This is a genomic window from Vibrio sp. KMM 9700, from assembly GCF_058545285.1.
Genome location: NZ_CM178589.1, coordinates 1,556,388 through 1,787,073, shown reverse-complemented (window position 1 = coordinate 1,787,073; position 230,686 = coordinate 1,556,388). Strand labels below are relative to the sequence as shown.

The 230,686-nt window shown below is 41.7% G+C and carries 192 protein-coding genes, 4 tRNA genes and 1 pseudogene (2 of these 197 only partly in view); 91 read left to right on the top strand and 106 right to left on the bottom strand.

The window, feature by feature from the left end; genetic code table 11:
- Window positions 1–1,121 carry the 3' portion of an O-antigen ligase family protein gene (locus AC2VOY_RS07955; RefSeq protein WP_491830788.1) on the top strand. 214 nt of this gene lie to the left of the window's left edge, so only the last 1,121 of its 1,335 coding nucleotides appear in the window; its start codon lies beyond the left edge, outside the window; the stop codon is at window positions 1,119–1,121.
- A 106-nt stretch (window positions 1,122–1,227) separates the two neighbouring features.
- On the opposite strand, the gene cysC is transcribed toward AC2VOY_RS07955, so the two are convergent.
- On the bottom strand, window positions 1,228–1,851 hold the full coding sequence (cysC, locus tag AC2VOY_RS07950) for an adenylyl-sulfate kinase (protein WP_491830787.1): 624 nt from the start codon (window positions 1,849–1,851) through the stop codon (window positions 1,228–1,230).
- A 209-nt stretch (window positions 1,852–2,060) separates the two neighbouring features.
- Between cysC and rfaD the strand changes: the two genes are divergently transcribed.
- From rfaD to AC2VOY_RS07930, 4 genes are all read left to right on the top strand, one after another.
- Entirely contained in the window at window positions 2,061–3,005 is a 945-nt protein-coding gene (rfaD, locus tag AC2VOY_RS07945) for an ADP-glyceromanno-heptose 6-epimerase (RefSeq protein WP_491830786.1), read from the top strand.
- Window positions 3,006–3,151: 146 nt separating this feature from the next.
- Window positions 3,152–4,294, top strand: coding sequence for a YrbL family protein (locus AC2VOY_RS07940; RefSeq protein WP_491830785.1), 1,143 nt, complete (start codon window positions 3,152–3,154; stop codon window positions 4,292–4,294).
- Window positions 4,295–4,421: 127 nt separating this feature from the next.
- On the top strand, window positions 4,422–5,396 hold the full coding sequence (gene lpxM, locus AC2VOY_RS07935) for a lauroyl-Kdo(2)-lipid IV(A) myristoyltransferase (RefSeq protein ID WP_491830784.1): 975 nt from the start codon (window positions 4,422–4,424) through the stop codon (window positions 5,394–5,396).
- 60 nt (window positions 5,397–5,456) lie between these two features.
- Window positions 5,457–6,401, top strand: coding sequence for a glycosyltransferase (locus AC2VOY_RS07930; RefSeq protein ID WP_491830783.1), 945 nt, complete (start codon window positions 5,457–5,459; stop codon window positions 6,399–6,401).
- 42 nt (window positions 6,402–6,443) lie between these two features.
- On the opposite strand, the gene AC2VOY_RS07925 is transcribed toward AC2VOY_RS07930, so the two are convergent.
- From AC2VOY_RS07925 to AC2VOY_RS07910, 4 genes are read right to left on the bottom strand one after another with little or no spacing between them, the layout of a single operon-like run.
- On the bottom strand, window positions 6,444–7,379 hold the full coding sequence (locus tag AC2VOY_RS07925; RefSeq protein WP_491830782.1) for a glycosyltransferase family 8 protein: 936 nt from the start codon (window positions 7,377–7,379) through the stop codon (window positions 6,444–6,446).
- An 18-nt stretch (window positions 7,380–7,397) separates the two neighbouring features.
- Window positions 7,398–8,486, bottom strand: coding sequence for a CDP-glycerol glycerophosphotransferase family protein (locus AC2VOY_RS07920; protein WP_491830781.1), 1,089 nt, complete (start codon window positions 8,484–8,486; stop codon window positions 7,398–7,400).
- On the bottom strand, window positions 8,483–9,298 hold the full coding sequence (locus AC2VOY_RS07915) for a glycosyltransferase family 2 protein (protein WP_491830780.1): 816 nt from the start codon (window positions 9,296–9,298) through the stop codon (window positions 8,483–8,485). The genes AC2VOY_RS07920 and AC2VOY_RS07915 overlap by 4 nt, the downstream gene beginning before the upstream one ends.
- Before the next feature lie 3 nt (window positions 9,299–9,301).
- Window positions 9,302–10,384: a glycosyltransferase family 4 protein gene (locus tag AC2VOY_RS07910; RefSeq protein WP_491830779.1), complete on the bottom strand. Its 1,083-nt coding sequence runs from the start codon at window positions 10,382–10,384 to the stop codon at window positions 9,302–9,304.
- A 496-nt stretch (window positions 10,385–10,880) separates the two neighbouring features.
- Here AC2VOY_RS07910 and waaF point away from each other — a divergent pair, with 496 nt between their 5' ends.
- Together waaF and waaA are read left to right on the top strand one after the other, a co-directional pair.
- A complete protein-coding gene (waaF, locus tag AC2VOY_RS07905; protein ID WP_491830778.1) occupies window positions 10,881–11,960 on the top strand; it encodes a lipopolysaccharide heptosyltransferase II in 1,080 nt (359 codons plus the stop codon).
- Window positions 11,961–12,002: 42 nt separating this feature from the next.
- The gene (gene waaA, locus AC2VOY_RS07900) at window positions 12,003–13,340 is read left to right on the top strand and encodes a lipid IV(A) 3-deoxy-D-manno-octulosonic acid transferase (protein WP_491830777.1); all 1,338 of its coding nucleotides are present in this window, start codon (window positions 12,003–12,005) and stop codon (window positions 13,338–13,340) included.
- On the opposite strand, the gene AC2VOY_RS07895 is transcribed toward waaA, so the two are convergent.
- Window positions 13,317–14,069 (bottom strand): 3-deoxy-D-manno-octulosonic acid kinase, encoded by a 753-nt coding sequence (locus AC2VOY_RS07895; RefSeq protein WP_491830776.1) that lies wholly within the window; start codon window positions 14,067–14,069, stop codon window positions 13,317–13,319. The two genes, waaA and AC2VOY_RS07895, sit on opposite strands and share 24 nt — an antisense overlap.
- A gap of 106 nt (window positions 14,070–14,175) precedes the next feature.
- Here AC2VOY_RS07895 and AC2VOY_RS07890 point away from each other — a divergent pair, with 106 nt between their 5' ends.
- Together AC2VOY_RS07890 and AC2VOY_RS07885 are read left to right on the top strand one after the other, a co-directional pair.
- Window positions 14,176–15,279: a glycosyltransferase family 9 protein gene (locus AC2VOY_RS07890; RefSeq protein WP_491833051.1), complete on the top strand. Its 1,104-nt coding sequence runs from the start codon at window positions 14,176–14,178 to the stop codon at window positions 15,277–15,279.
- On the top strand, window positions 15,276–16,058 hold the full coding sequence (locus AC2VOY_RS07885; protein WP_491830775.1) for a glycosyltransferase family 2 protein: 783 nt from the start codon (window positions 15,276–15,278) through the stop codon (window positions 16,056–16,058). The genes AC2VOY_RS07890 and AC2VOY_RS07885 overlap by 4 nt, the downstream gene beginning before the upstream one ends.
- A 114-nt stretch (window positions 16,059–16,172) precedes the next feature.
- On the opposite strand, the gene AC2VOY_RS07880 is transcribed toward AC2VOY_RS07885, so the two are convergent.
- From AC2VOY_RS07880 to rph, 3 genes are all read right to left on the bottom strand, one after another.
- Window positions 16,173–17,375, bottom strand: a complete 1,203-nt coding sequence (locus tag AC2VOY_RS07880; protein WP_491830774.1) for an aromatic amino acid transport family protein — start codon at window positions 17,373–17,375, stop codon at window positions 16,173–16,175.
- A gap of 215 nt (window positions 17,376–17,590) precedes the next feature.
- Complete coding sequence (gene pyrE / locus AC2VOY_RS07875; RefSeq protein WP_491830772.1) at window positions 17,591–18,232, bottom strand: orotate phosphoribosyltransferase; 642 nt, start codon at window positions 18,230–18,232, stop codon at window positions 17,591–17,593.
- A gap of 220 nt (window positions 18,233–18,452) precedes the next feature.
- Window positions 18,453–19,181, bottom strand: coding sequence for a ribonuclease PH (rph, locus tag AC2VOY_RS07870; RefSeq protein ID WP_491830771.1), 729 nt, complete (start codon window positions 19,179–19,181; stop codon window positions 18,453–18,455).
- Between the two features lie 147 nt (window positions 19,182–19,328).
- Between rph and AC2VOY_RS07865 the strand changes: the two genes are divergently transcribed.
- Complete coding sequence (locus AC2VOY_RS07865; protein WP_491830770.1) at window positions 19,329–20,195, top strand: YicC/YloC family endoribonuclease; 867 nt, start codon at window positions 19,329–19,331, stop codon at window positions 20,193–20,195.
- A gap of 115 nt (window positions 20,196–20,310) precedes the next feature.
- Here the strand turns inward: AC2VOY_RS07865 and AC2VOY_RS07860 are convergent, their stop codons facing one another.
- The 14 genes from AC2VOY_RS07860 to AC2VOY_RS07795 all read right to left on the bottom strand — a co-directional run bounded on the left by AC2VOY_RS07860 (window position 20,311) and on the right by AC2VOY_RS07795 (window position 39,210).
- Window positions 20,311–22,752 carry a DUF2357 domain-containing protein gene (locus AC2VOY_RS07860; protein WP_491830769.1) on the bottom strand — a complete coding sequence of 814 codons (2,442 nt, stop codon included), beginning with the start codon at window positions 22,750–22,752 and terminating at the stop codon, window positions 20,311–20,313.
- A gap of 27 nt (window positions 22,753–22,779) precedes the next feature.
- A complete protein-coding gene (locus AC2VOY_RS07855) occupies window positions 22,780–24,531 on the bottom strand; it encodes an McrB family protein (RefSeq protein ID WP_491830768.1) in 1,752 nt (583 codons plus the stop codon).
- Window positions 24,532–24,541: 10 nt separating this feature from the next.
- Window positions 24,542–25,744 (bottom strand): DNA cytosine methyltransferase, encoded by a 1,203-nt coding sequence (locus AC2VOY_RS07850; RefSeq protein WP_491830767.1) that lies wholly within the window; start codon window positions 25,742–25,744, stop codon window positions 24,542–24,544.
- On the bottom strand, window positions 25,745–26,806 hold the full coding sequence (locus AC2VOY_RS07845) for a DNA cytosine methyltransferase (RefSeq protein ID WP_491830766.1): 1,062 nt from the start codon (window positions 26,804–26,806) through the stop codon (window positions 25,745–25,747).
- A 369-nt stretch (window positions 26,807–27,175) separates the two neighbouring features.
- A complete protein-coding gene (locus AC2VOY_RS07840; RefSeq protein ID WP_491830765.1) occupies window positions 27,176–28,429 on the bottom strand; it encodes a DNA cytosine methyltransferase in 1,254 nt (417 codons plus the stop codon).
- Window positions 28,430–28,622: 193 nt separating this feature from the next.
- Window positions 28,623–30,722 carry an AIPR family protein gene (locus tag AC2VOY_RS07835; RefSeq protein ID WP_491830764.1) on the bottom strand — a complete coding sequence of 700 codons (2,100 nt, stop codon included), beginning with the start codon at window positions 30,720–30,722 and terminating at the stop codon, window positions 28,623–28,625.
- A complete protein-coding gene (locus AC2VOY_RS07830) occupies window positions 30,700–31,692 on the bottom strand; it encodes a PD-(D/E)XK motif protein (RefSeq protein WP_491830763.1) in 993 nt (330 codons plus the stop codon). The genes AC2VOY_RS07835 and AC2VOY_RS07830 overlap by 23 nt, the downstream gene beginning before the upstream one ends.
- Window positions 31,682–33,694 (bottom strand): Z1 domain-containing protein, encoded by a 2,013-nt coding sequence (locus AC2VOY_RS07825; protein WP_491830762.1) that lies wholly within the window; start codon window positions 33,692–33,694, stop codon window positions 31,682–31,684. The genes AC2VOY_RS07830 and AC2VOY_RS07825 overlap by 11 nt, the downstream gene beginning before the upstream one ends.
- Window positions 33,695–33,774: 80 nt before the next feature.
- Window positions 33,775–34,473 carry a hypothetical protein gene (locus AC2VOY_RS07820; protein ID WP_491830761.1) on the bottom strand — a complete coding sequence of 233 codons (699 nt, stop codon included), beginning with the start codon at window positions 34,471–34,473 and terminating at the stop codon, window positions 33,775–33,777.
- Window positions 34,461–35,819, bottom strand: coding sequence for an ATP-binding protein (locus AC2VOY_RS07815; protein ID WP_491830760.1), 1,359 nt, complete (start codon window positions 35,817–35,819; stop codon window positions 34,461–34,463). The genes AC2VOY_RS07820 and AC2VOY_RS07815 overlap by 13 nt, the downstream gene beginning before the upstream one ends.
- Window positions 35,812–36,153: a hypothetical protein gene (locus tag AC2VOY_RS07810; protein ID WP_491830759.1), complete on the bottom strand. Its 342-nt coding sequence runs from the start codon at window positions 36,151–36,153 to the stop codon at window positions 35,812–35,814. The genes AC2VOY_RS07815 and AC2VOY_RS07810 overlap by 8 nt, the downstream gene beginning before the upstream one ends.
- A gap of 303 nt (window positions 36,154–36,456) precedes the next feature.
- On the bottom strand, window positions 36,457–37,128 hold the full coding sequence (locus AC2VOY_RS07805; RefSeq protein ID WP_491830757.1) for a haloacid dehalogenase type II: 672 nt from the start codon (window positions 37,126–37,128) through the stop codon (window positions 36,457–36,459).
- Between the two features lie 51 nt (window positions 37,129–37,179).
- A complete protein-coding gene (locus AC2VOY_RS07800; RefSeq protein WP_491830756.1) occupies window positions 37,180–38,166 on the bottom strand; it encodes a DUF2860 domain-containing protein in 987 nt (328 codons plus the stop codon).
- Window positions 38,167–38,244: 78 nt separating this feature from the next.
- The gene (locus AC2VOY_RS07795; protein WP_491830754.1) at window positions 38,245–39,210 is read right to left on the bottom strand and encodes an MBL fold metallo-hydrolase; all 966 of its coding nucleotides are present in this window, start codon (window positions 39,208–39,210) and stop codon (window positions 38,245–38,247) included.
- A gap of 103 nt (window positions 39,211–39,313) precedes the next feature.
- Between AC2VOY_RS07795 and AC2VOY_RS07790 the strand changes: the two genes are divergently transcribed.
- Complete coding sequence (locus AC2VOY_RS07790) at window positions 39,314–40,219, top strand: LysR family transcriptional regulator (RefSeq protein WP_491830752.1); 906 nt, start codon at window positions 39,314–39,316, stop codon at window positions 40,217–40,219.
- Here AC2VOY_RS07790 and envZ read toward each other — a convergent pair.
- The 4 genes from envZ to AC2VOY_RS07770 all read right to left on the bottom strand — a co-directional run bounded on the left by envZ (window position 40,209) and on the right by AC2VOY_RS07770 (window position 44,284).
- On the bottom strand, window positions 40,209–41,582 hold the full coding sequence (gene envZ, locus AC2VOY_RS07785; RefSeq protein ID WP_491830751.1) for a two-component system sensor histidine kinase EnvZ: 1,374 nt from the start codon (window positions 41,580–41,582) through the stop codon (window positions 40,209–40,211). The genes AC2VOY_RS07790 and envZ overlap by 11 nt on opposite strands.
- A 331-nt stretch (window positions 41,583–41,913) precedes the next feature.
- On the bottom strand, window positions 41,914–42,633 hold the full coding sequence (gene ompR / locus AC2VOY_RS07780) for an osmolarity response regulator transcription factor OmpR (RefSeq protein ID WP_491830750.1): 720 nt from the start codon (window positions 42,631–42,633) through the stop codon (window positions 41,914–41,916).
- Between the two features lie 170 nt (window positions 42,634–42,803).
- Window positions 42,804–43,424, bottom strand: a complete 621-nt coding sequence (locus tag AC2VOY_RS07775; protein ID WP_491830749.1) for a DsbA family protein — start codon at window positions 43,422–43,424, stop codon at window positions 42,804–42,806.
- Window positions 43,418–44,284 (bottom strand): MBL fold metallo-hydrolase, encoded by an 867-nt coding sequence (locus AC2VOY_RS07770; RefSeq protein ID WP_491830748.1) that lies wholly within the window; start codon window positions 44,282–44,284, stop codon window positions 43,418–43,420. The genes AC2VOY_RS07775 and AC2VOY_RS07770 overlap by 7 nt, the downstream gene beginning before the upstream one ends.
- Window positions 44,285–44,397: 113 nt before the next feature.
- On the opposite strand from AC2VOY_RS07770, the gene AC2VOY_RS07765 reads away from it, so the two are divergent.
- Window positions 44,398–45,285 carry a LysR family transcriptional regulator gene (locus tag AC2VOY_RS07765; RefSeq protein ID WP_491830747.1) on the top strand — a complete coding sequence of 296 codons (888 nt, stop codon included), beginning with the start codon at window positions 44,398–44,400 and terminating at the stop codon, window positions 45,283–45,285.
- A 27-nt stretch (window positions 45,286–45,312) separates the two neighbouring features.
- On the opposite strand, the gene greB is transcribed toward AC2VOY_RS07765, so the two are convergent.
- On the bottom strand, window positions 45,313–45,795 hold the full coding sequence (gene greB, locus AC2VOY_RS07760) for a transcription elongation factor GreB (protein ID WP_491830745.1): 483 nt from the start codon (window positions 45,793–45,795) through the stop codon (window positions 45,313–45,315).
- 240 nt (window positions 45,796–46,035) lie between these two features.
- Between greB and AC2VOY_RS07755 the strand changes: the two are divergent.
- From AC2VOY_RS07755 to AC2VOY_RS07740, 4 genes and pseudogenes are all read left to right on the top strand, one after another.
- A pseudogene (locus tag AC2VOY_RS07755) lies at window positions 46,036–48,217 on the top strand (Tex family protein); the annotation flags it as partial.
- A gap of 439 nt (window positions 48,218–48,656) precedes the next feature.
- Complete coding sequence (locus AC2VOY_RS07750; protein WP_491830744.1) at window positions 48,657–49,433, top strand: ComFC family protein; 777 nt, start codon at window positions 48,657–48,659, stop codon at window positions 49,431–49,433.
- A gap of 117 nt (window positions 49,434–49,550) precedes the next feature.
- Window positions 49,551–50,153, top strand: a complete 603-nt coding sequence (gene nfuA, locus AC2VOY_RS07745) for a Fe-S biogenesis protein NfuA (protein WP_491830742.1) — start codon at window positions 49,551–49,553, stop codon at window positions 50,151–50,153.
- A 115-nt stretch (window positions 50,154–50,268) separates the two neighbouring features.
- Complete coding sequence (locus AC2VOY_RS07740; protein WP_491830741.1) at window positions 50,269–50,994, top strand: glycerophosphodiester phosphodiesterase; 726 nt, start codon at window positions 50,269–50,271, stop codon at window positions 50,992–50,994.
- Window positions 50,995–51,035: 41 nt separating this feature from the next.
- Here the strand turns inward: AC2VOY_RS07740 and epmA are convergent, their stop codons facing one another.
- On the bottom strand, window positions 51,036–52,007 hold the full coding sequence (gene epmA / locus AC2VOY_RS07735; protein ID WP_491830740.1) for an elongation factor P--(R)-beta-lysine ligase: 972 nt from the start codon (window positions 52,005–52,007) through the stop codon (window positions 51,036–51,038).
- Window positions 52,008–52,326: 319 nt separating this feature from the next.
- Here epmA and frdA point away from each other — a divergent pair, with 319 nt between their 5' ends.
- The 5 genes from frdA (at window position 52,327) to pulA (ending at window position 59,425) form a co-directional block, all read left to right on the top strand.
- Window positions 52,327–54,150: a fumarate reductase (quinol) flavoprotein subunit gene (gene frdA / locus AC2VOY_RS07730; RefSeq protein ID WP_491830739.1), complete on the top strand. Its 1,824-nt coding sequence runs from the start codon at window positions 52,327–52,329 to the stop codon at window positions 54,148–54,150.
- The gene (locus AC2VOY_RS07725) at window positions 54,150–54,890 is read left to right on the top strand and encodes a succinate dehydrogenase/fumarate reductase iron-sulfur subunit (protein WP_491830738.1); all 741 of its coding nucleotides are present in this window, start codon (window positions 54,150–54,152) and stop codon (window positions 54,888–54,890) included. The genes frdA and AC2VOY_RS07725 overlap by 1 nt, the downstream gene beginning before the upstream one ends.
- Window position 54,891: 1 nt before the next feature.
- Entirely contained in the window at window positions 54,892–55,275 is a 384-nt protein-coding gene (frdC, locus tag AC2VOY_RS07720) for a fumarate reductase subunit FrdC (protein ID WP_491830737.1), read from the top strand.
- A 10-nt stretch (window positions 55,276–55,285) separates the two neighbouring features.
- A complete protein-coding gene (gene frdD, locus AC2VOY_RS07715) occupies window positions 55,286–55,666 on the top strand; it encodes a fumarate reductase subunit FrdD (protein ID WP_491830736.1) in 381 nt (126 codons plus the stop codon).
- 459 nt (window positions 55,667–56,125) lie between these two features.
- The gene (gene pulA / locus AC2VOY_RS07710) at window positions 56,126–59,425 is read left to right on the top strand and encodes a pullulanase-type alpha-1,6-glucosidase (RefSeq protein WP_491830735.1); all 3,300 of its coding nucleotides are present in this window, start codon (window positions 56,126–56,128) and stop codon (window positions 59,423–59,425) included.
- Window positions 59,426–59,504: 79 nt separating this feature from the next.
- Here the strand turns inward: pulA and efp are convergent, their stop codons facing one another.
- Window positions 59,505–60,071 (bottom strand): elongation factor P, encoded by a 567-nt coding sequence (efp, locus tag AC2VOY_RS07705; RefSeq protein ID WP_491830734.1) that lies wholly within the window; start codon window positions 60,069–60,071, stop codon window positions 59,505–59,507.
- A gap of 30 nt (window positions 60,072–60,101) precedes the next feature.
- On the opposite strand from efp, the gene epmB reads away from it, so the two are divergent.
- Window positions 60,102–61,145: an EF-P beta-lysylation protein EpmB gene (epmB, locus tag AC2VOY_RS07700; protein ID WP_491830733.1), complete on the top strand. Its 1,044-nt coding sequence runs from the start codon at window positions 60,102–60,104 to the stop codon at window positions 61,143–61,145.
- 9 nt (window positions 61,146–61,154) lie between these two features.
- On the opposite strand, the gene AC2VOY_RS07695 is transcribed toward epmB, so the two are convergent.
- Both AC2VOY_RS07695 and AC2VOY_RS07690 read right to left on the bottom strand, forming a co-directional pair.
- The gene (locus AC2VOY_RS07695; RefSeq protein WP_491830731.1) at window positions 61,155–61,475 is read right to left on the bottom strand and encodes a DUF2442 domain-containing protein; all 321 of its coding nucleotides are present in this window, start codon (window positions 61,473–61,475) and stop codon (window positions 61,155–61,157) included.
- Window positions 61,430–61,690 (bottom strand): DUF4160 domain-containing protein, encoded by a 261-nt coding sequence (locus AC2VOY_RS07690; RefSeq protein ID WP_491830730.1) that lies wholly within the window; start codon window positions 61,688–61,690, stop codon window positions 61,430–61,432. The genes AC2VOY_RS07695 and AC2VOY_RS07690 overlap by 46 nt, the downstream gene beginning before the upstream one ends.
- A 115-nt stretch (window positions 61,691–61,805) precedes the next feature.
- On the opposite strand from AC2VOY_RS07690, the gene AC2VOY_RS07685 reads away from it, so the two are divergent.
- Complete coding sequence (locus tag AC2VOY_RS07685; protein WP_491830729.1) at window positions 61,806–62,753, top strand: LysR family transcriptional regulator; 948 nt, start codon at window positions 61,806–61,808, stop codon at window positions 62,751–62,753.
- Window positions 62,754–62,850: 97 nt separating this feature from the next.
- Here AC2VOY_RS07685 and acuI read toward each other — a convergent pair whose 3' ends face one another.
- Window positions 62,851–63,831 carry an acrylyl-CoA reductase (NADPH) gene (gene acuI / locus AC2VOY_RS07680; protein WP_491830728.1) on the bottom strand — a complete coding sequence of 327 codons (981 nt, stop codon included), beginning with the start codon at window positions 63,829–63,831 and terminating at the stop codon, window positions 62,851–62,853.
- A 327-nt stretch (window positions 63,832–64,158) separates the two neighbouring features.
- On the opposite strand from acuI, the gene AC2VOY_RS07675 reads away from it, so the two are divergent.
- The 4 genes from AC2VOY_RS07675 (at window position 64,159) to AC2VOY_RS07660 (ending at window position 68,636) form a co-directional block, all read left to right on the top strand.
- Entirely contained in the window at window positions 64,159–64,689 is a 531-nt protein-coding gene (locus tag AC2VOY_RS07675; RefSeq protein ID WP_491830727.1) for an MgtC/SapB family protein, read from the top strand.
- 381 nt (window positions 64,690–65,070) lie between these two features.
- Window positions 65,071–66,924, top strand: a complete 1,854-nt coding sequence (locus tag AC2VOY_RS07670; protein ID WP_491830726.1) for a hypothetical protein — start codon at window positions 65,071–65,073, stop codon at window positions 66,922–66,924.
- A 77-nt stretch (window positions 66,925–67,001) separates the two neighbouring features.
- Window positions 67,002–67,499, top strand: a complete 498-nt coding sequence (locus AC2VOY_RS07665) for a hypothetical protein (RefSeq protein WP_491830725.1) — start codon at window positions 67,002–67,004, stop codon at window positions 67,497–67,499.
- Window positions 67,500–67,586: 87 nt separating this feature from the next.
- On the top strand, window positions 67,587–68,636 hold the full coding sequence (locus tag AC2VOY_RS07660; RefSeq protein WP_491830724.1) for an AbrB family transcriptional regulator: 1,050 nt from the start codon (window positions 67,587–67,589) through the stop codon (window positions 68,634–68,636).
- On the opposite strand, the gene yjjG is transcribed toward AC2VOY_RS07660, so the two are convergent.
- Window positions 68,633–69,319, bottom strand: a complete 687-nt coding sequence (yjjG, locus tag AC2VOY_RS07655) for a pyrimidine 5'-nucleotidase (RefSeq protein ID WP_491830723.1) — start codon at window positions 69,317–69,319, stop codon at window positions 68,633–68,635. The two genes, AC2VOY_RS07660 and yjjG, sit on opposite strands and share 4 nt — an antisense overlap.
- Before the next feature lie 80 nt (window positions 69,320–69,399).
- Between yjjG and gntR the strand changes: the two genes are divergently transcribed.
- Window positions 69,400–70,401, top strand: a complete 1,002-nt coding sequence (gene gntR, locus AC2VOY_RS07650) for a gluconate operon transcriptional repressor GntR (protein ID WP_491830722.1) — start codon at window positions 69,400–69,402, stop codon at window positions 70,399–70,401.
- Window positions 70,402–70,444: 43 nt separating this feature from the next.
- On the opposite strand, the gene gntU is transcribed toward gntR, so the two are convergent.
- A complete protein-coding gene (gene gntU / locus AC2VOY_RS07645; protein ID WP_491830721.1) occupies window positions 70,445–71,788 on the bottom strand; it encodes a gluconate transporter in 1,344 nt (447 codons plus the stop codon).
- Between the two features lie 140 nt (window positions 71,789–71,928).
- Between gntU and AC2VOY_RS07640 the strand changes: the two genes are divergently transcribed.
- The 8 genes from AC2VOY_RS07640 (at window position 71,929) to recG (ending at window position 82,200) form a co-directional block, all read left to right on the top strand.
- Window positions 71,929–72,468, top strand: a complete 540-nt coding sequence (locus tag AC2VOY_RS07640; protein ID WP_491830720.1) for a gluconokinase — start codon at window positions 71,929–71,931, stop codon at window positions 72,466–72,468.
- Between the two features lie 56 nt (window positions 72,469–72,524).
- Window positions 72,525–74,318: a phosphogluconate dehydratase gene (gene edd, locus AC2VOY_RS07635; protein ID WP_491833050.1), complete on the top strand. Its 1,794-nt coding sequence runs from the start codon at window positions 72,525–72,527 to the stop codon at window positions 74,316–74,318.
- Window positions 74,319–74,499: 181 nt separating this feature from the next.
- On the top strand, window positions 74,500–75,123 hold the full coding sequence (gmk, locus tag AC2VOY_RS07630) for a guanylate kinase (protein WP_491830719.1): 624 nt from the start codon (window positions 74,500–74,502) through the stop codon (window positions 75,121–75,123).
- Window positions 75,124–75,328: 205 nt separating this feature from the next.
- Window positions 75,329–75,598 carry a DNA-directed RNA polymerase subunit omega gene (gene rpoZ / locus AC2VOY_RS07625; RefSeq protein ID WP_491830718.1) on the top strand — a complete coding sequence of 90 codons (270 nt, stop codon included), beginning with the start codon at window positions 75,329–75,331 and terminating at the stop codon, window positions 75,596–75,598.
- A gap of 28 nt (window positions 75,599–75,626) precedes the next feature.
- The gene (spoT, locus tag AC2VOY_RS07620) at window positions 75,627–77,738 is read left to right on the top strand and encodes a bifunctional GTP diphosphokinase/guanosine-3',5'-bis pyrophosphate 3'-pyrophosphohydrolase (RefSeq protein WP_491830717.1); all 2,112 of its coding nucleotides are present in this window, start codon (window positions 75,627–75,629) and stop codon (window positions 77,736–77,738) included.
- Between the two features lie 117 nt (window positions 77,739–77,855).
- Window positions 77,856–78,542 carry a tRNA (guanosine(18)-2'-O)-methyltransferase TrmH gene (gene trmH, locus AC2VOY_RS07615; protein WP_491830715.1) on the top strand — a complete coding sequence of 229 codons (687 nt, stop codon included), beginning with the start codon at window positions 77,856–77,858 and terminating at the stop codon, window positions 78,540–78,542.
- A gap of 69 nt (window positions 78,543–78,611) precedes the next feature.
- Entirely contained in the window at window positions 78,612–80,036 is a 1,425-nt protein-coding gene (locus AC2VOY_RS07610; RefSeq protein WP_491830714.1) for an MATE family efflux transporter, read from the top strand.
- 82 nt (window positions 80,037–80,118) lie between these two features.
- The gene (gene recG / locus AC2VOY_RS07605) at window positions 80,119–82,200 is read left to right on the top strand and encodes an ATP-dependent DNA helicase RecG (RefSeq protein ID WP_491830713.1); all 2,082 of its coding nucleotides are present in this window, start codon (window positions 80,119–80,121) and stop codon (window positions 82,198–82,200) included.
- Here recG and AC2VOY_RS07600 read toward each other — a convergent pair.
- On the bottom strand, window positions 82,197–83,276 hold the full coding sequence (locus AC2VOY_RS07600; RefSeq protein ID WP_491830712.1) for an endonuclease/exonuclease/phosphatase family protein: 1,080 nt from the start codon (window positions 83,274–83,276) through the stop codon (window positions 82,197–82,199). The two genes, recG and AC2VOY_RS07600, sit on opposite strands and share 4 nt — an antisense overlap.
- Window positions 83,277–83,370: 94 nt before the next feature.
- On the opposite strand from AC2VOY_RS07600, the gene AC2VOY_RS07595 reads away from it, so the two are divergent.
- On the top strand, window positions 83,371–84,783 hold the full coding sequence (locus tag AC2VOY_RS07595) for a uracil-xanthine permease family protein (protein WP_491830711.1): 1,413 nt from the start codon (window positions 83,371–83,373) through the stop codon (window positions 84,781–84,783).
- Between the two features lie 197 nt (window positions 84,784–84,980).
- Here AC2VOY_RS07595 and AC2VOY_RS07590 read toward each other — a convergent pair whose 3' ends face one another.
- The gene (locus AC2VOY_RS07590; RefSeq protein WP_491830709.1) at window positions 84,981–85,985 is read right to left on the bottom strand and encodes an NAD-dependent epimerase; all 1,005 of its coding nucleotides are present in this window, start codon (window positions 85,983–85,985) and stop codon (window positions 84,981–84,983) included.
- Between the two features lie 299 nt (window positions 85,986–86,284).
- Here AC2VOY_RS07590 and AC2VOY_RS07585 point away from each other — a divergent pair, with 299 nt between their 5' ends.
- Together AC2VOY_RS07585 and coaD are read left to right on the top strand one after the other, a co-directional pair.
- Window positions 86,285–87,352: a glycosyltransferase family 4 protein gene (locus tag AC2VOY_RS07585; protein WP_491830708.1), complete on the top strand. Its 1,068-nt coding sequence runs from the start codon at window positions 86,285–86,287 to the stop codon at window positions 87,350–87,352.
- Between the two features lie 29 nt (window positions 87,353–87,381).
- Window positions 87,382–87,861 (top strand): pantetheine-phosphate adenylyltransferase, encoded by a 480-nt coding sequence (coaD, locus tag AC2VOY_RS07580; protein ID WP_491833049.1) that lies wholly within the window; start codon window positions 87,382–87,384, stop codon window positions 87,859–87,861.
- Window positions 87,862–87,938: 77 nt separating this feature from the next.
- Here coaD and mutM read toward each other — a convergent pair whose 3' ends face one another.
- The 4 genes from mutM to radC form a co-directional block, all read right to left on the bottom strand.
- Window positions 87,939–88,769 carry a bifunctional DNA-formamidopyrimidine glycosylase/DNA-(apurinic or apyrimidinic site) lyase gene (gene mutM, locus AC2VOY_RS07575; protein ID WP_491830707.1) on the bottom strand — a complete coding sequence of 277 codons (831 nt, stop codon included), beginning with the start codon at window positions 88,767–88,769 and terminating at the stop codon, window positions 87,939–87,941.
- Window positions 88,770–88,962: 193 nt separating this feature from the next.
- On the bottom strand, window positions 88,963–89,130 hold the full coding sequence (gene rpmG / locus AC2VOY_RS07570) for a 50S ribosomal protein L33 (RefSeq protein WP_002535344.1): 168 nt from the start codon (window positions 89,128–89,130) through the stop codon (window positions 88,963–88,965).
- 13 nt (window positions 89,131–89,143) lie between these two features.
- Entirely contained in the window at window positions 89,144–89,380 is a 237-nt protein-coding gene (gene rpmB / locus AC2VOY_RS07565; RefSeq protein WP_004728407.1) for a 50S ribosomal protein L28, read from the bottom strand.
- 502 nt (window positions 89,381–89,882) lie between these two features.
- A complete protein-coding gene (gene radC / locus AC2VOY_RS07560) occupies window positions 89,883–90,617 on the bottom strand; it encodes a RadC family protein (protein WP_491830705.1) in 735 nt (244 codons plus the stop codon).
- A 398-nt stretch (window positions 90,618–91,015) separates the two neighbouring features.
- Between radC and coaBC the strand changes: the two genes are divergently transcribed.
- The 4 genes from coaBC (at window position 91,016) to lpxL (ending at window position 94,607) form a co-directional block, all read left to right on the top strand.
- Window positions 91,016–92,296: a bifunctional phosphopantothenoylcysteine decarboxylase/phosphopantothenate--cysteine ligase CoaBC gene (coaBC, locus tag AC2VOY_RS07555; RefSeq protein WP_491830703.1), complete on the top strand. Its 1,281-nt coding sequence runs from the start codon at window positions 91,016–91,018 to the stop codon at window positions 92,294–92,296.
- 147 nt (window positions 92,297–92,443) lie between these two features.
- Window positions 92,444–92,914, top strand: coding sequence for a dUTP diphosphatase (gene dut / locus AC2VOY_RS07550; protein ID WP_491830701.1), 471 nt, complete (start codon window positions 92,444–92,446; stop codon window positions 92,912–92,914).
- 77 nt (window positions 92,915–92,991) lie between these two features.
- The gene (gene slmA / locus AC2VOY_RS07545; RefSeq protein ID WP_491830700.1) at window positions 92,992–93,582 is read left to right on the top strand and encodes a nucleoid occlusion factor SlmA; all 591 of its coding nucleotides are present in this window, start codon (window positions 92,992–92,994) and stop codon (window positions 93,580–93,582) included.
- 38 nt (window positions 93,583–93,620) lie between these two features.
- The gene (gene lpxL / locus AC2VOY_RS07540) at window positions 93,621–94,607 is read left to right on the top strand and encodes an LpxL/LpxP family Kdo(2)-lipid IV(A) lauroyl/palmitoleoyl acyltransferase (protein ID WP_491830698.1); all 987 of its coding nucleotides are present in this window, start codon (window positions 93,621–93,623) and stop codon (window positions 94,605–94,607) included.
- Here the strand turns inward: lpxL and cysQ are convergent.
- The 14 genes from cysQ to gspC all read right to left on the bottom strand — a co-directional run bounded on the left by cysQ (window position 94,531) and on the right by gspC (window position 108,092).
- Complete coding sequence (gene cysQ / locus AC2VOY_RS07535; RefSeq protein WP_491830696.1) at window positions 94,531–95,379, bottom strand: 3'(2'),5'-bisphosphate nucleotidase CysQ; 849 nt, start codon at window positions 95,377–95,379, stop codon at window positions 94,531–94,533. The genes lpxL and cysQ overlap by 77 nt on opposite strands.
- A 173-nt stretch (window positions 95,380–95,552) precedes the next feature.
- A complete protein-coding gene (gene nudE / locus AC2VOY_RS07530) occupies window positions 95,553–96,104 on the bottom strand; it encodes an ADP compounds hydrolase NudE (protein WP_491830694.1) in 552 nt (183 codons plus the stop codon).
- A gap of 20 nt (window positions 96,105–96,124) precedes the next feature.
- Window positions 96,125–96,910 carry a type II secretion system protein N gene (locus tag AC2VOY_RS07525; protein WP_491830692.1) on the bottom strand — a complete coding sequence of 262 codons (786 nt, stop codon included), beginning with the start codon at window positions 96,908–96,910 and terminating at the stop codon, window positions 96,125–96,127.
- 1 nt (window position 96,911) lies between these two features.
- On the bottom strand, window positions 96,912–97,397 hold the full coding sequence (locus AC2VOY_RS07520) for a type II secretion system protein M (RefSeq protein ID WP_491830691.1): 486 nt from the start codon (window positions 97,395–97,397) through the stop codon (window positions 96,912–96,914).
- Window positions 97,398–97,403: 6 nt separating this feature from the next.
- Window positions 97,404–98,789: a type II secretion system protein GspL gene (gene gspL, locus AC2VOY_RS07515; protein WP_491830690.1), complete on the bottom strand. Its 1,386-nt coding sequence runs from the start codon at window positions 98,787–98,789 to the stop codon at window positions 97,404–97,406.
- Window positions 98,755–99,807: a type II secretion system minor pseudopilin GspK gene (gene gspK, locus AC2VOY_RS07510; RefSeq protein WP_491830689.1), complete on the bottom strand. Its 1,053-nt coding sequence runs from the start codon at window positions 99,805–99,807 to the stop codon at window positions 98,755–98,757. Before gspK ends, gspL begins: the two co-directional genes overlap by 35 nt.
- Window positions 99,782–100,471 carry a type II secretion system minor pseudopilin GspJ gene (gspJ, locus tag AC2VOY_RS07505; protein WP_491830687.1) on the bottom strand — a complete coding sequence of 230 codons (690 nt, stop codon included), beginning with the start codon at window positions 100,469–100,471 and terminating at the stop codon, window positions 99,782–99,784. The genes gspK and gspJ overlap by 26 nt, the downstream gene beginning before the upstream one ends.
- Entirely contained in the window at window positions 100,455–100,829 is a 375-nt protein-coding gene (gene gspI / locus AC2VOY_RS07500; RefSeq protein ID WP_491830685.1) for a type II secretion system minor pseudopilin GspI, read from the bottom strand. The genes gspJ and gspI overlap by 17 nt, the downstream gene beginning before the upstream one ends.
- A complete protein-coding gene (gene gspH / locus AC2VOY_RS07495; protein WP_491830684.1) occupies window positions 100,826–101,440 on the bottom strand; it encodes a type II secretion system minor pseudopilin GspH in 615 nt (204 codons plus the stop codon). The genes gspI and gspH overlap by 4 nt, the downstream gene beginning before the upstream one ends.
- Before the next feature lie 158 nt (window positions 101,441–101,598).
- Window positions 101,599–102,048 carry a type II secretion system major pseudopilin GspG gene (gspG, locus tag AC2VOY_RS07490; protein ID WP_491833047.1) on the bottom strand — a complete coding sequence of 150 codons (450 nt, stop codon included), beginning with the start codon at window positions 102,046–102,048 and terminating at the stop codon, window positions 101,599–101,601.
- 241 nt (window positions 102,049–102,289) lie between these two features.
- On the bottom strand, window positions 102,290–103,510 hold the full coding sequence (gene gspF / locus AC2VOY_RS07485) for a type II secretion system inner membrane protein GspF (protein ID WP_491830682.1): 1,221 nt from the start codon (window positions 103,508–103,510) through the stop codon (window positions 102,290–102,292).
- Window positions 103,510–105,009, bottom strand: coding sequence for a type II secretion system ATPase GspE (gspE, locus tag AC2VOY_RS07480; protein ID WP_491833045.1), 1,500 nt, complete (start codon window positions 105,007–105,009; stop codon window positions 103,510–103,512). The genes gspF and gspE overlap by 1 nt, the downstream gene beginning before the upstream one ends.
- Window positions 105,010–105,093: 84 nt before the next feature.
- Window positions 105,094–107,127 carry a type II secretion system secretin GspD gene (gene gspD, locus AC2VOY_RS07475; protein WP_491830681.1) on the bottom strand — a complete coding sequence of 678 codons (2,034 nt, stop codon included), beginning with the start codon at window positions 107,125–107,127 and terminating at the stop codon, window positions 105,094–105,096.
- Window positions 107,128–107,186: 59 nt separating this feature from the next.
- Window positions 107,187–108,092 (bottom strand): type II secretion system protein GspC, encoded by a 906-nt coding sequence (gspC, locus tag AC2VOY_RS07470; RefSeq protein WP_491830680.1) that lies wholly within the window; start codon window positions 108,090–108,092, stop codon window positions 107,187–107,189.
- A 435-nt stretch (window positions 108,093–108,527) separates the two neighbouring features.
- Here gspC and hslR point away from each other — a divergent pair, with 435 nt between their 5' ends.
- The 4 genes from hslR (at window position 108,528) to AC2VOY_RS07450 (ending at window position 114,193) form a co-directional block, all read left to right on the top strand.
- The gene (hslR, locus tag AC2VOY_RS07465; RefSeq protein WP_491830679.1) at window positions 108,528–108,917 is read left to right on the top strand and encodes a ribosome-associated heat shock protein Hsp15; all 390 of its coding nucleotides are present in this window, start codon (window positions 108,528–108,530) and stop codon (window positions 108,915–108,917) included.
- Window positions 108,918–109,022: 105 nt separating this feature from the next.
- Window positions 109,023–109,889: an Hsp33 family molecular chaperone HslO gene (hslO, locus tag AC2VOY_RS07460; RefSeq protein ID WP_491830678.1), complete on the top strand. Its 867-nt coding sequence runs from the start codon at window positions 109,023–109,025 to the stop codon at window positions 109,887–109,889.
- Window positions 109,890–110,215: 326 nt separating this feature from the next.
- Window positions 110,216–111,841 carry a phosphoenolpyruvate carboxykinase (ATP) gene (pckA, locus tag AC2VOY_RS07455; RefSeq protein ID WP_491830677.1) on the top strand — a complete coding sequence of 542 codons (1,626 nt, stop codon included), beginning with the start codon at window positions 110,216–110,218 and terminating at the stop codon, window positions 111,839–111,841.
- Window positions 111,842–112,015: 174 nt separating this feature from the next.
- A complete protein-coding gene (locus tag AC2VOY_RS07450) occupies window positions 112,016–114,193 on the top strand; it encodes an AsmA family protein (protein WP_491830675.1) in 2,178 nt (725 codons plus the stop codon).
- On the opposite strand, the gene AC2VOY_RS07445 is transcribed toward AC2VOY_RS07450, so the two are convergent.
- From AC2VOY_RS07445 to typA, 4 genes are all read right to left on the bottom strand, one after another.
- Entirely contained in the window at window positions 114,180–115,103 is a 924-nt protein-coding gene (locus AC2VOY_RS07445; protein WP_491830673.1) for a bifunctional GNAT family N-acetyltransferase/hotdog fold thioesterase, read from the bottom strand. The genes AC2VOY_RS07450 and AC2VOY_RS07445 overlap by 14 nt on opposite strands.
- A 50-nt stretch (window positions 115,104–115,153) precedes the next feature.
- Window positions 115,154–115,591: a D-aminoacyl-tRNA deacylase gene (dtd, locus tag AC2VOY_RS07440; protein WP_491830672.1), complete on the bottom strand. Its 438-nt coding sequence runs from the start codon at window positions 115,589–115,591 to the stop codon at window positions 115,154–115,156.
- The gene (locus AC2VOY_RS07435) at window positions 115,588–116,598 is read right to left on the bottom strand and encodes a virulence factor BrkB family protein (protein WP_491830671.1); all 1,011 of its coding nucleotides are present in this window, start codon (window positions 116,596–116,598) and stop codon (window positions 115,588–115,590) included. Before AC2VOY_RS07435 ends, dtd begins: the two co-directional genes overlap by 4 nt.
- A 142-nt stretch (window positions 116,599–116,740) precedes the next feature.
- Window positions 116,741–118,570, bottom strand: coding sequence for a translational GTPase TypA (gene typA / locus AC2VOY_RS07430; RefSeq protein ID WP_491830669.1), 1,830 nt, complete (start codon window positions 118,568–118,570; stop codon window positions 116,741–116,743).
- A 492-nt stretch (window positions 118,571–119,062) separates the two neighbouring features.
- On the opposite strand from typA, the gene glnA reads away from it, so the two are divergent.
- The 4 genes from glnA to AC2VOY_RS07410 all read left to right on the top strand — a co-directional run bounded on the left by glnA (window position 119,063) and on the right by AC2VOY_RS07410 (window position 126,222).
- A complete protein-coding gene (glnA, locus tag AC2VOY_RS07425) occupies window positions 119,063–120,472 on the top strand; it encodes a glutamate--ammonia ligase (protein ID WP_491830668.1) in 1,410 nt (469 codons plus the stop codon).
- A gap of 184 nt (window positions 120,473–120,656) precedes the next feature.
- Window positions 120,657–121,766, top strand: a complete 1,110-nt coding sequence (gene glnL, locus AC2VOY_RS07420) for a nitrogen regulation protein NR(II) (protein WP_491830667.1) — start codon at window positions 120,657–120,659, stop codon at window positions 121,764–121,766.
- A 26-nt stretch (window positions 121,767–121,792) separates the two neighbouring features.
- Window positions 121,793–123,346, top strand: coding sequence for a nitrogen regulation protein NR(I) (gene glnG, locus AC2VOY_RS07415; RefSeq protein ID WP_491830666.1), 1,554 nt, complete (start codon window positions 121,793–121,795; stop codon window positions 123,344–123,346).
- 308 nt (window positions 123,347–123,654) lie between these two features.
- On the top strand, window positions 123,655–126,222 hold the full coding sequence (locus tag AC2VOY_RS07410) for a bifunctional diguanylate cyclase/phosphodiesterase (RefSeq protein ID WP_491830665.1): 2,568 nt from the start codon (window positions 123,655–123,657) through the stop codon (window positions 126,220–126,222).
- A gap of 129 nt (window positions 126,223–126,351) precedes the next feature.
- On the opposite strand, the gene AC2VOY_RS07405 is transcribed toward AC2VOY_RS07410, so the two are convergent.
- The 6 genes from AC2VOY_RS07405 to AC2VOY_RS07380 form a co-directional block, all read right to left on the bottom strand.
- Window positions 126,352–127,698, bottom strand: coding sequence for a carbohydrate porin (locus AC2VOY_RS07405; RefSeq protein ID WP_491830664.1), 1,347 nt, complete (start codon window positions 127,696–127,698; stop codon window positions 126,352–126,354).
- A 271-nt stretch (window positions 127,699–127,969) separates the two neighbouring features.
- Window positions 127,970–129,343 (bottom strand): oxygen-independent coproporphyrinogen III oxidase, encoded by a 1,374-nt coding sequence (hemN, locus tag AC2VOY_RS07400; RefSeq protein WP_491830663.1) that lies wholly within the window; start codon window positions 129,341–129,343, stop codon window positions 127,970–127,972.
- Between the two features lie 59 nt (window positions 129,344–129,402).
- Window positions 129,403–129,891 carry a DUF2489 domain-containing protein gene (locus tag AC2VOY_RS07395; protein ID WP_491830662.1) on the bottom strand — a complete coding sequence of 163 codons (489 nt, stop codon included), beginning with the start codon at window positions 129,889–129,891 and terminating at the stop codon, window positions 129,403–129,405.
- A 22-nt stretch (window positions 129,892–129,913) separates the two neighbouring features.
- The gene (gene yihI, locus AC2VOY_RS07390) at window positions 129,914–130,507 is read right to left on the bottom strand and encodes a Der GTPase-activating protein YihI (RefSeq protein WP_491830661.1); all 594 of its coding nucleotides are present in this window, start codon (window positions 130,505–130,507) and stop codon (window positions 129,914–129,916) included.
- 2 nt (window positions 130,508–130,509) lie between these two features.
- Entirely contained in the window at window positions 130,510–131,181 is a 672-nt protein-coding gene (locus AC2VOY_RS07385; RefSeq protein WP_491830660.1) for a class I SAM-dependent methyltransferase, read from the bottom strand.
- 162 nt (window positions 131,182–131,343) lie between these two features.
- Complete coding sequence (locus AC2VOY_RS07380) at window positions 131,344–131,961, bottom strand: c-type cytochrome (RefSeq protein ID WP_491830659.1); 618 nt, start codon at window positions 131,959–131,961, stop codon at window positions 131,344–131,346.
- Window positions 131,962–132,186: 225 nt separating this feature from the next.
- On the opposite strand from AC2VOY_RS07380, the gene yihA reads away from it, so the two are divergent.
- A complete protein-coding gene (gene yihA / locus AC2VOY_RS07375) occupies window positions 132,187–132,867 on the top strand; it encodes a ribosome biogenesis GTP-binding protein YihA/YsxC (protein WP_491830658.1) in 681 nt (226 codons plus the stop codon).
- Window positions 132,868–133,457: 590 nt separating this feature from the next.
- Here yihA and spfP read toward each other — a convergent pair.
- The 4 genes from spfP to recQ form a co-directional block, all read right to left on the bottom strand.
- Window positions 133,458–133,529, bottom strand: a complete 72-nt coding sequence (gene spfP, locus AC2VOY_RS07370) for a small protein SpfP (protein ID WP_491833044.1) — start codon at window positions 133,527–133,529, stop codon at window positions 133,458–133,460.
- A gap of 335 nt (window positions 133,530–133,864) precedes the next feature.
- The gene (gene polA, locus AC2VOY_RS07365) at window positions 133,865–136,681 is read right to left on the bottom strand and encodes a DNA polymerase I (protein WP_491830657.1); all 2,817 of its coding nucleotides are present in this window, start codon (window positions 136,679–136,681) and stop codon (window positions 133,865–133,867) included.
- A 705-nt stretch (window positions 136,682–137,386) separates the two neighbouring features.
- Window positions 137,387–138,097: a 7-cyano-7-deazaguanine/7-aminomethyl-7-deazaguanine transporter gene (locus AC2VOY_RS07360; protein ID WP_491830656.1), complete on the bottom strand. Its 711-nt coding sequence runs from the start codon at window positions 138,095–138,097 to the stop codon at window positions 137,387–137,389.
- Window positions 138,098–138,261: 164 nt separating this feature from the next.
- Window positions 138,262–140,127, bottom strand: coding sequence for an ATP-dependent DNA helicase RecQ (gene recQ / locus AC2VOY_RS07355; protein ID WP_491830655.1), 1,866 nt, complete (start codon window positions 140,125–140,127; stop codon window positions 138,262–138,264).
- 193 nt (window positions 140,128–140,320) lie between these two features.
- Between recQ and rarD the strand changes: the two genes are divergently transcribed.
- From rarD to AC2VOY_RS07340, 3 genes are all read left to right on the top strand, one after another.
- On the top strand, window positions 140,321–141,253 hold the full coding sequence (rarD, locus tag AC2VOY_RS07350; protein ID WP_491830654.1) for an EamA family transporter RarD: 933 nt from the start codon (window positions 140,321–140,323) through the stop codon (window positions 141,251–141,253).
- A gap of 78 nt (window positions 141,254–141,331) precedes the next feature.
- Window positions 141,332–141,991 (top strand): LysE family translocator, encoded by a 660-nt coding sequence (locus tag AC2VOY_RS07345; protein ID WP_491830653.1) that lies wholly within the window; start codon window positions 141,332–141,334, stop codon window positions 141,989–141,991.
- 868 nt (window positions 141,992–142,859) lie between these two features.
- Window positions 142,860–143,042: a hypothetical protein gene (locus tag AC2VOY_RS07340; protein ID WP_491830652.1), complete on the top strand. Its 183-nt coding sequence runs from the start codon at window positions 142,860–142,862 to the stop codon at window positions 143,040–143,042.
- 1,246 nt (window positions 143,043–144,288) lie between these two features.
- Here AC2VOY_RS07340 and AC2VOY_RS07335 read toward each other — a convergent pair.
- A complete protein-coding gene (locus AC2VOY_RS07335) occupies window positions 144,289–144,798 on the bottom strand; it encodes a Spy/CpxP family protein refolding chaperone (RefSeq protein ID WP_491830650.1) in 510 nt (169 codons plus the stop codon).
- Window positions 144,799–145,080: 282 nt separating this feature from the next.
- On the opposite strand from AC2VOY_RS07335, the gene AC2VOY_RS07330 reads away from it, so the two are divergent.
- From AC2VOY_RS07330 to AC2VOY_RS07320, 3 genes are all read left to right on the top strand, one after another.
- Entirely contained in the window at window positions 145,081–145,776 is a 696-nt protein-coding gene (locus AC2VOY_RS07330) for a response regulator (protein WP_491830648.1), read from the top strand.
- 35 nt (window positions 145,777–145,811) lie between these two features.
- On the top strand, window positions 145,812–147,251 hold the full coding sequence (gene cpxA / locus AC2VOY_RS07325) for an envelope stress sensor histidine kinase CpxA (protein WP_491830647.1): 1,440 nt from the start codon (window positions 145,812–145,814) through the stop codon (window positions 147,249–147,251).
- A gap of 100 nt (window positions 147,252–147,351) precedes the next feature.
- On the top strand, window positions 147,352–147,831 hold the full coding sequence (locus AC2VOY_RS07320) for a tRNA (cytidine(34)-2'-O)-methyltransferase (RefSeq protein WP_491830646.1): 480 nt from the start codon (window positions 147,352–147,354) through the stop codon (window positions 147,829–147,831).
- Window positions 147,832–147,933: 102 nt separating this feature from the next.
- Here the strand turns inward: AC2VOY_RS07320 and AC2VOY_RS07315 are convergent, their stop codons facing one another.
- Entirely contained in the window at window positions 147,934–148,464 is a 531-nt protein-coding gene (locus AC2VOY_RS07315) for a YbaY family lipoprotein (protein ID WP_491830645.1), read from the bottom strand.
- Window positions 148,465–148,590: 126 nt separating this feature from the next.
- Entirely contained in the window at window positions 148,591–149,097 is a 507-nt protein-coding gene (locus AC2VOY_RS07310) for an FxsA family protein (protein WP_491830644.1), read from the bottom strand.
- Window positions 149,098–149,570: 473 nt separating this feature from the next.
- On the opposite strand from AC2VOY_RS07310, the gene aspA reads away from it, so the two are divergent.
- From aspA to AC2VOY_RS07270, 8 genes are all read left to right on the top strand, one after another.
- Window positions 149,571–151,019 (top strand): aspartate ammonia-lyase, encoded by a 1,449-nt coding sequence (gene aspA / locus AC2VOY_RS07305; protein ID WP_491830643.1) that lies wholly within the window; start codon window positions 149,571–149,573, stop codon window positions 151,017–151,019.
- A gap of 224 nt (window positions 151,020–151,243) precedes the next feature.
- Window positions 151,244–152,542, top strand: coding sequence for an anaerobic C4-dicarboxylate transporter (locus AC2VOY_RS07300; RefSeq protein WP_491830642.1), 1,299 nt, complete (start codon window positions 151,244–151,246; stop codon window positions 152,540–152,542).
- Window positions 152,543–152,750: 208 nt separating this feature from the next.
- On the top strand, window positions 152,751–154,685 hold the full coding sequence (locus AC2VOY_RS07295) for a protein-disulfide reductase DsbD (protein WP_491833042.1): 1,935 nt from the start codon (window positions 152,751–152,753) through the stop codon (window positions 154,683–154,685).
- Between the two features lie 110 nt (window positions 154,686–154,795).
- The gene (locus AC2VOY_RS07290; protein WP_491830640.1) at window positions 154,796–155,431 is read left to right on the top strand and encodes a response regulator; all 636 of its coding nucleotides are present in this window, start codon (window positions 154,796–154,798) and stop codon (window positions 155,429–155,431) included.
- Between the two features lie 287 nt (window positions 155,432–155,718).
- Window positions 155,719–155,991 carry a DUF4212 domain-containing protein gene (locus AC2VOY_RS07285; RefSeq protein ID WP_491830639.1) on the top strand — a complete coding sequence of 91 codons (273 nt, stop codon included), beginning with the start codon at window positions 155,719–155,721 and terminating at the stop codon, window positions 155,989–155,991.
- Window positions 155,991–157,694 carry a sodium:solute symporter family protein gene (locus AC2VOY_RS07280; protein WP_491830638.1) on the top strand — a complete coding sequence of 568 codons (1,704 nt, stop codon included), beginning with the start codon at window positions 155,991–155,993 and terminating at the stop codon, window positions 157,692–157,694. The genes AC2VOY_RS07285 and AC2VOY_RS07280 overlap by 1 nt, the downstream gene beginning before the upstream one ends.
- Before the next feature lie 354 nt (window positions 157,695–158,048).
- Window positions 158,049–158,534 carry a VOC family protein gene (locus AC2VOY_RS07275; RefSeq protein WP_491830637.1) on the top strand — a complete coding sequence of 162 codons (486 nt, stop codon included), beginning with the start codon at window positions 158,049–158,051 and terminating at the stop codon, window positions 158,532–158,534.
- Window positions 158,535–158,797: 263 nt separating this feature from the next.
- On the top strand, window positions 158,798–159,130 hold the full coding sequence (locus AC2VOY_RS07270; protein WP_491830636.1) for a hypothetical protein: 333 nt from the start codon (window positions 158,798–158,800) through the stop codon (window positions 159,128–159,130).
- Window positions 159,131–159,193: 63 nt separating this feature from the next.
- Here the strand turns inward: AC2VOY_RS07270 and AC2VOY_RS07265 are convergent, their stop codons facing one another.
- Entirely contained in the window at window positions 159,194–162,796 is a 3,603-nt protein-coding gene (locus AC2VOY_RS07265; protein ID WP_491830635.1) for a PAS domain-containing hybrid sensor histidine kinase/response regulator, read from the bottom strand.
- 193 nt (window positions 162,797–162,989) lie between these two features.
- On the opposite strand from AC2VOY_RS07265, the gene acs reads away from it, so the two are divergent.
- The 14 genes from acs (at window position 162,990) to AC2VOY_RS07195 (ending at window position 181,069) form a co-directional block, all read left to right on the top strand.
- A complete protein-coding gene (gene acs, locus AC2VOY_RS07260; RefSeq protein ID WP_491830634.1) occupies window positions 162,990–164,951 on the top strand; it encodes an acetate--CoA ligase in 1,962 nt (653 codons plus the stop codon).
- A gap of 526 nt (window positions 164,952–165,477) precedes the next feature.
- The gene (gene accB / locus AC2VOY_RS07255) at window positions 165,478–165,939 is read left to right on the top strand and encodes an acetyl-CoA carboxylase biotin carboxyl carrier protein (RefSeq protein WP_491830632.1); all 462 of its coding nucleotides are present in this window, start codon (window positions 165,478–165,480) and stop codon (window positions 165,937–165,939) included.
- Window positions 165,940–165,949: 10 nt separating this feature from the next.
- Window positions 165,950–167,299 (top strand): acetyl-CoA carboxylase biotin carboxylase subunit, encoded by a 1,350-nt coding sequence (gene accC / locus AC2VOY_RS07250; protein WP_491830630.1) that lies wholly within the window; start codon window positions 165,950–165,952, stop codon window positions 167,297–167,299.
- Window positions 167,300–167,466: 167 nt separating this feature from the next.
- On the top strand, window positions 167,467–168,351 hold the full coding sequence (gene prmA / locus AC2VOY_RS07245) for a 50S ribosomal protein L11 methyltransferase (RefSeq protein ID WP_491830629.1): 885 nt from the start codon (window positions 167,467–167,469) through the stop codon (window positions 168,349–168,351).
- Window positions 168,352–168,735: 384 nt separating this feature from the next.
- On the top strand, window positions 168,736–169,725 hold the full coding sequence (gene dusB, locus AC2VOY_RS07240) for a tRNA dihydrouridine synthase DusB (protein ID WP_491830628.1): 990 nt from the start codon (window positions 168,736–168,738) through the stop codon (window positions 169,723–169,725).
- Between the two features lie 32 nt (window positions 169,726–169,757).
- Complete coding sequence (fis, locus tag AC2VOY_RS07235) at window positions 169,758–170,054, top strand: DNA-binding transcriptional regulator Fis (protein ID WP_491830627.1); 297 nt, start codon at window positions 169,758–169,760, stop codon at window positions 170,052–170,054.
- 112 nt (window positions 170,055–170,166) lie between these two features.
- Complete coding sequence (locus AC2VOY_RS07230) at window positions 170,167–170,775, top strand: hypothetical protein (RefSeq protein WP_491830626.1); 609 nt, start codon at window positions 170,167–170,169, stop codon at window positions 170,773–170,775.
- Between the two features lie 100 nt (window positions 170,776–170,875).
- On the top strand, window positions 170,876–171,082 hold the full coding sequence (locus AC2VOY_RS07225) for a helix-turn-helix transcriptional regulator (RefSeq protein WP_491830625.1): 207 nt from the start codon (window positions 170,876–170,878) through the stop codon (window positions 171,080–171,082).
- A 373-nt stretch (window positions 171,083–171,455) separates the two neighbouring features.
- Window positions 171,456–172,037, top strand: a complete 582-nt coding sequence (locus AC2VOY_RS07220) for a YagK/YfjJ domain-containing protein (RefSeq protein WP_491830623.1) — start codon at window positions 171,456–171,458, stop codon at window positions 172,035–172,037.
- 282 nt (window positions 172,038–172,319) lie between these two features.
- Window positions 172,320–173,888 carry a type I restriction-modification system subunit M gene (locus AC2VOY_RS07215; protein ID WP_491830622.1) on the top strand — a complete coding sequence of 523 codons (1,569 nt, stop codon included), beginning with the start codon at window positions 172,320–172,322 and terminating at the stop codon, window positions 173,886–173,888.
- A complete protein-coding gene (locus AC2VOY_RS07210; protein WP_491830621.1) occupies window positions 173,885–175,030 on the top strand; it encodes a restriction endonuclease subunit S in 1,146 nt (381 codons plus the stop codon). The genes AC2VOY_RS07215 and AC2VOY_RS07210 overlap by 4 nt, the downstream gene beginning before the upstream one ends.
- Window positions 175,031–175,190: 160 nt before the next feature.
- Window positions 175,191–177,173 (top strand): RNA/DNA-binding domain-containing protein, encoded by a 1,983-nt coding sequence (locus AC2VOY_RS07205; protein ID WP_491830620.1) that lies wholly within the window; start codon window positions 175,191–175,193, stop codon window positions 177,171–177,173.
- Window positions 177,174–177,196: 23 nt separating this feature from the next.
- A complete protein-coding gene (locus tag AC2VOY_RS07200) occupies window positions 177,197–180,169 on the top strand; it encodes a type I restriction endonuclease subunit R (protein ID WP_491830619.1) in 2,973 nt (990 codons plus the stop codon).
- A gap of 126 nt (window positions 180,170–180,295) precedes the next feature.
- Window positions 180,296–181,069, top strand: coding sequence for a hypothetical protein (locus AC2VOY_RS07195; protein WP_491830618.1), 774 nt, complete (start codon window positions 180,296–180,298; stop codon window positions 181,067–181,069).
- 132 nt (window positions 181,070–181,201) lie between these two features.
- Here AC2VOY_RS07195 and AC2VOY_RS07190 read toward each other — a convergent pair whose 3' ends face one another.
- On the bottom strand, window positions 181,202–182,122 hold the full coding sequence (locus tag AC2VOY_RS07190) for a tyrosine-type recombinase/integrase (RefSeq protein WP_491830617.1): 921 nt from the start codon (window positions 182,120–182,122) through the stop codon (window positions 181,202–181,204).
- A 31-nt stretch (window positions 182,123–182,153) separates the two neighbouring features.
- Window positions 182,154–182,465 carry an Arm DNA-binding domain-containing protein gene (locus AC2VOY_RS07185; protein WP_491830616.1) on the bottom strand — a complete coding sequence of 104 codons (312 nt, stop codon included), beginning with the start codon at window positions 182,463–182,465 and terminating at the stop codon, window positions 182,154–182,156.
- Window positions 182,466–183,099: 634 nt separating this feature from the next.
- On the opposite strand from AC2VOY_RS07185, the gene AC2VOY_RS07180 reads away from it, so the two are divergent.
- The 4 genes from AC2VOY_RS07180 to purD all read left to right on the top strand — a co-directional run bounded on the left by AC2VOY_RS07180 (window position 183,100) and on the right by purD (window position 190,705).
- Window positions 183,100–185,760, top strand: coding sequence for an Ig-like domain-containing protein (locus AC2VOY_RS07180; RefSeq protein ID WP_491830615.1), 2,661 nt, complete (start codon window positions 183,100–183,102; stop codon window positions 185,758–185,760).
- A 24-nt stretch (window positions 185,761–185,784) separates the two neighbouring features.
- On the top strand, window positions 185,785–187,476 hold the full coding sequence (locus AC2VOY_RS07175; protein ID WP_491830614.1) for an adhesion domain-containing protein: 1,692 nt from the start codon (window positions 185,785–185,787) through the stop codon (window positions 187,474–187,476).
- Window positions 187,477–187,663: 187 nt separating this feature from the next.
- A complete protein-coding gene (gene purH / locus AC2VOY_RS07170) occupies window positions 187,664–189,256 on the top strand; it encodes a bifunctional phosphoribosylaminoimidazolecarboxamide formyltransferase/IMP cyclohydrolase (RefSeq protein WP_491830612.1) in 1,593 nt (530 codons plus the stop codon).
- A 168-nt stretch (window positions 189,257–189,424) separates the two neighbouring features.
- The gene (purD, locus tag AC2VOY_RS07165) at window positions 189,425–190,705 is read left to right on the top strand and encodes a phosphoribosylamine--glycine ligase (RefSeq protein WP_491830611.1); all 1,281 of its coding nucleotides are present in this window, start codon (window positions 189,425–189,427) and stop codon (window positions 190,703–190,705) included.
- Window positions 190,706–190,722: 17 nt separating this feature from the next.
- On the opposite strand, the gene AC2VOY_RS07160 is transcribed toward purD, so the two are convergent.
- The 3 genes from AC2VOY_RS07160 to AC2VOY_RS07150 form a co-directional block, all read right to left on the bottom strand.
- Entirely contained in the window at window positions 190,723–191,457 is a 735-nt protein-coding gene (locus AC2VOY_RS07160; RefSeq protein WP_491830610.1) for a DUF1481 domain-containing protein, read from the bottom strand.
- Between the two features lie 68 nt (window positions 191,458–191,525).
- A complete protein-coding gene (locus AC2VOY_RS07155) occupies window positions 191,526–191,798 on the bottom strand; it encodes an HU family DNA-binding protein (protein WP_491830608.1) in 273 nt (90 codons plus the stop codon).
- A gap of 372 nt (window positions 191,799–192,170) precedes the next feature.
- Window positions 192,171–192,764, bottom strand: coding sequence for a YjaG family protein (locus AC2VOY_RS07150; RefSeq protein ID WP_491830606.1), 594 nt, complete (start codon window positions 192,762–192,764; stop codon window positions 192,171–192,173).
- A 72-nt stretch (window positions 192,765–192,836) separates the two neighbouring features.
- On the opposite strand from AC2VOY_RS07150, the gene AC2VOY_RS07145 reads away from it, so the two are divergent.
- Both AC2VOY_RS07145 and AC2VOY_RS07140 read left to right on the top strand, forming a co-directional pair.
- Window positions 192,837–193,763: a D-2-hydroxyacid dehydrogenase gene (locus AC2VOY_RS07145; protein WP_491830605.1), complete on the top strand. Its 927-nt coding sequence runs from the start codon at window positions 192,837–192,839 to the stop codon at window positions 193,761–193,763.
- 17 nt (window positions 193,764–193,780) lie between these two features.
- The gene (locus tag AC2VOY_RS07140; protein ID WP_491830604.1) at window positions 193,781–194,413 is read left to right on the top strand and encodes a uracil-DNA glycosylase family protein; all 633 of its coding nucleotides are present in this window, start codon (window positions 193,781–193,783) and stop codon (window positions 194,411–194,413) included.
- Here the strand turns inward: AC2VOY_RS07140 and AC2VOY_RS07135 are convergent.
- From AC2VOY_RS07135 to nudC, 3 genes are all read right to left on the bottom strand, one after another.
- Window positions 194,410–195,447 carry a zinc-binding alcohol dehydrogenase family protein gene (locus AC2VOY_RS07135; RefSeq protein ID WP_491830603.1) on the bottom strand — a complete coding sequence of 346 codons (1,038 nt, stop codon included), beginning with the start codon at window positions 195,445–195,447 and terminating at the stop codon, window positions 194,410–194,412. The two genes, AC2VOY_RS07140 and AC2VOY_RS07135, sit on opposite strands and share 4 nt — an antisense overlap.
- Before the next feature lie 148 nt (window positions 195,448–195,595).
- A complete protein-coding gene (hemE, locus tag AC2VOY_RS07130; RefSeq protein WP_491830602.1) occupies window positions 195,596–196,663 on the bottom strand; it encodes a uroporphyrinogen decarboxylase in 1,068 nt (355 codons plus the stop codon).
- Window positions 196,664–196,792: 129 nt separating this feature from the next.
- The gene (gene nudC / locus AC2VOY_RS07125) at window positions 196,793–197,554 is read right to left on the bottom strand and encodes an NAD(+) diphosphatase (protein ID WP_491830601.1); all 762 of its coding nucleotides are present in this window, start codon (window positions 197,552–197,554) and stop codon (window positions 196,793–196,795) included.
- 187 nt (window positions 197,555–197,741) lie between these two features.
- Between nudC and rsd the strand changes: the two genes are divergently transcribed.
- Window positions 197,742–198,230 (top strand): sigma D regulator, encoded by a 489-nt coding sequence (rsd, locus tag AC2VOY_RS07120; RefSeq protein WP_491830599.1) that lies wholly within the window; start codon window positions 197,742–197,744, stop codon window positions 198,228–198,230.
- 72 nt (window positions 198,231–198,302) lie between these two features.
- Here rsd and AC2VOY_RS07115 read toward each other — a convergent pair whose 3' ends face one another.
- The 16 genes from AC2VOY_RS07115 to AC2VOY_RS07040 all read right to left on the bottom strand — a co-directional run bounded on the left by AC2VOY_RS07115 (window position 198,303) and on the right by AC2VOY_RS07040 (window position 216,958).
- Window positions 198,303–199,361, bottom strand: coding sequence for a CNNM domain-containing protein (locus AC2VOY_RS07115; RefSeq protein ID WP_491830598.1), 1,059 nt, complete (start codon window positions 199,359–199,361; stop codon window positions 198,303–198,305).
- 129 nt (window positions 199,362–199,490) lie between these two features.
- Entirely contained in the window at window positions 199,491–201,482 is a 1,992-nt protein-coding gene (locus AC2VOY_RS07110) for a metallophosphoesterase family protein (protein WP_491830597.1), read from the bottom strand.
- Window positions 201,483–201,730: 248 nt separating this feature from the next.
- On the bottom strand, window positions 201,731–202,624 hold the full coding sequence (locus tag AC2VOY_RS07105; protein WP_491830596.1) for a DMT family transporter: 894 nt from the start codon (window positions 202,622–202,624) through the stop codon (window positions 201,731–201,733).
- 151 nt (window positions 202,625–202,775) lie between these two features.
- Window positions 202,776–206,972 carry a DNA-directed RNA polymerase subunit beta' gene (gene rpoC, locus AC2VOY_RS07100; protein ID WP_491830594.1) on the bottom strand — a complete coding sequence of 1,399 codons (4,197 nt, stop codon included), beginning with the start codon at window positions 206,970–206,972 and terminating at the stop codon, window positions 202,776–202,778.
- A gap of 76 nt (window positions 206,973–207,048) precedes the next feature.
- Window positions 207,049–211,077, bottom strand: coding sequence for a DNA-directed RNA polymerase subunit beta (gene rpoB / locus AC2VOY_RS07095; RefSeq protein ID WP_491830593.1), 4,029 nt, complete (start codon window positions 211,075–211,077; stop codon window positions 207,049–207,051).
- A 257-nt stretch (window positions 211,078–211,334) separates the two neighbouring features.
- Complete coding sequence (rplL, locus tag AC2VOY_RS07090; protein WP_491830592.1) at window positions 211,335–211,703, bottom strand: 50S ribosomal protein L7/L12; 369 nt, start codon at window positions 211,701–211,703, stop codon at window positions 211,335–211,337.
- A gap of 60 nt (window positions 211,704–211,763) precedes the next feature.
- Window positions 211,764–212,258, bottom strand: coding sequence for a 50S ribosomal protein L10 (rplJ, locus tag AC2VOY_RS07085; protein WP_491830591.1), 495 nt, complete (start codon window positions 212,256–212,258; stop codon window positions 211,764–211,766).
- 322 nt (window positions 212,259–212,580) lie between these two features.
- On the bottom strand, window positions 212,581–213,285 hold the full coding sequence (rplA, locus tag AC2VOY_RS07080; protein ID WP_491830590.1) for a 50S ribosomal protein L1: 705 nt from the start codon (window positions 213,283–213,285) through the stop codon (window positions 212,581–212,583).
- A gap of 4 nt (window positions 213,286–213,289) precedes the next feature.
- Entirely contained in the window at window positions 213,290–213,718 is a 429-nt protein-coding gene (gene rplK, locus AC2VOY_RS07075; protein WP_491830589.1) for a 50S ribosomal protein L11, read from the bottom strand.
- A gap of 159 nt (window positions 213,719–213,877) precedes the next feature.
- Window positions 213,878–214,426 (bottom strand): transcription termination/antitermination protein NusG, encoded by a 549-nt coding sequence (gene nusG, locus AC2VOY_RS07070; RefSeq protein ID WP_491830588.1) that lies wholly within the window; start codon window positions 214,424–214,426, stop codon window positions 213,878–213,880.
- Between the two features lie 12 nt (window positions 214,427–214,438).
- A complete protein-coding gene (gene secE / locus AC2VOY_RS07065) occupies window positions 214,439–214,873 on the bottom strand; it encodes a preprotein translocase subunit SecE (protein ID WP_491830587.1) in 435 nt (144 codons plus the stop codon).
- Between the two features lie 353 nt (window positions 214,874–215,226).
- On the bottom strand, window positions 215,227–216,411 hold the full coding sequence (gene tuf, locus AC2VOY_RS07060; protein ID WP_491830586.1) for an elongation factor Tu: 1,185 nt from the start codon (window positions 216,409–216,411) through the stop codon (window positions 215,227–215,229).
- Between the two features lie 96 nt (window positions 216,412–216,507).
- Window positions 216,508–216,583: transfer RNA gene (locus tag AC2VOY_RS07055), tRNA-Thr, on the bottom strand.
- A 23-nt stretch (window positions 216,584–216,606) separates the two neighbouring features.
- Window positions 216,607–216,681: transfer RNA gene (locus AC2VOY_RS07050), tRNA-Gly, on the bottom strand.
- A gap of 87 nt (window positions 216,682–216,768) precedes the next feature.
- Window positions 216,769–216,853: transfer RNA gene (locus tag AC2VOY_RS07045), tRNA-Tyr, on the bottom strand.
- A gap of 29 nt (window positions 216,854–216,882) precedes the next feature.
- Window positions 216,883–216,958 (bottom strand) — tRNA-Thr (locus AC2VOY_RS07040).
- Between the two features lie 228 nt (window positions 216,959–217,186).
- Between AC2VOY_RS07040 and coaA the strand changes: the two genes are divergently transcribed.
- Window positions 217,187–218,122 carry a type I pantothenate kinase gene (gene coaA / locus AC2VOY_RS07035; RefSeq protein ID WP_491830584.1) on the top strand — a complete coding sequence of 312 codons (936 nt, stop codon included), beginning with the start codon at window positions 217,187–217,189 and terminating at the stop codon, window positions 218,120–218,122.
- A gap of 21 nt (window positions 218,123–218,143) precedes the next feature.
- Here the strand turns inward: coaA and birA are convergent, their stop codons facing one another.
- Complete coding sequence (gene birA / locus AC2VOY_RS07030) at window positions 218,144–219,133, bottom strand: bifunctional biotin--[acetyl-CoA-carboxylase] ligase/biotin operon repressor BirA (RefSeq protein WP_491830583.1); 990 nt, start codon at window positions 219,131–219,133, stop codon at window positions 218,144–218,146.
- The gene (murB, locus tag AC2VOY_RS07025) at window positions 219,120–220,184 is read right to left on the bottom strand and encodes a UDP-N-acetylmuramate dehydrogenase (RefSeq protein WP_491830582.1); all 1,065 of its coding nucleotides are present in this window, start codon (window positions 220,182–220,184) and stop codon (window positions 219,120–219,122) included. The genes birA and murB overlap by 14 nt, the downstream gene beginning before the upstream one ends.
- 72 nt (window positions 220,185–220,256) lie before the next feature.
- On the opposite strand from murB, the gene AC2VOY_RS07020 reads away from it, so the two are divergent.
- On the top strand, window positions 220,257–220,694 hold the full coding sequence (locus AC2VOY_RS07020) for a GNAT family N-acetyltransferase (RefSeq protein ID WP_491830581.1): 438 nt from the start codon (window positions 220,257–220,259) through the stop codon (window positions 220,692–220,694).
- Window positions 220,695–220,830: 136 nt separating this feature from the next.
- Window positions 220,831–222,177 (top strand): CDP-diacylglycerol--serine O-phosphatidyltransferase, encoded by a 1,347-nt coding sequence (pssA, locus tag AC2VOY_RS07015; protein WP_491830580.1) that lies wholly within the window; start codon window positions 220,831–220,833, stop codon window positions 222,175–222,177.
- Between the two features lie 102 nt (window positions 222,178–222,279).
- On the opposite strand, the gene dinF is transcribed toward pssA, so the two are convergent.
- Together dinF and lexA are read right to left on the bottom strand one after the other, a co-directional pair.
- Complete coding sequence (dinF, locus tag AC2VOY_RS07010; protein WP_491830579.1) at window positions 222,280–223,632, bottom strand: MATE family efflux transporter DinF; 1,353 nt, start codon at window positions 223,630–223,632, stop codon at window positions 222,280–222,282.
- A gap of 238 nt (window positions 223,633–223,870) precedes the next feature.
- Window positions 223,871–224,485, bottom strand: a complete 615-nt coding sequence (gene lexA / locus AC2VOY_RS07005; RefSeq protein WP_491830578.1) for a transcriptional repressor LexA — start codon at window positions 224,483–224,485, stop codon at window positions 223,871–223,873.
- 277 nt (window positions 224,486–224,762) lie between these two features.
- Between lexA and plsB the strand changes: the two genes are divergently transcribed.
- Entirely contained in the window at window positions 224,763–227,180 is a 2,418-nt protein-coding gene (gene plsB, locus AC2VOY_RS07000) for a glycerol-3-phosphate 1-O-acyltransferase PlsB (protein WP_491830577.1), read from the top strand.
- A gap of 108 nt (window positions 227,181–227,288) precedes the next feature.
- Here plsB and ubiA read toward each other — a convergent pair whose 3' ends face one another.
- From ubiA to rpoH, 5 genes are all read right to left on the bottom strand, one after another.
- Entirely contained in the window at window positions 227,289–228,146 is an 858-nt protein-coding gene (gene ubiA / locus AC2VOY_RS06995) for a 4-hydroxybenzoate octaprenyltransferase (RefSeq protein WP_491830576.1), read from the bottom strand.
- A 1-nt stretch (window position 228,147) separates the two neighbouring features.
- Window positions 228,148–228,735, bottom strand: a complete 588-nt coding sequence (locus tag AC2VOY_RS06990) for a chorismate--pyruvate lyase family protein (protein ID WP_491830575.1) — start codon at window positions 228,733–228,735, stop codon at window positions 228,148–228,150.
- A 14-nt stretch (window positions 228,736–228,749) separates the two neighbouring features.
- On the bottom strand, window positions 228,750–229,598 hold the full coding sequence (gene glpG, locus AC2VOY_RS06985) for a rhomboid family intramembrane serine protease GlpG (RefSeq protein ID WP_491830574.1): 849 nt from the start codon (window positions 229,596–229,598) through the stop codon (window positions 228,750–228,752).
- A 38-nt stretch (window positions 229,599–229,636) separates the two neighbouring features.
- Window positions 229,637–229,954 (bottom strand): thiosulfate sulfurtransferase GlpE, encoded by a 318-nt coding sequence (gene glpE / locus AC2VOY_RS06980; RefSeq protein WP_491830573.1) that lies wholly within the window; start codon window positions 229,952–229,954, stop codon window positions 229,637–229,639.
- A gap of 377 nt (window positions 229,955–230,331) precedes the next feature.
- On the bottom strand, window positions 230,332–230,686 hold the end of the coding sequence (rpoH, locus tag AC2VOY_RS06975; protein ID WP_491830572.1) for an RNA polymerase sigma factor RpoH. It continues 491 nt past the right edge of the window; 355 of the gene's 846 nt are visible here — the last part of the coding sequence; its start codon lies off the right edge, out of view; it ends in the stop codon at window positions 230,332–230,334.

The following is a 230,686-nucleotide window of genomic DNA, read 5'->3' as shown; positions in this document are numbered from 1 at the left end:
GGTTAAGCATTTGCTTTTGGGCTTACTTTTTAGTTTTCCCTTTATCAGTATTAATTAAAGGCGGTTCAATGTCTGATATTGACCAGCCTAGTCGCTTTATTTTCGCGCTTCTAATCTGCTTAATGCTTTTAAAGTACCCACCTAAAATCAATTATTTAATTACTGGTTTTGCAATAGGCTCGGTAATTGGAGGAATTGTTGCTTTAGTTCAAATTTATCACTTCCATTTACCACGGGCATTTTGGGGAGTTGATGACATAAAATGGTTCAAAGGCTTTATGGCAATCCAAGATGGGGATATAGCAACAACTCTCGGACTTATAACTTTATTTTTTGTCCCTTATATGTTCAGGCAAAAACAAATGCTTTTAAGACCAAAGCAAATGGTTCCTCCTGTTTTAATCCTAATCGCTGCAGGCTTTGGTTTAATGGCGAGTGTGCTTTCAGGATCGCGCGGCGCTTGGCTTATGGTCCCTGCAATTTTACTTGGTTTTTTATATGCAAACCGAGATATGTTAACGTCTAAAGTTGCCAAAGCAGGGTTAGTCATTGTGCTTGTTTCTGGGGTTGTAGGATTAAGTCAATCCAACATGGTACAAGAGCGTATTCAAGAAGCGCATGCAGACTTAATCAAACTATCAATGGGTGGTGGTAATAACTCTTCGGTAGGTAAACGAATTATTCTTTGGAAAAGTGCGCTCACGACCATTTCAGAGAACCCTATCTTTGGCGCAGGTTATGACGGGCGAGTAGAGTCTCGTAAGGCTCAAATAGCACGCGGAGAAATGCCTCCTCAAAACAAATATTGGATAAAAGTTCATGCACATAATGAATATCTAGAAGCGCTTTCAATTTTTGGCGTGGTCGGCTTGATAACCTTGATGGGAATTTTCTTAGTGCCGCTTTATATTCACATCAAGCACAAGCCCGAAAATGAAGCGCAACGGGTACTTAATCAATGCGGGATTGTAAATATAGTTGCGACTATGGGGTATGGTATGACGCAGGTATTCTTGGGTCATAACTCAGGGGCTATCTTCTACCCTGTCATGGTGGTTATCTTCTTAACCGCAAGTGGTGCGATTCGATTAAAAGAAGATAAGACGCTTCAGCTTAAATAACCAAATCACTTCATAATTACTTCCCCTTGTCTTATTGAGGCTTACTATCAAGCTTCATAAATTCATAAACAAGGGGAGTTTTTTGCTCTACATTCAGTCTTTTTACTTACCCCAAATACCCATTTTTCTCTAAATAATCCACCACTTGCTCCGCACATGCTTCAAGCTCATGTTCTGCTGTTTTGACGTGAATTTCAGGATTTTTCGGTGCTTGGTAGTCTGAGTCTATTCCTGTGAAGTTTTTAATCTCACCGGCGCGAGCTTTTTTATATAAACCTTTCGGATCACGCGACTCGCATACTTCAAGTGGCGTATCAATAAAGACTTCTAAAAACTGTCCTTCGGGCAATAAGTTGCGCACTTGTTCACGCTCTTCGATAAATGGTGAGATAAAAGCTGTCAGCACAATTTGCCCTGAGTCGACAAACAGTTTTGCGACTTCACCAATACGACGAATATTCTCAACACGCGCTTCATCACTAAAACCTAAGTCTTTGTTTAAGCCATGGCGAACATTGTCACCATCAAGCAAGTAAGTATGCTTGCCACGTTGTAAAAGTTTTAGCTCAACTGCATTTGCAACGGTTGATTTACCACTACCACTTAAGCCAGTAAACCAGAGTACAACAGGTTTTTGCTGCTTTAATTCACTACGCTGGGCTTGCGAGACGCTTGCTTTGTGCCAGACAATATCCGAATCTTGATTAATATGCTGATATGGGGATGTCATTAGGGATACCTTGTTTATATTTTAATAATCTCAATTTATCGGCAAACATTACCACGCTTTTAATAACGACCTCAAATAATAAAATAAGACATCTTATATCCATAGATTCATGAAGCGCAGACATGTTTGGAGTGCATAGTATGTTCGCCCTCATTCAATCCCTTTGGTATACTTGCCAAGTCATACTCAAAAATATAAAGGACATCCACATGATAATCGTAACTGGTGGCGCTGGCATGATTGGCAGCAACTTAGTCAAAGCGTTAAACAATGCAGGTCACAATGATATTTTAGTCGTTGATGACTTAAAAGATGGCCACAAATTCAAGAATCTGGTTGATCTAGATATTACTGATTACATGGACAAAGACGATTTTCTAACCCAGATTATGGCGGGTGATGACTTTGGTCCGATTGATGCTGTTTTCCACCAAGGTGCGTGTTCATCCACGACGGAGTGGGATGGTAAGTTTATGATGCTTAACAACTATGAGTATTCAAAAGAGCTACTCCATTATTGTGTCGACCGCCAAATTCCGTTCCTTTATGCCTCTTCTGCTGCTGTATATGGCGAGACTAAAGACTTTATCGAAGAACAAGAATATGAAGGCGCGCTCAATGTTTATGGTTATTCTAAACAACAATTTGATAACTATGTGCGTCGCTTAACACAAGATGCTGCTGATCACGGTGAGACTCTTTCACAAATCGTCGGCTTGCGTTACTTCAATGTGTATGGCCCTCGTGAAGAGCATAAAAAATCAATGGCATCTGTTGCTTTTCATTTGAATAATCAAATTCTTGCCGGCGAAAACCCAAAACTCTTCACCGGCAGCGAAGGCTTTAAGCGTGATTTTGTCTATGTTGGCGATGTATGCGCGGTTAACTTGTGGTGCTTAGAGTCTGGTGTATCGGGGATTTTCAACTGTGGCACTGGCCGCGCTGAATCCTTCCACCGCGTAGCTGCTGCTGTGATTAATCATCACAAAAAAGGCGAAGTTGAAAGCATTCCTTTCCCTGAGCATCTAAAAGGCGCTTACCAAGAGTTCACTCAAGCAGATCTAACTAAGCTACGAGCAGCTGGTTGTGAAATTGAGTTTAAAGATGTGGCAACCGGTGTCGCGCTTTATTTAGAAGAGATTAATAAAAAATAAGTTTGTATAAATTTATAATAGATGCGGTTATCTAAATAAGTTATAACTGCATCTATTGTAAAGTGACACGCTTACATGCCAGACATAGGAAATGTTTGCTCCTAATTATAATCACATAAAAATTAATCAGACTTAAAGTCATGGATATGCATTTAAAAAAAATTATAAGTTTAGATGAATCAAATTTTATAGCGAAAGGGCAAACCAGAAGTTGCTACTGCTACCCGATGGAAGAAGAAAAAGTTATTAAGATCTTCAACGGGCATGCAAAGTTTGGTGATTGTAGAAGTAGAGACTCAAATATCATAGAGTCTAAGTATTTAGCTTACGTACAAAGTCGCCATGGTGAGATTAATCATATCCCAAGGTACTTCGGAACAGTAAACACTAACTTAGGAACAGGCTATGTTTTTGAGAGAATCATTGATTATGATAAGTCTACTTCAAAAAGCCTTCATTACTACCTCACTCAAAACCTAATTAATATAGAGTCTGCTAAGACACTCATTACCAACCTTTTTAATTACCTATTAAAATTTAATATTTCTATTGTCGATCGCAGCTTAGCTAATATAGTTTTGCAAAAACAAAAATGTGGAACATTTATACCTTATCTAATCGATGGATTTGGCGCACATAAAGATGGTTTCCAGTTATTTAGAAATATGCACATTCCTTTTTACGCAAAATATGTAACGAACAAAAAACTAAATTCCATATTAAGTCGCTTAGATGTTCAATATCAGAATGAAGATAAAATCATAAATGATGTTAATATAAATAAATATGTTAAAAATTTCACTTTAAATTCTGACTTAAAAAAAATGGATACATTTCAATATTTGCTAAAGTCTGCAGATAGCTTAAGAAAGGCTTCTCAATTATCTTTAACTGGCTTCAATAATAATGATATGAGAGTTTACAAATTAAAGCCACTATCTAGCCTAAAATGCCATATTCATAAAGGTTCAAAAAACAACAAAATAATTATTAGAAATAGTGTAAAAGGGAAACTAAATTTAACCATTTCAGGTTCAAATAATATTGTATATTTAGATTGTGGACTTTATAAGGAATCTGATATACATATAAAGGGGAATGGTCACACACTAGTTATCAAAAAGGATAAGAATTATTTAGGCCCAGAAAAAATCACTCTAAATAGTGAGGACTTCGAATCTCAATTGCGAATCATCACTGATGATGCATCTATAAATAAACCGCATAACTCGATTCAAAATATTAAATCAACTGAAAATGACAAACTCGGTATTATAACTAGCAATTAATGCATTTATAGCTAAGGGTAGATTGCCTAAATCAAGGGATAAATGTTTTAAAATAAGCACTTAAATATTGTTATTTGGCTCAAGCACAGTTAAGATTCATTCAAGTTAGATTTAGTTAGGAATTCCAATGAAACCGGGCAACAAACACTACCATAAAGATATGCATAACCCTCAATTTAAGTGGCAATTTCTTGCACCTAAACATTGGGCTGGTTGGATCCTTATCTTCCTCTTTGTAATCTTATCTTTCTTGCCAAATTTCATTCGTTATTGGCTTGGTAAGCAGTTTGCCAAAATCGCAATGTCTTCACTAAATAAAAAGAATAACATGCGAGCGCGTATTAACTTGCGTCTATGCTTTCCAGAAAAGTCTCAAGATGAACGCGAAAAAATTCTTCATGACTCATATGTGGTCGCGGCCTGTTATCTGATGATGATGTCTGCACTATCTATTCGTTCAAAATCATATCTTGAGAAACACACTGAATTCAAAAATTTAGACAATTTAACTCAACTCACTGAAGCAGGTGAAAATGTCATTATGCTTGTCCCCCATACTTGGGCAATTGATGCGCCTGGGGTAATTCTTGCTTCTCGTGGTTTATTTATTTCTGCAATGGCAAAAGAGCAAAAAGATGAATTGATGGACTGGCTAATGAACCGTCAACGTTATCGATTTGGTGGTCGTGTTTATGAGCGTAGTGGCGGGATCAAACCATTTATAAAGTCAGTTCGCGATGGTTACTTAGGTTATTATCTACCTGATGAAGATCTTGGCCCAGATCACAGCGTTTTTGTTGATTTCTTTGCAACAACTAAAGCAACAATGTCTGGTCTTGGGCGTATATCTAAACTCAGTAAGGCGAAAATCGTTCCTTTATTCGCTGGTTTTAACCCCAAAACAGGTTGTTTTGAATTTGAGTTTAAGCCAGAACTCCCATTTCCTACCGGAAGTGAAGAAGGAGATGCACGTATGATGAACCAATGCATTGAAGATTATGTCAATGTACGACCAGAGCAATATATGTGGATCTTAAGATTATTAAAAACTCAGCAGGATAAAGGGATTAACTTATATAAAAGAGAGCATGAGTTTGAGTAGAGATGAAAGCTAAATTCAATTTTTTATAAAACTTAATATATAAATATGGTCTATTAATAAATGAAGCATATACTACACATTCATAATAAAACATCACCTCCTTCTAATAATAGTGGAGGATTGAACCGTCTTGTAGAGTGGCTTGCTATTGAGCAATACAACCTAGGAAATAAAATTTATATATTATCACCTAACGGTACAAATACTAAACATTACACCCATATTAAATGCGATCTTAATTCTTCATCCATAGATAGTATTCTAGATAAAATACCTAAAGACATAACTGATATTGAATACCATGGAGGACTCTCCTGCTCTATAGTTTCAAAACTAGCAAATAAATATAACCTGATTTCTATAATACACCATAAGCCATCATTATGTGAAGAATCCCCTATTAATCCGATATACATTTCTAAATCTCAAGCAAATAGCGTAGGTAATAATATATTCGTTCATAATGGCGTTCCAGAAAGTGAAGTCAAGTTTAGTAATAATAAAGAAGAATATATATTATTTTTAGCTAAAGTTAATAGAAGCAAGAAAGGAGTTGATAGTGCTATTCGTATTGCAAAAAAATCAAAGCATAAGTTAATAATAGCAGGCGGCCATCGCCTAGGTTCTCCTGAGACGTGGTTTAAATGGCATCCATTAATTACTCCAGTTGGATTTATTAATGGTGAAATGAAAAAAGATATCCTTTCTAAAGCAAAAGCTCTTATCGTTCCAATAAGATGGGAAGAACCCTTTGGTTTAACAGTTGTCGAAGCTATGCTATCAGGAACACCTGTAATAGCCTTTAATAAGGGGGCAATGAATGAATTAATTATAAATGGTGTGAGTGGATATTTATGTGATACCGAAAATGAAATGATCGAAGCTATAAAAAAAGTAAGCCATCTTGATCCACAAAAAATAAGAGATCATGCGTTGAATAATTTTTCATCGAAAAAAATGGCTATAGAACATTTAAATAAATTAGATACTAATAGAAACTCATAAATGTAGATATAATAAACACCTAAAAAGCTAATCTATATTAGTTTAAATACTGTAAAGAATTTTCTTTGTAAACCTCTTCATATAACATGATAGCTTTTTAGATGCTTCCATTTTATCAATATCGATATATGTTTCATTTACCCATGGAGTTGTTTTCTGATACTTCATATACAAATAAAAACCATAGTGAAAACATTCAAGCATCCATGGTTTTTTATTTCCAGTATAATGATATATGACAGCTGAATTCTTCAGTTGTTTGACCTCATCAACTGAAATATCTTTTCCATCTAACATCCATTTATTTTTTTTCTTCAATATACTTCTATATCCTGACATACAATTATATTTAGGATGTACCGGTTTAACCTTGCCAGCCAAAGCATAATTTAATATATCTTGATCAGCATAGTCTATAGATTCTTTATATTGATTTAAATATTTAGATACCTTCTCTGATAAATTCATCTCTCTAAGGTAGTTTAGATTAAGAAGCATCACACCACTATTAAAATACTCTTCCTTATTAGTAATACCAGCTTTCTCTAATCTATCAGGGTGATTATATTGTGTTTCTATTTCATAAACGACAGCCGATGCATATTCATTAATATCTGTATCCCATAATTCAGAAATATCACCATTAACCATCACATCAACGTCTAAATATAAAATCTTGTCTAATTCAGGCAAAATCTCATGGATTTTTACTCTAAAATGAGCGGCAGCAGACAACCTAGATAAAGTCAATGGATAATCTGAAAACCAATCTAAATCAACCTCTTTAAAGTGAATTTCAGCACGTCCTTCTACAACTTTTCTTAGTTTTTCTTTTGATTCATTTGTAATGTCAGCACAAAAAACATAAATTGAAATTAATTTATCTTTAGAGACATTACATAATAACGAGTTTATCGTTACGCCTAAATGCCGAGCATAATTTTCATCTGCAGCATATGCAATATTTATTCTTTCCATTATTAATAACCTTTTATACTAAAATTTCCAATATCCCAAAACTCGTCTCGCTTTAAAATTTCTAAACCAGTTTCTTGGTTTAGGCTTTAAGTGAGATAAGCCCCGCTCAAGCAAATCATTTGCAGCTTCAATAACTCGTAGACTAGATTGCCCATCACTATATGGGTGGAGCGTATCGCAAAACTTTTGAACTTCTTGCATATAATCTTTCGGATATTTTAATGCAAGTTCGATATTCGGCTCTATGTCAGCGACTTCTTGAACATTTAATAAGTGCGGACGTGGGTTATTGTTTCTAAACGTCACCACAGGCCTTTGCTGAAGCAAAAACATTAATAAAATTGAAGATGTGTCACACAACATGACATCCGCAGCTTGTAAAAGCGGAATAACATTATCAGTTTCAACAAAGGTTAAATTTTCATTTTGTATCGCTTTATATTGCTCAACAGTTTCAGGGTTCATTTTAGGGTGAAACTGCACGAGCCAACGCCATTGAGACTTTTCCCCGTTATGTGAACGAGTCATACGTTTAATTTCTTCAAAGACTATAGGCGCACAAGTTAAACCGTGTGAAAAAGTCGAACAAAACAAAACTGTTGGACGCGGGTCAGTTTCATCTCTATATGGGGTTTGAGATTTATCTTTTTCATTAAACAAAGGATCTAAGGTTGCCCATCCTGTCTGCACTACCTCAAAAAAGCCATGTTCAGCAGCAAGCTGTTTAAAGCGGCCTGTTGTTCCTGGTCCTTGAGTGCAATATAAATCGAAGCAATCACGAATTTCAAAGTGCCCTTCTCGACCACGTCGGTTAATTTTCCCCGCGTTAAACCCATGAAACAGATCCACTTTTAAGCCGGGGATAAAACTAGGTACCATATTTCCTGGCACAAATACTACATCTGGGCACCATTTTTGTACGTCTGGTATAGTCATAAGTTGATGTTCGTCTGAGCGTAAAAACTTATCACTGACCTCATCACCTTCTAAAAACCAAGCAACCTCACCACCCAAAGCTAGGATTTTTTCCTGTAATGGACGCAACATAGCGTAGGAGTAGTTTTGGGCTATATACATTAAATAGCGCTTATTCGTGCAATCTGTCACTCTTGTTTCCCTGAATTTAACTTACCATCTGATTCTTGAGTTTGCTTTAATTTTTGCTCTTGTTCTAAATACCAAAGACCTGCATATTTATTAAAAGATGATTGTGCAAACATTGCCGCAATCAATAGACCACGGTTTCCATCTAAAAATCCTAAACGGATAATATAAATCAAGAAAAAAGTCCAAATCGCACGAAGTATAGCGAGTGGTACGCCTAAGCTTGGCTTTTTATTATTAAAATATTTACGTGTCGTCTGCCATGCATATTCACGGTTTTTCTGCATTAAATGATCAAAACCACGCAAAGAATTATGCATTAGGAAGCCTTTTTTAAGTGTTGATACTTTCCCTTTGGTTTCAACATGCGCATGGACAACAACTTTAGTGATTGAAGCACCCTCACGTTTAAATAAACGTTTTGGCGCACGTGATGAGCGGCCATGTCTCATTTGTTTGCCTAAAATCAGGTTTCCCCAAGGCAATTTAAATGCAACTTCTTCAAGATCAGGCTTAGATAACTGACGAGTGATTTCATCTTTCATATCCTGATCTAAATATTCATCTGCATCGATAATCAGTACCCAGTCACAAGTACATTTTTCTAATGCGCGCGCTTTTTGAAAACCATCACCTGGCCAATCTTCCGTAATCCAAATTTTGTCTGTATAAGCTTTTGCAATTTCAACAGTCTGATCTGTGCTTCCTGAATCAAAGACAATAATTTCATCTGCAAAACCTTTCAATGATTCAAAACAAGGTTTGATTCTATCTTCTTCGTTTTTACAAATAATGAGAGCGGATAAAGTACGCATAATTTAAACCTTGTTTGCTAAAAGTTGATTAAAAAATTCCAGATGTTTTTTAACTGTGACTTGCGAACTAAAATGCTGATCGAGTCGCTCTTGTGCTGCGGCGCCCATCTCAACACAAGCTTGTTTATTGGTTGCAAGCTTATTAATGGCTTGAGCTAAAGCCTTAGAATCTTTTACCGGCACAATATAACCAGTTTTTCCATCTTCCACTAACTCAGGCGAACCACCTGTGGTCGTGACAATTGATGGGGTTGCATTGGCCATCGCTTCAATAATTGTACGCGGCAAACCTTCACCGCTAATCGACGGCTGAACTTGAATATCTGCCATGCACATTAAATTTGGCACATCTTGCCTGTGGCCAATAAAGTGAATGCGATCAGCCATTGGGCTTTGCTTCATTTCATCAAAATGCGGCTCAAAACCATGCCCAGCTAAAACTAAATGAACATCTGGATTTTCAATCAGATGAGTCGCTTCAAGCAAAATTGAAATACCTTTGCTTGGGCGAACGTGCGCTGCGCAAAATAAGATGATATCCGAGTCTTTCAAATCAAGCTCTTCACGCGGTGTTGGCTCAACTTGATACCAATCGACATTTTGACCTTTATATATGGTCACCGTGGTATCTTTATTTTTCAGCAGTACAGGCAGCAGACTTTGACGAACGGCCTCAGAAACACACACTATGCCATCGATTCTTGGATGCAGCATGGTGAGATAAGCACTTGGATCATGGCGATATATTCCGCCAGTCGTGCCGCGATAAGCAATAAGTTTGACATCTAAACCAATACACGCAAAGGCTGCATTCGGAATTGTTTTTGAATTAAAGGCATAACAGATGTCATAACCATTTTTAAGTTCGCTACGAATACGTTTAATCGTATCCATACAAATCTTACTTTTTGGATAGCAATCTATCACTTTGATGCCGGACTCTTTAAGGCGCGGAACATAACTTGACTCACCTTGAGTCATAATCGTAATTTCATGACCAAGACGCGCAAGCTCAACAAAAATTTCAGCTTCAGGGCGAATACTATTCCAAGCATGAAGGTAGGATGCACAGACTAAAATTTTCATAACGACCTTAAAAATAAACAAATAAAGCCTTATTTTACCTATAATTGCTAGGTGTGCAAAGGAAAACCCCGAAACAAATATCACAGAGATGATACAGATTTGATTTATTTTAAATTTATATAAAACCAATAGAAACATAAGCGCGATTAATATCAAATCAACAAGCCGATAGATGCATAAAAGTTGAAATTTTCAAGGCGAATTTCTAAGAAAAACCATATAAACACCCACCTTTTGCACCCTGAAACAAAACACTATAAAAATTAATGGTTAATAGCATGTTAATTTTCACTTTCAATATGGTTTCTAGTCGATTCCATGCTATTATGAGATCAATAACACGTTTTTGATTAATATTTTTTACTCGCTTTTAATGGCATGACTAAAGGCCGCATATGTCAAAGTAATGATGTATTAATACTGACGACTTTTAACACGGGTTAACAGATTTTAGCCCTCTATTTACTTAGTTTCATGGACGAACCAAGTGCAGATTATGAATAAAATTTTAATCATAGGCCCATCTTGGGTTGGCGATATGGTGATGTCGCAATGCCTTTACAAAGCATTAAAAGCGCAAATGCCCAATGCTAGCATAGATGTCATGGCACCAGCTTGGTGTAAGCCAGTATTGGAGCGCATGCCTGAAGTCAATCAAGCAATTGAAATGCCACTCGGCCACGGTGAATTTAATCTCTTTGCTCGTAGAAATTTAGGTTTATCCTTAAAAGATAAAGGCTATGATTGCGCTTATATCTTACCTAACTCAGCAAAATCTGCTCTTATTCCTATCTTTGCAAATATCCCAAAACGTGTTGGTTGGCGTGGTGAAATGCGCTTTGGTTTATTGACCGATGTTCGCAATAATAAGAAAAAATTCCAATATATGGCAGAGCGTTATGTCGCGCTTGCCCACCCAAAAACTAAGGCGTTAAATGCACAGATGCTAGGCGGCCTTGAAAATTTGCCTAAGCCAAGTTTACGCGTGGATGAAATCGCACAGCGTGCAAGCCTAAAAGAACATGGCCTCAATAAAGATAGACCTATCGTTGGCTTATGCCCTGGCGCTGAGTTTGGTCCAGCCAAACAATGGCCGGCTATCCATTACGCACGCGTTGCGACTGAGATGATTAACCGCGGTGAGCAAGTTTGGATTTTTGGCTCACAAAACGACACCAGTATCGCGCAAAAAATCATTAATTATATTGATGAAGATAAACAAGTATATGTAGCCAATCTAACCGGCCGCACTAGCCTGATTGAAGCTGTTGATTTACTCGCATGTTGCCATACAGTTGTCAGCAATGACTCAGGATTAATGCATATTGCCGCCTCTGTTGGCAGCGCAGTCATCGGCATTTATGGTTCAACGTCTCCTGACTACACACCGCCACTTGCAGACACAGTTGAAATTCTTCATACAGATATTGCATGCCGCCCTTGCTTTAGACGCACTTGTCCTTATACTCACATGAACTGCATGACGCTGCTAATGCCAGACCAAGTTTTCTCGGCCATGAAGCGCATCGCACGAAAACGCGAAGAAAATGTTATTCCTTTGCATCAAGTTGGTTAGTGCTTTTATTTAAGAAAGCTTTTGAGTTAAAGTTGGGCTGAAATGTTATTACGCTTTTTTTATTCCTTACTTCTTTTTGTCGCAGCGCCTTTTTTACTCATTGGTTTATATAAGAAAAAACCCGGCAAGCCGAGTGTTGGCAAGCGTTGGAAAGAGCATTTTGGCAAAACCCCTGCGCTTACTTTTCCCAAAGAAATCACCACAAACACAAGCCTCAGTGCGCCAGTTTGGCTGCATTCTGTTTCTGTTGGTGAAACCATTTCTATTACGCCGTTAGTTAAAAAGCTACGTCAGCAATATCCAAACACGCCGATTGTTCTCACGACGACGACGCCTACAGGCGCCAAACAAGCTGAAAAACTAACTCGTGATCCTTTAGTTGTACATCGCTATATGCCACTTGATTTTAAGTTTGCAGTACGTGGGTTTATTAAGAAAATCAAACCACAGCAACTACTTATCATGGAAACTGAGCTCTGGCCAAACACCATTCACCATGTGGCGAAAGCTGGGATCCCGATTCGCGTGATCAATGCTCGCTTATCTGAGCGTTCTAAGCAAAAATATCAAAAAATTCTGCCTATTTTTCATTGGCTAACCGAAGGCTTAACCCAAGTTTTATGCCAATATCAAGCGGATGCCGATCGTTTTATTGAACTTGGTTTAGATGAATCAAAAGTGGCTACAACAGGCAGCTTGAAGTTTGAAATTGAAATTGATGCCAGTCTCAAAGCGCAAGGGAATATATTGCGCCAAGATTTGGGCTGCTCGCGACCGGTATGGATTGCAGCAAGTACTCACGAAGGCGAAGATGAACTGCTTTTACGCGCTCATCAAAAACTCTTACGTCATGATCCAGATGCGCTGCTGATTTTAGTGCCGCGCCACCCTGAACGTTTTGACGATGTTTATGGTAAGATTTTATCGCATAATTTAAGTGCGACTCGTCGAACGCAACCTGCTAAATATAAAGTAGATTCAGAGGATTACGATCCTAAAGCGCCACAAATTGCGACCCAAGTTTATCTTGCTGATACCATGGGTGAAATGCCTTTGTTGATTCAAGCGGCAGATATTTGCTTTATGGGCGGAAGTTTAATTGGTGATAAAGTTGGTGGGCATAATTTGCTTGAGCCTGCCGCACTCGCAAAACCGCTACTTACTGGCCCTAGTTATTATAACTTTGTGGATATCACAAAAATGCTTAAAGCGGCGAATGCTGTGCAAATTGTGGAAGAGCCAATTGAGATTGCCGAAGCCTTGATTGCCCTTTTTCATGATAAACAAGAAATGAAACGAGCAGGTGACGCAGCGCTAAAAGTTGTTGAAGAAAATCAAGGTGCGATTGAACGAACTTTAGAGATAATAACCGTCGAGTAAAGCTTGCCAGTCACTTGATTCTTGCCATTTGATTTGACGCTTGTTCACTTCTTTTACGAATGAGCGTTTTAACCTTGCTAAGTTTTTCGCTTGCCACGGGCTAGGTTTATTTTGCTCCTGCTCAAAATGGCACTTATCAAAATCAATGATCCACACCTTTCCAGACTCATCCAATAAAATATTATGAATATTTAAATCCGTGTGATTGACATAGGCATCATGCAATTTGCGTACTTCTTTACCTATATTCACATAAGCATCTTTTGATAAAGTATCTTCTTGCAAGATAGCGACTAAATCGCGTGCATTAGGTATTTTTTGCGTCAGGATATCCGCTTGATAACAAAAGTTTAGCTTTTTAGCTTGGGCTGCTATCGGCCTTGGTACATTCACTCCGGCCTTGGCTAAATGAGTCAACAAATTAAACTCTTGCAGGCTTCTGGTTTGCTCCCAAGACGTAAAAAGGTAATGATCTTTAACGATTTTTCCGAATAACCCACCACGTCGATAATGACGCAGCGCTGCATGTTTAAGCTCGCTTTGTTGCGCATCTTGCTTCATTGCACGAGCAAGATCAACAAACCAAGTTGTGCCACGACCTTGCGCACTACCGACAACAGCATCGATATTTTCCCAATAATCAATTTCAAAACATTGTTTAGCCACTTCCTCTGAGATCAGCTCAGAATCAAAGCAAAGTTGGTGTTTTTTCATGATTATTGTCTTCATAGGAGTTCATCAGAGTTAAGGGGTTTTAGTTATTATACCCAAAATCGACGAACTTGAGTATAATTCAAAACATTGCCATTTAGAGAGCTAAGTTATGCCAACCCAGATGCCACTTTTTAATCATGCACCTCAGTCGATTTGTTTTTTACGCCTTTCCGCAATTGGTGATGTTTGCCATGCGGTTGCGAGCATCCAAGCCGTTCAGCGCCACTGGCCTGAAACTAAAATTACTTGGATTATCAGCAAGATAGAAGCCAGCATGTTAGAAGGTATCGAAGGCATTGAATTGATTGTGTTTGATAAGAAGCAAGGCAAAGCAGCTTATCAAGACGTCTGGCAACAACTTAAAGGACGTCAGTTTGATGCCTTGGTTCACATGCAGCTAGCGCTTCGAGCAAGTTTGCTCACTCTCGGCATCAAAGCGCGTTATAAAGTTGGTTTTCATAAATCTCGCGCGAAAGAAGGCCAATGGCTTTTCACCAATAAAAAAATTCACGATACAACGTCAGTGCATGTGCTTGATAGCTTTTTAAGCTTCGCTGAATATCTTGGCGTGCCCAAACAAGCGCCACACTGGCAGATGCCCATTCCCGAATCTGCATTTGAATGGGTAACTCAAACCTTACCCGATGACGCGCCAATGCTAGTCATCAGCCCTGCCGCAAGTAAAGATGAGCGCAACTGGCTCACCGAACGCTACGCGCAGCTTGCGCACTACGCTTTAAATAAAGGCTATCAAGTTGTACTTTGCGGCTCGCCAAGTGAGCGCGAGATTAAACTTGCCGACGCTATTTTAGGATCACTTAACACTTTATCGGAAAATGAAACCTCTGAGAATAAAACTAAGCAAGCGCTTAAAGTTCACAATCTCGTTGGAAAAACAAATTTAAAACAGCTACTTGCTCTATTGAAACGTGCAGATATTGTTCTTGCCCCAGATTCAGGCCCTGCGCATATGGCAACTACTCAAGGCACACCTGTGATTGGTTTATATGCGCATAGTAACCCAAAGCGTACAGGCCCTTATAACAGCATGGAATACGTTGCCAATGCTTACGATCAACTTGTCTTAGCTCAACATGGTAAAACCGCAGAGCAACTGCCTTGGGCGACACGCGTCAAAGGAGAGGTAATGGATACTATTAGCATCCAAGAAGTGATAGATATATTCGATATCCTTGATCAAAAACGTTTGGGAAAGAATAAATGAGTCAAAGCAAACCTAGCATCGGCGTCTTGATGATCACCAAAAATGCCGAGCAATACCTTGAAGCCGCTTTAAATTCTGTCTCGAGTTGGGTCGATGAAATCGTCATCTTAGACTCAGGCAGCAGCGATCAAACCTTAACCATTGCGCAAAATTTTAATGCCAAAATTTATCATCAAGATTGGCTTGGCTTTGGCCCACAACGCATTGCTGCGCAAGAGAAAATGAGCACTGATTGGGTGTTTGCGCTCGATAGTGATGAAATGGTTTCAGAGCAACTAAAAGCTTCAATTTTAGAAGCGATAGCAAAAGACGCAGAGCACAAGACTTGTTATCAAGTTAACCGTCTCTCGCGCGCTTTTGGTCAATATATTCGCCATAGTGGCTGGTATCCAGATAAAATCACTCGTCTTTATCCAAGAAAGCTGACTCAATATAATGATGCGTTAGTGCATGAATCTGTGGTGGTTCCGAAAGGCATTAAAACCGAGCTTTTAGATGGTGATTTACTCCATGAGACCGTCAGCTCTATCCCGCAACATGTACTTAAAACTCAGCAATATATGCAGGCTTGGGCGGATCAAAGGGAAGGTAAGAAAAAGTCCTCTTTGCTTGGCGCTATTGGTCATGGGATTGCACGATTTATTAAGATGTATTTACTAAAGAAAGGCTTTTTGGATGGCAAGCGTGGCTTATTGCTCGCGATTTTAAGCGCACAAACCACCTTTACGCGTTACGCTGATTTATGGCTTCGAGAAGAAATGAAAAAATCGCAAAAATAAAACTCAAGCCTGGATATAAAAAAGCGAAGCAACTAGAAACTCCAGTGCTTCGCTTTTATCTTTATAGCGGCTCAAATTTATTGGTCTTGCAGCAAGGCAACAAGATGACGAGAGTTAGCCGATAGCAGGCAATGCACCCGCTGCAATTAACAACTGAACTACAATGATGACCACACCACAAATTAGCGCAAGCATTAAGCCTAGCTTACCGCCACGTACTTGATAATGCTCAGCCGTCGCTTCTTTACGCACTTTTAGCACCATAGCCACGGGCAATAGAATCGCTAGCACGGCCAATGCGATAGCCGCAAAACCAAGCGCCATGATAAAGCCTTGAGGGTAGAAAATTGCGAAGCCTAGCGGTGGTAGGAAAGTCACTAAAGCGACCATAGCGCGATCTGATAACTTGTTATTTTTCTTAGAAATATCACCTAAAAATTCAAACAAACCTAGACTCACACCCAAAAATGAGGTCACTAGGGCTAAATCAGCAAACACAGAAACAATTTGCGCGATACCATTATTGTCAATTTTTGCGCCCATCACATCAACTAAGCCTTTAACATCACTTGCTTGTGATAAATCCGCTTGGTTGACAATCCCAAGGCTTGCTAGTTGCCATAAGATATAAACAACTAATGGTAATAAAGATCCCCAAAACAGCACTTTACGTAGCGATTTAACATCTAAATCTAGGTAGCGGACAACCGCTGGGATACTGCCGTGAAAACCAAAAGAAGTGAAGATAACAGGCAGCGCTGCAATGATAAGCGTGCTGCTAAGTGGCGTCGCTTCAAGGTTTACAATCTCAACATTTGGCGTCAAGAAGAAAAGCAAAGCAGCGAGAGCAATCAATTTACAGGTAAAAAGTACGCGGTTTACTTTATCTACCGAGCCTGTCCCAAAGGTCACAATCGCGGCAATAATTAAAGTAAAGATCAAGGTGCCAATACTTGCATTCACATCCAAGTTAAACCAAGTTTGTAATTTGGCATTAAATTGCGGGCCACCACCTGCGATGTAAGCGGCGCATAGTGCATAAAAAAGGAACAGCATCGCAAAGGTTGCGACTAACTTGCCTTTTTCACCTAAAAACTGTTTAGCAAGCGTGTGCAAGGTTGCGCTCGGATCAGCATGTTGATGCACTTCAAGCATTAATAATGCGGTATAGGCCATAAGTAACCACATACCAAGCATGATGACAAGTGAGGTGACAAAACCTAGCCCGGCAGATGCAATCGGCAATGCAAGCATCCCTGCCCCTATGGTGGTGCCGGCAATGATCAAGGTACTTCCTAAAACTTTTGATCGACTCATATATCCTACTTAAAAATGAAAAAACTCAAACCGTTTGAGCTAAAGTGTAAAGTTATTCTTACCCTAACACTTTTTTCGTAAAAATCGAGCCTACAAAAACAACAAAAAGTAGCATTAGAGGCAAAAAACACCGCTAAACTGCTACTTTTTAATGTGTATATAATTATTTACACTTTTTTAAGTGAAGTTTACAACTTATTCAGATGCTCACTGGATTAGATACCAAACTCAGCGCGATAAGCTTTTACTGACTCAAGCTGCTCTGGGTTATCGCCTTTCTCTTCTAAATAAGTGATAAGGTCAGTTAAGCCAATGATAGAAATCACTGCACAACCAAAATCACGTTCAACTTCTTGAATGGCTGAAAGCTCGCCTTTGCCTTTTTCTTGGCGATCGATTGCAACCAGTACACCAGCAAGATCAGCGCCATTGGCTTGGATGATTTGCATGGATTCACGAATCGCCGTTCCTGCTGTGATCACATCGTCCACCAGCATGATGCAGCCTTCAAGAGGACTACCAACAAGGTTGCCACCTTCGCCGTGATCTTTGGCTTCTTTGCGGTTAAAGCAATATGGCGTATCCACATCATGACTATCAGCTAAAGCAACTGCGGTTGTGGTAGCAATTGGAATACCTTTGTAAGCAGGGCCAAACAATACATCATATGAAATGCCTGAATCAACAAGGGCTTGCGCGTAAAAGCGGCCTAAGCGGGCTAAATCACGGCCGGTATTAAATAAACCAGCATTAAAGAAGTAAGGGCTTTTACGACCGGATTTTAAAGTGAATTCACCAAACTTTAGGACTTCTTTTTCTAAAGCAAATTCAATAAATTCACGTTGGTATTGTTTCATTTCTGCCTCTTTAGTTTTCAATTCTAGTGAGCCCTAGACTCAATCTTCCTTGTATAGCCAAAATAGTTGAAGTTACAGTAAGGCAACAAGCGATGAGACCCGATGAGCATATTGTAATATGTGATTCGGGCGAAGCAGCGCAGTTAACACAGCTGTAGCTTCAAATATGAAGGGTATACGAATAAAAAAATAGCCCCTAAATTTAGGAGCCATAACATAACTATTCGCTTAATGCCGCCTTCTGAGCTGCGACAATATCGCCAATGCCCTTTTCAGCCAGATCAAGCAACTGATTAAGCTCTGCACGCGAGAAAGTTTCGCCCTCTGCCGTGCCTTGTACTTCAATCATTGCGCCTTCTTCTGTCATCACCACGTTCATGTCGGTATCGGCTGCGCTATCTTCAACATATTCAAGATCGCAAATTGCAGTACCATTTAAAATACCAACCGAAACAGCAGCGACATGGCCTTTAAGTGGGTTCTTTTTCAGCTTACCGCTATCAAGTAAACCTTGAATTGCATCATGCAGCGCAACACTTGCACCTGAGATAGAAGCAGTACGTGTGCCGCCATCTGCTTGAATCACATCACAATCAACGGTGATCATGATCTCGCCAAGCACTTTTAGATCAACAACTGCGCGCAGGCTACGTGCGATCAAGCGTTGGATTTCCATCGTACGGCCGCCTTGCTTACCCGATGCAGCTTCACGGCGGTTACGCGTATGAGTGGCGCGTGGCAACATGCCATATTCAGCCGTTACCCAACCTTTGCCTTGGCCTTTTAACCAACCAGGAACTTTTTCTTCAACGCTAGCGTTACATAAAACCTTAGTATTGCCGAACTCAACTAATACAGAACCTTCTGCATAGTTTGTATACTGACGCGTAATTTTAATTGGGCGAACCGCATCAAGTGCGCGATCATTTGGACGAGTAGTTGAAGTCATCTTGGCTCCTAGGCTTTGATTGAGATTAACTCAGATAAATTGCGCAAAATTATAGATGAAATAAGCTGCGATGCCTAGGGTTTTAATGATCGCCAATAGCTAACATGTTAAGATGAGCCTAATTTTATTCAATATAGAGATTGAAACATGATTTATAGTATGACTGGCTATGCACGCCAAGAAATCAAAAAAGATTGGGGCAATGCGGTATGGGAAATTCGCAGTGTAAACCAACGTTATTTAGAGACTTATTTCCGTATGCCGGAGCAATTCCGAGGCCTAGAAGCAAAGCTGCGTGAGCGTTTTAAAAAATCCCTCGCGCGCGGTAAGGTTGAATGTAACCTTCGCTTTGAAGCTAACACGGCGGCAAGCAATGCACTGAACATGAATGAAGATCTCGCTAAACAAGTGATTGCTTCGGCAAAACAAATCATGACTTTAAGTGGTGATGAATCTCGTATCAACCCATTTCAAGTGATGCAATGGCCGGGCGTTATGGAAGCACCTGAGCAAGATATGGATGCGATTAATCAAGATGTCCTTGCTGGATTTGAAGAAGCCCTTAGTGCATTTATTGAAGCGCGTGCCAATGAAGGTGAAAACATGAAGGCGCTGATCGATACGCGTCTTGATGCTATTACGGATGAAGTTGTGAAAGTTCGCGCGCGTATGCCTGAGATTTTAGACTGGCAACGTGAGCGTCTATTTACTAAGTTTGAAGATGCAAAAGTTGAACTTGACCCATCTCGCGTTGAGCAAGAGCTTATTTTATTAGCGCAAAAATCAGATGTCGCGGAAGAGCTTGATCGTTTAGATTCACACGTGAAAGAAGCCAAAGCAATCTTGAAAAAAGGTGGCGCATGTGGCCGTCGCTTGGACTTTATGATGCAAGAGTTTAACCGTGAATCAAACACCTTAGCTTCAAAATCTATCAGTACTGACATCACGGCATCTGGCGTTGAGCTGAAAGTTTTGATTGAGCAGATGCGTGAGCAGATCCAGAACATTGAATAAGGTTTAACTAGAAATGACTAGAAAATCCTATCTCGGCTTATTTTTATAGGCTGATAAACAATCGGATTTCTAGTCATTTCATTTTGTTATCACTGCAAGACTAATCTTCCTCGATTCAACAAATCGCTTCTTCATAAACAACGTCTAAATTAACAAACACTAACGTACTCTCTAAATGCCCTAAAGTGGTCAATTTCATTGAATTTCGCATTGGCCTGTGCGGAACATTGGTAACAGGCTCTTGTAGTGTAAGAGGCTTACCTAGCTCAAATAGATAATAGAGATCCTTACTTGTTGACTGCATGCCGGATTGCTCCTGCGTGATTAAGTCACGAGGTAATAACTGCACATGCTTAACCGGCCAGATTTTATCTATCTGCTTGGTTGCAGGCTGCATAGCTGATGTTGTAGCCAAAGCTAAATAACGAATTTCTTCCACAACATGTTGCTTAAATTTATCCAAAAAAGTTGCTTGAGGCATGTGATAATATTGCGCACTACCATCTTCAAACTTATCAAAATAACTTGAATTTCGCCCTTGCCTGCCACCAAGCGCTGCCGTCATGGTGAGATCAGGATACAAAACTTGATGCATAGCGCCATAAGGGATTCGCGCAGACTCTTGCACATAAAGCCTTTCTGCCATGCTATCAGGTGAGTTATTAGTGCTATTATTCTTCCCGATTTGTGACTCAAGAAAATCTAATAACCATTGATGTCCACAAAAGCCACTTTGGCTCTGACTTGGAAGCAAAGCAAAGGCGCCAATTCCAATCTCATCAATTGCCTCTGCATACGGATTCGGCTGGTTCTCTTGATCAAAATAACCAGGATATAAAGCAAAGGCTCCAAATACAGGGCGGCTTTTCTTCGCAGCTTGACCATTGCTAGGCTTTGATAAACGGATAAGGGCATCACGATAGCGATGCATCTGGTTAATCGCATCATTTGGTACATAATCGGTCTTTTCAATATCTTCACTCGTATCATCAAAGCGGCTTTTATCTGTTTTGATTCGATACTTGGCATCAAAAAGCCAAATAAACGGCTTATCTTCTAATGTGTCTGGACTTGGATTTTTAGGCAATGTCACTTCCAATACAATATCCGGTATATGTTTAACTATATACGACCGTATTAAATCGTCCTTTTTGAATACAGGCTCGTGCATTAGCCTTGCAGTAATGCCATCGCTACGTTTAAAATGAAACGCGTCTCTCAAACCATCTTCTTTAAAACTGTACTCAAAAAAATTATTTAGTTTTAACTCTGCCGCACCATTTTCCACTAATTCAAAGCCAAGATCCTGCTCTAAAATCTGCTTTAAACATAAAAAACACCAGATTTCATAAATTTCAGCGACTGACTTCATCGAAATAGTCGACTGATTGCCAAATACATCTAGATAAAACTTCAACTCTTGCCAGACCTTATATACTGAGCTATATCCAGTTTTTTGCTGTAACACTAACGACTCGCGGTTTAACCCTGTGTATGTACCAACCTCTTTTAAAAAACTCTGACCTAACACTTTTTGCAGCGGTTGTTGCCAACTATGTAGCTCATTTAAAAATGAATCCGACAACCGTTGCCGCTCTGGCGCTTGGTTACTTTGTCTAAGCTTTTGTTCAAACTCCACTAATTGCCGTTTGCTTTTACTCACCGCCATTTTGATAAAGCGATTTTCTGGGGTATCCACACTCAATTGTTTTTTTTCAACCGCATAGCGCTTATCGTACTGGCCATTAGCAAAGTCTTGCTTGACTTGCTCCGCTAACTTATGCGGCAAACGGCCTTTTAATTTGGCCGCTTTGATATTGGCAACAGTCGGTTGCAAACGGTTATGCGGAGCGGCACAAATCACTTTTAAGCCTTGTTCAAAGCGGTCCCTTAACGCGGCAAAATTAGCCAACCACATGAGTGGAAAATGCCCACGTTGCTGGCTAGTCGCTACGTCTTGTTCAGTTTTTGCTACCAAACTAAAGCGCCAAAGGGGGTAAACCTTATCAATTGCTTGGTACATGGCGGGCAAGTCTTGGTGCAGTGCCATTTTGGTTGGCAGCACTTCAAAGGCTATGTGCTGAGTCTGTGTTTTGCCATTAAGCTCAAACGTGAGTGGCAAACGCAACCAACCCACATCATTACCGGTATTAATGATGCCGGTTAAACGTGCATTTAAGCAGTCTTCACTGGGATTAAATATAAATGCATCACAAATAGTCTTAGAGCGGTGATTTAAGCTCGCCCATTGTACTTTTTTAAGAAAAATCCACTCTACTTGATACAGTGTGTTCTCAAAAAAAATAGGGAAGTCTAAATTGACCTGTTCTGTGTGGTTAAGGTCCTCTACTGCATTCAAAAATGAGCATGAACCATCGACAAAACCTCGTGGTTGCTCGCTAAGTTTTATTGCAGGAGCAACTCTTACAAAAACATTAGAATGAGTAAATTGGCGAATAACTAACGTTTTATTTAAGGTTCGGCTTCGGTCTTCAATCGATGCTGCTTTGACGGTAAATAAAAATTCGTCTGTTTTTAGCCTTAATAATTCTGGCATGCGCTCACCCTCCTTGAAGCTAATTGTTTAAGGCCAAAAACTGGTGAAGGTGGCGCTAGCAAGACGCTGCTGCATCCATGTTAGTTTCTCGTTTGAGCGACATGCAATGCGTAGCACTTTTTGTTTATCAGTTGCATCTTCTGGCGCTTCTTTTTCTCGATACAGATCTGGGCGAGCATTCGTCTCATCAGTTTCATCGTTTTCATCCGCATCCCATATGGGCGCTAACTGTACGGCTAAAACATTGCTAAGCTCAGATAAGATTTCCCCACCATCGGCTTTGGTGAGTTTATCCGTATCCCCTTCTATACGCGGCAGAACTTTACACATCATAAAGTCATCCCATACAGCTTTTAGAGTAAGGTCATCTTGTGGATTAGTCGTGACAACCGAAAGCAATAATTCATTTAATGCACGATAGGCTAGTTCAAAAGGCGTATGTTTCAACACTGAATTCACCGCGGTTAAAAATGCGATACTTTGTGAGCCATCAGAGTCACATGTTGAAGCAAGATCGGCTTTGGTTACTTGGGATAAACTTGGGTAAGATAAATGTTTGTTACGCGTGCTTGGAGCAAAAAACTGATCATAGTCATTTGGAAAAAACGCTCCAAAATCAAAGCTCAGCGCTCGGTCAATCACTTTGCGAGAAAAACCATGGGTGGTTTCATCCATATTCACCGTACCGGCAACAATAAGATTAAATGGAATCGCTAAACCGTATTTACAGATTAACTGCCACAATTCATCATAGTTAGAATCAGCAAAGCCTAAGTCATTACGTAACTTGGTATTATCCCCAACTTCGTTAATTGTCGCCGGCTTTAATAATGCATCACAAGTATAGGTAAAGGTCTTATTATCCCAACACCAATCACGAGTTTCTAAGACTGATAAGTAATCAGAGAAGTATTGCTCAACAGGGGCAAGGTTCATTTCATCTAAACAGAGCCAGTAAGGTAGGACTTGGTTAAGATTGTCTCTCTCTCCAGAAACGACCATGCTTTTACCTTGTCCGTTTATGTCTTGCTCTTCGATTGTTAAACCATTATCAAAAATGCCTCGCCATGCTTTCGCGATAAACTGCAAGACATCTGTAGTGATGTATTCAGCTTTACCATCATTTGAAAGTCGTGAAATATAACCTAATAGGTCACTTGGTTCATGCCAGTCTGGACGAACTGAGGTTAAACAGTAGGTTTCGTTAAAGTTGTTAGTGGCTTTTGCCTGCTCACGAACAAAACGTGTTTTACCTGTACCTGAAATGCCAGCCAAAAGGAGGAAGGGTTTAGGGAGAGTTGAACAGGGCGTTATTACATTTATTACATTGTTTTGATTCGAATTTTTATCGATAATAACTTGAGTAACTAAATTGTTGTGCTTACCTTTTGCAGGAAACATATCTAATAACTCACCATAAGCGCTATTTGCTTCCGCAATTGATAAAAATATCTCATTCTCTTTTCTGAAAAAGCAACCAATATGGCCAGGTTGAATAATGGCGCCAGAGCCTTCCTCTCCAATATATTCCTTTAGTACTCCAGTGAGTGAAAGCCTATGCTCACTCTTCGAAGGTGGCTTACCATAAGTTAACTCTGCAGTTTCACCTTTCTCTAGAAAATTGAGTTTTATTTTCTCACTGATCTCAGGGTTACGATTAAAGTCCCACTCAGGAAAAAAAATAACTCTCGCATCGACAGGAACTAAACAGAAACCACCTGCTTTTCTCAATCCTAATTCATTTCCATTAAACCGGTGAATCCAAACTAATTCAGACATTTAAAAACCTTTAATTCAATATACTATTTAAAGCATCTGCTATTTTCTTAGCAAATAATGGAGGCACAGCATTTCCAATCATTTTATAATTGGCACCTTGCGATCCACAAAACTCAAAGTCATCATCAAATGTTTGGATTCTTGCGGCTTCTCTTACTGTTATAGATCTAGCTTGACTTGGATCTGGGTGTATATGCCTTAAACCATCTTTATACAAATGTGCAGGAATAGTGTTACTCGGTCGATCGAGACGTAAAACATGATACTTATGAACAGATGAAGTCTTTCCTGTTTTCTCAGTGTACAATTTTTTTAATTCATCACTTTGAATATATTTATTATTGCCACTTTTAATATCTTCAGCTAATAGTTTAAAAATATCAATATCGCGTTGATTATGATAACGAGGAATATGGTTTTTTACCTCGTAATGTGATCCTATATAAGCATGTGATATTCTTTTTTCTGCTGTCGGTAGTGGGTACAGTTTAGGTAGATTAGAAATTGCATCTTCAACTGTTTTAACTTCATCGCTTTTTAGTAAATTTAGAGTCCTATAAAAACTCGAAACCTTTTCCTTATAATCAGGATATTCAGTTTTTCTAATCGCCACAATAATAACTCGCAATCGCTTTTGAGGTACCTCAAAACTAGATGTATCAAAAAGAGCATCTTCTCTCAAGTTTGCAGAGATATAATAGCCAGCCTCATCAAATGCTTGAGTAACCCTCTCTACTATAGAAGTGCCTCCCGGAGCAGCACTCAACATACCTTGTACATTTTCAAAAATGCAAGCTTTTGGTTGAAAATGTTTTACAACTTTAATATATGATTCAAATAAAAAATTTCTGTAATCATCATGCATACCATTTTTATCACGAATTCTTCCTGCGACAGAATACGCTTGGCAAGGAGGCCCACCAATAACAATATCAACACTCTGATCTTCAACTAGTTTTTCTAAGCCTATCGAGCTACCATATTCATTATCATTTTCATAACCGTAAATAAGCTCATCTGTTCTTTGGATATCGAAATGAAGCACTCTAGAATCTGCATCTTGGTAACCCCACTTACTTTTCAGCCTATTACGTAATGTTAACGCTGCATTTTTATCCCACTCTACAGCTGCTTTTATTTCAAACTTATGTGATTGTTTGAAACCATCAGTAAGCCCACCACAACCAGCAAACAATTCTATTGTACTTAACATTTATTTTTTACTCATCTTTAGAATTTGATTACCTAACGCAAAGCCTAACAAGGGAGGTACTGCATTTCCAATTTGCTTATACTGTTGTGTTTTAGGTCCCACAAATTGAAACTTATCAGGAAATGACTGTAATCGTGCATTTTCACGAGCGGTTGGAACTCTGTCCCATTTATAATGAAAATGATTTCGATGGCCGGTATCTATAGTTTTAGATGGCTTTTGACTATGATATCTTGTCCATGCTTCATTAAATTTTCTAGAGTCGCCAACTCCTGGTGGTAAGTCTTTATGATTGCCACCTTCTGGGACTTGTCGAATGACTGAAACAACTAAATCACTATGTTTTGTACCAACATGATTATAAAGTTTACTAGAGCCATCTCTCATCATATTTTGGTAAGAGCTATTAGCCAATGTTGAATAGTCTGTAGCTTCGCATCCGAGCTCAAACTCTAAAGTAGGAAGATCGCCAATAGCTTCTTCACATGTAACATAATTACTTTCAGTATGAGTAGGTTCAGGAAATTCAAACTTCTCTTTCCCTAAAACACCAACAAAAAACATCCTTTTCCTGATTTGTGGCACGCCATAATCAGGAGCATAAATTAACTTTTCTGATGAAGAATAACCTAATCTTTCAAACTCATCTAAAATTGCTTTTCTTGCTCTGCCTTTATATAAGTTTGCAATACCTGGCACATTCTCTATTACAATAAATTTAGGCTTGATTCGTTCTGCCAACTGAAAAACTGAATAAAAAAGCTTATTCCTTTTGTCGTTTTCATTTCTGGTGCCCGTTAGTGAAAAGCCTTGGCAAGGAGGCCCTGCTACAATAATGTCAACTTCACGTCCGTCAATTTCAGCAACGATCTTCTCTATACTTTCTGACTCTGACAGATCTAATTGTAAAGCTTTTGCATGAGGATGATTATGGGCAAATGTTTTCAATGCAGGGGCATCAATGTCAACACCGACGATACTCTCAAAACCTGACATTTCGAAGCCATATGACAATCCGCCACATCCCGAAAACAAATCAACTAAATATTTATTTCTTTTCATTACTCACTACTATTGATTTTCGCTTATATTTCAAATGCTTACTAACAATTTAATTTGTAACTCACTACTTTCAGAACTATCAGTCTGATATATTAAAGCTGATTATCTGTAATCACTGTTGTCAGCACTTATTTCTTTTAGCAGTACATTAACATCAAACTTGAGTGAATCAAATCTCTGCAAGGTGAGAATCTAGATACCTAATTGCTTCTCATATGGTATACACGCAAAATTCCTTACTTTAGTATTTTTTATATTTCAAAATACCCAATAAACACACCATAAAGTTAACGCACACAGTGCACTGTATATACATACATTATTATATAGGATATCAGCTATTGATAATAGAGAAAAAGTAACCATCTCTCATTTGATACTCTTGACCATACTTTGGGCTATAGCTCTAACCACATTGACGGTAACACTATTACCAAATTGCTTATAAGCTTGATTCTTTGATGAACTAGGCTCAAATTCATCAGGAAAACCTTGCAATCTAGCGGCCTCTCTAGCGCTAATTTTTCTAGGATTTTTTCCAACTTGTTCAATCAAAACTTCACTACCATCTTTATAGTATCTTGCTGAAATCGTATTTGTATATGATGACTCCTTAGTAACTAAACTATACCCAAAACCCTTACCATTTTTTTTATTTTCAACTTTTCTACGTTGATGGCCTGCCCATAATCTATCTGATATGGTCAATTTAGGATCAGGATTTTCCTCTAGTACATCCCCAACTTTCGTTTTAAAATCTACTGGCTTTGGATATTCAAAGTTAGTCAACTCGCCATCCATCCAAAGAACAATATAAATTCGCTGCCTATTTTGAGGAACGCCAAAATCTATCGATTTCAAAACCATTTTTTTTGCTAAGCTTTGAATTTCTTTTGTTGTACCGTGCTCAATAACAGTTTTTGGAATATTGCAGCTATACCCGATTTGAGTCAGAGTCTTTAGTATCACTCTTAAAGTGTGGCCTTTATCATGACTAATTAATCCCTTTACATTTTCAAGCAAAGCAAACTTAGGTTTTTTAGTTTCTAAAATATTAGCGATATAGTGAAACAGAGTCCCTCTTGTATCCTCTATACCTAATTTTAGCCCCGCATGTGAAAATGGTTGACAAGGAAAACCAGCTAATAAAATATCGTGTTCTGGTATTTCTTTAGCAGAAATACTTGTTATATCGCCAAATGGCAACTCTCCATGATTATGCTTGTAAGTTTGTTTGGCATGCTTATCAAGCTCTGAAGAAAAAACACAAACACCACCATTTTGTTGAAAACCAAGCCTTAGCCCCCCAATACCAGCGAACAGATCAATAAATCTAAACTTAGAATAAAATGCTGGCTTTATTTTTAAATGCCCAAAGACTTCATGAAAAAATTGCTCTCTTGTTGTATAAAAATCATGACCTATCAGTCGTGTTAAAATATTTATTTTTAATTCGTCTGGAGCATTCAGATTCGGATTGCAGTAGAATTCACTATCGGTAGCGATGGCATGAATCCATTGATCTATAATCGCTTCAACGTCACTTCCATCTGGTACATGCTCTAATGCTAATGGTTTAATCAAATCTTCAGCTTGTGGAAGATTATTAAGTTTATTTTTCATTATTTATTATCATTAATAATTTTTTGTGGATAACTTAGGCCAAGTACTAGTATGGTACTTTGTATTTTTACTTTAATATTCTTATCTAAATTATTAAGTGTTATTTAAGCCTGTAAAAATACATAACTAGTGACTACTTATTTTATAAGATAAGTAGTCACTAGTTAAATATAAAGGATAGCAGAGAAAATAATCAAATAAAATCAAATCCTTCATCGTAAGCTATTTGTCGTATTTTTAGCGCGTCAATACTTTGTTTTTCTGAAGGTAATCCACCACCAAAGTGCATCTTGTAACACTTTTCAGGTAAAGAGACATTTTTATGATTATATGGATAACCTTGAGACTTGTAATAATCAGCTATAGCTTTCCATTCATCTTTCTTAACATCCATAATTCCTGTCTGCGCTTCAATTTGTGCTCCTGCTTCATTTAAATTTTTATCATCTTCCTTTTTCTCTTTTAGCTCATAATGATTAAGGACATCAGATGCATTAAGATGGTCTAAATCAAAATGCAAAGCTTTAAACGCTTCCCATCCCTTTATAGATTTACAAAATTCAGATGGATTTCCCTTACCACTTCTAAATGACGGATCTAGAATTTTATTTCTAACAAATTTACCTAAAGTATCTATTTGGATTTCTAAAGTTTCTGATATGCCTTGGTTTGTATATATTTTAGACAAGTTAATATCTTTATTTTGTTTAAGTAATAAGTACCTCAAAAATGATAGGGTATAAGTGACTGCCTCAGCCTTAAACCCACTTTCATTCTTATACCATGATGATTTAAAGATCGTAGAATCTGCATTTTTGAATAATATTGCTTTTGCTATCAACTCTCGATAAAAAGCATGCTTAAATTGTGTTTCATCCTGTTCATATTCCTCTGCTATAACTTCTCCAAATAACTTTAAGTTTGCTTGTGCTCCTTTCTTTACTTCAAATGGCTTCATTCTCCATGTGTTTTCAAACTTAGCCATATCAGTTTTAGAAAACTTCTGATTTTTGGGGAATTCAAGCATGAAGCGATCTTTTTGGGCTTTAGTCAATCCTCTTATTCTAGTCGAATATTGACCTCTGGCTCGCTCATAAAACCATTTAGTAGATAAACCCGATTTCCCTGCCGGCATAGGAAAAGAAAGAGATAGTTTTTCTAAATTGATATGAAATGGATGATTTGAAACTAAATCAGATTTTTGAATAGCATTTTGAGTATTCGCATATTGACTTATTCGAGATTTAAGATTTTCAATTTTACTTTCATCATGAATTACTGTAAGTTTCATCTGAATAAAAACTTTACTTAAATCTATATTCTTATAAAGCTTATCCCCGATTCCGCCTTTTTCTCTTGGCGCAAAATATATAGAAGCAGTTGTCTGCCCTCCATTTACAATTTGTAGATTGTCCAACTTAGATATTACTTGAACCCCATCCACATTAGTAAACTCAACATTAGTGGCGGTACATGTTAAACCATTATTGTACGCAAAAAAGTTTTCCGGCTCAGTAAGTAATGCTCTTCTAATACCATTATTTACTGATGAACGAAAATCTAAAAAAGTCCTAACATTTGCCTCGAGTAACCGCTGTCCGAACTCATCATATATTTCACTTAAAACCTTTCCTGGCATTACACATAAGTAAGTAAGAGAGGTGTCATCTTCAGTATTAGCAGGTAAATTTTTCAACCCATTACAAATACTCATAAAATCTATCGAAAAGGGTTCATTCTCTGTTCCTGATTCATCTAGCGTTTTTAGCCTCTCTAAATCCCATACTTCAATTGATGTAGGTTTTCCTCTTATTGGCTCTATTTCAATTTTTTTGACACGCTCACTTAACTTCCTAGTGCTAAGAACAACTACCCTAAATTTTAAAACATCTGATAAATTAGTCCCCATATCGATAGCTGTCACTCTGTCGGTAGACTCTTCTAGTGAATCTAAAAATTTTTTATCATCAATTTTTTCAATAAATCTAGAGACATTATTACCTAATTTTACTAAATCAGTTTTATTTATAGTTTGAATATCTTCACTATCTTCGTAATCTGTGATAATACCACTCAGTATCTTTTCAAGGGGATTCCAACTGTATCCGTCAATCTTCATATATTTATTTGAATTTCTATATGAGCGATACTCAATATTATCTAAGATACCAGCTTCAGAAATTTGTTCAGATATTAGATCAAAAAATTTCTCCTCTTCAAAACAAAGATCTTTTTCTGCTGATAATTTAATTCCATTAATAAGACTACTCTTAAACTTCTGTAGTGATTCCATTGTAAATAATCTCCTCTAAACCTTCTAAAACTTTAAACTTTTCTAGTGAGCTCCCATCAATAATATATTTCACTTTTAATATTTTATCATGAGGTAGATTGTTAGGTACAATTCTTGGAAAACTATCTGATACTTCATAAGTGACAACACTAATATCTACAAACTTTTTATTTAATTCAATATCATTTGCTTTACCATATTTTTCAGATATCTTATGTATAAAATTATTCTTCAATGATTCATTTTCACCTATTAATGATGTACATCTATCGACTAATTCAACTAAGTTTAAACCTGATAAATCAATACTTTCATTTATTCTAAAAGATATTAAGTAAAGCTTATCCGTGATCTTTTGAAGTTGCTCAACAGATGAAATCTTAAGATTATTATTATCACCAACTATTGATGTTTTAATTTCAAATGAAACACTATTAAAAGTAAAGTCTTGCTTTTTATTATCTGGTCCAACCCATCCAATCAATGCATTCCTTACCCCTAAAACTTTAGAAAAATAGTTATAGAAAATAAATAACTCCCCCCAAAAACCAATCAGCTCACGAAAGCCTAAACCAGATTTAGATGGTTTTAAAAATTCACTCCAAGAATAGATTCTAAAGATAAAATTACGTAGTAATTTTAATCCTTTATAACCAGATGAATATAGTGCAATATCTTTAGATATTATTCGAAACTTATCAAACATTATACTGTCTTTGAGAGTGCAGATCAGTCGAGTATTTTTTACCGTATGTTCTAAATAAACATCTAAGCAATCTAATTTATTTATAATATCTAAATCAAAATGACCATATTCTTCAACAAAAAATAAAAACTCCCCTTCAGAACTAACTGAAACCCAAAACCTAGGATCTTCTTTATATAAACGCCTAGCTGATAATGGGTAAGAGCCTTTCTCAATCCCTTCCCAAGGGTTATCTTTAAAAAATTCGTTATAATTATTCAACATCTTCTTCTGGCTCCAGAACTATTCCCTCATTTAAAGATCTCCATACTTTATTTACCATATAAGAAACCTTTGTGTTTTTATATATTAAATCTATCTCACTTTTTGATTTACCCTTTAAGTTTTCATGTATAGGAAAAGATATTGAATAAGTAATAGTTGGATCTTTATGAGGAACACACAATATAGCTTCATCACCTTTTTTAATATTTTTTGGCAGTGTAACTATAGATAAGTTATATATTATCAGACCTGGTTGATTTCGTTCCAAATTTCTAATGTGATGAAAAGATTTACTTGTATTTTTAATATTATCAGGATCTTTTAAAAAATATCTTTCATCATTAATGTGGCCAATCTCTTGTCTTTCCCAATACATTGTATTACCACTAACTGATTTTACTAACCTCCTTTTTGCTAATTTTACTTGAGGTAGTCTTGGATCTAGTTCAATTATACTTGGTAAGTTAGGATCACCTTTATTGATTGGGTATTTCAACCACCAAGGTGAGCTTTCACTAATAATATTTTTAATACAAACGGTAAATTTTGGAAGATTTAATTTTTCTATTTTAGATATATACTGTAATAACAAATCATCTGAAACTTCACCTTCTACAAAGTTAGTACTTGATATGAAACTTTTGATAAAATCATGCTCAACATCATAAAATATTACAGACCCATCTTTTGATTCATATCGCTTCAAACCTTCATTAAACATTCGATCTATTAATTTCTGTGTCGCAGATAAGTTGTTTAAATTATTTTCATCTGATACATAAAATTCGTATTTTCTCAACCTTCTACCTGCTAAATCTAAAGATCTAGTGTGACTTTGAGAAGCATTCATTTTTTGTTTTGCTGTAATAAGTAATGCACCTGGATGCTCTCTTACCTTCAATCCAAATTCACCAGGTGTCTTCTTTTGTTCTGACATTTGTCCAAGTTCAAGGTAAAGTTCATCAATAGCATTCGAGATAAATTCGTACCATTCATAAGATTCTGATGTTATAAATAACTTACAAAGATCTTTGTATCCCGGCCTATACCCAAACCAACGGCACATCTGCATTAATGTATCATAAGTTTTGGAATTCCTAGTAAAATAGGATACAGTTAAGCCTTCTAGTGTTAATCCCCTTGAAAGCTTGTGACCTCCGACAACTATTGCAGATAAACCATTAGCCTTATAAGCAGAGTAATCTAAACTTTCACTAGATTTACCATGTACTGCAAACACCTTTGTTTTACCTATTGCTCTTTTTAAAAATGGGTAAATATCGTCAAAAGATTCTTTAATTTCATAAAACTTATTAAAACTATTTTGTAAATCAGAAACTATATTGCTTTTTTTCACTGCAGTATTTAAAGGATAACCAAAAGCATAATCAGATGCATTTCGAATTTCATCCATATACTCTTCAACTAATTCAGCAATTTTGTCTTGTAGAATAGTTAAATGAGTCATGTTAATTAACATAGTATTATGTGATTTTGGAGCCCCTCTTAAAGACCTAACTGCAACAGTAATTAAGTAGCATCGAATTGCTTCTTTTAAAGATTCAGGAATGATACCAATAGGAGTATTTTTCTTACTTTTAGCCGGTAGAAGAATTTCATTATCATCAACTATAACAACAGGATCTTCTTTCGTATCATCATCAGATTGGAAAAAATGTTTTTGCCCAACATAATTATCTGGAATAGGGATTCTAATCATAAAATCGGCAGGAAATAGGTCATCACCAATATCAACATCGTCCTCCTCAGGATCAATAAATATATTAGCAAATGGAGTTGCTGTATAACCAATATATGTTGAGCGATTAAAAAGAGATAGGACCTTTCTTATATTATTATTAATTGCTGTGATATCACCTTTTTCATGTTTAGTATTAATTGATGCATAATCAGCTTCATCATCAATCAATAGTAATTGATTATTTAATTTTTGTCCGGATTCAATATCTAAACCATGCTTCTCTACGATCCACTCATACAAATTATTAAGTACTGATGCCCATTTTTTAATAACAAAAACTATTGGTACATCTATAGAAAAATGAATCCCAAAGCTATTTGCTACATTTTTTTGAAATCACCTTCTGTTGTCGTTAGGTATACCGCTCTTAAATTTTCGTCTCTATATTTTCCAACCCCAATTGGGAGGCCACTCTCATACCTCATTTTAGACTCTTTTCCTATTACTCCCTCATCTAATCTCTCTTGAGTCTGAGTCCTAAGTTCATTTAGATGCCCTCCTAATACAACAATTATCTTATAGCCAGCATCAATAGCCTTATTAATTAAGCCTAAATAATTTTGTGTTTTTCCTGACTGAACACTCCCCATGACCAGTCCCCTACGATTCCATTTTCCTTCTTTCTGAGGATCTCCGGAACAATCAAGTATTTCATCAATTGTTTTTTCTGTTTCTTTTATTACGTCAAGAGAGCGTCCTTGATCAATTAGATATTCTTTGTAAGCTTTCCAATAGTTCCATTCAATTTCACCACGTTTGTGATCTAGCCATCTTTCAACATTTGGATTAGCCAGAATTATTGAATGCTCATCAATTTCAACATTTATACTTGTCTCAATTCTAAATTTTATAGTTTTCCAATCTTCATCCGTAAACTCCTGATATTGTGGGAGCATTGATTTAAGTTGATCTATCGTTTCATTTATAAAAAATTCATCTACTTTTCTTCCCGATGCCTTAGCCTCTCCAAATATACGGAGTAGAGTATTAGTGCAGTCTTCTGTTCCTAATGTTGCCATAACTTTTTAATCTCCTCCAATATGTCATCATAACTCAAATCATTCTGATTAATTTTATTTGGTGTTGATGACATTTTTTCATATATATGATGAATTGGTATTTCTTCTGATAAATGCTTTAAATATTCGATAAGTTTCACGACTTGCTCTTTATCTAAAGATAATAAAAGATCTTTTAACTGAGAGTTATCTTTTGATATTTCATAGCTAATGCTTCCTTCTCTTTCATTTTCATTTACTTTCCAAAATGCATTAGCTTCCTCTAGGCGGCCTCTATATCGGTAAGTTCTTTGAGATCTCTTTATAGGATCTCGAATTAGTTGCTTAAGCTTTTCTTTTACTTTATGGGGTATTTCTAGCGATGATTTTTTAACATCTGTAGACCATTCTTCATCTAAACTTGTAGGAACATTTACTTCAACTCTAGCTAATTTTCCTAATTGGGATAAACGAGTTAAACCAAACCAACCTCCAGATATAATAAGCCTGTTCGCTCTATAAACGTATAAGCCCTGGTTTGATGTTATTTTATCTGTCCCCCCTAGGGTTTCAAGATCTGCTTGGGTTAATTTTGATTCATGAGGGAGAATATGGACTTGAATATCTATAGTCCCACCTTTTTTAACTCGAAACTTTTGTGATGGGCCTTCTTGATATCCATTGCGACTTTTTAGAAAGGGATCAAAATACTCTAACTTCTGAAAATTAAAGTAGAAATTTACTGAGTTCTTGCCTTCCATAAACTTATGGAAGTGTAGTTGTACATAACTTTTTAATCTTGTTAAGTCTTGACTTAAAATGGTTTGAAGTTCAGGATTTGGATGACTATCATATTTACTAATATTTTCCCAAACAACGGCAGTACCAGAGCCTTTGATCTCAATATTAAACTTGGTACATAAGCCATGTGTTTCACTTTTTGAATGTTTAATTAGTGTCCATGTATTGGTTTGTTCGATTAAATCAAGATCCCATGTAACACTTTGAATGTCGGAATGACTGTCTTTACTAATAACAGTTATTTTTCTAGCTTGAGAGAAGCTAGCCATCTTCAAACCTGACCCAAATCGTCCTAAGTCGAACTCGCCTCTAAAGTCGGCAGGATCTTTACATCCTATTCTCATAGAATCGACAAGCTTATCAGAACTCATACCAATACCGTCATCTAATATAACTAACACAGCTTCTTCGTTTAAAGTAGTTATCTCTATGTGTATATTTTGACATTCTGCTGTTATAGAGTTATCAATGATGTCACTTATTGCTGAATTAAGGTTATATCCTATTCGTGATAGCGTCTTTATATGAGATTTAGGATTTGGGGAAAGTTCAATATGTTCAGCCATTAATTACATCCTCCCTAGCAATATGCCAATAATTGATAACTCTGGACAAAGCCAAATTTTCTTTAAGATCTAATCCATCGGCAGATGCTGTTTCAGTTGCAATCTTCAAAGCCAATAACCTATCATTAAAATCCATTATATTATCGCAATAATGCTCTAGCTGGAGCTCTTCACAAAAAAACTCATCTATCCAAGAATCAATTATTTCATGATTAAGACAGGGAAGGTGTTGAATCGATGATTTAACTAGCTGAATTTCTTCCTCTTCTGATAAGACTCCATCGTTACAAGATACATATAGAGCAATTTTTATAATAGCTTCTTCATAATTCATATCTCTTTATCTTCCTATATTGAATCAAACGAAAATATATCGATACTAAAATAATGGCATAATTACGGTTAAAACTCTAAGTAATTCTTATAGAAGAGAAGTGTGAAAGGTTTCATATACCTCTTAACCAATAATAATCAGTATCTTAATAGAATAAATTAGCATATAGATACCAACTTAATCTGTTCAAATGTTCATTAAGTTAATGATAATGGAGCTTAGCTAAAGATAGAAGTACGAATAAAAATTCAATTATCCCCTCCAAAGGATACTAGCATCAATATCCTCTACAAGGGATAAAGCCTAACCCTTGGCTATGATCTGCTTGGCAATCTCCAGCATAGTATTGGCTTGAATATCCGGCTTTTTATATAAAGGATGATATGGCGCAGGGGTGCGCGCGATATATGCAGCTTGCAGGCCGGCAGACAAAGCGCCGTGAGTGTCCCAATCATGGGTTGCAACCAGCCTTAAATTTGCAGGATCTTGCCCCAGCTTTTGCGCGGCAAATTGATAGACATTTAAATCTGGCTTGAAGCTGCCTGTCTCTTCAACTGAAATAAAAGTATCAAAATCATCAATTAAGCCAGCATTCGTCAACTGCTTTAAAATTAACTCAAAGGATGAGTTAGAAAAAGCGACCGTTTTAAAGCCTGCATCACTCAGCGCTTTTAACGCAGGTTTGATATCCGAATGAGCAGGTAAACTTGCAAATAAACCAAGCAGTTCTTGACGCTTATCAGAGGTTAGATCGACCTTGTAAAGCGCAGCAATATTATCAAGCATAGCGCCTGCTAGCGTGGCAAAATCCGATTTAACCCCAGTCGCAATACAAACCGTTGAAGAATGCAAAAGCTTAGCAAACCAAACGGAAACCGCATCTTCACGGCCAAAGGTTTGTGTAAACGCCTCTTTTAATGACCCGAGATCGAGCACGGTTTCATTGATATCAAAAAGAATAATATTCTTGCTCATTTTGCTTCCTTCCTCAACATACTTGCTTATTTAGGCATTTATTAACTGGAATTAAAATTTATAACTCACTCCAACACCTGTAATCAAACTGGTTTGATCATAGAAGTTAATATTGGCATTGGTTTGAGTGTAACCAGCTAGCATCGAAAGTGCCCAGTTATCCCAACCTAACAGCTTGTCATATTCATAAGCAAGAAATACTTTGTATTTATCAGCCTCCAAGCTCTTATTAAATATAGGGTTTTCTTTGTCGTAATCCGAGTATAGATACGCCCCAGTCAATGCAAGAGTGTGTTGATTTTGCTTATGAATAAGGCTCGTCTCTAGGCCAAATGCATCATGGCTCATGGCTTTACCATCGGCGTCAAAAGATTGATAAATCAAAGAGGGTACAAGGCGCGTGCTTGGCGCTAACTGCCATAGATAAGAAAGTTTGCTATAAAGTCCCTCACCTTCTCGATTTAACATTTTTTGCTCAGAAGCCAAAAGCAAGGTCGATCCGGATTTTTCGCTATCGAGTCTGTGGCTGTAATAAGCTGTATCTAAACTAAATTTGGAGCCTGCTATAGCTAAATATTTGAACCTTAAAGCATGCCCTGAAGTATCTGTTTTATCGCGAGACTCGCCGACAACAAAAGGATCGGTGAAAGTTTCGTTTTGAATTAAATCAGGTAGATAAGAGATTTCAATGCGTGAATAAGGTGCAACTTCATAGGCGTAGCCTGCCTCTAAGATAAAGTTACCAATACCAATATCAGCGCGTGATGTCCCAGCAAAGACTTGGTGTTGGTTACGCGCGCCGAATGTGTATCTTAATTCTGCAAGCGGGAGGGGTAGAAAGTCTGTCTCAGAATCGCCACTTTGGTTTAAAGAGTCAATTTTTTTGTCATCAGTATTAAAGTTTGATTCTTGGTTGCTGACTCCCAAAAGTAAAGACAGCTCCCCAGAAAGCCCTGCTTTGTCTAACTCAGCATTGGCAGGTAAAGTAAAAGCGCTCGCAACTAGCCCAGCAAATAAAGTATATCCCTTTTTATTCATTATCTTATCCATATATACGACAATATATTGAATATAGTAGAGATATACTTAGTTGCAATCTAAAAAGATTTTAAGTCATTATTTTTCTTGTTTTTTTAACTCAACAGCGAGTCTTTCTTGGGCGCCTTTTTTAAGTCCATCCAACTTTTCAATCAAAGCGGCTTGGTTAACCAGAGGATTCGACGCATCTTGCGGCGCTTTTTTCATTTCCTCAAAGGTTTCCATTAAGCTTGAAGAAAATGGATGCCCAGTTAAATCAACGCTTATCGGATCTTCTTCAGATAAAACAATTTCTTTTATTTTATCAATCGATTGAATGTATTGCTCAACTTGCTCTGGGCCTGAAATCGCATTCAAACCTAAGCCACCAAGCACTACAGCTCTACGCTTTTCACCATGCTCAAAGACATCAAACGCATAACTTGTCGTGCCCCAAGTATGCCCAGGGGTGGTATAAGCCGTCACCGAGGTATTGCCCAAAGTGATAACCTCTTGATCTTTTATCACTAAGTCAGGTTTTTCAGGCATATCCCAGCCTTTATTCTTATCTTGTGAATCATGGTAAGCTTCTTTCCAACCGGCTTCTGTCATACCAATTCGCGCATTCGGTAGCATTTGTTGTAATCTGCCAATGCCCCCTGCGTGATCAAAATGCCCATGAGTGATCAAGACATATTTCACATCTGAATAATCATAACCCAGAGCCTTAATTTTGCTGAGTAAGTCATCGGTAAAAGGTTGATATAAAGAGTCAATAAGGATCAGCCCTTGATCTGACTTAATCAGCCAAGATGAGACCCAACAAATTCCGACGTAATCTACATTATCAAAGACTTGCATTGGCTCAACAGCTTGTGCTTTTTCATCCCCCAACCATTTGCCTAACTGAGGTGGCATTTTTCCTGTGCTCGCAAACTGTGAAAATAGCTGATTAACTTCTTGAGAAGGTAGTTGAGTTAAGCAAGGGTTATCCTCTGCGGCATGCGCTCCAACAGATAACATGCCTAAAGATAAAGACATGGCTAATGTGATCGTTTTTTTCATCTTTTGCACCTACTTATAATGATTTAAGGGTAAGCATAGCGGATTGCGACAATATGAAAAACATGCTATTGGTAAACACATTATTGCATCAATCGAACATATTATGGATAGACTCACTTCGATAAAAGTCTTTGTTATGGTTGCCGATTTAGGTAGCCTTGCTGGCGCATCAAAGGCCTTGGAAATATCTCGCTCTATGGCGACTCGTCATATCGCGGCGCTAGAAAAGTCCCTGCACGCTCGTTTATTGCACCGAACGACCAGAAATTTAAGTTTGACCAGCGCAGGACAAAGCCTGTTGCCATATTGTCGTGATATTTTAAATCAGGAGCAGGATTTATACCTTGCTGCAAAAGAGCAAAGCTCTGTGGTTGAAGGCAAACTATCGATTGCAACGAGTATTTCATTTGGACAACTTTACCTTGCGTCAGCGATTGAGCGCTTTATGGATATATATCCAAGTATTCAGCTTGAATTGCGCCTCTACAGCCAACTCCCTGATCTGATCCAAGAAAAAATAGATATCGCAATTGAGTTAAGTGATCATCTGCCTGAAAATCTAATTGGAAAAAGACTGGGGCACTGCGCCTCCGTGATTTGTGCAACCCCACAATACTTATCTGCCCACGGCACCCCCAAACAGATCGACGCGTTGCAAAATCATAACTGCTTAGTGCATAAAAAACTCGGCCAGAACTGGACCTTAATTGATAAGAATACGAAGAAAACACAAAGGATTGAGGTGAGAAGTAACTACTTGGCAAATGACAGCACGATATTACTCAATGCTGTCATTTCAGGTCGAGGCATCGCCTGTTTGCCGCTCGCTTTTGTGAGTAGTTTTTTAGACAACGCGGTACTTGAGGCGATTCTTCCTGAATATGAAGTAAACCCTATTGGGATCTGGGCTTTGTATGCTTCAAGGCATTATCAGCCGCAAATACAGCGTTTATTTTTAGATTTTATCCAAGCTGATTTAGCTAAAAATCAAACCTCTGTTATTCCTTAGGCTCTGATTTTACGCTAGGCTCAGGTTTTGCAAGTGGCTTAGGTTTTAAACGCTTTTCTTTAAATACCGGCAATGCAATTTGTACGCGCAAGCCGCCAGCATTACGGTTCGTCACAGTGATCACACCATGATGCTGATTAATAATACGTTTAACAATCGCAAGGCCAAGCCCTGTGCCTTCACTGCCACGCGCCGTATCGCCCCTTGTGAAAGGTTCAAATAAGTTTTTAAGCTGCTTCGGGTCAATCCCTGGGCCATTATCTTCCACCGCAAACCAAACCAATTTGTTATCTGCGCTTTGTCCTGAGCTCACCTCAATCCAACCATCGCCATAGCGTCTCGCATTGACCACAAGGTTAGATAAGACGCGCTTAAGTCCAACGGACTCCCCAAGAGCATTTTTGATATTTTCGCTGAGCCTTGCATGACAAGTTGAGTTCGGGTATTTATCTTGCTCCGCCTCCACAACCTCTTCAATTAATCCATTAATATCAACCGCTTGATATTTTTGATGTTGGGAAGGTTTAAGGTAGGCCATAAACTGATTGATGATCTCATTGCACTCTTCGGTATCTTTGATCATGCTATCGGCGAGATAATCATCTTCAGGCGACATCATTTCTGTTGCCAAACGAATTCGCGTAAGTGGCGTGCGCAAGTCATGACTGACCCCAGACATCAATAAAGCTCGATCTTCTTCAAGGGCTTGGATCCCTTGCGCCATTTGGTTAAATGCCATAGTTACAGCGCGAATTTCTGTGCTTCCGGAGACAGGCAAAGGCTCTGGGATCTCCCCTTTTCCCACTTGTTTGGCCGCTTTTTCTAGCGCAATCAGCGGACGGTTTTGCATTCGGATAAACAGCCAAATACCCGCGATAAGCATTAGTGAAATCAACAAGCTATAACGGAACAAAGGTGCAAAGTCTTCTTCTTGAAGTTCACTTAGCGGAATACGGATAAGCTTATCAGGCAACGCCTCACTAGCTAGCCACAAGACATAACTATGCTCATCTGAAGTTAAACGCACCTCAGTTGGTGAGCCGACTTCTTGAGTCATAGATTCAGTTAAAAAATCAATCGCTTGTGAATGATTAAATCTTTGCTGAGCAGTCAGATCTGAGCTTTCAAAGACGGACACACCAAGATCTTCGAGCACTTTACGTCTCAACGGCATTTCATCTTGCGCATTAAAGGCGTCATCATCCAGCATTAAGCGCACTTCATAGGAAAGGATTTGGTTAAACTGTTGCAGACTAGGTTTAAGCGCGTAATTAAAGATGATCAGGTAGGAGAAAATTTGACTGGCAATCAAGGTGCCCATCAAAAAAACAAGAGTTTGAGTGCGAGATCGGCGTAGTTTCATCAAATATCTCTAACTAGCTAAATGAAAAGGCAAAACGCCCAGAAAACTCTGAGCGCTAATTAAATGGGATGTACATATTCAAAATACTTACTTGAGAACAAGGCAACAAACAAGCGCAAACTCTTAAACCGATAAGTATTTTTCAAAATAGTTAATGCTGTAGCAAGGCGACAAAATAATGAGACCCAATAAAACCCAGAAGCTTATCCTTTTAAATAGTTAAAGTCACAACAAGGCAGCGAAATGATGAGGCCCTAGGAGCATATAAGTATATGTGACTAGGGCGAGTCATTGAAGCTAACGCAGTTGTGGCTTTAAATATGACAAAGGATTAGGCTTTCTTGCCATCAGGAACAAACACATACCCCAAACCCCAAACCGTTTGAATATATCTCGGATGGCTTGGATCATCTTCCAACATTCTGCGCAAACGCGAAATCTGCACATCGATTGAACGCTCCATCGCTGAGTATTCACGACCACGCGCCATATTCATCAGCTTATCGCGCGACATTGGCTCTCTTGGGTGCGAAACTAAAATCTTCAGCACGGCAAATTCGCCTGAAGTCAAAGGCATAGCCTCATCACCTTTAAACATCTCACGTGTGCCAAGGTTTAGTCTAAACTCACCGAAAGTGACTTCTTCTTCTTCTGAGCTTGGTGCGCCCGGCGCTTCAATTTGTTGGCGACGCAGAACTGCTTTTAAACGCGCAAGCAGCTCACGTGGGTTAAATGGTTTTGGCAGATAATCATCTGCGCCCACTTCAAGGCCGACGATGCGATCAATCTCATCGCCTTTTGCTGTCAGCATGACGATTGGCAGGCTATTGTTTGCATTACGCAGGCGCTTACAGATTGATAAACCATCTTCACCTGGCAGCATTAAATCGAGTACCATCAGGTGGAAATTTTCACGCGTTAACAGGCGATCCATTTGCTCTGAATTTGCCACGCTGCGAACAATAAAGCCTTGCTCGGTTAAATAACGTTCAAGTAATGAGCGCAGTCTTGCATCGTCATCAACGACTAGTATTTTATAATTCTCTTGCATTCGATATCCCTTTGGATTCAAGGAGCCTATTTTTATGTATTCAAGATACCAGATTTAGGAAACTGTTACTCTATTTTGACTGTGAACTTGCTCAATTTACTGTAACATTTTGTCTTTCAATTGAGTTAATTCAAGCTTTTAGGCAGATGATACCCGAATGCAAATGAATGTTAAACGAGACTTTTTAGCAAAGTTTCCCAGTCTTGCGGACGACCATAAAACTCAGTATGCGGCAATCGCTTGAGGTCACCTTGATCTTCAAGGATAAGTGTCGGGTAACCTTGCACGCCCAATTGAGCCATGATCTGCTGAGTGTTACTGATTACGTCATTTTCCACACCAGCTAAATCTTGCATTTTTTCCTGCCACAAGTTTTGATCTAGCTTCAATTCAAGCGCCAAGGCATCCAAAGTTGCGTGCTCATTTACCGGCTTAGCATCCATATAATGTGCTTTTTGAATGGCTTTTAGCATATTAAATGGATTAACCCCTAGCGACTCAGCAACTAAAACAGCCCGTGTCGTGAGATAAGAGTCGAGGATCAGCGCTTCATTACTTGCCACTCGATCAATATAAGCTTGGCCGAATTGAGCCCCCGTGAGTTCAGCAATTCGCTTATCACTATCTAAAATGTGTTGACGAAATGACGCCTCAATCTTTCTTGCTGCTAACATACCTCCAGGATGAAGTTGCAGCTTAAACTTATCACTGTTAGCAATACATTCTATTAATGGGGTAGCGCCATAACACCACCCGCACATTGGGTCATAAAAGTAGTGAATTGTTACCATTGCATTTCTCCCATATGAACTTGTGCCCCTATGCTTAAAGCAACCGGAAAACCTGAAGCTTTGTATTTTTCAGACATTTTTTCGATAAGTTGTTGGCTATTTTGACTACTTTTTTTCGACTGCTTAAAGTCTTCAAGATAGCGTAGTGAATAGCTAATAGTTTCAACATTTAATTTAGTGCCTGACTTCATATGCCCCGGAATAACCATTTCTGGCTGTAAGGCCTGCATCTCTTTAAGTTGTTCACTCCACGCCTTTTGAATTTCATCCGTTTGCGCATCTGCCATCCAAAGGTGCAAATTACCAAAGACAGCTATATTACCTAAGATAGTTTTCGTCGAAGGCACCCACAAGTATGGGCGGTAAGCTAATTTGCCATCGCTGCCTTTGATCTCTATTTTATGCCCTTCCAAAGTAAGGCTGGTAGCTTCTATGGCTTTTGGGATATAAGGACTGACAGGTGCATTCTCACCCATTTTAGGCCCCCAAATTTTAAGTTTTGCAGCCAATTTCTTTTCTATTACTTTTTTCACCGCAGGTGTTGTGACTATCTCTGCATCCGGAAATAAAGTGTGCAATACCTCTGCTCCAAAATAGTAATCAGGATCTGCCTGACTAATAAAAATTGTTTTCAGCTCTTTACCTGTATCGAGGATCTTGGCTGCAATTCTGAGCGCATCGGCTTTGGTAAACCCTGTATCTACCAACATGACTTCATTCTCGCCTAAGATTAAAGTTGAGTTCACATGAAAGCTATTTTCGTCGGCGTTATAAACATCAAATTGAAGTGGTGCTTGCTCTGCTGCAAATGCGTTTCCTGCCACCAAAATAGATGCTGCTAATAGGCTTATTCTTTTCATCATTGTCTCCATAATATCTGTGGTTTGCTCTACTGGAATAAATCATAAAAGATTGACATGCTCAGAAAAACATACAAAATCAAACATCATTATTTCTTAATTCGAGCAGATAAATGGATAAGTTAACCGCTGCAAAAGTATTTGTTGATGTCGCGCAATCAGGTAGTTTTACGGCGACAGCTGAAAGACTTGAAATGTCTCGCCCTATGGTGACGCGTTATATTGATGCGATGGAGAAATGGTTAAATGTGCGCTTGCTGCATCGAACGACTCGTAAAATATCGCTGACAACCTTAGGAGAGCGATGCCTAAAGGAAACTGAAATTTGGCTTGAGCAAGCAGAAAGCTTAGTCGCCTTAAGTGATAATAACGAAGAATTGTCTGGTATGGTGAGAGTCGCAACCAGCATGTCATTTGGGTTTTCGCAGTTGATCCCTGCGCTGCAAGCCTTTATGTCTCTACACCCAAAAGTGCAGGTAGATATAGATTTACAAGATTCAGTTGCAGATTTAACAGAAAGGCAAATCGATCTAGCTATTCGGATTGCCTCTAGCCCTGAACCGTCATTGATTGGTAAGCCTATTGCAGTGTGTGAATCCGTGTTAGTCGCATCCCCTGAATATTTATCGAGCCAAGGGGAGGTTTTAGCGCCGGAGGAGTTAAGCCAACATCAATGCCTAGGTTATAAGAACTTTCAGCAGCATGTCTGGCACCTTGCTAATGGGAAGCAGCAAAAGTCAGTCGATGTAGAATGTCGCCTCACCGCAAATGAAACGACAACGCTACTCCACGCTGCGCTTCACGGGGCAGGGATTGCCATTCAACCGACATATTTAGCGAACCAATATATTGAAAATGGTCGCTTAAAACCTGTGCTTAGTGAGTGGAAACCTTCGAACCTAACTATCTATGCGCTGTATTCATCGAGAAAATATCAATCCTCCACGGTCAGAGCATTAATCGATTATCTACAAGATTATTTTAAAAATCACCCTTGGTAGCGGTTTGGTGATAACTTAAGTGATTGGTTATGTAAGTGATTTATAATCAATCGCATTGATAAACCACTCCTTGTCACCTTCAGGCGTTTTTACAATAAATTCATCATTCACTTCTTTTTTTAGTAATGCGCGAGCCATAGGGGAATCGATTGAAATATAGTCTTTTGCATCGCCATAGATCTCTTCTGGCCCGACAATCCTAAATTTTTTGATATCACCCTTTTCGTTCTCAATTTCCACCCAAGCACCGAAAAAGACCCTGCCTTCTTGTTGTGGAGAATAGTCAACAATCGTCACTTCAGATAAAAACTTACGTAAAAATCGAACCCGGCGGTCAATTTGACGCAACAGGCGCTTATTAAAAGTATAATCTGCATTCTCAGAGCGATCCCCTAAGCCCGCCGCCCAGGTGACAATTTTAGTAATTTCAGGACGCTTTTCATTCCATAAATGGTCATGCTCGGCCTTCAGTTTGTTATAGCCTTCTCTGGTCACGAGTTTGGTTTTCACTTCAATCATCCTATTTATCTGTCTGTGTTGTCATGCGTGCTTCGGAGCATAAAGCTTGTGATTGGCAAAACTATACTGGCATTTTTACCTAGCGCCAACTCATCCCAGTCTAAAACCTTATACTATCGTGCTCGCTTTCATATAATAAGAAAATGATGGCTTTGAAATGCCGATCCCAAACGGTATGATTGCTTGGTGGATCAATAAAATTTCGTATCAAAAAATATAACAAGGACACCCATGACTCAAGCTATTTTAAAAACGCTTGCCACTGAACTCAATGTTCGTCTTGAGCAAATTAGCGCAACTGTTGCTTTAATCGATGAAGGCAGCACCATCCCCTTTATTGCGCGTTATCGTAAAGAAGTCACTGGTGGCTTGGACGACACCCAATTGCGCACGCTCGACACACGTTTAACTTATTTACGTGAGCTTAGCGATCGCAAGCAAAGCATTCTTAAATCCATTCGTGAGCAAGACAAACTCACCCCAGAGCTTGAGGCGGCAATTGAAGCGACCGACAGCAAAACTCGCTTGGAAGATTTATACCTGCCATACAAACCTAAGCGTCGCACCAAAGGTCAAATTGCGATTGAAGCAGGTCTTGAGCCCTTAGCCGATAGCTTGTGGGAAAATCCAAATCAAGATCCTGAAACCAAAGCCAGTGAGTTTTTAAACCCTGAGCACAAAATTGAAGACACCAAAGCGGCGCTTGATGGTGCTCGCGCAATCTTGATGGAGCGCATGGCAGAAGATGCTGATTTATTAGAAAAACTGCGTCTGCATCTAAATAAAAATGCCACCATTGAAGCCAAAGTTGTGGCGGGTCAAGAAGCTGCGGGTGAGAAATTTAAAGATTATTTTGCCCATAGCGAAAGCATTAGCAAAGCCCCTTCGCATCGAGCACTGGCTATGTTGCGTGGTCGTAATGAAGGCTTTTTACAATTATCATTAAACGCCGATCCTGAGCAAGAAGAAGGCGTGCGCAGTTCATATTGTGAAACCATTATTAGCAATCACTACAAGGTCAACTTAAGTGATGCACCGGCCGATAAATGGCGTCAGCAGGTGATCAGCTGGGCATGGCGCATCAAGCTCTCGATGCACCTTGAAACAGAGTTAATGGCGCAACTAAAAGAACGCGCTGAAATCGAAGCGATTGAAGTGTTTGCCACCAACCTAAAAGATTTATTGATGGCAGCGCCAGCAGGCCCACGCGCAACGCTTGGTTTAGATCCGGGCTTGCGTACAGGTTCAAAAATTGCGGTAGTTGATAGCACAGGTAAAGTTCTGGAAACAGCAACAATTTATCCGCACCAACCGCACAATAAAATCGCTGAATCAGCGCGCACGGTTGAAGCTATGGTCAAAAAACATGGTATGGATTTAATCGCAATTGGTAACGGCACCGCTTCACGCGAAACTGACGCCTTTGTCGGTAAGCTGATTAAAGATGCTAACCTAAAAGTGCAAAAAATCATGGTCAGCGAAGCCGGCGCATCGGTTTATTCGGCGTCAGAGCTTGCTGCAAAAGAATTCCCTGATATGGATGTATCGCTACGTGGCGCAGTTTCAATTGCTCGCCGCTTGCAAGATCCACTTGCTGAGCTTGTGAAAATCGACCCTAAATCTATCGGTGTGGGTCAATATCAACACGATGTCAACCAAAGCCAATTAGCTAAGCGTCTTGACGCAGTGGTAGAAGATTGTGTAAACGCAGTTGGCGTGGATGTGAATACTGCATCAAGCGCCCTACTAACCCGAGTCGCAGGTTTATCCACCACACTGGCGCAAAATATTGTTGCTTATCGTGATGAAACCGGACGCTTTGATAGCCGCGCTGCACTGAAAAAAGTGCCTCGTTTAGGGCCAAAGGCATTTGAGCAATGCGCAGGTTTCTTGCGTATTATGAATGGCAAAAACCCACTCGATGCTTCCGCTGTTCACCCCGAAGCTTACCCAGTGGTGAAGAAAATCGCCCAAGTAAATGATAAGCCAGTACAAAACCTTATTGGTGACAGTGCGTTTTTACAAAACCTGCGCGCTGCCGATTACACTGATGAAAGCTTTGGCTTGCCAACGGTTACCGACATCATCAAAGAGCTCGATAAACCGGGTCGCGATCCTCGTCCTGAGTTTAAAACTGCAAGCTTTGCCGATGGCGTTAACACTATGAATGATCTCGAAATTGGGATGATTTTAGAAGGCGTGGTCTCTAACGTGGCCAACTTTGGCGCTTTTGTCGACATTGGCGTACACCAAGATGGTTTAGTGCATATTTCGGCATTAACCGATCGCTATGTGGCTGATCCACGTGAAGTAGTGAAAGCTGGTGACATCGTCAAAGTGAAAGTCATGGAAGTCGATGTGGCGCGTAAGCGTATTGCACTCTCTATGCGCCTGAATGATGAACCCGGTCAAGCAAGCCCGAAACGCAGCAGCCCAAGCGCCTCAAATACAAAAGCTAAGAATAAGCCAAGCAGCAAACCAAACAATCAAGTTGGCGGCACTTTAGGCGGCGCATTTGCTGAGGCTTTTGCCAAAGCAAAACGTTAAAAAACTACATTTCTACTCAAAAAGGATGAAGTGTATATTCGCACTAAATCATTAGTTTTTAAGTGGATTCATCTAAAGCACGGTTAAAGATTAGTTTTAACTGTGCTTTTTTCTTCTATTCCCGCATAAAAAGTCCAGATATAAATTCAAAAATTTAACTCGAACTGGATCACATCCTAAAATGTTTTTTAAGTAATATAGCGATCAAGTAAACAATTTCTCACTTTTGAGAGTATGAATTTTTCCCAACTAGCCATGCTTATTATCAATACATCAGACCAATAAAAACCGATAAAGGCTCTATTATGGGAATGTTTAAAAACCGACTTATTATGCAGGTATTAGGCCAAGTTCAGCCACAGTGCCATTTATGTCACCACCCGATCACAGGTGATACACAAGTCACCGACTCTCGCTTATGGTGCCCGGATTGTTTTGATCATCTTCAAGGTCTTGAGAATCACTCATCTTGCATGCGTTGCGGTTTGCCTTTAGCGGCTGACTCAGAGCAAAAATTTGGCGAGCAGACCTCAACCCAAGCGCTACCCTGCCCACATTGTGCGCAGCAACCCCCGCCTTGGGATCGTCTATTTTGTTTGTCTGATTACCAAGCACCACTTAAATCTTATATCCACCAATTTAAATACCAAGGCCACTTTTGGCTTGCTAATAATTTAGGTGCGCTGCTTGCAAATAAATTCACTTGCCAAGCACCAGTACTACTGCCGGTTCCTTTGCATTGGCATAAATATATGCAACGCGGCTTTAACCAAAGTGAATACCTAGCTGATGCCATGGCAAAACATTGGAAAACCCACGAAGGTATTCAAGTCCATGTTTTAAAAGGTGCATTAAGCCGACACCTGCCAACCGAGTCGCAAAAAGGTTTAACTCAAAAGCAAAGGCTGCTAAATACGAAAAATGCATTTTCGCTGCAACATGAGATTTATCACAAACATGTTGCCTTGGTTGACGATGTGGTCACAACTGGCAGTACACTCAAACCTATTTGTGAGTTACTACGCCAGCAAGGGGTTGAGCAAATTGATGTCTATTGTCTAGCCCGCACTCAGCTAGACTAATGCAATATGCGCGCTCATTCATGACGCTCAATCTATATCCAAATTAGCTTCGAACTTGAACTAGTGCGCGTATCAGATACAATAGGATAAAACCAACCCATAAAATCAGGTATTCCCGTGTCTAATACTAATTCAACATCTACTATAACGATCTCTAGCGCTGCACAAGAGCATTTCGTTAAGCTTTTAGAACAACAACCTGCTGGTACAAATATCCGTATTTTTGTTGTAAACCCTGGTACACCAACTGCTGAGTGTGGCGTTTCGTATTGCCCTGCAGACTCTATCGAATCAAGCGATACTAAAATGGAATACACAGGTTTTGATGCCTATGTTGACGAGCTTAGCCTGCCTTTCCTTGAAGATGCAGAAATCGACTATGTGACAGATAAAATCGGCTCACAACTTACACTTAAAGCGCCAAATGCAAAAATGCGCAAAGTATCTGATGACGCGCCTTTAATGGAACGTGTTGAATATGTGATCCAAAGTGAAGTCAACCCACAACTTGCAGGTCACGGCGGCTTTGTCACGCTAAACCGCATCACTGAAGACGGCATTGCGTTAGTTCAATTTGGTGGCGGCTGTAACGGTTGTTCTATGGTTGACGTGACGCTTAAAGAAGGCATTGAGAAACAACTTCTTGAGCGCTTTGCGGGTGAATTAACTGCGGTTCGCGATTCAACTGAGCATGATCGTGGTGATCACTCTTATATGTAATCACTTAACCAATGCGTTAAATAATTTGGTTACATGACTAAGATACAATGAATCGCATGCTCAACACTGGGCTGCGATTTTTTTATGTCTTTTGATTGAATAACAAGGAATTTTTATGATCATCATCGCTCACCGCGGCGCCCGTGGCACACACCCTGAAAATACTCTACTAGCCTTTCAAGCAGCGCTTGATGTCGGCAGCCCAGCGATTGAATTAGATGTACATGAGCATCAAGGTGAGCTCTGGGTGATTCATGATAAATGGCTCAACCGCACCACTAATCAAATTGGCCTACTTTCTTGGTTAAGCACTGATAAACTTAAACAAGTCGATGCCGGACAAGGTGAAAAAATCCCAACCTTACGTGAAGTATTTGCTTTAATTCAAGGTAAAATCGCTTTGAATATTGAAGTGAAAGGATTACAAAACATTGACTTACTGGCTACACATCTTGAAGAAGCAATACGAGATTATGGCTTTGATGAGTCGCAACTGATTGTGTCTTCGTTTAAACATGAGTGGCTCGCACAAATCAAACAAGCACGCCCAGAGACCCAAATCGGCGCCTTAACTGGCTCAAAAGGCTTACATAAAGCCAAGTTTGCACAAGACCTAGGCGCCATTAGCCTCAACGTAGATTTAGATGTGATCGATGCAGATTATGTTAATGATGCGCACCAGCGTGGCCTCAAAGTCTTTGTTTATACCGTCAACCAAGCTGAAGATTGGCAAGAGCTTGCCGACATAGGTGTTGACGGTATTTTTTGTGATTATCCAAAAGGGGCGATTGAATACTTTGAAAAGCAAAGCATCACTCAAGACCCTAAATTCACTTGGTAGCTAAGCAATTCCCAAATCCGTAGCTTGGCATAAATAAATAGTTAAGCGCGATCAAAGGTAAAAGCTGTCACCTCATCAATATGCTTAGCACCCGTGGCGAGCATAATTAAACGGTCGACCCCAAGTGCAACCCCTGCGCATTGGGGCAAACCCGCTTCTAGCGCCGCAATCAAATGATGGTCAATTGGCTGCGCTGCTAAGCCCATTTCAAGGCGTTGCACATTGTCTTTTTCAAAGCGCGCGAGCTGTTCCTTGGCATCATCAAGCTCATGAAAACCATTGGCAAGCTCCACGCCTTTAAAATAGACTTCAAAGCGATCGGCAACCCTTGGATCAGCTTGGTTGATTTTCGCAAGCGCAGCTTGAGAGGCAGGAAAATCATAAATAAACACTGGCTGCTTTTGACCAATTTTTGGCTCAACGCCTACACTAAACAAAAGCTGTAAAATTGTATCCCGATTCGTCTCTGCCGCGCATATATCCGCAAGTCCAAGATTTTCTGCGACAGCTTTTAGCTCATCTAAACTTGCCTCAAGTGGACAAACATTTAATACAGCTAAAAACGCGTCTTGATAAGTTTCTTTATCCACACCTTCACAGCCAAGCACTTGCATTAGCAGCTCTTGCATTTCAGCCATTAGATCATGATGATCAAAACCGACGCGATACCACTCCAACATAGTAAATTCTGGGTTATGAAAACGGCCATTTTCTTCATTACGAAACGCCTTACCTATCTGAAAAATTGAGCCATAACCAGCAGCAAGTAAACGCTTCATATGAAATTCAGGACTTGTCATTAAAAAGCATTTTTGACCTTTAGAGAACTCAGGGCCAATAAAATGAGTTTGAAAGGTATGCAAATGCACATCCGTGACCGTAGCTTGGCTAATCGCTGGCGTTTCGACTTCAAGCACATCTCTGCACTCAAAGAAATCCCGAATTTGTTTAAGGATTATTTGCCTTTTTCTAAGGTCATCTAGGCTTGCTGTAGGCATCCACTTTTCACGCATAAATATTCATCTCAATTTGATTTGGCTGTTTGTAGATTCAACTTAATGACTAAAATATAAATAATTTTTATATCTATAGTGTAGATGAGTATAAACTTTTGTAACTAAAAAAATCACCTTTATTTTCATAATAATAACAAGTCTATTTGCACACCAAAAACCTACCTCCAAAAGGGTAAAAATCCGAAAAAAAAGTGCCCTGAATCAATATTTAGGTTTGTTTTATCCGTTACACTTATACACGAAAAATAAAAAATAACATTTCAAATAATGCATATGAAATGAATAAATACATCCTTATACACACTGGAGGATAGCCGTGAAGACTATTACCACTGATATTGCAGTCATTGGCGCGGGTGGTGCAGGTTTACGCTCTGCTATTGCAGCGGCAGAAGCTAACCCTGAGCTAGAAGTTGCGCTCGTTTCAAAAGTTTATCCTATGCGCTCCCACACAGTTGCAGCCGAAGGCGGCTCGGCAGCTGTAGTCAAAGAAGAAGACTCGCTCGACAACCACTTCAATGACACTGTTGGTGGTGGTGACTGGCTATGCGAACAAGACGTTGTGGAATACTTTGTCGAGAACGCGACCCGCGAAATGATCCAAATGGAACAATGGGGTTGCCCTTGGAGCCGTAAAGAAAACGGTGACGTGAACGTGCGTCGTTTCGGCGGCATGAAGGTTGAACGCACTTGGTTTGCGGCAGATAAAACTGGCTTCCACATGCTCCACACCCTCTTCCAAACTTCTATCAAATATTCAAACATCAAACGTTTCGACGAATACTTTGTCGTCGATCTTCTTGTTGTAGAAGGCGAAGTCCAAGGTTTGATCGCAATTCACATGTCAGAAGGCGAATTGGTTGTTATCAAAGCAAAATCTGTTGTCTTGGCAACGGGTGGCGCAGGTCGTGTGTATAACACGAACACCAATGGCGGCATTGTAACCGGTGATGGCATGGCAATGGCATATCGTCATGGCGTGCCACTACGTGATATGGAATTTGTTCAATATCACCCAACTGGTTTACCTGGCACTGGCATCTTGATGACAGAAGGTTGTCGCGGTGAAGGCGGTATTATCGTCAATAAAAACGGCTATCGTTATCTGCAAGATTATGGCATGGGCCCTGAAACGCCAGTCGGTCAGCCGAAGAACAAATATATGGAACTTGGTCCGCGTGACAAGGTTTCACAAGCATTCTGGCATGAGCAGCAAAAAGGCAACACCATTAAGCACCCACTCGGTGATGTGGTGCATCTTGATTTGACTCACCTAGGTGAAGACTATCTGCAAGAGCGTCTGCCATTTATCTGTGAGCTTGCCAAAGCTTATGTGAATGTTGATCCGGCAAAAGAGCCTATCCCAATTCGTCCAACGGTTCACTACACCATGGGCGGGATTGAAACCGATCCTAAATGTGAAACCCGTATCAAAGGCTTATTTGCTGTCGGTGAATGTGCATCTGTTGGTCTACATGGCGCAAACCGTTTAGGTTCGAACTCATTGGCTGAGTTTGTGGTCTTTGGCCGCGTTGCCGGTGAAGGCGCAGCCGATCGCGCAAAAACTTTCCAAGGTTGGGATGATAAGGCTATCGAAGCGCAAGTGAAAGCTGTGCAAGATCGCATTGACACCTTAATGAGCCAAGAAGGTGATGAAAACTGGGCAGATATCCGCACTGAAATGGGTCACACCATGGAAGCCGGTTGTGGTATCTATCGCCGTGAAGATTTGATCCAAGAAACGATCGAAAAACTCGCTGAGCTCAAAGAGCGTTATAAGCGTATTAGCATTAAAGATAAAGGCCAAGTCTTTAACACTGATCTGCTCTATGCAATCGAAGTGGGTTATGGCCTAGATGTGGCGCAAGCTATGGCTGAATCTGCGATTTTACGTCGTGAGTCACGTGGTGCGCACCAACGTTTAGATGATGGTTGTACTGAGCGTGATGATGTGAACTTCTTGAAACATACGCTTTCTTTCTATCAAGAAGATGCGCGTCCAAACATCGATTATAGCCCAGTCAAAATTACCAAGTCGCAGCCTGAAGCGCGTCTATATGGCGCAGCCGCAGAAGAAGCTGCCGCAGCCAAACAAGCCGCAGCAGAAGCCGCAGAAAACGCTACGAAGGAGAACAACTAATGGCAGAACAACGCATTCAAAAAGTTCATATTCTTCGTTATAACCCAGAAGTCGATAATGAACCGCATCTGCAAGACTTTGATGTGCCATGTGATGACACCACCTCTGTGCTGGATGCTATTGGTTATATCAAAGACAACTTAGATAAAGACTTAGCTTATCGCTGGTCTTGTCGTATGGCGATTTGCGGCTCATGCGGCATGATGGTCAATGGCGTGCCAAAACTTGCATGTAAGAGTTTCTTACGTGACTACCCTGATGGCGTGACGCTTGAACCACTAGCGAACTTCCCAATCGAAAAAGACTTAATTGTTGATATGACGCCATTTATTGAGCGCCTTGAAGCGATTAAACCTTATATCATTGGCAATGATCGCACGCCTGAAGATGGCACCAACACGCAAACCCCAGAGCAAATGGCAAAATACAAACAATTTGCTGGTTGCATCAACTGTGGTCTTTGCTACGCAGCATGTCCGCAATTTGGCTTAAACCCTGAGTTTATCGGCCCTGCAGCGCTTACTCTTGCACACCGTTATAACCTAGATAACCGTGATAATGGTAAAGCTGAGCGTATGAAAATGATCAACAGTGAAAACGGCGCTTGGGGTTGTACCTTCGTTGGTTATTGCTCTGAAGTCTGTCCAAAACATGTTGATCCAGCAGCTGCGGTAAACCAAGGCAAAGTTGAATCTTCAATGGATTTTGTGATTTCAATGTTTAAGTCAGAGGAGATCTAAGATGAGCAAACGTAAACCTTATGTTCGCCCAGTGGAGCGCAATTGGTGGAGCAAGCATAGCTTCTACCGTTTTTACATGTTACGTGAAGCAACAGTGCTACCTTTGATCCTCTTCACCTTGTTCTTAACCTTTGGCTTAGGCTGTTTGGTGAAAGGCCCAGAAGCTTGGGATGCATGGCTAAACTTTATGGCAAACCCTGTGATTGTGCTGATTAATGTTGTGGCACTGGCTGGGAGTCTGTTCCACGCACAAACTTTCTTTAGCATGATGCCGCAAGTTATGCCGATTAAAATCAAAGGCAAAGCGGTAGAGAAAAAAGCTATCGTTGGCGCACAATGGGCAGCAGTTGCCGTGATTTCTATTATCGTTTTACTCATCGTCTAAGGAGCAAGTGATGACGAATCAAAAGCATACAATTGATCAAAATCCAAAACGCTCTGAAGAGCCAATCTGGTGGACATTATTTGGCGCAGGTGGCACTTGGTTTGCCATGATCACGCCAATCACTGTTTTAGTTCTAGGCATTTTGATCCCTATGGGAATTATCGATGCCGATGCACTAAGCTATGATCGCGTGGCAACTTTTGCGGGACGCTTTTTAGGTGGTTTATTTATCATCCTAAGCATTGCGCTACCAATTTGGCATGCGATGCACCGTGTGCACCATGGTATGCATGACTTAAAATTCCATGTTGGCACAACAGGTAAGGTGATCTGTTATTTCATTGCAGGTTTTTTAAGCCTACTTTCAGTTATTTTTGTGTTTATGGTGTAAGCACTTAAAATAATAAATAAAAATGGCGCTGGGTAGTTATTCTACTTTAGCGCCTTTTTTGTATCTTAAATATTATTTCTACGCCCCTCACCTACGCCCATAGATTTATTTAAGATATCCCGGTCGAATTAAAATATAATCTTTTGCTTCAATAACATCTGATATTTTTTGATTTTAACCATCCTCCCCTCGTTTAATTTCTACGCCTTTTACCTAAGCCTTAAGAATTTACCCGCTCAATTTCTCATTACTCGATAAGCCTCTCAAAAAAGAGATGTCATTCATCCTTCTCATCCATACAAATCAATCACTTAATAAATAACTGAACAAGTACAACCACTTCATCACAAATCTCATCCTGAATAAAAATCAAACAAAAATATATACTCATAAGCTTAAATGCCACGTGCATATAACAATAAAACCCCTGCTCATATTTTTATCTACAAGGATATTAAAATGAAATCCAATACATTAAGAAACAAAAGAATCTGGCTACCCATATTCAGTTTAGTGATTATTTCAGGCTGTAATGATGATTCAGATCCGTACTCTATCGATATAGAAACTGACAACCAAGCCCCTGTATTTACTGTTGATCTACCGGAAACAACAGGGCCTGCCGCGCGCTTGGTGGCAAGTGATGAAATTTCAGATCCGCTCTCTCCAAACTCAGGCGAGGCGATTATTTATTTTGTCGATAACGGCGGGAAAGATTATTCGCAATATAGTCTGTATACATGGAATGATGCTAACTGCGATGCCAGTGATGCATCTTGGATCAAAGATTGGAACGATCAATCGAACACGCCGACCGCGCAAGATGAGTTTGGTGCCTACTGGCGTTTACCTCTTAGCCCAACTAGTGAGCAAAACTGCGTCAATGTGATTCTTCGCGATCAAAGCGTAAATAATTTATTAGGCTCAGATGGACGGGTAGATTTATCCGATAACCAAGCGAGTGCTTCATTTATCCAAGGCAATGGCTCGCCATATGCAACAAGAGCTGAAGCCTATCAACAACTTGTTGGAATCGCGAACGCAAAAGCGCATTTATTATCTGGCTATAAGCTCGCATGGATGGATGCTCCGAGTGGCGCGGATGAATATCGCCTTTATGTCTCTTGGGAAGATGGCGCAAGCTTTGATCAAAACAATCAATATATCCAACCTTATGCTGTGCTTAAGCCCTCAGAACTCACCGCAGAAGAAGCTGCGCGCCAACCGCAAGTTGCCCAAAATAGCTTAGCTTTTGCGATTGACTCAAGCATCAATATGAAAAATGCCGTCAAGGCGCAACTCTATGCGATTGCGGTTGACGATGAGGGTTATATTTTATCTGGCACCCAAGTCCAGACAGCAAATAGCCTAGATGATCTTTTTGCCAGCAGCGCACAATCTGCCACTTTTGGCGCGACGATTTTAGATGACACTGGCACTCGTTTTAATCTTTGGGCACCCTCTGCTCTAAATGTTGAGCTCGTCTTATTTGATCAAGATAAGAATGAGAAAGATAAAATTCAAATGGATTATCAAGAAGATAGCGGTATATGGTCACTCACAACAGATAAAGCGCAAAGTGGTGATTATTATCTTTATGATATAAATGTGTTCCACCCGTCTTCGAAGAAGTTTGAAACCTATCAAGTCACAGATCCTTACTCTCTTAGTTTGGCAACGGACTCTCGATACAGCCAAGTTGTTGATTTAGATTCAGAGGCATTAAAACCTGAAGGTTGGGATGATTTAGAACGTCCAATTGCTCAAGATAATCCTGCTGATTTTATTATTTATGAATCACATATCAGAGACTTTAGTAGCCTAGATCCAACAATTAAAGCGCCTTACCAAGGTAAATATCTTGCGTTTACTCAATCACAATCAACACCGGTCAAACACCTTAAAGAGTTAAGTGAAAGTGGTGTGACGCATTTACACTTGTTGCCAATTTTTGACATTGCCACCATTAATGAATCCGCGCAAAATCAAGTCAATATCACGGAAGCTTTTTCACGTCTATGCGAGGTAAACCCTGATGTAGCCAAGAGTGAATTTGCAACTTACTGCGATTCAGGGCAAAGCATTCAAGCGGTGCTTGCGCAATTAGCAGAAACAGACTCCCCTGAGAATAACCAAGTCCAAGCGCTGCAAGCTTATATTTCTCAAACCGATGGCTTCAACTGGGGCTATGATCCATTCCATTACACTGTACCAGAAGGCTCTTATTCAACCGAGCCAGAAGGCAGCCAGCGTATCTTGGAAACAAGACAAATGGTGCAAGCGATCAAGCAAGATATTGGCATGAATGTGGTGATGGATGTGGTGTACAACCATACCAATAGTGCTGGTCCAACATCGGATACCTCTGTGCTCGACAAAATAGTGCCTTGGTATTATAACCGCCTCAACCCTATTACTGGGATTGTGGAGAACTCAACCTGCTGTTCAAATACCGCCCCAGAGCATCAAATGATGGCAAAATTAATCAAAGACTCACTCGTTGTTTGGGCAAGGGATTATAAAATTGATGCATTTCGTTTTGATTTAATGGCGCATCATCCACTGGCACAAATCCAAGAGTCATTAGCTGAAGTGCAAAAAGTTGACCCGAGTGTTTATTTTTATGGCGAAGGTTGGAATTTTGGAGAGGTCGCAGATGATGCTTTATTCACTCAAGCATCGCAAGCAAACTTAGCAGGTACTGGCATAGGTAGTTTTTCCGATCGCTTACGTGATGCAGTGCGTGGTGGAAGCCCATTTGATACACAAGAAAGCATCCGAAAAAATCAAGGTTTTGGCAATGGTGCCTATGTTGATCCAAATGAAATAGCAGATGTGAGTAAGGAAAGTGCCTTACATCTGGCTGATCTGGTTCGCCTTGGGATGGCGGGTAACTTAAAAGATTTTCAGTTTATTGATTCAACCGACAATCTGATTAAAGGTGAGCAACTTGATTACAATGGTCAAGCTGCAGGTTATGCGCAAGATCCATCAGAAATCCAAAACTATGTCTCTAAACATGATAACCAAACCTTGTGGGACAATAACCAATACAAAATCGACTACAGCACCCCTATAGAAACCAGAGTGAGAATCCAAGCCGTGTCACTTGCAACAGCCATGCTTGGGCAAGGTGTTCCTTTTACCCATATGGGATCTGAACTGCTTCGCTCTAAATCAATGCAACGTGATTCTTATGATTCTGGCGATTGGTATAACAAAGTTGATTTTGGCTTAGAAGATAATAACTGGGATAAAGGCTTACCGCGCTTTGATAAAGATGGTGAAAACTATGCATTGATACAAGAAGTAATTGATAATAATGCAGAAATGGCTGTTCCAGAGCAATCTCAGATGCAAACTATGGTGAGCTATTATCAAGATCTTGCCAAGCTTAGAAAGACTTATCCATTATTACGTTTAGGCAAAGGTGAAGAAGTGATTCAAAGACTCGCCTTCCATAATACGGGTAGTCAACAAGTGCCTGGCGTCATCATTATGAGTGTTGATAACGGTAGTCAAGTTTCAGATTTGGATCCAAACCTAGATGGCTTAATCGTCGCAATCAATGCAACGCCAGATGCGATTAATTTTACACTGCCAAGTGATGGTTTTAGTGTAAGCCCTGTTTATCAATCTGATCTTGCAACTGATGTGATGATTGATGGAAATCAACTTGAACTGCCAGCATGGACCCCAGCCGTTTTAATTTTAGAAAGGGATGGTGTACGCGGGGAGGGTATTCCTGCATCTAACTAGTTAAATTCTAATGAAAAAATAAAGCCCTCGCATCTTTACTTCATGCGAGGGCTTTATAATCAATCAGCAAGTAAATAAATTACTTCACACGACCAACATATTCGCCAGTACGTGTATCAACTTTGATCACTTCACCGATAGAGATAAATAGAGGTACGCGAACCACAGCGCCAGTGCTTAGCGTTGCTGGTTTACCGCCAGTACCTTGCGTATCACCTTTTAGGCCAGGATCTGTATCTGTTACTTCAAGCTCAACAAAGTTTGGTGGCGTAACCGCGATTGGGTTGCCGTTCCAAAGCGTGATCATACAAGTGTTGTTTTCAACCAACCATTTTGCGCTATCACCTACAGCGCTAACTTCAGCACCGATTTGCTCGAATGTTTCAGCATTCATGAAGTGGTAGAATTCGCCATCTGTGTAAAGATAATCAAGATCGATATCCATTACATCTGCAACTTCTACTGTTTCGCCAGACTTGAATGTTTTCTCTAGCGTTTTGCCCGAAAGCAGTTTACGAATCTTAACGCGGTTGAACGCCTGACCTTTACCCGGTTTCACATACTCATTTTCGAGAATGACACACGGCTCATTATCAAGCATAATCTTAAGGCCGCCTTTGAATTCATTGGTGCTAACAGTTGCCATTTTTTCCTCTATATTTTCGAGTTGATTTTCATGTCCAATATCATACCCCAAAAAGCGCTTTTAGTTGAACAAAAGTATTCAAAAGAAGCCACTTGGCAGCAAGAATTAGCACAATCGGTGAGCGATCCACTCGTTTTACTCGATATGTTGCAAATTGACCAAGCCCCTTTTTTGGAGTCTGCAAAAGCAAGACGACTGTTTGCGATGCGTGTGCCGCGCCCTTTTATTGCCAAAATGAAGCACCAAGATCCAAACGATCCTCTTTTGCGCCAAGTCTTACCGCTTTCGCAAGAGTTTGAAATTCATGAAGGTTATTCAACCGATCCGCTCGATGAACAAGATGCGGCTGTACCTGGGCTGCTTCATAAGTATAAATCACGTTGCTTATTAATCGTTAAAGGCGGCTGCGCGGTGAATTGCCGTTATTGTTTTCGCCGTCATTTCCCATATCAAGAAAACAAGGGCAACAAAGCAAACTGGAAACAAGCCATTGATTATATTTGGGCTAAGCCTGAAATTAATGAAGTAATCTTATCCGGTGGCGATCCGTTAATGGCAAAAGATCATGAGTTAGCATGGTTAGTGGCAGAGATTGAGAAGATTGCGCATATCAAAACCTTACGTATTCATACTCGCTTGCCTGTGGTGATCCCAAGTCGAATCACTCAAGACTTGTGCAAGCTATTAAGCCAAACTCGCTTGCAAGTGGTTTTGGTTACCCATATCAATCATGCAAATGAAATTGATAAGGAGTTAAGCCAAGCGATGGACTTACTTAAGCATGCTGGCGTGACTTTGCTCAATCAAAGCGTACTTTTAAAAGGAGTCAATGATGATGTGGATGCACTTCAAAAACTCAGTGAAGCGCTCTTTACTGCGGGGATTTTACCTTATTATTTGCACCTGTTAGATAAGGTCCAAGGCGCGGCGCATTTTTATGTCTCAGATGACAAAGCATGCAGCTTAATTGCGGACTTGCTCACGCGTGTCTCTGGCTATTTAGTGCCAAAACTCACCCGTGAAGTTGGCGGTAAGGCAAGCAAAACACCGATAGATTTGGGGCTTTCTAACTAATAGTTTTAATCAATATAAATGACACTCGCCAGTGCGCTTTATCTCATCATAAATGGCTTTTGGATCAATATCTAAATCATTTTCCCAAGTTAAAGCGCCATATTCGATATACACTTTTTCAAACAGCTTAGGTTCATTTAAAGCCTTCAAAACACCAGCAAACCAACTCGGATGAAAAAAAACTTTACCTTGCTTGTTATCTTTAAAGCTTACCAATAAAGTTTTTATCTCTTCACCTTGAAGCACCGTCACTTGGTTAATGTGCCAAGGGATGAGTGATGCTGTTAACTCAGTGGTGGTATTTTGTGTGGGCTTTGTTTGGCTTTGCATAACTCCCAATCCTCTAATAATTCATCTCTATGCTCTGACGCCCATTCCAAAACCATAGCTTTGGCTCTTTTGGGAAACTGACCTTCCAATATTTCAAGTGTACTCAGATTAACTAGGATTTCAAATTCCGCATATTTAGCATGAAAATGTGGGGGATTATGATCGCTAAAATACATATAGATCAAAATTCCGTAAAATTCACTAATACATGGCATAATAAAAGCTCCCTTAACTTTTCTTTGTCTACCTTTAAGTATTTTTTAGCATTAGAAAATGGACAAATATTGAAGCGGGAATCTTCTTGATAATCTTATAAATAAGAATCTAATTATGGAACTTGATGACATTTATCGCCGAGATCTGAACCTCTTGGTCGCGCTACATATACTCATGGAAGAAAAAAGCGTCAGCCGTGCAGCGGCGCGTTTGAACTTGAGCCAGTCTGCGATGAGCCGAGTGCTTGGCCGTTTGCGTGAATTATTTGATGATCCCTTATTTGTGCGCCAAGGCATAGGACTTGTGCCAACGCCCAAAGCCGTAGAACTTCAAAAGTCTTTGAAAGCGCCGCTTGAGTCGATGCGCGATATACTTTCGCCGCAAGCCTTTGATCCAAAAAGCTGTCATCAAAAGTTTTATATTGCGACAACAGATTACGCGATGCAGACCATATTGCCTTATGCATTGCCAAGAATTTATAGCGAAGCGCCAAATATCAAGCTTGAATTTCAACCTTTGCACCATCCACAAATTCATTGCCAACTCACGACTTATTCTGATTTTGCGATTTGTCGCCCGGCTGGGTTTGAAAATGATTTAAACCAGAAAATGTTAGGTAAAGTCGGTGTCTTTTGTTTGCTTTCGAAAAATCATCCACTGGCGAAAGAGCCGCTAAGCTTAGAAACTTATTTGCAAAGCCCTCATGCGATGATTGCAATTAGTGATGGCGTGAAGGATTTACTCGACAAAGCGATTGGGGATGCGAAAAAGCCGAATATTATTTTGCGCGCGTATCATTTAGAAGCGGCATTAGCGATAGTTGATAAACTTGAAGATGAGCAGCAATTGATTATTACAGTGCCAGCAGATTTGGCTTATTTGGTAGCGAAAAAGCATAACTTAGTCGTGAAAGCCCTGCCTTTTGAGTTTAACGCCTTTGATTATGCATTGATCTGGCATCAAAGAGTTGAAAACCATGCGCCACACTTATGGCTCAAGGATATTTTAATCAGTGAGTGCTGCGCCTTAATAGAGCAAAGAGAGAGGTTAATGGCCTTGTAGGGAACTAAAAATACCGATAAAAAAACCACCCCATGAATCATCATTAGAGTGGTTTAAGAATATATGTCGAGATCTCAACTGGGATCTTTAGCCTAGATTAAAGCTTAACGACTGTACGTCCAGTCACTTGGCCTTTAATAATGTCTTGCGCAAATTTGACTGCATCTTCTAAATTGATTTCAGTACATGCTGAGTCAAAATAGCTCGCAGGTAGGATTTCAGTTAGTTTATCCCAAGCTGCCTGACGACGCTCTTGTGGACAATAAACAGAATCAACACCTTGCAGACGAACGTTACGTAGAATAAATGGCATCACGTTGGTTGGTAGATCAAAACCACCAGCCAGACCACATGCAGCAACTGTGCTGTCATAATCCATTTGAGTTAATACTTTAGCTAGTAGCTTGCTACCGACAGTATCAACAGCGCCAGCCCATTGTTGTTTTTCAAGTGGGCGAGAAAGATCTTCAAACTCACTACGCTCAAGAATGCGTGTTGCGCCAAGAGATTTAAGTAGCTCACCGTTAACACTTGCACGACCAGTTACCGCAGCAACTTTATAACCTAGGGTCGAGAGTAAAGACACAGCTACGCTACCTACGCCACCACTTGCACCAGTGACAAGGATTTCACCAGACTCAGGTTTTACGCCACCATCGATCAAAGCTTGCACGCAAAGCATAGCGGTAAAGCCTGCTGTACCAACCATCATGGCTTGTTTTGCATCGATTTTTTCTGGTTGCTTAACTAGCCATTCTGATTTTAGACGTGCTTTTTGTGCAAGGCCGCCCCAATGGACTTCACCTACACCCCAACCAGTTAGCACAACTTTGTCACCAACTTGGAATTTATCACTCTCAGACTCAAGCACTGTGCCAGAAAGATCAATCCCCGGAACCATAGGGAACTGACGAACCACAGGGCCTGCACCTGTAATAGCTAAGCCATCTTTATAGTTAATAGAAGAGTAATCAACGGCTACTAATACGTCACCTTCTGGTAACTGGGCTTCGTCAACAGACTCAATACTAGCAATGGTACGTTTTTCTTCTTGGTTTAAAACGAGAGCTTGAAACATAATAAATCCTCAATTTAGCGAATGAGTGTGATTCAATGTCAACCAATACCCAAACTGCAAGGGCATATTGAATCAATGACATTGATTATAGAGTGGTTTAATCAAAAAAAATAATGAAAAGTACGCATAAGGTTTATGTGTTTATTGCATATTGTTTTAAAAACCAATGCATTTTAATAATATAATACCTTTGACCTAGATAAGCAAAATCCCTTCTTCTGAAGATAAAAAAATATCATCACCATTTCCCTATCATTTCTCTTGTTTTGGGTTATGCTGCGATCTCTAAATACTCCTATTCTCTTGAACTAACTCTAATCCAAAGCGATGAATATTAAGCTGCAACTAATTGAATTTTTAAATATTTCACCATTTAACTGGACGGCTCTGATCACTTGCGCCTTTAATGGCACCTTGATTGGTCTTGAGCGTCAGTTGCGTGGCAAACCTGTTGGCATTCGCACCGCCATTTTAATTATTTCAGGAACTTACTTGTTCATGGCAATGGCTGCCTCGCTCTCACCTTATTCCCAAGATCATGCTCGCGTGCTTGGGCAAATTATCACAGGTGTGGGCTTTTTAGGCGCAGGCGTGATGATGACCTTAGATGGCAAAATCCACGGCGTAACATCAGCTGCGGTGATCTGGTTGTTGGCAGGTTTAGGTCTAATGATAGGTTTAGGCCATGAATCTCAATCGATCATCTTTACGATATTAACCTTAGGTATTTTATTAGGGGTCGATAAAATCGAGCGCAGTTTTCAAAGTTTACGTCGCGGGGTTCATCAAGGCTTAAAACGACGCCGTTTAACACGTACGCGTAAATTACGAAGTCGCTCTGAATCTAGTGAAGATTAAATATATTTAAACCAGTAATTAAAGCCCACCTTTGGTTACTGGCGCTTTGCGAGCCACTTCACGAAAATATAAAATGGTGTTAGAAATTTTTTATGTTAACAAACATAAGTACAGGCTACCCGTTAAAAACAAAGCATTCACAACGTGAATATTAAAACGAGAATATAAGCACCCAGTTAACATTTTCATGTCATTTTCATGCAAACGCTTAATTTTTATTCTGCTACATGTTAACAAAAATAAAACCACCCTATTTGTAGGTGAATATCTGCCATGCTATTTTAAGGACCTCTCTTAGGACTTGGCGACAGCTTACTCTCATCAACTTGCTTTTAGCCTTGCCCACATATCTCACTTTATTTTTAACTTTTTGAGGTTCCTGTGAAAAAAGCACTTCTTCCTTTACTTGTTGGCGCACTACTTGCTGGTTGCGGCGGTAGCGATGGTCCTGATTACAACGGTAATTCAAACACTGGCGGTGGCGATAACAACGGCGATGGTGATATCACTGCTGTATTGCTTGATACTAACCCAGTTATGGGCGCAGATTTTTCTTGTGATACTGGTGAAACAGGCACAACCAATAATATTGGTCAGTTCAAGGTTGATGACGGCGCAATTTGTGAATTCACATTAGACGGTTATTCAATTGGTTCAAACACTGCGCCAATTAGCTCTGATAACACTGTCGTCACGCCATTTGGCTTAGAGCAAACTGCATCTGTCATGCGTATGATCAAAGCATCAGGCATCACAGCTGAGCAGTTTGCAGCCAACATCTCTGCACTTTTAAATTCTATCGACTTAAATAAGTCAGATGACATGATTGATACAACCAGTGCCGATGGTGAAAGCTTAAGCTCTGCTAACCCTCTTTCTGCTATTTCAGATGAAGTTTTTGCAGCTGCGATGGCTGAAGTTAAAATCAAAAATACTGACGGCACAACGGCGGATTTACCAGAAGCTGATATTGTACTGCCAAGTGAGGCAAGCGATGCTTTAAGCGCCGTTTATGATAGCGAAAATGTTAATTACATCATTGCAGATCTGAATGATATTTTAACTGGTGATGTGGCAGATATTAATATCCAAGACAAATTGGAAGAATACCGCAACTTACTTGAAGCAGACGATGGTAGTAATGGCTATCAGCAAGATGCTGTTTCGGCGCTTTTAGAAATTGCTGAAATCGTTAACGAACCAGCGGTGACAGATCGCATTGATATTACGGGTACTGACTACACAGAAATGCTTGCAAAAGTACTTGATTATGCTCGCAACCCTACCTTAGAACTGGTATCAGAAGGTCCTTTAGGCACAACCGATGATGTCTCTGAATTGCTTACTGAAGAAGCTGCTCGCCTAATTGCTGCAAGTGAAAAACTAGCCAAAGCTATGCCTGGTGAAGGGTATAGCATTAAATTTACCGATGGCTCGCAAGAAAAAGAATTTACTTATCAAGATAGTCTTGCTACGCGTACAGCAGCATTGGCATCAGCAAGTATGATGTACTTTACTGCGGCTTATAATGCAGCTGACGATACTTATTATACCGCTGTAGAGAAAAAGTTTGAGAATGTTACCGCTTATCAGTTTAATTCAGATAAGACAATGACAGGAACAGTCACATCAGTAGCATCCCCCGTCTCTTATGATGTGAAATCTTGGGTTGAAGATCCTCAACTGCTTACCTTCCGTAGCAATGCAAGTGAACTGTTATCAAATGCTAAAGAAACTTTAATCAGTGCCGGTGATACTTTTGACTCTCTTGATTTGGTTGCCCTTGGCATGACACAAGAAGATGCAGACCAAGTAGAAGAAACCATCACCAACATTGAAGATCACTTAGCAGATGAAGACTCGGTTTATACTGAGCAAATTGAAGATGACGTTATCTTCCATCTCAATCTACATAATATCTTCAGCACAGACAAAGGTATCGACCGTAGTGACCTAGATTTATCTGCCTCTTACTCTTGTCCAACTGATAATGTTGCTGAATATGACGTCGATTACTCTTATATGGTGAACGGAACGGCCTGTAAGTCTGAAAGCCCTTCAGATCGTACAGATCTCCATATTTGGACAGTTGATGGTATCGAATACTATTTACAAGGCGTATGGGGTGATGAAACCTTAGACGTTGCCCCAATTCAAGGCTCTGATTTCGATAATGCTTTATGGTGTACCAATAATGCAGGTGAAACCTTAGACTGCTTTGCGGATGAAGAATAAAATTAATCAATAACTAATTGATGATAAAATAACGAGGATCCCCTAGCTAAGCTTATGCTTGTTGGGGGATTTATTATATGATGCGTCAAATTATTTTACTTTTATGTACTATGCTTCTGCCCTTTCAGCTCCAAGCCAAGGGCGCAGAAATTCGCATGCATGATATTAGCCAAAATGCCTACTTTGATGACGGTAAAGATAACTACTGGCTTTATTATCAGCTTAAAGCGAAAGAAAGTATTCGCCACAAAACCAAAGATGCATTCAAATTAAGTCGGCATAAAGAAACCGCTAAACAGCTGCTTGAATATAAAGATGGTAGCCTCACCTTTGCCAATACGAGTATTCGCTTTCGCAGTGCCTATTATTTTCGCGGTGTTTTCTATATGCAAAGAGCATTTGGCGAAATTAACGGGCGAAAATTTAGCTCATCCGAAATCGGTTTTGATAAAAAGACTCAGAGCCTTACCTCTACACGTATTGTTTTCCCATCTGGTAATGTATTTAGAATTGAATCCAACTTTAAGCAAAAACTCCCGCATCAAAAGTTACCCCTAGAAAAAATATCTAACTAGAAGATAAATCAAAACAAATATCATGAAATATCTTATACTTGAAACTCTTTTAGCTTCTTCTCATATATAACAAAGCATCAACTCCCTATGACTTTAAAAGCAAAACAGCCCCAACTCTGGCTCAAACTCATCATCTCTTCTGTTTTGCTTGCCGCCCTGTTTGAATATTTACATATCCCAGCTGCGCTCTTACTTGCACCTATGTTTGTGAGTATTGTCTTAGCCGTGCGTGGCAATAAAATTGAACTACCGAGAATGAGTTTTTTAATCGCGCAAGGCATGATCGGCGCCATGGTTGCACAAGGCCTACCGATAAATGTTATCGGTGAAGTCGGTAAAGATTGGCCAATTTTCATGCTCGGCACTTTTAGTACTATTTTTATCTCGTCTTTCTTAGGTTGGGGGTTAAGTAAACTGCCGCTTCTGCCCGGCTCCACCGCAGTTTGGGGATTAGCGCCAGGCGCTGCTAGCGTGATGACTTTAATGAGTGAAGATTATGGCGCAGATATGCGTTTAGTTGCCTTTATGCAGTATTTACGCATGTTTTGCAGTGCGATTTCAGCTGCCATGGTGGCGCTTTGGCTTGGCGTTGCAAGTACAGGTGACAACCCTTGGCTGCATGCTTTTGAAGTGCAAAGTTGGATCAATGTTGGGGTTAGCTTGCTGATTGCGACCCTTATTCCTTGGCTGAATTTTAAATACTTTAAAGTCTCAGGTGGTGCCTTAATCTTGCCTATCGTTGTTTGTATGTTGGTGAAGATTTTCACCCCATTTGAGATCGAATTGCCTCTCCCTATTCTAGCCATTTCTTATGCATTCTTAGGCTGGGCGATAGGCTTTCGTTTTACACGGGATGTGGTGCGCCATGCTGCGAAGCTTTTCCCGTATGTTTTTGCGAGTATTTTACTGCTGTTAGGGGCGAATGCCTTGGTTGCCTTGGGGATAGCGCATTGGGCGCACGTGGATTATCTCAGCGCGTTTTTAGCCACCAACCCTGGCGGAATGGACGCAGTGGCAATTATCGCGAGCAGCACCCAATCCGATGTAGCCTTTGTGATGGCGATGCAGCTCGCACGTTTTATCTTTGTATTGATTTTATGCCCAGTTTTAGCCAAGGCATTGTCGAGAAGAAGTTAAGCCATCAAGGATGCTTGCAGCTCACCTAAACTTGGCACGACGAGATCAGGCATGATCCCTTGGGGAATATCTTTACCATGTTCATTTAACCAACAAGTCTTAAAGTTTGCATTTTGCCCGCCCAACACATCAGAATGCGGATTATCCCCAACCATTAAAATGCGACTATTTTCAGGTGTCGGTTGCATTTGTTTTTTGGCGTATTCAAAAATTCCAGCATCAGGTTTTGCGATCCCAACGTCTTCTGAAATCACTAATAAATCAAAGAACTTATCAAAGCCGGTGCGCTTTAAGCGAATATCTTGCAAGGCGGTAAAACCGTTAGTAATGATCCCAAGCTTGACTTTGCCATGCAGCGCTTCCATCAAAGATAAAGCGCCTTCAAGTGGCTCACAAATATCAGCCATCGCCATCATATAATCATGATTTAATTGCTCAGCGCTGATGCCAAGCTTTTGTGACCAAGCTTCAAAGCGAGTCACTTGCAGCGTTTTGGCATCAATTTCGCCATTTTGATAGGCCACCCAAAGCGGCTGATTCACCGTTTGGTATTCGGCAATATCATGCTCGGTTAACTCAACCCCATGACGTGAGAACATCATTTTTAAGCCGCGTTTACCATCAAAGCGAAACAAGGTTTCATCCGCGTCAAAAAGTACCCAATCTAAATCAGCAATCTTCATCAGTATTCCTTTATATTCTATGCTTGGTATAAGTCTTTTGCTTTGAATATGTTAGAATAATTACCCCAATATAGATAGTGATGCCGATGAAAAACAAACGTCCAACTTTACAAGATATAGCCGACTGTGTGGGTGTAACTAAAATGACGGTCAGCCGTTGCCTACGCGATCCTGCAAAAGTCTCTGCTCAAACAGCGGCTAAAATTGAGCAAGCAATCGAAGAGCTTGGCTATATTCCGAATAAAGCTCCGGACATGCTCTCTCACGCGAAAAGTCATGCGATTGGGATCTTAGTGCCATCACTCACCAACCAAGTATTTTCAGATGTGATTCGCGGGATCGAAAGCATTACGGAAGGCGCAGGTTATCAAAGCATGCTCGCGCACTATGGCTACAGCCAAGAAGTTGAAGAACAACGTATTGCTTCGCTTTTAGCTTATCATGTGGATGGTTTGATTTTATCCGAAAGCGCACACAGTCCGCGCACATTAAGGATGCTTGAAACCGCAGGGATCCCTGTCATTGAAATGATGGATTTAACCCAAAATCCAATTGGCCAATGTGTCGGTTTTGATAACCAAAAAGCAGCCTTTGATATGACGACAGCAATGATTAACAAAGGTTATCAGAAAATAGTCTATCTCGGCGCGCGCTTAGATGTGCGCACAAAGCTTAAGTTAAAAGGCTACTCCAAAGCACTACTGGCACATGGGTTAACCCCTCAAAGCGTGATGACAGACGCTGCCTCTTCTTTCTCACTTGGCGCTAAGCTGTTGCATCAAACTCTTGAGCAATACCCTGAAACCGATGGTGTATTTTGTACCAATGATGACTTAGCTGCCGGCGTAGTGTTTGAGTGCCAACGTCAAGGCATTGAAATACCGAGTCAAATGGCGGTTGCGGGATTTCACGGGCATGATGTCGGACAGGCAATGGTGCCAAAACTTGCAAGTGTGATCACGCCTAGATTTGAGATTGGGAAAAAGGCTGCAACGGAGCTTTTAGCAAGACTTGAACGTCAGCCGATCAAGCAAACACAACATGATCTTGGGTTTAAAGTCAGCTTAGGAGAGACGGTATAAAAAAGGCTTAAGTAAAATACCTAAGCCTTTAGACAATATATCGTTATAGGAAGAGAGAGATAATCAAAGCAACCACTGCACCTGATGTACCAATAATGGTTTCCATTACAGTCCAGGTTTTGAGTGTTTGCATTTCAGTTAAGCCTAAATAACGGTTAGCCAGCCAAAATCCAGAATCGTTCACATGTGAACACACGATCGAACCACCACCTATGGCAATCGTCACTGCCGCAAGTTGCGCGCCAGAAAGACCAAGCGGCTCAAGCATAGGAATAATCAAACCACAAGCGGTGAGCATAGCAACCGTTGCTGAACCTTGGATGATACGTACTGCTGCAGCCAAAATGAATGCAAGCACGACAACCGGCAAACCAGATCCTGCAAGATAGTTACCGAGTGCTTCACCCACACCTGAATCGATTAATACTTGTTTAAATACACCACCGGCACCTGTCACAAGAATAATCACCCCTGCTGGTTGCAATGCACTTGAGCAGATTTCCATAATACGCTCATTAGAAACACCACGCTTATAGCCCAATAAGTAAAAGGCAACCAAACAAGCGACTAAAATTGCCGTAAACGGATGGCCCACAAACTCAAGCCAATTGTGAATGTCTGAACCCGGTTCAACAAAACGTGCGGCAATTGTTTTTAATGCTATCATCATCAAAGGCAAGCCAATCAAACCAATCGCTAACTTAAAAGTAGGCTCTCTATCACCATCACGCTGATTTTCATCAAATTGAGCATGCTCAGGCAGTTCAACTTGAACACGTTTAGCAATAAAGCTTCCCCAAATTGGGCCACCTAAAATTAATGCTGGAATCGAAGCAAGCAAACCAAAAACAATCATGTAGCCAAAATCAGCGTTGAGCTGAGAAGCAACTAAGATAGGGCCTGGCGCCGGAATAAGGAAAGCTTGGCAAGTTGCAATACCTGCAAGCAATGCAATCCCAATTTTAACAACACTACCACCACCTTTTCTTACCACAGCAAAAGCGATACCAATTAACAGCACCACTGCCACATCAAAGAACAAAGGAAGCGCACAAATAAAGCCCGTAAAGGTTAACGCCCAGTTGGCATTTTTTTCACCAAAGCGATTTAAAAGTGTGTGAGCGATTTGATCAAGCGCACCAGTTTCTTCCATGACCTTGCCAAACATTGCGCCAAGTGCCACAACCACAGCAACAAAGCCTAGGGTGCCACCCATCCCTTTTTGGATAGTTTGAGCAATTAATTCTGGGCTCATTCCTGAAAATAAGCCGGCGATCATAGAAACTAAAATTAACGCGACCACAGCATGCAATCTTACTTTCATTACAAGAAATAAAAGCAAAATGATCGAGCCGACGGCGGTTAAGATCAAAGAGAGGTCAGACATAAGAGTTTTACTCCGTTTTATATTTTTTTGGGTTGAACTTCACATTATTGTTGGTTACGGGTAACATGTTACGCGTAACTTGATAATATAGACACATAATTCAAACGTGAAATGATAAAAATTAGATAGAGGTCAAAAAAATGAATAATCAAGCGACAGGCAAAGTATTCCTCATCATGGGTGTCTCAAGTACGGGGAAGTCCAGTGTTGGCGCGGCATTAGCCCAAAAAATTGGTGCTAAATTTATTGATGGTGATGACTTGCATCCTAAAGCCAATATTTTAAAAATGTCATCCGGTCAGCCACTTAATGATGATGATCGCATGCCTTGGCTTGAACGTATCAGTGATGCGGCTTTTAGTATTGAGCAAAAAAACGAAGTCGGAGTGATCGTATGCTCTGCGCTGAAAAAGAAATATCGCGACCGTATCTGCGAAGGCAATCAAAATGTCACCTTCCTTCATCTTTATGGTGATTTTGAACTCGTCAAAGAGCGCATGCAAGATCGTAAAGGCCACTTTATGCCAGTAGAGCTTCTCAAAAGCCAGTTTGAGACCCTAGAAATGCCGACTGCTTCGGAGCCACATGTGATAGATATAGATATCAATGGGGACTTTGAAACCGTGGTTGCGCGCTGCATTGCTGCGAGCCAAGAAGGTGAACAACGTCAATCAGCATAAGCACTTTCACTCTGTTACTGCTCTATTTTTATTTTAATGCTATTTTTTAAGGCAAGATCATGAACCAAACCATTTTAACTGTTACGCAAAATATCGCGCAAAGAAGTTCGGCTACGCGCCAAGCTTATTTAAGCAAAATTGAAAATCAAGCAGCCAAAGGCAAAGATAGAGCACGCTTAAGTTGTGGCAACCTTGCGCATACAGTTGCAGCCTGCGCTGAAACTCAAAAAAATACCATATTAGATTTTACCACTGTCAATGTTGGCATGGTCAGTGCATTTAGCGACATGTTAAGCGCACATCAGCCATATCACTATTACCCTGACATCATCAAAAAAGCACTTGCAAGCGCAGGTCACAGTGCACAAGTTGCCGGTGGCGTGCCTGCGATGTGTGATGGCGTGACACAAGGCCAAGATGGCATGGATTTATCTATGTTCTCGCGCGATCTAATCGCTCAAGCGACAGCCGTGAACTTAAGCCATAACACCTTTGATGCGACCTTGTTACTTGGCGTTTGCGATAAAATTGCTCCAGGGCAAATCATGGGCGCGTTAAGCTTTGGTCACCTACCTGCTGCATTTGTCCCTTCAGGCCCGATGCCAACAGGGATCTCCAATGATGAAAAAGTGGCGATTCGCCAACAATATGCAGCAGGTGAGATTGGTATTGAAGCACTGCAAGCGATGGAAAACCGTGCTTATCACAGCGCTGGCACTTGTACTTTTTACGGTACTGCGAATACCAACCAATTGGTTTTTGAAGCCATGGGGTTAATGCTTCCGGGCAGTGCATTCGTATCACCAACTAGCCCACTGCGCCATGCACTGACACAAGAAATCAGCCTAAACATGGTAAAAATTGCGCAATCTGGTGGCGATTATCGCCCAATTGGTAAGGTTCTCGACGAAAAAGCGCTCGTTAATGGTCTCGTCGCTTTGCTTGCATCTGGTGGCAGCACCAACCATACGATCCATATGATTGCAATTGCACGCATGGCGGGTTTAATCCTGACTTGGGATGACTTTGACGCCCTTTCTCATGTTGTACCACAGCTCACAAAAGTGTATCCAAATGGCAAAGCAGATATCAATGCTTTCCAAGATGCAGGCGCAGTGCCAACCTTAATGAAGCGCTTACATGAACTAGAACTGATTCATATGGATGCGATGCCTGTCTTTGGCAGCATGCAAGATTATTTAAAAACACCTTATTATGAAGACGGGAAGCTTGTTTGGCGTGACGCTGAGGATTCAAAAGACCCACAAGTGATTGCAGCCAAAGGAGAAGTCTTTAGCTCGCAAGGCGGCTTACAACTGCTAGATGGCAACCTAGGTCGCGGGATGATCAAAATCAGCGCAGTGGCAGAAAAAGATCGTTACGTGCAAGCTCCCGCTCGCGTCTTTAACTCACAACATGATGTAGAAAAAGCCTATAAAAATGGTGAGCTAACCCAAGATGTAATCATAGTGGTGCGCCATAATGGACCGGCGGCAAATGGTATGCCTGAACTGCATAAACTTATGCCTATTCTTGGTAACCTAATGAAGTCTGGTCTAAAAACTGCGCTTGTTACCGATGGCCGATTATCCGGAGCATCAGGCAAGGTGCCGGCAGCAATTCATATGACGCCAGAAGCAACCAAAGGTGGCCCACTGGCTTATGTGCAAACCGGCGATATCATCACTTTAGATGCTCAAAGTGGGCAAATTAATGTCGATGCGGATTTAAGCACACGTGAACCGCATTACGCAGATCTAAAACAAGAGCATCAAGGCAGTGGTCGCGAGTTATTTGGAATGTTCCGTCAAATCATTTCAAGCGCAGAGACTGGTGCGAGTATTTTATAACGCCTTCCCTGATCCTTAATTAGGTCAATCAACCACCTAGAGACTCAGGTGGTCACAAGCCACTCAGGTTTACATATATTCCTGAGTGGTTTGTGCATCTGTATATTTTCTTATCACTTTTGCTATGATAGAATCCGCAACCATTTTTCTTCGTATTTAATTAAATCTAGAGTGAGATCTCATGGCTAAAGGTACTTTATATATAGTTTCAGCTCCAAGTGGCGCTGGTAAATCAAGTTTGATTTCTGCACTTTTAGAAACCAACCCAACCTATGCTATGAAGGTTTCGATTTCACATACGACGCGTGCGCCTCGTCCAGGTGAGGAAGATGGTGTTCATTACCATTTTGTTGAAAAACAAGAATTTGAAGAGCTATTAGGCCAAGGTGTATTCCTTGAGCATGCTGAAGTTTTTGGTAACTACTATGGCACATCACGCGTTTGGATCGAAGAGAACCTAAACAAAGGCATCGATGTCTTTTTAGATATTGATTGGCAAGGCGCACGTCAAATTCGTGAGCAAATGCCGCAAGCAAAAAGCGTCTTTATTCTGCCGCCTTCACAAGAAGAGCTTGAGCGTCGTTTAAATGCGCGCGGTCAAGACAGCGAAGAAGTGATCGCAAAACGCATGAGCGAAGCAAAATCAGAAATCTCACACTATGCAGAATATGATTTTGTAATCGTAAACGATGATTTTGACGTCGCTTTAATGGATTTTCGCGCTATTTTACGTGCACAACGCTTAACTCAAGATAAGCAAGCGATGAAATATCACAGCATGCTTTCTGGCTTGTTAGCTGAATAAAACCTAAGATTATACTTAGCCACTCAATATATTAAGCTTGAGCGCAAGGGTGTCTACAACACATCCTCGCTGCAATTTCAGCCATATTTGAGTCAATTTTTGTATAAATTCACCCATATTCAGGGAATGCACTTGGCGCAACCTCACTTAAGTTGTATAATTTCCCGTCATTCTAAAAAATTTTTGTAACTAATTGGAGTTCCTCATGGCACGCGTAACCGTTCAAGACGCTGTTGAAAAAATTGGCAACCGCTTTGACCTTGTCCTTATTGCAGCACGACGCGCTCGTCAAATGCAAACAGGTGGTAAAGATTCTTTAGTTCCTGAAGAAAACGATAAGCAAACTGTTATTGCTTTACGTGAGATCGAAGAAGGTCTAATCACGAAAGATGTGCTTGATGCACGTGAACGTCAAGAGCAACAAGAGCAAGACGCAGCTGAACTTGCAGCAGTAAGCAGCATCGTTCACCGTTAATCTCTACATATAATTGGGCGAATAAAAGTTGGATTTATTTAAAAGTTTAGAAGATGTAGCCCAAGAGTATCTGTCGGCGCCTCAAATGCAGGCGCTGCGTGAGGCCTTTGTGGTCGCGCGTGATGCTCATGAAGGTCAAACCCGCTCCTCTGGTGAACCTTATATTATTCACCCTGTAGCGGTTGCAAGGATTTTGGCAGAAATGCGCCTTGATCTTGAGACCCTAATGGCTGCACTCTTACATGATGTCATTGAAGACACTCCCGCCACCAAAGAAGAACTCGCAGAGAAGTTTGGCGATACAGTTGCTGAACTTGTCGATGGTGTTTCCAAGTTAGATAAACTCAAGTTTCGCGATCGTAAAGAAGCCCAAGCTGAAAACTTCCGTAAGATGATCCTTGCTATGGTGCAAGACATCCGCGTGATTTTAATCAAGCTAGCTGACCGCACCCACAATATGCGCACTTTAGGCGCACTTCGTCCTGATAAACGTCGCCGTATTGCCCGTGAAACCCTTGAAATCTTCTCACCTTTGGCGCATCGCTTAGGTATTCATAATATCAAGACTGAGCTTGAAGAGCTTGGCTTTGAAGCCCTCTATCCAAATCGTTATCGCGTTTTAAAAGAAGTAGTGAAAACTGCACGCGGTAATCGTAAAGAGATGATCCAACGCATTCACTCTGAAATCGAAGGTCGCTTGCATGAAGCCGGCCTGAAAGTTCGTGTGATTGGACGTGAAAAAAACCTTTATTCTATCTACAACAAAATGCGCACGAAAGAGCAGCGTTTCCATACCATTATGGATATCTATGCATTTCGCGTGATTGTAGATGATCCAGATACTTGCTACCGAGTCCTTGGTCAAGTGCACAGCCTTTATAAACCACGTCCTGGGCGAATGAAAGACTATATCGCCGTACCAAAAGCCAACGGCTATCAATCGCTGCATACCTCAATGATCGGCCCACACGGCGTTCCTGTTGAAGTACAAATCCGTACTGAAGACATGAACCAAATGGCTGACAAAGGTGTTGCAGCGCATTGGTCATACAAAGCTGCGGGCGATAACTCGGGTACGACGGCGCAAATTAAAGCGCAACGTTGGATGCAGAGCCTGCTTGAGCTGCAACAAAGTGCCGGTAACTCATTTGAATTTATCGAGAACGTGAAATCAGATCTCTTCCCTGATGAGATTTTTGTCTTCACGCCGAAAGGCCGTATTGTTGAATTGCCAGCTGGCGCAACCGCGGTTGACTTTGCTTACGCTGTACATACTGATGTAGGTAACACTTGTGTTGGGGCGCGTGTTGATCGTACCCCTTACCCACTGAGTAAAGCACTGAAGAATGGTCAAACTATCGAGATCATTAGTGCACCGGGCGCAAGACCAAATGCCGCATGGCTCAACTATGTGGTGACCTCACGTGCACGCACTAAGATACGTCAAGTGCTTAAAACCATGCGCCGTGAAGAGTCAATTGCCCTTGGTCGTCGCTTACTTAACCATGCGCTTGGTGACTCATCACTTAAAGATATAGATAAGGCAGACATCACCCATATTTTAGGTGAGCTTAAACTTGAATCTTTAGATGATTTGCTTGCAGCGATTGGCTTAGGCGAGCTGATGAGTATTGTGATTGCTCGTCGCCTACTCGGTGATGTGCCACAAGAGCAAAACTCAAATCAAGATAACGCACGTAAACTGCCAATTCGTGGCGCTGAAGGCATTCTGCTAACTTATGCGAAATGCTGTCACCCAGTACCGGGGGATCATATCATTGCCCATGTATCACCGGGTCGTGGTTTAGTTGTGCACCGTGAGACTTGCCCGAATATACGTGGTTATCAAAAAGAGCCTGAGCGTTATATGTCGGTGCAATGGTCAGATGATTTTGATCAAGAGTTCATTAGTGAGCTGAAAATTGATATGCAAAATCAGCAAGGTGCGTTAGCAGACCTGACCAATGTGGTCGCAGGCACTGGTTCTAATATTCATGGTATCTCGACCGAAGAAAAAGATGGTAGGCTTTATACCGTATCGCTACTTTTGACCACTAAAGATAGGGTCCATTTGGCGAGCATTATGAAGCGGATCCGTGTGATGCCGGCAGTGTTGAAGGTTCGTCGAGCTCGTAACTAATTCTCTTTAATAAGGCGACGCTTTCGGGTGTCGTCTTTTTTTGGCTATGAATTTATTAATCACATCATTTTACAGCGGATCCTCCGTATTTTATTGTCATAAATATCAATTAATAATATGAACTTAGAAAGATATCAAAGAATTACCTCGGTACTTAAAGCGCGTCAGCCAGATCTCACCTTGTGCCTTGAAGAAGTCCATAAACCGAATAACGTTTCAGCCATCATTCGCAGCGCCGATGCGACAGGTTTACATAAAATCCATGCCGTCTGGCCAAGCCAAGAAATGAAAACCCTCAGCCACACCTCAGCCGGTGCGCGCAATTGGGTTGAAGTGGAAACCCACGACAAGATAGAAACCGCCGTTGAGACGCTTAAAAGCCAAGGCATGCAAATCCTTGCCACTAACCTTTCAGAAACCGCCGTTGATTTTCGTGAAATTGATTACACCAAACCGACAGCGATTATTTTAGGTAGTGAAAAACAAGGCATTAGCAAAAAAGCTTTATCTTTAGCCGATCAAGATATTATTATTCCTATGGTTGGTATGGTGCAATCACTCAATGTTTCGGTTGCAAGCGCATTGATTTTATTTGAAGCCCAACGCCAACGTGAGCAAGCAGGTTTTTATAATCGAGAAACATCTGCCCTGCCTGCCGAAGTTATCCATCGCACCTTATTTGAACGTGGTCACCCAGTGCTTGCGCGAGTAGCAAAGAAAAAGGGACTGCCTTATCCGCCATTAGATGACACAGGCCAAATTGTCGCCGATCAAGACTGGTGGGCTTTAATGCAGCAAAGATAAAAGCACCAAGCTTGAATCACACCAGCATAAACCGGCACTAAGGATTGCATCAACTCAAAAGGATTGATTATGCCAACAACCCAGCGACTCCTCGAAGCTCCCATTCACAAAGCGCTCCTGTCTTTGGCTATCCCAATTGTTTTTGGCCAATTATTGCAATCAGCCTATCAACTTACCGATGCTTTTTGGGTGGGACGCCTCGGTGCAAATGAAGTCGCAGCCGTCTCCATCAGCATGCCCGTGACCTTTTTAGTCATCGCCTTAGGCGCAGGTCTTGCGATGGCAGGCGCCACCTTAACCGCGCAATACATGGGCGCTCGCCAAACCGAAAAAGTAAACCATGTGGCCGGTCAAACCATGTTGATGGTATGCATTGTCTCCGTACTCTTAAGTATTCTTGGGATCATTTTAACGCCTTCTTTTTTAACCTTACTTGGGGTTGAAAAAGCGGTTTATGACAATGCCTTAAGTTTTATGCATGTTTCCTTTGTGAGTATGATTTTTGTTTTTACTTACAATATGTTCCAAGCCTTAATGCGGGGTATTGGGCAAGTTAAAATTCCGCTATATATTGTGATGGGAACCGTCTTATTAAACTTTGTTCTCGACCCTTTATTTATCTTTGGCTACGGCTTTATTCCCGGCAGTGGCGTCACGGGCGCGGCGATGGCAACCTTAACCACCCAAGCTATCGCAGCTGGTTGCGGTTTTTATATCTTAGGCAAAGGCAAATATGGGATCCATTTAGAGCTCAAACACTTAAAACCTGATTGGAGCTATATCAAGCGTGCATTTTTCCTCGGCGCACCAGCCTCGGTAGAGCTTTCTGCGCGAGCGCTTGGACTTATCACCATGTCTTTCTTGGTCGCAAGCTTTGGCACTGTCACCATTGCTTCTTACGGCGTAGGCTCAAATATCTTACAGCTTGTGACTATTCCTGCGATGGGACTAGCGATGGCGATCTCAACACTGGTTGGGCAAAACCTTGGCGCAGGTGAAATCGAACGTGCGTCAAAAGTGACTGTCATTGGCTCAGTTTGGAGCTTTGTGATGCTCAGTCTTATCGGCCTTGCCGCTTTCTTGTTTGCACCAAATTTCGTCGCTTTCTTTATTCCTGACGATCCTAGCGTTATCACCCAAGGCGCCGAATTTTTAAAAATGATGAGCCTTTCATGGGGCTTTATTGGCGTCCAACTGGCGATCATGTCAGCCTTTCGCGCATCAGGTAACATGATGAATAGCATGGTATTATCTTTATTATCTCAGTGGGTGTTGCAGTTCCCACTGGCGTATATTTTATCTAAGCATACTGAGCTTTCTCAACAAGGGATCTGGATTTCATTTACCGTGACAAACGTGGTGATTGCGCTAATTTCAATTGCTTGGTTTGCCCGTGGCAGTTGGAAGAAAACACGCCTTATCGAGCAAGATGATAAAGAAATTATCGCCACTGCCGAAGAAGCGCTGATTGAAGTCGGCGAAAGACGTGCTTAAAAAACTATGCTAAAATCACTGTATAAATAACCATTAATAAAATTCCGACATCAAAATAGTTGGATATCAAGAGGTCGTTGCTATGACAAACCAACTCCTAAGTGCTATCCCTCTGACCTCGCTTTCTGGCGTGGGTGCTAAGGTTGCCGAGAAACTTGCCAAAGTTGGTTTGCTCAATCTTCAAGATCTTTTATTCCACTTGCCATTGCGCTATGAAGACAGAACCCGCATTTACCCAATAAATAAGCTACATCCTGGGCTTTTCGCCGCTGTTCATGGCAAAGTGATGCAAAGTGACGTGCATTTTGGCAAACGTAAAATGCTGATGGTCAAAATTAGTGATGGCAATGGCAGCGTCACCCTGCGCTTTTTTAACTTTAATGCCGGGATGAAAAATAGCTTTGAGCAAGGGCGTAGTGTTTATGCTTATGGCGAAATCAAACGTGGTCAAACCGGCTTTGAGATCATGCATCCTGAATATCATTTTATTGATGATGCCAAAGCGCCTGATCTGCCTGCAAGCCTCACCCCAGTCTATCCAACAACTGAGGGCTTACGTCAAAATACACTGCGCAGCCTCACCGACCAAGCACTTGAATTATTAGATAAAGCTGCCGTGACCGAGCTGCTGCCACAAGGCATGACAAAAAATCAGATCACCCTTGCCGATGCGCTGCATACTATTCACCGCCCAACCCCAGATATTAATCTTGAAGCTTTTTCGCAAGGCAAGCATCCTGCGCAGCAACGCCTTATTCTCGAAGAATTGTTAGCACAAAACTTATCTATGCTCGCGGTGCGCAGCAAAACCCAACAAGATGCAGCGCCAAGCTTTGCACCCTCAATGGATTTAAAAACTAAGCTGCTTGCGAGTTTGCCGTTTGATCCAACTGGCGCCCAAACTCGAGTGATCCAAGAAGTCGAGCAAGATCTTGCCAAGCCTTACCCTATGCTTAGGTTAGTCCAAGGGGATGTTGGCTCAGGTAAAACCTTAGTTGCTGCATTAAGCGCCTGTGCTGCATTAGAGCAAGGCTATCAAGTGGCACTGATGGCGCCAACTGAGCTGCTTGCAGAGCAACACGCGATAAACTTTGCCAACTGGTTTGAGCCTTTAGGGATCCAAGTTGGTTGGCTGGCTGGCAAACTTGGCGCCAAAGCTAAACAAGCAGCTTTGCTTGATATTCAAGTCGGCAAGGCGCAAATGGTTGTCGGCACTCACGCCCTGTTCCAAGAGTCAGTCGAGTTTAAAAATTTAGCACTTGTGATTGTCGATGAGCAGCATAGATTTGGCGTCCATCAACGTTTAAGCCTAAGGGAAAAAGGCGCAAAATCTGGCATTTACCCGCACCAGCTGATCATGACGGCAACGCCAATTCCGCGAACCTTAGCCATGACGGCTTATGCCGATCTCGAGACTTCAATTATCGATGAGTTGCCACCGGGTCGAACGCCGATTCAAACGGTTGCGATAGCCGATACCCGACGCCAAGATATTATCGAGCGCATTCGCGCGGCTTGCGTCAATGATGGCAAGCAAGCGTATTGGGTCTGCACCTTGATTGATGAATCAGAAGTCATGGAAGCTCAAGCTGCTACCGATACGTGGGAAGAGCTTAAAACTGCGCTGCCAGAAATCGGTGTTGGGCTTGTTCACGGACGTATGAAAGCCGCTGAAAAGCAAGCCGTGATGCAAGACTTTAAAGACAATAAACTTCAACTCTTGGTTGCGACGACTGTGATTGAAGTTGGGGTTGATGTGCCTAATGCAAGTCTTATGATCATCGAAAACCCAGAGCGCTTAGGCTTAGCTCAATTACACCAGCTGCGCGGTCGTGTTGGCCGTGGTCAAGTCGCAAGCCATTGCGTGCTGTTATACCATGCGCCTTTGTCTAAAACTGCGCAAAAGCGTTTGGGCGTATTAAGGGAAAGCAACGATGGCTTTGTGATCGCGCAAAAAGATCTCGAAATCAGAGGCCCAGGTGAAGTCTTAGGCACCAAGCAAACTGGCCTAGCTGATTTTAAAATTGCAGACTTATTAAGAGATCAATACCTGATCCCTGAAGTTCAACGCTTATCGCGCTACATTCATGATAATTATCCGCAAAATGCCCAAGCAATTATTGAACGTTGGCTCGGCAACCGTGAAGATTATGCCAATGCTTAGCTCTCATTAAATTTTGGCACATCGCCCACATTTGCGCCTTTGCTTTGTATGATCTGCTCTGCCCATTCAAATTCTTCTTCATCTTCAAGCTCAATCCCTTCTTGTTCAAGATCCGGCTGACGATGAAACTCAAGCTCAGAAAAAAGCGCAAAATGATCTGAGCCGATATCAGGTAAGCACTCAATATCGGTTAAAGTAAAATGCTTAGAATGAAACACATGATCAAGTGGCCAGCGCAGCAAAGGCCATTGTGCATGAAAGGTATTAAACATCCCACGGCCAACCCTTGGATCAAGTAAACCACTAATTTTTCTAAATAACCTTGTTGTTTGTGACCAAGCGACGTCATTTAGATCCCCCGTCACAATGACTGGGTACTTGGTCTTGGCCACGCTTTTCGCCACCATCACCAATTCTGCATCACGCTCGGTAGATTCAGGGTTTTCGGTTGGACTTGGCGGTTTAGGGTGCATGAAATGCGCACGTACTTTATCCCCACTCGGCAAACGTATCAGCGTATGCATCGATGGCACATCTTGCTCAATAAAATAACAAATCTGGCTTTTTTCAAGTGGGTAACGGGAATAAACATGCATACCGTATAAATTATCTAATGGGCACTTGATACTAAACGGCAACTGCTCACTGAGCACATCTAAATGCGACTCCCACCAAAGATCAGACTCCAGTACGACTAAAATATCGGCTTGCTTAGATTGGGTTAATTCAATCAATTTATCAGTTTGGCGATTCGTTTTTAAGACATTGGCAGTAATAATTTTAAGCCTAGCTTGACCTTCTTTGTGAGTGGTTTTCACTTCTTTTTTCCACAAAGGCGTATAAGGCACAATCCAAGATGCTTGCCAAATAAAACAACCGAAATTAATCACTAAGCATAGTCCACTCAAGTTTGAATCATTGAACAAGCAAGTCAGAATAATTCCTGCAAAGGCTAAACAAGCAAACTGAAACCTTGGAAAATCAAAGCCACGCACCGACCAATGTGGGTGCTTGGACAGTGGCAATACTGTCACTAAAAAAACCAATAAAGTTAAAATAATAATAAAAGTACCCATTAAGAACCTACTGCGCAAACGTTTGCTTTTATGTTTTGTGTCACTATAATAACGCACATTTCAATAAAGTCTCACTTTAGGATGCAAAGGACTCATGCAGCAAACAAAAACTGATACACAAATAAGCCAAGCTGAGGCATCAAGCACAGCAACGAACACCCCAAACCGCGAGCTTATCTACCAATTAAACGACAGGCCACCCTTGCCACAAACCTTGTTTGCTGCATTGCAGCACTTACTCGCAATGTTTGTCGCAGTGATCACCCCATCTCTTATTATCTGCCAATCTTTAGGTCTATCCGCTGAGCAAACCAATAATATTATCAGCATGTCTTTGTTTGCTTCGGGTATTTGCTCTTTTATTCAGATCCGCACAATTGGTCCAATTGGTTCAGAGTTACTCTCCATTCAAGGCACTAGCTTTAACTTTTTATCACCGATTATTGCCACAGGCTTAACTTTAAAAGGCCAAGGCATGTCGATTGAAAGCATGATGGCAACCATTTTTGGCACCATCTTATTGGCATCCAGTGCAGAGATTTTACTCTCGCGCGTTCTAGAGCATGCGCAAAAAATCATTACTCCCCTTGTCTCGGGAATCGTCGTGACCTTAATTGGCCTGACTTTGATTCAAGTCGGTTTAGTCTCTATGGGTGGTGGCTATGCAGCGATGGAAGCAGGCGAATTTGGCCGCTTGGATTACCTTGCCTTAGCAGGGGTTGTCCTTTTGTGTATCGTTGGCTTAAACCGTTCTAAAAACCCTTATTTAAGAGTCTCTTCCATCGTAATTGCAATGCTTATCGGTTGTGGCCTTGCTTGGGTGATGGGGCTGATTACTGTGCCAGAAGCCACAGACCAAAGCTTAGTTAGCTTGCCAACTGTGATGAGCTATGGATTAAGTTTTGATATGGGCTTATTCATTCCGCTTGTCTTAATCTTCCTAGTTACGGCGCTTGAGGCTATTGGTGATATTACTGCAACGTCTGAAGTATCAGGCGAACCCGTGAAAGGTGAAGTTTATTTGAAGCGAATTAAAGGCGGCGTACTCGCAGATGGCCTTAATTCCGCAGTGGCAGCCGTTTTTAACAGCTTTCCAAACTCAACCTTTAGTCAAAACAACGGCATCATCATGCTCACTGGCGTAGCGAGCCGCTATGTAGGTTATTTTATTGCGGGCATGTTGATTCTATTAGGTTTATTCCCATCGGTGGCAAGTCTAATTCAAATCATTCCAGAACCTGTTTTAGGCGGTGCAACGATTGTGATGTTTGGTACGATTGCAGCAGCAGGAATCCGCATTATCTCGCAAACTGAGCTTGATCGCCGCGCGATTTTGATTATGGCATTGTCATTTTCAATGGGTCTTGGAATTGCGCAAAAGCCTGAAATCTTGCAGTTTATGCCTGAAATAATTAAGAGTATTTTGTCATCTGGCATTGCAGCTGGTGGTTTAACTGCGATTATTTTAAGTGCGATATTGCCTGAAGCTGAGCGTCAAGCGAAATAAAATTAAACAGAAGTGACATAGATATGAAAAACCCTACAAATCATTAATTTAATGGTATGTAGGGTATTACAGAGCTAGCTTGTATTCATTGTCAGCGTAGCAAAGCTCCGAGGCACATGGATGTGCCGAGTAAAGTGCTCAGGGATGACTTGAACGGCTTTGCGTAGTCGACAAGAGTACAAGTTAGCTAGTCATAATTAAACTTTATAAAACTCACGATACCAGTCAACAAACGCCTGCACGCCCTCTTTCACGCCAACTTTTGGCTGATAACCTGTCGCTTCAAACAAGTCTTTCGTATCTGCATAAGTCGCATAGACATCACCTGGCTGCATTGGCATAAAGTTTTTATCTGCTTCAATCCCAAGTGAAGTTTCAAGAGACTCAACAAAATCCATTAGCTTCACAGGGCTGCCGTGACCAATGTTATACACACGGTATGGCGCAGAACTTGTCGCTGGCGAGCCATCTTCAACCGTCCAGCTTGGATCTTTTTGTGGGATCACATCTTGAATACGGATCACCCCTTCCACGATATCATCGATATAAGTGAAATCACGGCGCATGTCGCCATGGTTATAAATATCGATTGTCTTACCTTCTAAAATCGCCTTAGTAAACTTAAATAAAGCCATATCAGGGCGACCCCAAGGGCCATAAACCGTAAAGAAGCGCAGACCCGTCGTTGGTACGTCATACAAATGCGAATATGTATGCGCCATCAATTCATTTGATTTCTTGGTTGCCGCATATAAAGAAACAGGGTGATCAATGCTATCTTTGGTATCAAATGGCATTTTTTGATTTAGGCCATAAACTGAGCTTGATGATGCATATACCAAGTGTTCGATTTTATGATGGCGACAACCTTCAAGAATAGTTAAATGGCCAACTAAGTTACTATCAGCATACGCCATTGGGTTATCAATTGAATAACGCACACCTGCTTGCGCAGCAAGGTGGATCACACGCTGAAAGCCTTCGGTTGCAAACAGGTTCGCAATCCCTTCACGGTCGGCTAAATCAAGTTGAACAAATTTGAAATCATCGTGCTTGATGCGCTCAAGGCGTGCCATTTTTAAGCTCACATCATAATAGTCATTTAGATTATCGATCCCGACAACCTGATGACCTTGTTCACAAAGGCGCTCGACTACACAGCTTCCTATGAAGCCAGCAGCACCAGTCACTAAATATTTCATGGTTCATTCTCTCTTTGATTTTTAGTTGGCATTATTTTAGCACCAATCAAAAAAAATAAGCTATGTAAAATAAGTTTGAAATAAGCTTACTTATAAATAAAGCTACTGCAAAATGTTTAACCTCGCTTTATAATCACTTAAATAGCATCAAAGGTGCTGCTAAAATACGTTTTCGCTAACCTGAATAACTTGTATAACCTTTTCAAAGTATATAAATTTGTTATAAATGATATACTTATTGTATGGTATAAACTTAACCTGTGACCTTCTTTTCTTTTTGCTTGGATATGTTTTAATTTATGAAAATCTGTCATGTAAATTTAGCCTCTGGCTTTAGCGGTGGTGAACAACAAACTCTGCAGCTAATCAAACGCCAAGTAAGAGAAGGCATTAGCACTGTCTTAGTGGTAAGTCAGCACGGACTATTGGCTAAAGAAGCCAAACGCATTGGCAGCCAAATCATTTTGACAAAACACTTCTCACGTAAGCACAGCAAAAAACTCACCCAAGGCTGTGATGTCATCCACGCCCATGAAGGCAAAGCTATTTATTGGGCTATGTTGCAGCACATGCACACAGGTATCCCTTATATTATTACTCGTCGCATTGATAACCCAATAAAGTTAAAGTTAACAAATAAGCTGGCCTATTCAAAAGCAGCAGCAGTTGTTGGGTTAAGTACTGAAATTGTGAGTAAAATATGTGAGCACTTTGATCCTGCGAAAGTTCACAGGATCCCAAGTTCGCCAGTTGATTACCCAGTCCAGCAAAATAAAGTTGATCAAATTTGGAATGCTTATCGCGGTAAATTCTTAGCGATCCAAGCTGGGCGCATGCTGGAGCATAAAGGTTTTCAAACGACGATTGCGGCGGCGAAAACTTTAAGCGTAACTGATCCACAAATTCATTTTGCATTTCTAGGGGATGGCCCGATGCGCAATGAACTTGAGGAGATGGCGAAAGGTTTAACCAATGTCAGCTTTGTCGGACGTGAGCAAGATATGGGCTCTTGGTTTGCAGCAGCCAATTGCTTGGTTCATCCTTCTATTTCTGAAGGCCTTGGCTCTGTGATTTTAGAAGCGATGCAAGGTGGGCTACCTGTGATTGCATCAAATGCCGGCGGGATCCCAGACATTGTTGAAAATAATGTTACTGGGCTGTCTTTCGAGCCTGAAAACCATGCTCAATTAGCCCAGCTTTTGCGCAAGCTCGAACAAGATCCAAGCTTATGCCAAGATTTAATCCAAGGCGCGAAACAAAAATTAAAAGAGTTTGATATCAGCTACACTTCTAAACTCTATACCGAATTGTATCAAAAAGTCATTTTGGCGCAGCAAAAGCCATCCAATATCGCGCCTTCTGCATAGGCCCTAAGAGTATAAAATACATGAGTAAAATTAAAACCAAGGCGATATATCCGGGCACTTTTGATCCTATCACCAATGGTCACTTTGATTTAATTAAACGCAGTGCGCGCCTATTTGATGAGGTCGTGATTGCAGTGGCAGCAAGCCCAAGCAAAAAGACTTTATTTAGCTTAGATGAACGCGTAGAAATGGTCACTGAGGTCTGTAAAGACTATCCGAATGTCAGCGTGGCAGGCTTTTCTGGCCTCTTGGTTGATTTTGCCAAAGCGCATCAAAGCGATATTTTGATCCGCGGCTTGCGCACCACAGTGGATTATGAATATGAGTTTGGCTTAACCAGTATGTATAAAAAACTCATGCCTGAGCTTGAAAGTGTATTTCTCACCCCAAGCGAAGAATTTGCATTTTTATCTTCGACCATAGTGCGCGAAGTAGCGCTCCACGGCGGCCAAGTAGATCAATTCCTGCACCCTTATGTAGCGAAAAAGGTTTACGCTAAATTTGCTTAAATCGATAACGCCCTAAGTATATAAATCTATCATTAGGGCGACGCATCGATTAAACAAACTTGTGGCTTCAACGTTATCTATTTTGAAGTATCTAGATTCAATTTCTGACATTTTGGACAATAAAACGTATTGCGTTGCCCTATCACCACAGATTCAATCTCTTTTTGGCACTTGAGGCATTTTTGCCCTGCCCTGCCATACACATTCAGCTCTTGAGCAAAATAACCCGGCTTACCATCGGCTTGGCTAAAGTCTTTCAAAGTTGTGCCACCTTGCGTAATCGCTTTAGCTAACACTTCCTTAATAATTCCAACTAATTGCGTAAGCTTTCGGGCTGATACTTGATTTGCTGGCGTTTGCGGATGAATTTTAGCTAAAAATAGCGACTCGCAGGCATAGATGTTGCCCACCCCAACCACAACTTTATTATCCATGATCACTTGCTTGATGCTAGATTTACGCTTCGCGCTAGCTTCTTTTAGATGCTTAGGATTAAACTCATCAGTAAGCGGCTCAGGGCCAAGATGCGCCATCACAGCGTGAGACTCTTGCGGCTTTGTCCACAGCCAAGCACCAAAACGCCTTGGGTCATGATAACGCAAGCAGACGCCATTTCTTAAAACGAGATCAACATGATCATGCTTTGCTGGCTCAAGATACGCTTCTAAAATGCGCAAATGCCCAGACATTCCAAGATGGATGATTGCATTACCTTTGGCGGTTTCAATGATCAAATATTTCGCTCGGCGGCGGATCTTAAGGATCTTCTCGCCTTCAAGTTGATGCAGCTCACTTGGCACTTGCCAACGCAGTTTAGTCTGGCGAATTAAAATCTTATCTATGATTTGGCCTTCGAGATGAGGCGTGATACCTAGGCGGCTAACTTCGACTTCGGGTAACTCTGGCATATATATCCTTGGGCAATAGTCTTTATCCTTGAAGCTCCACAGTGTGAACTTCTATGATTGTGAGTATATTCCAACGAAGCAAAGTGTAAGTCAATCTTGAAAGGGGAAAATGAAAGCGCTAAAAATTGCAGATATAAAAAAACCCAACTGATAAATCAGTCGGGCTTTTAATTTGTCAAAGAGGAGAAATCAATTACTTGATTTTAGCTTCTTTGTACATAACGTGCTGGCGAACTACAGGATCAAATTTCTTGATCTCGAATTTACCTGGCATGTTACGCTTGTTTTTATCAGTTGTGTAGAAGTGACCAGTTCCAGCAGAAGATACTAGACGGATTTTCTCACGAATGCCTTTAGCCATTGCTTAATTCCTCTTATACGTTCTCGCCACGAGCACGGATATCAACAAGAACAGCATCGATGCCTTTCTTATCAATAATACGCATACCCTTAGCGGTTAGACGTAGTTTAACAAAGCGTTTTTCGCTTTCTACCCAGAAACGATGAGTTTGTAGGTTCGGCAGAAAACGACGCTTGGTAGCATTTCGTGCGTGTGAACGGTTGTTACCCGTTACAGGACGCTTACCAGTTACTTGGCATACTCGGGACATGAATGTCTTCTCCAAATCGTTTCAGCTCGATATCACCTTGGTGCAAAATTGCACAGGAAGAACCATTCAAGGCTATCAAAGGTCGCGCATTATACTAACTTGAAGCGAATTGCTCAAGACCTGTACGGATCCTTTTTTAATAAAATCGAGATCTTTTTTAACTGCGCAGCTTTTTTTGAATAAATGAGCTGATGTTAGGTTCTAAATTAGTCGGCAGATGATACCAGAAATTGGCTAAGGTACAACCTCTATTATGGTCAAAAATTCAATTGACGCCCAATTTCTTGAATCAAATGCATATAATTCATCAAAACTATATTATAACACATTGAAAATATAAGGTTTGATCTTATTTGAAGCTTTATCAAGAAATTTTAATTTTTTTAGCAAGGCTTGTTCAAGCAGCAATATCCGAACTTCTTCATTCAAAGAAAATATTTTTTGAAAAATTTTACAAAAAATACTCTTAAATTGCCTTCATTCTAGATTTCAGCCCAAAAATCTATATCCAACCACGCTCAGCAAAGGAAACTACGCAGCAATCGCCGACCACAAAGTGATCCAAAACGCGTACATCAATTAGATTTGCTGCATCCACTAAACGCTTGGTGATCCTTTTATCCGCCTCACTTGGCTCAGCCACCCCAGATGGATGATTATGCGCAAACATTAAGGCTGCAGCGTTATGTTTAACAGCTTGCTTAATCACCTCTCTTGGGTAAATACTTGCCGCATCAATCGTGCCTTCAAATAATATCTCTTGGCTAATTAAGCGATGTTGAGAATCGAGATACATCACCAAAAAGACTTCACGCTGGCGATCTTGCAGATGGCTGAGTAAATAATCTTTAGTTTGCCTTGGTGAGGTGAGCACATTACCTTTCTCAAGCGACTCAAGCAAAGTGCGCCGACTGAGCTCTGACATCGCCTGAAGCAGAGCATAACTTGCCCCGCCAAGCCCTTTATGGGCGCAAAGATCTTCTTGCGATGCGGTGAAGATCTTACGCAAGGATCCAAAGGATTGAAGCAGCGATTGTGCAAGACTCAGTACATTCATCCCTGATACGCCAGTACGCAGAACAATGGCTAAGAGTTCAACGTCTGACAAACTGCTTGCGCCATAAGTTAAAAGCTTTTCTCTGGGACGAAGATCTTTGGGGAGTAAAGTCAGCGCTTGGGAGTTAACATTCTTGGCTGGGGTTTCTTTTTGCGGATCTTGAGATTCTGGATTGAACATCGAAAGCGCTCCTTAGATAATAAATAACCTTTTAAGCAAAGCAAAGCCTGTGATGCTCTTCCATTCACACATAATTTTTTAATTAAAAATCTTAAAATTGAAACAAGCCAAGGTTAGTTTTATCTGACTAGGGGGAATCACTTATAAGAATATGTGACTAGGTCGAAGCAGCGCCGTTAACGCAGCTGTCGCTTCAAATATGCAGACGACTCCCAAAATAGTTGGAGAGACAGCAAGGCAACAAGATGATGAGAGCCTAGGAGCATATAAGAATATGTGACTAGGTCGAAGCAGCGCAGTTAACGCAGCTGTCGCTTCAAATATGCAGGGAGAGATATACCCAAAAGAACTAAGTCTATGATAAAGTCAGCTAAGTATTTTTTTATAGAGACGAAACAATGAGCCTGACAACTTCTTCTCATGATTCACAACATTCGAGTGCATCGCCTTCTAGCATTGCGCAAACTTTAGCGGGGAAAAACATCCTGCTCGGTATCTCTGGTGGGATTGCGGCTTATAAATGCGCTGATTTGACGCGCAGATTGATTGAGCGTGGTGCTAAGGTGCAAGTCGTGATGACGCCTGCTGCGAAAGAATTTATTACACCTTTAACGATGCAAGCGGTTTCAGGAAGCCCTGTTTCGGATAGTCTGCTTGATTCTAGCGCTGAGGCCTCTATGGGGCACATTGAATTGGCAAAATGGGCTGATCTTATCTTGCTTGCTCCTGCCACTGCTGACTTAATTGCACGGGTTCGTGCGGGGATGGGTAATGATTTACTGACTACTTTAGTGCTTGCCTCTGATGCACCGGTTGCTGTCGCGCCTGCGATGAACCAGCAAATGTATGCCAATCCTGCGACGCAAGAAAATATTCAAGTATTGGCTGCGCGTCAGATGATGATTTGGGGCCCTGGCGCTGGCGTGCAAGCTTGTGGCGATGTAGGTGCGGGCCGCATGCTTGAGCCCATGCAGTTAGTGGCACATTGTGAAGAATTTTTCACGCCACAAGCACAAATCTTGCAAGGCTTAAAGTTAACTGTGACCGCAGGCCCGACCCGTGAGGCGATCGATCCTGTGCGTTATATTTCTAACCATAGCTCGGGAAAAATGGGTTACTCGATTGCCAAAGCTGCGCTTGATTTAGGCGCGAAGGTGACTTTAATCTCAGGGCCAGTCACTATTAGCGCGCCACAAGGCGTGAATTTAATTCAAGTTGAAAGCGCTGAGCAAATGCATCAAGCCGCCCTTGAATGCGCCACAAGCCAAGATATATTTATTGGTTGCGCTGCGGTGGCAGATTATCGCGTAGCACAGATTGCAGAGCAAAAAATCAAGAAAACTGAAGATAATGATGCCATGCGCATTGAACTGGTGAAAAATCCAGACATTATTGCCTCTGTTGCAGGGCTAACCGAGCAGCGTCCGTTTACTGTTGGCTTTGCCGCAGAAACCCAAGACCTTGCCCATTATGCGAAGAGCAAATTGGCAAAGAAAAACCTTGATTTTATCTGCGCCAATGATGTGTCCGTGGCAGGTTTAGGCTTTAATAGCTCAGATAATGCCTTGCATCTATACTGGCCAAATGGTGATAAAGCGCTGGCCGTAAGCAGCAAAGAAAAACTTGCTTATCAACTACTTGAGGAAGTTTTTGCACAGTATCAAGCAAAACTAAGTTAAAACGGCACACACGACACGAAAATATGGCTAAGATTTAGCGTGAAAATAAGCGAGAAATCTACAGCCATATTTTAATGATTTGGGTATAATTGCCCTCTCGAGCAACAGCTCTGCCTTCTTACATATTGAGTAAACTGGATTTTTACCATGACACAAAATACAAATCTTGCTATCGACGTTAAGATTCTTGACGCTCGCATTGGCACGGACTTTCCTTTGCCAAATTATGCAACGCCAGGCTCTGCGGGCCTAGATTTACGTGCTTGTTTAGAGCAAAGCCTTACTATTGCACCGGGTGAAACTCACTTGATCCCAACAGGTCTTGCGATTCATATTGGCGATCCTAGCCTTGCTGCTGTGATTTTACCTCGCTCTGGTCTTGGACATAAGCATGGCATCGTTTTAGGTAACTTGGTTGGTCTTATCGATTCAGACTATCAAGGTCAATTAATGGTTTCGGTTTGGAACCGAGGTCAAGACAGCTTTACCATTGAAATTGGCGATCGCATCGCACAGCTTGTCTTTGTCCCTGTGGTACAAGCTCAATTTAATATTGTCGAAGATTTTGATACAAGTGAACGTGGTGAAGGTGGCTTTGGTCACTCTGGACGCAGCTAGTAGTTTTATCTTGTCGAAAAAGGATTAATTTTCATAGAATAACCACTTAACCATCATAATGAATAAGGAAATACCGCATGGCCGGTTCACGTAAACCTAATCGTCGTGACGAAATTCTTCAAGCGCTTGCGCACATGCTAGAGTCTACGGATGGAGCTTCTCGCATAACCACAGCTAAATTGGCTAAACAGGTCGGCGTTTCTGAAGCTGCGCTGTATCGTCACTTTCCAAGTAAAGCTCGTATGTTTGAAGGCTTAATTGAATTTATCGAAGAGTCTTCATTTGGTTATATGAATCGTATTTTAGAAAACGAAACAGATACCATTACGCGCGTGCGCGCTTTGATGCACTTCTTGTTGACATTTGCAGAGAAAAACCCAGGTTTAGCCCGCATTATGTCAGGACATGCACTAATGTTTGAAAATGATCGTCTACGTATTCGTATCAATCAATTATTCGAACGTATCGAAGTTCAGCTCAAACAAGTTCTACGCGAGCGTAAAATTCGCGAGCAACAAGGCTTTCCTGTGGATGAACGCATCCTTGCTGCGCAGCTTGTAAGTCTGTATGAAGGTAAACTCAATCGTTTTGTTCGTTCAAATTTTAAATACCTTCCAACAGAAGACTTTGATACTCAATGGCAACTATTTGAATCGCAAATTATCTAGCCCGAATCAAAGTTCATAGCTAATTTTTGGATAAGCCAATGATAACTAAAGAAGAAAACCTCACAAAACACCAAGCACCAGTGCTAACTCTTGCCCTCTTCCACCCTAAATATTGGGGTATATGGCTTGGTTTTGCGCTTGTTGCCATCTTAACCAATATCTTGCCGTATAAGGTGCAATATTGGCTAGGACGCGGCTTTGGTAAGCTATCTATGTCTTTTGCTAAAGATCGCGTGCATGTTGCAAGACGCAATTTAGAGTTGAGTTTTCCGGATATGCCAAGTGAGGAGCGCGAACGTATCGTTGAGGAAAACTTCAAAAATACAGGTTTCGCTATTTTCGAATCGGCCATTGCTTGGTTTTGGCCTGATTGGCGTCTAAAACGTATCCTTGATACACATAATATAGAACGTATGCTTAAAGTAGATAAGGATAACCGTGGTTGCCTCATCTCTGCTGTGCATGCGTTAAACCTTGAAATTGCAGCCCGTGCTTGTGCTTTATACTCACCGGGTTATGGCGTATATCGCCCGCATAAAAACCCAGCATATAACTTTATTCAGCACTGGGGCCGCACTCGTAACGGTAACATTATGGTCGATCGTAACGATGCAAAAGGTATGATCAAGATTTTACGTAAAGGCTACAAATTGTTTTATTTACCAGACCACGACTATGGTGATCGTAATACAGAGTTTGCGCCTTTCTTTGCGGTAGAAGAAGCGAGCACCACCATCGGCACCAGCATTTTAGTCAATGCGAGCAAATGCGTGATATTGCCGATTACGAGTTTTCGTGAAAATGGCCGCTATCAGCTAAAAATCTGGGAAGATATCAGCCCAGACTTTCCGTATAAAGATACCAAAGGCGCCGCCGCTTATATGAATAAAACGGTTGAGAAGCAAATCCTTGAGGGGATCACCCAATGGATGTGGTTACACAAACGCTTTAAGACAATGCCCGATGGTCAACGCAAGGGCTCAAGATATTCTGCCAATCCAGATCAACATCACCCAGCACAATAAAGTTGGGGTTCTCTAAGGTTTCCCTTAGGTTGTAAGACAAAGGCTCAAGTTGGGTGGATAAAATACGTCCACCCGCTTCTTGCACTATGCACTGAGTCGCTGCTGTATCCCACTCCCCTGTCGGCCCTAGACGCAAGTAACAATCCACTGCGCCTTCTGCAACCAAGCAAGACTTCAATGCTGCACTGCCTAGCGGCACTAGCTCATAATTACGCTCAGGGATTAATTGACTGGTGATTCGGTCGATATCTTGCCTACGGCTAATTGCAATCGAAATCGACTCATGATCAGATTGATGTTTATGGCTATGAATGCGGATACTATCGCCCATTTCTGGGATTTTCCATGCACCTTTGTCCAAATAAGCAAAGTAAGTCACGCCTGAAACTGGTGCATACACCACGCCCATTACAGGTTGATTATATTCAACAAGCGCAATCACAGTAGCAAAGTCACCACTGCGCGCAATAAACTCTTGAGTGCCATCAAGTGGATCGACTAGCCAATATCTATCCCATTGATTACGCTCGGCTAAATCTATGTCTGCATCTTCTTCTGAGAGAATTGGGATATTTGGGGTCAGCTCACTTAAACCTTGAACGATCATCTTGTGCGCAGCATAGTCAGCAGTCGTCACCGGCGTATCATCTTCTTTGGTATAAGCGGTATAGTCTTTATTTTGATAAATAGAAAGAATGCATTGACCTGCCTTGCGGGCAAGCTCTATCACTTGAGGGATCAGATGGGAGAGATCTTGACGTGACTGGCTCATAATTATCATCCTTCATTTTTATCTTTGAAATCTTAGTTTTATATAAAAATGAATATTATACAAGAGCAGTCTACTGGGTATTTCTCACAAGCCTTGGGCATATCTCATTTTCTCTTGTTATCCGTAAGATTTTAAGTAGAAAATAAAATAGCCCAATCAGCAGCGGCATCGGGTTAAGCTAAATAGCGTAAAGCAAAAGTCAGCGCCGTAATACTGCGAGACTCTTCAAAGTCTGCATGCGTATACAGCTCCTCGGCTTGTGCAAGTGGCCAACGCACCACCTCTAACGGCTCTGGCTCATCACCGATAAGCTGTTCATCATATAAGTCTTGGGCGAGATAAATCATCATCTTGCTTGAGAAATAGCTCGGCGCTAAAACGACTTCCTTTAATGGTGTAAGCTGCTTCGCACCTTTACCAATTTCTTCTTTTAGTTCGCGGTTAGCCGCTTCAATAGGTGCTTCACCTTGATCAACCAAGCCTTTTGGAAAACCCAGTTCATAACGCTCAGTCGCAGCGCCATATTCACGGATAAGTAGCAAGTCCCCTTCTTTGGTCACAGGCACGACCATCACGCCTTGGCGCTTCGAAGGTTTCATACGCTCATAAATTCTGCGTTCACCGTTAGAAAACTCAAGATCAAGCGACTCAATGGTGAACAGCTTAGATTGTGCCACCACTTTTTTTTCCAAGATCTTAGGTGCGTTCGAAGTAGAATTTGCCATAATATAAACCTGTCTAAAAATTAAAATCGCCCCGTGAAATTAAACGGGTACTGACCTTGGTTATTCGCTTGACCAAGCCAAGAAAGCTGCTCATTCAAGCCTTGTGGAAACTCAGCTCCAGGCTTAAACCAAGCGCTCACTTGGTAGCTGCCGCGCATAGGGTTTGCCCCTGCTGGCTCGGCTTTAATATTAAAGTGACTACTTACTTGCGGATCATCTTGGCCACCAATTAATGTCAGTGTACTTGCCTCACAACTCACTTTTGCCGGAATACGCTCAACGGCTAAATCCCCCAAAGGGTTAATTACTCTCGGACGGACCCAGACAAGATCAGCTTGAGCACTATCACACCAAGGCGCAGCATAATTAAATTCTGGCATGCTAAGCTCTAATCTACCTTGCGCCGTCACAGGTATCGATTTTGGCAATTTAGCTAAATTCAATGCCGCTTGGGCTGGCATGCTTGCAATCACATCCGCTGCGTAAAGACCACCAAAACCAACGCCAATATTTGCTTTCGCAGTTAAGCCTAGTGAGCTTGTTTGACCTGATACTTTGACATTATATTCAATATTTGCAGTTAACAATTTAAGCGCCTGTAGATCCCATGATAGGCTGCCAACTTGTTGTTTGTCTACCTCAAGCCCTGCCGCTTGCCCCTTCCAAGGCGTGCCGCTTATCGCAGAAAGCTTCACCCCAGGTGCTTTAGGCAGCCATTGATATACCAAGCTAGCAGGAATATGAAGGATCAGGCTAACAAGAAAAATAACAATAAAACCAATTATATAGCTAAGTTTTAATTTCATCTTAGCCTCGCTCTAGTTGCAATCTGTCCACTTCAACCATACCTGGAGTATCGGATGCTTTGATATCTAAATATAAAACATTCAACCCTTGGTTGGTTTTTAGGTCATCAAGCCAATCGACTAAATTGTTAAAGGCGAGTGGCTGGACCCAGACTTGAACCATTTGATCGCGCGGTTGCATGCGCACTAATTCAACTCGATGGCGAGAGGCCGTGACCGAAATAATTTGGTTAAGCGGCTGATCTGACACCTTGCGCCCAACCCCACCTTGACGACGTAATGTGGTGATCGCATTGGCTTTTTCCACCACCCAAGAATTAAGTGCTTGCTCAGATCTTAGTTGATTATTCGCAAGTTCAATCTTGCTATTTAAAGGCTGATAAATAAGCCAATAAAAACAACCAATTAATAGAATAACACCAGCGGCTATCAGCATGCGACGTTCGCGTTGTGAGGTGCTGCTCCACCATTGTTTTAGTTCATTCATGCTGTCCTATCCACCCATCTCTGTTAGCGTATAACTACCAAACACTTTGTCATTACTACGGGTTAACTGGCCTTGCTCCACGGCAAAACTTTTAGCCAGTTCACTACGTAACTGCTCAAAAGGTTGGAAATCATCACCGACCGCCTGAATACTCAATTCACGGCGCTGACCGTCATATTTGACGCCTAAAACTTGCATGCTTGGCGCGGTTTTAAGTGCGGCCGGAATTTTTGCCACCCATGCCATCGCAGAGGCTGCACTTTCACCACCTGACATGGCCGCGAGTTCATTTTCCATTTCACGTTTTAAATAACTCACCGTTGGGATCTTGGTTCTCCCCGGTAGTGCAGCTCTAAAGATACGCTCATTTTCAGCTTTATAAGCTTGATATTGGTCTTGAACTTGATTAAGTGTCATCCATTTTTGGCCTAAGGTGACTGCAAATAAAACCCCAGCCGCAATCGCTACCTTACGCCAAGTAAGTAAGTGCTTACGCCATTGTGCTTGTGGTTTAAACTCACCAGTGAGCAAGTTTGTTTTCGATGCCACAGCTTGGGTTGCCAGTTGCGCTAAAGCAAGATTGGCATAGTCTGCTTGTTGCCACTTACCGGGTAACTCTTGCGACTTATCTGGCAAAGGACCGTAGCAATCAACTTTAATTAAACCCGCTTGTTCACCGTTTTCAGCTTGTTGATTTACATCTTCTGCAGCTAAGCTGTCATCCATTTCGCCTTCAACATCTAAGTCAGTTAAGGCAACTTTATCCCCTTCAGGCATCATCCAACCTGAGGATAAAAATAACCCTAACCACTGAGATTCAACGCTAGCAGCTTTAAACTCACCTTGACGTAACAGCCATTGATCGGCAACCTCAGATTGACTAAAAAATGGCATCGCTGAAACATGATCATCTTTAAAAGGGAGCGCCAGTGCATCAGGTAAGATTTTGCTTAAACCTATCCCCGCCGCTTTAAAGTCATCGAGCCAAGCTTTAAGCACATCTCGCTCCATGCTTGCAACAACGGCTTTATCAGCCGTTTTATTTAAAACGCTAAAGTGCATCTCATCAATATCTTGGGTCAGTAAGTCTTCCATTAAAAATGGCAACATGTTATCAAGCTGACGCGCCGCACCGGTTGGGATCTGCACTTGTGAAATCAACACTTGGCTCGTTGGCATTAAGGCGATGACTTGACGCACTGTATTACCCGATTGTTTTGAGCCAGGTGATGCTAGCGTACTTGATTGCGTATAATGGGCAAGATCTGCCAATGACGCACGCTCACTGATCTCACCAGAGGCGATCACATTTTTATCGATTTGAGACCAAACGAGCCAAGGAATTACTTGAGTTGGTTTATTGCTCAGTTTGACTATCAGAAACTCGTTCACGAACTCCTCCTAACTGGCGGCTAATAATTTGAATGTCTTGTTTGTCCGCGGTATACATAAGGCTCCTTAGCCTAACTCTGGATTCATCTACTAAAATATCTACATCTAGCTCGAAATATTGACTATCTACAGTTAAATAATTCTCAGCTTCGCTTTGTACTTGTGCATTGATGCTTGAAATTTGTGGCTCTGCACTAAAGGCTTCGATGCTATCCCAGCCATCATAAGGACGATCTTCAATTAAAGTGCGCGCATCATCTAAACTTAAATCTGGCTGATACAAGGCTTGCAGCACTATCGCTTGCTCAGGCTTTAAAGTATTCACATTAACCGACAGCTCTGTGTTTGGTAAAGCGCATAAAGCCGGTAATAAACGCTGCATCGCTGGCGCTGAAACCCCCATTACGGCGCGTAATTCGGTTTTGTCCACCAAGAGACCATTCGGCGCTTGATAAGCGGGTTGTAAAGCTTCATAACTACTTGATTCTACACCTGATTGAGATTGTGTTTGATCGTCGCTATCAACAAATTCCCATGCAGAATCAGCAGCCTGCTCGGCTTCATAACTATCGACCCCAGACTCTTCGAGCATATATTGCAGCACTTCTACTAAATATGGGCGTTCATTTGGTGTTTCAGGCTTACTCACCCCAGCTAAGGCGTTTAAGTTAAAGCAAGCTTGTGCATCACGCATTGAGCCGCGGGCGACCCCGTAATCAAGCGGATATTCTTGATTATCAATTGCCCATGCTTGGCTAAGGTTGACTGTATCTGAATCTTGTTCAAATGTTTCGCTCAAACCGACTTGTGCTAAGGACTCAACACCAATCGCATACCAATAAGCCTGCTGATGTGAAATCAGGTTTGTCGCACGATGAAATTGGCGTGACATACGCTCTGTCATGCTCGCAGCAAGGCCGGCAAGCACAGCTATAATTAGCAAGATAAAAATCAGTGCGACGCCTCTTTGTCGCTTACCCAGCGGTTGAGGTTTATGAGTCGTCTTGATCGTCATCATCTTGTCCTGTATCGGCGCTCGTATCTTGGTTTGGAATATCATAAATACGCTTGATATCGCCATAATCTTCAAGGCTTAAGGTCACCTCAAGCGCACGTGGCATCATCTCTTGAAACTTCCATTCATTGACCCAAGTAGTGCCGTTATAAAAACGAAAGCTCAGTTTTTCAACTTTATCTAAAATCGGTCGCACTAAAGGCTCAACGCCGGCCGGTGTATCTGGGTAGCGCCACCATACTCGCTCAAGCTGATCGGCTTTTAAACGATAACCGACTTTGAGCACATCCCCTCTTGGAAACGCAGATTCAGGGTTTTGCCAACCAAGACGGATAAATAATAGACCTTCGGTATCAGAATCTATGACTTGCTCACCTTGCAAGAGATATAGGCCTTCAGTTGCCTCACCTTCATGTACGAAGGTGCGTCCAACCATTTGTCGAAAATCGTTATCAAGCATGATCACTGCACGTTGCAGTGCTTGCATACGGTTCGTTTTCTCAAGCGAGATTTGATTGCTACGCTGAGTTTGGTTAAGCACCTGATAACCCGCGAGGCTGAGCGCTGCGAAAATGGTGATCGCAACCAAAACTTCGATTAAGCTAAAACCTTTATTTTTGGACTTATTTAGCCTTAAATCACTGTTTGGATTAGCTTGCTGGGACATAAGTTCTCACCGTTAGTACTTCTTGCTTACGGCTCGGATCTAAGCCCACTGTCACATCCACAGCGCGAACATAATCCAATGCTGTTTTTATCGGTGTGATCGTCCAATACCAAGTTTGACCTGCCATTTCTTCTTCGCCACGCAGCTCGCTTTTCGGGGCGCTATCTTCGAGTTGAAGTAAGGCTAATTGGTTATCAACCACCATGCTGGCAAATGTTTTTTCTTCTAAATAGCTCAAGGTTTGAATATGCATGCCCACGGCGCGAAAAATACTCAATGCTGCGGTTGCAAATATGGCTAATGCAACCAAGACTTCAAGGAGTGTCATGCCTTGTTGCGGCTTAATCTGAGACTTCATTTATTCTCTCCATCAAGCTCAGGATCTTCTTCATCTGGCGCAAGTAAATAAATAAGCCCAGATTCAGCAATCAAAACTCGCCACTGCTCAGGGCCACTTTGGCCTGATTCGTTAAAAGCAATTCGCACTGGCGTGATTTCGCCACTTGAAAGCACATAAATTTGTGGCGGCTTGGCTTTTTTTTCTTCTTCGTCTTCAAACTTGCTTTCTTCAAATAAATCACCTGGGTTAAATAAACTTTCGTTATCTTCCCAAGCTTTACCACCAAGTTCATATTCGTAGCTAAGCCCGCCATCTAATTCAACAGGGTGATAGAATTTGTTTTCTTCTGGGATTTCGTCCCAACCTTCTTGGCCGAGCAGCATAAATGTATATGCTTTCCCTGATTGTTCGTTTTCATCTAAACGTAGGCCGTAATCTCGGCCGTTTAGCATGGCATCATCACTGAGTAATTGCAGTTTGTGATAAAGCGCTGTGGCTTGCTCTTTGGCATCATCGTTATCAGATGCTGGCAAGGTTTGAACCACTAACATCGCCATCGTTGCCATAAGTACAACAACGAGCATGATTTCTAGTAATGTAAAGCCTGCTTGGCGTGCGAGTGGTTTCATAAGTATGTTCTGTGTTAAAAGCAAAAGACTCAATCTTCAAAGTCATGAATGCTACAGCAAGGCAGCAAGCAAGTGAGAGCCTAAAAGCATATAAGAATATATGATTAGGTCGAACGAGCGCAGCTAACACAGCTGTAGCTTTCAGGACAAAGAAGATTTTATTGGAAGTCTTGGATATTCCAATTCCCGATATCCTGATTCGCGCCTTCACCACCTTCTTGGTTGTCTGCGCCAAGGGTAAAGATATCAATTGAGCCTTTATCGCCAGGACTTAGGTATTGATAATCATAACCCCATGCATCTTTTGGTAGGCGTTTAATGTAACCACCGTCACGATATTTACGTGGCTCTGGGCTTGATGATGGTTTGCTTACAAGCGCTTCAAGACCTTGGTCTGTGGTTGGGTAGGTGCTGTTATCGAGTTTATACATATCGAGCGCATTTTCGATCGCTATGATGTCTGAAACTGATTTTTGTGTATCTGCTTTTTCTTTGTTTCCTAATAAGTTAGGCACAACTAAGCTTGCCAATACACCTAAGATCACGATTACAACCATTACTTCTAGCAAGGTGAAGCCGGATTGACGACCTTGTTGTCTTGATTGCATGTTTTGTTTGTGTTGTGTGTTCATTTTTACTCCAAAAAACAAAATATAAAATTAACTTCCGATGATTCTGCTGATACTTCTACCATGACGCAAAGACGTTCAAGCCATCCCTGGTCACTATCATTTATACATCCATGTATAAATAATCTTTGCTCTATGGCATGAAGCACCAGCAGCTTTAATTTACCTAAACCTTCTCAGATATTACCGCATCATTTAACAAAATAGCTTGAATTCAACTTTACTGAGTCACCAAGTTATTCAACTCTAAAATTGGCATCATGGTTGCGACGACAATAAAGAGTACGATGCCAGCCATGCAGACTATCAATAATGGCTCAAAAACGCCTAGCGCTACATTGACCCCTGATTCAAAATCACGATCTTGGTTATCTGCTGCGCGGGTTAGCATAGGCTCTAACTCACCACTTTGTTCACCACTTGCGATCATGTGTAGCATCATAGGTGGGAAAAGTTTTGTTTGTGCAAGAGATGAGCGCAAGCTGCTACCTTCACGCACTTTATCTGCGGCTTGCAAAACTTGTTCTTTAAAGTGGGAGTTACTCATCACTTGCGCAGCTACTTTCATCCCATCAAGCAATGGAATCGCACTTGAAGAACAAATCGCGAGTGTGCGCGCAAAGCGTGAGGTGTTTAGACCTTTGCTGACTCGACCTATCACAGGCATGCTGAGCACAAACTTATCCCACGCAAGGCGTTTTTTAGGTTGCTTGAGCAAGGTTTTTATCAGCAAAATACTGCCTGCAATCACGAGCAAAATAATTAAGCCCCAATCTTTAACAAAATTACTCGAAGCTAAGAGCACTTGGGTTGAAAAAGGCAGGCTTTGCCCCATTTGGACAAATTGATCAACAATTTTTGGCACTACGGCAGCAAGCAAAAATGAGATCACTGCAATCGCAATCAAGGTCAGCATGATTGGGTAAATCATTGCTTGTTGCAGCTTGCCACGCATTTTTTGGCGATTTTCGACATATTCGGCCAAGCGATCAAGCACGGTTTCAAGGTGACCTGATTTTTCCCCCGCAGCGACCATAGAACAAAATAGGTTATCAAAGATATGCGGGTATTCCGCCAAGCTTTCCGATAAGGTATAGCCTTCGACTACTCGTGAGCGAACACTTACTAGCATATTACGCACTTTGGGCTTTTCTGATTGCTCAGCCACTGCGCGTAAACACTCTTCTAGCGGCATGCCTGCCTCGACTAAAGTAGATAATTGGCGCGTCAATAAAGATAAGTCTTTGGTGCTGATCCCAGATTGAAAGCTAAGTTTCGAGCTGCCTTGTGATTTAGCCTTAGCTTTGGTTTCAATCACTTCGGTTGGCATCAAACCTTTTTCTTTGAGGCGCTGACGCACTTGGCGCGCTGTATCGCCTTCTAAAATGCCTTTCTTTTGTTTGCCTTTACTATCGAGGGCTTTATATTCAAACGCAGCCATTAGCCTTCCTTGGTCACTCTTAAGACTTCTTCAAGTGTGGTGATTCCAAGACGCGCTTTGGCTAGGCCGTCATCACGAATACTTGGCGTGCTTTGACGAACGACTTCTTCGATCGCCTGCTCACCAGACTCATTATGAATCAAAGACTGAATTTGCTCGTCCACCAACAATAGCTCATGGATGCCCGTTCGGCCTTTATAACCCTTGTGATAACAATGCTCACAACCATCGGCTTTATATAAGACTAAGTCTTCGGCTGCTGAAAGATTGAAGAGTTTCTTCTGCTGCGTATCCGCTTGATAAGGCTGCTTACACTCTTGGCACAAGGTACGCACTAGACGCTGGGCGAGTACGCCAAGTAAAGAAGATGAAATCAAGAAAGGCTCGATCCCCATATCACGTAAACGCGTAATCGCGCCCACTGCGGTATTGGTGTGTAAAGTGGACATTACTAGGTGACCGGTTAAAGAGGCTTGAACACCAATTTGTGCGGTTTCAAGGTCACGGATTTCCCCGACCATGACCACATCTGGATCTTGACGCAAGATCGCACGCAAGCCACGCGCAAAGGTCATATCTACTCTTGGGTTGACTTGGGTTTGACCGATTCCGTCAATATCAAATTCAATCGGATCTTCAACGGTTAGAATATTACGCTCATTGCTGTTGAGTTCTTGCAAACCGGCATAAAGGGTCGTGGATTTACCTGAGCCGGTTGGGCCTGTCACTAGAATGATCCCGTGCGGGCGCGCAATCAATTTCCTAAAGTGCGCATGGTTTTGCGCTGTCATGCCAAGGCTATGTAAATCAAGGCGAGTAGCGTTTTTATCGAGCAGACGCATTACGACACGTTCACCGTGCGAGGATGGCATAGTCGAGACACGCACATCCACCGCGCGACCACCGATACGGAGTGAAATACGCCCATCTTGTGGCACACGTTTTTCGGCAATATCTAGCTTAGACATAACCTTCACACGTGAAACCAAAAGCGGCGCAAGTTTGCGACTTGGGGTTAAGACTTCGCGCAACACACCATCGACGCGAAAACGAATCGAGAGTACTTTTTCGAAAGTTTCGATATGTATATCCGACGCGCCTTCTTTGATTGCCTCGCCCAGCATGGCGTTGATCAATTTAATAATTGGCGCATCATCTTCTGATTCAAGCAAATCTTCGGTTTCTGGTAGTTCTTCGGCAAGCGAGAAAAAGTCATCATCTGCGCCAAGATCTTCCATCAACTGACGCGCCTCAGAAGAATCTCTTTGATACGCATCGGTTAGCTTTTTCTCAAACTCTGAGCCTGAAACTTGTAAAGGACTAAAGCCATGACCTAAGCTGCGTCTGATTTCAAGTAGCGTTGGTGCGCTAAGCTGATCCACATAAACCAACTTAGTCGCAGCGTCTAGGTCGCTGGCATTCGAGTCAAATTCAATCAAGACTTGATGACGCTTCGCAAACGCAAAAGGCAAGCGAAAGCTATGCGCAAACTCTGGCATATCTGTATCTAATTCAGGGTTTGCACTCGTTGTCGCTAAATCTGAATCTGTGGCTTGAATTTGACTCACTTCAATGTCCTTTTATTAATTGTTCTCGATGTGATCGAAGAAAGCTCTCAGCTCTGCTGGTTGACGCACATCTTCACCTAAACTAGGAAGAATTGGCGACGACACATCAGGCATTAAGTTTAAACCATCTTGATCTTGGTAGATTTGCTCGGCACGAATATAGTTATATTTACGCTGAGTCAGGCCATCTGCCGACATCCCTTTACGCAAGATTGTAGGCTTGATGAAAACCATCAAGTTCTTCTTCTCTTTGCTTGTGCTGGTTGATTTAAACAAGTGGCCAAGCACTGGAATATCACCCAGTAATGGCACTTTCGAGACGCTTTCTTGAGCGCGCTCATCAATCAAACCGCCAAGAACAATCATTTGACCATCTTGCACCACAACCGAAGTGTTTAACTGACGTTTCGCAAAACGAACATCGACCGCGCCATTTGCGCCCAAGACGTTGGAAACTTCTTGCTCGATTTCAAGTTTAACTGAGTCCCCTTCGTTAATTTGAGGCGTCACGTTCAGCTTGATACCAACTTCTTTACGTTCAACTGTTTGGAATGGGTTGTCATTGTTCGAACCTGCGGTTGAGCCGGTTAACACTGGCACTTCTTCACCCACAATGAAAGATGCTTCTTGGTTATCCAACGCAGTAATACTTGGCGCAGATAAAATATTTGAGTTTGAATCCGTACTAACTGCAGTAACAAGCGCAGCCCAGTCACCGGAAATAATACTAATCGCAGCGCCACTTACGCCGCCCAAGGCACTGGCAAGCGTCGAGTAATCCCCTTGAGTCGTCGTCGATTCATTACGCAAGAAGTTACCATCTGTATCATAAACAGCTGTAGTTTCAGTGAAATCTTTGGCTTCATCAACACCAACAGCTACTTGCCCAATCGAAACGCCAGAGTTTGGATATTGCACCACACTACCATCTTCAAGGTTGGCCCATTGCACACCTAAGTTAATCCCATCGGCCTCTGAAAGCTCAACAATCAAGGCTTCAATCAAGACTTGAGCGCGACGAATATCTAACTGGGCAATCACAGACTCAAGAGACTTCATCACATCTGGCGGCGCGCTGATCACAAGGGCGTTGGTACCCGGATCCGCAGAAATAGTCACATCATCACTTAATTGCGAGCTCGAGCTAGCACCAGCGTCAGTGCTACCACCTTTATTCTTTTTGATATTATCCGAAACGCCTTTAAGCACCTCGACTAGGTCTTCGGCTTTAGCATTTTTTAGATAAATCACGCGGTTATTGCCTTTGGTTGCCATTTCGACATCCAGTTGGCGAATCACAGTTTTTAAGCGTGAACGCACCTGCGGCTCACCAGAGATCAGCACTGAGTTGGTACGCTCATCAGCCACAAGTTGCGGTTTTAAAATATCAGGGGTATTTTTTGCATCAGCGCTTTTATTTAGAGCATCAACGATACGCACCATTTCGGCAGCAGAGGCGTTATACAGTTTAACGACTTCAACACTCTTATCGCCCGCTTGGTCAACGCGCTTGATCACTTCAGCAAGACGGTTCACCACGGATGCACGACCGGTAATTAAGATAATATTGGCAGGATCATAATGCACCACGTTGCCCGCACCTGCATTATCGTTTAATTGGCGCAAGATAGGAGAAAGCTCACGTACCGAAACATTTTTTACCGTCACCACGCGGGTGATCACAGAATCGCCAGTGATACTCGAGCCATCCCCAACAACTGGCACTGCAGCTGTTTTGGCATCTTTTGATTTAATAACTTTAATCACGCCATTTTCAGCTTCAACCACAGCAAAACCATAAACTTCCAGCACATTTAAGAAAAACTTATAATATTGCTCATCGTTTAAGACGTCATAACTACGTACATCGATTTTGCCGCGCACAGAAGGGTCGATAATAATGGTTTTGTTTAGGTTGCGACCGACAATGTTAATAAACTCTTGAATGTCCGTTCCTTTGAAGCTCGCGCTAAACTCGTTAGCAAGCGCGCCTGCACTCGCAAGACCAAGCGCACAAACGAGCGTGAGCTTCTTCATCCAATTTTTCACTTAATTACTCCCAAAAGCCAAAAGGCGTTCTCAAATTATTTTAATGCAGCATTGCACCATTAAAAATCAATATAAATTTCATGAAGTTGACCATCCCGCTCAACCGTTAAGCTCCAAGTCGTAGTCGTCATTGCATCAGCGAGCAATGAAGTCATGGCACTTGGGTCTGTTAAATCTTTGCCATTTAATACTGTTGCAATATCACCGTCTTGTAAGCCAACCGAGTCAAATAACTCACGCGATTTACCCGGACGTACGCGATAGCCTTTTAAAGCCTCGTCTTCTTCTACTCGTGATAAACGGATATATTGAAATACTGCTTGTGGATCTTCCATGATTTCTTCACGGATTTTTGTTAATTTGTCGTCATCTAGCGCCGCGGCATCCTCTTCAGGTTCAGGTGCTGGCGCAGCTTTTGGCTGGGAAAGTTTGGCATAATCACGCCCATCAAGCATTAAGGTTTCATCTTTGCCCTGATTATTGATGATCACGCGATCACTCATTACATTCACTAAGCTGGCATTCGTGCCATCAATTTTCTCACCTATTCCATAGGTATTTTGGCTATTTTTATTGCTGATAACAGCCAAGCTAAATTCGGCATCTGAACTTGCTACAACACCTGCGAGAGTTAAATTTAAGCGTGTAGGGGGAGCATTTTGAACTTTTACTGGGGTGACCGCTTGCTTTTGACTTGCTTTAAACTCACCAAATAAGTTTGCGCTTAATAAGTCTTGGATATCAGTATCTTGACTTGCACTTACTTCAAGGCCTGAAACCGTTTTTGCCGACCAAGGTTGCAACTCAGCTTTTGGCGTGAAAAAACTCCAAACAAGGGTCGCTAGCTGCCATGCAATGCAAGCACCTAAAATAAGCGTTAAAATACGAGCAATAGCAGCTTGAGAGCGAATCGCTTGTTGAGAATAATGCTGCCAGTGTTGTTGCAGGGTCTGTGAATTTAGCATAAATATATAAAGGCGTGCGTCCTGATTAAACGGTATAAGTTAGTCCATTGATTTTGCAAAATGATGAAACCACAAGAACATGAGTGAAATATCATAACAAACAAAAGAAATCTCAGTATGACTTGGGTTAAGTATGATATCGAAACTTGTATTATTGTTCGAATATTTTATCTAAAAAGTCATACAGATTGCCTGCTTTACTTCGCATTTCTTCTCTTTTTACTGAAATTTACACTCTCACGCGTGAATCAAGCGTGAAAGCACTCATTTTATAAAACTCTTTTCTATATAAGCCACATAGAATTAACTTTGTATAATTATCCTAGACACCTTGAGTTTGGATTAGTTCGCCTCCACATATTAGCTTCTACCACGTCGCGGCTGAATTTGGTAAAATCTACTCAATACATTTAATGAATCGATTTAGAGAAATATATGAGCTCAGAGACACAAAGCGTTCGTCTTGATAAATGGCTATGGGCCGCAAGATTCTATAAAACGCGCTCAATTGCACGTAACATGGTTGATGGTGGCAAAGTTCACTACAATGACCAACGTAGCAAACCAAGTAAAATTGTCGAACTTGGGGCGCAAATCCGCTTGCGTCAAGGTAACGAAGAAAAAACTGTTGTGATTGAAAAAATATCCGACAGACGCCAAGGCGCACCGATCGCACAAACCTTATATAGAGAAACGGAAGAAAGTATTCAAAAACGTGCAGCAGATGCGCAAAAACACAAATTGAATGCCCTCTATAGCCCAAGCCCAGACAAGCGACCGGACAAAAAACAACGTCGAGATTTAATCAAGTTTAAACACCAATAACTCTTGATCTGCTAAATTGCGGTAAAGATCTGCAATTTATTAATTTATTACAGATGAGCGAAAGTAAGTATCCACTTCGCTCTCTTTCCATTTTGGAGTCAAAACATGGCAAATAACCAATTGCACCGTTACCTTTTTGAAGAGTTATCCGCACGCGGCGAACTTGTTCAGCTCGATAATGCTTATCAAGAAGTGTTAAAAAACAAACAATACCCACAACCTGTGCAAAACCTACTCGGTGAGCTAATGGTGGCAACATCACTGCTTACTGCAACCTTAAAATTTGAAGGCTCAATTACACTTCAACTTCAAGGGGATGGTCCTGTTTCATTAGTCGTAATCAATGGCGATCATAACCAGAAGCTACGCGGTGTCGCTCGTGTGAATGACGCGATTGCAGAAGACGCTAGCTTGCATCAAATGATCGGCAAAGGTCACCTTGTGATCACTATTACTCCAAATCAAGGTGAGCGTTATCAAGGCGTTGTTGGTCTTGAAGGTGAAACCTTAGCCGATTGCTTGGAAGATTACTTTGAGCGTAGTGAACAATTGCGCACACGCTTATGGCTACGCACCGGTGAGTTTGAAGGCAAAGCGCACGCGGCAGGCATGATGTTACAAGTGATGCCTGATGGCACAGGTAGCCCAGATGATTTTGAGCACCTAGAAAAACTGACCGAAACGATTAAAAACGAAGAGCTATTTGGCCTTGAAGCGAATGAAGTCTTATATCGTTTATATAACCAAGAAACGGTTAAAGTGTTTGAACCTCAACAAGTTGAATTTTTCTGTGGCTGTTCACGTGAGCGTAGCGCAGATGCGATTGCAAGCGTTAACCCAGATGAAATCAATGAGATCATTGCAGAAGAAGGCCAAGTCTCTCTGCATTGTGATTATTGTGGTACCACTTACTCATTTGATGCTTCAGATGTGCAAGAAATTATCGCTTTAAACAAGAAAACATTGCATTAATCGACCACACTAGGTTAACGAGGCTTTAATTCTTTATTAACCTAAATAAATAAGCAATTTATAAGCCCTTATAATGACTCATTTAAGGGCTTTTTTATTCCCAGAAATAAGCTGTTACACTCTCATTTTTGCAGACTTATTTTAGATTAAAAACTAACCAAAATCAGTATTGACACGCAATTTTAGCCTCCCTTAATTGTTAATATCAGCTCAGAAACAAATCAACTTCAACCTATATTTCTACGACTCAAATTGCACGAACGCTCAAAGAGCAAAAATAAAAAGCAAGAGCTCTGGAAGTTACTCTTTCCCTACAAGGAGATACTATGACAGTTATCGATCCTAGCCCAGTCAACACTCAACTTGATCTTTCTGCCTATGGTATTACAGGCGCTACCGAGGTTATTCGTAATCCTAGTTATGACACTCTATTCTTTGAAGAAACTAAACCCGAACTGCAAGGCTATGAAAAAGGAGTTCTTACTGAACTTGGCGCTGTCGCAGTAGATACTGGTGAATTCACCGGCCGCTCTCCTAAAGATAAATATATCGTGCGTGATGAGTTAACCAAAGACACGCTTTGGTGGGCCGATCAAGGCAAAAATGATAATAAAGCCATTGATCAAGCTGTATGGAAAGATCTAAAAACCTTGGTCACCCAAGAGCTTTCTAACAAGCGTCTGTTTGTGGTGGATGGTTATTGTGGCGCCAACCCTGAAACGCGTATCTGCGTACGTATTATTACTGAAGTTGCGTGGCAAGCGCATTTTGTGAAAAACATGTTCATCCGCCCAACAGAGGAAGAGCTTGAAACCTTTAAGCCTGATTTTGTGGTCATGAATGGTGCTAAAGCTACTAATAAAAACTGGCAAAAACATGGTTTAAATTCAGAAAACTTCATTGCCTTTAACTTAACTGAACGCTTGCAAATTATTGGCGGGACTTGGTATGGCGGCGAAATGAAGAAAGGCATGTTTGCCATGATGAACTACTTCTTGCCACGTAAAGGCATTGCCTCTATGCACTGCTCGGCAAACGTCGGTGAAAAAGGCGATGTGGCGATTTTCTTCGGTCTATCGGGAACAGGTAAAACCACCCTCTCGACCGATCCAAAACGTCAATTAATCGGTGATGATGAGCACGGCTGGGATGATGATGGTATTTTCAACTTTGAAGGTGGTTGCTACGCCAAAACCATTCGCCTATCCAAAGAAGCTGAGCCAGATATTTATAATGCGATTCGTCGCGACGCTCTACTTGAAAATGTCACTGTAGATGCAGAAGGCCGGATTGACTTTGATGATGGCTCTAAAACAGAAAATACGCGTGTTTCCTACCCTATTTATCATATTGATAATGTAGTTAAACCTGTATCTAAAGCGGGCCATGCGCAAAAAGTTATTTTCTTAACTGCGGATGCTTTTGGAGTCTTGCCGCCTGTGGCAAAACTAACCCCAGAGCAAACTCAGTATCACTTTTTGTCAGGCTTCACCGCCAAACTTGCAGGCACAGAGCGAGGCATTACAGAGCCAACGCCAACTTTCTCTGCCGCATTTGGCGCAGCTTTCTTAACCTTGCACCCAACTCAATATGCAGAAGTGTTAGTCAAACGCATGCAAACGGTCGGCGCTGAAGCTTATTTGGTGAATACAGGTTGGAATGGCACCGGCAAACGTATCTCGATTCAAGATACGCGCGGCATTATCGATGCGATTTTAGATGGTTCGATTGATAGCGCGCCAACCAAACAAGTGCCTATTTTTGACTTAGAGGTGCCGACTGAGCTGAAAGGTGTGGATACTGGTATCTTAGATCCAAGAGACACATACGCAGATCCGGCGCAGTGGCAAGAAAAAGCCGAAAAACTCGCTCAGCTATTTAGTAAAAACTTTGAGCAATATACAGATACTGAGCAAGGTCAGGCACTCGTTAAAGCCGGACCAAAAGTATAAGTGAGAACCTATCATTAACAATTATAAGTGATAATTAGGTAAGTATTGAGCCCTGTCTAAACGATGGGGCTTTTTTTGTTAAGTTTTTGTTGTAGTATGAAATTCTGTTGTAGTATGAAGGTGTATCTACTGGAACTTTAACTATTCGCTTAACAAGTACAGAGAAAGGTCATCATGCAAATTGTCATTCGCATCATCGTTTGTTTCATTCTCCTCATCTTATTGGGCTTGTTTGGGTTTGCTTATAGCTTACAAACTCAGTATGCACCGGCGATCGTCTCGAAGTTTTTATCCTATTACCTACACACCCCAGTGCAAGTGATGCACGTCGAGTATGATCTGCTTAAGCCATATAATATCGGCTTGAAATCCATTCAATTAACACCCAAGACAGAACAAACATCTGAGGCAAATCTACAGGCACAAAACTCACCACAACCATTTACGATTGATTCGATCCAAGCGCAATTTAAAGAGAACCCACTTGAGAATTTTAAGCTCATTGTCGAAAGCTTAGAAGTACAAGGTATTAATCTCACAGATCGAGCCATCTTACGTAAGTTTGCTGAGCAGTATGACAGTCTACTAATTCCCACCCAAGTAGAATTCCTAACTCTTGAAGACGTCGAATTTGTCTCTAAGCAAGGTTGGTTATTACGTGATGCGAAAATTCAAATCAACGCCCCACATTGGAGCAAACCGGCCGAGTCTGGGTTCTATTTTCCATTTTATGGTGAAGTTCAAGCGCAAGTTGACCAAGTGTATTGGCAAGGGATCGCGCTGGATAAGTTTATTTTAGATGCGAAAGTAAGCCCAGAAAGTAGCCTGATTTATGCCTTAGCATTCAACTGGCAGCAGGGTAGAGTGAAAGTTCGCGGTCTTGAAAAGTCAGCGCAAACGCAACAAATCTGGCAAATTGAACAAGCCCAATTATCAGACATGCGGATTGATAAAAATGAGCTGAGCGAAATCTTAAACCTCACAACCCAAGCCAAAGATACAGAGGCGTTAAACCTAAATATTCCTTTGCACATCGCTGACTTAAGCTTTAATGATGTCAGCATCGCAGGCCAAGATTTTAGCTTAGAGCATTTAAATTTAGATCTGCAAAATGCCAAATTGAACCAAGGCTTATGGCAACAAGAATCTGCCAACGTGCGCATCGGTGCCCAAGCTTTTAGCCTATTTGGTGAATTATTTGAACTCCCCGCTCTCGAAGCCAAACTTGAGCCTCAAAACATTGAACTGACAGCGAGCACTCAAGGCTTATTGGGACGGATGAATATCTCAGGCCAGATCTCGCCAGAGCAACTAAACTTCACAGAAATCGGTGCGCACAACTTACGCTGGTTCCCGAGCGATAATGCAAAAAATTTATGGGCTCAGATATTTGATAAAATACAAAATATTCAAATAGATAAGCTAGACCTAAGTAATATCCAATACACGGATATTAACCATCAACCTAAAGTTCAGCTCACTGGATTTAGCGCCGATGGCAAAGATTTAAACTTGATGCAACAAGGTAAATGGGGCTTATGGCAAGGTCAAATGACTCTCGAAGCCAACAAGGCGACCTATGATAGTATTACGAGTGAGCAGCCGATTATTAAGCTCACCAATCAAGATCAAAAGTTCAAGATTGAACGCTTTTTCTTCCCGTTGGCAGATGGGGTGATCAAAGCCACAGGTGAAATGGATTTAGCCTCTGTCAGTCGCCCTTGGGAATTAAATGTGCAAGCTGATGGTTTGCCTTTGCGCTTATATAGCCGATACCTACAAACTAACCAGACTCTCCACTGGCCGCTTTATCTGGATGGCTTTAGCCAAGCTAAGCTGTCGCTAAACGGGTTGGGCGCGGATAGAATTAGTTTAAATCATACCTTAAGCGGTAATTTTGAACTTGATGCGTATGATGTGTTTATCCCTGAAGAGGTTCAAGCACTTGATACTCGTCAGCACAATTTAAGCCAAACCAGTATAGAGCAGCCGTATACCACCCGAACACCAGTGGAGCTTTCAAAAATAGCGATTAAGGCCGACCGAGGCAAGATCCAGCTGATGCCATTTTCATTACTAAACCCCTACTTTAAATTCGAATTTTCAGGCAGTTATGATCTTATTGAAGACAAGTCGAGTTTGATTTATAGCTATCAAAAGGGTGGCAAACAAATAAGCTTTGATCCGACCCATCCGCAAGATTCAACCCAAAGACAGAACGAGTCAGAAAAAGCGCAGGGACAGGAAAAAGAACAGGAACAGGATGGTGAGACTCAAAAATCAGATGAGGACTTGCCAGAAAACAAGCCTCATCAAGATTTAGAGCAACAAACAGAGGTTATTTCAGAATAGGCGCTTCGCCAAGAAAGTCCGTCATCAGCATATAGGTGCCAATAAATTCAGCCGCTTCAACCCCATCGCAAATCACCACAACGCGTACAATAATCCGTGCGCGACGGCCATTGGCTAAGCGATCTAAATCCCCACTCACATGGTCAAGTGAGGTGCGCGCAATCGGGCTGCCCTTCACCGGTGCACGAAAGCGCATTTGACTATCGGCTAAAATAATATCTGCAGCAAGCCCACGTTCACGCATCAAGAGCCACGCCATTCCCCAACCGGTTAAGGTACACAAAGAGAACATAGAGCCAGCAAACATAGTTTCATGCGGGTTAATATTCGGCGTGATCGGCGCAGTACATTCAAAACTATAGCCTGTGTATTGCGCGACTTTCACCCCAACCTTACCGCAAATTGGAATTTCTTCTTGCCAACGCTTTTGCAACTCGTCACACCAATCTGGTCGATGCTTAACTTGCGTCAGAGGGTTCAGCTCCTTGAGCATTTGTTGATGTCGGTTTGGACCCCGCTCATCAGTCAGCTCACCTTGGTTTTGGAAGCCATTTCTTTCATAAAAAGTCACGGCATGCTCACGTGCATTACATACCAAACGCTTTGCACCTTCTTGTAGCGCATAGGACTCAAGCGCAACCAAGATCAAAGAACCTAACCCTTTGCCTCTATGATTTGAGCGCACCGCCATAAAGCGGATCTGGCCTTCATTGTTAGGCGTTAAATACACCCGCCCCGCAGCCATGATGCGTCCACGTCCATCCACAATCATGCGGTGGGCACTCATTTCATCATATTCATCGCGCTCCGAGCCAAGCGGCATATGTAGCGGTTCACGCAGCACTTGCCACCTAAAATGAAAATAACGCTCAAGTTCTTGAGGTGTCTTTGGGGTGACGATTTTAAACATATATATCCTTATATAGCTTTAGTTTGGCGATTAGCAGCAGCTTAAAACAATCAGACTTGCAACCAAAAAGTCACAGGCCCATCATTGGTTAAGCTCACTTGCATATCTGCGGCAAACTCACCACTTTGAGTTTCGACACCAGATCCTTGGCAATAGTTTAAAAACTCTTGATATAATTTATTTGCAAGATCAGGCGCTGCGCCTTTTGAGAAGCTCGGTCTTAAACCGCTTTGGGTATCCGCTGCAAGGGTAAACTGCGATACGACTAATAATTTACCGCCAACTTGTTTGACGTTTAAATTCATCTTGCCATTTTCATCACTAAAAATGCGATACCCCATTACTTTATCTGCGAGGCGTTTCAACTTGGCGCTATCATCTTCCGCTTCGACACCGAGAAGCACCAACAAACCTTGGTCAATTTCGCCAATACGCTCACCTGCCACTTCGACGTTAGCATGTGTGACGCGCTGAATTAAAGCTATCATTTACGTTCCTTTTTTGTGTCTGTGATGACGTGTACTTCACCTAATTCAATATCATCATCTTGTGTATCTAAAGTCGAAAAGTGTGGTAAATCTTCTTCATCTTCATTAATTAGCTTTGGATCTTCTTTGTTTTGACCCGAAGATGGCTCCAATTCAGGTGACTTACCTTCTAATTCGAGCATAGCTAATTGCTTTTGTTTTTCTTGATAACGCTCACCTAAGCTTGCGGTAATTTCTGCGCCAAACAAGATAATCATCCAAGAAAGATACACCCAGACAAATAGAATTGGGATCGCGGCAAGCGCGCCATAAATCAGCTGATAAGATGGGAAAGCAATGATATACATCGCAAAGCCTTTCTTCGCCGTTTCAAATAAAATAGCCGCAACAACACCACCAATCAAAGCATGTTTCCATTCAACTTTCGCAATTGGCACAACTAAATATAGTCCCCAAAACATGAAAGTAGAAAAGATCACAGGTAAGAGCTTATAGAAAAAACCAACCACTTCATCACTTAAATAAGACTCAACGGTTACGGTTGAAGTCAAAGCTAAACTAACCCCCATCAACACAGGGCCAAGGGTTAGCACGAGCCAATACATTGAAAAGGACTGCATAAAGCTGCGCTTTTCTTTGATTCGCCAGATAAAGTTGAGGTTCTTATCTATATTCGAAATCAGCATCATAGCGGTAATAAAGACAAATACACCACCGACCGTACTCATGCCTGACATATTGCCGATAAACTTATTCATTGCCTCTTGCACCGCTTCACCAGCAGCTGGCACAAAATTTGAGAACACCATATCTTGCAGCTTTTGGCTAATATCACCAAAGGCATCAAATTTAGAGACTGCGGTTAAAAGTACAGTTGCAAGCGGAACAAGTGAAAGTAAAGTGATGTAGGTTAAATAACCTGCTTGCATTGTGACTCTGTCTTCATCAATACGCTCTTTAAGGTAACGCAGGTATTGAAAGAAGTTTTGTGTTTTAGAACCAGCCATATATTGTCGTCCTTGAAGTTTATTATTTGTTATCAATCATAACCAATCTTGAATTCCACGCAACAAAAAGCCGACAATCGCAAAACTGTCGGCTTTCTTTTATCTTATTAATTAATCAAGAGATTACTCTCTAATCGATTAATTAGTTACCGCTACGCGCAGCACGCTTACGGTCGTTTTCAGTAAGGAATTTCTTACGAATACGAATGTTTTCTGGTGTAACTTCTACTAGCTCATCATCATCGATAAACTCAAGCGCTTGCTCAAGCGTATATTTGATTGCAGGAGAAAGTGTTTGTGCTTCATCAGTACCTGATGCACGAACGTTAGTTAATTGCTTACCTTTCAAGCAGTTAACTGTAAGGTCGTTTGAACGGTTATGAATACCGATAACTTGACCTTCGTATACTTCATCCGCGTGCTCAGTAAATAAACGACCACGATCTTGTAGGTTAAACAGAGCGTAAGTCAGAGCTTTACCAGTTGCGTTAGAGATCAATACACCATTTTGACGTTGACCAATTGTACCGCCTTTGTGTGGGCCGTAGTGATCAAACGAGTGGTACATTAAACCAGAACCAGAAGTAAGTGTTAGGAACTCAGTTTGGAAACCGATAAGGCCACGAGAAGGCATCATGAAGTCCATGCGAACACGGCCTTTACCATCTGGAGACATATCCGTTAGCTCACCTTTACGTAGGCCAATGTTTTCCATGATACCGCCTTGGTGCTCTTCAAGAACATCAATGGTTACGGTTTCAAATGGTTCCATTTTCTGACCATCTTCTTCTTTGATGATAACTTCAGGACGTGATACAGCAAGCTCGAAGCCTTCACGACGCATGTTTTCGATCAAGATAGAAAGGTGAAGCTCACCACGACCAGAAACTTTGAATTTGTCTGGATCATCAGTTTGCTCAACACGTAGTGCAACGTTGTGCACAAGTTCTTTCTCAAGACGCTCAAGGATGTTACGTGACGTCACGAACTTACCTTCTTTACCTGCGAATGGAGAAGTGTTTACTTGGAACGTCATGGTTACTGTTGGTTCATCAACAGAAAGTGGTTCCATTGGCTCAACTGCGTTCACATCACAGATGGTGTCAGAGATTTTTAGCTCGCCAAGACCTGTGATTGCGATGATGTCACCTGCGTTTGCAACGTCAACTTCGTGACGCTCAAGACCAAGGTAACCAAGAACTGTACCAACTTTACCGTTACGTTTTTTGCCGTCAGCACTAACGATAGTGACTTGTTGGTTTGGTTTCACGCTACCACGAGTTACACGTGCAACACCGATAACGCCAACATAAGAGTTGTAATCAAGTTGAGAGATTTGCATTTGCAATGCGCCATCGATATCAACTTTTGGTGGCTCAACTGTGTCAACAACAGCTTGGAACAATGGTTCCATGTTCTCGCCAGTTTCGCCTTCTTCAAGTGTTGCCCAGCCGTTTAGTGCTGATGCGTAAACAACTTGGAAGTCAAGCTGCTCATCGGTTGCACCAAGGTTGTCAAATAGGTCAAATACTTGATCCATAACCCAATCAGGACGTGCGCCCGGACGGTCGATTTTGTTGATAACAACGATTGGCTTCAGGCCGTGTGCGAATGCTTTTTGAGTAACGAAACGCGTTTGTGGCATAGGGCCATCTACTGCGTCAACGATAAGCAATACAGAGTCAACCATAGACATGATACGCTCCACTTCACCACCGAAGTCGGCGTGTCCTGGGGTGTCTACGATGTTAATGCGGTAGTCATTCCAGTTAATTGCGGTGTTTTTCGCAAGAATGGTAATGCCACGCTCTTTTTCGATATCATTCGAATCCATGACGCGTTCTTCAGCTTCACCACGCGATTCTAGCGTGCCTGATTGTTGGAGAAGTTTATCAACAAGGGTCGTTTTACCGTGGTCAACGTGGGCGATAATTGCGATGTTTCTTAATTTATCGATTGAAGGTGTGCTCATGGAATTTTATTCACTCATAAAAAAATAGATAGGAATCGCGCACAATGTAGCAGATTTTTGCTCAATCCCCTAGAAATAAGTCTAGTTATTGTTGAAAAAGTATTCAAATCTTAATTTAAGATGCCTGATTGCCATAGTAACGTCACTTTTTGAACTTAAAATGAAACTAAAAAATAATACAAGATTGACATTTGCACCGAAAAAAGGCGAAATGAAATTGAGACAAACGTTTGCACCAGAATCAAACTGATTGCACCATTTAGGTGCTTTGCGCAAATTAACTTTGCATTATTTTGGTGCGGATTGCTCTGTAAATAAATTCATTTTTATTTAAAATATTGATTAATAACGGATTTTATTTATTGGCACGCTTTTCGCATTAGTTGGCATAGCATTTACAAAAAACTCATGAATACAAATTTTTCATGATTGCGTGCTCACAATTGATGCGTGATTGTGCCCTATTTTGATTAACACCGGAGGTTATCCACCATGTCTGTAGAAAATGTCCTTTCCCTAATCGCTGAAAACGAAGTGAAGTTTGTTGATTTACGTTTCACGGATACAAAAGGTAAAGAGCAACACATCTCTATCCCTTCTCACCAAATCGATGCTGACTTCTTCGAAGAAGGCAAGATGTTTGATGGTTCATCTGTTGCTGGCTGGAAAGGCATCAACGAATCTGACATGGTGATGATGCCTGACGCATCAAGCGCTGTGCTTGACCCGTTCACAGAAGACGCAACACTAAACATTCGTTGTGACATTCTTGAGCCTGCAACGATGCAAGGTTATGACCGTGATCCACGCTCTATCGCAAAACGTGCTGAAGACTTCATGCGTTCAACAGGTATTGCTGACACAGTTCTAGTTGGTCCAGAGCCAGAGTTCTTCCTATTTGATGACGTAAAATTCAACACAGATATTTCTGGTTCTTTCTACAAAATCGATGATATCGAAGCTTCTTGGAACACAGGTAGCGAAGTTGAAGGTGGTAACAAAGGTCACCGTCCAGGCGTGAAAGGTGGTTATTTCCCAGTTGCTCCTGTTGACTCATCTCAAGACATCCGTTCTGCTATGTGTCTAATCATGGAAGAAATGGGTCTTGTTGTTGAAGCGCATCACCACGAAGTGGCAACTGCGGGTCAAAACGAAATCGCAACTCGTTTCAACACGCTAACTAGCAAAGCTGATGAAATCCAAATCTATAAGTATGTTGTACATAACGTTGCACACGCTTATGGCAAAACAGCAACCTTTATGCCAAAACCACTTGTAGGTGATAACGGCTCTGGTATGCACGTTCACCAATCTCTAGCAAAAGATGGTCAAAACCTATTTGCTGGCGATAAGTACGGCGGCCTTTCTGAAACTGCACTTTACTACATCGGCGGTATCATCAAGCACGCTCGCGCAATCAACGCATTTGCGAACGCTTCAACTAACTCATACAAGCGTCTTGTACCTGGATTTGAAGCACCTGTTATGCTTGCATACTCTGCACGTAACCGTTCTGCATCGATTCGTATCCCAGTGGTACCATCTGCAAAAGCTCGTCGTATCGAAGTACGTTTCGCGGATCCAACAGCGAACCCATACCTATGCTTCGCAGCTATGCTTATGGCTGGCCTTGACGGTATTAAGAACAAGATCCACCCTGGCGATGCTATGGATAAAGATCTATATGACCTACCAGCAGAAGAAGCAGCTGAAATCCCAACTGTTGCTTACTCTCTAAAAGACGCACTAGAAGCGCTTGACGCAGACCGTGAGTTCCTAACAGCTGGCGGCGTATTCTCTGATGACTTCATCGATTCTTATATCGCTCTGAAAGCGCAAGATGTTGAGAAAGTAAACATGACAACTCACCCACTTGAGTTTGAACTTTACTACTCAGTATAATTTGCTCGCATAGAGAAATTACGACTCGTATAGACAAAAGACTCTAAAAACTAAGCTCGCCTACGGGTGGGCTTTTTTTGTCACTAATTTTGGCTTTATATTCGAATTTTTATTTTAATTTAACCTTAATACTCAAAGATTTAAGTTGAAATTCAAATATAAAGGCGCTCTAAAGGAAAGCATAATGGAACTTCTTATTGATGATAAACCTATCCATGAATTAGCAGCCCGAGTGCTCGAACACTTAGTTACAGCAACAATTTTGCTCGATGACAAAATGACTATTCAATATGCCAATAGTTCAGCTCAACAGCTTTTCTCGCAGAGCTCCAAACGCTTAGTCGGAACGCCCATTTCAAGTCAAATTCAACATGCATCCCTTGACCTAGCGCTCTTAAACCAACCACTACAAAGTGGTCAAAGCATTACAGATAGTGACGTAACCTTTGTGATAAACGGCAAGCCCTTATTACTTGAAGTCACAGCCAGTCCGATTACCTTAAATAAAAAGCTACTGCTCTTAATTGAAATTCGTCATATCGATCAGCAACGTCGCTTAAGCCAAGAACTCAATCAACACGCCCAGCAGCAAGCTGCCAAATTACTGGTGCGCGGCTTGGCACACGAAATCAAAAATCCACTTGGCGGCCTGCGCGGCGCAGCGCAACTTTTAAATCGCATGCTCAATGATAAGCAAGATTTACAAGAATATACCGGGGTTATCATAGAACAAGCCGATCGCTTGCGTGAGTTGGTAGATAGATTACTCGGCCCGCAAAAACCCAGTGAGCGTAAGAACTTTAATTTACATCAGATTTTAGAAAAGGTGCGCCAACTGGTGGAGCTTGAGTTTGGGCATCAAATCGTGATCGAACGTGATTATGATCCAAGTATGCCCGAGGTTATGATAGATACGATTCAAATCGAACAAGCCTTATTAAATATCACTCAAAATGCGGCGCAAATTCTTCAGCAGCACAAAGCCCACATGCAAGAGCAAGATGAAGCCTTTGAGGGCAAAATCACCTTAACTAGCCGCACTATTTATCAAGCCAATATTCATGGTCAACGCCACAAGTTAGTTGCTCGAATCGAGATTCAAGACAACGGGCCGGGCATTCCAAGTGAGCTTCAAGATACCCTATTTTATCCTATGATCAGTGGGCGTGAAGGTGGCACAGGATTAGGCTTATCTATCGCGCAAAACCTGATTGACCAGCATCAAGGCAAAATTGATGTCGAAAGTTGGCCGGGGCACACTTGTTTTAGCATTTACTTACCTATTCAGAAATAAACATTTGCAATCAAAGGAAATCAGATATGAGTAAAGGAAAAGTTTGGATTGTGGATGATGATAGCGCCATCCGTTGGGTCTTAGAGAAAACTCTCTCTTCGGCCAACATTGGTTGTGAAACCTTTGTCGATGGTGAAAGCGTCCTTGAGGCACTCAATACGCATACTCCGGATGTACTTATTTCGGATATTCGGATGTCGGGCATGGACGGCTTAAAACTGCTTAAACAAGTCCAAGCGGATCATCCAAACTTACCTGTGATTATCATGACTGCTCACTCTGATCTTGATGCAGCAGTCAATGCCTATCAAAAAGGCGCCTTTGAATACTTGCCTAAACCTTTTGATATCGATGAAACCTTAGGCTTAGTCGAGCGTGCGCTTGCGCACAGCCAAGAAGTCAAAACTAGCCTTAATCAGTCAGATCAAGGCCAAACACCGCAAACGATGCCGGAGATCTTAGGTGAAGCGCCAGCCATGCAAGAGGTGTTTCGCGCAATTGGACGCTTGTCTCGCTCATCCATCTCAGTGCTAATTAATGGTGAATCGGGCACAGGTAAAGAGCTTGTGGCACATGCATTGCATCGTCATAGCCCACGTGTCAATGAACCTTTTATTGCGCTGAATATGGCTGCGATCCCAAGAGACTTAATTGAATCTGAACTCTTTGGACATGAGAAAGGTGCTTTTACTGGCGCCGGCGCAGTACGCAAAGGACGTTTTGAGCAAGCCAATGGCGGGACTTTATTTTTAGATGAAATCGGTGATATGCCGCTCGAGATCCAAACGAGGCTGTTACGTGTTCTTGCCGATGGTCAGTTCTATCGTGTTGGTGGTCATTCACCAATCAAAGTGGATGTACGCATTATTGCTGCCACCCACCAAAACCTTGAGCGCAAAGCGCAACTTGGCGAATTTCGTGAAGATTTATTCCACCGCTTGAATGTCATTCGCATCCAGATCCCGCCTTTGCGTGAACGTTTGCAAGATATTCCACGCCTTGCGGAGCACTTCTTGCATCGCGCAGCGACTGAAATGGCAATCGAGCACAAAGTCTTAACCCAAGAAAGCCTCGCTGTAATGCAAAGTTTTCAATGGCCGGGCAATGTGCGCCAACTTGAAAATACTTGCCGCTGGCTGACTGTGATGGCTTCTGGTAATGAAATCTTGGTTGATGATTTACCTGAAGAGATCTTAAATAAATCCCCTCAAACGGCAAATTCTCCGCACTCAAGTGCGAACCTCAATCAGCATTTAGCAAACGCCGATGGTGAGCATAATGAACAAAATACCGGCAATCATGGTGTTCACCCTGACGCTAACGGATCTTTTCATTCTATTCAGCAAAATGATATCAGCTCAAATAATTGGCAAGCTTCATTTTGTGCTTGGGCTGAAAACGAGCTAAAAAGCCAAAATACGCAAGCTTTAATTGAGGTCCAAGACGAGTTTGCCAAACTCTTGATCGAAACCGCGCTCAAGCATACCCGCGGACATAAACAAGATGCAGCCAAACTATTAGGTTGGGGACGTAATACAATTACGCGAAAATTAAAAGAATTGGGTGTAGATAAGGCATAAAGATATGGAATATCAAATATAACTAAACGTGATGAGGTGGATATATAAATATATAATAAGCTTATTTATTTTGTGAATATATCACGGTTATAAAAAGTTTTAATCAAGTAACACCACCAGAGTTTGTTATCAGCTAATTTACAATTAGTTAAGTTTCAGTGTAAAATTAATACATTATTATTTGATCAATATATGGTAATTTTTAATTAATCTTAGTAACGATGGAACGTTATTAGTTTTTTGCCCCAAAAGAAACTAACAGATAAATTAATTATATTTTCTTTCCCTCTTTTTGGTTCAAGGTTTTAATGCTGAAACTTTCAAATTATACGCTAAGGACTGCGGTCATTGTTCCTTTCATTCTCGTGCTACTTGTCACGATAGGAATTGTGACTTGGGTACAAAAATCGAGCTACGAAAGTACGCTCAAAACCCTCAGTCAACGTCAACTTAACTCTATCGCAAAAGGGATAGACTTAGGTTTAACATCTTTTTTAGATGAACCTTTTAAGGTTAACCTCAGATTAAGCGACACCATTGCTACGTTACAAAAGGATTATGTCAAAGCTAATGGTCAACTTGATTTCCCCGCTGCAGAACAAATTTTAAAGCAAAATTTCCAGCGTCTACTCCCAAGTGTTGAGCAAATTGACTCGATTAGCATTGGGACACCAGAAGGCAAATACATTGGCTTTCGTCAAAATGATGACAAAAGCACCTCTTTGATGCTTAAAGATCCACGTACCAATGATCAACTCACTATCTTTCGTGGTGACAATGTTGAATCTCAGATTATCTCTCGAATTCAAGGTTATAGCCCTTTAAATCGCCCTTGGTATCAATCCTCAGCAAGTATTCAAAAACCGTCTTGGTCCGACTTATATACCAACATTGATGATCTGCAATATTTGAATATGTCAGCGAGCGCGCCGATCATTATCGATGATCAGCTTTATGGCGTTTTAGCTTCTGATATTCGTTTAAGTACTTTCCATACATTCTTGGATAGGCTACAACAACAAACTCAAGCGCGGATCATTATTTTTGATCAAAGCAATAAATTGATTGCACAATCAAACTCTGAATCTTTATTTTATACCAAAAACCAACAGCAACATCGCAATAATATTATTGATATAGAAGATCCTGTTTTACACCAACTTGCTGAAAACTTTATAAATAAAAATTTAACGAGCGAAACTGAAGGCGAATTTTCTTTCGACTTAAACGGAGAAAGCTATTTTAATTTTATTTATCCATATAAGAATAACCATAACTTAAGTTGGACGATTGCGGTGACTCTGCCTGAAAGTGCGATTTTAGGTGATATTGAAAAACGTCAAACTCATGCATTGTTCTTAGTTGCCCTTATTGCCTTGATTGTAATGCTTGGCGTATTCATTGGCTTCACCCGTATCACGCGCCCTATCCGTGAAACGGCTGCCGCTGCGCATAAAATCTCACAAGGCAATTGGGATGCAAAAATGCCTGCTTTAGGTCGGATTGATGAAATCAATTCTATGGTGCATTCATTTAATGATATGACCACAACCTTGCGCCGCTCATTTGATACGCTACGCGAGCAAATAACTTATGATTCCTTAACTCGCCTCTATAGTCGTCAAGGCTTTATCGATGCAGTCACAGCAAGACGTCTTGAGAATAATACTCAGATTGGGTCATTTTTGATTTGTAGTGTCGAGCGCTTTCGCGATATCAATGATACTTTAGGCCATTTCCGTGGGGACAAGGTCTTGATGATCATGGCTGAGCGCTTAAAAAGCTTGTTGCATGCTGAAAATATACTCGCTCGAATCAATGGGGATGAGTTTATTATTTATATCCCTCACCCAAGCCGTAGTTTTCACATTAATCAGCTAATTGATTCAATTAAGAAAACCTTCCAAGCTCCGATTAAGGTCGGTACTGAAGAAGTCTTGATTCATGTCGTCATGGGAATTAGCTCAACAGAAGATGCCGAAGACATTAATCAATGGATGCACAATACTAGCATCGCTCTCAACCATGCGAAATCTGATCCTCGCCGTATGATGTATTACACCTCAGAGATGGCATCCGATTCGTTTAAGCGCACCCAGACGATTGTGCGGATTAACCGCGCGTTAGAAAGTCGCGAATTCGTCCCTTACTATCAACCTTTAGTTGAACTTGAAACTGGACGCGTGATTGGCGCCGAAGCTCTAGCGCGTTGGATTTGCCCTGAAAATGGCCTGATCCCACCGCTTGAATTTATTCCTATCGCAGAGGAGTATGGACAAATTTCCTTTATTGGTCAGCAAGTTCTACACACTGCCTGCCAAGATACAAAAAACCAGATTGACGCTGGGCTGTGGCCTGAAGATTTCCACTTGCATGTGAATATCTCGGTACACCAATTATCTATGCCAAGCTTTACTCAAACAGTGGCTGATATTTTAGCCCAAACTAAATTGCCACCTAAGAACCTAACCTTGGAAGTCACTGAATCACATATTGTGGATAACGATCCTGTCTTACTCGAGAACATGACGCGTATTCGTCGTCTTGGTGTAGGGATTGCTATTGATGACTTTGGTACAGGTTATTCATCTTTGGCATACTTGCATAAGATGCCGTTTGACTGTTTGAAAATAGATCGCTGCTTTATTGATAATCTAAAAAAAGAAACCTTAGAAACCTCAGTAGTGGCATCCATCTTACAAATGACAAGCACGTTAAATATTGAAATTGTCGCTGAAGGGATTGAAACCAAAGAGCAAGCAGAATTGCTTAATGCGCTACATTGTAAACAGGCGCAAGGTTTCTATTACGCTCGCCCTGTGCCACTTAACGAATGGCCGCTAACCAAAGTATTACCTTTGGATAAAAGAGCTTAATGGATTAACTGCTTACTTCTACGCCCAACAAAAAACCCGCAAATACTTTTAATCTATAAAGTACTGCGGGTTTTATTTTAATGACGAAAGCACAATCGTCTGTCAATTATTTCTTATAAAAATGGATGCTTACCACCAAGCTTCAAACATAGCACCAAAGCTTGCAGTATCCACATCTTTTTGACCATCTAGGTTATATTCATTTTCAACATCACCGACGGTTGCATAAAAGCGCAACATAGGACGCGCTCCTGAGCCTGCTTCAATCGAAATATTTTGTGAGAAAGTGAACTTCCAACCTGTATTTTTATCGCCGTCTGCATTATCAAAATCAACGACTTGATAACCAGCTTCAAGCCAAGTTGAGTGGATGTCATTCCAGTTATACATAGGACGGACGATCGCAGCGTAGTTGGTACGGTTATCTAATGCATCATTTGAACCGTCTACTTCATAGTCATGATAAGCTAAGATATATTCAACTTCAGTTTTTGGATTAACCTGCATGTTCCCTTCGAAACTTGCGTAGAAGGTTTCAAGATCATCTTTTTTACTTAATACTGAGTTATCTGCATTATCCGCATAACGCAAGATCAAACGGTTCCAACCTTTATCCCAAGTTGTATTGAAAACGGTACCAATTTGGAATGCATTTAAATCTTTTTCATTTTCAGGCGTGCCTTCATCATGATCCGCACCATCTGATTCAAAGCCGTAGTTGGTGTAAATATCTAGAGTGGCAAAATCTGCTAAATTGATATCATAAAATTTTGAAGTTACAGCATATTGACCATTATCACCAACATTTGCACCACCAGTACAAGTAATTTGGCTTTCATTTTCACCATCATCATTGACCACACCTGGTGAGCAGTTTTCAACCCCACCGACGACGGCAAAGTCTAGTTTAGCAAAGCCAAAATCAAGATATTTAATCCCGCCACCTTGACCATCGTGCGTCATCCAGAAGTAGTCATTAATACCTTGTTGTGGACGTTGATGGAAGTCTCGGCCAGCCCAAATATAAGCATCTGGTTGGCTCTCAAAGATATTACGCGCGCCAGCATAAGCCTTTTTGACGTTGACCTCATCACCCCAGTGATCAAACATCACGACCATATCCCAAACCGCACCGGTTGATGAACGAAAAGATTTACTTAATTGAAATTCACCACCATTGGCTTCGTTCCCCAAACGACCAATACCAGATGCGCCATTGTATGAACCCAGAACATTGACATAATCTTGGTCACCTTCTTGCAGGTGTGCGCCATAACGCGCATAGCCGGTAAAATCTATACCTAAGACGCCAGTTTTTTCAATACTCGCTTCTTGTTCTTCTTTGGTTGGCATTTCTGGGTGCATGGTTTCTGCTGAGTGACGCTCTTCAGTGGAACCGGTTTCATCTGCAAGCACAGAAGTTGAAACTAAGCCTGCTGCAATTAAAATCGCTAAGTGATGTTTTTTCAATTTCATAGTTATTTTCGCTCTGATAGGTAGAAAATTATCTCATTAATATGAGTATTGGTATTTCCGTAGAGCATAATTAAATACATATGGATTTGAAAGAAAAATCATATATGTATATCATTTTAATGCGATCGAGCTCTAATTTGCAGTTAAGTTGACAGAGTCTTGAAGTGCAGAACGTACACCTTATGCTTTTATTCAAATTTTACTCAAAAAAAAAGCAACACCCATCGGCATTGCTTTCTTATTGCTTATTTTATTTAAATATATCAGTGAGTTAAATTACACGAGAGAACTGCTGCTGTCGCGCTCGGGAGCGCAAGTAAACATCAAAGCACATGCAGATGTTACGAATCAGCATACGGCCACGGGCATTCACAACTAGCTTGTCACCTGCATACTCGACTAGCCCATCTTGGATAAATGTCTCGAGTAACTCAAGATCTTCAGCAAAGTATTCTTGGAAGTTAAGCTGATGTTTTTGCTCCAAATCGCGAATATTCATCTCAAAATTACACATCAAATCTTTGATCAGCTCACGACGAATCAAATCATCTTGGCTTAAAGTTACACCACGCCAAAGCGCATGCCCTTGCTCATCCATTTGCGAATAGTAAGTCTTAAGCTCTTTTTGATTTTGAGCATAGCTGTTGCCAACCATAGAGATAGCCGAGACGCCAAAGCCAATCAGATCGCAGTCACCTTGTGTGGTATAACCTTGGAAGTTACGATGCAAAACTCCTTCACGCTGCGCAATCGCTAGCTCATCATCAGGTTTAGCAAAGTGATCCATACCGATAAACTGATAACCGGCATCGGTTAAGCTTGCAATCGTATGCTGCAAGATTTTCATTTTTTCAGTTGCAACAGGTAAATCATTGTCTTTGATTTTAGCTTGTGCAGCAAACAGCTTTGGCATATGTGCATAGTTAAAAATCGATAAACGTCCTGGCGACATTTCGAGTACTTTTTCCAGTGTATGGCTAAAGCTTTCAAGCGTTTGTTTCGGCAGACCGTAGATTAAATCCAGGTTGGTTGAACGAAAACCTAACTCACTCGCACGTTTCACCATATCGCAGATAAAGTCTTCATCTTGCTCACGATTAACCAACTTCTGAACTTCTTTATTAAAATCTTGGACACCAATGCTGAGGCGGTTAAAGCCTTCTGCGCGCAGGTGATCAAGCATATCAAGTTCAATTTCACGCGGGTCTACCTCGATACTGATTTCAGCATCAGCTTCAAATTCAAACTCATGGCGAATGATATGCATCAAGCGGCTCATTTGCTCTTTGGTCAAAAATGTTGGCGTCCCACCACCAAGGTGAAGTTGACTAACTTTACGGTGTTGAATCGCCACAGCGCGTTGACGAATTTCATATTCCAACACATCTAAGTAGTCATCGGCTTTGTGTTGATGGCGCGTGATTGTCTTATTACAGCCACAGTAGTAGCACAGCTTATGACAAAACGGTATGTGTACATACAAAGACAAAGGACGCTCAGGAAATTCACTACAAGCGAGATCAAGATCAGAAATCGTGAACGCTTCATGGAACTCAAGAGCTGTTGGATAAGAGGTATAACGAGGGCCCGAATAGTTATATTTGTCGATTACGGCCTGATCCCAAACAATGCGTTCTGCTATCATGTTACTTCCAAAAATTTTAATAAGAATCGTAAGGTGTATCTATTTTATACCTTTAAGGCTTACACTATTTTGATATCAATGTGGTTATTGAAACCTTCCACATATTTTTTCAATGCTTTCATCTCTTCAATGATCGCATCTTCAAGACGAGCTTCAGCTTTGACTCGCGCTAAGTTTTGTTGCATGCGCTCTTTCTTTTCAAGTTCATCACGCGACTCACCACGAGCCATATCTTTTACAACATGATAAAGCTCTGAAATAGCAGGATATTGCTTATCAAAATCGAGTCGATTTTCACCTTGAACATAATCTAAAATACAATAGATACGAATCGACAGTTCAGATAAATCACACTGCTTTTCGATACCAGCCATACATAAGGTGCGTACGTTGTCATAGATATTGGCATTACGCTTTTCGATCGCACGCTGCTTGGCAATTTTTTGCAACTGCTTTTGCTTTTTCAATTTGATCAACAAAAAACCAGCATAGCTAGCTAACGCTATGATAATGATACTTCCTAAAGTCGCTAGCAACGCAATCGACATACACACCTCAATTTAACTAATATTAAAAGCCTTTAAACTCATCTAAGTTGATATTATCAAACTCATCTAAGAGATCATCTTCAGATTTGGTTTTCTTCGCTTTATTTGCAGACTTGTGAGCGACTTCTGCTACTTCTTGCTCCTCAACAAAGTCTTCTTCATCATCAAAATCTTCATCTTCGATTTCAATCCCAAGTTGCTTCATTAATTGCTCTAAACGATTGAGTTTTTGATCCACATAAGATTGCAGACCTGCACCTAATTTCTCACCGTTTTCTAGGCGATCAATCAAGATATTTAACTGTGCATCATTTTGAATTTGCTCAAGCTCTTGCTCAGCAGAAACGCGGCGTTGGGCTTTGTTTGGCTTCGCTTTGGTTTCGACAATCAAAGGAATTGGTTTTTTGCTACCAATACGTGGATCACGCTTTTGCTTCGAATGATGCTGCTCAGCTTTCGCTTCGACTGCGTTACGGTTACCAGTTTTTAAACCTTTACGCTTTTTCAAACGCTTACGTAGACGACCTTCGATATCAGACTCGGTGCGATTACGAGTAACAATTAACTCTTCAACCCCAGCCGAACCAGGTTTTCTTGATTTTTTACTACGAGACATAGTTAGTCTTTCCTCAATAAGATGACATCACTGCCAATAAATTCTAATTCAAGTTGATCGCGGCGAGCTAAGTATTCAAAAGTCTCACGGCTAAAAAAGATGACATGAGTTAGGTCATTTTTATAGTGCCAACGTGAGAATGCATCGCGATCTTTGACCAATTTGGTCATTAAACCTAAGTAAGCTTTCGGCTTTAATAAAGACAACCAAAGTTGCCATACCGCCTCAGGTTCATACAGGTGTTCGATAACTTCGGTTGCGACAATAAAGTCGTACTTAGTTTCCAACACGCTTTTATCTGGATAATAATATAAGTCATATAAAGCAACTTGATGCCCTGCATCTTGGAGCATTTTTGCCAGCGCAGGGCCTGGGCCACAACCAAAGTCGAGACCTTTTTTAGCTGCATTGGGTTGCTCTGCATTCGCTTTCTTATCAGACATGTGTTTAAGTTTAGCTAATAATGGCTCACTTAAACGACTTAAAAAGGCTTGATACCCAAGATCATCCACATCGTTTTGATGCAAATCGTAGATTTCTTTTTCAGCGCGGCTATCGAGGCGATCATTTGGGTCGACAAAAACTAACGCACATTGCTCACATTGTAAGTAGCGGCGGCGTTTATCTTGCCAATAGTCGACAGGGTTTGGATGAGCGCATAAGGGACAAGTCATCGGTTACCTTTAAGTATATTTTTTTAAGCAGCGAAACATACCAGAAATGGCGTAAAATTGCATTAATTTGTGTTGATTTTTTACCCACTAATCGTTAAATACAAAAAAGCCGGCATCTCTGCCAGCTCTTTGCTTAGTTACCAGTCGATAAATGTGCCGGCCTTAATGCAAACCTGTCACATATTGAGCCATGATTTCAATTTCTTCATCTGTTAGCTTGGCCGCAACATCACGCATTATCGCATTTAAATCATTGTTACGATCCATTGTTTTAAACTTCTCTAGTTGCGCCTTGATATATTCAGGATGTTGACCAGCTAAGCGCGGAAAATTAGCTAAATTCATTCCAGAGCCTTTAGCGCCATGACACGCTGAGCAAGCAGCTAAGCCTCGTTCTTTATCGCCAAAGTTATATAACGTATGCCCCTTGTCGGCTATATCTTGCGTCACCTCCCCATCTACAGGAGTCAAAGATGCAAAATAAGCAGCGAGATTTTCAATATCTTGCTCAGAAAGCGGCGCCGCCATTGCGCTCATAATTGGATCGTTTCTCCCTTGCTCCCCAGCTGAAGATAGACCGAGCTGAAAGTCATGGAGCTGCTTTTTGGTATAATTTTCATTCTGCCCGATTAAATTAGGATAAAGTGGCACAGCACTATGACCTTCATTGCCATGACAAGCGGCGCAGACTGCAGCGGCTTGCTTGCCTGCTTCTATATCCCCCTGCGCCCAAACCGAGCAGGACGTTAATAATCCCAAAGTCACTAATAATCTCTTCATGCTCATCCATTTATTTTTTGATTCACTCTGCGATCTCATAAAATTTAGAGATCAGCCTCCAATGTGTTCATCTTTGTTCTATGATCGTGATAAACTAGCGCATTGCTTATGATCCCTAGATTAACAACATTTTTGTTAAAGGTATGGATCGCGTACAAATATTGTACATAAGTTCACAAAAAACTAATGACTAAACTAAACACACTGGAGATGAAGTTGACCGTTATGGAAAAAATTCATTATCAAAATACACATTTCATTACGAGCGCACCCGATATCCGTCATCTTCCAGAAGATCAAGGTGTTGAAGTTGCTTTTGCTGGGCGTTCGAACGCGGGTAAATCAAGTGCGCTGAACCGTTTGACCAACCAAAAAAACTTAGCTAAAACCAGTAAAACGCCGGGTCGTACTCAGCTAATTAACTTGTTTCAAGTCAGAGAAAACTGCCATATTGTCGATTTGCCTGGATATGGCTTTGCCCAAGTTCCACTTGAAATGAAAAAGAAATGGCAAAAATCTTTAGGTGAATACCTACAAAAGCGCGAATGCCTGCAAGGCTTAGTTGTGCTGATGGATATTCGCCACCCAATGAAAGATCTCGATCAGCAGCTTATCTATTGGGCAGTTGAAGTAAACTTGCCAGTTCAAGTGCTGCTAACTAAAGCTGATAAACTCAAGCAAGGTGCGCGTAAAGCTCAACTCTTAAAAATTCGTGAAGCGTCAATGGCGTTTTGTGGTGACGTGTCGGTTGATCTTTTCTCTTCACTAAAAGGTATTGGTGTTGATCAACTACGCAACAAGCTAGATGAATGGTTTGCACCAGCGCTTGTGCCACAAGAAATGATTGATGAGATCGATACCCTAGATCACGATGACGAAGGGTCTCTTCAAGATCCTGAAGCATAAAATCTATCCTTCAAATAATGACACTCGAGGCGGTATCTCTTACCGCCTTTTTTAGACTTCCATATTCCTCTCACCATTTTGGTGCATAATTTCCTCCTGACCAGAAGAAAGACTCTCTTCTTAATCAATGTGTTTTTATTCGCTTCTTCATATCAATAACATTTTGCGCTGTATAACAGTATTTTGTTGGTATAAATAAAGCTTTGATATTTGTTTATCAAAACTGAAACTGCGACATTTTGCCTCAAAACCCATTACATCAAACTCAAAACCTTAACAAATCAACAACAAACAACAACAGAAAAAACTAACCCTATAGTAGTATTGAATAATTTGGAAAGTAAAAAACATAATTCTTGTATTTTTATGACAGAAAATTACAGCTGTATTTCTATATAAAATATGCACAAAAACGCACTAAATATGTGCAAAGCGAGTTAAAAATATAGGAGAATTTTGATTGGAAATAGATAGAAATATAATTTGTTGCACCGATATGATGCTGAGAGGAATAATAAATCGGCTTAACCTATTGAAATCATAGGGGTTATATAGGATATATTTCCTTTGGGCAAAAAAAAACGCCCCAGTCATTTCTGACTGAGGCGGCTGAAACAGCCTAATCCAATAACGTGAAACAAAAGGTCTGGAAGATAGAACATCTTACCTCTGTACCCTACGAGTTCTAATTTACTGCAACTCAGATTAAATGGCAAGCACTTTTTGAAATTTTTTTTCATTAAAGACCAAAAAAGTACATTTATTACAAAAATCGCCATTAACAGGATGATTTATTTCGTTTAACAAAAAAATACTTTAGATTATATATAGAATCAAGCTAAAAACAGGATATTTATTTTATCACCTAAAAATAATGAGCATTTATCATCCACAAGAAAACAAAAAGCCTCTGCTACGACAACGCTCAAGGTTGCGTCAGCAAAGGCTTTTGTATCAAGTTTTTAATTTACTTTAAAAGATCTCACTAAGCGCCAACTTAGTGGGCTTCATCCCAGTTATCACCACAACCAAATTCAGCTACAAGTGGCACATCTAAACGAGCAGCAGATTCCATCAGCGATTTCACTTGTTGCGCGATTTCATCTAATGACTCTTCTTTCACTTCAAAGACTAATTCATCGTGTACCTGCATAAGAATGCGCACATCATCACGCTGCGCTTCATCAATCCAAGCCGCCACCAAGAGCATAGCTTTTTTAATGATGTCAGCAGCTGTGCCTTGCATTGGCGCATTGATCGCTGCGCGCTCTGCCGCTTTACGACGCATGCCATTGCTTGATTTGATTTCAGGTAAATGCAGACGGCGACCAAGCAAGGTTTCAACATAACCTTTCTCACTCGCGACTTGGCGCGTATCTTCCATATACTGCATGACACCCGGATAGCGCTCAAAATAAGTATCCATATATTGCTGGGCTTCACCACGCGGGATCCCAAGTTGTTTTGCTAACCCAAAAGCGCTCATGCCATAAATCAAACCAAAGTTAACCGCTTTGGCACGACGACGCTGCTCTGAGCTGACATTTTCAATGCTTGTGCCCATCACTTCTGCTGCGGTTGCCGCATGGATGTCTTTGCCTTGCGTAAAGGCTTCGACCAAGGCTTTATCTTTTGACAAATGTGCCATGATGCGTAATTCAATTTGTGAATAATCGACTGCCAGCACTTTCCAACCCGTTGGCGCAACAAAAGCTTGGCGGATGCGTCGCCCTTCTTCGTTACGAATTGGGATGTTTTGTAAGTTAGGATCGGTTGAAGATAAGCGACCGGTTGCTGTCACGGCTTGATGATAAGAGGTATGCACGCGCCCTGTTTGCGGGTTAATCATCTTCGGCAGTTTATCTGTATAGGTCGATTTTAGTTTCGCCAGCGATCTATGCTCCAAAATAAGTTTTGGCAATGGATAATCTAATGCCAACTCTTGCAGCACTTCTTCGTTGGTTGACGCTGCGCCCGACGGAGTTTTCTTGAGAACAGGCAAAGCCATTTTCTCAAACAAGATAGCTTGCAGCTGTTTTGGTGAGTTGAGGTTAAACTCTTGCTCAGCAATCTCAAACGCCTTGCGCTCTAGCTCTTCTAAGCGTTTGGCAATTTCTTGCGACTGAGTGGCCAGACGCATATCATCCACCACTACGCCAGTGCGTTCGATTTTAGACATCACAGGCACAAGTGGGACTTCAATATCTTGATAAATTGATAGAAGCTGCTCGTTTTGCTCTAGCGCAGCTTGCAAACGGTTATGTAAACGCAAGGTCACATCCGCATCCTCGGCGGCGTAAACACCCGCTTCGTTAATATCAAGCTGATTAAACGTCAGCTGTTTTTTGCCTTTGCCCGCAAGCGACTCAAATGAGATGCAGCTATGCTGTAAAAATCTTAATGCAAGACTATCCATATCATGCTTGCCACCGACGCTATTAAATACATATGAAGCCAGCATGGTGTCATATTTTATCCCTTGCATCTGGATATCATAATTTGCCAATACGCTCATATCGTATTTTAGGTTTTGACCGATTTTTTCGATTTGAGGATCTTCTAGAATAGGCTTGAGCTTGCCAAGTACCCAATCGAGATCAAGTTGCTGCGGCGCATCTAAGTAATCATGGGTAAGTGGCACGTAAGCGGCTTCACCTACTGTTACCGCAAAGGATACACCGACCAATTTTGCCTGCATATAATCAAGGCTTGTGGTTTCGGTATCAAAAGCAAATAGCTTAGCCTCGGTGATTTTATCCAGCCAAGCCTCCAGCTCTTCTTCTGTATAGATAATTTGATATTGGCTCGGGTCGATATTCGCAGGCGACATATCCACTTCAATATCAGCTGTGGATAGACTTGAAGCATTGCTGGTTTTGCTTGATGATTTGCTTGCAGCGGCAGATTCAACAGCTTTGATCTCACCGGTTGCACCATCGAGCAGTTCAGTCAGCCAGTTTTTAAATGTTAGCTCACCAAACAGTTGGATCAGCTCATCTTTATTTGGCTCAGTTTTTAACAGATCTTCTGCTTTAAAGTCCATTTCAACATCAAGTTTAATGGTAGCAAGCTGATAAGACAGCATCGCTTCTTCTTTATGATCAGCAAGCTTCTTCGCCATAGTTTTCGAACCACGAAAGCCAAGATCAGCAATTTTATCTAAGTTTTGATAAATGGTTTCAAGACTGCCGATACCTTGGAGCAAAGCAAGCGCTGTTTTCGCGCCAACACCCGGCACACCCGGAATGTTATCGACCTTATCTCCCATCAAGGCTAAGTAATCAATAATCAGCTCAGGCGGCAAACCAAATTTTTCGACGACGCCATCAATATCCATCACAGTATTGGTCATGGTATTAATCAAGGTCACATTGTCATCCACAAGCTGCGCCATATCTTTATCGCCCGTGCTGATCAAAACTGGCATGCCTTGCTTAGACGCCTTGCTCGCAAGGGTTCCAATTACATCATCGGCTTCAACCCCAGGTTCACAGATAAGCGGCAAGCCCATCGCGCGGATAATATTGTGTAAAGGTTCAATCTGAGTACGCAATGCATCCGGCATAGATGGTCGGTTGGCTTTGTACTCAGCAAACATCTCATCACGAAACGTTTTGCCTTTCGCATCAAACACGACCGCCATTCTGTTGGAGTCAAACTGACGCATCATGCTGCGCAGCATATTAACCACACCATACACCGCATTGGTTTGAATTTTGCCATTGTTCATACTTTCAGGGTAAGCATGAAAAGCGCGATAAAGATAAGAAGAGCCATCGATTAAGATGAGTGAGTTATCAGCAATTGTTGCCATAAAAAGATACCTTGGGGTTGCTCAAGCAGAAATTAAAAATAATGGCTATAGCATGCCATGAATTGGCTTGTTTAGCTATTTCCTTGCAGCTTTTGCGCCTCAGGGAGGCAATTCGCACCATAGCTAGCAAGGATCACTATAAATTAGTCCAAGTTTGGTGCAAATAAGATGCCGTGTATAAAAAACACAAACTGTGGATAAGTTTGTAGTTAACTTTTTTAAGATGAAATCAAAGAGTCAAGATCTTTTGTGAATAATTTTATCATTTCTAATAAAAACAATAATTTAGATAAAAAAAGATCCTTTTTAAGTGATTAATTTTTGTAAGATCTTTTGTGGAAAAACTTTTAAATTTGCGAATTAGTTATCGATTTGAAATTCATTTATAGTGAAAACTGTTGATAACTTGAAAGGTTTCAGGCAAAAAAAAAGCGACACCTATAAGAGATGTCGCCGCGTGATAGCATGTGTTGAAAGGATATCGTTCAGCACAAATTTAAATACGCTAAATACACTGGAAGCAAGTGAGCAATGTCGCGTCTTTTTGCGTTGAATCATCTTGTGAATGACTCTTCGCTGAAGACAAGTTAATAATAACAATTCTCATTTAAGAGTCAAGTGCAAATGCGAAAAAATATCATTTAACTTTTGTTATTATTAATAATAAGTATAATATTCAAGCAAAATCAACATGTTAATATAGTGTTATTTTTTAATTTTTGTTAGCTTTTCCATTAGATATTTAAGCAGTACACCATACATAGGCACAAATAGACCTAAGCTAATGATAAGTTTGACACCGTAATCCACCAAGGCAATTTCTGTCCAGTGCTCTGCCATAAAGGTATCCGTGCTCATGTAAAACGCAATCGAGAAGAAAGCGAGCGTATCAAGCGCATTACCAAATAGCGTTGAGCAAGTTGGCGCAATCCACCACTGCTTGAGCTGACGCAGACGATTGAACACATGCACATCCATAATTTGGCCAAGCAAATAAGCCATAAAACTTGCTATCGCGATACGTGCCACAAACAAATTAAAGCTCGCTACTTGTGCAAAGCCTTGATATTGGCCTTCGAAGAAGATCACAGATAACAAATAAGAGATCACAAGCGCTGGTAGCATCACCCAGAAAATGATCTTTCTTGCCATCCCAGCGCCAAAGATGCGCACTGTGAGATCCGTTGCAAGGAAGATGAATGGGAAAGTAAATGCGCCCCAAGTGGTGTGCAAGCCAAAAATAGTAAAAGGAATTTGAACCAGATAGTTACTTGATGCGATCACCACGAGGTGAAAGATCACGAGCCAAAAAAGTGCTTTTTGTTGCTGTGCTGGCGTAAATTGAGATTGAGCTTGCGAAAGGGTAAAACTAGATGGGGTATCGACAAGAGATGCCGAACTATTTGCAGTTTGCATAATATACCTTTTTTTGTTGAATCGGGGGCGAGGGAACCCGGTAAATTGTAGTTTTCTAAATTAGGGTTGCGGATTATACGCAAATTTTAGCACAATGCAATTGTTGGATTTTTGCTCATTTCATCATGCTAGTAAATCGTGTTATAAATCAAAATGTTGAGATTTTAATCAAAATCCGAGGTTTCACCTGTAATATGCGCCTGAATAAGATCCAAGAAAGGATCCGCATATTTTTCAAGCTTCTTCTGTCCCACCCCACTGACGGCGAGCATTTCGCCATAAGAGGTTGGGATAATATCTGCCATGTCCATTAGGGTTGCATCACTAAACACAATATAAGGTGGAATATCATCACGATCGGCAATTGTTTTTCTTAAGTTGCGTAATTTCGCAAACAGTTTTTTATCGTAGTTTTTATTGCTCAGTTTATCACTGCGCGCAGCACGCGGACTTGCGCCTAAACGCGGTACGGCAAGATCAAGCACACGCTCACCACGCAACACAGGACGCGCTTCTTCGGTTAACCTTAAAGTCGAATTACGAGTGATATCTTGGAGTAATAAACCTTTGTGGATAAGTTGGCGCATAATACTAACCCAATAATCATGGCTATGCTCTTTGCCGATCCCATAAGTACTAATTTTGTCGTGCCCATTTTCACGCACGCGAATATTTTGCATGCCGCGAAGCACTTCAACCACATAACCGATACCAAAGCTTTGATTGACGCGATAAACACAAGAGAGCGCTTTTTGGGCTTCTTTAGTGGCATCAAAATGCTTCGGAGGATCAAGGCAAATATCACAGTTACCACAAGCTTTACCACTGTATTCACCAAAGTAATTTAGTAGCACTTGGCGACGGCAAGTTTGGGATTCAGCAAACGCACCCATAGCCGTTAGCTTATGATTTTCAACTTGTTTTTGTGGTCCTTCAGGCTTTTCATCTAACATTCGGCGAAGCCACCCCATATCCGCAGGATCATATAGCATCATCGCCTCAGCATCTAAACCATCACGCCCAGCGCGGCCAGTTTCTTGATAGTAAGATTCGATATTACGCGGGATATCAAAGTGAACCACAAAGCGCACATTTGGCTTGTTGATCCCCATCCCAAAGGCAACGGTAGCAACCACCACTTGAATATCATCTTTTTGAAACGCTTCTTGAACATATGCCCTTTCATCCACAGGCATGCCGGCATGGTAGCCCGCAGCGCGAATATGATTGTTGCAAAGCTTTTCGGTGAGCATCTCAACTTTTTTGCGGCTGCCACAATAAATGATCCCACATTGGCCTTTTTGAGTCGCTAAATAGCGGATCACTTGTGCGACAGGTTTATGCTTTTCAATCAAGGTGTAGCGGATATTTGGGCGATCAAAACTGCCTAAATACTCAAGCGGATTGTGCAATTGTAAACGCTGGATAATATCGCTGCGGGTTGCCGTATCAGCGGTTGCGGTCAAGGCCATAATCGGCACATCAGGCAATCTTTCTTTGAGTTGCCCCAGCATTGCATATTCACGCCTAAAGTCATGCCCCCATTGAGAAATGCAATGGGCTTCATCGACTGCAACCATGCTGATATTTAAATCATGGATTTGCTCAAAAAAGTGATTAGATAAAGCACGCTCAGGTGAGATATAGACCATTTTGAGCTGGCCTTGATACATTTGCGAAAAGGTGCGATTAAGCTCATCCGGCGCCATCGAGGAATTGATACAAGCCGCCGCCACGCCATTTGCTTTAAGTTGATCAACCTGATCTTTCATCAAAGAAATCAAAGGTGAAATCACTAAGGTTAAGCCAGGTAAAAGCAGCGCAGGAATTTGATAACATAGAGATTTGCCGCCACCGGTTGGCATAATCACCAAGCTATCTTGCCCATTTAATGCACTTTCAACCACCTCTTCTTGCCCAACGCGAAAAGACTGATAACCAAATACATCACGCAAGGTTTGGTGCGCTTTATCGAGTAAAGGCGATGTTTGGTCGATATCAGAGGTTTGGCTCGTTGGCGAAAGTGGCATTCGGATCTCTTTTCGTGGGTGATGGTTTACGTGAGCGTAAAATAATCGGATGCTTATTGTAATGACAAGCACAACTAAGGTAAATAGCTAGATAGGCATAGAATGAATTGAGTATAAAGTAATACCCAAGTAAGTGTAGTGGCTATATACTCTTGGTCTTTGTTATTTCTTTAAATTTTGCGTGTGATGGCTAATGAAAAATTCTTCCTCTGCAACACCAAGCTCAAATCCAGAACAACTTGCCGCGAGAGCAAAACAAGGCGTTATCTTTGCCGTAGCCGCTTATACCATGTGGGGCATAGCGCCGATTTACTTTAAAAGTATCCATGATGTGCCGCCACTTGAGATTTTAAGCCATAGAATTATCTGGTCTTTTTTCTTCTTAGCAATTCTTTTGGTCTTCACCAAAGGCTGGCGCATGATTCAGCATACGCTAAAAGATCGTAAAAAGTGTTATTACTTAATTGGCAGCTCACTCACCATAGCTTGCAACTGGTTAGTCTTTATCTGGGCGGTCAATAACGATCATATGCTAGATGCCAGCTTAGGTTATTACATCAACCCCTTGTTCAGTGTTTTGCTTGGGCTGATTTTTATGCAAGAAAAGCTGCGTAAACTTCAGTGGCTCGCCGTTGCCCTTGCCTTAGTCGGGGTCTTGGTGCAATTGGTAGTCTTTGGCTCTCTGCCAGTGGTGGCTCTAATCTTAGCCTTTACTTTTGGTGTTTATGGTTTATTGCGTAAAAAAGTCAATCTCGATGCGATGACAGGTTTATTCATTGAAACCTTGATTTTGGTGCCTGTCGCTCTTATTTATATGTTAGGGATAGCCAATACCAGTACGAGTGATTTTTCCACTAACCCAATGAGTTTAAACCTCTTATTAATTAGCGCAGGGATCATCACGACTGTGCCACTGCTTTGCTTTGCCGGCGCGGCGACTCGCTTACGCTTATCCACACTTGGCTTTATTCAATATATTGGTCCAAGCTTAATGTTTTTACTTGCCGTATTTGTCTATGGTGAAGGTTTCACGCAAGATAAAATCGTCACTTTTGCCTGCATTTGGCTCGCACTTATCTTGTTTACTTTTGATGGCATTAAAAATAGACCAAGAAAGAAAAAGTAAGCAGCAAGGTTAATCTCCTCTCAAGCCCAACACTGTATGGGCTTTCTTTAATTTTTTAAAATATAAAAGTAGTTACCCATGAATGAAATCAGTCTTCTTCTTACCTTAGCCGGCGTGCATTGGATTGCCTTAATGAGCCCTGGACCCGACTTTGCATTAATCGTCCAAAACACGAGTCATTATGGGCGCAAAACTGGCTTAACTATTGCTGCCGGACTCTCTGCTGGGATCTTGGTTCACTCGATTTTAAGTATCACAGGGATCAGCTACCTCGTTCAGCAGCACCCTATGCTATTTACCATTGTGCAATGTTTAGGTGGCAGCTATTTACTTTATTTGGGTATCTGCGCGCTGCGCAGTGTGGCTGCAAACTGGTCACAGCGTCATCAAGTTTCAGCAAAACCGAGTAATCGACTGTTAAAAAATCAAAAACAAGCTTTTTCGCGTGGCATGATGACCAACTTGCTTAACCCAAAAGCTTTAGTCTTTTTTGTCAGTTTAATGTCTTCGCTTGTTCCGGTAACTATGTCTGTCCCTGGCAAATCTATGGCGGTCGTAATTTTATGGGCGCTCGCGCTGATCTGGTTCTCACTTTTAGCTTGGCTGCTTTCTACGCCTAAACTGCAGAAAAAACTCACTTCCGCGGCGATTTATATTGATTTAGCTTGTGGCTGTATTTTTACAATCATAGGAAGTTTGATCCTTTGGCAGGCACTTTCCCACTTGAATATTCTGTAAAAGTGTCGAAATAACGCACAAAACAGATGAATATCACATATTTAAAGCATGGATATTATAGCTATATTGGAAGAGGTTTGTGCGAGATCTCGCACAAGCATGTAGGATAAGTGCTTTTTAAGCTGCAAAAATAAAGAAGTTATAGATGTAACCTGTTGATTTATATAGATCGTAAAAAATTAAGCTATTTAATTGCGATCTAAATCGTTTTTTGTCGCTTGTTCAATCTCAGATATCGCTTACTATTACACATGTCGACAGGATGTGGACACAAGGACAAACCCAAAGGATTTGGGCGCTTTAAGGAAGAAGCACAGGGAAATTTGATAATTTAGGATGAATTATCAGCATGGAAAGCAGGACATGAAACGGACCTACTTATTACTAGGATGGTAATATCTCAAGGACGTGACATGGACAACCTCTAGGATGAGGATTTGGAAAAACATCAGGATGATGTACTGGACACCGCTCAAGGAATCGAGTGATGCGATGCAAACTAGGATCAGTTTGCTGGCTTGGATAAGGCCGAGGACACCGCTAGGAAGGCGATGAAAAGGAACTATACTGAAGGATACAGTATACTATCATGGAATAGATGCATGGAGCACGTTTAGTAGCCGGATTGCTGCGAGTAAGACTATAGCCCCGCTGGGAATTTCCCGCGGGGTTTTCTTTTGTCTGCAATATATGTATCCCTCACCAACCAAGCTGTTTACAGCGCAGATAAAAAAGCTAGCCACCCGAAAGTCACTAGCTCATCTACATATTCATCACTTTGTATCAATACTTTAATTAAACCCAACAAACACGCCATGATTTGAAATCACAAAATCAGGGCCTCTTTTATCATGATGATGATGGTGAGGTGGTTTTTTATAATGCGGGCGATATGGTGGTCGCGGTTTATAATGCGGTTTATAGTGTGGCTTATGATGGCCATAAGCTGGCGACCTATGGTGATCATTATGGTGTGGCTTGCCATGACTATGTGATGGCGGCTTACCATGTGAATGGCCACCATGCGCTTGTGCAAAGCTCGGCAACATAAATGCCACACATAACAGGCTAAGAATTAGCTTTTTCATCATATACTTCCTCTTCTTATCCTTTATTTATCTGTTATTAGCATAACTGACAAAAGGTCAATTAGTGCCAATAGAAAGTAAAAACGCGTAAAGATATTCAAGTAAGCTATTAACCTTATAAATAATAGTTACTTATATGCTCTTCCATTTGTGAGAGATCAGCCATTCCTAACATAGATAATCAAGATACTTTTGATATAAAATGCTCACACAAAATATATAAATAGTTGTTTTATATGAATTAATCTTATCTGGGCGCTGATTTTCAGAAAATAATTTAATTTAGATCCCTTGTTTGAAATCTGAGATCCTCTAAACTTCTCCTCGTTGACAAGGAAAGCTCAACAAGGAATAAAATGCTTAGGATAAGCGACAAGGATTGTAGAAGTTTCAAGGCTGAAGCTTTAAAGGATTAGGATTGCAGGATGCAAGCATAACTAGGATGGTTGTGCCAAGGATGATAGGACACCTTAAAGGATAAGGCAGGATTTTCATCAGGATGATGTAAAGGACACCGCTCACGGAACAAGTGATGTGAGTAAATCTAGGAAAGGTTTACGTGCTAGGAAAGCTATGGACACCGCTAGGATGGCGAAGTTAAGGATTTAGCTTGGGATAAGCTGCTATCAAGGATTTGATGCATGGAGCACACTAAGTAGCCGGAATGCTGCGAGTAAGACTATAGCCCCGCTGGGAATTTCCCAAGCGGGGTTTTCTTGTTTTAAAGCCTTTAAAAACCGACAAATACGTATTAAATTCTTCCAACTTCGTGTGATAAACCTCAAAGAACACCAATGTATGCAAACCTTAAGTCAACCTAGTATCTTGTCAAACCTCTGATATTTTTAAAAATAAAAAATAGAACATCATTTCTCAAGTGAAAGCATGATGGAGATCTCTTGGTTAGGCTATTTCTTATCGGTATGATGCTTCTATCGGTAAGGAATACTGATACAAAAGAGGATCGGCATAGGATTTGCTGAATATTTGCATTAAGGATGTATGCAAACATGGATGTAAAGGACACCGCTAGGATGGCGCGGCAGGGAGATTGGCTAGGATAGCTAAGATCATGGAATGATGCATGGAGCACAAAAGTTGCCGGATGCAACACAAAAGATAAAGCCCCGACGCCATCTCTGGTATCGGGGTTTATTTTATCTAGATAACTGTAATTAAGCCTAATTGCTTAACTTAGCTAAGTATGAATTACTCTGCTTTTTGTTCCATTTGCTTCACATGCTCTTTCATCTTCTCAAGACGTTTCGCTTGCTGCTCTTTACGGATTTCTTGCAGCTTTTGACGTTGCTCTGGTGTTAGAATTTGCATCATGTCATGACGAGCTTTGGCAAACTTAACTTCACCTTCGATACGATCATTTGCCATTTTTTGTGCTAAGTCACGCACTGCTGATTCGTCAAACTTTTCAGCCAAGATAAGCTTTTCCATTTGATCACGATTTGCTTTCATTGCAGCACGTTTCTCTGAGCGATCTTGTTTCGCAGCTTTACCTTCTTCACGCATTTGCTTGTGAAGGGTTTTGAATTCTTCTTTTTGCGCATCCGTTAATTCAAGCTGCTTCATGATTTGATGATCAAAACCAAGACCACCATGTTTACCACCTTGTGAACCGTGATCGCCACCGCGAGCCATAACACCAGCAGAACCTAAAACCATAGGTAGGGCAACTAAAGCAATTAATGTTTTTTTCATGTTCATAGGTTTGTACCTCTATATTGATAGATAGTTAAGATATTCAACATTGTTTACATGGCGTATATCTTGTTTTGTTCTTAGCAAAACATCTGCGCTTTGCCGTGTTGATGGATACATAGTACCCCCTACAAGGTCAAGAGGTGTATATCATTGGTAAAGCTATGTAAAGAGGCTTAAATTCAGTGTAAAGCATGCTTAAATAAGCCTCAAATTCAATATACACAAGAGTATAAAGATTAGAATTAGTGTATATTTTTAATACGAATCAAGAGATAGGACGCGCGCATGGCGAATATATTATTAGTCGATGACGATAATGAACTAACTGAATTACTTACCGATATCCTGAATTTAGAAGACTTTCAAGTCCAAGTAGCCCACAATGGTGAAGAAGGCTTAACCAAGGTAAGCTCAGATACAGATCTGATTTTACTCGATGTCATGATGCCTAAAATGAATGGCATGGACATGCTCAAAGCCTTACGTAAAGATTGGCACACGCCTGTATTAATGCTCACAGCAAAAGGCGAAGAAATTGATCGCGTGATCGGTCTTGAGTTTGGCGCAGATGACTATTTACCTAAGCCCTTTAGTGAAAGAGAGTTGCTTGCGCGCATCCGTGCGATTTTACGCCGTACTCAGGACACTCCAACGCCTGAAAGCAACAATGCGGATGATGTCATTCGCGGCCAAGATATTGAAGTTTATCCGGCCAAACAAGAAGCCTATTGCCAAGGTCAATTGATTGATCTCACCACGACAGAATTTACCTTATTGCAGTTTTTACTCCAAAACATAGGCCAAACCGTCAGTAAAGAAACCTTGAGCCTTGAAGTTTTAGAGAAGCGTTTGTCACCTTTTGACCGCGCCATTGATATGCATGTTTCCAACTTACGTAAGAAACTGCCAGAGCGCGATGACCAAAAACCGCGAATTAAAACCTTACGTGGACGTGGTTACCTAATGGTAAAAGATGATTAAAGTGAAACCTCTAAAGCAAAAAATAAAGGTGTGTAATGAAGTTACCTAATATCTCCAGTTTGTATTGGCGAATTTTTGCTATTTTTTGGTTTACCATGTTATTGGTCGTGATGGCAGCTTTGGCTGTACCTAATTTTGACCCAAGGCAGATGCAAGAAGTGCCGGAGCATATTCAAAAGGATTTGCGTCAAATCACTCACACAATTAGCCAAAAATATAAAAATGAAGCTTCCTTGATTGATGCGATTAAATCCGTCAAAAGAGCACACCAACGCGAAGGTCATAAAGTACCTAAGTACATCTTATTAACCGATGCGGACGGCAATTGGATCCAAGGCCCAGATAGTCGTTATAGCCGCGCCTTTAATAACTTTGTGACCCAAAACTTAGCCCCAGACAACCCACAACAAAAGCTATATGGACGCTTAATGGTATTAGGGCCTTTCCCGATAACCATTCAAGGCCGTGATATCTTTATGTATTTCGGCTTTCATTGGGATCGCCCTGCGCCCTTGGTATTACAACTTTTTGATCGTCCACTACAACTTTTACTTGCGATCATGCTAGTGAGCACGCCGTTACTCTTATGGCTTGCTTGGGCGCTGTCACAACCAGCCATGCGTCTTGAAAAAGCGGCGCGTAAAGTTGCCAGTGGTCAATTTGAGCCAGACATGAACTTAGAAGAAAAAGGCACTTCCGAGTTTCGTCAAGCCGGCGCTAGCTTTAACCAAATGGTGATGGCACTCAATAATATGATGTCGGGGCAGCAACGTTTGCTTTCAGATATTTCCCATGAATTGCGCTCACCTTTAACCCGTTTGCGTATGGCGAATGCCTTGGCTATTCGTAAACAAGGCGAAAGTAACGAGCTTAAACGTATAGATACAGAAGCGGAACGCCTCGAGCAAATGATTGCCGAGCTATTAAAACTCTCACGTTTATATGTTGATAGCCATCAAGAGCAAGAAAGCTTGTCTAGCAATGATTTATGGCAAGATTTACTAGAAGATGCCAAATTTGAGGCTGAGCAAATGGATAAGGTATTCCATGTCCAACCTTTGGTATTAACCTACTTGCACGGCAATCCAAACTTGTTAACTAGCGCCGTAGAAAATGTCGTACGCAATGCAATTAAATACAGCAAAGATGAGATTTGGTTTAACTCTTCAGTTGAGAAGCAATCAATTGTGTTACGTATTGAAGACAATGGTGAAGGCGTTGAAGAATATGAAAGAAAAGAAATTTTCCGACCTTTCTACCGCGTCTCAACCGCGCGTGACAGGGACTCAGGCGGTGCAGGTCTTGGACTTGCGATCACAGAGAATGCGATACGTCAGCATAATGGTAGCATTCATGCATATGAAAGTACGCATGGCGGCCTAGGTGTTGAAATTCGCCTACCTGTGATAAATGAGCCGAAGAAAAAATCGCCTAAGCAAGCCTCGCGTAGCCACCAAGCTATCAGCAAAAGCTAAGCGACAAAACTCCTAGAGCAATAAACTTAAAACCGCTAGAATACCCAAACTTACCTTATGTTTGGGTATTTTTTTATGTTGATATTTTTAGGTATAAATTATGTTTGATATTGCTTTATATGAACCAGAAATTGCGCCCAACACAGGCAATATTATTCGTTTATCGGCAAACTGTGGTGCAAACTTACACCTCATCGAGCCACTAGGTTTTGATTTAGAAGAAAAGAAACTACGCCGCGCGGGGCTTGATTACCATGCTTTAACCCATGTTAAACGTCATGCCAACTATCAAGCATTCTTAGATTATTTAGCGGCTGAAAAAGGAGAAGATTTTCGAATTTTTGCCTGCACAACAAAAACCACAGGCCATCATGTTGACGCCACTTATCAAGCTGGCGATGTGCTCTTGTTTGGCCCAGAGACGCGTGGTTTGCCAAGTGATTTAATTGAAAGCTTACCAATGGCGCAGCGTATACGTATTCCTATGATGCCAGATAGTCGCAGTTTAAACCTATCCAATGCAGTAGCAATTATTGCGTTTGAGGCTTGGCGCCAAATGGGATTTGAAGGGGCGGTTTAGATTTCTCTAACGTTTGAAAAGTCTAGTTAACGGACTTGAAAGTACGTCCTTGTACTTCTTTATTGTCTGCTCTAAAGCGCTAATTTCTTATACCAAAAGGAATTAGTTTGCTTCTGGGACACGCTTCATAATTAGATTTGCGTCAGTTGTTTTCGCATCGTCAGTTAAAACCATAGTTGGAGTATCTGTTCTGAAGATGGTTTTATCGTCCACTTTTAATGCTGCGTTAAGCGTATAAATGCCATTATCTTTGATAAGATTTGCATCATAGCGCAGCTTAAAGTTAACTGGCACTTGCTTGCCTTCCAGTGGAATATGTTGCGTATAAATCGGCTCTTGAACCACATCAGCTTTCGACACATCGTTTAACGTCACTGTGATCACTGCATTCTCAGGCATAGCGATACGTTCTAAATAACCCGCCGTGCCAGTTACATAAGCGACTTTATACTCAGCTTTTAGGTTCTGCGCTGTGCTGCTTGTCTGTGCAGTAGCCGCTTCAGATGTTGCTGCCGGCGCAGCTTGCTCCGTCGTTGTTTCTGGCGCTTTTTCCACTGATTTTTCCTCTTGTCCACATGCGGTGAGCACAAATGCTAACCCTGTAATACTTGCAAGTGTAATCAATTTTTTCATATGTCCTCTTTAATTTTCCATATCCGGTTAATATAAAATAAACCATAGCTTCAGCTCAGTAGCGTTAAAACAAAGTCAAAACTAACACCCATTTATATTATTGATATTTATATATATTACCAATAATTACGGCTTAATTTGTTTATTTGGATCTTCTTCTTTCTTTTGATATTCGCCTTCAAAAGTCTGACCTCCTGCATCATTATTTGAGCCACGGAAAGGGTCTTGGAAGGGATCTTGACCAAAGGTAGAGCTTTGAAACCCGCCGCCCATAGTCTGAACTTGTACCTTAGTCATGAGTTTTTTTGCAATCCAAGCGCGAGGCGCAGGCAAGAGCACTGTCATGCCCAAGAAATCGGTTAAAAACCCAGGTGTTAATAATAAAACGCCGGCAACGGCTAGCAACACACCTTCAAGTAATTGTTGCGCTGGGATCTCACCTTTTTCTAGACGAGACTGCACATTAAGCAGCGTTGCAATACCTTGGCTACGAACTAATTGAGCCCCTACCACGGCAGTAATAAATACAATTGCTATGGTTGGCCACATTCCTAGAACATCACCAACTTGAATAAACAAACTAATTTCAATAATTGGCACGATGATAAATAAAGCCAATAAAATGCTAAACATTCACACTCCAGTCTTTTTAAATGACCCAACTAGTATACGCTTCTGATGGATAAGCACAAAGTATGCGGAATAACCCGCTTACATTTTTAACAATCTAAGTTAAATTCGATGCACCATTTTGATGCAACTATCTGTTATATATAATAAAACACTGTAACCATGTAAATTATATGGAATTAAATGCTGAATTTTTAGGCAAAATCACTAACAAATCACTAGCTAAGAATCAATCGATAACTTGTTATACCACTGAAATATTAGTTTTAAGTTATATGTACTAAAGTGTTAATATAAATTGATCTAGGTAAATTTATTCGTCTGATTTATGGATAAGATAGGCGTATGGAAAGATGCCACAATATCTAAGTGTCGACCCACTTGATATATGCTGATGTACGGATACATAGATCTCTCACCAAAGAGACAAACAGTGCTGGCTTATTTAGGTATATATTCCATCAAGGATAATAATTATGACAATGACTACTGAAACAAAAACTGCTCATCCTACTTTCCGCACAGAAGAAGACCTTTTAGGTACTAGAGAAGTACCAAGTGATGCTTATTATGGCATTCATACCGTTCGCGCTATTGAAAACTTTAATATCTCAAATCAATGCATCTCTGATGTACCTGAATTTGTTCGTGGCATGGTAATGACCAAAAAAGCCGCAGCCATGGCAAACAAAGAAATCGGCGTGCTCCCTGCTGATATCTCTGATTACATTATTAAAGCTTGTGATGTGATTTTAGAAACTGGCAAATGCATGGATCAATTCCCATCGGATGTTTTCCAAGGTGGCGCCGGCACTTCTGTAAATATGAACACCAATGAAGTGATCGCAAACCTAGCGCTTGAACTTATGGGCAAAGAAAAAGGCGATTATGACGTGATTAACCCAAATGATCATGTCAACAAGAGCCAGTCAACCAACTGTGCTTACCCGACAGGTTTTCGTATCGCAGTTTACAGCAGTATCTTAAAAACGATTGATGCCGTGGAATATCTAAAAGGCGCATTTGATCTTAAAAGCCAAGAATTTAACTCTATTTTGAAAATGGGTCGAACCCAACTTCAAGACGCTGTACCTATGACAGTTGGCCAAGAATTCCATGCTTGGTCTGTCACCTTAAACGAAGAAATTCGTAATCTGCATTATATTTCGAAACTATTACTTGAAGTGAATTTAGGCGCGACAGCAATTGGTACCGGCCTGAATGCTGCGCCAGAATATCAAGCACTCGCGGTGAAGCATCTTTCAGAAGTGACAGGTTTTGAATGTCAGCCAGCCGAAGATTTAATTGAAGCAACATCTGACTGTGGCGCTTATGTGATGGCGCACGGCGCGTTAAAACGCCTTGCAGTTAAACTTTCTAAAATCTGTAATGATCTGCGTTTATTATCATCTGGCCCGCGCGCAGGCTTAAACGAGCTTAACTTACCTGAGCTACAAGCCGGTTCATCCATCATGCCTGCCAAAGTGAACCCAGTGATCCCTGAAGTCGTCAACCAAGTCTGCTTTAAAGTGCTCGGTAACGACAACTCAATTTCATTTGCAGCAGAAGGTGGCCAACTGCAATTAAACGTGATGGAGCCTGTGATTGCGCAATGTATGTTTGAATCGCTTGAGATCTTGAAAAATGCCTGCATCAACTTACGTGAAAAATGTATTGATGGCATCACGGTTAACAAAGAAATCTGCGAAGCGTACGTGTTCAACTCTATCGGTATTGTGACTTATCTAAACCCATTTATCGGCCATCATGAAGGCGATATTGTCGGTAAAATTTGCGCTCAAACCGGTAAGAGCGTAAAAGAAGTCGTGCTCGAACGTGGCCTGCTCACCGAAGCTGAGTTAGAAAACATTTTCTCAACAGAGAATTTGATGCACCCAGCTTATACAGCCAAGCGTTATAACTAGCTTAAGGCGTATAACTCGTTCAAATCTTATAACTAAGTGACTAGTTATAATATGCAAACTCCAAATCTAGCACTAAGCTAATACTTAGGAGTAAGCAGCTTTTAAAGCGAAAACTTTACAAGGAGTAAGTTATTAGATTAATAATTTACTCTTTTTTTATGTCCAAGGCTGGCACTAACTTACTTGGATGTTCGACTGCAAAGATCAAAAAATTAGGCCATAACATGCTGATTGAATTTATTATTGTACTTTTATTTATTTACTTAGGGGCGCGGATAGGCGGCATTGGAATTGGCTTTGCTGGGGGCGCAGGAGTCGTGGTCTTAACCATGATTTTGGGCTTAGATGCGGGCACAATTCCAATTGATGTGATTTTAATTATTGCATCTGTGATCACTGCTATTGCAGCAATGCAAGTTGCTGGCGGCATGGATTGGTTGGTTGATGTTGCTGAAAACTTTTTACGTAAAAACCCTAAACGCATCACCTTTTATGCACCCATTGTGACCTATTTGATGACGATTCTAGCGGGCACTGGGCACACTGCATTTTCGACGCTACCTGTGATAGCAGAAGTGGCTAAAGAGCAAGGCGTTCGCCCTTCTCGTCCGCTTTCAATTGCTGTGATTGCCTCGCAAATTGCGATCACTGCATCACCAATCTCGGCTGCTGTTGTCTTTTTTGCTGGCCTTTTAGAGCCTCTCGGTGTGGGTTATCTCACCGTCTTAGCTATCTGTATCCCAACTACTTTTGCAGCCTGCATGATTGGCGCTTTTGTGGCTAATTTTATGGGCTGTGAGCTAAAAGATGATCCAATTTATAAAGATCGTCTCGCAAAAGGTTTAATCAAAACTAAATCAGAGCAAGGCCGTGAAATCTTGCCAACAGCCAAAACCTCTGTGGTTATTTTTGCGATTGCAATTGTTTGTGTCGTAGTTTATGCGACCTTAATCAGCGACTCAGTTGGCGTGATCACGCATCCGCACATTGACCGTAACCAAGCGATTATGGCAATTATGCTCACAGCAGCAGCGGCAATTGTGACCTTCACGAAAATTGACGCATCAAAAATTGCTGGCGCGGCAACCTTCCGCTCAGGTATGAGTGCATGTATCTGTGTGCTTGGTGTGGCTTGGCTTGGGGATACGTTTGTCTCTGGGCATATTCAAGAAATCAAAGACTTTGCGGGTGAGCTGCTAAAAGAATACCCTTGGATGCTTGCTGCAACGCTATTTTTTGCCTCTATGCTGCTTTACTCACAAGGCGCAACTACAACGGCCTTGATGCCTGCTGCTCTTGCAATTGGCGTCTCCCCTCTAACAGCGATTGCATCTTTTGCGGCTGTGAGCGCACTGTTTGTGCTGCCAACTTACCCAACCTTGCTAGCTGCGGTAGAAATGGATGACACAGGCTCAACCCGAATCGGCAATCTTGTGTTTAACCACCCATTTATGGTACCGGGTTTAGTGACTATCGGCTCAGCGGTTGCGCTTGGATTTATTTTTGGTGGTATCGTTTTATAATCTTAATAAATCAAGAAGATAAAGCCGAATTAAGTTTGTAAATATCACAAACACTAAGGGAAAGGCTTTATCTTCCGCCAATATTGCTTACAATAGCCTCAAATCTATCCAGCTTGCTGCTTATTTGAGGCTTATTTTGAATCTACCTGCTCGCATCTCTTCGCTGTCACTCATCTTGCTCCAAACGCTTCTGCTCACCTTGCTAGGCATGCATACAGCCTGGGCAAAGCTTGATACGACAGAAACGCCTCTCGAAATTATTAATAAGAATATTTCCACAGATAGCGCTCAGCTCAATGCCGCGCCACAAGCTTTTCAGCCGCAGCAAAATGCTCAAGCCAAACAAAACTTTCAGGTGCAAAGTAATCAAGGTTCGATTTCTGCGCCTAAATTTGTCACGGTTGATCAAGCCTTTGCCTTTGATTTCAAACAAAGCCAAGATCAAGAAAATCAAACAAGTTTAGTTAAACTGCACTGGCAAGTTAAAGACGGCTATTACCTCTACCAAGAAAAGTTTGAGGTGAAAGCGAATAATGCACAAATTGGTGAGATAAAGATCCAAGATGGCATGCCGCATCAAGATGAGTTTTTTGGTGAAGTGCATATCTATACTGAGTCAGCCAGTATTGAAGTCCCAATTCAATCCACACAAGATGGCGCAGAATTAATCGTGTCTTATCAAGGTTGCGCCAAATCTGGTTTTTGTTATCCGCCAGAGAAACGCGTGATCCCATTAACTTCTGTTGCTGCGAATACATCTGCCGATACTGCGCAAACGAATCAAGCTGCAAGTACTCAAACGCAAAGCAATCAACCGGCAAGCAATCAATCAGAAAACAATCAAAGCATTCCATCAAATTTAGATGCGCCGCAAGAGCGTTCACAAGATGCAAGCTTTGCGAGCCAACTTTCTGATAACTGGTGGACGCCGTTTGTCTTTTTAGCTTTAGGCATTGGTCTTGCGTTTACCCCTTGCGTCTTGCCTATGTATCCAATTTTAACTGGGATTGTGCTTGGTGGCGGACGAACCAGCGCTGCGCAAGCCTTTAAACTTTCATTTATCTATGTGCAAGGCATGGCGCTGACGTACACCTTGCTTGGGCTTGTAGTAGCTTCCTTTGGCGTACAGTTCCAAGCAGCCTTGCAATCGCCAAGCGTCTTAATCGTGCTAAGCCTTGTCTTTGTGCTGCTCGCCCTGTCGATGTTTGGCGCCTATCAACTCCAACTGCCAGCAAGCATTCAAACCAAACTCAGTGAGTGGAGCAACAAACAACAAGGCGGCAACTTGGTCGGCGTCTTTGTGATGGGCGCTATTTCTGGCTTAGTTTGCTCACCTTGCACCACTGCGCCACTGTCTGGCGCCCTGCTATATGTCGCGCAAACGGGTGATTTACTCACCGGCGCAATTGCTTTATATGCGCTAGCCATTGGTATGGGTATCCCTTTGATCTTGGTGGCTGTCTTTGGTAATAAACTCTTGCCACAAGCAGGCAACTGGATGAACATCGTCAAAGTTGGCTTTGGTTTTGTTCTCCTCGCTGCGCCAATTTTCTTGCTCGAACGTATTTTGCCAAGCGCTGTGAGCTTAGGTTTATGGACAACCTTGGGCTTGATTGGCTTTGGCTGGCTATTCCATGTGCAAAACACTCAAATGCAAAAAACTTGGCGTCAAAGCTTGGTCGCTATCATTGCACTGCTCGGTTTATTTTATTCAATGCAAATCGGGATTTCGCTGGTTCGCGGCGCAGACTCACATGCCTCACAAAGCAAAACTGCTAGCCAAATTTCATTTACTCGGATTAAAACTGTTGCTGATTTAGATAAAGCCTTAGCGGACGCTAAAACTGCCGGCAAACCTGTGATGCTAGATTTTTATGCCGATTGGTGCGTTGCCTGTAAAGAATTTGAGAAATACACTTTCCATACCCCAGAAGTCGAAGCCGTGCTCAAAGATTTTGTCTTGATCCAAGCCGATGTTACTCAAGGGGATGATTTAGATACTGCCCTGATGAGCCGGATGAAGGTATTAGGGTTGCCAACCCTTGAGTTCTGGAATGGGCAAGGTGAGCATTTACCCCATGCTCGGATTGCGGGTTTTATGCCAGCAGATACGTTTTTACAACATATTGCTCAAAACCTTTAACTGGCGACACATTGCTTGCGACAAAACTCGATCAAGCTCATATTTTTAAGCTTGGTTTTGTTTGATGATTAGGTATGCTGTTAACTCATCATATTGAGATAGGATCAAACATGGACGTGACCTACCAAATCATCATCGCAGATGATCACCCTTTATTTCGCACCGCGCTCTATCAAGCGATCCATATGGGCGTGGCTTCGAGCCGTGTCTATGAAGCAGATTCTCACCAAGCCTTGCATGAATTAATTCCAAGCTTAGATGAAGTGGATTTGCTCTTACTTGATCTCAAAATGCCCGATGCTGATGGTCTCAGCGGCCTTGAAACATTACGCCATGACTACCCTGACTTGCCTATCGTCGTGATTTCAGCCAATGAAGATCTCAACATTGTCAGCCAAGTCAAAGCTTGTGGCGCTTTTGGTTTTATCCCTAAATCCAGCCAAATGCAGACTTTAGTCCAAGCGATTAACCAAGTCCTTGGCGGTGAACCATATTTCCCCGAAGGCTTGGCTCAGATTGAAGCTGAGCATCAAGAGATCCGCGAGAAACTTGCGAGTCTCACGCCACAACAGACCAAAGTCTTACATATGCTTAATGATGGTCTTTTAAATAAGCAAATCGCTTATGAGCTAGATATTTCTGAAGCGACGATTAAGGCGCATATGACGGCGATCTTCCGTAAACTTGGGGTGAATAACCGTACTCAAGCTGTGATCTTGCTGCAACAGCTACAAACAAATTTCTAACCTTCCCACTATTTTTGATTTGGCGAATTCTCGCCAATACCCCCGACTAAAGTCTCAAGGTGAATTACCTTATCTATGTCTAACCTCTGATATAGCGATTTATAGCGATCTTGCATCCGATGGATGTGAAGTGGGAAATGGGTGGAGAAAAGTTTAAAAGTACAGGGATGTACTTTTCAAAGCGCTCATGGATGACTCGAGCGTCTTTTCGTAATCCATTCCCACTTTGCATCTCGCGCAGATCTCTCGTAATTCGTCATACCTAATATCATTACACGGAGGTCAACATGGCATTTGAATCAGACACTCATGCCCAGTCCTACTGGAAGGAAAATCTAAGACTCATGGCATGGCTACTATTTATATGGTTTGCCGTATCTTATGGCGCAGGCGTGCTCTTTGTTGATGCGCTCAACCAAATCAAAATTGGCGGATTTAAACTCGGATTTTGGTTTGCTCAACAAGGCGCAATCTACACCTTTGTCGCACTCATTTTTATCTATGTTTGGAAAATGAATACGCTCGATAAAAAATATAATGTACGCGAGGATGACGCATAATGGACATTCAAACTTGGACCTTTATTTTAGTCGGACTAAGCTTTGCCCTATATATCGGGATTGCGATTTGGGCGCGCGCAGGCTCTACCAATGAATTCTACGTAGCCGGTGGTGGCGTCCACCCTGTTGCCAACGGCATGGCGACCGCAGCAGACTGGATGAGCGCCGCATCCTTTATTTCGATGGCGGGGATCATCTCATTTGCAGGCTATGACGGCACTGTTTATCTACTTGGCTGGACAGGTGGTTACGTCTTGCTTGCACTTTGTCTTGCTCCTTACCTACGTAAATTTGGCAAATTCACAGTGCCTGATTTTATCGGTGATCGCTACTACTCCAGAACCGCTCGCTTAGTTGCTATCTTCTGCGCGATTTTTGTTTCCTTCACTTATGTGGCAGGACAAATGCGTGGCGTCGGCGTGGTCTTTGCACGCTTTCTTGAAGTCGACATCAATATCGGGATTGTTATCGGGATGGCGATTGTCTTCTTCTATGCCGTGCTTGGCGGCATGAAAGGTATTACATACACCCAAGTAGCACAATTTTGCGTCCTAATTTTTGCTTTCTTAGTACCTGCAATTTTCACCTCAATCATGTTAACTGGGCATGTCTTGCCACAAACAGGTATGGGCTCAACCTTAACCGGCACAGAAACTTATGTGCTTGATAAGCTCGATGGCCTAACCCAAGAGCTCGGCTTTGATACCTATACCGACGGCTCCAAAAGTACCATAGATGTGTTCTTTATCTGCGCCGCCTTAATGGTGGGTACCGCAGGTTTACCGCACGTTATTATCCGCTTTTTCACCGTACCTAAAGTGCGTGATGCACGTATCTCTGCTGGCTGGGCATTACTTTTTATCTCCCTTTTATATACCACAGCACCAGCGGTTGCATCTTTTGCACGTTTAAACCTTATCGATACGATTAATGGTCCAGATGGCAAAGGCGTGATGGCTGAAGAAGCGCCAAGTTGGTACAACAACTGGCAAGCAACCGGCTTAACCAGTTGGGAAGATAAAAACGGCGATGGACGTATGTTCTACTCAGGTGATGAGCGCAATGAAATGGATATCAACCGCGATATTATCGTGTTGGCATCGCCAGAGCTTGCGCAATTACCAAACTGGGTTGTCGGTCTATTGGCTGCAGGTGGTCTTGCGGCAGCGCTTTCAACGGCTGCTGGTTTGTTATTGGTGATCTCAAGTTCAATTTCCCATGACTTACTCAAAAAGAGCTTCAAGCCAGATCTCACAGAAAAACAAGAACTCATTGCGGCGCGTTTAGCTGCTGCGGTCGCCGTCGTTGGCGCAGGTTATTTAGGGATCAACCCTCCGGGATTTGTGGCGCAGGTGGTCGCCTTTGCCTTTGGCCTTGCTGCCGCTTCCTTCTTCCCGGCAATTATCTTGGGCATTTTCTATAAGAAGATGAATAAAGAAGGCGCTATCTCAGGGATGCTGGTTGGGATCTTATTTACCGCAGCTTATATTATTTACTTTAAGTTTATTAACCCTGCGGCAAGCACACCAGAAAACTGGTGGTTTGGGATCAGCCCTGAAGGCATAGGAACACTCGGCATGTGCTTTAACTTTGTGGTGTCACTTGCAGTGAGTAAGTTTACTGCCGATGCGCCACAAGATGTGCAAGACATGGTCGAGTCAATCCGCTTCCCGAAAGGCGCTGGCGCGGCAACTGGGCATTAATGCTTAGATATAAAGCTTAAAAATAGCTAAATAAGGCTTTTATGCCTAAATAAAGCCTAAAATTTAAGCAAAAACCATCAATACAAGCGAAAATAAAAATAATTTTGCATCAATTGACTTAAAAGCACTGCCAAATTTGGTGGTGCTTTTTTATTTCAGCCCATATCTAACTAGCCTTATCTCATTCTTTTTGCTGATTATTTTTATATTTTCTAATCAAAACTCTTTCAATAAATAACAAAATATTATCAACCTTATAAACTTTAATAATTTTTAATAATTCATCATTCTACATATACTCTCCTCATCGAAACGAAACACACTAATCAAATTAACCAAATTAGAGAATATATTATGAAAATGAATCACCTAGGCATCATGGTTCCAGATATGGACAAAGCAATCGAATTCTACACACAAGCACTTGGCTTAGAGATTGTGATGAACAAAACCCCAGTTGAAGAAGAGCGTGAAAGTGCGATTGGCCGCATGTGTATTGCAGTATTTGGCGAAGGTTTTAAAGGCTTCAACATTGCGCATCTTTTAACTACAGATGGCATTGGTTTTGAGCTTTTTGAAATGAAAGACAAGCAAGATCGTCATAATGTTGATTTTTCACGCATTGGTCTGTTCCACTTCTGTCTTGAAACCGATGACTTTGAAGGCACAATTGAGCGCGTGACTAAACTTGGCGGTAAAGCGCGTATGGATATTATGCGTTATCACCCAGAAGATGACAGCCGTCCTTATCAAATGGTTTACCTAGAAGACCCGTTTGGCAACTTGTTTGAGCTTTACTCTCACCCATACGGTCAAACTTATTCTTCTGATTACGAATAAGTAATCAAAGTTAGCGCAGCTTAAATTCTGCAACGGCTAGCTTTACAATATAATCAAATATCAATGGCTTGTTGCGACTTTGCAGCAGGCCATTTTTTGGTTTTCGTTTAATCATTCATCTTAAAATAAAAAAGGAAAATCGAAGAAGACTTAGCAAAAAAATAAATGGAATTAATGTGATAGACATGTAACATAACAAAAACTAATGATTCAGTTAAAATTCTCAGCTAAGGTTTGAGTGCGTAGAAAATAGGGACATAAACATGAATTACGAAAAAATACGTACATTAAAGAAAGCAGGCTTCTTTGAGCTTAAGCAAATACCTAACCTTATATTTCCTCTAAGGATTGATAGCACACTCAAAATAACCTCAATTAAATGTATTTATTGTAAAAATCTGCTCAATGATAAGTTAGTCAGAGGCACTTACCTAGAAAGATATGACTATGTAGATATTGATGTCACCATGTATTGCTTAGAATGTTCAAGCCAAACTTCGCAATTCTATAGATTTAAGCAAATGCCTGATACTAAGTTAGTTTTGACAAACAGAGATCATCATGGCAAATGGAGCGTCAAAGAATGGAACGCTTAAGCCTCTTATTCGTAGCAACTTTAAAATATAACAAAGTAAAATAAAATCAATAATATACTGTACTTATGACTTTAAATTATTCAATATCTGCCTAAGTTTTAAAGGCTTCACAGGTTTGGTTAAATACATAAAACCAGCCTCTCGGACTTTTAAAATTAACTCATCACTGCGATCTGCGCTGATGACCACGCCTTGAATCTCAGGGTAATGCTGACGGCAGGCATGGATCACATCCAGTCCAAGCTCCCCTTCATCTAAATGATAATCCGACAACACAACATCAGGCTGCCAAGTGGTCAAATGCTGCAAAGCACCCGTAAGGTTTTGCGCCGTTTTCACCTCACAGCCCCAAGGCTCAAGCAAGGCGCGCATGCCTAAAATAATTGCCTCATCATTATCAATACATAGCACTTTGCAACCAGACAGGCTTTGCTGATTTGCTCGCGGCGCAGGCGTAATATCAGGTTTTTCTTGAGTTGGCGTTGCCCTTTCTAATAAAACACTAAATACCGAACCTGCGCCAAGCCAAGATTGCAAACTGAGTTCATGGCTGAGTAAATTCGCCATACCTTTGGCTATCGACAAGCCTAAACCTAAGCCTTGATCAGCGCGGTTTTTATCCACCCGTGTGAACTCATCAAAAATCTCCTGCTGTTTATCAGCCGCGATCCCTATGCCATTGTCCCAAACTTGGATCGCTAGTTGATGATTTGCCAAGCGGCGCACGCCCAATACAACTTTTGGCGAAGTATTGGTATTTTTTTGAGTATAACGAAACGCATTGGTCAGCAAGTTTTGTAAAATTCGCCGCAATAACTTGGGATCTGAGCGCACTTGGGCGCAAGTTTTCACCACAACAAAATCTATCCCTTGCTGCTTAGCTAAAATCGAAAACTCAGCATCGAGTTGATTAAATAAGTCTTGCAAGCTAAAGCTTGTGATTTGCTGAGATACTTTGCCAGAGCTTAAGCGCGACATATCCAATAAATCACTGATCAAGCTTTCCGCGGCGCCAAGTGAGCTATCAATATATTTAGCTAGCTCCAAAATTTTGTCACTACTGGTTTTTGAATCTCCAGCTTTTTGGCTGATCTCAAGCAAGGATGATGCAAACAAACGCGCCGCATTTAACGGTTGCATCAAGTCATGGCTCACCGCAGCTAAGAGTTTGTTTTTTGACGCCAAAGCTTGGGTTGCTTGCATGCTCGCCTGACTTGCTTCACTCGCGGCAAGTTTGGCATCTAGGTTAGCTAACATTAGTTTATGGTTGGCTTGCTCTAACGCTTGGGTTCGCTCTTGCACCCTTTCTTCAAGCGTATCTTTCGCTTGGCGCAGCGCTTTTTCCGCATTGGTGAAATCTGTAATATCAGTAAAGCTCATCACAAAGCCGCCGTTAGGCATAGGATGACCCTGAATTTCAATCACTTGACCACTTTCTCGCACCCGTGAAGACTTATGCGCAGTGCCACGCTTTAAGTGCTCCACCCGCTTTTGCACATGCTCACTCGCGCTGCCTTCACCACATAAACCACGCTTAGCGTTATAAGCAATAATTTGCGCAATCGGACGCCCAACTTGGATCAAACCTTCAGGATATTCAAATAGTTCTAAATATCTTTGGTTCCACGCCACCAACCTCAACTGCTTATCGACCACAGAAATACCTTGGCTAATATGCTCGATCGCCCCTTGCAACAACCCTCGACTAAAGTCATAGATTTCAGATGCTTCATCGACAATCGTAGCGACTTCTTCCAAACGAATTGAACGCCCTTGTAGCGCTGAAGTTAGCACCAGACGTGCCGACGATGCGCCAAACACCCCAGCAAGTAAACGCTCGGTATGTAAAATCAAACTTGGCGGCGCTTGGGTTTGTGGCAATAAGACTGGCGGCAATTTAGGATCAAGATACTGGGTTGGCGTAAGCGGCGTATCTAACTCAAAGGATTGATTTTGCTCCGACATTTGATGCTGATATTGCACTTCAAAGCTTTTAAACGACTCTCGCATCCGTGCTCTGCCCACAAAACGCGCCGCCAACACTTCAAGCTCAGCAACGGTCACGCGGCTATGATAGATATTTAGCTCATCTTGCTCAGACGCTTTATCTTCAACAAATGCAGCGGCTTGCATTCGCTCACTAAACCTTTGATGAGTCACTAAAGAAACTAAAATATAGAGGACTAAATTCACCACTCCACTGAGTGCCATGCCCCAGTCTGCGGTGGTAATTTGAAGTGCATGCGCCCATTGCGGCGGCTCAATTAACCAAAGCAAAAAGTTGGAACTTGCATCACCTGCGAGCATTTGCGTGTGCGACATTAAAGTGACCAGCCAAATTGCAAAACCGCACAACAAGCCAGCATACACCCCATTTTTATTGCCCCGCTTCCAGAAGATCCCGCCAAGCAGCGCAGGCATTAATTGCGCAATCGCCGCAAATGACAGCAACCCAATCACTGAAAGCAGCGGAATCGTATCTAAGAGCTGATAGACCCACCAAGCGGCAAATAAAATCAATAAAATCAAACTACGACGAATATTAAGCAGCAAACCTGAAATATGCTGATGTTTTTTATCTGCCAGCTTTAAATGGCGTAATAACAAAGGCAGCACCCAGTCATTGGCAACCATGATGGTCAGCGAAATGCTCGAGACAATCACCATCGCACTCGCCGCCGAGGTGCCGCCCAAAATCGCCAGCATGGCAATACTTGGCGCGCCAAACTCAAGCGGCAATTGCACCACATAGGTATCGGCAATTTGTCCACTTAGCAAGGCTTGCCCTGCCCAAGCAATTGGCAACACAAACAATGCCATTAAAAATAAATACAAAGGCATCACCCAGCGCGCCGTTTTTAAATCATCAATATTTTGATTTTCAACCACGCTAGTATGAAACTGCCTTGGCAAACATAAGACAGCGCCAATGGCGAGCAACATATGAATAATTAGACTTGGGTAATGCGGCGCTTGAGAATAATCTTGCGCAAGCTGGGTTAAAGATAAATCTGGGCGATAAAAAATCACGCCAAGAATAAAGCCGCCGACGACTAAAAAGGCGACCAATTTCACCAAAGATTCAAACGCAATCGCCAGCATCATGCCGCGATGGTGTTCAGTATTATCTATGTGGCGCGTACCAAATAAAATACTAAAAATAGCTAACACTGCGGTCACAAAGCCTGACACTTGCACATCCTGATAGCCTAAATCTTGGATTAAATTCGGCGCAACTAAGTCAATCCCCATGGTCACGGCGCGCAGTTGCAAAGCGATGTAAGGCAAGACGCCAACTAAAGCAATTAAGGTGACGGTCACCGCCAAGCCTTGCGATTTGCCATAGCGTGAGGCAATGAAATCAGCAATTGAGGTGATGTGTTCACGTTTAGATATTTGAATGATCCGCGAGAGAATTGGCCAACCAAAGGCATACACCAAAAAAGGCGCAAAATAGATAGGAATGAAGGCCCACATGTTTTCTACGGCTTGGCCGACCGTACCGTAAAACGTCCAAGAGGTACAATACACGGCAATCGATAAACTATAAATCCAAGGGCGAAAGCGCACCCAAGTTTGCTTATGTTTATCCCCAAACCAAGCCACTAAAAACAATAATCCTAAGTATGCAAGTGATATCGGGATCACTATCCAGCCTTGTAGCATCCATGCTCCTTTCACGCCAAGCGATATAAATCTCAAATCCGATTTTTTATTAAAATATTCAATAGTAAAGCTTAACTCATCAGCCTAAAGTCTAATAGCAATTGTTTAAATTTTAAGCCACAGTGATGCTATCAAAACATGAAATAAGCCGAAGCTAAACTTAAGGATCGAGATCTGCGATCAAGGAGAGATTATGAGCCAGCTACACCATCTTCATGAAAAACCTATTCATCCAGTTCCGCCACATATTGCCAAACACGCTCACGTCAACAAAGAAACTTACCTTGCGATGTATCAAGCATCAATTCAAGATCCTGACGGCTTTTGGGGCGAACATGCACAAATTTTAGACTGGATCAGCCCTTTCTCTGAAGTGAAAAATACCAGCTATGATCCTGGGCATATCCATATTGAGTGGTTTAAAGGTGGCAAGCTCAATGTTAGTGCCAACTGTATTGATCGCCACCTCAACACCCGTGGCGATGAAACGGCAATTATCTGGGAAGGCGATGACCCATCTCAAGATAAAAAAATTAGCTTTAACGAGCTGCATGAGAGTGTGTGCCGCTTTGCCAATGTATTAAAAGCCCAAGGCGTACAAAAAGGTGACGTGGTTTGCCTATATATGCCTATGGTGGTAGAAGCTGCGGTTGCTATGCTTGCGTGTACCCGAATTGGCGCCGTGCATACGGTTGTCTTTGGCGGTTTCTCCCCCGACGCCCTTGCCGGACGTATTATTGATGCCAATGCAAAAGTTGTGATCACCGCCGATGAAGGCGTGCGTGGCGGGCGTAGTATTCCGCTTAAAGCCAATGTTGATGCCGCGCTTGCTAACCCAGATGCAAAAGTAGATTCTGTGATTGTCTATCAAAGAACCGGCGCAGATATTAACTGGCAAAGCGAGCGTGATATTTGGTGGCATGAAGCAACCAGCCAAGCAAGCAGCGAGTGTGCACCTGAGCCAATGGACGCTGAAGATCCTTTATTTATTCTGTATACCTCAGGCTCAACCGGCAAGCCTAAAGGCGTCTTGCATACTACAGGCGGTTATTTGGTGTATGCCGCGATGACCTTTAAATATATTTTTGATTATCAAGAAGGAGAAACCTATTGGTGCACCGCGGATGTCGGTTGGATCACTGGTCACTCTTATATGGTTTATGGGCCGCTTGCCAATGGTGCAACCACGCTTTTATTTGAAGGCGTGCCAAATTACCCAACCCCAGCGCGCATGAGCCAAGTGGTAGACAAACATCAAGTTAATATTCTCTATACAGCGCCAACGGCGATTCGCGCGCTGATGGCAAAAGGCGATGCGGCAATTGAAGGCACCAGCCGTGAAAGTTTGCGCATCATGGGATCTGTTGGTGAGCCGATTAACCCAGAAGCGTGGGAGTGGTATTACAAAACCATAGGTAATGAAAAAGCGCCAATCATGGATACTTGGTGGCAAACCGAAACTGGCGGCATTTTGATCACCCCACTACCGGGCGCAACCGACTTGAAACCCGGCTCTGCAACCTTGCCTTTCTTTGGCGTGCAACCTGCATTGGTGGACAACCAAGGTGACCTTCTTGAAGGCGACGCCGAAGGCAACTTGGTAATTTTAGATTCATGGCCGGGACAAATGCGCACCATTTATGGCGATCATGACCGCTTTGAACAAACCTATTTCTCAACCTTTAAAGGCATGTACTTCTCTGGCGATGGCGCGCGCCGTGATGAAGATGGCTATTACTGGATCACAGGGCGTGTCGATGATGTCTTGAATGTTTCAGGCCACCGCATGGGTACGGCTGAAATTGAGTCCGCTTTGGTTGCCTTTGATAAGATTGCCGAAGCTGCAATTGTCGGCATTCCACATGATATAAAAGGCCAAGCAATCTACGCTTACATTACCTTAAATGACGGCGAATCCCCGTCGGTGGAACTGCAAAAAGAAGTCAAAGACTGGGTGAGAAAAGAAATTGGCGCGATTGCTGTGCCCGATATTTTGCACTGGACAGATGCGCTGCCAAAAACGCGCTCAGGGAAAATCATGCGTCGTATTTTACGTAAAATTGCAACCGGTGATACTTCAAACCTTGGCGATACTTCAACCTTGGCCGATCCAAGCGTCGTCGAAACCTTGATTGCGGAAAAATCCGCCTTATAAATCAGCTTAACAAATAACCAGCAAGCTATTTATAATAAATATCAATAAGATAAAAACCTCAAATACCCCCAGCTCCCTTTGTGTTGAAACACTAACCAAAGGGAGCTTTTTTTCGTCTAAATTGATGTATCTTGCAGCGATAAGGCTGAACTTTAAACAATTCACTTTGTCTCAATTACTCATACTTGCAATATAAAGATTTAGAGATAAGACCAGTAATTTGCTGCGATTTGCTGTGAATTCTCTATAATCTTGCAAAATACTAGCTTAATGACTATTTTTTCTGTTATCTTAAGCATGGTTTGTTAATAAATTGCTGCAAAAATTAAGTTACCAGTATTTACATGGTTTTTTGCGAACTATATCGACAAGTTCGATACACTTTTTGCACAAATTTACAATTTTTCCTTTGTGGCAGGGATTGTCCAAACAATAGAACAATCAACTGCGGCAAAGCATCGCACTCGCGTACACGAATCAAGTCTTCGTGTCTTATGCAATCAACTAAAATAAGAGAATTTAAAACATGGATATTCGTAAGATCAAAAAACTGATTGAACTTGTTGAAGAGTCAGGCATTGCTGAATTGGAAATCTCTGAAGGTGAAGAATCAGTACGCATCAATCGATATAGCTCTGCGCCAGTTCAAGCTGCGCCAATGCAGCAATATCAACCAGCGCCAGCAGCGGCTCCTGCAGCAGCACCTGCGCCAGTTGCAAGTGTTGAAGAAGTTAGCGTTGAAGCTGCGCCAACAGGTCATCATGTTCTATCTCCTATGGTTGGTACTTTCTACCGCTCACCAACGCCAGAAGCAAAAGCTTTTGTTGAAATTGGTCAAGAAGTGAAAGAAGGTCAAACTCTTTGCATCGTTGAAGCAATGAAAATGATGAACCAAATCGAAGCAGATAAGACTGGTACAATTAAAGCTATTCTTGTTGAAGACGGCCAACCTGTTGAGTTTGACCAACCGCTTGTGATCATCGAGTAAGAGGCGTTGTATGTTAGATAAATTAGTCATCGCAAACCGTGGCGAAATTGCGCTACGTATTTTGCGTGCATGTAAAGAATTAGGCATTAAGACAGTAGCCGTTCACTCGACAGCTGATCGCGATTTAAAACACGTACTGCTTGCAGATGAAACCATTTGTATTGGTCCTGCGCGTGGTATTGATAGCTACCTAAATATTCCGCGTATTATTTCTGCCGCAGAAGTAACTGGCGCGATTGCGATTCACCCAGGTTACGGCTTTCTTTCTGAAAACGCAGACTTTGCTGAGCAAGTTGAGCAATCTGGCTTTATCTTTGTCGGTCCAAAAGCTGAAACTATTCGCCTAATGGGTGACAAGGTTTCTGCGATTTCAGCAATGAAAAAAGCAGGCGTTCCTTGTGTACCAGGCTCTGATGGCCCGCTTGATGACGACGATAAGAAAAACCGTCAGTTTGCAAAACGCATCGGCTACCCTGTGATCATCAAAGCCTCTGGTGGCGGCGGTGGTCGTGGTATGCGTGTGGTGCATCGTGATGAAGACCTTGTTGAAGCAATCGCACTGACTCGCGCAGAAGCAAAATCTTGCTTTAACAATGACATGGTTTACATGGAGAAATACCTTGAAAACCCTCGTCACATCGAAGTGCAAGTGCTTGCAGATGGCCAAGGTGGCGCAATCCACTTAGGTGAGCGTGACTGTTCAATGCAGCGTCGTCACCAAAAAGTTGTCGAAGAAGCACCAGCTCCGGGCATCACAGAAGAAATGCGTAAATACATCGGTGAGCGTTGTACCCGTGCATGTCTTGAAATTGGCTACCGCGGCGCAGGTACTTTTGAGTTCTTGTATGAAAACGGTGAGTTCTACTTTATTGAAATGAACACCCGTATTCAGGTTGAGCACCCAGTGACTGAAATGGTCACAGGTATCGACCTTATCAAAGAGCAGCTACGCATTGCAGCAGGTCAGCCTTTGTCTTTCACTCAAGATGACATCAAACTACGTGGTCACGCAGTGGAATGCCGTATCAACGCAGAAGATCCACAAAGCTTCTTGCCTTGTCCGGGTAAAATCACTAACTTCCACTCACCGGGTGGCATGGGTATCCGTTGGGAATCTCATATCTACACAGGTTATAGCGTTCCGCCGCATTATGATTCAATGATCGGCAAACTGATTGCTTACGGTGAAAACCGTGATGTGGCGATTGCGCGTATGAAGAATGCCTTAAGTGAAACTATCATTGACGGCATCAAGACGAACATCCCGCTACAGCTGAGCATTATGGTCGACCAAAACTTCCAACACGGTGGTGCAAACATCCACTACCTTGAGAAGAAGCTAGATAAAAGCGCATCATAAGCAAATTGATCGCAATGGCTAAAGTGATTATTGAATAAAATAGTCATTGGATAAAAATTAGGGCATGTACTTTCTACCTGTTTGGTATAGAGTATGTGCCCTTTTTATTTATACTCCTATATACTCTGCATATATACCTAAACTTAAGACTCTCACGGGAACAAGAAATGCCTTGGATTCAAATCAAACTTAACGCCACCGACACCAACGCTGAAGCCATTGGCGATATGCTAATGGAAGAAACTGGCGCACTGTCGGTTACTTTTTTAGATGCAAAAGATACACCTGTCTTTGAACCACTGCCGGGTGAAACTCGCCTTTGGGGTGAAACTGACATTCTTGCGCTGTATGATGCAACCGCAGACACTAGCTTGATTTTAGAGCAAATCAAAGGCTCAAATATGTTAGCGGCTGATTTTGCATATAAAGTTGAGCAAATCGAAGATAAAGATTGGGAGCGTGAGTGGATGGAAAACTTCCACCCAATGCAATTTGGTGAGCGTTTGTGGATTTGCCCATCATGGCGTGAAATCCCTGAGCCTGACGCAGTTAATGTTATGCTTGATCCTGGGCTTGCATTTGGTACAGGTACTCACCCAACCACAGCGCTTTGCTTAGAGTGGCTAGAAGGTTTAGATCTTGAAGGCAAAACTGTGATCGACTTTGGTTGTGGCTCAGGTATTTTGGCGATTGCTGCAATCAAACTTGGCGCAGAAAAAGTGATCGGCATTGATATCGACCCGCAAGCAATTTTAGCTTCAACCGATAACGCCAAACGTAACGGTGTAGCGGACAAGCTAGAGCTATTCCTACCGCAAGACCAACCAGAAGGCTTAGTTGCTGATGTTGTGGTTGCAAACATCCTTGCAGGTCCTCTACGCGAGCTTTCAGGCGTGATCACTAGCCTAGTTAAACCTGCGGGCTTACTTGCGATGTCTGGCGTGCTAGATACCCAAGCTGAAGATGTGGCAAGCTACTATAAAGATGCATTTACGCTTGATGAAATTAAAGAAATGCAAGAGTGGTGTCGCATCTCTGGTGTGAAGGCTTAATTAAATATATCGCTGGTTTTAATTCTAGCGAATCTTCTATGACTCAAGCATAAGCTAGTTTGGTTTATGCTTGTATCCTACTCTCGATTCCTCATTTTTAACCTCTCTATAGCCTCTTCTCTACCCAGTCCCTAAAATCACAAAAAATAAAAATTTGAACCTGATCGCAAATACCTTTGTAACGAAAAGGTTAAATCCAAAACTTTTATTTCGATAATTGCATGAAAAATAAGCAAATCGCAAAAATAAACACTAAATGCTCAAAATTTAGTCTTTTCACGAGCAAAAAAAATGCGTAAAATGCGCGCCCTTGCCTTGATTGAAATATAGGCTTTGTTTTGAATCGCCAAGTTGCGAGCTTTTGGAAATAGGAAAAGATCTGCTGTGAAAATCGGAAACTATCAATTACCTAATCAGCTCATTCTTGCACCTATGGCAGGCGTAACAGATAGACCATTTCGACAACTTTGTTTGGAGTATGGTGCGGGCATGGCCGTCAGTGAAATGATGTCATCCAACCCAAAAGTCTGGCAAACCGCTAAATCAAAACAGCGTATGGTTCATGAAGGTGAGCGTGGCATTCGCAGCGTGCAAATTGCCGGTGCCGATCCTGATCTGATGGCGCAAGCAGCAGTCGTCAGCGTCGAAAATGGCGCCCAGATCATAGATATCAATATGGGTTGCCCAGCTAAAAAAGTGAATAAAAAATTGGCCGGCTCAGCGTTATTACAGCGCCCTGATATCATAGAAAAAATTCTGCTCGCTGTGGTCAAAGCCGTCGACGTGCCCGTGACATTAAAAACACGCACAGGTTGGGACACAGAGAACAAAAACTGCGTTGAAGTTGCCAAGATGGCGCAAGATTGTGGCATTAGCGCCCTTGCACTTCATGGACGCACCCGCAGCTGTATGTATAAAGGCAATGCCGAGTACGACAGCATTAAAGCGGTGAAACAAGCAATTGATATACCCGTGATTGCGAACGGAGACATAGACTCTCCAGAAAAAGCCAAGTTTGTACTTGAGTACACAGGCGTAGATGGATTAATGATAGGCCGCCCGGCACAAGGGAGACCTTGGATTTTTAAAGAGATCCAACATTATTTAGAAACAGGTGAACACTTGCCTCTGCTTGAGCAACAAGAAGTGCGCCAGATCTTATTGAACCATGTTCATGCCCTGCATGATTTTTATGGTGAGTTTTTAGGGCCAAGAATAGCCCGCAAACACGTGGGTTGGTATCTAAAAGAACAAACAAGACCTCAGGCGCAACACTCAGAGTATGCCGAGCAGTGCGAAAGTTTTCGCCGCACTTTTAATGCGATTGAAGCCGCTCCAGAGCAAATTCAACAACTTGAAAGTTTTTTTGTATAACCTTGCATGACTAAAAAAGAGCTAAAATAATTATGTTCGAACAAAATATGACTCATCAACCTCTAACAGTTGCAACTGTAACTTCACAAGATCAAGTAACGCAAAAACCATTGCGTGATTCTGTAAAAGTTTCATTGAAGAATTATCTGGCTCAATTAAATGGTGAAGATGTGAATGATCTTTACGAGCTAGTGCTAGCAGAAGTAGAACAACCTATGCTAGATATGATCATGCAATATACGCGCGGCAACCAAACTCGTGCAGCAAACATGATGGGTATCAACCGTGGTACACTTCGTAAGAAACTTAAAAAATACGGCATGAACTAATCAAGTCCGTATAACATATTGAAATGTAAGCCGTGTTTACCCTTTGGGTGCACGGCTTTTTTGTTATATGTACCCCCACATGTACCCCCGATCATTTTCTTAATAAGTATTTATGTCTATTACACTTTCTGAAGCTACGTCACACTTTTCTACTGAAAAGCTCATCATCAAAAGAGAGCAACTTCAAAAGAAACCATCGCCATATATGCAAGCCATTATCCAATTAAACAAGGAGATTGGCATAAAGTGTCCTATCAATTGGAACCTCATAAGCCTTGACCAGATAAAACAGCTTATCGCCAGTGTCATAAAGCCTGAGCATGGTTATTTGAACGAAGCTATCTTATCTAGCTTAACTAAACATCAAGAAATCTTAGGATTAAATAAACTAAATCGCCCTTTAACTATGCTAGAAGAGAAGCAAATCAAAGTAATGATTCAACGGATATATGGTGGACACCTCAGTAACAAGTCAACAAGCGCGCACATAGCAGAGATCAAAAAAATAGCATCGTTAATACCAGAAGAGATTAAAGAGAACCTACGAGTAGGAAGCGTGGCAGAAGTTATTCGAAACTTTGGCGAGAATATTTATCAAGTAGCTAGACTATCTTTGAACACTCTCAAGAAGTTATTAGACGAACACACCACCTTAACAAGAAGTAGAGGTCGGGCATCTCTCACTATTCATCACCAGCTAAGAAACGCATTAATTATTTAGATTTTTAATATCAATAGCTAGTTGTTAAGCAGCAGGCATTTTCCGCACACGGCACAATAGAAACATATCAAGACAAGCCGAAACAAAGGAAAACTAACGCATGACTGCTATAACAACCAATCAAAATCCATCAACTCTTAACGACCGCCTTATTCGAGAAAGCGAGCGTCAAGCACTTACATCTATTAGTCGCTCACAGTGCTACAAACTAGAGCAAAAAGGCCTATTCCCTAAACGTATTCGTCTTGGGTTAAGAAGTTGTGCATGGCGTTTAACTGATATTCAAAACTGGATTAAGGAGCAATAAGATGAGATATGATTTTAGCCGAGCCAAAACATCTGACTATGTAGTCAGTCCGCTTTTATCAATTAGTGATATTGCCATAATGCTGAAAATCTCAACAAGAAGTGTGCAACGTTGGGTTAAGGACGGAGTGCTACCAGAACCATGTAGGCACATTAATTCAGGTCGCATCATAGGTTGGCATCAAGCTCAAATTATTGAATGGCAAGAATACGTTAGAACACAAACCTACGTCACTGGATACAACATGTCACCTTATGTCGGTAAGTGACGTTTTTAATAAGCTTTTTAACATAGCGTAAAATAGTCTTAAACCCTTATTGAACAAGACTTCTCGCTTTTCTTTACTCACATAATTAGCGGACTAATATATTATATGTCACAAATCATCCCACACGAATCGGACAAAAGCCTTGCCTACTTCTCATATAAAAAGCAACTTTGGCTTATAATGAATCAAAAAGATGGCATGGAAAAATCAATCTTAAATACCACCTTTAAGTTCATTGAGTCAGGTTTAAAAAACTACAGCAGACTAACGATAATTCAGAGCCAGTTGCACCAAAAAGAGAAGGTTACCGACAACAAATTCATAAGCCAATTTATTACCAAAGCGCGCAGAGAGTTAAAAAAATTATATAACTGTAAAATAGGCTTTATGTGGGTAAGAGAGCATAACCCCGACAAAGCAGAAGCCCAACACTACCACATAGCTATTGTTTTAAGTGGGCATAAAGTTAGACACCAAGCTAAGGTTCAGGAAATCATAGATCAAGTATGGACAAGCATTTTAGAAGGCTCAGTTCGTCGTGTAGACAATTGTATCTATCGACTCTACGATGACTATGACAAAGAACTAAAAGCTGCACTATGCCGTCTGAGTTACTTTGCTAAAACAAGGAGTAAGGAAAAAAGCGACCCTAAATTTAAGCGATTCTCTGCCTCAAGATATTCGTAATCAATAATCAAGGTGCGTACTCTAAATGTGCGCACCCGTTTCACCTTTGTGCATGAATTGCGCACTAACTGCAACTTAAAGTCCTACTGACAACTCTTAGATACAAAATCTAATCATTTGAAAATTCATACAATCATTTTACCCATTGCCATTTATTTTGAGCATCAGCTGAGAAAAATGATCATCTGCGCAATTTATTGATCCCTCCTCGCGTTTTTAAGCACCCGAACGGCTAAAATTTGATAGTATATTTTCATCTTAATAAGCAAGCGGTTAATCAAAATGGTCGAGCAACACCAGCAGGAACTAAAAAAACAACTTTGGAACATTGCCAATACACTACGTGGCAATATGTCAGCCGATGATTTTCGTGATTACATCTTAGGGCTCATTTTCTATAAATATCTTTCCGATAAACTGCACACCTATGCAGACACTCTTTTAGAAGAAGATAATCTCAAGTTTATCGAACTCGATGAGTCAACAGAGCAAGGCAAAGAATACCTAGAAGCTATCTCAGAAGAAGCACTTGATAAACTCGGTTATTTCTTCAAGCCTAAAGCGCTTTTCCATGTGCTCGCACAAGATGCCGAAGATGGCGAGTTTATCCTTGATGACTTGCGTGATGTGCTAAGTGCGATTGAGCAAAGCACTATGGGCGGTGAAAGTGCCGACGATTTTGATGGGCTGTTTGCAGAGCTAGATTTAACCTCGAATAAGCTAGGTAAAACACCTGATGCGCGTAACAAGCTGGTGGGACAAATCTTAGGTCACTTAGATAACATCGACTTTCACCTTGAAAGCAGCGAGATTGATATTTTAGGCGATGCTTATGAATATCTCATTGGTGAGTTTGCAAGTGGCGCGGGTAAAAAAGCAGGTGAGTTTTATACGCCACAAATGGTTTCTAAGCTACTCGCAAAATTAGTCACGATAAATAACAATGTTCAATCTGTTTATGATCCTACCTGCGGCTCAGGCTCGCTATTGCTGCGTGTAGCGAAAGAAGCGCAAAACCAAGACATTGTCTATGTGGGTCAAGAACGTAACCCCAGCACATTTAACCTTGCGCGTATGAACATGATCATGCACGGCGTGCACTACAAGCGTTTTGATATTGAAAATGATGATACGCTTGAAAACCCGATGCATCTTGAAAAACGTTTTGATGCAGTGGTTGCCAACCCGCCCTTTTCTGCGCAATGGTCAGCAAGCCCAATGCACTTAAATAATGAGCGTTTTGCTGATTATGGCAAGCTCGCCCCTAAATCTAAAGCTGACTTTGCCTTTGTGCTGCACATGCTTCACCAACTCGCTGAAACAGGCACTATGGCAGTTGTCTTACCGCATGGTGTTTTGTTCCGTGGCGCGGCTGAGGGACACATTCGCAAGCATTTAATTGCAACGAAGAACTATCTGGATATGGTAATAGGCTTACCTGCCAATATCTTCTTTGGAACATCGATTCCAACTTGCGTGATGGTGTTTAAAAAAGATCGTAAGCCAGAAGATGATGTCTTGTTTATTGATGCTAGCAATCACTTTGAAAAAGGCACGAACAATAATGTGATGCGTGAAGAAGATTTACAGCGCATTTTAGATGCCGTCACTAAGCGTGATTCAATTGATAAGTTTGCCTATGTCGCATCCCCTGCCGATCTTGCAGAAAATGATTACAACCTGAATATTCCTCGTTATGTCGATACGTTTGAGGAAGAGGAAGCGGTTGATCTTGCAGGAGTCGCCAAGCAGCTTAAAGCCAATGATGAGGCGATGCTTGAAACGGATAAGACGATTGCAGATTTTTGCGCTGAATTAGGCATTGATGCACCGTTTGAGGTGAAGCTATGAGTGAGTTAGTGCCGAAGTTGAGATTTGGTGAGTTTGATGAAAACTGGGATAAAACTAAATTAGATAAGGTAATTTCTCTTAAATACGGAAAAGATCACAAGCACTTAAGTGATGGTCATTATCCTGTTCTGGGTTCGGGTGGAGTAATGAGATATGTTGATTCTTACTTGTACAACAAACCAAGTGTTTTAATTGGGCGAAAAGGTACGATTGATAAACCTCAATTCATTACTACACCATTTTGGACTGTAGATACGTTATTTTATTCAGAAATTAAACCATCTTATGAGCCATATTTTGTATACCTAATAGCTCAAAAAATAAACTGGAAAAAATACAACGAAGCTACAGGTGTGCCAAGTTTAAATACATCTGGAATTTACAGTATTCCTGTTTATCTTCCGCTTTTAACTGAACAACAAAAAATCGCTGATTTCCTGACATCAGTAGATACTAAGATAAGCCAACTCACTGAGAAACATCGCTTACTCAAAGCATACAAAAAAGGTGTGATGCAGCAGATTTTCAGCCAAAAGATCCGCTTTAAAGATGAGAATGGCGAAGATTTTCCTGATTGGGAGGAGTTTTTATTCTCTGATATTGCTCAATTTACAAAAGGGAAAGGACTATCAAAGGCAGATATTGTTGAAAATGGAAGAACGCCTTGTATTCGATATGGTGAACTTTATACAACATACAATGAAGTTATTTCTCACATATATTCATCAACAAATGTAGACCCAAGTTCTTTAATATTAAGTGAAACTAACGATATTATCGTCCCTTGTTCAGGAGAAACTCAAATAGACATAGCTACAGCAGCATGTGTATTAATTCCTAACGTAGCTTATAGTGGCGACTTAACAATTATAAAGACAAAGTTAAATGGTATCTTTTTGTCTTACTTTTTAAATTCTGCTCAAAAAACAACTATAGCAGGTCTTGCACAAGGAAGTTCGGTAATTCATCTTTACGCTTCTCACTTGAAAAGTATGAAATTAAAAATTCCTACATCATTAAAGGAACAACAAAAAATCGCCGAATACCTGCAAGCAATAGACACTAAGATTGATACCGTCAATCAACAACTTGAACAAACCAAGCTATTCAAAAAAGGCTTATTGCAGCAGATGTTTGTGTGAGATTTGGGAAAAATAGTTTAACGAACCACCTTATCCGTTATCATTTTTCCATTATCCGTTATCATTTGCTCGTTATCCGTTATCATTTTTTATGTTTGATAACGGATAACGACAGATTAATTTTATATAAAGCTCCACTAAGTACCCAACAAGGAAGCACATGACACACCTCACCTTTACCTCATTAGATGATATTCAAGCACTACAAGAAAGTGCCGAAGTCGAATGTAAACTTGCTGGTGGCCGTGATGGAAAAGGTGCTGTACCTAATGATATGTGGGAAACCTATAGTGCATTTGCTAATACAAGTGGCGGTATCATCCTACTTGGGATTAAAGAAAGAAAATCTCGATTTACAATTGAAGGTATAAGTAACCCAGCTCCAGTTATCAAAAATATTTGGGATACAGTCAATAACCCAAACAAAGTAAGCATCAATTTACTTAATGAAGCCGATGTTTATGTTCAGACAATTGAAAACAAAGAGCTAATTGTTATTAATGTACCTCGCGCCACTCGTCAATCTCGCCCCGTATACATCAATAACAACCCCATAACAGGCACTTATATTCGTCGCTATGAAACCGATCAAAAGTGCTTACCTCCAGCAGTCAACCATATGATGGCAGAACAAGAAGATATACGTGATAATCGCTTACTTGAGCACTTCACTATCGATGATATAGATCTAGAAAGTTTGCGTATTTACCGACAGTTATTTGTCGATGCTAGACCTGATCATACTTTTTCAGAGCTTTCTGACCATGAATTTTTACGCTCTATTCGCTGCATCGCAAAAGATCGCTCAACAGGGAAAGAATGGTTAACTCTCGCAGGTTTAGTAATGTTTGGTCGCTGGAACTCGATTCTTGATGCTCTGCCAGCTTTTGCCTTAGATTATCAAGAAAAAAACACATCTTCTGAACGATGGGTAGATCGTATCTATACCGATGGTTCTTGGTCTGGAAATTTATTCGATTTTTATCGTAAAGTGTACCGTAAACTTACCGCTGATTTGAAGGTACCCTTTAACCTTGTTGGAGATAAACGAATTGATCGCACACCTGCTCATGAGGCGATTCGTGAAGCATTAGTTAACACTATTGCACATGCTGACTTTAATGCCGAAGGGAATATCTTAATCGAGAAACACCCTGATTTTATTGGTTTTCGTAATCCGGGATTAATGCGAGTCCCAGTTAAAGAAGCAATCCTTGGTGGTAACAGCCAATGTCGAAACCCAGCTATTCATCAAATGTTTTTAAATATTGGATTAAGTGAAAAAGCAGGCTCAGGTGTCCCAAATATTTATCGTAATTGCCGAAGACAAAACTGGCAATTACCTAAGCTTTATGAAAATGACGTACTTGGTCAAACCCTTCTTGAACTACGTATGGTCAATATAGTTTCAGAAGAATTAACGCAAAAGCTAGTTGATATTTTCGGTGAAGGCTTTCATGAGCTGAGTGAGCTTAAACGTACCATATTAATCACTGCGATGACTGAAGCATGGTTTAACCATGAACGCATTAGCTCATTAACCTCAGAGCATACGCGCGAAGTAACTCTTGCATTAAGCCAATTAGTATCTAGTGGTTACTTAGACTCATCAGGACAATACAAAAGCAAAACTTATCACTTAAAAGGAATTGAAGTTCCAACTCCGGACAATGAGGCAGGTAAGAATATTACTTTTGTTTCTTCTCCAACCGAGAAGCAGCTTGCGCTCTTTGACGATCAAATACCGGAGCTTAAAAATGAAAGTCCGGAGCTTGAACATAAAAATCCGGAGCTTAAACATAAAAGTCCGGACTCAAACAAAAAAGCTCCGGACTTCAATGTTAAAAACAAAGTATTATGGCAAAAACTAAAATCCGCAGCAGCTTCGAATCACAACAAAGCGAGAAGACCGAAAGAAGAAATAGAGCAAACAATTATAACTATTTGCGAGATAGCAACACCTCATTGCTTGAAGTTGTCGGATATAGCTATATTGCTTGATATGAAACCAGACACATTACGCAGAAACTATTTAAGTAAAATGGTGAAATCTCAAAAGCTATACCTTGCCTATCCAACAACACCAAATCATCCAGAGCAAGGTTACACAACAAATAAGAATATTGGCACTAAGCAGGATTAACAACTAAGGACGGCGCTAGAAGTATGGCATATCAATCAGAGCAAGCACTTGAAAACGAATTTATCCAAACACTGATTAATATCGGTTATCAGCGCGTCCACCTGCCTGATAATCAAAGCCTTGAAGCTAACCTAAAAACTCAGCTAGAAAGGCTCAACGCCGATAAACTCAAAAACCAAGTGCTTTCAACGAGTGAATTTCGCCAAATCCTCAGTAAGTTACAACAAGGCAGCATTTTTCATAAAGCCAAAACCTTGCGCGATAAGCTCAACCTAACCTTAGATAACGGTGAGAGCGTCCACTTAGACTTGCTGGTGGATGAAAACGCCAAAATAGCGAACCACTTCCAAGTTGCCAATCAAATCACGGTAAAAGGCGAATATACCAACCGCTATGATGTCACCTTGCTGGTGAACGGCTTACCCTTGGTACAAATCGAGCTTAAGCGCCGAGGCATCGAGCTAAAAGAAGCCTTTAACCAAATCAAACGTTATAAAAAGCACTCTTTTAATGCCAATCATGCCTTATTTAACTATTTACAGCTATTTGTTATTTCAAACGGCGTGAATACGCAATATTTTTCCAACAACCCAGAGCTATCAGCCAAGCAAACTTTTAACTGGACTGATCTTGAAAACAAGCCGATTAATCAAATCCATGACTTTGGCAAAGCCTTTTTAGCCCCAGCGCACCTCACCAAAATGCTAACCAAGTACATTGTCCTAAATGAAACGGGCAAGTTCTTAATGGTGCTGCGCCCATACCAGTTTTATGCCGTGGAAGCGATTATCAAGCAAGTTAAAACATCGCGTAAAAATGGTTATATTTGGCATACAACAGGCTCAGGCAAGACGCTCACTTCCTTTAAAGCTGCGCAAATCTTAACTCAGCTTCCAGAGGTGGATAAGGTTGTCTTTGTGGTCGACAGAAAAGACCTTGATTACCAGACAGCGCTTGAATTTAACGCTTTTAGTAAAGGCTGCGTGGATACAACAGATAACACTAAGATTTTGTATCACCAGCTGATAGATAGGCCAATCAAAGGGCGTGAAGAAAACGAGAACCGCAACCATAAGCTAGTCGTGACAACGCTGCAAAAGCTCAATAATGTTGTCACCAAGCAGCGTTATTTAAAAGAAATGGAAAAGCTGCAAGATAAGCGCATCATTTTTATCTTTGATGAATGTCATCGCAGTCAATTTGGTGAGACTCATGCCAATATTATTGGTTTCTTTAAAGGCGCACAGCTATTTGGTTTTACAGGAACGCCTATTTTCCCAGACAACGCCGTCGCGAAGAAATCCGTCAAGAAAATCACCAAAGACCTCTTTGATGAACGTCTACATGCTTATGTGATTATCGATGCCATTCGCGATCAAAACGTCCTTAAATTTGCGATTGAATATGTTGGACGCTACCAATACAAAGACGGCTCAAACAATAATCTTGATATTGATGTCGAAGCGATTGATACCAAGGAACTCTTAAGCTCACCAGCGCGCCAAGAGAAGATAGTTAATTACATTTTGGCTCACCATAAGCGTAAAACTCATAGCGGCAAGTACAATGCTATGTTTTGCGTCGCAAGTGTTGCCGATCTCATTGCATATTATGAGCTATTTGCCGCGAAGAAAGCCCAAGGTAAGCACCAACTTAAAATCGCGACTATTTTCAGCTATGACGCAAACGAAGAAAACGAATATGAGTTAAGTGGCGCGCCAGATCCCAAGCCAGCCGATAAACTAATCAAAGAAGTGCCGACATTAATCCAGCCAAACGTGCAGGAGCAAGAATTATATAGCCAGCGGATTAAGGCTGCAGCAGAGGGTGAAAGCATAAAACTGCATAGCAGAGATAAGCTAGAAGCCTTTATTGATGACTACAACAAAGAATTTGGCACAAGCTATAGCACCAAAGATAGCAAGCTGTTCTATGATTACTATAAAAATATCGCCAAGCGAGTTAAAGACAAAGAGATAGATATCTTGCTGGTGGTCAATATGTTCTTAACAGGCTTTGATGCGCCAAGTTTAAACACCTTATATGTTGATAAAAACTTAAAACATCACGGCTTAGTGCAAGCATTTTCACGTACCAACCGCCTCCTTGATGAAACTAAATCACACGGCAATATTATTTGCTTTAGAAACCTCAAACAAGCAGCCGATGAAGCCTTTTTGATGTTCTCAAATAAGCAGCCGATTGAAGTCATTGAAACGCCGCCTTTTGATGAGCTGATGAAAGATTTTAACGAAGCATACCAAGGCTTAATGGGTGTTACCCCTACGCCTGATGATGTGGATAGCTTGCCAGATGAAGAAGCTCAAAAACGCTTTGTATTGCAATTTAGACGCTTAATGCAAATTAAGAACATGCTAAGTAACTTTACAGACTTTAATATAGATAAAACTCAAATCAGTGATCAAGAATTTCAAGATTTTACTAGCAAGTACACGGATCTTAACCGCCAAATTCGTGAATCTTCGATCAAAGAGAAAGTATCTATTTTAGAAGATGTGGATTTTGAGCTTGATTTACTCCATCGCGATGAAGTCAATGTCAGTTATATTTTGCATTTGATTAAAGATCTTAAAAATGAAGATAGCGAAGAAGGCAAACAGAAAAAACGCAATGTGATCACTAATATCTTGAGCACTGAGCCAACTCTTACCAATAAGAAAGTATTGATTGAAAAGTTTATGCAAGAAACGCTAAACGGTATTCCTGATGACACCAGCGTCGAAGAGTCGTTTAGCTTCTTCTGGGAAAAAGAAAAGCTTGATGCAATTGATAAGCTGGCTAAGGAAGAAAAACTAAATAAAGATAAGCTCACAAGCCTTGTCGCACGCTATGAGCAGACCAAACAAGATCCATTGCGTGATGACCTTATCGATACGCTCGAAACCAAACCTAGCCTACTTGCGCGCAAGAAGATCATCCCTCACCTAACCAATAAGCTAAAAAGTTTTGTCGAGGTGTTTACGGGTGGGTTTTAGTGATAAGTCAGTTCAAGGTTAGTATGCTCTGGATACATTGAATATAGTTCCTCCTTGCTTGATATTTCTAATTTTGAATTGTAAGAAATAGCTAAGACCATACATAAGAGTCAATTTAGGAGATGTATGAAACCTTGGGTCAGATTTGAAAATGTTAGTATAAAACGCAAAGGCTATTACGTTACCTACAGCCCTAAATTTGTTAGTGAAGCAATGGGCAAAGAAATAGCAGTGTTATCTGTTAGGTTACTTGATGACTTCAGTCTTGAAAAATGTAAAGAAATATCGGAAAGGGAGTTTAAATACTGGATTCAACGATATAATGTACCTTTACAGGTAATACCTAGATATGAAAATAACTTTTCAAAGAAAATATCTAGTATTACTGGTGTTGGTTATATTTGTGGTGTTTCATCCGAACAATTTCGATGGGGTAACTTTGCTGATGGCGAGCTAGAAGAAGCAATGCCTGATATTGATGAAATAAAGCTAATTTATAAAGACCTTGCGAGAACAACCTCAGAAGATGCAGAAAAAAACCTTAAGCAACGTATTCTAGCTATCTCCGCAATTAAATGGTTTACATTGTTTATAGCTGTACTAATTCCATCATTGATAGCATTCCTTGGTTGGTCTCACCCATTCTTTTCAGCTATGGCTTTACTTATTTCTTGGTATAAATGTGCTGATAAATGGCTGTTATTAACAGGCAGAAAACTCAAAACTAGCTCAGAACGAGCTAAAGAGGAAGAGAGTAGACTTAAAGAGCACCATCATTACCACTGCAAGCTTAATCCTGATGGTTTTACTAAGCTGAAACTAGATAATTTTAAAGCAGCCCGAACTCAAAAATCAAAAGAAAAACTCCAATCAATGGAGTATGGTGAAATTGAAAACTAACAAAATGCCTAAATTTCAATATATTTTATTTAGCTAGATGGATAATACTTTCAAGATACACCACATATACGATCTGAACCTTAAAAACCTATCAGATCGTATATGCAGCCTAGCCAAGATGAATATAACTAGCTATGCCGTGCGCTTTTCACCAGCGATAGAAACAACATTACTGCTGGTGTTAAAGAAAATATTCAGATGCTCAAACCATAATGCCATTGCCGCCCTTTTTTCCTCAGTGTATTTACTTCGGTTATAGATACCAGCAACCCCACCAATTTCATGCCCTAATAGCTGTTCAACAATATGAGGCGCAATTCCTAAGTCACTCATAAGCGTGGCAGCAGTACGGCGTAAATCATGTAGCGTCCATTTTTCTTGATGCCCCAGTTTTTTCCATATCTTACGACCATAGCCACTAATACTTTCAGAACTTTTAAGCTCACCTAAGACATATTCATTTAATTTTGAGCTTCCTTTTAACCCTAATAAAAAGTCCATTAAATCATCGGGAATAGGACGAGCAATCAATACATTAGTTTTAGAGTTTGCTTTAGGCACAGTCCATATTTTTGAATCAAAATCCCATTCAGACCATTTTGAGAGTCTTATTTCTTGGCTTCGACAACCAAAGATAAGCAATATATGTAGCAGATTCTTATAATAAGCGTGCGTTTTAGGGTCGCTGGTGAAATTCCATAAATCTAGCAATTCAGCTTTAGTTAGCACCCTATCTCTTTTTGCTTGCTTCTTACCGACATCATTAATCACTAAATCATCGAGTACACGGCTATCTGCATACCGCCTTACACGGCAAAACCTTAATGCTTGCTTTGCATTACCAAAGATATAACCAGCAGCTACAGGCGCAGGACGCTGCTCACCAGCAATACCCTTTCTTATTCGGTCAAAACATTCAATCCAATGCCTAGTCTCGACTTGATCGATAGGTAAATCACCAATATATGGATAAATATGGCGCTCAAATTGCCTACGATGCTTTGAGAAGTTAGCCCTATTTGTTTCTGCATATTCCACAAGCCAATATTCCATCGCATCTTTAACAGTTATCGGCTTTAAGGTTTTATCTCTCTAATTTCTGCTGAGTTTGAGGATCAAAGCCTTTGGCTAGCCATTCTCTATATTGATGAACTCGATCACGCGCATCTAATAAAGAGATTTCAGGATAACTACCAATATCAAAGCGTTTACTCTTACCCTCGATCTTATATCTATATTGCCAACGGATCTTCCCCTCAATAGAAACTCTAGCTCCAAGACCTTGCCCATCAGTCAACACAAAGACCTTTGGATGCGCCTTATTGTGAACCACCCTAAGACTTTTATCGTACAATTTCCCCATTAAAACCTCTTCAAGCCAGTGTTTATAAGGCATATAAGGCAAAATCCATGTACCCCCATATGTACCCCCAGTGCATGATAAGACCAGAAACGAACAAACACAAACAGAAACAAGAATTAAGTTAAGATATTGAAATAAAAGAAAATATCAAACAAATGGAAACAAACAAAAACCGCCAAAAACAGGGTCTTGAAAATACGGCATGAACTAATCAAGCCTGATTAAGTTTATTTTTCAAAGGCTTGCTATTTTAGTGAGCCTTTTTTGATCATCACCATAGTCAGTAACATCCCCTACCACTCATATTTACAAACTTAACCTTAAATTCACGCAAAACAAGATCGAGAAGATCAAAACGATCCTAAAATCGCTAAAAACCTTAAATCCTCTAGTTTTAGATCGTCATCTAAAAGTCAGTTAATAATAAAACCAGAAACAGATCACAAAATAAGATCTCATTATTTATGTAATAAACCACACATAAGTTAATGAAATATAACCCTGCTCAAAATTTGAAACAAAAGCCCATCTTCAGGTGAAATAATATACAAACCCTGAGAGCTAGATATTACCTACAAAAGGTAAGTCTTTGTCATAATTTATGCCTATGAAAAAGTAACGCACTCTTTTCTATTAATGGACTAAAAAATTCAAGGATTTGCTTATCATGTTTAATTTAAATGCTGGTTTTAAACATAAGCTCTCTCAATTTAGCTTATATGTGTCATGTAGTATCCTGCTTGCCGCTTGTGGAGGCGGCGGTGGAGGTGGTGGATCATCCTCTAGCGGGGGAAGTGGGCCATCTCCTGCATCAGTAAGCCTAGTTGCTGAAGATAGCATCTCAAGCTTTTCCCAAACGAGCACTGGATTAGTTAACCTTAGTTCTCGTATTCATGCCAGTGATCCTAATACCCAAATGCAACTCAAAAGTGTTAAAGCATTGGAAGCGAACCCAGCTTGTGTGGTTGGACAAAAAAATGCGACAAGTTTTGAAGTCACCGCCACACGCGCCACAAGTTGTAGCTTTGAATATACAGTTGAAGATGCTGACCAAACCACAACAGCGAGCGCGATTAGCCGTGTTGCATTCCAAGGTGCTTCTGGCATTAGTGTTTCAAATATTAAACTTGAAAATACAATCCTAAATATAGATGCTAGCGTCTGCGAAAGTGTCGATCTCAGCGCTACCATCCCAGAGGGTGCCCTCTTAGATTCAGAAGTTATCGTTATTGGTGACGGAAGCGCAAGCGCGAATGATCCAGCAGATGGGCAAATTAAATATTGTTCAACTGATTCAGGGTTTGCTGAAATTTTTTACAGCGCAACCGATGAAGAAGAAGAAAAAGTCTACCTTGGCAGTATCGAAGTCGCTATTTCAAGTGATGCGAATATCGCACCTGTTGCCAACAACTTTAGCTATTATTACGCCCCTGAAACCATGACAGTCAAAGTACCAACAGGTGAATCTGTCACCATTGATGTTGGCCCTTATCTTGAAGATGAAGACGCTGAAGACGGCGCAGATAAAAATGTACAGCTGATTGAAGCGCGCGCCGCCAATGCTAGCGTGACATTAACAGACCCTGATGATCTAACAAATACTAGCTTTGATTTTCAATCTGACTTGGCTGGCACTTATTTTGTCAGTTATATGGTCACAGATCATTCTGGTGGTTTTGATATTGCCAGTGTCCGTGTCCAAGTAGCCTCTCCTTTCCAAGATTACTTTATGGATACAGGCGATCCCGACACATCCTTTACTCTCACCGCCCCTATGACGGTCGATCAAATTGAAAGCTTAGGTTTTGATATGACTGGTAGTGAGGAAAGTACAGGTAATGCAGCTAGTGCCGGTCATCAAATGGGGCTTTTTAATTATTCTTTGGCCGCAGCTATTTGTCGAGCACAAGGTGGTAGCTTGCCAAGCTTAGCAGAAATGTCCGCGGTTATAGGATCTAATTCTAGTATTTCTGGAATAACTGGATGGCCAGAGAGTGGTAAATATTGGTTAAATGGGGTTTCATCAACTAATCAAACAACTCTTGTTTATGACAACATAGATTTAGCTATGTCGGACACTACTACTGATACAGCTTACCTCTCTTGCAAAAACATCGAGCCAAAAGACTTTAGAATCCGCGATCCTTATTATGTCATTGCTGGCACGTTTAAAGACTTAGTCGTGCTCTACACCAACTCAGCGGGTGAAGAAGATGTCATCTATAACAAGCAACTTGTTTGGACCTCAAGCAACCCTGAAATTCTAGCAATAGATGAAGTTACAGGCCGCTCTGAAGGGATGCAAAAAGGCACAGTCACTGTCACGGCAACAACCCCTGATGGTCGCTTAACTAGCTCTATTGAGGTTGAAGTCATTGATGAGATTCATGTTGCGGGAACGGGTAGTACTTTCAACCAACCTTACAATGGCTTTAATATTGCGATTGAGGAATATGCAGGTAAAGCTATTGTTTCAAATGCTATTTTGCGTTATACAGATAATTTCGGTAAAGAGCCTACCTCCAAAATTATTTTGAAAGCTGATTGGGTGTTCACCTCTTTAGGTGATTGCGACCCAACCTGTCAAACGCTCATCGACCTCATCACTAGCGATATGCCACCAGCAGTAGTGCAAGTGGGCTTCCCTACTATACCTAACGCTACACTCACTAACGCACTGCGTGATTTTTTATATGATGGTGGGACCTTGCTTTATTTCTCGCAAGAAGAGATGGCAACAGAAAGTATTATGGAGTCTATATTTGGTGATGATGCAAAAGCATCAGATGTTAAGTTTGCCGCTGGTGCCGTATTTAAATTTAACAATATAGATGACCCTTTGTTAAATGGTCCATTTGGGGATATACGTAATAAATACTGGGGAGTCGATCAAAGCTACATATCTGTCGCCTATGACTTACCTGAAGATCAATATATACCTTTAAGCTTTAGTTATGATGAATCTGCTTCTGTCGATGCTGGGACTGATTACGATTACGATGGAGAATTCGGTACCGTCTCCGGTGATAACCAAACGCATACCGTCGGAAGTACTGGTATTACAGCCTTACACCATAAGAGTTTAAAATTTGTTTGGGCATCAGATGCTGGCTTCTTAGGCTACTATGTCGACATTCCAACAACTAGTGAACAAAGTACAACTGCCTTCCCTATGATGGTACAAGAGTATAACTGGGATTTTGATCAAGGAGATTTTACTCCTGTGGCGAAGCCAGGTTATGGCCGAGTGGCTAAGTTTGATGTTTCTAACTCAATCTTCTACACCAATGCCGTCACTTGGATATTCGGTGCGGTACCACAAGACTAATAAAAGTAATACAAGGAGTCGTATATGAAAACTTATTCAAAAACCTTAGTCGCGCTTTTATTAGCACCAGCCCTTGCCGCTTGCGGCGGTGGGGGCGGTGGAGGCTCATCGAGCAGCACGCCAACGCCTAGCCCAGTGGTCAGCCTTAGCGCCAACAACCTAAGGTTTAACAGCGTTGAGAACCAAACGGCGTCCATCAACCTTTTGGCTCAAGCCAAGGCAAGTGATGGCTCTGCGATTGTCGTCTCTAAGGTGGAGCCGATTTCAGATCAAAGCCAATGTGCTTATATAACTCAAACGGATCAAGGCTTTGATTTTGAACCAAATGATGTTGGCAGTTGTGTATATAGCTACCAAATTGCGAGCGCGGCTGATCCCAGCATAGTCACGACAGCAACCGCGCAAGTTGGGATTTTATCGGATAATAGTGTCAATGCAGCAAGTACCGAGTCCACTCCAAATACACTGCAATTGCCGCCACTCTCGGCTGCAATTCAGCAAGGAGATGCTGACTTGGTGCTAGATCTCGAAACACTATTAACTGAACAAGGTGAATGGCCAGGAGAAGGCTTTAGCCTTGATGAAGCTCCTACCTTACTCGGTGGCGCGGATGGTGAGAGCTTAACTTATGACACCACAGCAAATACCATTACGCTTGATTCAAATCGTGAGTTTGGGATCAGCCGAGTTTACTATAGCCTGAGTAACTCAACTGATACTTATCTTGGCGCGATTGATGTCGCGGTATCCCAAGATGTCAACCACGGTATTGAAATCACTGATTTTAGTATTGATGCCACTGAAGGAGAGGAAGTAACCGTTGATCTTACCGACTATATTGACGATCTAGATGCAAGCAATAGCTTAACCTTAGTTTCTGCAACCACAGAAAATGCAGAGATTGAGATGGTTGATGACATTAGCTTTAAGTTCACCCCAAGTATCCCAATCACTTATTATGTAAGTGTCATGGTGACGGATAATCAAGGTGATTACGCTATGGGGATTGTGACCATTAATGTTGGCAGTCCTTATCAGCCAATTGACTTAGCCAGCGATGGTATCACTTTCATGCCACCGTTTACGCTACAAGATACTTTGCTAAAAGGTTTGGATTACACAACGAGTATCACGGATACATCCACTGGTGAGACAATTGAGGTGCCAAACTTTGATTTTGATGTTGCAGAAGCGATTTGTACGGCTTTTGGCGGTAGATTAGCCACCATAACAGAACTAAACGCTTTGTATGCACAAGAAGGCAACTTAGCTGAAATCAACGGCTGGCCAACGTCTAGAAGTTATATCTCTTCAGACCTAGACAGTGAGGACAATACTAAATATATCGCATTTGACTTCATTGAAGGCCAAGAAGAAACGGCAAACTTAGGGACAAATGAAGTGGCAGCTACCGCGAACTACATCACTTGTGTTCAGGTTTCAACCAGAGCTCTCGAGATTGTTGCCTTGAAAGGTACACTTGCAGCCGGTACTAGCGGTCGCGCCAAAGCTTTGGCTAGCACCACAGTTGGTGCGAAACCAACGCAAGAGCCACAAGTTGAGCTTATCTGGTCAAGCTCAGATGAAAGCGTCCTTTCGATTAGCCCAGATGGTTCGAGCTATGAAGTTGTCGGCGCGCCGGGTGATAGCGCAACAGTTAGCGTATCCACTTTAGAAGGACAAACAACAGCGCAAGCCGAGGTGATTATAGAATAAATAATTTGATTATTCCGCTTTTATCAGTGTGTTAATTCTAAAATCTCCAGTGAAAATTTGCTGGAGATTTTTTATTTCCAAAAAAAGCAACCGATTGCGCGAGCTTTTTCAATTGTTTTTAGTTAGAATACGCCCCAATTAAGTTTTATTCATTCCATTTCCATATAAGTAAAGGAAGATCCAAACCATGCAAAACGCTCGCCCTATCCGTCGTGCTTTAATTAGTGTTTCTGATAAAACTGGTATTTTAGAATTTGCTACTGCGCTTTCACAACGTGGCGTTGAAATTCTATCCACAGGTGGCACTGCTCGCCTCTTATCTGAAAATGGCTTAAATGTGACTGAAGTATCTGATCATACAGGTTTCCCTGAAATGATGGATGGCCGTGTGAAAACCTTACATCCAAAAATTCATGGTGGCATTTTAGGCCGTCGTGATATGGATGAAGCTGTAATGACTGAGCACGATATCGCACCTATCGACATGGTAGTCGTAAACCTATACCCATTTGCCAACACTGTTGCGCGCCCAGATTGCAGCCTTGAAGATGCGGTTGAAAACATTGATATCGGTGGACCAACTATGGTTCGTTCTGCAGCGAAAAACCATAAAGATGTCGCGATTGTAGTAAAAGCATCTGATTATGCGCGCGTCATTACTGAAATGGATGCTCACGAGAAATCACTGACGCTTGAAACCCGTTTTGACCTTGCGATTGCAGCATTTGAGCACACTGCAAGCTATGATGGCATGATTGCTAACTACTTCGGCACTATGGTTGCATCTTATGGTGACAACAAGGAAGGTGACGAAGAGTCTAAATTCCCACGCACCTTCAACCAACAATTTATCAAAAAGCAAGATATGCGCTATGGCGAAAACAGCCACCAAGCTGCTGCTTTTTATGTTGAAGAAAACCCACAAGAAGCAAGCGTTGCAACAGCGACTCAACTTCAAGGTAAAGCCCTTTCATATAACAACATTGCTGATACAGATGCCGCGCTTGAGTGCGTCAAAGAGTTCGCAGAACCTGCATGTGTTATCGTCAAACACGCCAACCCTTGTGGCGTAGCCCTTGGCGACAACATTTTTGAAGCTTATGAGCGTGCATTTAAAACCGACCCAACGTCTGCATTCGGTGGCATCATTGCATTTAACCGTGAGCTTGATGCGCAAACTGCTAGCGCCATTGTTGAGCGTCAATTTGTAGAAGTTATTATCGCGCCAAGTGTTGCACAAGATGCAGTTGAAATCGTTAGCGCGAAGAAAAACGTACGTCTTCTTGAGTGTGGTCAGTGGGACACGAAGACAACTGGCTTTGACCTAAAACGTGTCAATGGCGGCTTATTAGTTCAAGACCGTGACCAAGGCATGGTTGGTCTGGATGATCTGAAAGTTGTGACCAAACGTCAGCCGACAGAAGCTGAGCTTAAAGATGCACTATTTTGCTGGAAAGTAGCGAAATATGTGAAATCAAATGCGATTGTTTACGCAAAAGGCGACATGACTATCGGTGTGGGCGCAGGCCAAATGAGCCGCGTTTACTCAGCAAAAATTGCCGGCATTAAAGCTGCTGACGAAGGTTTGGAAGTTGCAGGTAGCGTGATGGCATCTGATGCTTTCTTCCCATTCCGTGATGGTATCGACGCCGCCGCAGAAGCTGGCATTAAGTGCGTGATCCAACCTGGTGGCTCAATGCGTGATCAAGAGGTGATTGATGCGGCGGATGAGCACGGTATGGCGATGATCTTAACTGGGATGCGTCATTTCCGTCACTAACTTTTTCTGCTTAATAAGGGTGGTCACTGCGTTAGCTGCACTTTTTTAGCCAAATCACATAGTGGACTATGCTCATTGGACTAAAAAACTTTGCTGCCTTGTGAGCACTCCTTATTACTTTGAAAAAGCACACTAAGGTAATACTCGGATTAATTTTGGGAATAAGAAATGAAAGTATTAATTATTGGTTCTGGTGGTCGTGAACATGCTCTTGGCTGGAAAGCGGCGCAAAACCCAAGTGTCGAAACCGTGTTTATTGCACCGGGTAATGCGGGCACAGCAAGCGAGCCAAAACTTGAAAACGTCGCAATTGATGTAGAAGATATTCAAGGTCTAGTTGCCTTTGCACAAGACAACCAAATCGAGCTCACCATTGTTGGCCCAGAAGCGCCACTTGTCATTGGTGTGGTCGATGCATTCCAAGCCGCAGGCTTAACTATCTTTGGCCCAAGCCAAGCAGCAGCGCAACTAGAAGGCTCAAAAGCATTCACCAAAGACTTCTTAGCGCGTCATCAAATCCCAACCGCTGATTATGCAAACTTCACGGAAATCGAGCCTGCACTGGCCTATGTGCGTGAAAAAGGTGCGCCAATTGTGATCAAAGCCGATGGCCTTGCAGCAGGCAAAGGCGTGATTGTGGCAATGACCCTTAGCGAAGCCGAAGATGCAATCAAGGATATGCTTGCAGGCAATGCATTTGGTGAAGCAGGCAGCCGCGTGGTGGTTGAAGAGTTCTTAGATGGCGAAGAAGCAAGCTTCATCGTTATGGTTGATGGCAAGAACGTTCTGCCAATGGCAACTAGCCAAGATCACAAACGTGTCGGTGATGGCGATACAGGGCCAAATACAGGCGGTATGGGTGCTTATTCTCCTGCGCCAGTCGTAACCGCTGAAATTCACCAGCGCATCATGGATGAAGTGATTTATCCAACGGTTGAAGGCATGGCAGCAGAAGGCGCGCCCTATACAGGTTTCCTCTATGCTGGCCTTATGATCATGAGCGACGGCACGCCAAAAGTGATTGAATACAACTGCCGTTTTGGCGATCCTGAAACTCAACCTATTATGATGCGTATGCAATCTGACTTGGTTGAGCTTTGCCTTGCAGGCGCACAAGGTGCACTTGATAAAGCAGAGTCTAAATGGGACCCACGCGCAGCAGTCGGCGTTGTGCTTGCAGCTAAAGGCTACCCAGCAGCTTATGCGAAAGGTGGTGCGATTAAACTGCCGCAAGAGAATGACGCGCAAAAAGTATTCCAAGCGGGCACTAAGTTTGATGGCGACAATTTAGTGGTTAATGGCGGTCGTGTGCTGTGTGCAACAGCGTTAGGTGAGAGTGTGACCACAGCCCAACAAGCGGCTTATGAACTGACTCGCGCGATTGAAAGTGATGATTTATTCTATCGCTCAGACATTGCTTATCGTGCGATTGCGCGTGAAGCCAAGTAATCTGTTAATCGCTTCCATTAAGCCTCAAATTCTGGCTTAAAAATACAATCTTGAGATCCTGCTTTTTGCTTGAGTAGGGTCTCAACATACAACTCCCCCTGCTCATTTTCTTTCGCTAACACCGCCACATAAGTATCAGCTAAAGGCACCAATTGCTGAGTAAACTGCCCACCTAGATGAAATTTTTGATAATTCTTTCCACGGCAAGTGGCAAACTCTTGACCATTCCAATGCCCTTGATAAATCTCAAGTCCTGCTTGATTTTGCAAACTCACAAGGGAGCGGGTTTGACGAATTTGATCGGCTATCTGAGTTAAATCATCTTCAGTCAGCGCAATCGGCTTCCCATCTAACAATAAGCGTTGATAGACCACTTCTTGCTGGCTGCTAAGGCGCAATAAGAGGGTAAATGCAATCGCCTTACCTGAATGGGTATAACGCGTGCCCTGACGCCTTACTTCACTTAGCTTTTGCTTCTTCCATATATAACGGCTCTGATAGTCAGACTTAAGGCTTTGATCGTCACGAGTTTCTTGTGTGCGTTCGTAGATAACTTGTGGATGCTCAGAATCATCACCGTCAAACCAAAGCAGCTTTTCTGTTTGAGTATCTTTGAGCCCTGCAGAATGTTGGCTTTGATATAAAGCGAGTTGTTGCGAAGAATTGATGTTAGGTTGTGCTTGGTTTGAAGAGCAACCAAGTAAAAACAGAGGAGTCAGCGAAGTCAGTGCGAAAACGGAAAAATGACGCATAAAACACAAAACTTTTAAATAAAAATAGCGCTAACAATTTGCCAGCGCTGATCTTTAAATATTTTGAATTACTGTACAGCGTCTTTAAGTGCTTTACCAGCTGTGAACGCAGGAACGTTCGCTGCTTTAATTTCGATAGGCTCACCAGTTTTTGGGTTGCGGCCTGTGCGCGCATTACGGTGATTTAGCTTAAATGTACCAAAACCAATAAGTTGCACTTGATCGCCGTCTTTAAGTGCATCAGTTACGCCTTCAAGAGTTGCTTCTAGCGCAGCTTTTGCTTGTGCTTTTGAAAGATCAGCTTTTTCAGCGATAGCGTCAATAAGTTGGGTCTTGTTCATTTGTATTCCCTTTTGATTGTTTTTAAAATTTCTAACTTACTCTAATCCATTCTACCCTTGTTTTGCAAAGGATTATCGACTTAGAGTTGTCCTTATGAGTTATTTTTAAGCAAAATTTGAAGATCTCCGCAGATTAAGCTTAAAACCAAGTCCGATATTTTACACCAGTCCTTATTCCACCTTGGTTGGCTGAAGATGATTTGTGATAAATTCCATCCTAAGCTAATTAGAATCTACCTTATCTAATTTAACCTTGGCAACTAAAATAAGGTTTCAATCTCGAAAAATAACCAAAAATTCACGTTAGTAGACATTTTTACACTTAAGCCTAGCTAAATCACAGCTATGTGTTTAAATTCAGACCGAGTTTACTTAAAATTCTAGAGCAATACCTATATTGCTAACGGCCTCTTCACGCAGTTCCACACGCAAGTCTTTAATCAGCTCAATATCACGCTCAACGGCTTCACGCAGAGGTCTAAAGAGAGCCCATTGCACATCCCACTCTTGGCAAACCGCTTCGTTATCTTTTTGGTTTTCATTGGTGATCGGCTCACAGCCTTGCGCTTCTTCCAAATCAGCGACAGTTTTTACCGACACTTGGCTAAGATCAATCACGGCTTCACACATATCTTCACGATCAAGCAGTGCATGCAGCAAAATAGATAAACCACGACATGCATCAATTGCAGGAAATACACCGTAAAACTCAAACTCTTCTGCACTTGGAATTAAGTCTTCAAGCTTTTCAAGTTGGCGCTCAAAATTAACTTTGGCAGATTTCACCGTTAGCACTTCCCACACACTATCTAAAATCACACGATACTTTTGATGATCGGCAAATTCAGTATGCTGGCAAAATGCAGCGTAATTTGGATACATGCGTTCACATAAGCAAGCCATAAAGGTGATCTCTTGCCAAGGAACGAGCTTTTCAAGTCTAACTTGTAACGGATTTTGCAGCATAATGTCTCAAATCTAGTGTATAAGTGTTATATATAAATCGTACTTTATCAGTAATAGGAAATAAATCCAGCAATGAGCACGCTTTCAAATAAGGTCTATATTGAATCTGCGCATAAAAACCTTTACCACCAATTGATTTTAGAAGCAGGACTTGAAAACTTAACCCTAACCGCCGACAAGGCAGAGGCCAACATATTATTAGCTGATCCTCCCTTAGTTGCGACTCAGTTAGATGAATTCACAAATCTGACTTGGCTACAAAGCACCTTTGCCGGTGTCGATACATTAATGGCTGAAGGCATTCGCCAAGATTATCAACTCACCAATATCCGAAGAAAGTTTGGCCAGCTAATTAGTGAATATGTGATTGGTTATACCCTTAGCTACTTTCGTCACTTTGCGCTATATGCCCAGCAGCAACAAGACAAGGTATGGCAACCACATAAATATGAATCAATCTCAGGCAAAAAAATGCTGATTTTAGGCACAGGTTCGATTGGGCGCCAACTCGCCTCTTGCGCCCATGGGCTCGGCTTTGAAGTACTTGGGATGAATCAAACTGGGCATATTGAAGCCCTGCATCAGTTCAGTCACCTATATAGTAAAGATGAGCTGCACCAAGCCTTAACGCAGGCAGATATCATTGTGAACACCTTACCTAAAACACCACAAACAACTGATTTACTTGATGAAGCAGCCTTTATGCAGTGTCATGATGCCCTACTGTTTAATGTAGGCCGTGGGGATGCGATAGTGCCGGCGGCGCTGCTTGAGGCTTTAGAGAAAGGTCAAATCAAACATGCGTTTTTAGATGTCTTTAAACAAGAACCTATCTCGCAATCTTGTCCTTATTGGCATCACCCACAAGTAACCGTCACACCACATATAGCGGCGACTAGCTTTGCAAATGATGTGTTTGAAATTTTCAGACAAAATTACCAAGCCTTTAATCAAGGACGCGGCTTAGATAATCTTGTAGATTTCGAAAAAGGTTATTAATTAAAGGTACAAGACGTATGGCACAAGAAATTGAGAATTTATGCCAGCAAATTAAAAGCTGCCAAATCTGTAAAGGGCAATTGCCGCTTGAAATCAAGCCGATTTTTCAGCTCTCTAAGCAGGCTAAAATTCTCATTATTGGGCAAGCGCCAGGGGAGAAAACCCACGATAAAGGAACAGCGTTTGATGACCTAAGTGGCGATAGGTTAAGAGAATGGCTTGGAGTCGACAGACAAACCTTTTATTATTCAGGTCTCTTTGCCATCTTGCCAATGGGTTTGTGTTATCCGGGAAAAAAGCTCACCAAACAAGGCAAGGTCAGTGGAGATTTACCGCCACGCCCTGAATGCGCGCCACATTGGCACCCGAAAGTTCTGCCACAGTTAAGCCATATCCAGCTAACCTTGTTGATTGGGCAATACGCTCAAAAGGCTTACCTTGCTGCAAAACCTCGCGCACAAGAAACAAAAACACCACTGACATTAACTGAAAATGTGCGTCAGTGGCGTTTGCATGCTCCAAAAGTCTTTCCTTTGCCTCACCCATCCCCAAGAAATCGCTTTTGGATGAGCAAAAACCCTTGGTTTGAAGAAGATCTCTTGCCCGAGCTAAAGCAAAGTATTCAAAGCATTATTCAAGTTTCTAGTTAAAAACCTTCGAGTACCATTTTACCAATCACAGCCCCGGCTTCGAGCTCTTGGTGCGCTTGTCTAAGGTTGCTTGCATCGATAACGCCCAAGTTCTTCTTAATGGTCGTTTTGATATAGCCTTGGTCGATTAAACTCGCTACTGCAGCTAAAATCTGACCTTGCACCGCCATATCACAGGCTTGATGCATACTTCTTGCCATCATAAACTCCCAATGCAGCGAAATACTTTTGGTTTTCACTATGCTAGTTTCCATGTTTTGCGGATCGTCGATTAGACAGATTTTTCCAAAGGGTTTTAAAATATCGACAAATTCAGCTAAATAATCTTGAGTCTGATTTAAACTCGCAACATGTGAGACTTGTGGGAGATTATGCGCCTTGATTAACGCATCCACTTGAGGCTTTAAAGCTTGGCTATGATCGATTACATAGTCTGCGCCAAGTGACTTCACCCAAGCTTGGGTTTCTTCTCTTGATGCTGTCGCAATCACTTGTGCGCCAGTAAGCACCTTCACCAATTGGATAAGAATAGAGCCAACACCACCAGCTGCGCCAGTGACAAGGATGAGTTCATTGGTTGGGATTTTTAATTGGATATCTTGACGTTGAAGTCCTAAATGATCAAACAAGACTTCCCATGCTGTAATCGCAGTTAAAGGCAAAGCTGCTGCACTCGCAGCCGTTAAACTTTTTGGTTTGATGCTGGCTAAACGTTGATCAACAAGCTGATATTCAGCATTGCAGCCTTGACGCGTCAGATCTCCTGCATAATACACATGCTCTCCGACAACAAAGTCAGTAACTAACTCACCAACGGCGACGATTTCACCCACTGCATCCCAGCCTAAAACTTTGTATTCATCCGCTTCAGGCGTGACATTTTGACGAATTTTATAATCAACAGGATTCACCGCAATCGCGCTGACATTGACCAATAAATCTTGACCTGAGACCTCAGGTTGAGGCAATTCAATATCTTGAAGTGAATCAACATCTTGAATTGGGAGAGATTGTTTGTATCCGACAGCTTTCATCTTTACGTCCTTATACATACTCAGAGTAACTCGCTTAAATCCCAGCAGAAATATGTATTCATACTGGGAATGTTACTTATTCTGGATTATGTTTAATCGATAAAGGTGAAAGCTATGTCAGTTTCACGACAATTAATGTGGTTATCTATTATTTATGGAACGGCTTCGACAATTCATGTACCGCATCGACAAATACACCAGCATTTTCTGGCGGTACATCAAGGTGAATACCATGACCTAAGTTAAACACATGGCCCGTTCCTTCATCACCAAAGCCTTCAAGAATTGTCGCCACTTCTTCACGGATACGCTCAGGAGACGCATAAAGCATTGAAGGATCCATATTACCTTGCAGCGCAACTTTATCACCAATACGAGTCTTCGCATCTTGGATATTAATCGTCCAGTCAAGACCAACCGCATCACAACCTGTCGCGGCAATTTTCTCAAGCCACATACCACCATTTTTGGTAAATAGTGTCACAGGGACGCGGCGACCGTCATTTTCACGAATTAAACCATCAACGATTTTGTGCATATATTGCAGCGAGAAGTCATTGTAATCACGAGGTGTAAGGACGCCGCCCCAAGTATCAAAGACCATCACAGACTGAGCGCCCGCTTTGATTTGTGCATTCAAATACTCAATCACGCTGTCAGCAAGTTTATCAAGTAGCATATGCAGTACTTGTGGATCGCTATACATCATTTTTTTGATTTTAGTGAAAGCTTTTGAGCTGCCACCTTCAACCATGTAGGTCGCTAGTGTCCAAGGGCTGCCAGAGAAACCAATCAGCGGCACTTCACCTTGCAAATCTTTGCGAATTTGACGCACAGCGTTCATCACATATTGCAACTCACCTTCTGGATCGGGAAGACCAATTTTTTCAACATCCGCTTTGCTTTGAATTGGGCGTTCAAATTTAGGCCCTTCACCGGCTTCAAAGTAAAGTCCAAGCCCCATGGCATCAGGAATGGTTAAAATGTCAGAGAAAAGAATCGCAGCATCAAGCGGGAAACGGCGCAAAGGTTGCAGCGTGACTTCAGATGCCAACTCAGCATTTTTGCACAGCGACATAAAATCACCCGCGACTGAGCGCGTTTGACGATATTCTGGCAAATAGCGACCGGCTTGACGCATCATCCATACAGGCGTGCAATCAACGGGTTGTTTTAAGAGCGCACGTAGATAGCGATCATTTTTTAATTCTGTCATGCTTGAGTTCTTCCCTAATAAAAAAGGCAAAATGGAAAATTTTAAAGCGAGAGTTTAACACCTTAGGCGCTGTTTTCCGACACTTGGCTAAACTTAGACGTATTTTTTGTGAATAAATCGAGCTTAGGGTTATTTTATTTGCTCAAGAGTATGCTCTATCAACTCTCGCGCTATAGTTCCTTTAGGCGCAACTTCAGGTAAATTCGATGCATCAAACCAATTGGCATCTGTCAGTTCACGATAGTCGGGCTTGAGTTTGCCTCCGGCCGCGCGCGCGGTAAAGGCCATCATCATACTCGATGGAAATGCCCAGGGTTGGCTACCAAAGTATTCAATCTGATCCACTTCGATGCCTGTCTCTTCTTTAACTTCGCGCGCGACACATTGCTCAAGGGTTTCGCCCACCTCAACAAAGCCTGCTATCACTGTATACATGCCCGCTTTATGCCTTGGATGCTGCGCCAGTAAGATTTGTTTGTCATTACGTACTGCGACTATGATGCAAGGGAAGATGCGCGGATATTGCATGCTCCGACACTCCCCACATTGCATCGCAAGTTCTTGATGATTCAATCGATTACGTCCACCACAATGGCCACAAAAACGTTGCGTTTGGGTCATATGTCCAAGCTGTACGGCGCGACTTGCCAAAAGAAAGGTTTCTTGATCTAAAGTTAGCAACTCTCGAAGAGATGTCATGTCAAAACAAGGTTCGACTTCCCCAGCATTGACCCAGTAGCAAGCTTGATTTTTATAGCGCCCCATATAAATGGCTTGATCAGTTTCTATGCCTAAATCCTGTGCGCTTGTATATGGGATCATTTGATCGATTAGATATAATTCACTGCCTTCAACAATACACCAGTAAACATTTTGAGTATTCGTTAACATCCCAGATCCTCTTTGCTTGCAGAAGTTTCATTTTACTGGCAATCTAAATTCATACCAAGTTTTAATCAGTTATGATTGCGTGAAGAATCCTACTATACTAAAAACAATCATATAGATGAAACGATCACCTCGATTGGGCCTGCTTAGGGAAATGCATGCCTAAATCACAACCCAAGAGGACAGAGCCATGCTACAAAACCTAAAACGGACCCAAGCAGAGTTTGGTGGCTCAAGCGAAGTCATTGACCACTGGCTCGATAGCCGCCAACACTTAATCGTTGAGTATTGGAAAATAGCCGGCATCCAATCTAATCTCATCAAGCAGCCTATTTCTGGCCTTCCAAGCCCACAAGAGTTGCAACAATTTTGCGCTGATCTTGTGGATTATATTTCTGAAGGTCACTTCAAGATTTACGATAGTGTGATGAATACTTGGCAAGCCACAGGCTTTACCCCTACTCAAGAAATCGATGAAATGTACTTTAAAATTGTCGCGACAACAGAGCCGCTACTCGATTACACAGATAAGTATGCTGACGTCGATGACGATGATCCACTCACTGATTTTGATACAGATATATCCAAGCTTGGCGAGATATTAGAAGATAGGTTTGAGTTTGAAGACGAGTTAATTCAAATGATTGCAGATAGCTTAGCCGTGCCACCTGGCGCATAAGCGATAAACTTAAATCGATTCAAGATGCGCAATCATTTAGGTGGCATCTTGAATCTTCTCAGAGTGACTAGATTAGCTCTCCGGATCAGGCTTTTCAATCACGCCGTGTTTCACCTTCCACTGCTCCCAGCGCTCGGTCGCAAGTAGTTGCATATCTGTGGTGTGGTCGGCTTCATCGATAATCTCTTCACCAATCAGATATTCAAAAATATCCTCAAGTGTCACGAGTCCCTGCACGCTACCGTATTCATCCACCACTAATGTCAGTTGATGATGCTCCACCACTAACTGCTCGAAGACTTTTAATAAGCTAAAGGTATTTAATACCACATGCACAGGTCGCATCACGCTGCCTAATTGCTGATCTCCTTTGCCGGCAGCTTGGTGTTTAAATAAATCTAAACGATGTACAAAGCCTAAAATGTTGTCTTTGCTCTCACTGAAAATCAGCGGACGCGAAAAAGGCGATTCAGGATATTGATCTAAAAACTCAGTGATTGTCTTTTGCGCCCTCACGCGAAACAGCACCGGCCTTGGAGTCATGACCTGAGTTACAGGAATATCTTTAATGCTCAATAAGTTGGCTAGCATTTTAGTTTCACCATCGGCAAATTCACCACTTTCTTGAGCAAGCATCGCCATAGCTGACATTTCATCTCGCATTTTCGGCGCTTGTTGGCCTTTCGATAAACGCTTAGTGATCTGTTCAGAGAACCAAACAAAAGGTCGCAGCAGCCAAATCATCACTTTTAAGATTTTCGCACTCATAGGTGCAAGCTCACGCCAGTAAGTCGCGCCTATGGTTTTGGGGATAATTTCAGAGAAAAGCAAAATACCTAAAGTCAAAATCGCCGAAAATACGCCGACCCATTGATTGCCAAACACAATCGCAGCTTGCGCACCCGCACTCGCCGCACCAATTGTATGCGCTATGGTATTTAAGGTAAGAATCGAAGCTAAGGGGCGATCGAGATCGTCTTTTAATTGCGTCAGGCTAGCCGCAGCAGGGTGATTTTGTTGGCGCAAACTAGCTAAATAACTAGGCGTTATACTAAGTAAACAAGCCTCGAGTACGGAGCAAATAAAGGACACACCAATCGCCAACAGGACATATAGAGCAAGGAGTAACATTCGTTTTTTTGATTACCTATAAAAAAGACTTGAGACGACATTTTAACACTTGTCCTTCTCAAGTCTTTATTTATCCATATCCAAGCGAAAGCATACCGCGTGTAAATATGTAAGCAAATTTAAACTAATTTAGGCTTGGGCATCTACTTCAGGCTCAGATGTGCTTATATCGGACTCATCGAGCACAGCAACAATCGCAAAGTAACCGTTGATTTTGAGTGCGTCCGCATATAAATAGCCACCTTCTTGATAAGATTCAAGCTCTATCCACTGCTCTGATTCTTCATGATAAAACGCTAGCGTCACTTCTTGATCTTCAGGCACGGATTCCATACTCAAGCCTAATCTAAAAGTATCAGCCGTGAGAAGTTCATCATTGTAAATACTAACGCCCGGCGCTGATTTATCTGTTTCATTACCATTTTGGTCAGTGACTAAGCCTTGCTGATCCGCCATGCCATTAATTAACAATACATCAGAAAAGACGCGCCAATGCTCAGAAATTAGCCATTTAAAGCATAACTCTTCAGCAAATCCATAATATTTAGCTGGGCTAGTGATCCCTTCTCGTGACTTATCTAAGCCGTTAAATGTAGTGTTCACTCCATCACTAATTTGTGCACTTGTGCCCAAGTAGCCTTCACTTGTTTCGGCGGTAATATCTGTTTGATATGAATAATTTGGTGGTACAACTAAATGTTGAGAGTTAGTAATTGAGTGTAGTGCAGACAGTTGCTGCCAATTATCTGCATCTAAGAAATGCTGCTCAACATCTTGACCTTGCTTTTCACGCTTATATTGATCTTTAAAGCCATCGCTACCAAAGTCATGCTCATTGCCCCAAACACTTAAATCAAACAAGTCGCCAGTGATTTTAACTTGCGCAAAGATGCTGACTTTCCCTGCATCTCGGTTAGTCGCTAGCGTATATAAAGGCACTTCATATTTATCCGCATAATAGCGAGTCACATCATAATGCTTTTGCGAACACGACCCAAAAATAAACTGACGAATTGGATTTTCAGGCAATAAGCCTTGCGCAAGAGAACCTAGCGCATTGTCATCTGGATTCTCATAAGTTGCATAATGAATGTGTTCATTCTCATCAGTGCTCGCGCCTTGTGGATAAATCAAACCTTTAGAGAAAATATGATCGTGTCCAGATAAGAAAATCGCATTATGCTCTGAGAGTAGGTTTAAGAATTTTTGCGTGATCCCTTCACTGCCACTGGTTTCAAGCTGCGGAAAATATCCAGGCACAGGCACGCCGCCAACTTCGTTTTCTAAAAGGCCAGCATGGTTGCGACCAGCAAGTGGATAGTGGTTAAACATAATTAGATGATCAAACTCGCCTTGCTTAGATGCAATCACTTGCTGCATAAAATCATACACCAGCACCCAGTCTTGATAGGAATAAATCGGCTCTCCTTCACTGGTGTAAGTTAAGATTTTTTCGCGATCATAAGGCAAGGTTGTCCAAGCTGCCGTGATGTATGGGTCACCCGCGATAAAAAGCGTACGCCCAAGGATAAAAGCATATAAAGCGGAGCAATCTAATAACTCACCTGTATCTTCGCGGATATACTCAGGAAAAATTAAATCATCATGGGTATCAAGCAATTGGCCGATAGTGTTACGCCAGTCGGATTTCATATTATCAAAAGTTTTTGGCGATAACGGGTTGTCATGCTCAGTATTTAAACCTTCATGATTACCGCGTACTGGGTAGAGATTTAAACGCTTATCAAATTCTTCTTCTTGAATCATTTTAATGTAAGCTTCTGGCTCAGAAAACCCATCGATATATTCTTCAGTTAGGAAGGTATCCGCTTGGTCGCCAATGAGTAACACATTCTTAATACCACGACGTTCAATTTCCTCTAAAGCACCTTTTAAGATATTGCCGTTCGAGTGGACATCACCAATGACAGCGAACTCAACACTTGTACCATCATCATTTGGGATATAAAAGGCAGGCTTATCATTCACCTCTAAACCACCGTTACCTTCAGGTGGTTTGGCAGTATCAATAAGGTTATAAGGCGTATCATTATCCGAACAGCCCATAAGGACAGATGAAGCACCCGCTGCGGTGATTTTTAAAAAGTTACGACGAAGCATGCAAAACCTATATAAAGTGTAATTAAAAGAAGTCACATTTATATAGGGGGTAAATGACGCTTAGGTGACACTATTATTGATAATATAAGACATTTTTTTGAATGATAACAACATGTTAAATGCAACACTGTGCGAATAGGGATATGTTAAGAAGGTGTGTTATATCAGCTCAATCTAGGGGGAATTAAAGTGTAAATGATAAGCAACAAGTATCAGCTCGGGCAGGCTTATTCCTTATCATTAGAGTCTTAATTTCGGCTTGGTGAAACCTTACGGATCCCAAATCGATAACGAATTTGTGCGATCATTACCCCAAGTAACACTAAAGCAATTCCGATGTAATGCTCATGGGTCAACTGCTCACCTAAGCTAAAACTTGCAATAATGGCCGTCATCACTGGCATCAAGTTCATAAACATAGATGTCTTATCTGCGCCAAGACCATTAATAGCCGTCATCCACAGCCATGGTGCAAGCACGGATGCAAAAAAGCCGGCATATAAAACCAAAGGTATGGTTTGTGCATCTAGGTTTTTATTGTCACTTATCGCCCACATAGGCGTTAACATCAGCACTGCAAAGCTGGCTTGAATATACACAGATTGCCAGTTTGAAATCGGCATCGGCCAACGTTTGACTAACACGCAATAAAGCGCATAGACAATCGCTGCGACTAAAACTAACACATCACCTTGGTTAAAGCCTTGCTCAAACAGAGACTTAATATCCCCATGACTCAGCATAAAGAGCAAGCCAAGCAAAGATAAAATCGCGCCACCCACTGCCGGAAATGTTAGCTTTTGATTGAGCAGCTTAATACTCATAAATAGTGCAATTAAAGGCACTAGTGAGGTGATCAAAGCCATATTGGTCGCTGTGGTGTAATGCCCTGCGTAATAGCCTAAAGACTGGTTGAGCACTAATCCAAGAAAAGCTAAAAATGCAAGCTTAGGTAAATTTGGAATAATAAGTTTACGCGACTTCCAAATCGGCTTGAGCATAAATGGCGTCAATATAAGTACAGAAACAACCCAGCGATATAACGAAATCGCTCCGGGATCGATCAAAGGCGCTGCGAGTTTATTCACAATAGCATTGCCTGACCAAATTAAAACAGTGATCAAAGGAAGCAAATAAAGCATTTTTTAGCCTTAACAAAAGACGGGGTATGGGAATGCCAAGAAGTATAATCTAAATGTAAAAAGAAAGAAGCATAAAAAAGGGTACCCAAATTCATGGATACCCTCTCAATTATGCTTTCATTTTTACTTCAACATATGAAGCAAAGAATGATTACTCCTCAGATGAGAAACCTGCATTTAATAGTGCAGCTAGGTTATCTGTCGCTTGCTCAGCTGATGGGCCTTGCTCTTCACGTTGAGCTTGACGCTCTTTGTGATGGGCATAACCTGTACCTGCTGGGATCAGACGACCAACGATAACGTTCTCTTTCAGACCACGTAGTTCATCACGCTTACCAGAAACAGCGGCTTCAGTTAGCACGCGAGTTGTTTCTTGGAAAGATGCCGCTGAGATAAATGACTCAGTTGCAAGTGATGCTTTGGTGATACCAAGAAGGTCACGTTCAAAACTTGCTGGCTCTTTGCCTTCAGCTTCTAGCTGACGGTTTGCGATCTTCACTTGTGCGAATTCTACTTGCTCACCTTCAAGGAAGTTTGAGTCGCCAGAACGAGTAATAGTACACTTACGCAGCATTTGACGAACAATCGTTTCAATGTGCTTATCGTTAATTTTTACCCCTTGCAGACGGTAAACTTCTTGAACTTCGTTCGCAATGTAAGAAGTCACAGCGTGAACGCCACGTAGACGTAAAATATCATGCGGTGTTTCTGGACCATCAGAGATCACGTCACCACGTTCAATTTTCTCACCTTCAAACACGTTCAATTGACGATGTTTAGGGATCATCTCTTCGTATGTATCACCACCCTCACGAGTGATAATCAGACGACGCTTACCTTTAGTCTCTTTACCGAAAGAAACTGTACCTGTGTATTCAGCAAGAATTGCAGGCTCTTTAGGCTTACGAGCTTCGAATAGATCCGCAACGCGTGGTAGACCACCCGTGATATCTTTGTTACCGCCAGATTTTTGTGGAATACGTGCAAGCGTATCACCCACGCCAACTTCTGCGCCGTCAACAAGGTTCACAATCGCCTTACCAGGTAGGATATAAGTCGCTGACATATCTGTGCCAGGGATCATTACATCGTTACCATTTGCATCAACAAGTTTGATAGCTGGACGCATATCTTTACCTGCTGTTGGACGTTGTGCTGGATCTGTTACTTCACTTGAAGATAGACCGGTTAGATCATCTGCTTGTGTCGAAATTGTAACGCCTTCAACCATGTCGATAAATTGGATGCGACCTGCCACTTCAGTGATGATTGGCATGGTGTGCGCTTCCCAGTTTGCAACAGTTTCACCTGCTTCAACTGCATCGTCATGTGCTTTTGTTAGCTGAGAACCAAATGGAAGTTTGTGTTTCTCTTTCGTACGACCGAACTCATCAATGATGGTTAGTTCAGAAGCACGAGAAGTGATCACGTGTTTGCCTTCTTTGTTGGTTACAAATTTCGCATTGTGAAGTTTAACTGTACCAGTTGTCTTCGCTTGGATGCTGTTTTCTGCTGCTGCCGTTGACGCCGCACCACCGATGTGGAACGTACGCATGGTTAGCTGTGTACCAGGTTCACCGATAGATTGCGCAGCGATAACACCAACTGCCTCACCTTGGTTAACCATGTGACCACGAGCCAAGTCACGACCGTAACAGTTTGAACAACAACCGAAGTCAGATTCACAAGTAACCACAGAACGAACTTTCATCGCATCCACAGAATTTTCTTCTAGGATTTGACACCATTTTTCGTCGATTAGTGTGTTACGTGGAACAAGAACTTCTTCTGTACCAGGCTTCATTACATCTTCAGCAACTACACGACCAAGCGCAAGTTCTGTTAGTGCAACTTTCACGTCACCACCCTCGATGTGAGGAGTCATGTGGATACCTTCGAAAGTACCACAATCAGGTTCAGTGATCACAACGTCTTGTGCAACGTCAACCAAACGACGAGTCAGATAACCTGAGTTCGCTGTTTTCAGTGCTGTATCGGCAAGACCTTTACGCGCACCGTGGGTTGAGATGAAGTACTGAAGGACGTTTAGACCTTCTTTAAAGTTCGCTGTGATTGGCGTTTCGATGATTGAACCATCTGGACGAGCCATCAGACCACGCATACCAGCTAGCTGACGAATCTGAGCCGCAGAACCACGCGCCCCTGAGTCGGCCATCATGTAGATGCTGTTAAATGATTCTTGCTGCTCTTCTTCACCGTCACGGTTAATAACAGTTTCAGAAGACAGGTTGTCCATCATAGCTTTTGCAACACGGTCATTGGTTGCAGCCCAGATATCGATAACCTTGTTATAACGCTCACCAGCTGTTACTAGACCAGATACGAACTGATCTTGAATCTCATGAACTTCTTCTTCTGCTGCTGCGATTTCAGTGTATTTCGCGTCAGGTACAACCATGTCGTTGATACCAACAGAAACACCAGAAAGTGCCGCATAAGCAAAACCTGTGTACATGATTTGGTCAGCAAAGATTACTGTGTCTTTTAGGCCAAGCTTACGATACGCTTCGTTTAAAAGCGTTGAGATTTGCTTCTTACCAAGTTTTTGGTTAAGCAGATCAAAAGGTAAACCAGTTGGGACAATGTTCCAAAGCATTGCACGACCGATAGTCGTATCACGCATTGCAGTGTTAGTTGTCTCATTACCATCTTCGTCTTTCACAGTTTCTGTGATACGAACTTTTACACGTGCGTGTAGTTCAGCAGTCTTAGTGCGATATGCCTTTTCAGCCTCATCTGGGCCAGAAAGGTACATACCTTCACCTTTCGCATTGATCTTTTCACGCGTCATGTAGTAAAGACCCAATACAACGTCCTGAGAAGGTACGATGATAGGATCACCTGATGCTGGCGACAGGATGTTGTTTGTCGACATCATTAGGGTACGCGCTTCAAGCTGTGCTTCAAGAGTTAGAGGTACGTGAACCGCCATTTGGTCACCATCGAAGTCGGCGTTATATGCCGCACATACTAGAGGGTGTAGGTGGATCGCTTTACCTTCAATCAGTACAGGTTCAAATGCTTGGATACCTAGACGGTGAAGTGTCGGTGCACGGTTAAGTAGCACTGGGTGTTCACGGATTACTTCGTCAAGAATATCCCAAACCACTGCTTCTTCACGCTCTACCATTTTCTTCGCAGCTTTGATGGTTGTTGCCATGCCACGAGATTCTAGTTTCGCATAAATGAATGGTTTAAATAGCTCAAGTGCCATCTTCTTAGGAAGACCACACTGGTGCAGACGTAGGTATGGACCTACTGTGATAACCGAACGGCCTGAATAGTCAACACGCTTACCAAGAAGGTTTTGACGGAAACGACCTTGCTTACCTTTGATCATATCAGCAAGTGATTTCAAAGGACGCTTATTGGTACCAGTAATCGCACGACCACGACGACCGTTATCAAGCAGAGCATCAACAGATTCTTGCAGCATACGTTTTTCGTTACGTACGATGATATCTGGAGCTGTTAGGTCTAATAGACGCTTCAAACGGTTGTTACGGTTGATCACGCGGCGATATAAATCGTTGAGATCAGACGTCGCAAAACGACCACCATCTAGTGGTACAAGCGGACGAAGATCTGGCGGTAGAACAGGTAGAACTGTTAAGATCATCCATTCTGGGTTGTTGCCAGATTGAACGAATGCTTCTACTAGTTTTAGACGCTTAGTAACTTTTTTACGCTTAGTTTCTGAGTTAGTTGTTTCTAACTCTTCACGCATGATTTCGATTTCTTGCTCAAGATCCATAGTGTTTAATAGATCTTTAATCGCTTCAGCACCCATTTTCGCAACGAACTCATCGCCCCATTGCTCAAGTTTGTCTAGGTACTCTTCTTCCGTCAGCATTTGGCTCTTTTCAAGATCTGTCATGCCAGCTTCGGTCACAACATACTTTTCAAAGTAAAGCACTGCTTCGATATCACGTAGCGGCATATCCATTAATAGGCCGATGCGAGATGGAAGTGATTTTAGAAACCAGATGTGCGCAACTGGAGACGCAAGCTCGATGTGACCCATACGATCACGGCGAACTTTAGTTTGTGTAACTTCAACGCCACACTTCTCACAGATCACACCACGGTGTTTCAAACGCTTGTATTTACCACAAAGACATTCATAGTCTTTTACTGGGCCAAAAATACGCGCACAGAACAAACCATCACGCTCAGGCTTGAACGTACGATAGTTAATTGTTTCTGGCTTTTTAACTTCACCAAAAGACCATGAACGGATCATGTCTGGAGAAGCTAGACCGATTTTGATTGCATCAAATTCTTCGGCTTTATTCTGTGCTTTTAGAAAGTTTAATAAATCTTTCACAATCAGCTCCTGTAAGGAGTAAAAAGGTACTCAACGTTTTGAGCACCTTTTCGCTACCGGGTTAATCCAAAGAGAATTACTCTTCGTCTTCTAGTTCGATGTTGATACCTAGTGAACGAATCTCTTTCAACAATACGTTGAAGGATTCAGGCATACCAGGTTCCATGCTGTGATCGCCATCTACGATGTTCTTATACATCTTAGTACGGCCATTCACGTCATCGGACTTAACTGTTAGCATTTCTTGTAGGGTGTAAGCAGCACCATAAGCTTCAAGTGCCCATACTTCCATCTCACCGAAACGCTGACCACCGAACTGAGCTTTACCACCAAGTGGCTGCTGAGTTACTAGGCTGTAAGAACCAGTCGAACGTGCGTGCATCTTGTCATCAACTAAGTGGTTTAGTTTCAGCATGTACATGTAACCGACAGTTACAGGACGCTCAAACGCATCACCAGTACGACCATCAAACAAGGTCAATTGACCTGAAGTTGGTAGATCAGCAAGTGCTAGCAGGTCTTTAATTGCAGCTTCTGAAGCACCGTCAAATACTGGCGTTGCAATCGGTAGACCGCCACGTAAGTTTTTGATCAATGTACGTACTTCATCATCAGATAGAGACGCAATGTCAACTTCTTGACGTGTCTCACCTAAGCTATAGACCTTCTGCAAGAATTCGCGGAATTTCGCTAGTTCTTGTTGCTCTTTGATCATCTTGTTGATCTTGTCACCGATACCTTTAGCAGCAAGGCCTAAGTGAACTTCTAAGATCTGACCGATGTTCATACGAGACGGTACACCTAGTGGGTTCAGTACGATATCAACAGGACGACCTGTTTCATCATAAGGCATGTCTTCAACAGGGTTGATCTTAGAGATTACACCCTTGTTACCGTGACGACCCGCCATCTTATCACCCGGTTGGATACGACGTTTCACAGCTAGGTAAACTTTAACAACTTTAAGAACACCAGGTTGTAAGTCATCACCTTGAGTGATCTTACGACGCTTAGTTTCAAATTTAGTGTCAAAGTCAGCTTTTAGCTCATCCCACTGCTCAGCAAGTTGCTCAAGCTGGGTTTGAACATTGTCGTCATCGTGAGTCAGTGTTAGCCACTGCTTACGATCCATACCATCTAACTGGCTTTCAGTGTAACCATTTGCAAGAAGCAAGCTGCGAACACGCGCTAGAAGACCGCCTTCCAAGATTTGGAACTCTTCAGTAAGGTCTTTCTTCGCTTCTTTCAGCTGCATTTGTTCAATTTCAAGCGCACGCTTGTCTTTCTCTACGCCATCACGGGTAAAGACTTGAACATCAATAATGGTACCTGAAATAGAGTTTGGTACACGTAGTGAAGTATCTTTCACATCAGATGCTTTTTCGCCGAAGATAGCACGCAATAGCTTCTCTTCTGGAGTAAGCTGAGTTTCACCTTTAGGTGTTACTTTACCTACTAGGATGTCACCACCCTTCACTTCAGCACCGATATAAACGATACCAGACTCATCTAGCTTAGATAGCGCAGACTCACCAACGTTTGGAATATCCGCTGTGATTTCTTCGCTGCCAAGTTTCGTATCACGTGCCACACAAGAAAGCTCTTGGATGTGGATAGTTGTGAAACGATCTTCTTGAACAACGCGCTCAGAAACTAAGATTGAATCCTCAAAGTTATAACCATTCCAAGGCATGAATGCGATGCGCATGTTTTGACCAAGCGCTAGCTCACCAAGGTCTGTTGAAGGACCATCAGCAAGTACATCACCTTGAGCTACAGGTTCACCCGGCATCACTGTTGGACGCTGGTTGATACATGTATTTTGGTTAGAACGTGTATATTTAGTTAAGTTGTAAATGTCGATGCCCGCTTCACCTGGGATCAGCTCGTCATCATTTACTTTTACAACGATACGTGATGCATCCACAGACTGGATCATACCACCACGTTTAGCAACTGCAGTTACACCTGAGTCAACCGCTACGTTACGCTCAATACCTGTACCGACTAATGGCTTATCAGCTCTTAGTGTTGGTACGGCCTGACGTTGCATGTTCGCACCCATCAAGGCGCGGTTAGCATCATCGTGCTCTAGGAATGGGATAAGCGATGCCGCAATCGATACAACTTGGTTTGTCGCAACGTCCATGAAATCTACGTTTTCACGTGGGTGAAGACCAGATTCACCTTTCTGACGTGCTGTGATCAGCTCATCTGCGAAAGAGTTGTCTTCGTTCAGGCGTGCGTTTGCCTGAGCGATAACATAGCTACCTTCTTGGATCGCTGATAGATATTCAACATCTTCAGTCACAACACCATCAACTACACGACGATATGGAGTTTCTAGGAAACCATATTCATTACAACGTGCGAACGCTGAAAGTGAGTTGATCAAACCGATGTTTGGACCTTCAGGCGTTTCGATCGGACATAGACGACCGTAGTGAGTTACGTGAACGTCACGTACTTCAAAGCCTGCACGCTCACGCGTAAGACCACCCGGACCTAATGCAGAAATACGACGCTTATGCGTTACTTCTGATAGCGGGTTGTTCTGATCCATAAATTGCGATAACTGTGAAGAACCAAAGAATTCTTTCACTGCAGCAGAAATAGGCTTCGCATTGATTAGATCTTGAGGCATGATTGCATCAAGGTCACCAAGGCTTAGGCGCTCTTTCACGGCACGCTCAACACGAACAAGACCAACACGGAATTGGTTTTCAGCCATTTCACCAACGCTACGGATGCGACGGTTACCAAGGTGATCGATATCATCAACTTCATCGTTACCATTACGGATACGAATTAGTTTTTGCATCACTGCGATGATGTCTTCTTCGTCAAGAATACCTTGCTCTTGCTTGTCATCACGACCGATAGAACTGTTGAACTTCATACGACCAACAGCAGAAAGGTCATAGCGATCTTCAGAGAAGAATAAGCTTTCAAACAATGCTTCAGCAGCTTCTTTCGTTGGCGGCTCACCAGGACGCATCATACGATAGATTTCAACTAGCGCACTTAGGCGATCTGTTGTGTTATCAATACGTAATGTGTCAGAGATGAATGGACCGTTTACGAAATCATTAATGAATAGCGTATCAATTTCTTTGTAGCCAGCTTGTGAAAGCTCAGCCAAAGCTTCAAGAGTGATCTCTTGGTTCGCGCTAACAATAATTTCGCCAGTTGCTTCATTGACATAGTCTTTTGATGCAATCTTGCCAACAATGTGCTCAACAGGAACTTCAATGAAGTCTACGCCGTCTTTTTCAAGTTGACGGATAGTACGTGCATTGATTTTTTTGCCTGTCTCAACATAAACTTTGCCGTTTGCTTCGATATCAAAGTTTGCAACTTCACCTTTAAGACGCTCAGGAACAAGTTCCATGCGTAGGGCGTTGTCTTGCACTTCAAAGTGCACTTTGTCGAAGAACAGATCTAAGATCTCTTCAGTTGTTTTGCCTAGCGCACGTAGAATGATAGTCGCAGCAAGTTTACGACGACGGTCAATACGTACATATAGGTTATCTTTAGGATCGAACTCGAAATCCAACCATGAACCACGGTATGGGATCACGCGTGCATTATAAAGAACTTTACCTGAAGAGTGGGTCTTACCCTTATCGCTGTCGAAGAATACGCCTGGGCTTCGGTGCAGCTGGGATACGATAACCCTCTCAGTACCATTAATTACAAAGGTACCATTGTCTGTCATGAGTGGAATCTCACCCATGTAGACTTCTTGTTCTTTAATGTCTTTTACGGTACCTGGTTGTGCGTCTTTATCAAAAACAACCAAACGTAGTTTTACGCGTAGTGGCTTCGAATAAGTGACACCTCGAATTTGACATTCTTTAACGTCAAACACAGGTTCACCGAGACGATAGCTAACGTATTGCAGCTCGGAATTGCCATTATAGCTCTGGATTGGGAATACAGAACGGAAGGCAGCTTCAAGACCATATTGGCCTTCAGGATCTTGCTCAATAAATTTTTCGAAAGAATCGAGCTGGATCGATAGCAAATATGGGACGTCCAAAACTTGTGGACGCTTACCAAAATCCTTACGGATGCGCTTTTTCTCGGTATAAGAGTAAACCATGGGGTTCCTCAGCTAGCTGATAAGTGACCCAAACTACCCAAAACATTCTCTATTAGAAAGGGGTAGTGACTAAATAACTGTTTTTTGAAATGACTTGATGTTTCAATTGGCGGGGACGCCGCAAATGATCACAAAAAGTTTTTGCATAGATATTGATACCAAAACAGAGAAAATACATCAATACCCTACAGCGCAAAAAGGCCGGTGGTCAATTAACCACCAGCCATTAGCCTTGCGGCTAAGAAATCAAGTATAAATTACTTAATTTCAACAGAAGCACCAGCTTCTTCTAGTTGTGCTTTAAGCGCTTCAGCTTCGTCTTTAGCGATGCCTTCTTTAAGCGGAGCAGGAGCACCGTCAACTAGACCTTTAGCTTCTTTAAGACCTAGGCCAGTTGCGCCACGTACTGCTTTGATTACAGCAACTTTGTTACCGCCAGCAGCAGTAAGGATTACGTCAAATTCAGTTTGCTCTTCAGCAGCGTCACCGCCAGCTGCGCCACCTGCTACAACTGCAGCTGCAGCAGTAACACCAAATTTTTCTTCCATAGCTTCGATAAGCTCAACAACTTGCATTACAGACATTTCTGCAACTGCGTCTAGGATTTGCTCGTTAGTAATAGACATAACAATTCTCTTTTAAGTCAACAATAAGTATATTTTTTAACCAGTAAAAAGCAAGCTTTATTAAGCAGCTGCTTCTTCTTTTTGGTCGCGAACAGCAGCGATAGTACGTACCAGCTTGCCAGCAGAAGCTTCTTTCATGCACATCATTAGTTTTGCAATCGCTTCGTCGTAAGTTGGTAGTGTCGCTAGTACATCAGCGTCAGTAATAGCGCCTTCAAATGCAGCAGCTTTGATCTCGAAATCTTTATTCTCTTTAGCGAAGTCTTTGAAAAGACGCGCTGCAGCACCTGGGTGCTCGTTAGAGAAAGCGATCAAAGTTGGACCAACGAATACGTCGTTTAGACATTCGTAGTCTGTGCCAACAACTGCGCGACGTGCTAGTGTGTTACGAACAACTTTCATGTAAACGCCCGCATCACGCGCTTGTTTACGTAGAGAAGTCATCGCACTAACATCAACACCACGAGAGTCAGCAATAACTGCAGAAAGTGCACCACTGGCTGCTTCGTTGACTTCAGCAACAATTGCTTGTTTGTCTTGAAGATTTAAAGCCATTTGGATTTACTCCTGGTTGTAGTTACACCACTCACCTAGAAATTAGATGAGCGTTCTTACGGTGCATTCCCAAATGATCAAAAATATAATAAAAATTATAGTAAAGCCATCAGTTCGGGCACCATCTACGTAGGTGGGATTAAGCTGTTTAACTTAACTTGTTGCCAATTAACTTAGTTAAAGCTAAATCAAACAACGCCTACGGTCTTGGATGGAGGCAAACAACACATTTGTTCTTCAAAAAGAGGAGCAAAATACGCCGAATACCCCAACCATCAATTAGGCGCAAAATTATACACTAATTTTACGCCTAAGCAAATAATTAGTTTGCTTGAGTGTCAAGACTAGCTTGATCAACAACAACACCAGCACCCATAGTAGTAGAGATGCTTACTTTCTTCAGGAAAGTACCTTTCGCTGAAGAAGGTTTTGCTTTTTTCAGAGCAACTAAAAGAGCTTCTAAGTTCTCTTTAATTTGGCTTGCTTCGAAGTTAGCTTTACCGATAGTAGTGTGGATGATGCCGTTTTTGTCGTTACGATAACGAACCTGACCAGCTTTAGCGTTCTTAACTGCTTCAGCTACGTTAGGCGTTACTGTACCAACTTTCGGGTTTGGCATAAGGCCGCGTGGACCTAGGATAGTACCTAGTTGACCAACAACACGCATTGCATCAGGAGAAGCAACAACTACGTCGAAGTTCATTTCGCCTTTTTTCACTTGCTCAGCAAGATCTTCCATACCTACGATGTCAGCACCAGCTTCTTTCGCAGCTTCTGCGTTTGCACCTTGAGTGAACACAGCAACACGGATTTCACGACCAGTACCGTGTGGTAGTACAGTTGCACCACGTACGTTTTGGTCTGATTTACGTGCATCAATGCCAAGGTTTACAGAAACGTCAACACTTTCAACGAATTTAGCAGTCGCTAGTTCTTGAAGAAGCGCTACAGCTTCGTTGATTTCATATTCTTTAGTTACATCCACTTTTTCACGGATGTTTTTCATACGCTTAGTTAGCTTTGCCATGATCTTATCCCTCTACCACTAGGCCCATTGAACGAGCAGTACCTGCGATAGAACGCTTCATCGCTTCTACGTCTGCACCAGTCATGTCCGCAGCTTTAGTTTCTGCGATTTCCTGAAGTTGTGCATCAGTAACTGTGCCAACTTTTTCAGTGTTTGGACGACCAGAACCAGACTTAATGCCAGCAGCTTTCTTAAGAAGAACAGCAGCAGGTGGAGTCTTAGTTACAAAAGTGAAAGAGCGATCGTTGTATACAGAGATAACAACAGGGATCGGTAGACCTTTCTCAATTGATTCTGTTTTTGCGTTGAATGCTTTACAGAATTCCATGATGTTAACACCGTGTTGACCTAGTGCAGGACCAACCGGTGGACTTGGGTTTGCCATACCAGCTGCAACTTGCAACTTGATATATGCTTCTACTTTCTTAGCCATGATATTTCCTAAGTTTGGGTTATAACGCCGATTAAAAACCAGCTCCCCTTTGATGAATAATTTCTTTCTCGTTACCGCTAATTAAAAATCAGCTTTAACGTATAAAGGCGCGAAATTATAGTTAACTTCACGCCTTTGATCAAGCCTTTTGTTGCTTTTTTATTCAGATTTTTCAACCTGACTAAATTCAAGCTCAACAGGTGTTGCACGACCAAAGATAGAAACCGAAACTTTTAAGCGGCTCTTCTCATAGTCAACGTGCTCAACTGTACCGTTGAAGTCTGCAAATGGGCCTTCAGTAACACGGACAATTTCACCAGCTTCAAATAGAGTTTTAGGACGCGGCGCTTCACTCGCTTTTTCAAGACGATTTAAGATCGCATCAGCTTCTTTATCTGTAATCGGCGCAGGACGCTCTGGGGTACCACCGATAAAGCCCATTACACGTGGGATGCTACGAACCAAGTGCCATGAATCATCATTCATCACCATTTGCACTAGCACATAGCCAGGGAAGAATTTACGCTCACTTTTGCGGCGTTGACCAGAGCGCATTTCAACCACTTCTTCGGTTGGAACTAACACTTCACCGAAATGCTCTTCCATGTTGTGCATTTTAATGTGCTCACGTAGTGATTGGGCAACACGGCCTTCAAACCCAGAAAAGGCTTGAATCACATACCAACGTTTTTTTGGTGCTTCACTCATGTATAAAACCCCTTACACTCCAGTTGCTAATGCGATAAGACGAACCATGATGCCGTCAATACCCCATAGAACCAAAGCCATTACAATACTTACTGCTAAAACAATAAAAGTTGTTTGTGTTGTCTCTTGACGAGTCGGCCAAACAACCTTACGAATTTCCGTTTTTGCTTCTTTTGCAAAACTAATTGCCGCTTTACCTTTGATGGTAAATGCTGCGATTGCTAGTGCGATTGCAATCACAATCACGACAGCTGTTGCACGAAGAACAACAGACACATCACCATAGATAGAGTTACCTACTACTGCAGCAGCAAGCAACGCAAAGATCAGAATCCATTTAAAGATATCTAGACCTTTTGAAGGTTCTTGTGTGACTTCGGCATTGTGCTTTGCATCAGCTTTTTTGGCTACTTCAGTTTTGCCCGCTTTTTCAGCTTTGCCTTTCATATTTAAACCTGTAATACATACGTATATCTAGTTCAAGGCCCTCAACTATAACCAAGCGAAACGACTTGATGACTAGATATTAGTGTAGACAACAAAACCCCGCATATGCAGGGAAACTAACCTCACGGCGAAAATTACCATAAAGCGCGTAAAATTTCATCGTAAACAGAAGAATACTTCTAATTTTTTATGCAAAAAATCTCAATTTTATAAAAAAACTCGAAAAAAGTTTAAAAAGAGACAATTTAAAGCACAAAAAGGGCATCAAATGATGCCCTTTTTTAAGGTTGTTCGTCAAATCATATCTTAGCTAATTTTGTCGCTAAGATTGATAAGCGAGAAAGTTTTAGCGATTAAGCGATAACTTTAGCAACAACACCAGCACCAACTGTACGGCCACCTTCACGGATAGCGAAACGTAGACCTTCGTCCATCGCGATTGGAGCGATTAGAGTAACGATCATTTGTACGTTATCACCAGGCATTACCATCTCAACACCTTCAGGTAGTTGGATGTCGCCAGTTACGTCAGTAGTACGGAAGTAGAACTGTGGACGGTAACCTTTGAAGAATGGAGTGTGACGACCACCTTCATCTTTCGAAAGAACATATACTTCTGATTCGAAAGTTGTGTGTGGAGTGATTGAGCCAGGAGCTGCAAGAACTTGACCACGCTCAACGTCATCACGCTTAGTACCACGTAGAAGTGCACCAACGTTCTCACCTGCACGACCTTCGTCAAGCAGTTTACGGAACATTTCAACACCAGTACAAGTTGTAGTTGTAGTATCTTTGATACCAACGATTTCAACTTCGTCACCTACTTGTAGGATACCACGTTCGATACGACCAGTAACAACAGTACCACGACCTTGGATTGAGAATACATCTTCAATTGGAAGTAGGAACGGTTGGTCAACAGCACGCTCTGGTTCTGGGATGTAAGAATCTAGTGCTTCTGCAAGCTCAACGATTTTGTCTTCCCACTCTTTCTCGCCGTTTAGTGCGCCAAGAGCAGAACCTTGGATAACTGGTAGGTCATCACCTGGGAAATCATATTCAGAAAGAAGTTCACGAACTTCCATTTCAACTAGCTCTAGAAGCTCTTCATCATCAACCATGTCACATTTGTTCATGAATACGATGATGTAAGGGATACCAACTTGGCGACCAAGTAGGATGTGCTCACGAGTTTGAGGCATTGGACCGTCAGTTGCAGCAACAACTAGGATACCACCGTCCATTTGCGCAGCACCAGTGATCATGTTTTTAACATAATCGGCGTGTCCTGGGCAGTCTACGTGTGCGTAGTGACGGCTTGGAGTATCATACTCAACGTGAGAAGTTGCGATTGTGATACCACGCTCGCGCTCTTCTGGAGCGTTATCGATAGATGCGAAGTCTTTCGCTACACCACCGTACACTTTTGCAAGTGTAGTACAGATAGCAGCAGTAAGAGTTGTTTTACCGTGGTCAACGTGGCCGATAGTACCAACGTTTACGTGCGGTTTCGTACGTTCAAATTTTTCTTTAGACATGGATAGTCCCTCTAGGTACGGATTTAGGTGGCTTTGAAGACCACGCAACCAAAAAAATGGTAATCAGTTAAAAAAATCGGGGGAAGATATGAGAACTGGTGCTGATAGGCGGATTTGAACCGCCGACCTCACCCTTACCAAGGGTGCGCTCTACCGACTGAGCTATATCAGCTACACAAATTTCTATGCAAGAGTTGGAGCGGGCAGCGGGAATCGAACCCGCATCATCAGCTTGGAAGGCTGAGGTAATAGCCATTATACGATGCCCGCATACGTAACTCGTGCGCTATCTTCTTTTAAACCTTGTGACTCAACTTGAGTCCTTTGTTACGCTAACTTTCAGCATAACAAAAAATATGGTGGAGGGGGACGGATTCGAACCATCGAAGGCGGAGCCGGCAGATTTACAGTCTGCTCCCTTTGGCCACTCGGGAACCCCTCCAAATTGTATTCACCTTAAAAAAGATGAAATGGTGCCGACTACCGGAATCGAACTGGTGACCTACTGATTACAAGTCAGTTGCTCTACCTACTGAGCTAAGTCGGCACATGCTTGATAGACAAGCCGAGCGAATTCTATTGAATGTTTGCGCTGCTTGCAAGTCAAAAATGCAAAAAAACCTTATTTTTTAACCTAAAAGTTAAAATTTAATCAAAAAGATAAAAAATTCCGAGGTATTTCACTGGATTTTGGCTTTGAGAATTCAAATTTCAAGAGGCTTAGTGTATCTTGCATCATTCCTTTTTCTTTTTAATTCAATGTGAGCATTCATTTATGAACCAATATATGGCTTATGATCGTAAAACATGGGCAGAACTGCGAAATTCTGTACCTATGACGCTCACTGAATCGGATTTAAAGGAACTTCAAGGGATAAATGAACATTTAACCATGCAAGAAGTGACTGAGGTCTATTTACCCTTATCACGCCTACTTAACTTGTATGTTGGCGCGCGCCAAGGGCGTAATCATATTTTGCATCAGTTTTTTCATCCACATCAAGCTGAAACCCAAAAAGCGCCACCTTTTATCATAGGTATAGCAGGTAGTGTGGCAGTAGGTAAAAGTACGACAGCAAGGTTACTGCGCGCCCTGCTCTCACGTTGGGACAATCACCCATCGGTTGAACTTATCACCACTGATGGTTTTTTACATCCGAATGAATATTTAGAAGAAAATGGTTTAATGACGCGCAAAGGCTTCCCTGAAGCTTATGATACCAAGCGTCTGGTGCAATTTTTAATTGATGTAAAATCAAGTAAAGAAAACATTCAAGTCCCTGTCTACTCGCATGTCACTTACAATATTACAGATGAAATTAAGGTTGTGAATCAACCTGATGTTTTGATTATTGAGGGTTTGAATGTGCTCCAAAGCGCGAAAGATTATCCAGGTCATGAGCAAAAGACCTTTATCTCTGATTTCTTAGACTTTTCAATCTATGTGGATGCACAAACAGAACTGATTGAGAAATGGTATGTGGATAGATTTATGAAATTGCGCCAAGGTGCCTTTACTAAGCCTGGCTCTTATTTTTCTCATTATACTCAACTGTCAGATGTCGAAGCCGTCGGTAAAGCGAAAAGCATCTGGCAAAGCATTAATGCGATTAACCTACAAGAGAACATCTTACCCACTCGCGCTCGTGCACAACTTATTTTACAAAAAGGCTTGAACCATCAAGTGGATAAGGTTTTGTTACGTCGCTAGTCTAAGCTCTAAAATGCGCTCTTAGACTGGGCGCAATGATATTTCACCGCCAACATAAGGCGTGATCCCAGCTTCGGTCTCAAGTAAAATAGCGCCTTGCTGATTAATCCCACGAGCAATCCCATGCACTTCTTTTGAGCCCATCAACAGCTTCACCGGTTTATCTTTAAAGTTATCTTTTTGATTGAAAGCATCCACAAATGCGCCCAAACCTTGTTTTTCATACTCAAGTAAGCATTTATGCCACGCATTGATGATCTGGCTTAAAATCTCACTACGCGTTGGCAAGGTTTTGTTTTGCCCAGCAAATATCTGCTCAAGGCTCACCCATGCTTGGTCAATCTGAGAATCTTTATCTTGCATCTGAATATTTAAACCCATGCCGATCACTATCTCAGCGCCGCCACCGGTTTGTCCTGAGAGTTCTACCAGCACACCTGCAAGTTTTTTATCTTGATAGTAAATATCATTCGGCCATTTAAGCTTCACATCATCGGCGCCAAGTGTTTGTAGCGCATCCACTATCGCCACACCTATGGCTAAGCTAAGCCCCATTGCCGCAGCAATACCCGATTCCAAATGCCAATACATAGACACATAAATGTTTGAGCCAAATGGTGATAACCATTGCCTGCCACGTCGGCCGCGACCTTGTGCTTGATACTCAGCAGCGCAGCTTAGGCCTTGAGCTAGGGGAGCTTGATGACTGCTGATTTGATCCATTAAATACTGATTCGTAGAATCAATCACAGGGATAAGTTCAAATGGTACGGATAAGGCTTGGCTGATCAAATCTTCATCGAGTAAATTCAATGGCTTACTTAGTTGGTATCCTTTGCCCTTCACCGACTGGATATCTAAGCCCCAATCGATTAAACCTTTCATATGCTTGGCGATGCCTGCGCGTGACATGCCAAAAGCTTCCCCTAAGGATTCTCCTGAATGCCACTCGCCATCCGCTAGGGTCTGGATGAGTTGATATTTAACCGCATATTTGTCAGCAAGTTGCATCGTCAACCTCTCCTAAAAGATATTCTAAACGAGTTTCATTGAGCGCAGCCATAAAGCGCACTTCATGCTCTAGCTTAACTTGGTATTTATCAAACACGCTTTGCTTCACATGTTGAGCTAAATTCAACACATCTTGCGCACTTGCGTCACCAGCATTAACTAAGACTAAGGCTTGTTTCGGATGAACTTGAGCGCCGCCAATTTGATAGCCTTTTAAACCACAACGGTCGATTAACCAACCCGCGGCAATCTTGACACCACCTTCGCTTGGGTAACCACCTAAATCAGGGTAAAGCCCTTGCAGGCGATCAAATTCTTGCTGAGTAATCACTGGGTTTTTGAAAAAGCTGCCCGCATTACCAATTTGTTTTGGATCTGGCAGTTTGCTTTGGCGGATCTCACACACTTTCTCAAACACTGCTTGCGGCGAAGTGAGCGTCGCTTGTTCTGCTTTAAGTGGCCCATAAGCTAACTTAGGTTGCCAGTTTTCAAGCTTTTGCAAGCGCAGACCAATGCCAAGGATAATTGCTTTTTCATGGAGTGCATGTTTAAAGATAGAGTCTCGATAACCAAACTCACATTCTTGATTTGTCAGTCGTTTAACCTGCATATCGGTGAGATCTAAATAATCCACGTACTCACATAAATCTTTTAACTCAACACCATAAGCACCGATATTTTGGATCGGCGCACTGCCTGCGCAGCCTGGGATCAAAGCTAAATTCTCAAGCCCGGCATAACCTTGCTCAATACTCCAAGCCACTAGGCTCGGCCAATCTTCCCCTGCCGATACCTCAAGTAACACCTCATCTTCCGCCGTATCAGCTTTTATGCCTTTTAATCGATTAAGCAAGACCACGCCTTCAAAGTCTTGGGTGAACAGCATATTACTGCCCTTACCTAAAACTAACTTAGGTAAAGTTTGCCAGTCAGGATTTTGATAAGCCGAGATAACATCTTGCACCGAGCCAAGCTCAACGAGATACTTAGCTTGAACACTTATGCCAAAAGTATGATAAGGTTTTAAATTAACGTCTTGAGATATATTCATAGCAATATTAAAAGATTAGATAGTTTGCTCCATACTACCCCATCAACCTAATTTTGTCCCACGTGAAATCATATGCTTAAAAATACCATTTCAAATCAACTTGATATCAAAGTTTTAGATCCGCAAATGATGCCTTTGGTAAAGCCAATTTATAAGGCGCATTACCCAAGCGCTAGACCAAACAAAAGTGAAGTGATAGTGGTTGCATATCTGGAAAGTAAAATTATTGGCTTAGTGCGTTTTAAACCGCTAGACCCTTATTTCTTGTTAACTGGAATGTTGGTGATTCCCGAATATCGCGGTTTAGGGATTGGACATCAGTTACTAGCCTTTTGCCGTCAAGAGATCCTTAATCAAAAACACTTTTGCTTTGCTTATCAACATCTTGAAAGATTTTATGGACAACATGGATTTAGCTCTCAAGCTGAGATCCCAAGTTTTATCCAATCGCGCTTTGATAAATACAAAGCACAAGGCAAAGCACTTGTCTGTATGGGCTATGTGAATTGATTTATTTCACTTTTTGATACAATGGTAAAACCAGTATCATTAGGTTTTAGCTCAATATATTGTTAGAATGCATCAGATAACCCCTAGATAAAAGCTGAGAAATCATTGCTTCGACAAAAGGATAAGGGCATCAACTATGCTTGCTCATAAAGAATTACTTCCAAAACTCCCAATCATTAATCAAGACGCAGAAGGCTTTGAAGTGCTGTTTTCAGCGACAGAGTTTCGTCAGCGATTATTAGATGCTATCCGCAATGCGACGACTCGCATCTATTTAGTCGCCCTCTATCTTGAAGATGACGAAGCGGGCCGTGAAGTATTAACTGAACTCTTTGAAGCGAAACAAAGAAACCCTGAGTTAGATGTGACCGTCTGTGTGGACTGGCACCGTGCGCAACGTGGTTTAATTGGCGCCGATCATAGCGAAGGTAATGCAGCTCTGTATCAAGCCTTTAGCGAAAAATATGAACATAAGATCAATATTTTAGGTGTTCCGGTTCGTTCCAAAGAAATCTTTGGAGTTCTGCATCTAAAAGGCTTTATTGTTGATGAAACTGTCATCTATAGCGGCGCGAGCTTAAATAACATCTATTTAGCATATAAAGATAAGTATCGCTTTGATCGTTACCATATCCTGCATAATCCAAAGCTTGCTGATTCTATGGTGCATTATATTCAAACCAATATTTGCCAAGATGAAGCCGTCAACGCTTTAAATGAGCCTAAAGAAGCGCGACCGACAACAAAATCACTGAAACCTGCGATTCGTCAGTTTCGCGCAAAACTAGCTAAATCTAGCTATGAGTTTGAAAGCGACTTACATCGTGAAGATCAGGTGAGCTTAACACCGCTTGTCGGAGTGGGACGCAAACGAAATAAACTTAATTTGCATATCAATCACTTAATTGCGTGCGCAGAAGAAGAACTCTATATATTCACCCCTTACTTTAACTTCCCAAAAAGCATAGCTAAAGAAGTCAAACGTGCATTGCGCCGCGGCGTAAAGGTAACGATAGTCGTGGGTGACAAGACGGCAAATGATTTTTATATTCCGCCGGAAGAAGATTTTCGCACTATTGCAGGCTTGCCTTACTTGTATGAAACCAACCTGCTGCAATTTACCAAAGCCAATGAACACTATATTGCAAAGCGCCAGCTTTCTGTGATGCTATGGAAACATGATTCAAATAGCTTCCATCTTAAAGGCATGTGGATTGACCGTAAATATATGCTCTTAACTGGTAACAACTTAAACCCAAGAGCTTGGAAGTTAGACTTAGAAAACGGGATTTTAATTCAAGATCCGAGCAAGCTTTTGGAAGAGAAGTTTAACCAAGAAGTCGAAAGTATTTTAGCTCACACTCAGCTAATTGGCAGCTATAAGCAGCTTGATCATATGGAAATGTACCCAGAAGATGTCAAAAAGCTGATGCGTAAAATTAAACGCTTGAAAGCTGATCGCGTGCTCAAACAACTACTTTAAGTTCGCGAGTTAAACTCACAAATACTAAGCCCCTTCTCGAAGGGGTTTTCTTTTATTTAACACTCTAGGCTTTTAAACACTTATCTTTTAAAGATTTAGCTTTTAATCGCTTGCAGTTTCAAAAAAGCGCTGCGCTCTCCATTGGATATATAACACCACCCCAAGCCCAAGCCCACGCATAAACATAAATACCAACATAGCAGCCCATAAGGCGTGATTTTGATAATCAACAAATAGATAAAATACCGCAAAGAAGCAACAAGCAGCGACAAAAACGGTATTACGCATCGCTCCAGCCTTGGTTGCGCCAATAAAGATACCATCCAATAAAAAACACCACATCGAAATAAGCGGCATTAAAATCATATAGATAAGATAAATATCCGCTGTTTGTGCGACCTTCTCAATATCAGTCATTAGGCTAATCAAATCACCGCCAAAAAAGATAAAGACTAAAGTCAAGATGAGGCTCAGCATTAGCCCCCAAAAGCTAGTGCCGACTAAGGATTCAATCAAAGCAGTTTTGCTTTTAGCCCCAAAAGCTTGTCCCACCATAGCTTCCATCGCATAAGCAAAACCATCCATACCGTAAGAAATGAGCATCAAAAAACTCATTAAGACAGCATTGGCAGCAACTATATTGTCGCCAAAAGCTGCGCCCTGAAAGGTCATAAAAGTAAAGACTGCTTGCAAGCAAAGTGAGCGTAAAAAGATATCTCGGTTGAGTTTTAATAAACGTGAAACACCATCAAACACTTGATTAAGTTTTATTCTTAAACTTGGTAAAGCGAGTCTTTGAAAGGTTTTGGAGACAAAAAAGACTGCCACAGCAAAGCTGCAGATATCTGCTAACACAGATGCAAAAGCCACCCCCGCAACCCCTAAACCTAACCCTAGGACAAAGATAAAATCGAAAATGATATTCGTGAGGTTGCTGGCAATGACCATCCACATCGGCGCTTTGGCATTTTGGGTGCCGAGTAGCCAACCAAGAAAAACATAATTGGCAAGCGCAAACGGTGCGCTCCAGATGCGAATCGAGAAATAGATATCCGCTTGGGTTTTAACTGCCTCACTCGCATCAGAAAGGTGAAAGGATAAACTTAAAATTGGGACTTGAAGTGCGAGGAGTAAACTTGCAAGTAAAGCGGCCATCACTAAGCCTTGACGCAGCACTTTAACTAAAGCCGTTTTGTTTTGACCACCTTGCGCTTGCGCGGCCAAACCTGTGGTCGCCATACGCAAAAAGCCAAGTAACCAGAAGCTTAAGCTAATTAAGGTGCTGCCAAGTGCTACCCCACCTAAATACCAAGGGTGATCAAGATGTCCAATGATCCCAGTATCAACCAAACCAAGGAGTGGCACAGTGATATTTGAAAGCACCATAGGAATGGCAAGCGCCAACACTTGTTGATGTAGTTTGAGGTTAAAAAACTGAAATTTTGTAATAGACAAAGGTGGTTTCCCAAAATAGTTGGAGTTGTAGCAAGGCAACAAGGAGATGAGACCCTAGAAGCATATAATATATATGTGACTAGGGCGAATCAACGCTCTTCTCTATAACCGATAGGCGCTGCTACAGCTTCAAATTTGCAGGGAAAAGAACATGTGACGAGAGCAAGAGCGCGCAGCCAACAAAGCTGTAGATGTAACTATGTAGAATATAGTTACATCGCAGAATATAAGAATATAGTTACATCCAGTTGTTATTACGAATAACTCCGACCGCCAAACCTTCAATGCTTAGCTCTTGTGAGGTCAAATCAACCTCAATCGGTGCAAATTCTTCGTTTTCTGCATGCAGTAATACTGTTTTGCCTTTACGTTCCAGACGTTTAACCGTCACGTCATCATCCACACGAGCGACAACGACTTGACCATTGCGTACATCTTGAGTTTTATGCACAGCAAGGAGATCGCCATCAATAATGCCGATATCTTTCATACTCATGCCTTGTACGCGCAGCAGAAAATCCGCATTTGGCTTAAACATTTTCGGATCAACTTGATAGTGTTCTTCAACATGCTCTTGCGCAAGGATAGGTTCACCTGCGGCAACTTTACCAATTAAAGGTAAACCAAGTTCTTCACCTTCTTCAGGAATGATACGAATACCACGTGATGCGCCTGGGATAATTTCAATGAAATTTTTCTTTGCGAGCGCTTTCAAGTGTTCCTCAGCAGCATTCGCTGAGCGAAAACCTAACTCACGGGCAATTTCAGCACGTGTGGGTGGCATGCCGGTGACTTCGATTTTATCTTTAATCAGTTCAAATATTTGTTTTTGACGCGGCGTTAGTGCTTTCATCTTTATACCTGTTTTTTTATACAGCCAACTGTAATTATATCCAGTGCGTAAATATATGCAAGTAATGTGTGCAAAATAGCACCAACCAATTGTTAGTTTTATAAGATGGTAAGTTTGCGCACAAAAAACTAATAGGTTAGACCAGTTTCTGGTATCCTTAAGGGTTCGGATGCTCACGCAGCACAACACAACTTTATACCCCTTGCTAACCCACAAGAAAAACGGATACATTCTTTATTAGCGAGGATATCTGTCATTTTTTGAGGCGACACTTGTTATGTCTTACGGAGAATCCATTTCTCGAACTTTACTAAAATTACCTTTATCTATATTGGTAAAAAGTAAATGCATTCCAGCCGACCCGGTTGAAGAATTGCGTCTCTCGCTTGAGAAGCCTTTGATCTACGCGCTGCCTTTTGGCTCAAATGTTGATTTGATGAGCGTACAAAAACAAGCGCTCGCATTAGGTTTACCCGACCCACTGACTCCAATTGAAATCGACGGCAAAACATTTGATCGTTATGTTTTTATCGACGATGAAAGCAAAGCGTCTGATCCTTCCCAAATGTCGATCAGCCAATTTAGCCAACTTCTTGATTTGCATAAACAAGATCCTGAGCTAGATATTCAGCTTTTACCGACGGCAGTATTATGGGGACGCAAGCCAAGTAAAGAAGGTAAAGAAAAGCCTTACTTACAAGCAATGAATGGGTTTGAGAAGTTTTTTGCCTTGATTTGCTCTGGACGTGACTGCTTAGTGCGCTTTAGCCAAACAGTGTCATTGCGTTATATGGCGGACAACCACGGTACAGATGATGAAATCGCTCACAAGCTTGCACGTGTTGCGCGTATTCACTTCTCACGTCAAAAGCTTGCTGCATCGGGCCCAAGTTTGCCACAGCGCGAAGCTTTATTTAATCGCTTATTAGAATCCCCTGCGATCGAGCAAGCGATTGAAGCAGAAGCCAAAGCGAAAGACATCTCGATTGAAAAAGCACGAAAAAATGCGCGCAATATTTTAGATGAAATCGCCGCAGACTTTTCTTATACCTTGATCCGCGTCGGTGCTCGCTTCCTAGGTTGGTTGTGGAACAAGCTCTATCAAGGCTTACATATCAACAATATGTCGAGTGTGCGCAAATTAGCTCAAGATGGTCATGAGATTATCTATGTACCATGTCACCGCAGCCATATGGATTATCTACTGCTTTCTTATGTCTTGCACCATGAAGGTATGGTTCCGCCGCACATTGCCGCTGGCGTGAACTTAAACTTCTTCCCTGCTGGGCAGATCTTCCGTCGTGGTGGTGCTTTCTTTATTCGTCGTACTTTCAAGGGTAATAAGCTTTATTCAACGATTTTCCGTGAATATTTAGCTGAGCTCTTTACCAAAGGCTATAGTGTCGAGTTCTTTAGTGAAGGCGGGCGTTCACGTACAGGACGTTTGTTGCAACCTAAGACAGGCATGCTGGCGATGACAGTGCAAACTATGATGCGCGGCTTAAATCGCCCTGTGACTTTAGTGCCTGTGTATGTTGGCTATGAGCATGTGATGGAAGTTGGCACTTATGCCAAAGAACTTTCAGGTGCGCGAAAAGAAAAAGAAAGTGCCGGTATGGTGCTGAAAACGCTACGTAAACTGCGTAACTTTGGTTTTGGCTATGTCAACTTTGGTGAGCCGATTAACCTCAACCAATTCTTAAATGAGCACGCACCTGACTGGTCGAAAGCTGAAGCTGAGTCTAAGCCTGAATGGATGAATAGTGTGGTCAGCCAAGCCGCGAATAAAATGATGACCCACATCAATGATGCAGCAGCAGCAAATGCCTTAACTTTAAGTGCTACCGCCTTGCTTGCTTCGCGTCGTCACGCCTTATCGCGTAAAAATCTTGAACGCCAAATTGATTGCTATCTGCAAATCTTAAGAAATGTGCCTTACTCAGAATATGCCACAACACCAAAAACTAGCGCAGCAAAATTGGTTGAGCATGCGCAAGAGTTAGATAAATTTAGTGTTGAGAAAGATAACAAGAGTGACATTATTACGCTTGATCGTAAACAAGCTATCTTGATGACCTATTATCGTAATAATATCATACACTTGTTTGTGCTTCCGTCTTTGATTGCGCACTTGGTAATTCAAAAACAAAGCATTTCTAAGCAAGAGATCAAACAAGCTGTAAGCTTATTGTATCCTTTCTTAAAAGCTGAGCTCTTCTTGCATTATGATGAAGAAAGCCTAGAGCAAGAACTTGAAAAACATATTAATGAGCTAGAACGTCAACACTTAATTTGCATTGAAGATGATATCTTGAGCGTGAACCCAAGTAAGGTTCAAATCCTGATTTTGCTTTCACGCACCATAGTGGAAACCTTGCAGCGTTATGCGATTGCCTTTACGCAACTGGTTGCGATGGAAGAGCCAGATCGCGCAGCACTTGAGTCACAAAGCCAACTGATTGCTGAGCGTTTATCACGCTTGCATGGTATTCATGCACCAGAGTTTTTTGATAAATCAACCTTTACCACTTTCTTTAATTCATTAAAAGATAGTGGCTATGTCGATACCAAAAACAACTGTGTGCCAGCGAAAACCCAAGTCGTGGTTGATTTATTAGGTGAGTTACTTGCACCTGAGATCATCTTAAGCTTGCAAGAAAGCGTGACTTATCGCGAAGATAAAGAAGACGAATAATCTTAACTGAGTCGTTAAGTATTGGTTGAAAACAAAAAATCCTCTAGTGATATACCGCTCAAAGAGCCTATCGCTAGAGGATTTTTTATGTTTGGGTGTCTCCAACCTTTAAATGATAAAGCTTGCGACTAAACCGATAAAGATAAACATTCCTACATAATTATTGTTTAAAAACGCCTTAAAACAATCTTCACGCTCACGTTTATGAATCAATCTTTGTTGATATACAAACAAGCCTGCTGCGACTAATATCGACCAATAGAAAACGTTGGATAAATCTAACCAAGCACCAAGCAACATCAAGAGTACAATGCATGCAAGCTGCAAAATTCCTATCATTAACTTGTCAAAACGACCAAAGAAAACTGCGGTTGATTTAATCCCTATTTTAAGGTCATCATCGCGATCAACCATGGCATATTCAGTGTCATAAGCAATCGTCCATAAGATATTAATCAAGAATAATAACCAAGCCTGCGCCGGCAGAGTGCCTGATTGCGCTGCCCATGCCATCGGGATTGACCAACCAAAAGCTAAGCCGAGGATAAGCTGCGGAAAATGCGTATAACGCTTCATAAAAGGATACGCACTAGCAAGCAAGATCCCAATAAATGAAAGCTGAATCGTCAGCTTATTCATGGTCAATACGAGTAAGAATGAAGCACCAGCCAAGGCAAAGAATAAAATTAAGGCTTCTTTCGCAGTCACTCGGCCAGAAGGCAGCGGTCTTGCTTTGGTGCGCTTCACATGACCATCAAAGTTCCTATCTGCAAAATCATTAATCACACACCCTGCCGAGCGCATAAAAAACACGCCAAGAATAAATACCAATGCCACACTTGCATCAGGTATCCCCTGCGCAGCAATCACAAGCGCCCACAGAGTTGGCCATAACAATAACAATGAGCCAATAGGGCGATCCATCCTTGTTAGCTGCCACAGAGCCTGTGCCTTATCCATTGTCATTTCATTTTCCTTTTGAATATACCGGAGAGCCGGGTAAAAATACTTCTGCCACTAATAAAGGCGTTTGCTCGACCCAAATTCGCGAACGACGCGCAATGAGTTGTTCTTGATACTTATTATTTTGAAAAACCAAAATAGCAAATTCAAGCTGATCTCTATACGTATCAGAATAGGCAAATGCCGTTTTCCCAATAGGTATATTACCTTGATTTGCGAAGTTTTCGTGTGAGTTTGCTAACTGATTTTGAGGAATCAATGTGCGCGCAATCACCCATGGCGCATTATCTCCAAGCAAAGTCACTTCTCGCAATAAATAAGTTTGCAAATTTGCAGGCTCAAGATCCGCTCCAAGTAAACGCTTTTCAGCAGCGGTCAGAGCGAGAGGATCATAAGCTTGATGAGGATTTGCCTGCACACTTAAGGTCTGACACTGCGACTCTAAAAAAGAAGTCATCGAGCTCATAAGTGACAAAACCTTAATGTCAAACTGGCTTGGCAGATCAAACTCATCTGCCACTTGCCATTCAAGCTGTGCTATTTGTTCTTGTATCTGAGTGATATCTTGCGTATTCAAATCTAAAGTTTGCATCTTAGTTCTTTGGATCATGATTTATTTTTTGCGCCATGATCAGCCATGCGCCACGCATCAAGCAGACCTAATGCACAGCCGACAACTAAACCAGCAAGATGCGCAAAGTTGGCAATTGCCATCAGTGGTTGCACAAAACCTAATACTAACCAACCTAGCATAAAGATGACGATTGTTTTGGGTACCTGCAAACCAAATTGTGGTGCTTTTAAGCCCAGAATCCAGGCATAACCAAGCAAGGCATAGACAACGCCAGATAAGCCACCAAAATTAGCCCCGCCAACATAGTATTGCACAGCTCCTGAGACAGCAGCAGAAAGCAAGAAAATAAGACTTAACTTACCACTACCAAGGCGTTTTTCGATATCACCACCGATTTGCCACCACCACATCAGGTTAAAGGCAATATGGGTGATCGAGAAATGCAATAAGGCATGGGTTACCCAACGCCAGAGCTGCCATTTTTGATCCATATATGCAGGAAAGTGCAGGCTAGTAAAAATTTCTCGGCCAAAACCTAGGCTTTGTAATAGATAAATAACAATACAAATCAGCATGATCCCTAAAGTCACCACGCCAGCTTTAGCTTTTATCAAAGCCAGCATATTTGGACTTTGATATTTGAAAGCTTGTGAAGTGCTGCCTGTTTCCCAAGATGCTGCGGCATACTTCTCATCGTTTGGATTGGCAATAAACTGAGAAAACTCATGATTGACTTCCACTTGATGCGTAGGATCCTTTAACCAGAGCACAAAATGATTATTCTCATCTTGAGTCATGGTGATCTCTATCTGGCGAGTCGCAAGGTAATCAATAAACGCTTGCGCTAAACGCGGATTATCTAATACAGCTATTTGGATCATATCATTCGCCTAGTTTTATATTTGATTGTTCATCACGGTTAGCTTTCGCAAGCAAGACCTGCTTTCTTCCAAGCTTCAAAACCACCATCCACACTATAAACCGTCTCAAAGCCTTGATTGACGAGATACTGAGCCGCGCCTTGGCTTGAATTACCATGATAACAGATAACTAAAATAGCCGTCTCATCATCCACACTATTGGTGAGATCAAGCATAGTATCATTGGTCAAATGAGCGGCCCCCTGTGGGTGTGACAGCGCAAAAGATTGGGGATCGCGAATATCCCAAATCACAGCTTTATCTTGATCTAAAAGCTTAGCGGCTGAGGCGACATCTATATGTTGAAACTGATCCATTTGTTCTTCCCTTTTGATTTATCAAAACTTGGCTGAGTATAACCTATCCCAAGCCAAATAAAGACGGATGTTTTCTACTTGATCTTTGTTTGTGTAAAATTCAATCAACTGTGGATAAAGCTGTGAATTAGGTGAATAAAGTGGATCGAAGAAAAAAGATCCACTATATATGGGAAATGATCCTGATCTAGCTGTGTGTAGTTTTTTATTTATCCCCATCCAAGTTTTCGTCATGAAGCGAGATCTAAACCTAATTTACACACCCTATGATCGGATCTAATCACAGACTTATCCACAAGCTGTAAAGATCTTTCACATAAAAAAACCGAGACACTAGGCCTCGGCTTTATTGGAATTTATTTTAGCTTATCGGAGGCTTATAGCTCACCCACGGCTAATTTTAGTTTTTTCATTGCGTTCTTTTCAAGTTGGCGAATACGCTCCGCTGAGACTTGGTAGGTTTCAGCTAACTCTTGCAAGGTTGATTTTTGATCATCTAACCAACGTGAACGAACGATATGCTGGCTACGCTCATCAAGGCTTGCAATCGCGCTATTGAGACGATTATTACTGTGCGCTTCCCAGTTATCCGCTTCAATATTATCTGCAACATCAGATGCTTTATCTTCAAGATATAACACTGGTGAGTTAACCGGTGCATCATCATCGTCGTCATTGCTCATATCAAAGGCTGCGTCTTGCGCCGCTAAACGCGATTCCATTTCACGGACT

What these genes read in the sequence shown, in the direction of transcription:
- cysC (WP_491830787.1), bottom strand. Translation starts at nt 1,851, where the DNA reads ATGACATCCCCATATCAGCATATTAATCAAGATTCGGATATTGTCTGG.
- rfaD (WP_491830786.1), top strand. Translation starts at nt 2,061, where the DNA reads ATGATAATCGTAACTGGTGGCGCTGGCATGATTGGCAGCAACTTAGTC.
- AC2VOY_RS07940 (WP_491830785.1), top strand. Translation starts at nt 3,152, where the DNA reads ATGCATTTAAAAAAAATTATAAGTTTAGATGAATCAAATTTTATAGCG.
- lpxM (WP_491830784.1), top strand. Translation starts at nt 4,422, where the DNA reads ATGAAACCGGGCAACAAACACTACCATAAAGATATGCATAACCCTCAA.
- AC2VOY_RS07930 (WP_491830783.1), top strand. Translation starts at nt 5,457, where the DNA reads ATGAAGCATATACTACACATTCATAATAAAACATCACCTCCTTCTAAT.
- AC2VOY_RS07925 (WP_491830782.1), bottom strand. Translation starts at nt 7,379, where the DNA reads ATGGAAAGAATAAATATTGCATATGCTGCAGATGAAAATTATGCTCGG.
- AC2VOY_RS07915 (WP_491830780.1), bottom strand. Translation starts at nt 9,298, where the DNA reads ATGCGTACTTTATCCGCTCTCATTATTTGTAAAAACGAAGAAGATAGA.
- AC2VOY_RS07910 (WP_491830779.1), bottom strand. Translation starts at nt 10,384, where the DNA reads ATGAAAATTTTAGTCTGTGCATCCTACCTTCATGCTTGGAATAGTATT.
- waaF (WP_491830778.1), top strand. Translation starts at nt 10,881, where the DNA reads ATGAATAAAATTTTAATCATAGGCCCATCTTGGGTTGGCGATATGGTG.
- waaA (WP_491830777.1), top strand. Translation starts at nt 12,003, where the DNA reads ATGTTATTACGCTTTTTTTATTCCTTACTTCTTTTTGTCGCAGCGCCT.
- AC2VOY_RS07895 (WP_491830776.1), bottom strand. Translation starts at nt 14,069, where the DNA reads ATGAAGACAATAATCATGAAAAAACACCAACTTTGCTTTGATTCTGAG.
- AC2VOY_RS07890 (WP_491833051.1), top strand. Translation starts at nt 14,176, where the DNA reads ATGCCACTTTTTAATCATGCACCTCAGTCGATTTGTTTTTTACGCCTT.
- AC2VOY_RS07885 (WP_491830775.1), top strand. Translation starts at nt 15,276, where the DNA reads ATGAGTCAAAGCAAACCTAGCATCGGCGTCTTGATGATCACCAAAAAT.
- AC2VOY_RS07880 (WP_491830774.1), bottom strand. Translation starts at nt 17,375, where the DNA reads ATGAGTCGATCAAAAGTTTTAGGAAGTACCTTGATCATTGCCGGCACC.
- pyrE (WP_491830772.1), bottom strand. Translation starts at nt 18,232, where the DNA reads ATGAAACAATACCAACGTGAATTTATTGAATTTGCTTTAGAAAAAGAA.
- rph (WP_491830771.1), bottom strand. Translation starts at nt 19,181, where the DNA reads ATGACTTCAACTACTCGTCCAAATGATCGCGCACTTGATGCGGTTCGC.
- AC2VOY_RS07865 (WP_491830770.1), top strand. Translation starts at nt 19,329, where the DNA reads ATGATTTATAGTATGACTGGCTATGCACGCCAAGAAATCAAAAAAGAT.
- AC2VOY_RS07860 (WP_491830769.1), bottom strand. Translation starts at nt 22,752, where the DNA reads ATGCCAGAATTATTAAGGCTAAAAACAGACGAATTTTTATTTACCGTC.
- AC2VOY_RS07855 (WP_491830768.1), bottom strand. Translation starts at nt 24,531, where the DNA reads ATGTCTGAATTAGTTTGGATTCACCGGTTTAATGGAAATGAATTAGGA.
- AC2VOY_RS07850 (WP_491830767.1), bottom strand. Translation starts at nt 25,744, where the DNA reads ATGTTAAGTACAATAGAATTGTTTGCTGGTTGTGGTGGGCTTACTGAT.
- AC2VOY_RS07845 (WP_491830766.1), bottom strand. Translation starts at nt 26,806, where the DNA reads ATGAAAAGAAATAAATATTTAGTTGATTTGTTTTCGGGATGTGGCGGA.
- AC2VOY_RS07840 (WP_491830765.1), bottom strand. Translation starts at nt 28,429, where the DNA reads ATGAAAAATAAACTTAATAATCTTCCACAAGCTGAAGATTTGATTAAA.
- AC2VOY_RS07835 (WP_491830764.1), bottom strand. Translation starts at nt 30,722, where the DNA reads ATGGAATCACTACAGAAGTTTAAGAGTAGTCTTATTAATGGAATTAAA.
- AC2VOY_RS07830 (WP_491830763.1), bottom strand. Translation starts at nt 31,692, where the DNA reads ATGTTGAATAATTATAACGAATTTTTTAAAGATAACCCTTGGGAAGGG.
- AC2VOY_RS07820 (WP_491830761.1), bottom strand. Translation starts at nt 34,473, where the DNA reads ATGGCAACATTAGGAACAGAAGACTGCACTAATACTCTACTCCGTATA.
- AC2VOY_RS07815 (WP_491830760.1), bottom strand. Translation starts at nt 35,819, where the DNA reads ATGGCTGAACATATTGAACTTTCCCCAAATCCTAAATCTCATATAAAG.
- AC2VOY_RS07810 (WP_491830759.1), bottom strand. Translation starts at nt 36,153, where the DNA reads ATGAATTATGAAGAAGCTATTATAAAAATTGCTCTATATGTATCTTGT.
- AC2VOY_RS07805 (WP_491830757.1), bottom strand. Translation starts at nt 37,128, where the DNA reads ATGAGCAAGAATATTATTCTTTTTGATATCAATGAAACCGTGCTCGAT.
- AC2VOY_RS07800 (WP_491830756.1), bottom strand. Translation starts at nt 38,166, where the DNA reads ATGAATAAAAAGGGATATACTTTATTTGCTGGGCTAGTTGCGAGCGCT.
- AC2VOY_RS07795 (WP_491830754.1), bottom strand. Translation starts at nt 39,210, where the DNA reads ATGAAAAAAACGATCACATTAGCCATGTCTTTATCTTTAGGCATGTTA.
- AC2VOY_RS07790 (WP_491830752.1), top strand. Translation starts at nt 39,314, where the DNA reads ATGGATAGACTCACTTCGATAAAAGTCTTTGTTATGGTTGCCGATTTA.
- envZ (WP_491830751.1), bottom strand. Translation starts at nt 41,582, where the DNA reads ATGAAACTACGCCGATCTCGCACTCAAACTCTTGTTTTTTTGATGGGC.
- ompR (WP_491830750.1), bottom strand. Translation starts at nt 42,633, where the DNA reads ATGCAAGAGAATTATAAAATACTAGTCGTTGATGACGATGCAAGACTG.
- AC2VOY_RS07775 (WP_491830749.1), bottom strand. Translation starts at nt 43,424, where the DNA reads ATGGTAACAATTCACTACTTTTATGACCCAATGTGCGGGTGGTGTTAT.
- AC2VOY_RS07770 (WP_491830748.1), bottom strand. Translation starts at nt 44,284, where the DNA reads ATGAAAAGAATAAGCCTATTAGCAGCATCTATTTTGGTGGCAGGAAAC.
- AC2VOY_RS07765 (WP_491830747.1), top strand. Translation starts at nt 44,398, where the DNA reads ATGGATAAGTTAACCGCTGCAAAAGTATTTGTTGATGTCGCGCAATCA.
- AC2VOY_RS07750 (WP_491830744.1), top strand. Translation starts at nt 48,657, where the DNA reads ATGGGAATGTTTAAAAACCGACTTATTATGCAGGTATTAGGCCAAGTT.
- AC2VOY_RS07740 (WP_491830741.1), top strand. Translation starts at nt 50,269, where the DNA reads ATGATCATCATCGCTCACCGCGGCGCCCGTGGCACACACCCTGAAAAT.
- epmA (WP_491830740.1), bottom strand. Translation starts at nt 52,007, where the DNA reads ATGCGTGAAAAGTGGATGCCTACAGCAAGCCTAGATGACCTTAGAAAA.
- AC2VOY_RS07725 (WP_491830738.1), top strand. Translation starts at nt 54,150, where the DNA reads ATGGCAGAACAACGCATTCAAAAAGTTCATATTCTTCGTTATAACCCA.
- frdC (WP_491830737.1), top strand. Translation starts at nt 54,892, where the DNA reads ATGAGCAAACGTAAACCTTATGTTCGCCCAGTGGAGCGCAATTGGTGG.
- frdD (WP_491830736.1), top strand. Translation starts at nt 55,286, where the DNA reads ATGACGAATCAAAAGCATACAATTGATCAAAATCCAAAACGCTCTGAA.
- pulA (WP_491830735.1), top strand. Translation starts at nt 56,126, where the DNA reads ATGAAATCCAATACATTAAGAAACAAAAGAATCTGGCTACCCATATTC.
- efp (WP_491830734.1), bottom strand. Translation starts at nt 60,071, where the DNA reads ATGGCAACTGTTAGCACCAATGAATTCAAAGGCGGCCTTAAGATTATG.
- epmB (WP_491830733.1), top strand. Translation starts at nt 60,102, where the DNA reads ATGTCCAATATCATACCCCAAAAAGCGCTTTTAGTTGAACAAAAGTAT.
- AC2VOY_RS07695 (WP_491830731.1), bottom strand. Translation starts at nt 61,475, where the DNA reads ATGCAAAGCCAAACAAAGCCCACACAAAATACCACCACTGAGTTAACA.
- AC2VOY_RS07690 (WP_491830730.1), bottom strand. Translation starts at nt 61,690, where the DNA reads ATGCCATGTATTAGTGAATTTTACGGAATTTTGATCTATATGTATTTT.
- AC2VOY_RS07685 (WP_491830729.1), top strand. Translation starts at nt 61,806, where the DNA reads ATGGAACTTGATGACATTTATCGCCGAGATCTGAACCTCTTGGTCGCG.
- acuI (WP_491830728.1), bottom strand. Translation starts at nt 63,831, where the DNA reads ATGTTTCAAGCTCTCGTTTTAAACCAAGAAGAAAAACGTACCATTGCT.
- AC2VOY_RS07675 (WP_491830727.1), top strand. Translation starts at nt 64,159, where the DNA reads ATGAATATTAAGCTGCAACTAATTGAATTTTTAAATATTTCACCATTT.
- AC2VOY_RS07665 (WP_491830725.1), top strand. Translation starts at nt 67,002, where the DNA reads ATGATGCGTCAAATTATTTTACTTTTATGTACTATGCTTCTGCCCTTT.
- AC2VOY_RS07660 (WP_491830724.1), top strand. Translation starts at nt 67,587, where the DNA reads ATGACTTTAAAAGCAAAACAGCCCCAACTCTGGCTCAAACTCATCATC.
- yjjG (WP_491830723.1), bottom strand. Translation starts at nt 69,319, where the DNA reads ATGAAGATTGCTGATTTAGATTGGGTACTTTTTGACGCGGATGAAACC.
- gntR (WP_491830722.1), top strand. Translation starts at nt 69,400, where the DNA reads ATGCCGATGAAAAACAAACGTCCAACTTTACAAGATATAGCCGACTGT.
- gntU (WP_491830721.1), bottom strand. Translation starts at nt 71,788, where the DNA reads ATGTCTGACCTCTCTTTGATCTTAACCGCCGTCGGCTCGATCATTTTG.
- AC2VOY_RS07640 (WP_491830720.1), top strand. Translation starts at nt 71,929, where the DNA reads ATGAATAATCAAGCGACAGGCAAAGTATTCCTCATCATGGGTGTCTCA.
- gmk (WP_491830719.1), top strand. Translation starts at nt 74,500, where the DNA reads ATGGCTAAAGGTACTTTATATATAGTTTCAGCTCCAAGTGGCGCTGGT.
- rpoZ (WP_491830718.1), top strand. Translation starts at nt 75,329, where the DNA reads ATGGCACGCGTAACCGTTCAAGACGCTGTTGAAAAAATTGGCAACCGC.
- trmH (WP_491830715.1), top strand. Translation starts at nt 77,856, where the DNA reads ATGAACTTAGAAAGATATCAAAGAATTACCTCGGTACTTAAAGCGCGT.
- AC2VOY_RS07610 (WP_491830714.1), top strand. Translation starts at nt 78,612, where the DNA reads ATGCCAACAACCCAGCGACTCCTCGAAGCTCCCATTCACAAAGCGCTC.
- recG (WP_491830713.1), top strand. Translation starts at nt 80,119, where the DNA reads ATGACAAACCAACTCCTAAGTGCTATCCCTCTGACCTCGCTTTCTGGC.
- AC2VOY_RS07600 (WP_491830712.1), bottom strand. Translation starts at nt 83,276, where the DNA reads ATGGGTACTTTTATTATTATTTTAACTTTATTGGTTTTTTTAGTGACA.
- AC2VOY_RS07595 (WP_491830711.1), top strand. Translation starts at nt 83,371, where the DNA reads ATGCAGCAAACAAAAACTGATACACAAATAAGCCAAGCTGAGGCATCA.
- AC2VOY_RS07590 (WP_491830709.1), bottom strand. Translation starts at nt 85,985, where the DNA reads ATGAAATATTTAGTGACTGGTGCTGCTGGCTTCATAGGAAGCTGTGTA.
- AC2VOY_RS07585 (WP_491830708.1), top strand. Translation starts at nt 86,285, where the DNA reads ATGAAAATCTGTCATGTAAATTTAGCCTCTGGCTTTAGCGGTGGTGAA.
- mutM (WP_491830707.1), bottom strand. Translation starts at nt 88,769, where the DNA reads ATGCCAGAGTTACCCGAAGTCGAAGTTAGCCGCCTAGGTATCACGCCT.
- rpmG (WP_002535344.1), bottom strand. Translation starts at nt 89,130, where the DNA reads ATGGCTAAAGGCATTCGTGAGAAAATCCGTCTAGTATCTTCTGCTGGA.
- rpmB (WP_004728407.1), bottom strand. Translation starts at nt 89,380, where the DNA reads ATGTCCCGAGTATGCCAAGTAACTGGTAAGCGTCCTGTAACGGGTAAC.
- radC (WP_491830705.1), bottom strand. Translation starts at nt 90,617, where the DNA reads ATGTTCAATCCAGAATCTCAAGATCCGCAAAAAGAAACCCCAGCCAAG.
- coaBC (WP_491830703.1), top strand. Translation starts at nt 91,016, where the DNA reads ATGAGCCTGACAACTTCTTCTCATGATTCACAACATTCGAGTGCATCG.
- dut (WP_491830701.1), top strand. Translation starts at nt 92,444, where the DNA reads ATGACACAAAATACAAATCTTGCTATCGACGTTAAGATTCTTGACGCT.
- slmA (WP_491830700.1), top strand. Translation starts at nt 92,992, where the DNA reads ATGGCCGGTTCACGTAAACCTAATCGTCGTGACGAAATTCTTCAAGCG.
- lpxL (WP_491830698.1), top strand. Translation starts at nt 93,621, where the DNA reads ATGATAACTAAAGAAGAAAACCTCACAAAACACCAAGCACCAGTGCTA.
- cysQ (WP_491830696.1), bottom strand. Translation starts at nt 95,379, where the DNA reads ATGAGCCAGTCACGTCAAGATCTCTCCCATCTGATCCCTCAAGTGATA.
- nudE (WP_491830694.1), bottom strand. Translation starts at nt 96,104, where the DNA reads ATGGCAAATTCTACTTCGAACGCACCTAAGATCTTGGAAAAAAAAGTG.
- AC2VOY_RS07525 (WP_491830692.1), bottom strand. Translation starts at nt 96,910, where the DNA reads ATGAAATTAAAACTTAGCTATATAATTGGTTTTATTGTTATTTTTCTT.
- AC2VOY_RS07520 (WP_491830691.1), bottom strand. Translation starts at nt 97,397, where the DNA reads ATGAATGAACTAAAACAATGGTGGAGCAGCACCTCACAACGCGAACGT.
- gspK (WP_491830689.1), bottom strand. Translation starts at nt 99,807, where the DNA reads ATGATGACGATCAAGACGACTCATAAACCTCAACCGCTGGGTAAGCGA.
- gspJ (WP_491830687.1), bottom strand. Translation starts at nt 100,471, where the DNA reads ATGTCCCAGCAAGCTAATCCAAACAGTGATTTAAGGCTAAATAAGTCC.
- gspI (WP_491830685.1), bottom strand. Translation starts at nt 100,829, where the DNA reads ATGAAGTCTCAGATTAAGCCGCAACAAGGCATGACACTCCTTGAAGTC.
- gspH (WP_491830684.1), bottom strand. Translation starts at nt 101,440, where the DNA reads ATGAAACCACTCGCACGCCAAGCAGGCTTTACATTACTAGAAATCATG.
- gspG (WP_491833047.1), bottom strand. Translation starts at nt 102,048, where the DNA reads ATGCAATCAAGACAACAAGGTCGTCAATCCGGCTTCACCTTGCTAGAA.
- gspF (WP_491830682.1), bottom strand. Translation starts at nt 103,510, where the DNA reads ATGGCTGCGTTTGAATATAAAGCCCTCGATAGTAAAGGCAAACAAAAG.
- gspE (WP_491833045.1), bottom strand. Translation starts at nt 105,009, where the DNA reads ATGCCAGAGTTTGCGCATAGCTTTCGCTTGCCTTTTGCGTTTGCGAAG.
- gspC (WP_491830680.1), bottom strand. Translation starts at nt 108,092, where the DNA reads ATGCTAAATTCACAGACCCTGCAACAACACTGGCAGCATTATTCTCAA.
- hslR (WP_491830679.1), top strand. Translation starts at nt 108,528, where the DNA reads ATGAGCTCAGAGACACAAAGCGTTCGTCTTGATAAATGGCTATGGGCC.
- hslO (WP_491830678.1), top strand. Translation starts at nt 109,023, where the DNA reads ATGGCAAATAACCAATTGCACCGTTACCTTTTTGAAGAGTTATCCGCA.
- pckA (WP_491830677.1), top strand. Translation starts at nt 110,216, where the DNA reads ATGACAGTTATCGATCCTAGCCCAGTCAACACTCAACTTGATCTTTCT.
- AC2VOY_RS07450 (WP_491830675.1), top strand. Translation starts at nt 112,016, where the DNA reads ATGCAAATTGTCATTCGCATCATCGTTTGTTTCATTCTCCTCATCTTA.
- AC2VOY_RS07445 (WP_491830673.1), bottom strand. Translation starts at nt 115,103, where the DNA reads ATGTTTAAAATCGTCACCCCAAAGACACCTCAAGAACTTGAGCGTTAT.
- dtd (WP_491830672.1), bottom strand. Translation starts at nt 115,591, where the DNA reads ATGATAGCTTTAATTCAGCGCGTCACACATGCTAACGTCGAAGTGGCA.
- AC2VOY_RS07435 (WP_491830671.1), bottom strand. Translation starts at nt 116,598, where the DNA reads ATGGCTGGTTCTAAAACACAAAACTTCTTTCAATACCTGCGTTACCTT.
- typA (WP_491830669.1), bottom strand. Translation starts at nt 118,570, where the DNA reads ATGAGCACACCTTCAATCGATAAATTAAGAAACATCGCAATTATCGCC.
- glnA (WP_491830668.1), top strand. Translation starts at nt 119,063, where the DNA reads ATGTCTGTAGAAAATGTCCTTTCCCTAATCGCTGAAAACGAAGTGAAG.
- glnL (WP_491830667.1), top strand. Translation starts at nt 120,657, where the DNA reads ATGGAACTTCTTATTGATGATAAACCTATCCATGAATTAGCAGCCCGA.
- glnG (WP_491830666.1), top strand. Translation starts at nt 121,793, where the DNA reads ATGAGTAAAGGAAAAGTTTGGATTGTGGATGATGATAGCGCCATCCGT.
- AC2VOY_RS07410 (WP_491830665.1), top strand. Translation starts at nt 123,655, where the DNA reads ATGCTGAAACTTTCAAATTATACGCTAAGGACTGCGGTCATTGTTCCT.
- AC2VOY_RS07405 (WP_491830664.1), bottom strand. Translation starts at nt 127,698, where the DNA reads ATGAAATTGAAAAAACATCACTTAGCGATTTTAATTGCAGCAGGCTTA.
- hemN (WP_491830663.1), bottom strand. Translation starts at nt 129,343, where the DNA reads ATGATAGCAGAACGCATTGTTTGGGATCAGGCCGTAATCGACAAATAT.
- AC2VOY_RS07395 (WP_491830662.1), bottom strand. Translation starts at nt 129,891, where the DNA reads ATGTCGATTGCGTTGCTAGCGACTTTAGGAAGTATCATTATCATAGCG.
- yihI (WP_491830661.1), bottom strand. Translation starts at nt 130,507, where the DNA reads ATGTCTCGTAGTAAAAAATCAAGAAAACCTGGTTCGGCTGGGGTTGAA.
- AC2VOY_RS07385 (WP_491830660.1), bottom strand. Translation starts at nt 131,181, where the DNA reads ATGACTTGTCCCTTATGCGCTCATCCAAACCCTGTCGACTATTGGCAA.
- AC2VOY_RS07380 (WP_491830659.1), bottom strand. Translation starts at nt 131,961, where the DNA reads ATGAAGAGATTATTAGTGACTTTGGGATTATTAACGTCCTGCTCGGTT.
- yihA (WP_491830658.1), top strand. Translation starts at nt 132,187, where the DNA reads ATGGAAAAAATTCATTATCAAAATACACATTTCATTACGAGCGCACCC.
- polA (WP_491830657.1), bottom strand. Translation starts at nt 136,681, where the DNA reads ATGGCAACAATTGCTGATAACTCACTCATCTTAATCGATGGCTCTTCT.
- AC2VOY_RS07360 (WP_491830656.1), bottom strand. Translation starts at nt 138,097, where the DNA reads ATGCAAACTGCAAATAGTTCGGCATCTCTTGTCGATACCCCATCTAGT.
- recQ (WP_491830655.1), bottom strand. Translation starts at nt 140,127, where the DNA reads ATGCCACTTTCGCCAACGAGCCAAACCTCTGATATCGACCAAACATCG.
- rarD (WP_491830654.1), top strand. Translation starts at nt 140,321, where the DNA reads ATGAAAAATTCTTCCTCTGCAACACCAAGCTCAAATCCAGAACAACTT.
- AC2VOY_RS07345 (WP_491830653.1), top strand. Translation starts at nt 141,332, where the DNA reads ATGAATGAAATCAGTCTTCTTCTTACCTTAGCCGGCGTGCATTGGATT.
- AC2VOY_RS07335 (WP_491830650.1), bottom strand. Translation starts at nt 144,798, where the DNA reads ATGAACATGAAAAAAACATTAATTGCTTTAGTTGCCCTACCTATGGTT.
- AC2VOY_RS07330 (WP_491830648.1), top strand. Translation starts at nt 145,081, where the DNA reads ATGGCGAATATATTATTAGTCGATGACGATAATGAACTAACTGAATTA.
- cpxA (WP_491830647.1), top strand. Translation starts at nt 145,812, where the DNA reads ATGAAGTTACCTAATATCTCCAGTTTGTATTGGCGAATTTTTGCTATT.
- AC2VOY_RS07320 (WP_491830646.1), top strand. Translation starts at nt 147,352, where the DNA reads ATGTTTGATATTGCTTTATATGAACCAGAAATTGCGCCCAACACAGGC.
- AC2VOY_RS07315 (WP_491830645.1), bottom strand. Translation starts at nt 148,464, where the DNA reads ATGAAAAAATTGATTACACTTGCAAGTATTACAGGGTTAGCATTTGTG.
- AC2VOY_RS07310 (WP_491830644.1), bottom strand. Translation starts at nt 149,097, where the DNA reads ATGTTTAGCATTTTATTGGCTTTATTTATCATCGTGCCAATTATTGAA.
- aspA (WP_491830643.1), top strand. Translation starts at nt 149,571, where the DNA reads ATGACAATGACTACTGAAACAAAAACTGCTCATCCTACTTTCCGCACA.
- AC2VOY_RS07300 (WP_491830642.1), top strand. Translation starts at nt 151,244, where the DNA reads ATGCTGATTGAATTTATTATTGTACTTTTATTTATTTACTTAGGGGCG.
- AC2VOY_RS07295 (WP_491833042.1), top strand. Translation starts at nt 152,751, where the DNA reads ATGCATACAGCCTGGGCAAAGCTTGATACGACAGAAACGCCTCTCGAA.
- AC2VOY_RS07290 (WP_491830640.1), top strand. Translation starts at nt 154,796, where the DNA reads ATGGACGTGACCTACCAAATCATCATCGCAGATGATCACCCTTTATTT.
- AC2VOY_RS07285 (WP_491830639.1), top strand. Translation starts at nt 155,719, where the DNA reads ATGGCATTTGAATCAGACACTCATGCCCAGTCCTACTGGAAGGAAAAT.
- AC2VOY_RS07280 (WP_491830638.1), top strand. Translation starts at nt 155,991, where the DNA reads ATGGACATTCAAACTTGGACCTTTATTTTAGTCGGACTAAGCTTTGCC.
- AC2VOY_RS07275 (WP_491830637.1), top strand. Translation starts at nt 158,049, where the DNA reads ATGAAAATGAATCACCTAGGCATCATGGTTCCAGATATGGACAAAGCA.
- AC2VOY_RS07270 (WP_491830636.1), top strand. Translation starts at nt 158,798, where the DNA reads ATGAATTACGAAAAAATACGTACATTAAAGAAAGCAGGCTTCTTTGAG.
- AC2VOY_RS07265 (WP_491830635.1), bottom strand. Translation starts at nt 162,796, where the DNA reads ATGCTACAAGGCTGGATAGTGATCCCGATATCACTTGCATACTTAGGA.
- acs (WP_491830634.1), top strand. Translation starts at nt 162,990, where the DNA reads ATGAGCCAGCTACACCATCTTCATGAAAAACCTATTCATCCAGTTCCG.
- accB (WP_491830632.1), top strand. Translation starts at nt 165,478, where the DNA reads ATGGATATTCGTAAGATCAAAAAACTGATTGAACTTGTTGAAGAGTCA.
- accC (WP_491830630.1), top strand. Translation starts at nt 165,950, where the DNA reads ATGTTAGATAAATTAGTCATCGCAAACCGTGGCGAAATTGCGCTACGT.
- prmA (WP_491830629.1), top strand. Translation starts at nt 167,467, where the DNA reads ATGCCTTGGATTCAAATCAAACTTAACGCCACCGACACCAACGCTGAA.
- fis (WP_491830627.1), top strand. Translation starts at nt 169,758, where the DNA reads ATGTTCGAACAAAATATGACTCATCAACCTCTAACAGTTGCAACTGTA.
- AC2VOY_RS07230 (WP_491830626.1), top strand. Translation starts at nt 170,167, where the DNA reads ATGTCTATTACACTTTCTGAAGCTACGTCACACTTTTCTACTGAAAAG.
- AC2VOY_RS07225 (WP_491830625.1), top strand. Translation starts at nt 170,876, where the DNA reads ATGACTGCTATAACAACCAATCAAAATCCATCAACTCTTAACGACCGC.
- AC2VOY_RS07220 (WP_491830623.1), top strand. Translation starts at nt 171,456, where the DNA reads ATGTCACAAATCATCCCACACGAATCGGACAAAAGCCTTGCCTACTTC.
- AC2VOY_RS07215 (WP_491830622.1), top strand. Translation starts at nt 172,320, where the DNA reads ATGGTCGAGCAACACCAGCAGGAACTAAAAAAACAACTTTGGAACATT.
- AC2VOY_RS07210 (WP_491830621.1), top strand. Translation starts at nt 173,885, where the DNA reads ATGAGTGAGTTAGTGCCGAAGTTGAGATTTGGTGAGTTTGATGAAAAC.
- AC2VOY_RS07205 (WP_491830620.1), top strand. Translation starts at nt 175,191, where the DNA reads ATGACACACCTCACCTTTACCTCATTAGATGATATTCAAGCACTACAA.
- AC2VOY_RS07200 (WP_491830619.1), top strand. Translation starts at nt 177,197, where the DNA reads ATGGCATATCAATCAGAGCAAGCACTTGAAAACGAATTTATCCAAACA.
- AC2VOY_RS07195 (WP_491830618.1), top strand. Translation starts at nt 180,296, where the DNA reads ATGAAACCTTGGGTCAGATTTGAAAATGTTAGTATAAAACGCAAAGGC.
- AC2VOY_RS07190 (WP_491830617.1), bottom strand. Translation starts at nt 182,122, where the DNA reads ATGGAATATTGGCTTGTGGAATATGCAGAAACAAATAGGGCTAACTTC.
- AC2VOY_RS07185 (WP_491830616.1), bottom strand. Translation starts at nt 182,465, where the DNA reads ATGCCTTATAAACACTGGCTTGAAGAGGTTTTAATGGGGAAATTGTAC.
- AC2VOY_RS07180 (WP_491830615.1), top strand. Translation starts at nt 183,100, where the DNA reads ATGTTTAATTTAAATGCTGGTTTTAAACATAAGCTCTCTCAATTTAGC.
- AC2VOY_RS07175 (WP_491830614.1), top strand. Translation starts at nt 185,785, where the DNA reads ATGAAAACTTATTCAAAAACCTTAGTCGCGCTTTTATTAGCACCAGCC.
- purH (WP_491830612.1), top strand. Translation starts at nt 187,664, where the DNA reads ATGCAAAACGCTCGCCCTATCCGTCGTGCTTTAATTAGTGTTTCTGAT.
- purD (WP_491830611.1), top strand. Translation starts at nt 189,425, where the DNA reads ATGAAAGTATTAATTATTGGTTCTGGTGGTCGTGAACATGCTCTTGGC.
- AC2VOY_RS07160 (WP_491830610.1), bottom strand. Translation starts at nt 191,457, where the DNA reads ATGCGTCATTTTTCCGTTTTCGCACTGACTTCGCTGACTCCTCTGTTT.
- AC2VOY_RS07155 (WP_491830608.1), bottom strand. Translation starts at nt 191,798, where the DNA reads ATGAACAAGACCCAACTTATTGACGCTATCGCTGAAAAAGCTGATCTT.
- AC2VOY_RS07150 (WP_491830606.1), bottom strand. Translation starts at nt 192,764, where the DNA reads ATGCTGCAAAATCCGTTACAAGTTAGACTTGAAAAGCTCGTTCCTTGG.
- AC2VOY_RS07145 (WP_491830605.1), top strand. Translation starts at nt 192,837, where the DNA reads ATGAGCACGCTTTCAAATAAGGTCTATATTGAATCTGCGCATAAAAAC.
- AC2VOY_RS07140 (WP_491830604.1), top strand. Translation starts at nt 193,781, where the DNA reads ATGGCACAAGAAATTGAGAATTTATGCCAGCAAATTAAAAGCTGCCAA.
- AC2VOY_RS07135 (WP_491830603.1), bottom strand. Translation starts at nt 195,447, where the DNA reads ATGAAAGCTGTCGGATACAAACAATCTCTCCCAATTCAAGATGTTGAT.
- hemE (WP_491830602.1), bottom strand. Translation starts at nt 196,663, where the DNA reads ATGACAGAATTAAAAAATGATCGCTATCTACGTGCGCTCTTAAAACAA.
- nudC (WP_491830601.1), bottom strand. Translation starts at nt 197,554, where the DNA reads ATGTTAACGAATACTCAAAATGTTTACTGGTGTATTGTTGAAGGCAGT.
- rsd (WP_491830599.1), top strand. Translation starts at nt 197,742, where the DNA reads ATGCTACAAAACCTAAAACGGACCCAAGCAGAGTTTGGTGGCTCAAGC.
- AC2VOY_RS07115 (WP_491830598.1), bottom strand. Translation starts at nt 199,361, where the DNA reads ATGTTACTCCTTGCTCTATATGTCCTGTTGGCGATTGGTGTGTCCTTT.
- AC2VOY_RS07110 (WP_491830597.1), bottom strand. Translation starts at nt 201,482, where the DNA reads ATGCTTCGTCGTAACTTTTTAAAAATCACCGCAGCGGGTGCTTCATCT.
- AC2VOY_RS07105 (WP_491830596.1), bottom strand. Translation starts at nt 202,624, where the DNA reads ATGCTTTATTTGCTTCCTTTGATCACTGTTTTAATTTGGTCAGGCAAT.
- rpoB (WP_491830593.1), bottom strand. Translation starts at nt 211,077, where the DNA reads ATGGTTTACTCTTATACCGAGAAAAAGCGCATCCGTAAGGATTTTGGT.
- rplL (WP_491830592.1), bottom strand. Translation starts at nt 211,703, where the DNA reads ATGTCTATTACTAACGAGCAAATCCTAGACGCAGTTGCAGAAATGTCT.
- rplJ (WP_491830591.1), bottom strand. Translation starts at nt 212,258, where the DNA reads ATGGCTTTAAATCTTCAAGACAAACAAGCAATTGTTGCTGAAGTCAAC.
- rplA (WP_491830590.1), bottom strand. Translation starts at nt 213,285, where the DNA reads ATGGCAAAGCTAACTAAGCGTATGAAAAACATCCGTGAAAAAGTGGAT.
- rplK (WP_491830589.1), bottom strand. Translation starts at nt 213,718, where the DNA reads ATGGCTAAGAAAGTAGAAGCATATATCAAGTTGCAAGTTGCAGCTGGT.
- nusG (WP_491830588.1), bottom strand. Translation starts at nt 214,426, where the DNA reads ATGAGTGAAGCACCAAAAAAACGTTGGTATGTGATTCAAGCCTTTTCT.
- secE (WP_491830587.1), bottom strand. Translation starts at nt 214,873, where the DNA reads ATGAAAGGCAAAGCTGAAAAAGCGGGCAAAACTGAAGTAGCCAAAAAA.
- tuf (WP_491830586.1), bottom strand. Translation starts at nt 216,411, where the DNA reads ATGTCTAAAGAAAAATTTGAACGTACGAAACCGCACGTAAACGTTGGT.
- coaA (WP_491830584.1), top strand. Translation starts at nt 217,187, where the DNA reads ATGAACCAATATATGGCTTATGATCGTAAAACATGGGCAGAACTGCGA.
- birA (WP_491830583.1), bottom strand. Translation starts at nt 219,133, where the DNA reads ATGCAACTTGCTGACAAATATGCGGTTAAATATCAACTCATCCAGACC.
- murB (WP_491830582.1), bottom strand. Translation starts at nt 220,184, where the DNA reads ATGAATATATCTCAAGACGTTAATTTAAAACCTTATCATACTTTTGGC.
- AC2VOY_RS07020 (WP_491830581.1), top strand. Translation starts at nt 220,257, where the DNA reads ATGCTTAAAAATACCATTTCAAATCAACTTGATATCAAAGTTTTAGAT.
- pssA (WP_491830580.1), top strand. Translation starts at nt 220,831, where the DNA reads ATGCTTGCTCATAAAGAATTACTTCCAAAACTCCCAATCATTAATCAA.
- lexA (WP_491830578.1), bottom strand. Translation starts at nt 224,485, where the DNA reads ATGAAAGCACTAACGCCGCGTCAAAAACAAATATTTGAACTGATTAAA.
- plsB (WP_491830577.1), top strand. Translation starts at nt 224,763, where the DNA reads ATGTCTTACGGAGAATCCATTTCTCGAACTTTACTAAAATTACCTTTA.
- ubiA (WP_491830576.1), bottom strand. Translation starts at nt 228,146, where the DNA reads ATGACAATGGATAAGGCACAGGCTCTGTGGCAGCTAACAAGGATGGAT.
- AC2VOY_RS06990 (WP_491830575.1), bottom strand. Translation starts at nt 228,735, where the DNA reads ATGCAAACTTTAGATTTGAATACGCAAGATATCACTCAGATACAAGAA.
- glpG (WP_491830574.1), bottom strand. Translation starts at nt 229,598, where the DNA reads ATGATCCAAATAGCTGTATTAGATAATCCGCGTTTAGCGCAAGCGTTT.
- glpE (WP_491830573.1), bottom strand. Translation starts at nt 229,954, where the DNA reads ATGGATCAGTTTCAACATATAGATGTCGCCTCAGCCGCTAAGCTTTTA.